Source organism: Winslowiella arboricola (genome assembly GCF_025527015.1).
GTDB classification, from domain to species: Bacteria; Pseudomonadota; Gammaproteobacteria; order Enterobacterales; family Enterobacteriaceae; genus Erwinia; species Erwinia arboricola.
This window is the reverse complement of record NZ_JAODIM010000043.1, coordinates 517435-748120: the sequence shown is the minus strand read 5'-3', so window position 1 is coordinate 748120 and position 230686 is coordinate 517435. Positions and strand designations below refer to the sequence as shown.

Sequence of the window (230686 nt, the reverse complement as noted above, 5' to 3'; positions counted from 1 at the left end):
GCACTGCTCCAGCTAAGCGCCGGCGAGACATTTTTACCGGTGCAGCTGGCATTGCCCGCTGTGGCGCCGGCAAATTGTTGCGCCAGCAGTGCATTATCAGAAAAGTCCGGCGAGCTCAGGCTAAAGACCTGCTCAGCACCCGCGCTGGCGGTGGCCAGTAGCAGGCTGGCGCAGAGTAGCGTTTTCTTCATGGTCAATCCTCGTGAGTGATAAACTGGTTAAAGTCTGGTCGATAATTCAACAACTTGCCACACGCATTTTATCCATGCCTTCACTATTTTCCGCTGGCCGCTAATGGCCGAATTTTCGAAATACGCGACACAGTATGTTAAGCTAAAGTCTACTTTTTTATGTCAAGTCCGTGAGAGCGGTCATAAATTTGTGAGATTGACAGATAACGGTAGGTGTAATGGCATTCCGGCAGCGTAAACAGACGATCTCCGTGGTTTTGATGCTAAGCGGCATCGGGTTGCTTGTGCCCGGCGCTTACGCTCTGCAAACCGACACGCAAGTTCCCGACTATCCGTTTGAAAATCCCGCGCGATTTAGCGAACTGCAAAGCAGTTTGCCCGATCTCGGCAACTCCAGCGCCAGCAATGACTCGTTTGCCAAAAATCTGGCGACGGTGGCAAAAGATATTGGCGAAGCCAGTATGGACAGTGGTAATGACGATCCGCTGGGCAAGCAGGCCGGGCAGTGGGCGTTTAACCATTTTCGCGATGAAGTGGCGGAGCGGGTGGTCGATCGCGGACAAAGTCTGCTGTCGCCCTATGGCACCGCCAATCTGTCGTTGCAGGTGGATATGGACGGCAATCTGGATGGCAGCAGCGCCCAGCTGCTGACACCGTGGCAGGATAAATATCAGTACCTGACCTTTACCCAGCTTGGCGTGTCGCAAACCGATGAAGGCGCGACAGGCAATCTCGGTCTCGGCCAGCGCTGGTTCGCCGGTGACTGGCTGCTGGGCTATAACACTTTTGTCGACCGTCAGTTTGACAGCGGTATGCAGCGCGCCGGGGTGGGTACTGAAGCCTGGGGCGATTTCCTGCGCTTCTCCGCTAACTACTACCATCCGCTCTCCGGCTGGCGCAATCGTAGCAGCAGTTCGCAGATGCGACTGGCGCGCGGCTATGACATCACCACGCAGGGCTATCTGCCATTTTACCGCCAGCTCGGGGTTTCCCTGACGTATGAGCAGTATCTCGGCGACAATATTGACCTGTTTAACAGCGGCAGCAGTTACCGCAATCCGGTGGCGGTTAAAGTGGGCGTCAATTACACCCCGGTGCCGCTGCTGAGCTTTACCGCTTCGCATAAAGAGGGTGAGGGCGGCGAGTCGCAGGAGCAGTTTGGTATGAAGGTCAATTACCGCATCGGCGTGGCGCTCAGCCAGCAGCTGTCGGCAGATAATGTCGCTGAAGCGCGTTCGTTGCGCGGGAGTCGCTATGATGTGGTGGAACGTAATAACACCCCAGTGCTGGAGTTCCGTCAGCGTAAAACGCTGGGGGTATTCCTTGCCACGCCGCCATGGCAGTTACAGAGTGGCGAAACGCTGCCGCTGAAATTACAGATCCGCGCCAGCAACGATATCGCTCGCGTCAGCTGGCAGGGCGATACCCAGGCGCTAAGTCTGACGCCACCGGCCAATAACAGCGACCCGCAGGGCTGGTCGATTATTATGCCGCAGTGGGACAGCTCACCGGACGCCAGCAATGAGTACCGGCTGTCAGTCACGCTGGAAGACAGCAAGCAGCAGCGCGTAACCTCTAACTGGATCACCCTGAAGCTGTCACCGCCAATGACCCTGCAGAGTGCTGGCAATCCGGGCTACGATCTGATGGCGCCATAATCTGCACTACGCAGTTGCCAGCCATATCACAACGAGGTGACCTTTCTGCGCCTATATTAAGCAGGTAAATTTGCTTGTTTAACGCTGGCAACAGAGAGAACAGCCATGACCGACATGACGCTGTCTGAGCGTGCGGAGTTGGTGCGCCAGTTTAACCGTTTTTATACCCGACAGATTGACAGGCTTAATCAGCATCTGCTCAGCAGCGAATTCTCCCTGACTGAGGTGAGGGTGATGCATGAGCTGCTGATGCATCCGCAACTGACCACTTCCGCTATCTGTCGCCAGCTAAGTCTGAATATTGGCTATCTCAGCCGGGTAATTTCCGGGCTGGAAAACCAGTTACTGATCACCAAAACCCGTTCAACAGAGGATGCCCGCGTGATGCGGCTGCAGCTGACAGACAAAGGTCTGACGCGCATTGAGTTGCTTAACGCGCTGGCGCAGCAGCAGCTGATGGCGGTGCTGGAGCCACTTTCCGCCACGCAGCAACAGCAGCTGACCAATGCGATGAACCAGATTGAGGCACTGCTCGGCAACCCGGCGCCCGGATATATTCTGCGCGATCCATTGCCGGGCGATCTGGGGCTGGTGGTACATCAGAATGCCGTGCTGTATACCACGGAGTATGGCTGGAGTAGCGAGTTTGAAGCGATGGCGGCGGAGATTGTGGCGAAATATCTGCGGGAATTTGTGCCAGGCAAAGAGCGCTGCTGGATTGCCGAAAAAGGGGGCAAGCTGGTCGGCTCGGTTTTTGTGGTGCGTAAGGATGATGACACCGCGTGGTTGCGGCTGCTGTATGTTGATGCCAGCGCCCGCGGACTGGGTATCGGCCATCGGCTGGTGGAAGAAGCGCTGACCTTTGCCCGCCACGCGGGCTATAAAAAAATGGAATTGTGGACCAACAGCATACTGGTTGCGGCAGCGAAAATTTATCAGCAGACCGGCTTCAGGCTGACAGCAGAGGAAGCCCATCACAGTTTCGGCAAGGATCTGGTGGGGCAGGTATGGATCCGCGATCTGTAAAGACAATAAATGTCCTATAACCAGTTGCCATAAAAATGTGACTGATATCACAAAATAGTCCTTTCCAGCGACAAGGCTTTTTGCCACAATCGGCGAAAATTACAACCACCTGCACATCATGATCATCCGTCCCCATCGTCACTGGTTTTTACGCCTGTTTGCCTGGCATGGCTCAGTGCTGCCCGGCATTCTGTTTCGTCTTGCTCTTAATCTGGCGATGTCAGTTATCGCCATCTTCTGCCTTGGCTGGTATGAGTCGCTGGGCGTGAAGTTAACGCTGGCGCCTTTTAGTCTGCTCGGCGTGTCGATTGCCATCTTTCTTGGTTTTCGTAACAGCGTTTGTTATGCCCGTTTTACCGAAGCACGCCAGTTATGGGGCGGCTTGCTGATTGCCTGTCGTACCATTCAGCGGCAGGCGCTGGCTATCTGTCCTGCTGAAGTGCCGAAAGTGACGGCTTTACTGATGGCCTTTTGCTACAGCATGAAGCACCAGCTGCGCGGCAGCGATCCGCGCGACGATCTGACCCGCTATCTCGGCAGTGAAGCGGAGATTGTGCTGCAGCGGCGCGCACCGACCAATTTTATCGAGCTACAACTGTCGCAATGGCTGGCCGGGCAGCGCCGTCAGGGCAATGTATCGGATATAGTGTACGTCAATATGGACCAGAGTCTGAATCAGCTGACGCAGGTATTAGGTGGCTGCGAGCGCCTCGCCAGTATGCCGGTGCCTTTTGCCTACGGCCTGCTGTTGCATCGCACGGTGTATCTGTTCTGTACCTTACTGCCGTTTGCGCTGGTACCAGACCTGCACTATATGACGCCGCTGGTCTCGGTGTTTATCGCCTATACCTTCCTCTCGCTGGATACGCTGGCGGAAGAGCTGGAGACGCCGTTCGGCTATGCCAGCAACCATCTGCCGATGGATGCGATGTGCGCCAATATTGAGATCAATCTGCGCGAGATGAATAACGAAACGCTGTTGCCGCAGGCGATTCGCCCGGATGCAAAGTTCCGTGTAACCTGAGTGATAAGTTAACAAGAGAAGGGCAGCGTTTGCACGCTGCCCTTTTTATTTGCGGTTTGTCGACACAACAGAACCGCAACCAATGAGAGGGGACTAAATCAGAACTGGTAAGTCAGGCCAACACCGGTGACGTCATCGCTATTCACGCCGAGAGCGTTGTCGTTATCCAGCAGGTTGATTTTGTATTCTGCGTAGAACACCATGTTTTTATTGAAGTAGTAGTAGGTGCCTACCGCAATATATTTAAACAGGTCGACACTGCCGATCTCTTCAACATCTTTAGCTTTTGATGACACATAGGCCAGAGAGGGACGCAGACCATTCAGGAACTGATACTGAGCCACAGCTTCGAAGTTCTGTGCTTTGTTGGCGAAACCACCGCTAATTGGCGTGGCATTCAGCGTTTCGCCATACATGGTGGCCAGATATACCTGGTTAGCATCGTACTTAACTGAGGTAGCCCATGACTGTGCGCGCTCGCCTTCACCGCGTGACGCTGCGTTCTGGCCTTCAGTGCGATCAAGACTGGCGAAAGCACCGGTAAACGACAGGCCGAGGTCAAGGTTGTAAGCAGCTGACAGCGCATAACCATCACCGTTCGAGCGGCGAATGCCGTTAGAGTCGGTGCCGCGGTCGTTTTTACCCTGATATTGCAGGGCGAAATCCAGACCATCCACCAGGCCAAAGAAGCCGGTGTTACGGTATGTGGCTAAGCCAGTGGAGCGGCCAGCGAGGAAGGCGTCAGTGTAACCGGAGTCACCACCAAATTTTGGCAGCATATCGGTGGAGGCCAGCGCGTCATAAATCAGACCGTAGTTACGACCGTAATCGAATGAACCCAGGTCGCCATATTTCAGACCAGCAAAGCCTAAACGGGTTTTGTTGCCGCTCTGCGCATCCGCATCACTCTCAGAGTTATTACCCTGGAAGTGATACTGCCAGCGGCCATAGCCCGTCAGCTGATCGGTGATTTGCGTCTCGCCTTTAAAACCTAAACGGATATAGGTGGAGTCGCCATCATTGCTGTCATCTTTGGTAAACACATGTCCGGCGTTAATTTTTCCGTCCAGCGCCAGTTTGTTACCGTCCTTGTTATAAATCTCTGCCGCTTGTGCACTACCCAGCCCCAGCAGCAGAGGTACGACCAATGCAATTACGTTGTGCTTCATCATAAAAAGTATCCTGTAAATTATTTTTATTTGTGACGCGCTTTTGCGACCACCAAGAAAATGTCACAAATAATAAATTTACAATAAGAACATAAGTGTTACAAAATGTAAAAGAAGGGCATTTATCAAAATTAACGATGGTGAAACACGTTTTTTTCCTATGTTTATCATTTTTTCTTATTATGAATTTTTTCTGCCAGGTAAACGAGTAACTCGATAACCTACTGTTAATAGTGCTTTATTGCTTAAATGTTGCGCATTTAAGATATTTTGTTTAGCTGGCGTTCAACTTCACGGATTTTGCAAATAGTTCCTGCGGCATGTTCAGTGACAAAAAGCGCGTAACGCGTTTTTAGGCTTTATTTTCATTTGTACAGTTACAAATGTTTCTTGTCTGAAATATAAAATTATGCAGGTGGAATTATGATTTTAGAATTGATATCAGACGGGATAATACAGCGTGGTGTCAGTAGCGTGCTAATTATCATTGCCGGGCAGAAATAAAGCAGCGGTGAAAATATCACCGCTGCTGGCAGGTATGATTAAAATTAGTGAAGCTTTAACCCGGCGGCGCTCATTAATGCGCGAAACAGGCTGGCGATAATAAACAGCGCCAGCACACTGCCGAACCAGATAATCAGCATCCAGTACACTTTTTTCCACCACGGCTGCTTGAGATTTTTACGTGTCATCCGCTGGATAAATTGCATGGTTAACTCCTCAGTGATAACCGTGTTCTGGTTTAACCTTGCCGCGGAACACATAGTAGCTCCACAGGGTATAGACCAGAATAAGTGGGATAATAAACAGCGCCCCGACCAGCATAAAACCCTGGCTTTGCGGCGGTGAGGAGGCGGCGCGGAAAGTGATATCCGGCGGGATCAGGTTCGGCCAGATGCTGATACCCAGCCCGCTGAAACCGAGGAATACTAACCCCAGCGTCAGAATAAATGGCGCGTAATGGGCGTTCCGGTTCCACGCGCTGTGCCACAATCCCCACGAGACCAGCAGCACCAGTACCGGCACCGGCAGGAAAAAGAACAGATTAGGAAAACTAAACCAACGTGCGGCGATGGCAGCGTGGGACAGCGGCGTCCAGACGCTGACAATCGCCAGAATTACCAGCAGCGCCAGCAGCAGCGGACGGGCCAGCTTACGCATCCGTAACAGCAACTCGCCCTCAGTTTTGATAATCAGCCAGCTGCAACCCAGCAGTGCATAGGCGACCACTAATCCCAGCCCGCAGAACAGGCTGAACGGCGTCAGCCAGTCAAGGGCCGAGCCACTCCATGTGCGCCCCTCCACCGGAATACCGTTGAGGAAAGCGCCGAGCACCACACCCTGCGCAAAGGTGGCGACAAAGGAGCCGCCAATAAATGACTTATCCCAGAACGGACGGTGCGCGGGCGTTGCTTTAAAGCGAAATTCAAAGGCGACGCCGCGAAATATCAGCCCGATCAGCATAATCGTCAGCGGAATGGTCAGCGCATCGAGGATCACCGCATAGGCGAGAGGAAAGGCGCCAAACAGCCCGGCGCCACCCATCACCAGCCAGGTTTCATTACCATCCCACACTGGCGCGACGGTATTCATCATCACATCACGATCTTCAGTCTCCGGCACCAGCGGATAGAGCAGGCCGATACCGAGGTCGAAACCATCCATCACCACATACATCAGGATGCTGAAGACGATAATAATGAACCAAATCAGAGCAAGATCGATTCCCATTACTGTTTCCTCTGCGGTTGGTCAAATGCGTCATCGGCTGCGGAAAGCGGACGCGCAGGGGTGCGCGGTGTGCCGGGGCCGCCTTCCGGCGCATGTTCTTCATAAGGTTGTGGACCGCGCGCCACCAGCTTCAGCAGATAGATCAGACCGACGCCAAAGACTGAGCCATACACCAGCACGAACGCCAGCAGGCTGATCGACATTTGTAGCGTGCCATGCGCTGATACCGCGTCGCGGGTGCGCAGCAGGCCATATACTACCCATGGCTGGCGGCCAATTTCGGTGGTAAACCAGCCAGCCAGAATCGCCAGCAGACCGGACGGCCCCATCACCAGCACAAAACGGTGGAACCAGCGCTGATCGTAGAGACGGTGACGGAAGCGCAGCCACAGGCTCCAGACACCGGCGGTGATCATCAGCAGTCCCAGCGCCACCATAATGCGGAACGACCAGAAGACCACGGTTGAATTTGGGCGATCCTGCGGCGGGAAGCTTTTCAGCGCGGGTATCTGTTTATCGAGGCTGTGGGTCAGAATCAGGCTGCCGAGGTACGGTACTTCTAGCGCATATTTGGTCTCTTCCGCCTGCATATCCGGCCAGCCAAACAGAATCAGCGGGGTCGGTTCGCTGTTTTTATTCTCCCAGTGACCTTCAATCGCGGCGATTTTGGCTGGCTGGTATTTGAGGGTGTTTAAGCCATGGGCATCACCAATACCGGCCTGAATCGGCGCCACAATCAGCGCCATCCACATCGCCATTGAAAACATGCGTTTTACCGCCGGGCTTTTATTGCCGCGCAGCAGATGCCATGCCCCTGAAGCACCGACAAAAAAGGTGCTGGCAAGGAAGGCCGCGGTGGCCATATGCAGCAGGCGATAAGGGAAGGAGGGGTTAAACACCACTTTCAGCCAGTCGACCGGGATCAGCTGATTATTAACAATCTCATAGCCCTGCGGGGTATGCATAAAGCTGTTCGACGCCAGAATCCAGAAGGTGGACATCAGGGTGCCGAGCGCCACCATACAGGTGGAGAAGAAGTGCAGCCCCGGTCCCACCCGGTTCCAGCCAAACATCATTACGCCAAGGAAGCCTGCTTCAAGGAAGAAAGCGGTCAGTACCTCATAAGTTAATAGCGGGCCGGTAATACTGCCAGCAAACGCGGAAAAACCACTCCAGTTAGTGCCGAACTGATAGGCCATCACCAGTCCCGAAACCACACCCATACCGAAGTTAACGGCAAAAATTTTGAGCCAGAAATGATACAGATCGCGCCAGGTATCGTCTTTCGTCTTCAGCCATAACGCTTCCAGCACCATCAGGAAGCTGGCCAGCCCGATAGTGATGGCCGGAAAAATAATATGGAAAGAGACGGTAAACGCGAATTGTATCCTTGCCAGTTCGAATGCGTCTAAACCGAACATAGGCACCTCATTAGTGTCATTGCAATGCTTCCAAAAAGCAGAAAGAAGGGGCTGAACCAGCGTTCAGTCACTACAAGTGTAGAAGAGCTTTCAGTTAAACATGGCAAGCATAATGATAACAGACACAGTTATTTGAATTTAATGTATAACAGTTAACGCGTGCTGCGCACCATTCTGGTGCGTGATGTGCCAGTAAAGTGCAGTAACTGCTTCTTAATAAAACCAAATCCCATCATCGATCACAAAAGCCATATTTTATTTGGCCAATGCATAACTTCGCTTTTTTATATGCCGGCAGTGGCCTGCTTTCGGATTGTTATTCACTTTTTATGCATTAACGCTGCATATGAGATCGGTGTAACTTATTGATATTTGGTTACCACGATCATTTTATGCATTTTTAGCGCTGGCTGGCACGATGCGTGCAAATTACAGTAGAGCCGTGGTGAGTATTTTTATTAACATTTTTTAAACTTTTCGTTCACTTAGGGTGAGCAGTGAGGCCGCTATGCAACAGTCAGTATCACGTGAGAATTTTGATCAGTGGATGGTGCCAACTTATGCACCTGCCAGCTTTGTGCCGGTCAAAGCCGAGGGGTCTACGCTGTGGGATCAAAACCATAAAGATTATATCGATTTTGCCGGTGGCATCGCCGTAAACGCGCTTGGCCACGCTCACCCTGAATTGCAGCTGGCGTTGCAGCAGCAGGCGGCGCGTCTGTGGCATACCGGCAACGGCTATACCAACGAACCGATTTTACGCCTGGCGAAACAGCTGATTGACGCCACCTTTGCCGAGCGCGTGTTTTTCTGTAATTCCGGTGCGGAAGCGAATGAGGCGGCGCTTAAGCTGGCGCGTAAATATGCCCATGATAGTTTCGGCAACCAGAAGAGCGGTATCGTGGCGTTTAATAATGCTTTTCATGGCCGCACGCTGTTTACCGTGTCGGCGGGGGGACAGCCTGCTTACTCCAGAGATTTTGCGCCGCTGCCGGAAGCGATCAGCCATGCGGAATTTAACAATCTGGCCTCCGCCGCGGCGCTGATTAACGATGATACCTGTGCGGTGATTGTTGAGCCGATCCAGGGTGAAGGCGGCGTGTTGCCGGCAGAACCGGCCTTTTTGCGCGGGCTGCGTGAGCTCTGTGATCAGCATCATGCGCTGCTGATTTTTGATGAAGTGCAGACCGGCGTTGGCCGTACTGGTTCGCTGTATGCCTATATGCACTATGGCGTCACGCCGGATGTGCTGTCGACCGCCAAAGCGCTGGGCGGCGGTTTTCCGATTGGCGCGATGCTGACTACCGAGAAACTGGCGGCGGTGATGGGCGTCGGTACCCACGGCACCACCTATGGCGGTAATCCGCTGGCTGGCGCGGTCGCGGGCAAAGTCATCGAACTGATTAATCGCCCGGATGTGATGGATGGCGTGGGTCTGCGTCATCGCTGGTTTATCGACGGCCTGAATGCGATTAATCAGCGCCTGCATCTGTTTAAAGAGATCCGTGGCTTAGGATTGCTGATTGGCTGCGTGTTAAACGAGGATTACAGCGGTAAAGCCAAACAGTTTAACCTCGCCGCTGCCGAACAGGGGGTGATGGTGCTGATCGCGGGCGCCAGCGTGGTGCGTTTTGCGCCGTCTCTGGTGATCAGCGAGCAGGAAGTGAAGCAGGGTCTGGCGCGTTTTGAGCGTGCCTGCGAACAGGTGGTCAAAGGAGCAGGGGTATGATGGTAATTCGTCCCGTTGAGCGCGACGATCTGCCGCAACTGCTGGCGCTGGCGGGTAAAACCGGCGGCGGCCTGACTTCGTTGCCTGCCGACAGCGACACGCTGTCGGCGCGGATCGAACGTTCTGTCCAGACCTGGCAGGATGCTTTGCCGCGTGCGGAACAGGGATATGTATTTGTACTGGCTGATAGCGACAGTAATCGCGCGGTGGGCATTTGTGCGATCGAAGTAGCTGTGGGCCTGCAGGATCCCTGGTATAACTTTCGCGTCGGCACCCAGGTACATGCGTCGAAAGAGCTGAATGTCTATAACAACCTGCCAACACTGTCACTGAGCAACGACCACACCGGCAGCAGCGAACTCTGTACGCTGTTTCTCGACCCGGATTATCGCGACGGCAAAAATGGCTATCTGCTGTCGAAGTCACGCTTTCTGTTTATGGCGGAATTTCGCGACCGTTTTATGGATAAAGTGGTGGCCGAGATGCGCGGCGTCAGCGATGAAAACGGGCGTTCTCCATTCTGGGACAGCGTCGGCAGCCGTTTCTTTTCGATGGCCTTTGCCGATGCTGATTTTCTCAGTGGCACCGGGCAGAAATCCTTTATTGCCGAACTGATGCCGAAACATCCGCTGTATATCGACTATCTGTCGCCGGAAGCGCAGGCGGTGATTGGCCAGGTACATCCGCAAACCGCCCCGGCGCGGGCAGTGCTGGAAGCGGAAGGATTTCGCTATCAGCACTATGTCGATATTTTTGACGGCGGCCCGACGCTGGAGTGTGATATCGATCGGGTGCGCGCTATTCGTAAAAGTCGCCTGCTGACGGTCGTTATCAGTGATGCGCCAGCTGATGAGACGCTGCCGCTCTGTCTGGTCGCCAACAACGATTACCGCCGTTTCCGCGTACTGCTGCTGCGCGCCGATCCAAAATGCGACACCATCACCATTAACGCTGAGGTGGCCGCAGTGATGGCGTGTCAGCCCGGCGACAGCCTGCGGGTGGCGAAACTGTTTACCGAGGAGAAAAAAGCATGACGCACTGTATTAATGGTCAATGGATCACCGGTAGCGGTGACAACGTCACTAAAACCGATCCGGTTGACGGTGTCCTGCTGTGGAAGGGTAAAACTGCCAGCGCTGAGCAGGTGGTTGCCGCCTGTGAAGCGTCGCGTGCTGCCTTTCCAGGCTGGGCGCGTCGTCCGTTTGCCGAACGGCAGGCGATTGCGGAGAAATTCGCCACGCTGCTGGAACAGCATAAAGAGGATCTGACCGCCACTATCGCCCGTGAGACCGGCAAACCGCGCTGGGAAGCGCAGACCGAAGTGCAGGCGATGATCAATAAAGTGGCGATCTCGGTTAAAGCTTATCACGCCCGCACCGGCGAGCAGCAGCAGGGTGAAAGTGCCTTACGTCACCGTCCGCACGGTGTGATGGCGGTGTTTGGCCCCTATAATTTCCCCGGCCATTTGCCGAACGGCCATATTGTACCGGCGCTGCTGGCGGGGAATACCGTGGTGTTTAAACCCAGTGAACTGACGCCGCTGACCGCCGAGAAAACCGTGCATCTGTGGCACAGCGCCGGCGTGCCGGGCGGTGTGCTTAATCTGTTACAGGGCGGGCGCGAAACTGGCCAGCGGCTGGCGCAGGATAAACAGGTTGATGGCCTGCTGTTCACCGGTAGCGCGAACACCGGCTATCAGCTGCATCGTCAGTTCGCCGGGCAACCGGAAAAAATGCTGGCGCTGGAGATGGGCGGCAATAATGCGCTGATTGTGGAAGATCCTGATGATAGCGATGCGGCGGTGCATATTGCTATTCAGTCAGCCTTTATTACCGCCGGACAGCGCTGCACCTGTGCGCGGCGCCTGCTGGTAAAACGCGGCGCCAGCGGCGATGCCTTCCTGGCGCGTCTGGTGGCGGTCGCCGGCCGACTGCGTGTCGGACGCTGGGATGATGAGATTCAGCCGTTTATGGGCAGTGTGATCTCGCCGCAGGCGGCAGAACGTATTTACCACGAGTGGCAGGCGCGGGTGGAGGCCGGTGGCAAGGTGCTGCTGGATATGCAGTGGCCGCATCACGACAGCGCGATCCTGACGCCGGGGATTATTGATGTCACTAACCTGAAAAATCTGCCGGATGAAGAGGTTTTTGGTCCGTTGCTGTCGGTGATCCGCTACGACGATTATGACCATGCGATTCATCTGGCTAATAGCACCCGTTACGGCCTCTCATGCGGGTTGATCTCACCGGATCGGGCCAAATTTGACCGGTTGCTGATTGAAGCGCGTGCCGGAATGGTTAACTGGAATAAACCGCTGACCGGCGCGTCCAGCAGCGCGCCATTCGGCGGTATTGGCGCTTCCGGCAACCATCGCGCCAGCGCCTGGTATGCAGCAGATTACTGCGCATGGCCGATGGCTTCGCTGGAAAGCCCGCAGTTAACCTTACCCGCCACGCTGTCACCGGGGCTGGATTTTAGCGCTACAGGAGAGCAGCAATGAAGGCCCGCGAAGTCAATTTTGATGGTCTGGTGGGATTAACCCACCATTACGCCGGGCTGTCATTTGGTAATGAAGCCTCGACGCGTAATCAGCATCAGCAGTCCAATCCTAAACTGGCGGCAAAACAGGGGCTGCTGAAGATGAAAGCGCTGGCGGATCTCGGCTTTGCGCAAGGAGTGATCCCGCCGCATGAGCGGCCAAATATTGCGGCGCTGCGTCAGCTGGGATTTAGCGGCAGCGATGCGCAGGTGCTGGCAAAGGTCGCGAAGCAGGCGCCAAAGTTGCTGTCAGCGGTGAGTTCCGCCTCGGCAATGTGGGTGGCGAATGCTGCTACCGTATCGCCCTCGGCGGACAGCGGCGATCGCCGCGTGCATTTCACCGTCGCCAATCTGAACAATAAATTCCACCGCGCGATGGAGGCGCCGACCACGCAGGGATTACTGAGCGCAATTTTTCGCGATGCGCAGTACTTCTCCATCCATCCGGCGCTACCGCAGGTGGCGTTATTCGGTGATGAAGGGGCGGCCAACCATAACCGTCTCGGCGCTGAGTATGGCGATCCCGGCCTCCAGCTGTTTGTCTATGGCCGTGAAGAGGCCGGCAGCGGCCTGATCCCGGCGCGCTATCCGGCGCGGCAGACCCGTGAAGCCAGCGAGGCGGTGGCGCGTCTGCATCAGTTACCGGCCAGCGGCACGCTGTTCGCGCAACAGAATCCGGCGGTGATCGACCAGGGCGTGTTTCATAACGATGTGATTGCGGTCAGTAATCAGCAGGTGCTGTTCTGCCATCAGCACGCTTTTCTTCATCAGCCACAACTGCTGGCGCAGCTGCAACAGCAGGTCAGCGGTTTTTGCGCCATTGAAGTGCCGGATCATCAGGTATCGGTCAGTGATGCGGTCAGCACCTATCTGTTTAACAGCCAGCTGCTGAGTCGTGAATCAGGCGAGATGCTGCTGGTGCTGCCGGAAGAGGCGCGTCAGCATCCGGGTGTCTGGCGTTATCTTAATGAATTAGTGGCCAGCGGCGGGCCGATCGGCGAGATGAAAGTGTTCGACTTGCGCGAGAGTATGTGTAACGGTGGTGGCCCGGCCTGTTTACGCTTGCGTGTGGTGCTTACCGCGCAGGAGCAGGCTGCGGTAAATCCGGCGGTGATGATGAATGATCATCTGTTCGCCACCCTCAATCAGTGGGTAGATCGCTTCTACCGCGACCGTCTGTCAGCGGATGACCTCGCCGATCCACAATTGCTTACCGAAGGGCGCGAAGCGCTCGATCAGCTGACGAAGCTGCTAGACTTAGGCAATGTGTACGATTTCCAACAGTAATCATGGATGAAACCTCAGGGCGTTGACGTCGCCGCGTAACGCCCTGTTTATCAGGGAGTCAGAATAAGACAAAGGAGAACTAATGCAGGATTTTTTACAGCAAACGCTGTCAGGTGAAACACCGCAACAATTATCAGGCGAGAATGCCCATCTGCGCTGGTCGTGGTGGGATGAAGGTATTATTGAGTTCACGCCGCATCAGGATACGCAGCAGGCAATCGTAGTTTCCGCCGGTCTGCATGGCAACGAAACCGCTCCGGTTGAGATCCTTAATCAGTTACTGTCGCAATTGCTGCGCGGTGAAAAAGCGCTGGTGCCCCGTTTGCTGGTGATCCTCGGCAACCCGGCGGCGCTGCGCCAGAATAAACGTTATCTGCGTTGTGATATCAACCGGATGTTTGGCGGTCGCTGGCAGCAGTATGAAGACTGCCCGGAAGCCCGACGTGCCTGGCGTCTGGAGCAGGCGATGGAGACATTCTGGCAGGCGGGCGATAATCTGGAAGTGTGCTGGCATATCGATCTGCATACGGCGATTCGTGGCTCTTATCACCCGCGTTTTGGCGTACTGCCGTTAAATCTGCGCGAGTGGCCGGAAAACTTTATGCAGTGGCTGGGCGCCGCCGGACTGGAAGCGCTGGTGTTTCATCGCGCGCCGGGCGGCACCTTTACCCACTACAGTTGTGAACATTTTAATGCCGCCAGCTGTACGCTGGAGTTAGGCAAAGCGCAGCCATTTGGCGCCAATGATCTGTCGCAGTTCGCCGCCGCTAAGCAGGCGCTGGCAGCGTTGTTATTTGGGGAGCCGTTGCCGCAAAGTGGCGAAGCACCACGGCGTTACCGGGTATCACAGCAAATCACCCGCCTGTCGCCGGCATTTAAACTGCATATGAGCGCTGAGACGCTAAACTTTACCGCTTTTCCGCAGGGCACGTTGCTGGCGGAAGATGGTGACAAGCGCTATTTCGTGCAACAGGCACGTGAATATGTACTGTTTCCCAATCCCAACGTCGCCAGCGGCTTACGTGCCGGTCTGATGCTGGTGGAAGATAATGCCCATAACGAAGCATTAAGCGGTTAATGATTTTTGCCGGGCGCGCAGAGCGCCCGCAAAAGCGCCAGATCAGCTGACATAATCTTTCCCAAACCCTGTCTGAAGCGTTACACTCCTCCATAATTCCTGCTAAAACCGCTGTAAATTCATATCCATTAGCAATTCCTCACCATATTCTTCTTATTCTCTTCATGATTGTTCCTTTCCTGTCTTTTATGCTTTCAGGGCTTTACCAACGCTCTGAGTACTTGACGTTCAGCGCTCTAAACTTGATTTCGAACTCGCGACACAGGCTGTCGTCATGAAACTGAAAAGTAAGGACAATATTATGCGTAAATTAACATCCCTTTTTATTGCAACAACTCTGGCTTTGGGTGCAGCTAATATCGTTCATGCTGCGGCTGACAACCTGACGCCACCGCCAGCAGGCGCAGAAAAACCGATGCACAAGCCACCGATGCATCGTGGTATGCACGATATGTTTAAAGGTCTGAACCTGACCGACGCGCAGAAAGAGAAAATGCGCAGCATCATGCATGAGTCACATAAAGATTTTAAACGTCCTTCCCTTGAAGAGCGTCGTGCCAGCCATGCGATTATCGCCGCAGACAGCTTCGATAAGAGCAAAGCGGAAGCCCAGGCTGCTACCATGACCGCTAACGCTAAAGAAAGAGCGCTGGCGATGCTGGAAACCCAGAACAAACTGTATAACGTGCTGACACCTGAGCAGAAAAAACAGTACAACGCCAATTTTGAGAAACGTCTGACGGAAAAACCGCAGCAGAAAGGTAAGATGTTGCCACCACCAGATGCACCGGCTGAGTAAGCCATCCGGCATTAAGCGTGGTTAAAATTTGAGACCGCCGGTGTTGCCCACATTGCCTGTCAGGCCGTGGTCAACCCCGGCGGTTTTACGTTTCGGTTAGCGGAATAATCGGATACTCACCGCTGAGCAGCGGGCGACAGAGGATTTTATAGCCATCCTGATCAAAGCCCTGTGGCGTGGCATTCAGCGTGCTGGCTTCACTGATATCGCTGACGGAGCCGAGATAAAACCAGTGATCAATAATATGGATCTGGGTTTCTGCTACCCCTTGTTCCACCAGCCCGACCGCGCCCGGCCACGGCCAGCACATTACCCGCACCTGCTCCAGCGCGCTCAGCAGACGCTGCTGATGCTCCGCGACACTCTCTTTACCGCAGCAGGCGCCGGCACAGCGCCCGAGACTGGCGCGAAAGCAGCCACGCCCTTTACTGAGACTCTCCAGCCCTAACAGGCCATAACAGAGCCGCTGTTCGTCGGCCACCTTCTTTAAGGTTTCCAGCGCCGCATAACGGCTGGCATACAGACCAAACAGGTTGGGTGAGCGGGAAAAATCGAGCTCTTTGGCATACACTACGGTCGGCTTGTCGCCGTTAAGCTGTAGCGAACAGAGCTGACGATTTTTGCGCAGCCGTTTATTGAACAGCGGCTGGCGGGTTTTAATCATCTGGGCTTCCAGCAGCAGGGCGCCAAGCTCGCCGGCGGTAGTGATCCAGCTGATTCGCCGTGCCTGGCGCAGCATTTTCGCCGCATCCGCATTACGGAAATGGGACATAATACGGCTGCGAATATTGATGCTTTTACCGATATACAGCGGCATCAGTTCACTTTCGCCATGGAAAAGATAGACGCCTGGCAGATTGGGTAACTCATCCAGCCAGGCGCGCAGGTGTTCAGGATATTGATAGATGGCCGCCGGTTCAAACTCGAGGCGATGAGTGACAAAACGTCTTACCACAGGATACTCCGCTTACTGGTTACTTATCCAGTATAGCATCAGTTGCAGGTGGCTGACAGCCGCCGGGTTTTATCGGCTACCATCAGCGCGCGCGGGGGCAGGGTTAGCGGAGATGTTGATATATTTTTTCAGCCTGAGTGGACGGGTTACACCACGTGGATCGGTGAAAGGAAGTCTTAGCGCTGGCAAGGTCAGAATCTCGACTGTCCATGTGGTATCGCCAATAAAGCGGAAATTAACTGACGTTTGTTTGATGTGCAGCTGTTCAAAAGTCCCCGTAGCGTATTGACCGCCAAGATCCAGACTTTCGAGATGACCCAATTTAGCGTCAATCAAGGTGATATTCAGGCTCTCTTCATAAATGACATCATCTGTCAGAAACAGCAGGTAGCGTCCCTCAGAGACGCTGATGGCTGCCTCAAGAACCTGGCCTGAAACTTTAATTCCGGTGTTGTTACCGTTGATCAAAACATCACATTGAGTCTGTGAAAACGCTTCAGCTTCACTGACGACGGATAACGATATTGCATCAGATAATACCATTCTTATTTCAAATTTCTCTTTTCCGTTTGAGTCCATGGCATTTAGCAATGTCGTATCCATGTTTAAAATCCCTTTAACGTTACCCATCAAGTGAATATAGCAACAATATTACTTAAGATGGAAACGAGCTATGCGCTTACATCGGGTGGCGACAACGCAGCTGCTATAAAACTAATATAACCTTTAGCTACCGTCTTGAACGTCAAGCGGTAGCGGCATAGTTTTCGTCCCATGTCGCGGATTTGCACCATAGCGAGTGCTGCATTCATTATCACGGGAGCCGAAAACGGCTCCCCTACAACAACCTTCGGTCTTGTGTAGGGGCGGCGTTATCGCCGCCCGTGTTGATGATTTACACAATTTACTCTGCGACCTGCGGCAGATTTCGCGTCGCCAGCCAGCAAATCAGTGAACCGGCGGTGACCATCACCACCCCCTGCCAGAAGCTTACAGAGGGCGACAGTTGCAGCCACACGGCCGCCAGCAGGGTAGAGAATACCGGCGTGAAGTAGGAGGCAGTGGCCAACAGGGTCAGATTGCCTTGCTGAATGCCGCTGTTCCATGCTGAATAGGCAATCGCCGCCGATGCGCCCATAAACAGGACTTCAGCGATGGCCCGCAGCGAAAAGTGCAGACTGTGCGGTGTCTGCGTCAGCGCAAATTTCAGCCACAGCACCAGCGCGGTAATGATAAAAAACAGCGTCACGCCGCTGGTGCCGCTGGCATAGCGTTTGGTGATATTGTTATACAAACCCCATAACAGCGCAGCGCTAAACGCCAGGCCATAAGCCAGCGGGTTCGACAGAATATTGTGCCACAGCAGCGTTGGTGTCCAGGCGCTGTCGCCTTTCATCACCCAGATAATCCCCAGCAGCGACAGCGCCAGACCCGGCCACAGCCAGTGCCGGTACTGCTGCTGGTTAAGCGGAATCGCCAGCAGAATGGTCAGGCAGGGCCACAGATAGTTGATCATCCCCAGTTCCAGCGACTGGCTGCGGCTGCTGGCCAGTCCGATCGACAGCGCCAGACAGATTTCATAGCTGACAAACAGCAGACCGCCCAGCCACAGATACACCGGCGGAAACTGACGGATTTTCGGTATGCCGCGCAGGCAGCAGAGAAACAGTGCGCTGGCGCTGTAGATTAACGCCGCACCGGCGGTGGCGCCCAGCAGTTCACTGATGCTGCGGATCATGCCAACCGACGTGCTCCACAGCACAATCGCCAGCAGTCCCGTCAGCGTTGCGCGTTGCGACAGAGATGACATTGATGTTCCATTGATAAAAACGGGCGACGCATGCGTCGCCCTGAGTCGTCGGGGTGGGATTATTTCTGCCAGAAATCGTCAAACACGGTGATTGGCGGGCGACGTTTATGTTCGGTTTTCAGATACCAGCCTTCAATAATTTTTGCGCTGGTGGCATCGATGGTTTTGCCTTCCAGGTACTGATCGATTAACTGATAGGTGACGCCCAGCGCCACTTCATCCTGCAGGCCAGGACGATCATCTTCCAGATCGGCGGTCGGGTGCTTGAGGTAGAGATGCTCAGGGCAGCCGAGGGTTTTCAGCAGCAGTTTGCCCTGACCTTTATGCAGACGGAAAATCGGGTTGATATCGGTGCCGCCATCACCGTACTTGGTAAAGAAGCCGGTGACCGCTTCGGCCGCGTGATCGGTGCCGACCACCACACCAGCATTCATCCCGGCGATGCTGTACTGCGCTTTCATCCTTTCACGTGCTTTTTCATTGCCGCGGATATAGTCGGAGAGGGAAACACCGGCATCCTGCAACGCTTTCTCGCTGGCCAGCACCGCTTCCTTAATATTGACCTTCAGTACGCGATCGGGCTGGATAAAGTCGATGGCATCCTGACAATCCTGCTCATCCGCCTGCACGCCATAGGGCAGGCGCACGGCGATAAACTGGTAACTGGCATCATTGCTCTCGTCACGCAGTTCATTAATCGCGGTCTGACACAGTTTACCGGTCAGCGTTGAATCCTGGCCGCCGCTGATGCCCAGTACCAGCGATTTAAGAAACGGGTGGGTTTGCAGATAAGACTTCAGAAATTCGACGCTGGTGCGGATCTCCTGCGGTGCGTCAATCACCGGCTTTACGCCTAGTGCAGCAATAATCTCTTGTTGCAGTGCCATGAACCTCTCCTCAAGTCAGTTGCGGAATCTTCTTCTGTTAAGCTAACGCGCATGACGCCAAACGACAAGAAACAATCGGTGTTGTTTCGCGTCAAACGCTGTTAAATCAGGCAGTTTTCGGTTTTTTCGCCAGCAGGGTGAACATTGTGATCGCCAGCATATAGCAGCCAAAGATGGTCATCGTCATGGTCAGTACCGAGGTGCCGCCGATACCGGTAACCGGCACGCTGATGGCGCCAAGAGTAAACATGGTAACGCCAATCACCGCCGACGCGCTGCCCGCGCGGTGTCCCTGGCTCTGCATCGCCAGTGACGACGCGGTAGTGGCAATGACACCATTACTGGCGACGCTAAAGAACAGCGCTACTAATACCAGCGGCAGCGGCGCACCGCTGATTCCTGCCAGCAGCAGGCTGCCGGAGGCGATAAACGCCAGCGTCAGGCCGCCTTTCAGAACCCGGTACTCGCCCCATAAAGGACAGAGACGCGCGCTGGTTTGCGAGGCGATAATCAGGCCAACCCCGTTGGCGGCGAAGCATAAACTGAAGGCCTGCGGCGACATGCCGTACAGCTCCTGCAATACAAAGGGCGAGGCGCCGATATAGGCAAACATGCCGGACATCATAAAGCCCTGCGTCAGACAGAACCCCATAAACGGCCGGTGGACAATCACCTGGCCCAGCGCTGCCCAGGCGGAGAACAGGCTGCCCTGATTGCGCTTTTCCTGCGGCAGCGTCTCGCGTAATTTGCTGCGCGCGAGCACCAGTAACAGGATGGCAATCAGCGCCAGCACCATAAACAGTCCGCGCCAGTCAAGAAACGCCATCAGCGCGCCACCCAGCACCGGTGCGCCGATGGGTGCCAGACCATTAACCAGCATCAGCAGGGCAAAGAAGCGCGTCAGTTCGTGGCCGCTATACATATCGCGCGCAATGGCCCGCGACAGCACCGCGCCGCCAGCCGCAAACAGGCCTTCAAACAGGCGCGCCAGCAGTAGCTGATGAATATCCTGCGCCAGTGCGCAACCCACCGACGCGATAAACAGCAGCACCAGCGACAGCAATAGAGGACGGATACGGCCATATTTATCGCTCATCGGGCCAAAAATCAGCTGACCGGCGCCGAGTCCCAGCAGTCCGGCGGTCAGGCTTAACTGCGCGGTGGCGGTGGGGGTGTTAAGATCGCGTGCCAGCTCTGGCAGCGCGGGTAAATAGAGATCGATACATAGCGGGCCAAGGGCCGCCAGCAGGCCAAGAGTAATGGCATAACCAAGGCGATTGGGGTGTGCAGGTGTCATTTATCCTCTGTTTCTAAGAGTTGTTTAAGTAATTGCTGATAGATTGGGTAGAGCCGGTCTGCGGACGCTTTCTGTGGCGTCAGTCGGCGAAAAGCGGTGCCTTCAACCATCACCGCTAACACTTCCACGCAGGCGCGAATTTTGTCCTCGCTAAACTGCGGGTGTTCCTGTTGCATTGATTGCCGCGCATGATTAAACATGCGGCCATCTGCTTCACTGAGCATGCTGGCGACGCGCGGATTGCGCGTGGCTTCCGCCGCCACCTCCAGCATTAGCGCCTCATCGTCTTCGTCGATCACTTTGCGCCATGCCAGCAGCGCCGGTAATTTGGGCGTATGTGTGCTGTTACTGATCTCTGCCATACGCTGGTCAATAATACGTTTCACCATCTCTTCAATAATCGCGTCTTTATTAATGAAGTAACGGTAGATCTGCCCGACACTCAGCTGCGCTTCACTGGCCAGCTGCGCCATACTGGCGCCGTGGAAGCCGGAACGACGAAAGCAGCGACGTGCGGCAGCAATAATCTCATCCTGGCGCTGGTGATGGCGCAGATCGCGAGCGGTGGGTTGTGGCGTCATGGTTATCTCCCGGCGCAGAGCCATAGCTGTCGATTGTGAGCGATCATTCTCATTTTTCGCATTATACGAAACCGGCGGACGATTCCCACTCTTTTCTCGTTGCCGCTTAAGCGGCAGTCAGGGCAGGTATCAGCGGAGTCCTAAAATTGACAAAACGCGGCCATAAATTTGATTAATCAGCGTTTATATTCCAGGCTTATTGTCACATGGACAATAAATGAGGAATAAAAAGATGACTAAAGTAACGGGATTGATTGGTGCTGCTGTGGCTCTGGCTGTGTTATCCGGTTGTAGCGCCTATGACCGCGCGGAAAGCTATGTCACTAAGCCGGTAGTGCAGGATGTGAAAAAGGGGATGACCCGTGAGCAGGTGCGTCAGGTTGCCGGTGCGCCTTCCACCGAAATCACCATGGTTCATGCCCGCGGTACTTGCCAGACTTATGTGCTGGGCGAGCGTGACGGTAAAGCGCAAACTTACTTTGTTAGCTACAACGATACCGGTCGCGTAATGAATTACGGCTTCCAGAGCTGTAAAGATTACGATACCGATCCGCAAGCAGCACAGTAATCGCGCATCAGGCGCGGCGCTAATGTGAGTAACTGATTCACAGCGCTGACATTACGCGTTTGCGCCACGCTGAAAATCCGGTCCGCAACCTTTCAGGTTTCGGACTTTTTTTATATCTGACTGTCAGAGGTTAAGAATTTATTCTATTCTTCAGCAGAAATTACTCTGCTGATCACCACTTTATTCTTAGCCGCAGCTGATTTACAATCCTTGCCGAAGATAAATAGATTTTGCCATGATAAAATTATGAGTGTTATATGATGGAGCCATTAATTAGTGATGTTGAATTATTATAGTCATATCATTAAGCCGTGGACGGATTTCTACAGGAACATTTTGTGAACGCTAAACGTATCGCTTTATCCTCACAGGTATTCTTTTATCCTGATACTTCTTGTGTAAAATCCGCAGAATGTGAGGATATTTATCTGTCTCCGAGCGAAAAAAAACTGCTGGAGATCGTACTGGAAGGGAAGGGAAGCAAAGAGAATATTCTGCAGCAGATCTGGTTAAATAATGGCACCATCGTTGGCGAGTCCAGTTATCACCAGCTGGTGAAAATGCTGCGGCGTAAGCTGCTTAAAGCCAGTCTGCCGGAGACGGTGATTAAGACCTTACCGCGTTTTGGCATTATTTATCTGCATCCCGACGAACCACAGAATACTCCTGCTGAGGAATTACCGCTGGCGCTGGCGGTTGAAGAGCCTCAGGCTGGCGGGTTAACCCCAGTCGCGGCTGTGCCGGTGAGCCGTAAGGCGTTTCTGACATTACAGCGCAGGGTCCTTATTCCCGTTGCCAGCCTGCTGCTGCTGTTACCGGTTGCGGGGTTAATGCTGTGGCTGCCGAACGAGGATAACTTCCCGGCGCAGCGTATGGTGCAGGGGGTGGTGATTCATGCCAGCCGCAGTCAGTTACTGGCGCCAGAGGCTCTGCAGAAACTGCTCGGTACACCAGAGAAAACGCTGCGTCATATTTATATTGCAGAAAATGGTCCCAGGATCTGGATCGCCAGATGTAAGGATGAAATTGCTAAGGTCGACAACCAATGTCAGTATCAAAATCTGTCGCTGTATTAGTCATCAGCGCGCTTACCGGTGTGCTGCTGGCATTTATTTTCCACCATCTGTATCTCAGAGCCAGCGTGCCGCAAAAGCCCTGTACCAGCACCATTACGGATGGTCAGTATTTCGATGATAATCATCAGCGCTATACCTTTAATGGCAGTATTAGCTGGTGGCCTGATAACCATAAAATCACCCTCAATGGCGTGAAACAGGAACAGGATCACGACGCTATTATTATGCGACGTACCCTGACATTAAATCAGGTAAGACAACATAATAATGTGGTTAGCGGTCGGGTGGCAGCAGTGGATATTTCGTCTGCAGATCAATCAGACAGCCGGCAGGTGATGTTTAGCGCCAAAGGCGAGCCGATGCAAATAATGTTTAAAAAACTTAATGCTAAATCATGGCTGCTAATAATGAACGATAACTGGATATTAATGTGCAGCAACAAGTAATATTAAAATATTAATTAATCAATTAATTCTTGCCAGTTTACTTCGTCGATTAACCCGGCGCGCGCTGTGCGAAGAAAATATCGCTGATTAAATAATAACCCGCAAACATTGCTGCCTGCGGGTTAGCGGCTGGCGGACAATTACAGTCCGGGTGGACGGGGTACTTCAAGATATTCGCCGGAAATATCACGGCGATAATAGTGACCGTCCGCGACGTAAAAGCGCTCGCCATTGTAATCGAGCGCGCGCATTGGTGCCGGAGAGCGATCCTCCGGCGGGCGATCCACAACCATCCAGGTGTCGCCCTGACGCTGGTAGTAACTGCCGTTCAGCAGGTAGTAAGTCAGGCCACCAATTAATACGGCTTCGGCCGCGGAAGGCAGAAAGTTAAACGGTGCGGGTCCGCCGTGGCCCCCGCCGTCATGCCAGCCGGGTCCAGGGCCACCGGGTCCCCATCCGCCAGGATGCGCGCTGGCCATCAGCGGGCTGATTAAGGTTAATGCCAGTAATGACGCGATGATCTTTTTCATAGTGCTGCAACTCCTGCGTGTACTCAGCTCACATTAGCCCGCAGTGTAAAAAACACAAGGCGTTACTGGTGGTTGTTATTCAATGCTTACAGCGCTTAACGTTATTCTGACTGTTCCTCCAGCATCGGCGTGGATTATGCAGCGTTCACCGGCCATCAGGAATAAAAAATGGCCGGGTTAACCGGCCACTGGGGGAGGGGAAATCGTGCTTTACGCCGGAACCGATAAGGCTTTCTGGCTGCGAGACCAGATACGGTGGGCGGCGAGGAAGGCGATAAATTCACTCATAAACAGCCCTTCAGCTTTGCCGTCTTCGACAATACCTTCTTCCTGCTCATCATCCGCCAGACCGAACTGCGCTTTAAAGCGACGTGCGTCGCCGCTCAGGCCGATCACTTTCAGATGCTTATAGGCTTCCAGCAGGTAATAGCGCGCGTCGCCACTCAGCAGCAGGGCGTCGATATTGCCATCCGGCACTATTACCGCATCAAAGGTCAGCGACGGTAAGCCGCTAAAGGTGGCGTCTACCGGCAGTACGGAGCCATCGTCGGCGCGCACCTGGCCCATATGCGAGGCCAGTAGTTTGGCGTGAACGCCGTTAAGTTTCAGTTCCTGCAAAATCGCCAGCACATCGGCGGCTTTTACGCCGTCACTTAACAGTAACGCCACCTGGCGGCCTTTGATATTGCCACTTGGTACGGCATACAGGCTCAGACTGGCATCTTTTTTCAGGCCATTGACATCTTTAGGCGGCGCGGTATGCAGCTTCTCGTCCGACAGCGCAATACCGAGATTCTCCGCCACCGCATGGGCCAGTGAAATATCGATACGCACCAGATGGTCGACTACCCGCTCACGGATATAGGGACGCGACAGTTTGCCAAGTTCAAAGGAGAAGGCATCAATAATATGTTGCTGCTCCACCGGCGTCTGGCTGAGCCAGAACAGGCGCGGTTGTGAATAGTACTCGCCGAATGACGGGCTGCGCTCACGCACTTTATGGCCTTCAATCCGCTCCTGGTAACTTTCAAAACCACCACGATGCGGCGCCGGCGGCGTTTCGCGTGGCCAGTTATCGTTGATTGAGTTCGGTTCGTAGTTAGCCGGGTTATTATCGATATCCTGGCGATGCATGCCGCCGCGCTGGAAGTTATGGTACGGACAGACCGGGCGATTAATCGGAATTTCGTGGAAGTTGGGTCCGCCAAGGCGACTGATCTGGGTATCGGTATACGAGAATAAGCGTCCCTGTAACAGCGGATCATTGGAGAAGTCGAGTCCGGGCACAATATGGCCAGGATGGAAGGCGACCTGTTCGGTTTCGGCAAAGAAGTTGTCCGGATTACGGTTCAGTACCATCTTACCGATCAGATCCACCGGCACCAGCTCCTCCGGAATCAGCTTGGTGGCATCCAGCAGGTCAAAGTCGAACTTAAACTCGTCCTCTTCCGGCACCAGCTGCACGCCAAGCTCATATTCCGGGTAATCGCCCGCTTCAATCGCTTCCCACAGGTCGCGACGGTGGAAGTCCGGATCGCGACCGGTCAATTTTTGTGATTCATCCCACAACAGCGAGGCTTTACCCGCTACCGGTTTCCAGTGGAAGCGCACAAAGGTGCCTTTCCCTTCCGCATTAATCATGCGGAAGGTATGAATGCCAAAACCCTCCATGGTGCGATAGCTGCGCGGGATACCGCGGTCGGACATCGCCCAGAACACATTGTGCAGCGTTTCCGGTTGCAGCGAGACGTAGTCCCAGAAGCTGTCATGGGCGCTTTGCCCCTGCGGCATCTCGTTATGGGGTTCTGGTTTTACCGCATGAACAAAGTCAGGGAATTTATGCGCATCCTGAATAAAGAACACCGGCGTGTTGTTGCCGACGAGGTCAAATACCCCTTCCTGAGTATAAAACTTGGTGGCGAAACCGCGGATATCACGCACGGTATCGGCTGAACCGGCGCCACCCTGAACGGTAGAGAAGCGCACAAATACCGGGGTGACGGTCTCAGGATCGCGCAGGAAGTCCGCTTTGGTGATATCAGTCAGCGCGCGGTAGGGCTGGAAATAGCCATGCGCGGCGGAACCACGCGCATGCACAATGCGCTCAGGGATGCGTTCGTGGTCAAAATGGGTGATTTTTTCCCGCAGGATAAAGTCTTCAAGTAGCGTCGGGCCACGGGTGCCAGCACGCAGCGAATTTTGGTCGTTAGCAATGCGCGTGCCCTGGTTAGTGGTGAGCGGAAAATTTTCTCCGCCTTTACGGTGTGCATCGAGCTGGTCGAGTTTTGCATTGCGGGTATCAGGAGATTTCAGGCTACCGGGCGCGGTTGGCTGTTTGCCAGGGGCACTGGGTTCGGCTTTCGGTTGATGCGAACCATCTTCAGGTGCCAGAGAATCCAGTCCGGGTTTTGCCGACTCAGGACCTGTTGCCGGTGCATTATGGCTCAGCTCCTTGTTATCTGTTTCTTTCGACATTGTATCTTGCTCCCGTAGATGTCGTGATTAGGCATCCTTAACTATAGAACAATGGGAGATATACGCCTGCAAACGCCAGGGATAAATAATCAGAAAAGGAAAGCTAAAGAAAAGGCCGGAATATCCGGCCTTCAGAGAATTACTGATGGGAGAGCTCAGTCTGCTCATCGCTGTCGAGGATCTTTTTGTCGGTCATCTTTAACCAGCGGCTGGTTAATGAACCGGCAGTCATCGAGCCATTGACGTTAAGCGCGGTGCGGCCCATATCAATCAGCGGCTCAATGGAGATCAGTAATGCGACCAGCGTCACCGGCAGCCCCATAGCGGGCAGCACAATCAGCGCTGCGAAGGTGGCGCCGCCGCCGACACCGGCAACGCCGGCAGAGCTTAAGGTTACAATCCCGACCAGGGTGGCAATCCACACCGGATCCAGCGGGTTAATTCCCATGGTCGGCGCGACCATTACCGCCAGCATCGTCGGGTAAAGACCTGCACAGCCATTCTGACCGATAGTGGCGCCAAAAGAGGCGGAGAAGCTGGCGATGGATTCCGGCACACCTAAACGGCGGGTTTGTGTTTCCACGCTAAGCGGGATGCTGGCGGCGCTGGAGCGGCTGGTAAACGCAAAGGTGATCACTGGCCAGGCTTTACGGAAGAAGCGCAGCGGATTGATACCGTTGACTGACAGCAGCAGGGCGTGCACCGCAAACATAATTGCCAGGCCGAGGTAGGAGGCAACCACAAAACCACCCAGCTTAATAATGTCCTGCAGATTCGAACCGGCCACCACTTTGGTCATCAGCGCCAGCACACCGTACGGTGTCAGTTTCATAATCAGACGCACCAGCTTCATCACCCAGGATTGCAGGGTGTCGATGGCCGCCAGTACGCGCTGGCCTTTCACCTGATCATCTTTCAGCAGTTGCAGAGCTGCCACACCGAGGAAGGCGGCAAAAATCACTACGCTGATAATGGAGGTCGGGTTAGCGCCGGTGAGGTCGGCAAACGGGTTCTTCGGTACAAACGACAGCAGCAGCTGCGGCACCGTCAAATCAGCGACTTTACCAACATAGTTGCTCTGGATGGCGGCGAGACGCGCGCTCTCCTGCGTACCCTGTACCAGACCATCGGCGGTCAGGCCAAACAGCTGGGTAACAAATACCCCGACCAGGGCGGCAATCGCCGTGGTAAACAGCAGTACGCCAATGGTCAGTACGCTGATTTTGCCCAGCGATGAGGCGTTGTGCAGGCGTGCAACCGCACTCAGAATCGAGGCAAAGACCAGCGGCATCACAATCATCTGCAGCAGCTGTACATAACCATTGCCGACGATATTAAACCAGCCGATCGACTCTTTCACCACCGCAGAGTTTTCGCCATAGATCAGTTGCAGCGCAAGGCCAAATGCCACACCCAGCAGCAAGCCGGTGAGGACTTTTTTCGACAAACTCCAGTTGGTACGGCCGGTACGCGCCAGCAGTAGCAACAGCGCGACAAATGCCACGATATTCAGAATCAGAGGTAGATTCATCCCATTTCTCCGGTGGAAGGCCTGGCGGCAGGTTATGCTCCGCACAGACTACAAAGCGATATTTTGAATCGCGTAAAAAGTGTTATTCGCGCGCATAGTACCAGCTGATGCTGGTGCAGCATTATATTCAAAAGTAATGGTTTATAACTTTATGAATTGATTTGTATTATTATTGTGCTGATCGTTGATTTAATGCCCGATTAAAGCTGCTTTGCACCGAATTAATCAGCTGAGCAGGCCAGCCGTTCGCACCAAAATGCGGCATGTCCGGTGAAAACCACATCGACCATGCCACCAGCGCCATACAGAGTGTCCGCTCCAGCTGGTTGCCTTTTTGACTGTTCAGGATCGGCAAACGGAAGCGCCAGCGGCAGGGCCATAACAGCGGTACGCCAGCCGGCGTCAGCATATCAGCAGCAATATGGCTGAGGTAACCCAGCACCATCCCCTGCAACACATCGGCGGGCAGTGGCCCGTCGGCAGGCACATTCATCTGAAACAGCGCCAGCCCGCCCAGCACCGCCAGCAGACTATGGGTAAATCCACGATGACCAAAGATTCGCGCCACCGGTTGAGAGATCCATTTCAGGCGCTGCCCCAGTAGCGACTTAGGATGGTCAATGTCCGGCAACAGGCAGGTTAGCAGCGCAGCAGGCACAATATGCCACCAGTCGCCGCTCGCCAGCTCTGGCGTCAGCTCTGCGCGCTTAGCAAAAATCGCACTGGCGATGGCAAAAATAATATGGCCTTCGGCCGTCATGGGGGTAACCTGGCTGCATAACTGTCAATGCATCCAGTATAGGGGATATAACCAGTAGATTAAATATGTGACGCTGTAACTAAAGATGAATATTTTGCCCGGATGTCGCCGGGCAAAAAAGTCTGCTAACGCGCCAGCCAGCCGCCATCTACTGCCACGGTATAGCCATTGATATAATCTGCGGCGGATGAGGCGAGAAACACCACCGGACCTTTCATATCTTCCGGCTTACCCCAGCGCGCGGCAGGAATACGTCCGAGGATCTCCTGACTGCGTCCTTCGTCCTGTCGCAGCTGTTCGGTGTTATTGGTCGCCATATAGCCGGGGGCAATCGCATTCACATTGATGTTATATGGCGCCCACTCATTGGCCATCAGACGGGTTAAACCCATTACGGCGCTTTTCGAGGCGGTATAAGAGGGCACACGGATGCCCCCCTGGTAAGAGAGCATTGAGGCGATATTGATGATTTTGCCGCCCTGACCCTGGCTGATAAACTGGCGCGCCACCGCCTGTGACAGAAAGAACACCGTCTTACTGTTGATGTTCATCACTTCGTCCCAGTCTTTCTCGCTAAACTCCAGCGCATCGGCGCGACGGATAATACCGGCATTGTTCACCAGAATATCGATGCGGCCGAAGGCGGCTACCGCCTGTTCCACCACCTGCGCCACGCTGGCGCTGTCCATCAGATCAGCATTAATTGCGTGAAAACGGCGGCCAAGGGCGGCCACCTGCGCCGGGGTGTCATCCGCGCTATCGCGGTTGACGCCAATAATATCGCAGCCTGCTTCAGCGAGACCGATGGCCATTCCCTGACCTAAACCGGTATTACAGCCGGTTACCAGCGCTACTTTGCCTTCCAGATTAAATGCATTAAGGATCATATTCGCTCTCTTTGTCTTCGACCATCTCACCAGCAACAGACTGGCTGCGGGGGTTAACGCAATTCACTCACTTTTACGTGGTCCATATCATCAAATACCTGATTTTCGCCGACCATACCCCAGATAAAGGTATAGCGTTTGGTGCCGACGCCGGAATGGATTGACCAGCTTGGCGAGATCACTGCCTGCTCGTTATGCACCAGCAGATGACGGGTCTCCTGTGGTTGTCCCATCATATGGAACACGGCAGTTTCCTCATCCATATCAAAGTAGAAGTAGACTTCCATGCGCCGATCGTGGGTATGGCACGGCATGGTATTCCACAGGCTGCCTTCATCCAGTTTGGTCAGTCCCATGGTGAGCTGACAGGTCGGCAGCACATCAGGAATGATAAATTTGTTGATGGTGCGGCGGTTACTGGTGGCCGCATCGCCAAGGGTGGCGGTGGCTGCCTCTTCGAGAGTGATTTTGGTATCAGGATACGTGGTGTGGGCCGGGGCGCTGTTGTAGTAGAACTTCGCCGGATTGGCGGCATCGGCGCTGCTGAATACTACCGATTGTGCGCCCATGCCGACATACAGCGCCTGTTCGTTACCGATCTCCCAGGTTTTGCCGTCCACTTCAATCAGGCCGGGACCACCGATATTGATGACGCCCAGCTCGCGGCGCTCGAGAAAGTAGCTGACACCCAGCTGTTTGCCCACTTCGCTGCCGATAGTGACGCTTTTTGTCACCGGCATTACGCCACCGACGATAATGCGGTCGATATGGCTGTAGGTCATGGTGTAGTTATCCGCGTCGAAGATTTTTTCGATCAGGAATTCGCCACGTAACGCCTGGGTGTCGAGTTGTTTAGCGTGGTCGCTGTGGATGCTTTGACGAACTTGCATGTCGATGCCTCTCTGATTCATTCAGGTTAAACGTGCTGCCCGCAGTTATGCGGGCGGATAACCAGATGATAGGCATGACGGGACGTTAATTCAATAAAAATGAAATGCTGTTTTACTTATTATGTCACTTAGATCATATTTTTGGTTGCGCGATGTTGTCAGACGGGCGGCGAGAACGCCCCCCGATAAAAGACCTCGGTTTCTGCAGGGGCGGCATTCTCGCCGCCCGCGCTGTTTAACCTTGCAGATGTTGCCAGTTTAACTGTTCAAGCGAATCAAGGCGCGCATCAGCCAGTGACCAGCGCGCATCTGCCCGCAATTCAGCAGCGGGCACCACAATCGAGCGCATGCGTGCCGCTTTGGTGGCAATCATGCCATTAAATGAATCTTCCAGCGTGACGCAGTTAAGCGGATCAACCCCCAGTTTTGCTGCGGCATCCAGATAGACCTGCGGATGGGGTTTGCTGTAAGGCAGTGTTTCGGCGGAAGCCAGTGCGTCGAAGTAGTGGCGCAGATCGAACATCTCCAGCACCCGCTCCAGCATATGCAGTGGTGAAGCGGAGGCGAGGCCGATTTTCAGACCCTGGTCGCGACAGAGTTGCAGGGCATGACCAACGCCGGGCAGTAACGGGCGCTGCTCTTCTACCCGCTGCAGCGCGCGGGCGATAATGCGCCGGGTGACCTCGGCCTGGTCCGGGCCGCTCCATGGCATCGCTTCATACCACATGCGTACCACCTGATCGATGCGCAGGCCGAGAGTGTCGGGCAGTTCGTTGCGGCGCGAAAGATCAACCCCGAGGGTGGCAAAAATATCCATTTCAGCACGGTCCCATAGCGGTTCCGAATCAATCAGCAGACCATCCATATCGAAAATCGCGGCCAGCACTGGGCGGGTATAAGGCATATCACGGCTCCGTTTTACAGTTTAATCCACCTTAGCATGAAGCCACTGAGCGCTGAAGGGCGATAAAACCGCCGGGATCGGCAAAATTACGCCGGATTAACGTTTTTTTCAGGCAGTTTTGGCCGCCAGCGGGTAGACTTACAGCGAAATCGAAGGTACCAGGAGAAACCATGACTTATCAACAAGCTGGCAACGTCGCCATCCTGAAGCGCATCGCCGGCTGGATTGTGTTTATTCCGGCATTGCTGTCGACAATCATTTCACTGCTGGGGTTTATGTTTAAGCACAGTGAGAAGCAGCCGGGCATTGACGCCGTGATGCTCGATTTTGTCCATGTAATGATTGATATGATCCGCTTTAATACGCCGTTTCTGAATATTTTCTGGCACAACTCGCCGGTGCCGGACTTTAATGGCGGCAGTAATCTGCTGTTCTGGCTGATCTATATTTTGATTTTTGTCGGGCTGGCATTAACCACTTCCGGCGCACGCATGTGGCGACAGTCGCGTCATCTGAAAGAAGGGATTGAGGATCAGCTGATCCTCGAGAATGCTAAAGGCAGTGAAGGGCGCAGCCGTAAACAGCTGGAAGAGAAAATTGTCGTGCCACGCCACACCATTTTCCTGCAGATTTTCCCGCTCTATATCCTGCCGATTATCGTCGCCGTTGCGGGTTACTTCTTCCTCTCTCTGCTCGGTTTTGTCCGCTAAGCAGTGCGAATGCCGGCCTGATAATACAATCAGGCCGGTCTGACCTGCCTTTGTCCGAGCTCATCCAGATCCAGCAATGCGCCTACCGCGCGTTGCGCTTCGCCCAGCCAGCTGCCGCCAAACACATTGGCGCGATTGAGTAAAAAGTAGAGCTGATAGATCGGCTGACGTTGCAGAAAGTCGTGAGGTAGCGGCCAGACTGACTGATAGCCGTCATAGATCTGCGGTGGCAAATGGTCATACCACGACAGCATGGCTAAATCACATTCGCGATCGCCCCAGTAGCAGGCCGGGTCGAATATCCACGGTCCGCTATTGCTGCCGGCGCAGTTAGCAGGCCAAAGATCGCCATGCAGCAGGGAAGGCTGTGGATGGTGTGCCGCCAGCGCCTGTTGCACGCAGTCAACAATCAGATCCATATCACCGTACTGAATGCCTTTTTCTGCCGCCAGTTGCAGCTGCCAGCCGATGCGCTGTTCCGCAAAGAAGATTGACCAGCGGCGTAGCCAGCTGTTTGGTTGGGGAGAGGTGGTGAGATTATTATCAAAATCGAGGCCAAACTGCGGCTGATCGCTCCACTGATGCAGTTTCGCCAGCTGCTGGCCCAGTTGCCAGGCGCTGTGCGCATCAAGGGGCTTAATCGGCAGATATTCCAGCAGCAGAAAGCTGTACTCGCGGTCACTGCCTACGCCATATACTTGCGGCACCCGCACCGTCTGGCTGCGCGCCAGCAGTTCCAGCTGGTCGGCTTCCCAGGTGAAAAGCGCCAGCATATCGCGGTTATTACATTTTACGAATACGTCATGATCACCGTAGCGAATATGCCACGCAGGATGCACATCACCACCGGGAAGCTCGGTACGCTGATGGATTTCGGCGTTACCTAACTGCTCACTCAACAGACGACTAATGGCTGACCACATAGGGCTTTCCTCTTTTTCGCTGCGTAATGTCAATTCTAACGCTTAAATATTCACCGAATCCAGCATTCTGCACAGATATTGCACGATTTTACATAGCGGCGCAGTTATTTTTGCTGCTGCTGATACGCCTCCCAGTTGAGTACTTCAACTTCAGGACGTTCGCCAAGGGCGATTTCACCAAATCCGGCGGCCAGCTCTTTAATTTCACTCTCTTCCAGCGCACTGATAATGCCGAAACTGTTGGTGCCCAGCTCATGCGGTTTGCCTTCGTCGTCATTTAGCGTGGGCGAAAAACCGGCTTCTGTAATGGTGCTGGTGAGTTTATTAAGGTCAGTGAGACCTTTTTCCTGGTAGTGAAATGTAACCACATAACGGGTTAATGATGTTGAGCTCATGGTTTACCTCATTGTTATCGCGGGTGTTTTTAGCATAGACCATTGGACAGAAAGGGGTTAACCGCGGCAATACAGATTTGATAATGCAACTAATAATCATTACCATCATGCTGCTAACAATCTGATCCTTAAGGAGCTCGACGTGCAACGCGCATTCAAACTGGTTTCGCTGGCCTCGCTGCTGGCCCTCTCTTCATCGGTACTGGCATCAACTTATCCGCTGACCCTGACCGATTCCGATGGCAAACAGGTGACGCTGAAGCAGGAGCCAAAACGTCTGGTGGTGCAGGACGGGCGCGATATTCTGTCGCTGGCGCTGCTTGATCGTGACAATCCCTTCCAGCGTGTGGTGGCATGGAACAATCTGCTGAAGAAGAGTGATGGCGCCACCTGGGAGATGATGGATAAAAAATGGCCGCAGGCGAAAAAAATTATCGATATGGGCTTCAGCGATAAAGGCGAAGTGAATCTGGAGAGCGTGATTGCTGAGCGCCCTGATTTGATGGTGGCGCAGTTGCGTTCCAAACCTTCACTGACGCAAACCGGCGTGCTGGACAAATTGAAGCAGTTAGGCATTCCGGTGCTGTTTATCGATACTTTCCAGAAGCCGGTTGAAGATGCGCCAAAAAGCATCACTTTGCTTGGTAAAGCGCTTAACCGCGAAAGTGAAGCCAAAGAGTACACTGATTTCTACCAGCAGCACTACCAGGCGATTCTGGATAAAGTGCGTGACGTTCAGCCTAAGCCGCGGGTATTTATTGAAGCTAAAGCCGGACTGGGCGGTCTCGACTCCTGCTGCTTTACCCATGCGCATGTTGGCTGGGGCGCATTGGTGGAAGCGACAGGCGCAACTAACCTCGGCTCAGAACTGCTGCCAGGCGCTACCGGCGATATCTCGCTGGAGAAAGTGATCGCCTTGAAACCTGATGCTTATATTGTCTCCGGCTCGCAGTGGGCCAGTAAAAATAACGCCGCGGTGCCGTTTGGTTACGGTGTCACGCAGCAACAGGTAGATGGTGCATTTGAAAAGATGAAGCAGCGCCCGGGCTTTGCTGAGTTACAGCCAATAAAACAAGGACGTTTCTACGGCCTGTACCACAATTTCTATAACCATCCGTATAACATCGTCGGTCTGGAGTATCTGGCGAAGTTTATCTATCCACAGCAGTTCAGCAATCTCGATCCGGCGAACACCTGGCATGAGATTCTGACCCGCTTTACTACCGTGCCGGAAGGTAAGGGTGTACTGGGTTCGCAGGCGCCTGAAAACTGATTTGCAGGCGGGCGCAATTACTGGCGCCCGCCACCAAAAATTCTTCTTTCGCCCCCGCTGTAAGTTGTTCCAATAACCTCTATAATGCGCGCCGTTAATCAGAAGTATCTTATAAATGAAGCGTTTCACTGCGGATGCGTGGTAAAAAGAGCGATTTAACACTTGTTTACAAAAATTACCGTAAATGGCATTGATCGTCCTTCAAAACGCTTCAGACTCATTCCTTTTGAAACTGCCGTACAGGTCACATTTATATGAAAGCGCTTAAAAAGTTGTCTGCTGTTCTTTTGCTCTCAGGAGTGTGTTGTCACCAGGCTCTGGCTGATAACTCAGTTTTCACCACCATGGATGACCCGTCTACTGCCAAAACGCCGTTTGAAGGAAGTGCTTCCGCCGGTTACCTGGCGCAAAGTGGCAACACCAAAAGTTCTAACGCCACTGCGGCAACCAATATGACCTGGTACCAGACCAGAACCGCTTACAGCCTGTGGGGCAACGCATCGAATGCGTCGTCCAACGATGAGCGTTCTTCTGAGACTTATCAGATTGGTGGTCGTTCACGTTACAACATGACCGATTATGACTACCTGTTTGGTCAGGCCAGCTGGTTAAGCGATCGTTTTAATGGTTACGATGGTCGTTCCATTCTCGCTGCCGGTTACGGTCGTCAGATCCTGAATGGCCCGGTGCATTCACTGCGTGTGGAAGCGGGTCCAGGTGTGCGTTACGACGATTACCATGAAGGCGGCCATGATACTCAGCCGCTGGCTTATGGCGCAGTCAGCTATAACTGGCAGTTAACCGACAACACCAAGTTTATCCAGGGTGTGTCAGTACTGGGTAGCGACGATACCACCGTCAACTCAGAAACCGGCCTGCAGGTAGCGATTAACGAGCATTTTTCACTGAAGATGGCGTATAACGTGACCTGGAACCAGAATCCGCCGGAATCTGCGCCGGATCATACTGATACCAAAACCACTATTCTGCTGTCCTACGCGATGTAATCTCAATGGGCCGAAGCTTTTCGGCCCGTTTCTTTACTGTCAGCGACTCATCTGCCGAATTGCCCGCCCAAAGTGATATTAATCGCGTAATCAGTGACCTGTACTTTGATGCTAACATCAGCGCGCGTCTCACAGCCCGTGCATTTACCCGTTTCGGCGTGTAAGATGTTCCCGCTTAAAGTGTTTTTGTGGTTTATCACGCTTTAACAACTCTGTACCCAGGCCGAGTACCAAACTGACAATTGTGAGTCGGTTTCAAGTCTCATGCGCCTGATGTATATAAATAAACGATGATTTGTATGTAGCCTTTCGTGTGGGTTACCACTGCAATTAAGGATATGAAATGCCCGTTATTACTCTTCCTGATGGAAGTCAGCGTATTTTCGACCACGCCGTTAGCGTGATGGAGATTGCCCAGGACATTGGTCCGGGTCTGGCGAAAGCCTGCATTGCCGGTCGCGTAAATGGTGAACTGGTTGATGCCATCGATCCGATTACCGAAGATGCTCAGGTCGCGATTATTACCGCGAAAGACGAAGCCGGTGTGGAAATTATTCGCCACTCCTGCGCGCACCTGTTGGGGCATGCGATTAAGCAACTGTGGCCGGACACCAAAATGGCTATCGGTCCGGTTATCGACAACGGTTTTTACTACGACGTTGATATTGACCGCACCCTGACGCAGGAAGACCTCGAGCTGCTCGAAAAGCGTATGCATGAGCTGGCTGAGAAGAATTATGACGTCATCAAGAAGAAGGTGAGCTGGCAGGAAGCGCGTGATGCGTTTGCCGCGCGCGGCGAAATCTACAAAACCACCATCCTTGATGAGAATATCAGCCACGACGACCGTCCTGGCTTGTATCACCACGAAGAATATATCGATATGTGCCGCGGTCCGCACGTACCGAATATGCGTTTCTGCCATCATTTTAAACTGCAGAAAATGTCCGGCGCTTACTGGCGTGGCGACAGCAATAATAAGATGTTGCAGCGTATCTACGGCACCGCATGGGCCGATAAAAAGCAACTGGCGGCTTATCTGCAGCGTCTGGAAGAAGCGGCGAAACGCGATCACCGTAAAATTGGTAAACAGCTCGACCTGTATCATATGCAGGAAGAGGCGCCTGGCATGGTGTTCTGGCACAACGATGGCTGGACTATCTTCCGTGAACTGGAAGTGTTTGTACGCACCAAGCTGAAAGAGTATGACTACCAGGAAGTGAAGGGTCCGTTTATGATGGACCGCGTGCTGTGGGAAAAAACCGGCCACTGGGAAAACTACAAAGAAGCGATGTTTACCACCTCATCGGAAAACCGCGAATACTGTATTAAACCGATGAATTGCCCTGGCCACGTGCAAATTTTCAATCAGGGTCTAAAATCATACCGCGACCTGCCACTGCGTATGGCGGAATTTGGTAGCTGTCATCGTAATGAGCCGTCAGGCGCGCTGCATGGTTTGATGCGCGTGCGTGGCTTTACTCAGGATGACGCCCATGTCTTCTGTACTGAAGAGCAGGTGCGTGACGAAGTCAATAGCTGTATCAAGATGGTGTACGATATGTACAGCACCTTCGGTTTTGAAAAAATCGTGGTGAAACTGTCTACCCGTCCGGAAAAACGCATTGGCAGCGATGAGATGTGGGATCGCGCCGAGCATGATCTGGCGGAAGCACTGCAGGAAAATGGCATCGAATTCCAGTATCAGCCGGGTGAAGGAGCGTTCTACGGTCCGAAAATTGAATTTACCCTGCATGATTGTCTGGATCGTGCGTGGCAGTGTGGTACCGTACAGCTCGACTTTTCTTTGCCAACACGTCTGAATGCTTCATACGTGGGTGAAAATAATGATCGTCAGGTGCCGGTGATGATTCACCGCGCTATCCTGGGTTCCATGGAGCGCTTTATCGGTATTCTTACCGAAGAGTATGCCGGTTTCTTCCCGACCTGGCTGGCTCCTGTACAAGCAGTGATAATGAATATCACTGATGGTCAGTCCGAATATGTCGCAGAATTAACCCGTAAACTGCAGAATGCGGGAATTCGCGTCAAAGCGGACTTGAGAAATGAGAAGATTGGCTTTAAAATCCGCGAGCACACTTTACGTCGTGTTCCTTACATGCTGGTCTGTGGTGATAAAGAGGTGGAAGCAGGCAAAGTCGCCGTTCGCACCCGCCGTGGTAAAGACCTGGGTAGCATGGACGTAAATGATGTTATCGAAAAGCTGCAGCATGAGATTCGCAGCCGAAATCTTCATCAATTGGAGGAATAAAGTATTAAAGGCGGAAAACGAGTTCTACCGACGCGACCAAATAAAATTAACGGTGAAATCCGTGCAACAGAGGTGCGTCTGACAGGCATCGAAGGCGAGCAGCTGGGTATTGTTAGTCTGCGTGAAGCTATCGAGAAAGCTGAAGAAGCAGGTGTTGATTTAGTTGAAATCAGCCCTAACGCCGAACCGCCTGTATGCCGTATCATGGATTACGGCAAGTTCCTCTACGAAAAAAGCAAATCTTCTAAGGAACAGAAGAAGAAGCAGAAAGTTATCCAGGTTAAGGAAATTAAATTCCGTCCTGGAACCGATGATGGCGACTATCAGGTCAAACTACGCAACCTGATTCGCTTTCTGGAAGATGGCGATAAAGCCAAAATCACGCTGCGTTTCCGTGGTCGTGAGATGGCGCACCAGCAGATCGGTATGGAAGTGCTTAACCGCGTCCGTAAAGATCTGTGTGAAGATCTGGATTTGGCCATTGTCGAATCCTTCCCTTCGAAGATCGAAGGCCGCCAGATGATCATGGTGCTCGCTCCCAAGAAGAAGCAGTAGGCCATTCAAGTAGTTTACCGCGCAGCGTTCGCGCTGCACGGTGACTCGCCTGTCTGATTCATTTTATTAACAATGCGAAGTGGAAATTTTTGAAATGCCAAAGATTAAAACTGTACGTGGCGCGGCTAAGCGCTTCAAGAAGACCGCCTCTGGTGGCTTCAAGCGTAAACACGCTAACCTGCGTCATATTCTGACCAAAAAATCTACTAAGCGTAAACGTCATCTGCGTCCGAAAGGCCTGGTGTCTAAAGGCGATCTGGGTCTGGTTATTGCCTGCCTGCCGTACGCATAAGTAAATTTTTTTTTAAACAGAATATAATTCAGGAGAGCTAAATGGCTCGTGTAAAACGTGGTGTAGTTGCTCGCGCACGTCACAAAAAAATCTTAAAACAAGCCAAAGGCTACTACGGTGCACGTTCACGTGTTTACCGCGTTGCCTTCCAGGCAGTCATCAAAGCTGGTCAGTATGCTTACCGCGACCGTCGTCAACGTAAACGTCAGTTCCGTCAGCTGTGGATCGCGCGTATTAACGCAGCAGCTCGTCAGAACGGCCTGTCTTACAGCCGCTTCATCAATGGCCTGAAAAAGGCTTCTGTTGAAATCGACCGTAAGATTCTGGCTGACATCGCTGTATTCGACAAAGTGACCTTCTCGGCACTGGTTGAAAAAGCGAAAGCAGCTCTGGCGTAAGTCAGAATACCCTAAATAATTCGAGCGGCAGGAAGGCGGCAAGGCCGCGAATCCCCAGGAGCATAGATTACTATCTGACTGGGGTGAACGGGCGCAGCCAACGCGCCTGCCGCTTGAAGTATGACGGGTAGTTAAGAGAGGGAGCTCGTCTCCCTCTTTTATTTCCTGTAACTCAAGCAAAAGATTGACATTTGTGCCTGCTGGCTTTTCAATAGAGCGGTTCAGATGACTGATAAACTTCAGATAAGATTCTCTATAAGGTAACGCAAGCATGAATGCTGCTATTTTCCGTTTCTTTTTTTACTTTAGCGCCTGACAACCGGGGGCTTTTGCGCAAAGAGAAGAAACGAAAAATCGCGCTAAAAGCCTCCCTCGTGGAGGCTTTTTTGTTTTCGGCGTAATGATAATCGGACTTTGAGTCCCAACAAAAAAACAGACCGGCCATGCAGGCTGGAAGAAGAGGAAACAATGTCACATCTCGCAGACCTGGTTGCCAGTGCTAAGGCAGCCATCGAAGATGCCCATGATGTCGCCGCGTTAGATCTGGTACGCGTCGAATATCTGGGAAAGAAAGGGCATCTTACGCTCCAGATGAGCTCCCTGCGCGACGTGCCAGCGGAAGATCGTCCGGCGGCCGGTGCGGTAATTAATGATGCCAAACAGCAGGTGCAGGAAGCGCTGAATGCGCAGAAGTTGGCGCTGGAGTCAGCGGTGATGAATGCCCGTCTGGCACAGGAGACCATCGATGTCTCCCTGCCAGGTCGTCGCATCGAAAACGGTGGTTTGCATCCGGTTACCCGCACCATTGATCGTATTGAAACCTTTTTCGGTGAGCTCGGCTTTGAAGTAGCGACCGGGCCGGAAATCGAAGATGACTATCATAACTTCGATGCGCTGAATATTCCTGGCCATCACCCGGCGCGCGCCGACCATGATACCTTCTGGTTTGATGCGACCCGTCTGCTGCGTACCCAGACCTCGGGCGTGCAGATCCGCACCATGAAAGAAAAGCAGCCGCCGATTCGCATTATCGCGCCAGGCCGCGTCTACCGTAATGATTACGACCAGACTCATACCCCGATGTTCCATCAGATGGAAGGGCTGATCGTTGATAAAAATATCAACTTTTCCAACCTGAAAGGGACACTGCACGAATTCCTGCGCAACTTCTTTGAGGAAGATCTGCAGGTGCGTTTCCGTCCGTCCTATTTCCCGTTTACCGAACCGTCCGCCGAAGTGGATGTGATGGGTAAAAACGGCAAGTGGCTGGAAGTGCTGGGCTGCGGCATGGTGCACCCAAACGTCCTGCGTAATGTCGGTATCGATCCGGAAGTCTACTCAGGTTTCGCGTTTGGCATGGGCATGGAGCGTCTGACCATGTTGCGCTATGGCGTAACCGATCTGCGCGCTTTCTTCGAGAATGATTTACGTTTCCTCAAACAGTTTAAATAAGGGCAGGTTATACCAATGAAATTCAGTGAACTCTGGTTACGCGAATGGGTAAACCCAGCCATTGACAGTGAAGCGTTATCCGATCAAATCACCATGGCGGGGCTGGAAGTGGACGGCGTTGACGCCGTAGCCGGTGACTTTCATGGTGTGGTAGTTGGCGAAGTGGTTGAATGCGGTCAGCATCCCAATGCCGATAAACTGCGCGTGACCAAAATTAATGTTGGCGGCGAACGGTTACTGGATATCGTTTGCGGCGCACCGAATTGCCGTGCTGGCCTGAAAGTGGCGGTCGCCACCGTTGGCGCCGTGTTGCCAGGTGATTTTAAAATTAAAGCGGCGAAACTGCGTGGCGAACCGTCTGAAGGCATGCTGTGCTCTTTCTCTGAGCTGGCGATCTCTGCCGATCATGATGGCATTATCGAACTGCCTGCCGATGCACCAGTGGGTACCGATATCCGCGACTATTTGCAGCTGAACGATAACACCATCGAAATTAGCGTGACGCCAAACCGCGCCGACTGCCTGAGCATTATCGGTGTGGCGCGTGACGTGGCGGTGGTGAATCAGCTGCCGCTGACCGAACCGGAAATTGCGCCGGTCGTCGCAACTATCAGCGATACCTTCCCGATTCGCGTTGATGCCGTCGACGCCTGCCCGCGCTACCTGGGTCGCGTGGTGAAAGGCATCAATGTTAAAGCCGAATCGCCACTGTGGTTGCGTGAAAAACTGCGCCGTTGCGGGATCCGTTCTATCGATCCGGTAGTTGATATCACCAACTTTGTGCTGCTGGAGCTGGGTCAGCCGATGCACGCCTTCGATCTGGATCGCCTTGATTCTGGTATTATCGTGCGCCTGGCGGCAGAGGGCGAAACCCTGACCCTGCTGGACGGCAGTGAAGCGAAGCTGAGCAGCGATACGCTGGTGATCGCCGATCATCAGCAGGCGCTGGCGATGGGCGGCATCTTTGGCGGCGAGCACTCTGGCGTCAACGAAGAGACGCGCAACGTGCTGTTTGAATGTGCGTTCTTCAGCCCGCTGGCGATTACCGGTCGTGCGCGTCGTCAGGGTCTGCATACCGATGCTTCACACCGTTACGAGCGCGGGGTTGATCCGGCGCTGCAATATAAAGCGATGGAGCGGGCTACCCGTCTGCTGCTGGATATCTGTGGCGGCGAAGCCGGCCCGGTTATCGATGTGACCAATGAAGCCAAGCTGCCACAAGCGGCGACCATCCGTCTGCGTCGTGAAAAACTCGATCGTCTGATTGGCCATGTGATTGCAGACGAGCAAGTGACCGATATTCTGCAACGTCTGGGTTGCCAGGTGACTGCGACTCAAGGTGAATGGCAGGCGATTGCGCCGAGCTGGCGTTTCGATATGGAAATCGAAGAGGATCTGGTGGAAGAAGTGGCGCGTGTTTACGGCTACAACAATATTCCTGATGTGCCGGTGCAGGCCAGCCTGGTGATGACTAAACACCGTGAAGCGAATCTGTCGCTGAAGCGCGCGAAAGCGATGCTGGTGGATAAAGGCTATCAGGAAGCGATCACTTACAGCTTTGTTGATCCAAAAATCCAGGCGCTGTTGCATCCTGGTGAAGAAAATCTGCTACTGCCAAGCCCGATTTCGGTCGAGATGTCGGCGATGCGTCTGTCTTTGTGGAGCGGTTTACTGTCGGCGGTGGTGTACAACCAGAACCGTCAGCAGAGCCGAGTGCGCCTGTTTGAGAGCGGCTTACGCTTTGTGCCTGATACACAGGCAAACCTCGGTATCCGTCAGGATCTTATGCTGTCAGGTGTATTAAGTGGTAATCGCTATGAAGAGCATTGGGACCTGGCGCGACAGGCAACAGACTTCTATGATTTAAAAGGTGATTTAGAATCGGTTCTGGATCTGACGGGTAAACTGGAGTCCATTGAGTTCCGGGCCGCAGCCAATCCGGCGCTTCATCCGGGTCAAAGTGCGGCAATTTATTTGCACGGTGAGAAAATCGGATTTATCGGTGTGGTGCATCCTGAGCTGGAACGTAAGCTGGATCTTAACGGACGCACCTTAGTGTTTGAACTGCTTTGGGATAAGGTCGCAGACCGCGTGCTGCCTGAAGCGCGCGAGATTTCACGCTTCCCGGCAAACCGCCGTGATATCGCTGTGGTGGTGGCCGAAAACGTGCCTGCAGCAGATATCATCGCCGAGTGTAAGAAAGTTGGCGTAAATCAGGTAGTTGGCGTAAACTTGTTTGACGTGTACCGCGGTAAGGGTGTAAATGAGGGTTATAAGAGCCTCGCTATCAGCCTGATTTTGCAAGATACCGGCCGGACACTCGAAGAAGAGGAGATTGCCGCTACTGTTGCAAGATGTGTAGAGGCACTGAAAGAGCGATTCCAAGCATCCTTGAGGGATTGAACCTATGGCGCTTACAAAAGCTGAAATGTCTGAATACCTGTTTGAGAAGCTTGGGCTTAGCAAGCGGGATGCCAAAGAGCTGGTTGAGCTGTTTTTCGAAGAAGTGAGACGTGCTTTGGAAAATGGCGAACAGGTCAAATTGTCCGGTTTTGGCAACTTTGATCTCCGCGACAAGAATCAACGTCCGGGACGTAACCCAAAGACTGGCGAAGATATTCCGATTACGGCACGGCGCGTGGTGACGTTCCGCCCGGGTCAGAAGCTTAAAAGTCGGGTTGAGAACGCCTCGCCGAAAGAAGACTAATCTGAGTCATATAAAAGGCCGCGCAAGCGGCCTTTTTCATTTCTGTGCCTTCGGGTTTATTTTTCCACGCTCCCTCCACAATGTCAGGATTTCGTAAGCTCTCAGAAAGTAAGGCGAAAATCATCCGTCAGCTGATAGTTAGCAGCATAAGGTATTGCTATAACAAGCCCATCTTATAAAGAGAGGAAAGCCCGATGAAAAAAACGGCTATGTTACTTTGCGTCCTGTCAGGGATGCCGCTGCTGGCGCAGGCCGGTGTTTCGATAAATATTAATACACCGGGAGTCTCTGTTTCGATTGGCGATCGTAACGATCGTGGTGATTACTGGGATGGTTACGACTGGCGTGAGCCGTCCTGGTGGAAGTCGCATCATGGCCGTCGTGTAGGCGAACGTGGTCCACGCGGTGACTACTGGAATGGTAATGGCTGGCAGAAGCACGCGCCCAAACAGCATGCGGCGAAGCCAGAGCCGCAACCGCAGCGCCAGCCACAGCATCAGCAGGCTGCCCAACATGATAATGGTCATGGTAAGTCGCAGCAGGGCGGCGGACAGAAAGCTCAGGGCAACGGCAAAGGTGATAATCAACAGCCTGTGCCACCGCAGGATCAGCATCGTTAATCATTTCCCCCGGAGCCAGCATTGCTGGCTCTATCTTTTTTGCCCACAGCCACTACAATTAAAACCCTGTTTTCTTTGATAAAGAGCCACCAATGACTCTGCTTTCGCACCTGTCGCTGCGCGCCGATCGCTATGGGCGGCGCTGGCTATGGTTGCTGCTGGCGCTGACGCTGTCAGTGACGGTGATCAGCCTGTGCGCCGGTGACAGCTGGATTGCGCCTGACGCCTGGTTCAGTCAGCAGGGGCAGCTGTTTGTCTGGCAACTGCGTTTACCGCGTACGCTGGCCGTGTTGCTGGTCGGGGCGTCGCTGGCCGTTGCTGGCGCGGTGATGCAGGCGCTGTTTGATAATCCACTGGCAGAGCCTGGATTACTGGGCGTTTCCAATGGCGCCGGGGTCGGGCTGGTATTAAGCGTGATGCTCGGTAACGGGCAACCCTGGAGCCATAGTCTTGCCGCCATCGCAGGCGCACTGCTGGCGACGCTGATTCTGCTGCGTTTTGCCCGTCATCATCTCTCCAGCAGTCGCCTGCTGCTGGCCGGTGTGGCGCTGGGGATTATCTGTAGCGCAGTGATGACCTGGGCGGTCTATTTCAGCAGCAGTCTCGATCTGCGCCAGTTAATGTACTGGATGATGGGAGGATTTAGTGGCATTGACTGGCGTTACCGCTGGCTGATGCTGGCGCTGTTGCCGATCTTGTTGTGGCTGACCGCGCAGTCACGCGCGCTGAATTTACTGGCGCTGGGTGAAGTTTCCGCGCGTCAGCTGGGTCTGCCGCTGGCGTTATGGCGTAATCTGCTGGTAATGGCGATTGGCTGGCTGGTGGGTGTCAGCGTGGCGCTGGCTGGCGCTATCGGCTTTGTTGGTCTGGTGATCCCGCACATATTGCGGCTTAATGGGCTGACCGATCACCGCATACTGTTACCGGCATGCGCGCTGGCGGGCGCCGCAGTGTTGCTGGGCGCCGATATTGTCGCTCGCGTGGTGCTGACTTCGGCGGAACTGCCGATTGGTGTGGTGACCGCCACGCTGGGCGCGCCGATTTTTATCTGGTTATTACTGAACAATCGTCGCCAGCAGTAGCTGGCAAATCCAACCCTGACACAGGAAATCCGCATGAGTATTTATGATACAGAACTGGTGACGCTGGATGGTGAGAAGACCACGTTGCAACAGTGGCAAGGTAAAGTACTGTTAGTGGTTAACGTGGCGTCAAAATGTGGTTTAACCGCGCAATATGAGCAGCTGGAGCAGTTGCAGAAAGAACTGCACCCGCAGGGCTTCGATGTTCTGGGCTTTCCGTGCAATGCGTTTCTTGAGCAGGAGCCGGGCACTAACGAAGAGATTAAAACCTTTTGCAGCACCACCTACGGTGTGACCTTCCCGATGTTCAGTAAAATTGAGGTCAATGGTGATCATCGCCATCCGTTGTATGCGCAGCTGACGGCGGCGCAGCCGCAGGCACTCGCCCCTGAAGACAGTGGCTTCCTTGAGCGCATGACCAGCAAAGGCCGGGCGCCAAAAGCCAGCGGCGATATTCTGTGGAACTTCGAAAAGTTCCTGATCGGGCGTAATGGTGAAGTGCTGCAACGCTTTTCGCCGGATATGACGCCGGATGACCCGATTATCGTCAACAGCATTAAGCAGGCGCTGGCCGGTTAAATGCTGCTGGATATTGATGGCGCTGCGCTGGCCGGGCGCCTGGCACCATTTAGTGCGCAGGTCACCCCCGGACAGCTTATCCATCTTCTCGGCCCCAACGGGGCCGGAAAAAGTTCGTTACTGGCACGACTGTCCGGTTTGTTACCGGGCAGCGGACGCATTCAGTTTCTCGATAAACCGCTGGAGATCTGGAGTGGTCAGCAGCTGGCGCGTCATCGCGGCTGGCTGCACCAGCAACAGCTGCCGCCCGGTCTGATGGCGGTATTTCACTATCTGCAACAGCATCTGCAATATGCCGATCAGTCATGCGATACGGTATTAGCGCATATTCTGGCTGAACTGCAACTGACAGATAAGCTGGCGCGACCGCTTAATCAGCTTTCCGGCGGCGAGTGGCAGCGAGTGCGACTGGCGGCGGTACTGTTACAAATTACGCCGCAGGCCAATTCCCACGGCAAACTGCTGCTGCTGGATGAACCGATGGCCGGGCTGGATGTGGCGCAACAGGCGGCGCTGGATCGCCTGCTGCTGGCTCAGTGTCAGGCGGGTGTGACGGTAATTATGAGTGGCCATGATCTCAATCACAGCCTGCGTCATGCGCAGCAGGTATGGCTGCTGAAAGGGGGGGCGGTGATCGCTCAGGGCGCGACGCAACAAGTCATGCAACCGGAGCAACTTGAACAGCTGTATCAGGTGCCATTCCGCAAACTCACCGTTGAAGGGCATCAGATTCTGACCACGCTGGTGGATTAGCGTGGGAGCCGGAAACGGCTCCAAACCTGCCTGTAGGGGCGGCGTTCTCGCTGCCCGTGCCGATGGTTTCTACTCGTTGTATAGTATAAAGTTATTTTTATCTTTTCTCCGGGAACTGCTGTTATGCGCATCTGGCTTGTTGTTATTGTGCTTATTCTGGCGGGTTGCAGCAGTCATGCTCCGCCGCCAAATGGACGACTGTCGGATTCGATTACGGTTATTGCCCAGCTTAATGAACAGCTGGGTCAGTGGCGCGGCACTCCTTATCGCTACGGTGGTATGAGCCGTGGTGGCGTTGACTGCTCCGGTTTTGTCTATCTCACCTTCCGCGACCGCTTTGATCTGCAATTACCGCGTACCACTGAAGCCCAGACTGATGTGGGCACCCGCATCGACAAAGACGAGTTATTGCCTGGCGATTTAGTATTTTTCAAAACCGGCAGCGGGGAAAATGGTCTGCATGTCGGCATTTATGATACCGATAATCAGTTTATTCATGCCTCAACCAGCAGGGGTGTGATCCGATCTTCGCTGGATAATGTTTATTGGCGAAAAGTATTCTGGCAGGCGCGCAGGATTTAAAATGATTGAAACTATTTAATAGTCTGCGAATAGTTTCAGATAAATGCGCATTTATTCAGCGACGGAAAAAGGAGATAATCATCTCAGGTTTTTCGGCGCTGTGAATGATACTATTTCAATTAGACGATTTTTTTATATTCCCTTAACTCAGATTTTCCCGCTTCGTCACTCGCTACGACAGTAGAAAACCTTTCCGACGCGTACCTGCTATCTAAGGATAAGCACAATTTATGACTTTCAATCGTTAATTTTCTTTACGTTTTGTCAGGCGCTTTTCTCTCTGAGCAAAGCCGAATGCAGCTGAAGGCCCATTAGCGCTATTGATTGTCATAATTTGTTGTTATAGGATGCGCAAACTGCCACTTAATAATGGCTTAACAAAATGAAAATCCATTTAGCTGCTGACTATGATATTAGTGCAGCATTTTATCCTATTTACACCCTGACGGGTCAGTTGACTGCCGTGGAACTTATCTCGTGGTTCTCGCATGAAACGGCTAATGTGGCGATCCCGGTTGAGATGCTGATTGCGCAGCTTACGTTTGAGCAACGCATCGCACTGCTGCAAAGCCAAATTAGTTTAGTAGAAAAACATTATGATTTCTTTAGTCATCATGATCTGCATGTCGCTATTAATATTGACGAAATGATCGCCCAGGCGATTTTAGATAGCGAGTTTCTTTTACACAAAATGGGGTTGTTAGATTGTCTCGAACTGGAAATTAATGAAAGCTTCGCGAATTTATCAGAAGGTAGAGATAATCCGCTGCTGGCGGCGTTAAGCGATCAGTTTTATCTTAGTCTGCAAAATTTTGGCGCGGGGAAAGCCACACCAAAAGCGGTTTATGACAACCTTTTTTACCGGGTGAAATTAGATAAAACATTTATTCAGCACAATATCAGGCGGCTATCTTTTGCACCTTTTATAAATGCTGTGCTGAATAATATTGCTCCACACTGCCAGCAGATCATTGTGCAGGGCGTTGACGATGCGAAAGGTCTGGAAGAAATCAGCAAGTATCCTTTTTCCGGTATTCAGAGTGCTTTGTTTCCGGCAGTGGATGAAGCATCGCTGGGCGCATTAATTCGGCCACCAAAAGAGCTTTCGGATTTCTACGGATAGAAAAGCCGGTTTACCCCCTGTCTATTGAAGCGGGCAGGGGGTAAACTGAAAAAATTGGGCCAGTGAAAGCGTCATTTCCTGTCTGATTTTTATCAGAAATTGCCTCGGTTTTGCTTTTAAGGAGGCAGCATGCAGTTCAATAATAGCTGGTTTAATGAACTACCCGGCTTCTATACCGCACTGAATCCCACCCCATTAAAAAATCCGCGTTTGCTGTATCACAGCGACTCTCTTGCGCAACAACTTGGCCTTGATGACAGCTGGTTTACCGCGGATAAAGCTACCCTGTGGAGCGGTGAAACCCTGCTGCCGGGCATGCAACCGCTGGCGCAGGTTTACAGTGGTCATCAGTTTGGCGTCTGGGCCGGACAGCTGGGCGACGGGCGCGGTATTTTGCTCGGTGAACAGCAGCTTGCCGATGGCCGTAAATTTGACTGGCATCTGAAGGGGGCCGGACTGACCCCTTACTCGCGGATGGGCGATGGTCGTGCGGTACTGCGCTCCACGTTGCGCGAATTTCTTGCCTCAGAGGCGATGCACCATCTCGGCGTGCCGACCTCGCGCGCATTAACCGTGGTTACCAGCGATGAACCGGTGTACCGCGAAACCACCGAGCGTGGCGCTATGCTGCTGCGTGTGGCCGAGAGCCATGTGCGTTTTGGCCATTTCGAACACTTCTTCTATAACGGCCAGCAGGAAAAACTGCAGCAGCTGGCTGACTATGTGATTGCTCATCACTGGCCTGGGCTGGTCGGTGACGCGGATGCGTATCTGCTGTGGTTTACCGACGTAGTAAAACGCACCGCGCGGCTGATTGCCCACTGGCAAAGCATCGGTTTCGCCCACGGCGTAATGAATACCGACAATATGTCGATTCTCGGCATTACGCTTGACTACGGTCCTTACGGTTTCCTTGACGATTATCAGCCGGGTTTTATCTGCAACCATTCCGATCATCAGGGACGCTATGCATTTGATAATCAGCCGGTGGTGGGTCTGTGGAATCTTAACCGGCTGGCGCATGCGCTTTCCGGGCTGATGAGTACCGATCAACTGAAACAGGCGCTGGCGGAGTATGAACCCGAGCTGATGCGTGCCTGGGGCGACAAAATGCGCGCCAGACTGGGGCTGCTGACCAGCGAGAAAGGCGATAACGATATTCTCACCGGTCTGTTAAGCCTGATGACCCATGAGGGCAGTGACTATACGCGCACTTTCCGTCTGTTAAGTATGACGCAACAGGATGAGAGCCGTTCGCCATTGCGCGACGAATTTATTGACCGTGACGCCTTTGACCGCTGGTACAACGACTATCGCCAGCGGTTGCTGCGCGATCAGAGCAGTGACGAGGTGCGTCAGCCGCTGATGAAGTCGGTTAACCCGGCGATTATTCTGCGTAACTACCTGGCTCAGCAGGCGATTGAACGGGCGGAACTGGATGATATCAGCGTACTGACGCGCTTACATCAGGCGCTCGCCCGTCCGTTTGACGATGCGCCTGAGTTTGCTGATCTGGCGCAGCGTCCGCCGGACTGGGGTAAAAAAGTTGAGGTCAGCTGCTCCAGCTAACGGCGCAGTGCAATCTGCGGTACGGCTTCACTGGCGTGGGGCAGTACCAGCAGATCGGCCTGATACCAGCGCGTCAGCGTAGCTTCCGTCATCACTTCTGCCGGCGTGCCGCTGGCGACCAGACTGCCCTGATGCAGTAACAGCATCCGGTCCGACCACAGCGCCGCCAGATTAAGATCGTGCAGCACGCAACATACCGTCAGCTTGCCCTGACGCGTCAGCTGATGCAGCAATCGCAAAGCATGCTGCTGATGATAAAGATCCAGCGCTGAGGTTGGTTCATCGAGAAACAGCCAGCCTTGTGGGCCATCCTGTTGCCATAACTGCGCCAGCGCACGGGCTAACTGCACCCGCTGCTGTTCACCGCCTGACAGCTGACGATAATCACGTTTTGCCAGTGCTTCACAGCCGGTTAACGCCATCACTTCTCTGACCACCGGCATCACCGCGTGTTGCGGCCAGGGCGCCCGACCCATGGCGATTACGTCCTGTACTGCCAGTGGAAACACCAGCGTACTCTGCTGGCGCATCACCGCACGATGACGCGCCAGCTGCTGTTGTGACCATTCAGACAGCGCGATGCCATGCAGCTCGCAATAACCGGCGGAAGGGGGGAGATAACCGGTCAGCAGGCGCAGCAGCGTCGATTTACCGGCGCCGTTTGGACCAATCAGCGATACCATTTCACCGGCATGCATCTGCAGCGAAACCGTATCAATCAGGCGGCGGCCAGCGGCGTGGTAACTCAGGCCATGCGCCTGTAATAGCTTATCCATGATTGCCTGCCTGACGACGTAAAATTAGCCAGAGAAACCACGGACCGCCAAGCAGACTGGTCAGCAGGCCAACCGGCATCTCAGCCGGCGCCACCAGCGTGCGCGCCAGCGTATCGGCGATCAGTAACAGAATTGCCCCCGCCAGCACCGAACCGGGTAGCATCCAGCGGTGATCGGCCCCGAGGCACATGCGCATCAGATGCGGCACCACCAGACCGATAAAGCCAATCACGCCACTGATCGCTACCGCCGCAGCCACCAGCAGGGCGCTGAGGATCATCAGATGGCGCTGGGTGCGCTGCACATCGACCCCCAGATAGTGCGCTTCCTCCTCGCCAAATTGCAGCAGATTAAGACGCGACGCGCGCCACTGGATCAGCAGCGCCGCCGGGATAATCAGTGAGGCGCAGGCCAGCACCGTTGCCCATTGCGCCTGACCGAGACTGCCCATCCCCCACAGCGACAGCTGGCGTAACTGCTGATCATTACTGATCCACGACAGCACACCCACCGCCGCGCCACAGAGGGCGTTAATCGCGATTCCCACCAGCAACAGACGCGACAAACCGGTCTGCCCGAGGCGACTAAGGGTAAAGATCACCAGCGTAATCGTCAGGCTGCCGATAAACGCCGCCAGCATCGGCACATACAGCGCGAGGATGGCCGGCAACGCCAGCGGCAGCACCACCGAAATCGCCACTGCCAGCGCCGCGCCACTGCTGATTCCCAGCAGGCCAGGATCGGCCAGTGGATTGCGGAACAGCCCCTGCATGACTGCGCCTGACAGCGCCAGCGCCGCGCCGACCAGCATCGCCAGCAACACCCGAGGCAGACGGATATTCCACCAGACCTGCCACAGCATACTGTCGTGCGGCGCATTCCAGACCATCGACAATGACAGGCGCATCGCCCCAAGGTTAGCGGCCAGTAGCGCCAGCAGCAGCAGACTAATCAGCATCACCGCCAGCCAGCGCAGCGGAAAACGATCGATCATTTGGCGACCGCTTCCGCTGCTTTCCGCAATTTTACTATTGCGCCCGGCGTATCAAGGCCAAAACCGAGCAGCGCCATATCATCCACCACCAGCAGCTGCTTGTTTTTGCCGGCTGGCGTCATTGCCAGACCTGGCAGTTTCCACAGATTCTCCTCGCTGCCGATCTTATCCATACCAGAAACGCTGACCACCACCAGATCGGGGGCACTGGCGATCACCCCTTCCTGTGATAACGGCTGATAGCGCTGAATATTGCCCATCGCATTCTGTACTCCGGCGGCCGTAAAGGCGGCATCAGCAGCGGTATTGCGACCGGCCGCCATCGCGGTCATGCCGCTATGGGCCAGAATAAACAGCGCTTTGACCGGCAGCGGCTGCGCTGGCAGGGCTGACAGCTGCTTATCAATGCTCTGCTGCAGTTTCTTGCCCGCCTCCTGATGCTGTAACGCCCCGGCAACAGTCGCGATTTTGCTGTCGATAGCTTTCAGATCGGTTGCGCCGGTCACCGTCACCACTTTTACGCCTGCCTGCTCAACTTGCTGTAATACCAGCGAAGGCTTCGCCAGCTCGCTGGCCAGCACCAGCGTCGGTTTCAGCGCCAGAATGCCTTCGGCATTTAGCTGGCGCATATAGCCGACATCGGGCAGCTTAGTGACCTGCGCCGGATGCAGACTGGTGCTGTCTCGTCCTACCAGCTCCTGCTGTGCATCAAGGGCATAAATAATCTGTGTAACGTCACCGCCAATCGATACCACGCGCTCGGCGGCGAGCGTGGAAAGCGGCAGGGCCAACAGCGCAATCAGCCAGCGTTTCATGCGCTTACTCCTTCGGCGCTTAGCGCCGCCAGCTGCTGGCGCCACTGCATCTGCTCCGGCTGGCCTTCAGTACGCTGACCATAAAGTTGCGCAATTTGCGTGCCGTCGGCAGCAAACAGTTCAAGGCTGGTGACCAGTCCGTCAGCGGTGGGTTTACGCGTGATCCAGCTTGCGGCGATAGCATCTTCAATCAGGTGCAGGGTAAATTGCGGATTAAAGATATTCAGCCAGTTATCCATTGGCAGCAGTTTTTCAATCACGCCGGTAAAGATCTGCACACAGCCACGGTTGCCGACAAAAATCATAATCTCATTGCCGTCGGTTTTCGCCATTTCCAGCAGCTGGCGCAGGGAATGATTGCTGACCTGCACCGCCAGATCCTCAGGCACGGCATTAAATGCCTGCTGACGACTGATATTGTGACGTTTTAGCAGGCGGAAGAACTGATGAACATCCGTCATCGCCCGCCATTCCTGCTCTATCACTACGGCATCAGGCGCAGCGCTCAGGCTCTCTGCGACAACGGGTATCACACCCAGTTCACCAGCGTCAGGCTGCACAAATCGCGCAATCAGCGCATCCCATGCGGCAACATCAGTCTGGTCGGTGGTATACACTTTCAGCACCGCATCGCCGTGCGCATCAAAGAATTGCAGGCTCTGGCGCGCGCCGCGCGGGCTCTGCTCTTTTAGCGCGAAGGCGCTGTGCCAGCTATTAACAAACAGACGCAGATCCAGCGCGCGCGGGTTCAGTACCAGTCCGGCATGATCGCCGATATTCAGATTGGTGTAGTGGCCGATATGTTCATGTACGGCGTACTCGTTGCGGGTGATGGATTTGGTTTCACCCACGGCTTCAAGCGCCTGCAAAATCTCGCGCATCTCATTACGCAGTTGCTGTGCGTCATAACCGACGCGGGCGTGAGTCAGTTGCGCTTCGCTAATCGCCAGTTCGCGCGCCAGATCGCGGGCATATTTCTTTGGCTGTGCCGCCTTCAGATCCTGATATTGCTGATAAAGTGTGGTCATAATGTGCTTCCTGTTTAAAATGCCCCTGCTGCTGCTGGCAGGGGGCAATCATTACCATTGATAACTGACGAAGACCTTTCCGTTGATCCCATCTTGTGGAATGCCCTGCGGCGAGTAGTACTCTTTATCGAAGGCGTTGCCCAGCACCAGTGTGGTGGCAAGACCGTTATAGCGATCCTGCCCCTGGTAGCGCAGGTAGAAATCATTAACCGCATAACCCGGCTGATTAGCGTACTGGGTGCTGATATGCGTCGATCGCTCAGCAAAGGTGCCGACCCAGCCGATCGAGAATGGACTCTGTGCCAGCGGGATATCGACCATGCTGGTAACGGTGTCCGGATTGAGGCTGGAAATCCACTCACCGCTGTTGCTGTCTTTGCCGCGCGTGCGGTTATAAGCCAGATTCCAGCTAAACAGCGGGTGGCTATATTTCATATTCATATCCCAGCCCCAGATTTTCGCCTCTGGCAGGTTGCTGTTATAAGTGATGCCCGCCGGGAAATTCACTTCCGGATAGATATAGTCTTTCGCCCGGGTGTCAAAGTAGCTGGCTTTGAACTCAATATCGTCGCGCGCCATCAGCAGATCGTCGAAACGCAAACCGAAGCCGGCCTCACGCGTGGCGTTGGTTTCCGGCCGCAGATTAGGGTTGGGCACCCAGCGATTGACGTAGCCGGGAAACGAGAAGTGCACGCCGTCGTTATACAGTTCACCCATGGTTGGGGCACGGAATGCCTGAGCATATGAGCTAAACAGCATCAGCCAGTCAGCAGGCGTAACCGACAGCGCGGCGCGTGATGACCACTTATCCGCATCGACATCGGCATGACCGGCGCTGCTGCCGCTGTAACTGTCGAAGCGGCTACCCAGCAACAGGGAAACCGGCAGGTCACGCAGGGTGATTTCATCCTGCAACCAGCCGGAAGCGAAGTCGATTTTCGCCTGCGGAAAACTGGTAGCGTTGCCGCCTGGCTGCTGCTCCTGACGATAATATTCACCGCCGTATGTCAGCTGGCTGGCGGCAATGCTGTCGCTAAACAGGCGGCTGTGGTTATCCAGCTTCAGTCCTTTAGTGTTCTGCTGGCGCGAATCGCTGCCTGTTTCCCGCGTACCGGCATTAATACGTGTCTCTGACCAGTAGCTGCTGACTCTGGCATCCAGCCAGTCGTTATCTGCCGGATCAAGATGGTACCCCAGCTGCATATCACGCTGGATGGTGGAACGGTTGGTCATCGGATTACTGACGCCGGGCTGAACCGTCTGCGGATTACGCGGTTCCTGCGCGTTGTTATTGTAATAACGCAGACTGCCGTTCAGGGTTTGTGCCTCATCCAGCTTCCAGTTGCCTTTCGCCAGCAAATTGCTGATGGTCTCATCATTAGGCGCCGCGTCGCCGCTGCTCTGGCGGATATCGCCGCGGTCGCGTGAACTCCATGACAGCACGCCGTCGAAATCGTCGCTACGGCCAAAGGCGCTGGCGCCAAGTCCGAGGCTGTGATCGCCACTGGCGCCGGTGGCAAATACCCGGTAACCGCTGTTGTTGCCCGGTGCCAGCAGGTCGGCGGCATCCACCGTTTGATATGAGATCACGCCGCCCAGCGCGCCGCTGCCATACAGTAAAGCCGCCGGGCCACGCACCACCTCTATCCGTTTAATCAGCGCCGGATCGAGAAACACGCTGTTCAGGTGACCGGTATCGGTGCCCTGACGCACGCCGTCAACCAGCGTCAGCACGCCGCGCCGGTCATAACCGCGCATACTCAGATCCTGACCGTTAGTGCGCCCGCTGCCACTGACGGTGATGCCCGGCACGCGGCGTAACATATCGGCGGCGGAGGAGGCGGTTTTGGCTGATGGCGTGTTGCCCTCAATCACCGTCACCATCATCGGTGCTTCGAAGGTGCTACGCGGGGTGCCGGTGGCCACCACCGTCATTTGTTCGGATTTTTTGCGGGTAGTGTTCTCGTCTGTGGTGTCAGCAACAGCCTGCGCGAAACAGGGCAAGCTACAGGTAATAGCCAGAGTCAGGCGCGACAGGCGCAGACCGGCTGAAGGTAAGTTAAGCATCAGTGCAACTCTCCATATTGTACTTTATGCAGGGATTTGCTGGCTGGCCGGGTGCGACTTCAGCACAGCTGGCGGTTGATAAATTTATCGACGGGTAAGATAACCACTCCACAAACCCACCTGTTTAGTAATGCTAATTGTTTTCACAATGATAATCATTATCAACAAATGTTTCATTCAGGCAAGAACAAAATGTTAAGGGAAACGTATCGATAAGGAGGGAAAGGTAAAATTGTGCAGTAGCGCTGGCCCGGGCAGGCCAGCGCAGAGGATCAGAAACGACTGTTGACGGCATCCGCCAGCATCGCCAGCACCGCTTCGCTGTCATCCCAGCCCAGGCAGGGATCGGTTATGGACTGGCCGTACGTCAGCGGCTGACCGGCGATCACTTTCTGCGTGCCTTCCTGCAGGAAGCTTTCAATCATCACCCCGGCAATGGCGTGAGAGCCATCGCGGATCTGTTGTGCCACCGAAGCGGCGACGTCCAGCTGACGACGGTGCTGCTTCAGGCAGTTGGCATGGCTGAAATCTATCACCAGCTGTTCAGGCAGATTGAATTCGCGCAGGCTGGCCGCCGCCGCCGCGATATCTTCCGGGTGATAGTTGGGCTGTTTGCCGCCGCGCATAATAATATGCCCCGACGGGTTGCCGCTGGTCTGATAGATGGTCATCTGCCCCTGTTTATCGGCAGATAAAAACATATGGCTGGCACGCGCTGCGCGGATGGCATCGACCGCAATCTGCGTATTGCCATCGGTGCCGTTTTTAAAGCCTACCGGACAGGAGAGTGCGGAAGCCATTTCCCGGTGGATCTGACTTTCAGTCGTGCGCGCGCCAATCGCGCCCCAGCTAATCAGGTCAGAAATAAACTGGCCGATCACCATATCGAGAAATTCAGTGGCGGTAGGCATGCCGAGCGCATTGATATCCAGCAGCAGCTTGCGGGCGATTTCCAGGCCCTGATTAACGCGGAAACTGCCATCAAGGTGCGGATCGGAGATCAGACCTTTCCAGCCGACCACGGTACGCGGTTTTTCGAAGTAGGTGCGCATCACGATTTCGAGACGATGCTGATGCTGAACCCGCAGGGCATTAAGCTTTTGCGCATACTCAACCGCCGCGACCGGATCGTGCAACGAGCAGGGACCCATCACCACCAGCAGGCGTTTATCCTCGCCTGACAGGATGCGTGCAATACGCTTACGTGACGCCGTCACGTTTTCTGCTATCGCCGGGGTAATCGGGTGTCTGGACGCCAGCTCTTCAGGCGTAATCAGACTCTCGATGCGCGCGGTTCGCAGTTCATCTGTTTTGTTCATTTAACTCTCTGAAATTTTTTCTTCGCAGCGGCAGAAGTGCCGGGAAGTGATGTTGATCACAATAGAGCAAATAAAGATGAATTCAAACTACAGGGATATTAAAACGCGCTTTCTGACACAAAATCCCGCATAAAAAGCCGCCCTGATCGCTGGCGGCGGAGTAAAAAGCCTGACTTCAGTACATATGGCGGTTCAGCCCCATAATATCGAGGATCTTGGTCGCGATCTCCTCAACCGAATAGTTGGTGCTGTTCAGGTAGCGAATCTGCTGGGTGCGGAACAGGGCTTCCACTTCTCCAACTTCCATCCGGCACTGTCGCATGGAGGCGTAACGGGTGTTCTCTGCGCGCTCCTGTCGAATCGCCGCCAGGCGTTCCGGATCAATGGTCAGTCCGAACAGCTTATGCTGATGGGCTTTCAGCGCCGGAGGCAGTTTGAGGTTATCCATATCATCGGCGATAAACGGGTAATTTGCCGCACGTACGCCAAACTGCATCGCCAGATAGAGGCTGGTGGGCGTTTTACCGCAGCGAGAAACCCCTAACAGAATCACCTGCGCATCTTCCAGCCCGCGCAGTGAGATGCCGTCATCATGCGCCAGCGCGTAGTCAATTGCCGCAATACGCGCATCGTATTTACCCAGATTACTCGCCGTCAGGCCATGGGTGCGGTGGGCGACCGGCGCAGGCGCCATCCCCAGCTCCTGCTGCAGCGGCGCAACCAGTGACTGCACGATATCCTGACAAAAACCGTCGCTTTGCATAATAATTTCACGCACATCCGGCGTCACAATAGAAAAGAACACCAGTGGCCGGATGCCGCTTTTCTGATAGATGGCGTTAATCTGGCCTTTTACCGCCTGCGCACGTTGCACATTTTCCACAAAGGGCAGCGTCACGCTGTTCATGCCCACCGGGAACTGCGACATCACCGCATGGCCGAGCACCTCGGCGGTGATGGCGGTGCCGTCAGAGATGTAAAAAACACTTCGTTCGCCCGCTACGTCCATTTTATCTCCTGACCGTTGTTTATTGTTAAGAGTGAATGCGCCCGATTAGACAGTGTTAATAGCGATGGTTCGCGTTAATTGAAATAAATCATTCGAAACCAGGAAATGAAAGATTCGTTTTTATCAGATTCGGTTGAAAAGGGAAACATAACAAAATGAAATGACGTTTCTGTTCTATTACTACAGTGTAGCGCCTGAATAGCGGTGGAATAGTTATTTTCGGCATAATTCTGTTGCGCAAATAAATCAGGGTCTTTACGCGACATTTGTAACTAACTGGATGATTTTAGTGATGTTATTGCAATATCTTTTTGTTGCGCAACAAAATTAATAAGCGCGGAGTTTTCTTAAAATGGCATTTTTTGCGTGCTTGAACGATTCACCTCTTTCTCTTTGCTAAATGAATGTGCCAGGCTGAGGATGCGTTATCAGCGCGTTTAAATGCTTTTTAGTACCCCCAATTAAATCTGAAAAGGATTGCTTCAATGTCCAATATAGGCGAAGTGCCGTTAGTACTCTGGTACAACCAGCTCGGCATGAATGATGTTGATCGGGTGGGAGGCAAAAATGCCTCTCTGGGTGAAATGATTACTAATCTGTCCTCACTGGGCGTGTCAGTGCCAAATGGCTTTGCCACCACCTCCGATGCTTTCAACCAATTCCTTGACCAAAGCGGCGTTAATCAGCGCATTTATGAGCTGCTGGATAAGACCGATATTGATGATATTGATGAACTGGCTAAAGCCGGTAAACAGATTCGCCAGTGGATTATTGATACCCCGTTCCAGCCCGAGCTGGAGCAGGCGATCCTCGCGGCTTATCAACAACTCTCCAGCGATGATGCCGAGGCTTCATTTGCGGTGCGTTCTTCTGCTACTGCCGAAGATATGCCCGATGCTTCTTTTGCCGGTCAGCAGGAAACCTTCCTGAATGTGCAGGGTATCGATGCGGTAATGGTGGCGGTAAAACACGTTTATGCCTCACTGTTTAACGATCGCGCCATCTCTTACCGTGTGCATCAGGGTTATGACCATCGCGGCGTGGCGCTCTCGGCTGGCGTTCAGCGCATGGTGCGCTCGGATCTCGCCTCTTCTGGCGTAATGTTTACCATTGATACCGAATCCGGCTTCGATCAGGTGGTGTTTATCACGGCTGCGTATGGTCTCGGTGAGATGGTGGTGCAGGGCGCGGTGAATCCTGATGAATTCTATGTGCATAAACCGACGCTGGCGGCTAACCGTCCGTCAATTGTGCGCCGCAATATGGGCTCGAAAAAAATTCGCATGGTGTATGCCGACTCTAAAGAGCATGGCGAACAGGTGCGGATTGAAGATGTGCCGCAGGGCGATCGCGATCGTTTCTGTCTGACTGATGATGAAGTGCAGGCGCTGGCGCAGCAGGCGGTACAGATTGAGAAACACTACCAGCGTCCGATGGATATCGAATGGGCGAAGGATGGTCATACCGGCAAACTGTTTATCGTCCAGGCGCGTCCTGAAACCGTGCGTTCTAACGGCCAGGTGATGGAGCGCTACTCGCTGCAGGGTAAAGGCAAAGTAGTGATTGAAGGTCGTGCTATCGGCCATCGCATCGGCGCCGGTGAGGTGAAGGTGATTCACGATATCAGCGAAATGAACCGCATTGAAAAAGGCGATGTGCTGGTCACCGATATGACCGACCCGGACTGGGAACCGATCATGAAGAAAGCGTCGGCGATTGTCACTAATCGTGGCGGACGCACCTGTCATGCGGCGATTATCGCCCGTGAACTGGGCATCCCGGCGGTGGTGGGCTGCGGTGACGCCACTGAGCGGCTGAAAGAGGGCCATAAAGTCACGGTCTCCTGCGCCGAAGGCGATACCGGCTACGTATATGACGAACTGCTCGACTTCGATATCACCAGTTCGCAGATCGATGAACTGCCCGCGCTGCCGCTGAAGATTATGATGAACGTCGGTAACCCGGATCGCGCTTTTGACTTCGCCTGTCTGCCGAATGAGGGTGTCGGTCTGGCGCGTCTGGAGTTTATTATCAACCGCATGATTGGCGTGCATCCGAAGGCGTTGCTGGAATTTGATCAGCAAACCCCGGAGCTGCAAACGCAGATTAAAGCGCTGATGAAAGGCTTTGACGATCCGGTTGAATTCTATATTGGCCGCCTGACCGAAGGGATTGCAACGCTGGGTGCGGCATTTGCGCCAAAACGGGTGATTGTCCGCCTGTCTGACTTTAAATCGAATGAGTACGCTAACCTGGTCGGTGGCGAGCGCTACGAACCGCAAGAAGAGAACCCGATGCTGGGCTTCCGTGGCGCCGGTCGTTATGTTGCCGACAGCTTCCGCGACTGCTTTGCGCTGGAGTGCGCGGCGGTAAAACGCGTGCGTAATGAGATGGGCCTGACTAACGTCGAGATTATGGTGCCGTTTGTTCGTACCGTGGCGCAGGCTAAAGCGGTGGTGGAAGAGCTGGAGCGCCAGGGACTGAAGCGCGGTGAGAACGGGCTGAAGTTGATTATGATGTGTGAGATCCCTTCTAACGCGCTGCTGGCCGAGCAGTTCCTGGAATATTTCGACGGCTTCTCAATTGGTTCGAATGATATGACCCAGCTGGCGCTGGGACTGGATCGCGACTCCGGCGTGGTGTCTGAACTGTTTGATGAGCGTAACGAGGCGGTGAAAGCGCTGCTGTCGATGGCGATTCGTGCCGCGAAGAAGCAGGGCAAGTATGTCGGTATCTGCGGCCAGGGACCCTCGGACCATGAGGATTTTGCAGCCTGGCTGATGGAAGAGGGTATCGACAGCCTGTCACTGAACCCGGATACCGTGGTGCAAACCTGGTTAAGCCTGGCACAGATTAAATAAGCGTTCCGTCGACAAAACATCACAGGCAAGATTCTCAAAGCGTCACATTGCGATGTGGCGCTTTTTTTTGGCGGAGAGTTATTGCAACCGTTTTTAATAGCGTATAAAATTTTATACTAACCAGCTTTTAGAAGGTTCTTCTTATGGATGAGAAGCCTATAGATTGGCGCGGAAGCTCCCTTGATGATTTGAAGGCGGTTCCTGAGGATGCGCGTATAGCCGCAGGTTTCGCACTGCATAAAGTGCAGCATGGACAGGATCCTGGTGACTTTAAAGTCATCAGCGATTGGGGACCGGGTGTGATGGAATTACAGCTAAATGACGGTACAGGTAGTTGGCGTGTGGTCTATGTCGCTAAGTTTGAAGAGGCGATATATGTCCTGCATAGCTTCCAGAAGAAAACCCAGAAAACCAGTAAATCAGACGTAAGCATTATTACAAGGCGGTGGTAAACGAGCGGAGTGGAATAAGATGAGCAATCCAATTGATACGAAATCACGCCATATCACCCAGTCTGGCGGCAATATTTTTGCTGATCTGGGCTTTGCACCAGAAAAAGCCGCCGGGCTGTTGGTTAAATCTGGTGAAGAAATTGCGCAAACTGTGGCAATGAAAAAACAGTTAATGGCTGAGATTGCAGGGTGGATGAAAGAAAATGGTCACCGCCAGGCGATGGCTGCTCAGTTGCTGCATGTTTCCCGACCACGGGTGTCGGATGTGGTAAATCAGAAGACTGAGAAATTTACCCTGGATTCACTGGTGAACATGATGGGGTTTATCGGCAGAAAAGTTACGTTGGTGGTGAATTAATCCCTTTATGCTGGGTTAATTATTCGGCTGTAGCACGCGATTTATACTTTCCACTGGCCCGGAAATGATAATTTTGCCGAATGAAAAGCGGTAAAAATAACGGCCAGATGCTGAAAGGATGCACAATTGATTAATTGGCTTTAAATCAATGAGATAGGTTTTGCAGGCGGGGCGGGCTTTTTGCACCGGTTTGAGCGGCAAGCGGCAAAAAAAAAGCCCATCACATGGGATGGGCAAAGACTACACACAGCAATTCTTTACTTTACTCAGGGTAAAAAGGTTGTTTAAAAATCAGGGGTTTGTTCCCGAACATGTGATTCATACTATGCACCATCGCCCCAGGCGTCTTTAAGAATCCTCTTATTAGTTTAAAGGCAATAATCCTTTGTGACACGCATGGCGCAAATCAAACGACAAAACTGTCTGAAAAGTAATCAATAAAGCGGATTATCAACTGGAAAGGGCAAAATGGGGCTTTTACAGGTAAAAATTGCTAATCAAACTATTTTAAGACGTGACGTGAATTTTTTTTCGGCGGTCAGTGGCAACTGACCGCCTGAAAGGATTACTGCTTGTGCCCGGTATCTGAGACTGCGGCTTCGTTTTCCATTTCCGCCAGCTCATCGACTACATCGTGCGGGTCTTCATCCGGTGGTGGTGCTTCATGCATCCAGACTGAAACCAGACGGTAAGAGACAGCCAGCACCACCGGGCCGATAAACAGGCCGATCATACCGAACGCGAACAGGCCACCAATAACACCGGAAAGGATCAGAATCATCGGTAAATCCGCGCCCATGCGGATTAACATCGGTCGCAGCACATTATCCAGCGTACCCACCACGCAGCTCCACACCAGCAGCACAGTGCCCCAGGTGGTGTCGCCACTCCAGTAGAGCCAGATAATCGCTGGCACCAGCACCGGTAGCGGGCCGAGTTGCACCAGACAGAACAGAATCATCAGCACGGTTAACAGCGTAGCGTAAGGGATGCCGGAGATCGCCAGTCCGATTCCCCCCAGTACGCCCTGTACCAGCGCAGTGACCACCACGCCGAGCGCTACGGCTCGTACCGCCTGACCTGCAAGCAACACCGCAGCATCGCCGCGACGGCCTGCCAGACGCCAGGCAAAGTGACGAATGCCATTACCGACCTGTTCACCACGCCAGTAGAGCAGAATACTGAACAGCAGCATCAGACCCAGATGCATCATAAAGCGACCGAAATGACCGGCCTGAGCGACAAAAAAGCCGGTGGTGCGGCCAACATAGGGCTGCACTTTAGCCATCAGCGCCGAACCACCGCCATCGACCAGTTTATGATAGCTGGCATACAGTTTGTCACCGACCATCGGAATCTCATGCAACCAGCTAAGCTGCGGGATTTGCAGATGACCGGAAGTAGCCCAGGCGATCACCGGTGCGCTGTTATCAATCAGGCTGTTGACCAGAATAGCGATCGGAATAATAAACAGCAGCAGTAACACCAGCGTCATCGCCAGCACCGCCAGTGAGCGCCGTCCCCACAGCCAGCTCTGGAGCTTAATCATTAATGGCCAGGTGGCGATCACCACCATGCTGGCCCAGGCAAAGCCGAGAATAAACGGCTGAACTACCCAAAAACAGGCGACGATCAAAATAGTAATGAACATCAGCGTAAACATTATCTGCGGTAAATCCGTACCACGTTGCAGGTTTTTCATACGAAAATTAACACCTCAAAAATTCCTTCACGGTTGCATGCCATGACATTAGCCATCAGGGTTACCTGGATAATAATGATGCATAGATCAGGTTTGTGACAGGGGAAAAAAAACAGTTTGTACCTTTCCTGAAAAAACGACAGGTCATATAAAAATGTGATAAAACGGATAACTTACAAAATTATACGCAAACGTTTCACTCAACATGCTGGTCACCCGATAATGATCCCACAGATTTCTCAGGCACCTGGCCTCGTTCAGCTGGTGCTGACGTTTTTGGAAACTTTACAGCAGCAGGGCTTTACCGGTGATACGGCCACCAGTTATGCCGATCGCCTGACAATGTCGACCGATAACAGTATCTATCAATTGCTGCCCGATGCGGTGCTTTTTCCGCGCTCCACTGCCGATGTCGCGCTGATTGCGCGTATTGCCGGTGAAACACGTTTCAGCAGTCTGGTATTTACACCGCGCGGCGGCGGTACCGGCACCAACGGTCAGTCGCTTAACCAGGGGATTGTGGTCGATATGTCGCGCCATATGAACCGCATTCTGGAAATTAACCCCGAGCAGGGCTGGGTGCGAGTGGAAGCCGGGGTGATCAAAGATCAGCTTAATGCTTACCTGAAACCCTATGGCTACTTCTTTTCGCCGGAGCTCTCCACCAGTAACCGCGCCACGCTGGGCGGGATGATCAATACCGATGCCTCCGGACAGGGTTCGCTGGTGTACGGCAAAACCTCCGACCACGTACTGGGTTTGCGCACGGTGCTGCTGGGCGGAGAGATCCTCGATACGCGTGAAATGCCGGTAGCGCTGGCGGAAAAGCTGGCGCAGGACGCTACGCCAGAGGGCGAGATCTATCGCACGGTGCTTGCCAGCTGCCGCGATCAGCGCGCGCTGATTGTCGAAAAATTCCCGAAACTAAACCGCTTTTTAACCGGTTATGATCTGCGTCATGTACTGAGTGACGACCTGCAGCGCTTTGACCTGACGCGCATTCTGTGTGGTGCGGAAGGGACGCTGGCGTTTATCAGCGAAGCGCGGCTGGATATTACGCCGCTGCCGAAAGTGCGGCGGCTGGTCAATATCAAATATGACGCCTTTGATTCGGCGCTGCGCAATGCACCATTTATGGTGGAAGCCAACGCGCTGTCGGTAGAAACCGTCGACTCAAAAGTGCTCAATCTGGCGCGCGAAGATATTGTCTGGCATTCGGTAAGTGAACTGATTACCGATGTGGCGGATCAGACCATGCTCGGACTGAATATTGTTGAATTTGCCGGAGATGATAAAGCGCTGATCGACAGCCAGGTTGAATCGCTGTGCGAGCGACTGGAAGGGCTGATGGCGGCGCGTGAAGGCGGGGTGATTGGCTATCAGCTGTGTAACGATTTGGACGGCATTGAGCGTATCTATGCGATGCGTAAAAAAGCGGTTGGTCTGTTGGGGAATGCCAAAGGGCGCGCCAAGCCGATTCCGTTTGTTGAAGATACGGCGGTGCCGCCGCAGCATCTGGCAGATTATATCGTTGAATTCCGCGCCTTACTCGACAGCCATAACCTGAGTTATGGCATGTTCGGCCATGTCGATGCCGGGGTGCTGCACGTACGTCCGGCGCTGGATATGTGCGATCCGCAGCAGGAGATGCTGATGAAGCAGATCTCCGATGAAGTGGTGGCGCTGACCGCGCGCTACGGCGGCCTGCTGTGGGGCGAACACGGTAAAGGTTTCCGCGCCGGGTACAGCCCGGCGTTCTTTGGCGAGACGCTCTATCATGAGCTGCGACGGATTAAAGCCGCGTTTGATCCCGCCAACCGGCTTAATCCGGGCAAAATCTGCGCGCCGCCTGGCGTCGATGATGCGATGATGAAAGTCGATGCGGTGAAACGCGGCACTTATGACCGGCAGATCCCGGTGAATGTACGCAGCGACTGGCGTGGCGCCATGGAGTGCAATGGCAACGGCCTGTGCTTTAACTTCGATGCGCGCAGCCCGATGTGTCCGTCGATGAAAATTACCCGCAACCGTATTCATTCACCGAAAGGGCGCGCCACCCTGACGCGTGAATGGCTGCGTTTGCTGGCAGAAAAAGGCGTCGACCCGCTGCAGCTGGAGAAACAGCTGCCGACCGCCGGCGTCAGCCTGCGTGGCTTAATCGAGCGTACCCGCAACAGCTGGCATGCGAAGCAGGGCGAGTATGACTTCTCTCATGAGGTGAAAGAGGCGATGTCGGGCTGCCTGGCCTGTAAAGCCTGTTCCACCCAGTGCCCGATTAAAATTGATGTGCCGGGCTTCCGCTCGCGCTTTTTGCAGCTCTATCATACGCGTTATCTGCGTCCGCTGAGTGACCATCTGGTCGCCAGCGTTGAGAGCTATGCGCCGCTGATGGCGCGCGCGCCGAAAACCTTTAACTTCTTTCTGCGGCAGCCATGGATCCGTGAGCTGAGTAAAAAACATATCGGCATGGTCGATCTGCCGCTGCTCTCGGCGCCCAATCTCAGACAGCAGCTGGCCGGACATCCTGCCGCTAACGCCACGCTGGAGAGCCTTGAGCTGCTTAGCGCTGAACAGCGGGCGAAAACGGTGCTGGTGGTACAGGATCCGTTTACCAGTTACTACGAAGCGCAACTGGTGGCTGATTTCGTGCGTCTGATTGAGAAGCTGGGTTATCAGCCGGTGTTACTGCCGTTTTCGCCCAATGGCAAAGCGCAGCATATTAAAGGCTTTTTGCAGCGCTTCGCCCGTACTGCGCAGAAGACCGCCGACTTCCTGAATCGCGTGGCCCGCTTGCAGATGCCGATGGTGGGCGTTGATCCGGCGCTGGTGCTCTGCTATCGCGATGAGTACCAAGAGATCCTCGGTGATAAGCGCGGCGACTTCCATGTGCAGCTGGTGCATGAGTGGCTGCAACATGCGCTTGATCTGCGTGACGCGCCGAACGTCAGCGGTGAAGCCTGGTATCTCTTTGGTCACTGCACCGAGGTTACCGCGCTGCCTGCAACGCCAAACCAGTGGCAGGGGATTTTTGCCCGCTTTGGCGCCAGACTGGAGAATATCAGCGTCGGTTGTTGCGGCATGGCGGGCACTTACGGCCATGAAAGCAAGAATCTGGATAACTCACTGGGGATTTATGAGCTATCCTGGCACCAGGCGTTACAGAAATTGCCGCGTCAGCGCTGTCTGGCTACCGGTTACTCCTGTCGCAGCCAGGTGAAACGTATTGAGGGCAATGGCATGCGTCATCCACTACAGGCTCTGCTGGAGATGGTGTAAATGGCAATCTGGAAACGTGAAACCACGCTGTTGCAGCTCAATCAGCGCAGCGTTGGCTGCATGGTCGAACATCTCGGCATTCGCTTTACGGCGTTTAACGACGACAGCCTCGAAGCGGTGATGCCGGTTGATCATCGCACCACACAGCCGTTTGGCCTGCTGCATGGCGGCGCTTCGGCCGTGCTGGCGGAGACGCTGGGGTCGATGGCGGGTTATCTCTGTACCGAGGGGGATGATTATATTGTCGGACTGGAGATCAATGCCAACCATATCCGTTCGGCGCGTGAGGGCGACGTGCGCGGCGTCTGCCGGCCGCTGCATACTGGCCGGTCGCATCAGGTGTGGCAGATTGAGATTTTTGACCAGCAGGATCGATTGTGCTGCATTTCACGCTTAACCACCTCGGTGATGCAACGGAAATAATCATGCAGGGGCGGCGTTCTCGCCGCCCCTGCTAATTACATATTCCACGACGCGTGCTTAACAAACTCATTCTGCAAGACGGTGGCTTTATCCCACTCCCCGCTGATCGCCAGCTGGTGGCACAGCCGGCTCAGTGAATGGCGCGCCAGCTGCCAGGCTTGCATCCTGAACAGACGCTCACGCTCGGTATTCACCATTTCGGACACCAGACGGTGATGCAATTTCCCCAGTGCATGCAGATAACTCTGATCGTCGCCATTGATCTGGCATAATTCAGCCATATCTAAACAGGTATCGCTGAATTTGCGCAGCTGATCGAGTGAGCAGTCCGGGCGGTTGAGCTTAGCCTGCGCCATATAGAAATCGACGGTAATATCACGCATCGAAAACTTGTATTCATCAATTTTGTACTGCAGCCAGGCACTCATCGAGACATTCATGCAATCACCCAATCACGCTAATGATAATCATTATCATATTATAATCAGCACAATCTTCAAGATATTCCAGAAACTTATTTACCGATAAATGCTGCCTGTTAATTAAATTGATATAATCGATACCTGGCACCCGATAAACGGGTAAAATAAGTATTATTCATCTTCGTTACTTTGTGTTAACGAATGAGTTGTTGTTTTTTAACAGATTATTACTTCAGTTTTGCAGTATGAGGCGCAGAGCGCAATCCTCAGTACAGGGTCTATCCTTAGTAAAACAGGTACGAAAAAGGCCATTTCAGCTATATCCCTGCAAAACAAGAGGTTGAAGCATTAATCATTATCACTAACATAGGGATATTAGCCCTTAAGGGCTATCGCATCGCGAGGTACTTTTTTATGCAATCTGCTAATCCTGCATCATTCTCTCCTGACGACTTCGTCTGGAAGGGGCTCAAGCTCACCGACAGCGCAGCGCAGCAAATTATTGCGCTTTCCGCCAGCGATCCGCACGTTAAGGGTTTAAAGCTCGGCGTGAAGCAGTCTGGCTGCGCGGGTTTTGGTTATGTGATGGAACTGGTGAAAGAGCCCGCTGAAGATGATCTTCAGTTCACCCATCAGGGAGCCAGCTTGTTTGTCCCGCTTCAGGCGATGCCGTTTGTCGACGGCACCGAAGTTGACTTCGTGCGCGAAGGCCTGAATCAGATTTTCAAATTTAATAACCCCAAAGCTCAACACGCCTGCGGCTGTGGTGAGAGCTTTGGCGTAGAGTAACTAACGTTATGTCGCGACACACTGAAGCATCTGACGATGTACAAATCTGGGAAGGCAGCCATCAGAACTACAAAGAAGGCTTCTTTACCAATCTGGAAACCGATGAACTGGCGCACGGCATCAGCGAAGATGTAGTCCGCGCGATTTCCGCTAAACGTAATGAACCTGAATGGATGCTGGAATTCCGTCTGAAAGCCTATGAAGCCTGGCTGAAGATGGACGAGCCACACTGGCTGAAAGCTAACTACAAATCGCTTGATTATCAGGATTACAGCTACTATTCAGCACCATCCTGCGGCAATTGTGACGACAGCTGTGCCTCTGAACCTGGCGCCACCCAGGCGTCCGGCGCTGAGCCAGCCAACTACCTGACGCAGGAAGTGGAAGAGGCGTTTAAACAGCTGGGTGTGCCGGTGCGTGAAGGTCAGGAAGTGGCGGTCGACGCCATTTTTGACTCAGTATCGGTTTCCACCACTTACCGTCATAAGCTGGCGGAGCAGGGGATTATTTTCTGCTCATTCAGTGAAGCCATCCATGACCACCCGGAGCTGGTGCAGAAGTATCTTGGCACCGTGGTGCCGTCCAACGATAACTTCTTTGCCGCGCTTAACTCTGCTGTGGCTTCCGACGGCACCTTCGTCTATATCCCGAAAGGGGTGCGCTGCCCGATGGAACTGTCGACCTATTTCCGCATTAACGCGGCGAAGACCGGTCAGTTCGAACGCACCATCCTGATTGCCGATGAAGACAGCTACGTCAGCTATATCGAAGGTTGCTCGGCGCCGGTGCGTGACACCTATCAGCTGCACGCGGCGGTAGTGGAAGTGATCATCCATAAAAACGCCGAAGTGAAATACTCGACGGTGCAGAACTGGTTCGCAGGTGGTGAAGCCGAAGGCGGTATTCTGAACTTCGTCACCAAACGCGCGCTGTGCGAAGGCGACGGCAGCAAAATGTCCTGGACCCAGTCAGAAACCGGTTCAGCGATTACCTGGAAATACCCGAGTGTGATCCTGCGCGGCGACAACTCTATCGGTGAGTTCTTCTCGGTAGCCCTGACCGCCGGTCATCAGCAGGCCGATACCGGCACCAAGATGATCCATATCGGTAAAAACACCAAATCGACGATTATCTCCAAAGGGATTTCCGCCGGTAAAAGTGAGAACACCTACCGTGGTCTGGTGAAAATCATGCCGACCGCCACCAATGCCCGTAACTTCACCCAGTGTGACTCAATGCTGATTGGTGCTGACTGTGGCGCCCATACGTTCCCGTATGTTGAAGTGCGCAACAACACCGCCCAGCTGGAGCACGAGGCAACTACCTCGCGCATCGGTGAAGATCAACTGTTCTATTGTGTGCAGCGCGGTATCAGTGAAGATGACGCCATCTCGATGATTGTGAATGGCTTCTGTAAAGACGTCTTCTCCGAACTGCCGCTGGAATTTGCTGTTGAAGCGCAAAAACTGCTGGCCATCAGTCTGGAACATAGCGTGGGCTAAACCCGCGTCGCGATAAGAACCGTTGCCGGATGGCAATGTGAAGGAAATTCTATGTTAAGTATCAAAAATTTACAGGTAAGTATTGAAGACAAGCCGATTTTGCGCGGTCTGGATTTAGAGGTTAAACCCGGTGAAGTCCACGCCATTATGGGCCCGAATGGCTCAGGCAAGAGCACACTCTCCGCGACCCTGGCCGGACGCGAAGAGTATGAAGTGGTTGGCGGTGAAGTAAGCTTCAAAGGCAAAGACCTGCTGGAACTGGCGCCGGAAGAGCGTGCGGGTGAAGGCATCTTTATGGCGTTCCAGTATCCGGTTGAGATCCCGGGCGTCAGTAACCAGTTCTTCCTGCAGACGTCGGTCAACTCGGTACGTAAATACCGTGGTCAGGAAGCGCTGGATCGGTTTGATTTCCAGGACTTTATCGAAGATAAAATTCACCTGCTGAAAATGCCGGAAGATTTGCTGACCCGTTCAGTAAACGTCGGCTTCTCCGGTGGTGAGAAAAAACGTAACGATATTCTGCAGATGGCAGCCCTGGAACCTGAACTGTGCATTCTTGATGAGACCGACTCCGGTCTGGATATCGATGCGCTGAAAATTGTCGCTAACGGCGTCAACACCCTGCGTGATGGTAAACGTTCATTTATTATCGTCACCCACTATCAGCGTATTCTCGATTACATCAAGCCGGATTTCGTTCACGTGCTTTATCAGGGCAAAATCGTTAAATCCGGCGACTTTAGCCTGGTTAAACAGTTGGAGGAGCAGGGCTATGGCTGGCTTACCGACGAAGAGTGAAAACGCGCTGCAACAGTGGCATCACCTGTTTGAGTCGCGTGGTGAAAACCGCTCGCTACAGGCGCAGCAACACTGGCAGCAGCTACTGCGTTTAGGTTTACCGACGCGCAAGCAGGAAAACTGGAAATATACGCCGCTGGAAACGCTGTTTGGCGAAAGCTTTGTGCTAGCGCAAAATGGCCATGTCAGCGCTGAGGATCTGGCGCAGCTGACGCTGGATCTGGATGCGGTGCGTCTGGTGTATATTGATGGCAAGTTCAGCGCTGAATTTAGCGACAGCAACTTTGACCTGTTTGATATTCAGATTTCCCATTCTGCTGAACGCCGCGCCTTTGCTGCGCCAGTTCAGCCGGAAGTGTTTTTGCATCTGACCGAAAGTCTGGCGGAAGAGGCCACCACCGTGCAGCTGGCACGTGGCAAAGTGGCGCCGCGACCGCTGTATCTGCTGCATATCAGCAGCGGCAGCGGTGCTGCGCAGATGAACACCTCGCACTATCGTCACCATCTGCAGCTTGAAGATGGCGCTGAAGCCGAGGTGATTGAACATTATGTCAGCCTGAATGATGCGGTGCATTTTACCGGCGCGCGTATGACGATGGCGCTTGGCAACAATGCTCAGCTGAATCACACCAAACTGGCATTTGAGAACGTCGGCAGTTACCACTTTGCCCATAACGACATTACGCTGCTGCGCGATTGCCGGGTTAACAGCCAGAGCTTCCTGCTGGGCGCTGGTCTGACGCGTCATAACACCAGTTCACAGTTGAATGGTGAAAACAGCAACCTGGTGATTAACAGCCTGATTCTGCCGATCGATAAAGACGTATCAGATACCCGTACTTATCTTGAGCACAATAAAGGCCATTGCCAGAGCCGTCAGCTGCATAAAACCATCGTGCGCGATCGTGCGCGCGCGGTGTTTAACGGCATGATTAAAGTGGCGAAGCATGCGCTGAAAACTGACGGACAGATGACCAATAACAACCTGTTGCTGGGACGACTGGCGGAAGTGGACACCAAACCGCAGCTGGAAATTTATGCCGATGACGTTAAATGCAGCCATGGCGCCACCATTGGTCGTATTGACGACGAGCAGATGTTTTATCTGCGTTCGCGCGGGATCGATAAAGAGTCCGCAGAGCGCATGATTATCTACGCTTTTGCCGCAGAGCTGACGGAAGCGATCACTGATGAAACGCTGAAAGAGGTGGTATTGCACCGTATCTCACGGCGTTTCCCGGAGGCACCGAATGAATTTTGATCTTGCGCGCGTCAGAGCGGACTTTCCGATTCTGTCGCGCGAGGTCAACGGCCAGCCGTTGGCCTATCTCGACAGTGCCGCCAGCGCGCAAAAACCGCTAGCGGTGATTAACGCGGAAAGCCATTTCTATCAGCATGGCTATGCCGCAGTGCATCGCGGTATTCACACCCTGAGCGCTGAAGCCACCACGGCGATGGAAAATGTGCGCAACCAGGCGGCGCGTTTTCTGAATGCCGCGTCGCCAGAAGAGATTGTGTTTGTTAAAGGCACAACCGAAGGCATTAATCTGGTGGCCAGCAGCTGGGGCGGTAGTCAGCTGCAGGCGGGTGATAACATTATCATCACCCAGATGGAGCACCACGCCAATATCGTGCCATGGCAGATGGTAGCCAAACGTGTGGGCGCGGAAATTCGCGTCCTGCCGCTGACACCGCAGGGTGAGCTGGATGTGGCGCTGTTGCCGTCATTAATTGACAGCCGCACGCGCATTCTGGCGGTGACTCAGGTTTCCAACGTGCTGGGTTCAATCAACCCGGTTAAAGCGCTGGTTGCCCAGGCGAAAGCCGCCGGTGTGGTTACCCTGATTGACGGCGCGCAGGCGGTGATGCACGAGAAGATCGATGTGCAGGATATCGACTGTGACTTCTACGTGTTCTCCGGCCATAAAATCTACGGTCCGACCGGGATTGGCGTGCTGTATGGCCGCAAAGCGCTGCTGGATCAGATGCCCCCATGGGAGGGCGGCGGATCGATGATCGCTACCGTCAGCCTGACGGAAGGCACCACCTTTGCCGCTGCGCCATGGCGTTTTGAGGCTGGTACGCCTAATACCGGTGGAATTATCGGTCTGGGCGCCGCACTGGCTTATGTGGCCGCGCTGGGTCTGGATAATATCCAGCAGCGCGAGCAGATGCTGATGCGTTATGCGCTGGATAAACTGGCGTCGGTTCCCGACCTGATTATCTACGGACCGCAACAGCGTGCAGGCGTGATTGCCTTTAACCTTGGCCGTCATCACGCCTATGATGTCGGTAGCTTCCTCGATCAGTATGGCATTGCGATCCGCACCGGCCATCACTGTGCTATGCCACTGATGAATTATTACCAGGTACCGGCGATGTGTCGCGCTTCCTTTGCCATGTATAATAGCGAAGAAGAGGCCGATCGGCTGGTTGCTGGTCTGCTACGTATTCATCGTTTGCTGGGTGGCTGATGCCACTCAGCAGGCAAGGGAGGAACTGATGGCAACACTGCCAGACAAAGAGAAGCTGGTGCGCAATTTTAATCGCTGCGCCAACTGGGAAGAGAAGTATCTGTACGTAATTGAATTAGGCGCAGTTTTGCCAGAATTGTCCGATTCATTGCATCAGCCTGAGAACACCATTTCCGGCTGTCAGAGCCAGGTATGGATTGTAATGGATCAAGCCAGCGACGGTAAAATCCAGTTACAGGGCGACAGCGATGCGGCGATTGTTAAGGGACTGATTGCCATCGTCTTTATTCTTTATCAGCAGATGACTGCCCGTGAAATTGTTGAATTTGATGTGCGACCGTGGTTTGAACAACTTGCTCTGACCCAGCACCTCACCCCGTCCCGTTCACAGGGGCTGGAAGCGATGATTCGCGCCATTCGTCTCAAAGCACAGACGCTCGCCTGAGCTACACTTCTCGTTGAACACCTCGTTTCGCTAAGCGGGGTGTCTTTCATTGATAACGAGAGAGTTGCGCATGAAACCTGTGTCACACCTTGCCGGATTTTTCCTTCTTACCCTGCTTGCCGGGACGCGCATCGCCAGCGCGACAGACTATCCCTTACCTGCCGAAAACAGCCGCCTGATTGGCGAGAACAGCACCTATATTGTGCCGGGTGATAACCGCTCGCTGGAACAGATCGCCGCTGAGTACAAAATTGGTCTGCTGGGTATGCTGGAAGCCAATCCGGGCACCGACCCCTGGCTGCCGAAAGCGAACAGCCAGCTGACTATACCCACCCAGATGCTGCTGCCGGATACCAAACGCGAAGGCATTGTGGTCAATCTCGCCGAGCTGCGGCTCTATTATTACCCGAAAGGCGAAAACCGGGTGATTGTCTATCCGATAGGTATCGGCCAGCAGGGCATTATGACGCCGCTGGTGGTAACCAGTGTCGGACAGAAAGTGCCTAATCCCACCTGGACACCGACCGCCAATATCCGCAAGCGCTATGCGCAGGATGGCGTGACGCTGCCTGCGGTGGTGCCTGCCGGACCGGATAACCCGATGGGGCTGTATGCGCTGCGTCTGGCGTACGGTAAAGGCCAGTATCTGATCCATGGCACCAATGCCAACTTCGGTATTGGCATGCGCGTCAGCTCCGGCTGTATCCGTTTGCGCCCGGACGATATCGAGGCATTGTTTAATGCGGTGCCAAAAGGGACGCGGGTGCAGGTGATCAACCAGCCAGTGAAGTACGCCATTGAGCCGGACGGCAAGCGCTATATTGAGGTGCACCAGCCGCTGTCGCGTAACGAAAGTGATGACCCGCAGACCATGAAGCTGCCGCTCACTAAATCAGCGCAGACCTTTATCAGCAACAAATATAGTGACAGCGCGCTGATCAAACAGACCCTTGCGCGTCGTTCCGGTATGCCGGTGCTGGTGAACAGTGGTGAAGCGGTGGATGAGAATACGCCACTATCAGAGATTATACAGCAGCAGACGCATTCTGAGCCGTCTGGCAGTCAACCCGCCACAATCTCACAGGCGACTGGCGAACCACCGGCAGAATAGCGCTGAGCAGCCAGAAAATGGGGTGTTGGTTACGGGCGGCGAGAACGCCGCCCCTACAGACACCAGTATCTTTGTAGGGGCGGCGTTCTCGCCGCCCTTGCTGATAACGGGTACATGAGAGGCATAAAAGAGCTAAAAAAAAGACAAAAAAAATGGCGCACATTGTGCGCCATTTTTATTACCAGAACGCGCTTATTTTTTGTAAGCGTGAGCCTGGTTGTCCAGACGCTGGTTAGCGCGTGCTGCGTCGTCTTTAGCAGCCTGAACGTCAGAACGCACTGCGTTCACGTCGTTGCTCAGCTGGTCAACTTTAGCGTTCAGAGTCTGAACGTCAGTAGACAGTTGGTCGATTTTAGCATTGCTAGAACAACCAGCCAGCATAGTTGAAGCCAGGATTACCGCGCCCAGTACCAGTTTAGTACGATTCATTATTTATACCCTCTAGATTGAGTTAATCTCCATGTAGCGTTACAAGTATTACACAAAGTATTTTGTAATGAGAATAATTTTTTGATGAGAACGTGCCTAAAGTTGATCGTTCGCTCAAAGAAACATCTGTATGACCGAAAAAAACAAAAAATTAAAAGAAAACAGAAAGTTTTAATCGGATCAATCTTGGTTATTTCCGAATTTGAATAGTTATTTTCGATTGGAAATTTCTTAAAAACTGTTTACTGAAGTTGTAAAAAAAGCGCCTTTAAGGCGCTTTTTGTCTGCGAAGGGTAATCTTTAATTACAGAACGTGAACCGACGCGGTGTTGGTGGTGCCACTTGGCACTAATGCGCCGGATACCATCACCACCACTTCGCCTTTCAGCCCATAGCCACTTTCCAGTGCCGCTTCTTTACCAATACGGTAGAAATCATCGGTAGAGGCGATCTCTTTCACAATATGGGTAATGATGCCTTTGCTCAGCAGCAGCTGACGTGCGGTCTGTTCATTGGTGGTCAGCGCCAGGATGGTGGCGTTCGGGAAGTACTTACGGATCGACTTGGCTGACTTACCGCCTTCGGTGGCGACCACAATCAGCGGCGACTCCAGTTTTTCCGCTGTTTCTACCGCACCGCGGCAGACGGCTTCAGTGATGCGCATTTTGCGACTGTCGTGCTGCGAGTCAATACGGCTCTTCATCACGCGGTCGGTACGCTCACAGATGGTCGCCATAATGGTGACCGACTCCAGCGGGTATTTACCTTTCGCGCTTTCGCCTGACAACATTACTGCATCAGTACCGTCGAGGATGGCGTTAGCCACATCGCCAGCTTCCGCACGGGTAGGGCGCGGGTTTTTGATCATGGAATCGAGCATCTGGGTGGCGGTGATCACCACTTTACGTGCGCGGTTACATTTTTTGATCATCATCTTCTGGGCGAAGATCACTTCTTCTACCGGAATTTCGACGCCGAGATCGCCACGCGCCACCATGATACCGTCAGAGGCATCAAGAATTTCGTCGAAGTTATTCAGACCTTCCTGGTTCTCGATCTTGGAGATGATCTGAATATGTTCGCCGCCGTGCTGCTTCAGGTGTTCACGGATTTCCAGCACGTCAGAACGTTTGCGGATAAACGAGGCGGCAACGAAGTCAACGCCTTGCTCGCAACCGAAAATCAGGTCGCGTTTATCTTTTTCCGCCAGCGCGGGCAGCTGGATGGAGACGCCTGGCAGGTTTACACCTTTGTTTTCGCCAAGGTCACCGTTGTTCAGCACTTTACATACCACGCTGTTTTCGGTGACTTCGGTCACTTCCATGCCGATCAGGCCGTCATCAACCAGTACGGTATTGCCGATCTTCAGATCCGCCGCGAAGCCAGCATAAGTCACCGCAACACGCTCGGTGTTACCGATCACTGACTGGTCGGTGGTAAAGGTAAAAGTCTGGCCCGCTTTCAGAGAGGCATCAACGCCGCCTTCCAGCTTCATGGTACGGATTTCCGGGCCTTTGGTGTCAAGCAAGACCGCAGCCTGATGGCCGGTTTTGCTCATTACATTGCGCAGATTAACGATGCGCTGACCGTGTTCGGCATAATCACCATGGGAGAAGTTAAGGCGCATTACGTTCATACCTGCATCAAGCAGGTTGGTCAGCATTTCTTCCGATTCGGTTTTTGGACCGATAGTACATACGATCTTGGTCTTTTTCATGAGCAAGTTATCTATAAGTTGTGATGGATGATTAAAGGATTGATTTCGATGGCGTGACCACCGAAGGAGAAATTTGTGCCTGGTAACAAGCGAACTGCGCTACAGAGTAAGAATAGGTGACAGATATAAAGCGTGCAGAGGAAGTTGTGCGGATGGTTTAGCTGGCCCGCCGGGCTAGGTTGCGCAAACTGTGATCGTTGTAAGTATCGACAGGTCAATTGGCTGAAACCATTCAAGTGAGACAACGGTTCGTATTATAGTCGCTAAGTGTGCGAAAACCAATTAAAAAGCTGTGCAACAACCTCTGTAAGATCAAGAAAAAGTGATGTTGCGCAAGCGTAAGCCAGATTTCGCGCCGTCAAATTTATACCAGGAAAAAGCTGAAAATGCTGTCCTGCGGGCGATTAATGCCGTTCTGAAACAATTGACGGCACGGTGATGAAAAGGCAGTTTTCTTATCCCGGCCGAACCCAGAGAGACGTTTATGCTTACCCGTGATGAAATTTTTCACTCCGCCAGCTGCGGCGATTACCGTATCCAGCTGTGCTGGCCGGATGAGCCCGCCCCGGAAAATGGCTGGCCGGTGATCTTTCTGCTGGATGGCGCCAGCTATTTTCCGATAGCTGAATATCTGATGCGCACACTGGCACATCCGCGCTGTAGCATGCTGCCCGGCGTGGTGGTGGCGATTGATTATCCTGATGGCAGCCGGCGGGAAAAAGATTATCGTCCGGCGGTGGCGCAGCAGGTAGCGGAAGCCAGTCCGCAGGGCGGCTTTTATCCGCCGGGCATGGCAGGGCAGTCGGAAGCCTTTCTCAACGTTATGCTGCATGAGATAACCCCGTGGCTTAGCAGCCAGTTATCAATCAACACCCGTAATGCTGCGCTTTTTGGTCACTCCTATGGCGGGCTCTTTACCCTGAATACGCTGTTTACCGCCAGCGACAGTTTTCGCCACTACTATGCCTCCAGTCCGTCGGTATGGTGGAATGATGGCTATCTCAGCGCTATGGCCGCCAGCTTTGCCCGGCGGGCGGATATCGCAGCACAGAAGGTGCTGTTGCTGTCGGTGGGTGAGTATGAGCAGTCGCTGCAACGTTTCGAACTGACACTGGACGCGACCACGCGCGCAACGCTGGCGCAGCATCGCCGGCAACGACGGATGGTCGATGGCATTCGCGAGCTGGCATGGCGATTACAGGCGGGACAACAGCAGAATCTGCAAACGGAATTTGTGGTTTATGCGGATCAGTCTCATCAGTCAGTGCCGATGCTGGCGCTGCAAAAAGCGATGATGCATCATTTTCAACGTTGAGATGGAGTATATAAAAAGAGGGAAAAAAGAAGTGGTGCGTTCTAGAGGACTCGAACCTCCGACCCCCACCATGTCAAGGTGGTGCTCTAACCAACTGAGCTAAGAACGCTTTACTGCTACATCATTTTGGTGCGTCCGAGTGGACTCGAACCACCGACCCCCACCATGTCAAGGTGGTGCTCTAACCAACTGAGCTACGGACGCATCATTTCGCTATCGTGTTGACAACGGGGACGAATATTAACGGCAGTGTCCCCGGCTGGCAAGTGGAAACATCTATTTTTGTTATCGACTGCTGCGCAACTGTGCAATCAGCGTTTTTTTTAAACGTGAAGGGCGTAAAACGCCCTGAAATTAACGTGCTGCACGCGCCAGAATCACTTCTGCCGGCAATTGTTGCAGACGGCGCATGCGCCAGATCATCATCACCGCCGACGAGGTAAGACCAATAATAAAGCCACACCAGAAACCGGCCGGACCAAGCGCCGGCACCACCCAGTTGGTCATCGCCAGCACATAACCACTCGGCAGACCCAGCACCCAGTAGGCGATAAAAGTGATATAGAAGATCGAGCGGGTGTCTTTATAACCACGCAAAATGCCGCTGCCAATGACCTGAATCGAATCGGAGAACTGGTAAATCGCCGCCAGCAGCATCAGTTGCGCCGCCAGGGTGACCACTTCCGGGTTGTCGTTATACAGCAGCGCAATCTGCTCGCGGAAAATCACCGTAAAGGTCGCGGTCAGCGCCGCCATCGCAACGCCAACGCCCTGTGCGGTCCAGGCAGCGACGCGCGCGCCTTCCGCGGAACCCTGCCCGAGACTGAAACCCACGCGGATGGTGGCCGCTACGCCTAAAGAGAGCGGCAGAACAAACATCAGCGAGCTAAAGTTCAGCGCAATCTGGTGACCGGCCACTTTAACGATACCCAGCGGCGAAACCAGCAGGGCGACGACGGCAAACAGCGTGACTTCAAAGAACAGCGCCAGCGCCACCGGCATACCGAGGCCGGTTAAACGTCGCAGCACCGCCCAGTCAGGGGCGTCAAAGCGGTTGCTTAAACGGATATCACGCAGGGAAGATGCACGGTTGCTCCACGCTTTGATCAGAATAAACATCACCCAGTACACTGAAGCGGTGGCGACACCACAGCCGATGCCGCCCAGTGCGGGCATGCCAAAATGACCATAGATAAAGATATAGTTAACCGGAATATTGACCAGCAGACCAATAAAGCCCAGCACCATGCCGGGTTTGGTTTTTGACAGCCCTTCACACTGACAACGCACCACCTGGAAGAACAGATAGCCGGGCGCGCCCCACAGCAGCGCGTGCAGATAGCCGACGGCGATACGTGCCATTTCCGGGTCAATACCTTTCATCGCTGAAATCATATACCCGGCGTTATACAGCACCAGCATAATCAGGATGGAGACAAAACCCGCCAGCCAGTACGCCTGACGCACCTGATGCCCGATGCGTTCGCGACGGCCGGAGCCGTTAAGCTGCGCCACCACCGGCGTTAATGCGAGGATCAGGCCATGACCAAACAGAATGGTCGGCAGCCAGACAGAGGTACCGACTGCTACGGCGGCCATATCCGTGGCGCTGACGGCACCGGCCATAATGGTATCGACAAAGCCCATGGAGGTTTGCGCCACTTGCGCAAGGATCACCGGAATTGCGAGGGCTAATAATTGACGCGCTTCTGTCAAATACTTCTGCACACAAACACCTTGTCCATTTTATTAAGGGTGAACGAATTTTACGCCCGGGCGGGCGCCTGAATTTAAATCAGAATAGTAAGCCGTGTAGTGTAACGGGCGTCGCGGTTTAAGCCAATCTTCAAACCAGATAATCGCTCTTAATGTTATACAGTTAGCACAGGTTGCTGTTGGCTTTTATCGGCGTGGCATTACAGTTGTGTTAAGATTGTCAAAAAACAGACTGAGGCTTAAGCATGTTTACCGGAATTGTGCAGGGCACCGCTGAGGTGCTGTCGATTGAAGAAAAAACCAATTTTCGCACCCATATCGTTAAATTACCGCCGGAGATGTTGCCGGGGCTGGAATTAGGCGCATCGGTGTCGCACAACGGTTGCTGTCTGACGGTGACCCATATCGAGGGTGACCAGGTCAGTTTTGATCTGGTGAAAGAGACATTGCGCGTGACCAACCTCGGTGAATTACAGACGGGTGATCAAGTCAATGTCGAGCGTGCGGCGAAATTCAGCGATGAGATTGGCGGGCATTTAATGTCCGGCCATATTATGACCACCGCGGAAATCTGTAAGATCATTAATTCAGAAAATAACCGCGAAATCTGGTTTAAACCGCAGGATGCGCAGCTGATGAAGTTTATTTTGCGTAAAGGTTATATCGGAATTGACGGTATTAGCCTGACAGTGGGTGAAGTCAGCAAAACTAAATTCTGCGTGCATCTGATCCCTGAAACGTTGATGCGTACCACGCTTGGCGGCAAAAAACTGGGGCAGCGGGTGAATATTGAAATCGATCCGCAAACCCAGGCGATAGTCGAAACGGTGGAGCGGGTGCTGGCTCAGCGCGAAGCGGCGCTGCTGGCGACGGCGGCAGAGCATTTACAGCCCTGAAAAACGGGCGGCGAGAACGCCGCCCCTGCACACCATTCCTGTAGTGGCGGCGTTCTCGCCGCCCGTGTTAAACGGTTATTAATGCGGCACTCTTAAGCCGCCTTCCACGCCATGGCTAAATACCACCTGCCAAAGCTGAATATCGCGCGCGCGAAACGCGCCAGCACAGGCATTCAGATAGTAACTGAACATCCGTTTAAAACGTTCCCCGTAGTGTTCGGCCAGCTGCGGCCAGCCCTCAATAAAACGCTGATGCCAGGCCATCAGAGTGGTGTCGTAGTCCGCGCCAAAGTTATGCCAGTCTTCCATGACAAAATGCGGTTCACTGGCAACGCTGATATGGCGTGCCGACGGCAGACAGCCATTGGGGAAAATATATTTATTAATCCAGGGATCAAGATTCATATCGGTTTTCAGCGCGCCAATCGTATGCAGCAGGAAAATACCCTCTGGCTTTAAATTGTGGTTGGCGACGGTAAAATAGGTGGCGTAATTTTTTGGCCCGACATGTTCAAACATCCCGACCGAAACTATGCGGTCAAACTGCTGGCTCAGATCGCGATAATCCTGCAATAAAATGGTGACATCAAGACCGGCGCAGCGCTGTTGCGCCAGTTTCTGTTGCTCGGCCGAGATGGTCACGCCAACCACGCTGACGTCATAGTGGCGTGCGGCAAACTCCGCCAGCCCGCCCCAGCCGCAGCCAATATCCAGCAGTGACATGCCCGGTTGCAACTGCAGCTTGTCGCAGATCATCTTCAGCTTGGCATGCTGTGCTTCTTCAAGGGTGGCGGCGTCTTTCCAGTATCCGCAGGAGTACTGCATATGTGAGTCGAGCATAAGCGAAAACAGATCGTTACCCAGATCGTAATGCTCTTTGCCGACAATCCACGCGCGTTTTTTTGATTGCAGATTGGTCAGGCGTGCCGCGGCGATGCGCAGCGTATCTTTGAAGTGGTGGGGCAGTTGCTGGTCAAGTTTATGTTGTATCACCCGATGAAAAAACATATCGAGGCGTTCACACTCCCACCAGCCGTCCATATAGCTTTCACCCAGTCCCAGCGAACCTTCCTGCAATACGCGGCGAAAGAATTCGGGGTTTTTAACCTGAATATCCCATGGATGTGAACCGTTCACTGCGATACCGGCAATTTGCAGCATCTCGTGGACAATCCGGTACCAGTGGTTTTCTTCCAAGCTCACTTCTTCTATACACGATGAACTCATAGCTTCTCCATCACCTGCTGTGATCAGAACCTGAGAAATAGAATAGCCAATTTCTGCAGGATTGTGAGAGAACTCACGGATAATCCGTGTGCCTGATATCCGACGTTAAACAGAGGATTGAAATTGAACGAAAAGATTCTGCAGAGATGCGTCGCGAATGCCACGCCGAAAAACACCACGACAACCCTGTCAGGTCTGACAAAATAGTGTTGATTTATTGTTATAAAATATTGCCTTAGATGAGTATATGCTCACGGCAGGCAATATTCAATATAATATTGTTAGCGTGCTAACTAAATGATTTTACTACCGAACAGGGTTTTGCAGCTTTGCGTTGAAATTGTAGTGCATATCCCGCCAAAGCAATAATTATGGTGAGCAGCATAATGGCGGTGGTGGTAAGCAGCACATTGGCGATCAGTGTTGATACTGCCATACTGGCGCAGAAGCAGAGTCCGAGCTGCAACATATTCTGTAACGCCGCCGCTTTGCCGGTGGCATGCGGGAACGGCAGCAGCGCGTTGGCCACGACAATCGGATAGATGGCGCCATTGGCCATCGCCATACCGCAAAACGGGATCAGTAACGCGGTTAATGACGTCTGGCCAGAAAGGGCAACGGCAAAGATGGCGCTGATGCTAATGGCATAGCCCAGCAGCAGCCACGGCAGCAGGGTTTTACCTGCCATCCGTTGCAGCAATGCACGACAACCAAAACCGCCCACTAAAAACGCCAGCGTCTGCGGTACATAACTTAAACCGATATCGCCGGGCGTCAGGCCCAAATCCGCCAGAATAAACGGCGAACCGGTGAGCCAGGCAAAAAAGCTGGCGGAACAGGCAGCATAGATCAGCACATTGCCGCTGTAGATCCGCGATTTCAATAATGACAGAAAACTGACCCGCGGTTGATCGGTTGCCGTGGCGGTTGGTGCCGCAGGCTTAAGACGCAGGGTCGGGATCAGTAATGCCACTGCAATCAGCAGCAGGGCGACAAAAATCGCACGCCAGCTAAAATGGTTCAGCAACCAGGCGCCCAGCAATGGCGCGAGTGCCGGGGAGAGGGCGACCAGCGGCATAATGGTGGCGAACACCCGGTTGGCCTGTGCCCCGCTGTAACGGTCAACCACCAGCGCCTGCCAGCTTACCGCTGCCGAACAGACACCTGCTGCCTGGATAAAGCGCAGCAGCAGCAGTATCCCGGCATCCTGCACCGCCAGCATTCCGGCGCAGCCGAATGCAAACAGACTCAGGCCAATCACCAGCACCGGTTTGCGACCAATACGGTCGGACAGCGGCCCCCAGAGCAGCTGTGCACTGGCAAAACCGGCGAGAAAAACGCTCAGACTGGCGCTGATTGCGCCGGGATGGGTGTGCAGATCCTGTTGCATGGCGCCAAAGGCAGGCAGGTACATATCGGTAGCAAGAAAACCCAGCATGCTTAACAGCGCCAGGTAAACAATAAATCCTTTTGACTTGATCATCAGATAACTCTTTTTTTATGCAGGTGATTTTAACGCGCTGAGTGTAATCGGGTGCATACTGGCTTGTGAAACGCTAATATTTGCGTATTGCGTTCAAAAAATTTGCAGGCAACTTATGTGGTCAGAACATTCTCTGGAAGTGGTTGATGCTGTTGCACGTACCGGGAGCTTTAGCGCCGCCGCCAGCGAGCTGCATCGCGTGCCTTCGGCGATAAGCTATACCGTGCGACAACTGGAGCAGTGGTTAGCGGTGTCGCTGTTTGAGCGCCGCCATCGCGACGTCGTGCTCACCGATGCTGGCAAAGTTTTTATCCAGGAAGGGCGCGCTGTTATCAAAAAAATGCTTGCCACCCGCCGTCAGTGTCAGCAGGTGGCGAATGGCTGGCGCGGGCAGCTGAGTATCGCCGTCGATTCAATTGTTAAACCACAGCGTACCCGCCAGCTGGTGCTGGATTTCTATCGTCATTTCCCCGATATGGAGCTGCTGGTGTCCCATGAAGTTTTCAATGGCGTCTGGGATGCGCTGGTGGACGGGCGAGTGGATATGGCAATTGGCGCCACGCAGGCAATTCCGGTCGGCGGACGTTTTGGTTTTCGCGATATGGGCGCGCTTAACTGGCGCTGCGTGGTCAGCGCTGCACATCCACTGGCGCAAAAGCAGGGCGTGATTGATGAAGAGAGTATACGTCAGTGGCCATCGCTGGTGCTGGAAGATACCTCACGCAGTCTGACCAGGCGTATTACCTGGACGCTGGATAATCAGCGGCGGCTGGTGGCGCCGGACTGGGAGAGTGCATTTGATTGTCTGCTGGCCGGGCTTTGCGTCGGCATGGTGCCGGGCCATTTTGCCGCACCGCTGATCGCCAGTGGCGAACTGGTGACCCTGAATCTGCCCGCCGCTTTCCCCGACAGCCCATGCTGTGTCAGCTGGGCGCAGCAGAGCGCGTCCCCGGCGCTGAACTGGTTACTGGAGTATCTGGGCGATCCGGAGACGATGAACGAAGAGTGGTTGCGAGAGGAAGGTTAACCGGCCACCGCAGTGACCGGCAGGCAACTTAGCGGCGATAGTCGCGGAACGGACCATCGGCAACCGAGCGGCGTTCGATCAGTGACGGATGGACTTCGATAGTCTGTGGATCTTCACGTTTGCTGGTAATGCGATCCAGCAACATATCGAAGGCGGTTTCGCCCAGACGCTCTTTCGGCTGATGCACGGTAGTCAGTGCTGGCGTGAAATAGCGCGCGTTGCGCACATTGTCATAACCGATCACCGAAATATCCTGTGGCACGCGCAAACCCATCTCATCAGCGGCGCAAATCGCTCCCATCGCCATAATATCGCCACCGCAGAAGACAGCGGTTGGGCGCTGTTTCTGCGACAATATTTGCTGCATTGCGCGATAGCCGGATTCCGGTTCAAAATCTCCTTGCACGATCCACTCATCACGCAGCTGGATATTGGCCTCATTCAGCGCCTTCAGGAAGCCCGCATGGCGTCCGCCGCCGGTGTTGCGCTTCAGTTGCCCGGGAATCGCGCCGATATCACGGTGGCCGCGATCGATCAGATAGCGTCCCACCAGATAACCGCCCTCAAAGGCATTATCCAGCACGGTATCGGTGAAATCGCCGCGCGACTCGCCCCAATCCATCACCACCATCGGGATATTGCGATTATCTTCCAGCATTTTCAGCAGCTCGTCCGGGTACTCCGAACACATCACCAGCAGGCCGTCGACGCGCTTCTGCGCCATCATCGACAGATAAGCCTGCTGTTTCTGCAGATCGTTATGGGCGTTGCCCAGAATCAGCGTATAGCCTTTGGCAAAACAGCGCGTTTCGATGGCTTCAATAATTTCAGCAAAATAGGGTGCTTCACTGGAGGTCGCCAGCAAACCAATCGACTTGGTATGGTTAACCTTCAGACTGCGCGCAACGGCGCTGGGCGAATAGTGTAACTCTTTGATGGCGGCCCAAACCGCTTCACGCGTATCTTCCGCGACAAAACGTGTTTTATTGATGACATGCGAAACGGTGGTGGTCGAAACACCGGCGCGTTTCGCCACATCTTTAATTGTTGCCATTGAACTGGTACTCCTGCGCTTATCTCAACGCATTGATAAATATCATGTTAAACGTTTGCGTCCGCCGCGCGTTATTCAGACAGCGATCGGTTTCATTGTTGCATTCTGAGTGACGCCGGGAAGGGGAATGACGTCAGGAAACACGGCAAGTAACGCGGTGTTGCAGTTGTTGCGCAACGGAAAAGAAGAATTCTATCAAGGCTGTGACAAGAAAACGAGATTTTTACCCGTAACTATGGGAAAATCTATACCGCTATTAATTTTAGGGTCTTTAAGGAGTAGGTGTGGATACTAATCTCAAGTTGTCTCTGATGACCACTGTAGGCTCACTGTTAGTGATTATCGCTTTTAGCTTTGTTGCGGTGATGAACTGATCCTGCCAGCAGAATCGTTCGCCGCCGTAATAAAAAACGCCTGATACAGCATTGCATCAGGCGTTTTTTGTTGCGCAAACCAGCGGCTTAACGGATGGTTTTTGGCGTCATCATCCGACGGGCGCCAACGTAATGGCGCTGCCAGTACTCTTCGCTTAATGCGCTAATCTGAATATCTTTGCCGCTGCGCGGCGACTGGATAAATTTGCCATTGCCCAGATAGACGCCCACATGGTCGGCGGCACCGCGATTATTGATGCGGAAGAACACCAGGTCGCCTTTTTCCAGCGAATCACGCTTAATCTGCGCGGCGTCATTCAGGTGATACATCTCATTGGCGGTGCGCGGGATCTTAAATTTCACCAGATCTTTATAGGCGTACCACACCAGGCCGCTACAGTCGAAACCGGTGCGCGGCGAAGTGCCGCCCCACTGATAAGGTTTGCCCAGCTGTCCCATCAGTTTGTTCATCGCGGTTTCACGTGCTTTCTGATAACGCACCCGATGCTCTTTGCTCATTTTTAACGGACCGCTGTTAATGCCGGCGCTGGCAAGCGTCTCTGCATTTTTACTGCGGCGCTGATGGCCATAGCGTTTGCTTAATTTCTTTGCGCTGAGAGAGCTTTTCTTCGGGGTAGTGAGCAGGGCGGTTTCACTGGTGGGCTTTTTCCTGGTTTTTAATTTCTGTGCGGCGGTCAGACGGGTTTTCTTTGTCGGGGTTTTTAACTGGCGTTTCTTACGGCGTTCATCACTACGGGCACTCTTTTTTTCCACCTTTTGCTGATTTGCACTCACGGGAGCCTGTGGCGATGCGTGCGCCATATTAAAAAACAACTGTGCAAAAGCCAGCATAAAGAGTGTGATGAATAAACGCATTATCCGTTTCTGGTTAGGCTCTCACGAATCAGAGAGGACCGCATAGACATTCCCAACGCCGCCCGACATCGAGTGTCAAAGCTATAGTGGGGGCTTGAAGCGATAAACTGCCGCCCAAAGAATCAGGGCCAGGCAATTCTAATCTAACTTTTTCCGAAAAGGTAAGGCCTTTTTCAATTAATCAGTTTATAAAGGTGATTAATGGCTGAAATGAGCCAGATCAGTCGCTTATCTCGCCAATATTGTTGCTGTTTATTAATCTGTTAACCCTGTGTAATGATAAGAAACGGTTATTTTAGCCGCGGCTTTTGGCATTATGGGCTTTATAGCCATGTCTCTGCATAAAATGTCGTTTTCAGTCGGCGGACAGAATCGTTACAATGAAACGTCGCTACAATAAATAGACACGAAGTAACGCATTAAGGAAGGCAAAAATGAGTACTGTTGAAAAAATTCAGCGCCAGATCGCAGAAAACCCGATCCTGCTGTATATGAAAGGTTCACCGAAGCTGCCAAGCTGCGGCTTCTCTGCTCAGACCGTTCAGGCGCTTTCTGCTTGCGGCGAGCGTTTTGCATATGTTGATATTCTGCAAAACCCTGATATTCGCGCTGAACTGCCGAAATATGCCAACTGGCCAACCTTCCCGCAGTTGTGGGTGGACGGCGAACTGGTCGGCGGTTGTGATATCGTGATCGAAATGTATCAGCGTGGCGAATTGCAGACGCTGATCAAAGAGACCGCTGAGAAATTTAAAGAAGCTGAATAACTCAGACCACAGTTCCCTGCAGGGGCGGCGTTTTCGCCGCCCTTTTTTTTATTCCGCGTTTTCCGCGCTGTTACCTTCGGCGCTATCCTCAGTTACTGGCGCCAGCGGCCAGCCGCCAAGGCGTTTCCAGCGGTTCACCAGCTCGCAGAACAGGTCGGCGGTTTGTTCCGTGTCGTACAGCGCAGAGTGCGCCTGGGTGCTGTCAAACGGCAGGCCAGCAGCTTTACAGGCTTTCGCCAGTACTGTCTGTCCGACTACCAGGCCACTAAGGGCGGCAGTATCGAAAGTGACAAACGGGTGAAACGGATTGCGTTTCAGACCGGCGCGTTCGGCGGCGGCACTCATAAAATTCAGGTCGAAAGTGGCATTGTGCGCCACCATAATCGCCCGGTTACAGCCCTGGTCTTTAATCCCTTTACGCACCAGCTTAAAAATGGCGTGCAGGGCATCATATTCACTGATGGCGCCGCGCAACGGGTTATGCGGATCGATACCATTAAACGCCAGCGCCTCCGGCTGGAGAATTGCCCCTTCAAACGGCTCGACATGGAAATGCAAAGTTTCATCTTTTTGCAGCCAGCCGTTCTCATCCATTTTTAAGGTTATCGCAGCAATTTCCAGTAACGCATCCGTTTTCGCATTGAAACCGGCGGTTTCAACATCAATCACTACCGGGTAAAAACCGCGAAAACGGTCGCTAAGGGCATTCAATTCTTTCGATTCAGGCATCGGGATCTCTTTGACGGAAAAATGCAGCGCGTATTATGGCAAATTTCAGAAAGGGTTGCAGCAGAGGAAGCGAGGAGAAGGGGGCGGTTAAGCCCCCAGCGGCATCAGTTGCCGATGCCGTGACCGGCGTGTTTGTTTTCAATCAGTTCGATTTTATAACCATCGGGATCTTCGACAAAGGCGATAACGGTGCTGCCGCCCTTCACCGGGCCTGCTTCACGCGTCACATTACCGCCATCTTTGCGGATGCGATCGCAGGTGGCTGCCACGTCATCAACGCCCAGCGCAATATGGCCGTAGGCGTTGCCGAGGTCGTAGCTGTCAACGCCCCAGTTGTAAGTCAGCTCAATCACCGCGCCTTCGCTCTCTTCGGTATAACCGACAAAGGCGAGGTTGTATTTGTATTCGGTGTTTTCACTGGTGCGCAGCAGACGCATGCCCAGTACTTTGGTATAGAAGTCGATGGAGCGTTGCAGATCGCCGACGCGCAGCATGGTATGAAGTAAGCGCATAATATCCTCTTAACGCCTGGTAAGTTTTGCCATCAATTGTGCGATGACTGAAAAATCCTGCTAAGTATAGCGACGATTAGCGAGTATGTTAACGATTTGCCGCAACATCACTGTTGCGGCATCAGCATTACAGCGTCGGGTAATCGGTATATCCCTCGGCGTTACCGCCGTAGAAACTTTCTGGTTTTGGCTCATTCAGCGGCGCCTGTTTATGCAGACGTGCCACCAGATCCGGGTTAGCAATGTAGACGCGACCAAAGGCCACCGCATCAATCAGACCTTTTTCAATCAGCTCTTCGCCTTTCTCAGCGGTATAGGCGCCAGCGCCAACAATCACACCCGGATAAACGGCGCGGATTGCCTGACGGAATGACTCGGCATATGGCTTGCCGCCCGCCCAGTCAGGCTCGGAAATATGCAGATAAGCCAGATTACGTTTCGCCAGCTCAGCAATATAGTACAGCGCTGCGGCTTCCTGATCTTCACCGTTATCAAGGCCGTTAAACGGACCGAGCGGTGAAATGCGGATACCAATGCGATCCGCGCTCCAGCCGGCAATTGCCGCGTCCACCACTTCAAGGGCAAAGCGGGTGCGATTCTCCACGCTGCCGCCGTACTCATCGGTACGCTGGTTAGAGGCCGGAGAGAGGAACTGATGAATCAGATAGCCGTGAGCAGAGTGCAGCTCCAGCAGATCGAAATCTGCCGCTTTGGCATTCACCGCCGACTGGCGGAAATCTTCAACGATCTGCGCGATCTCAGCAGTTTCCAGCGCGCGTGGCGTGGAGGTTTCTTCGCGAATCGCACGGCCCTGATCGTCACGCAGCGAGGTGCGGGTCTGGGCGGAGATGGCGGAAGGCGCTACCGGCGCCTGCTGACCAGGTTGCAGACTGGTATGTGAAATGCGGCCGGTGTGCCACAGCTGTACCGCGCTATGGCCATTTTCGGCATGAATACCGGCATTAATCGCTTTCCACGCGGCAATCTGTTCGGCGGTGTGCAGGCCTGGCGCACCGGCGTAACCTTTAGCCTGGAAAGAGATTTGCGTCGCCTCGGTGATAATCAGACCGGCGCTGGCGCGCTGGCGGTAGTACTCGCCCATTAACGGAGTTGGGATATCGCCCGGTTCAATGCTGCGCAGACGCGTTAACGGCGCCATAAAAATACGGTTTGGTACGGTGACAGCACCCACTTTCAGGGGTGTAAACAGTTTGGTGATTTGCATAAATAATCCTGTATTAGACCGGTCGACTAGTAAGGGTGTTTTTTTTAACTGGCTGCGGGCAGCATACGGGTAATCGCAGCGTAACCCCAGCTTAACGGCGTCACGTCACGCCGGATTTTGCACTGCAGGCTGGCGCCGAGCCATAACATATAGCAGGTTTCCGCGCTGATCTGCGCATTGCCTTCCAGCTGCACCTCGCCTTTATCCACCGCCTGTTGCAGGGTGGTGGCCAGTGCAGCGATAATCGCCCGCGACCCCCTTTCGAGCGCAATGCGCATCGGTTCCGAAAGATCGCAGACTTCCGCCGAAAGTTTCACCGACAGACAGGCAGCAAACGCACCGTCATGACAGAAATTTTCATAAGCTGTGTGGTAGTAATCAAGCACGCGCTGACGGGGATGTTGCGGGTCAGCCGCAAGAAAACTGCTCACCTGTTGGTGATACCGGGCAAAATAACGCTCCAGCATCGCCACACCAAAGGCTTCTTTCGAACGGAAGTAGTGATAAAACGACCCTTTCGGCACCGCAGCCACCGACAGCAGCTCACTGAGCCCCATACCGGTAAAGCCGCGTTGCAGGCACAGCTGCTCGCCAGTCGCGAGCAGATGTTCACATGTATCGTGTCGGGTCGTTTTGTTCATCGTCACAGGGTAATAGACCAATCGGTCTAATGCAACCCGTTGCTTACGACTGGCACACTTTTAGTATATCGAGCGCAGGCTGGTATTCGCTGGTCTGGATATTCATCATGCCGAGCAGGGTGTGGAAAATATTGTCCTGTGACACCTCATCGCTGGCGGCATGCTGTTGTAAACACTGCTGATTAATGCCAAATGTATGCGCATAATCCGGCGACATCCACAGCAGGAACGGAATATGGGTCTGCTGGCTGGGGGCAAACACATACGGTGTGCCGTGCAGATACATGCCGTGTTCACCCAGTGACTCGCCGTGGTCCGAGAGGTAAATCAGCGCCACATTATATTTGTCGCTGTAAGACTTCAGCAGATCAATGGTGTCACTCAGCATCGCGTCGGTATACAGCAGGCTGTTATCGTAGGTGTTAATTAATGCCTGGTGATCGCAGTCCTGAATCTGGTTACTGTCGCAGGTTGGCGTAAATTTGCGCATTTCTGACGGGTAACGCAGATAGTAAGCCGGGCCGTGGCTGCCCATCTGGTGCAGAACAATTACCGAGTCATCTTTAAGGCTGTCGATATAATTATTGAGACGATGCAGCAGCGCATTATCCAGGCAGTAACCATCGCGGCACAGATCGGGCAGTGTCCATTTGGTCATATCGGTATGCGGCACGCGGTCGCATGCACCTTTGCAGCCGCCATCGTTTTCACGCCACAGCACGTTGACGCCAGCATGCGCCATCACATCCATCACGCCTTCCTGATGTCGGGCGAGGTTGGCGTCATAATCGACGCGCGGCATATTGGAGAACATGCAGGGAACTGAAATTGCCGTTTCGGTGCCGCAGGAGCTGGCATGTGAATAGTAGATAACCTGCTGCTGTTTCAGTTTCGGATTGGTTTCGCGTGCATAACCGCCCAGTGAGAAGTTCTCGGCGCGCGCGGTTTCACCCAGCACAAATACCACCAGCGTTTTCTTTTTACTGGCGCTGATTAGCGGCCCTTTTTTGGCATCCAGTCCGATCCGCACCAGCGACTGATCGCCCGCGAACCAGCGGTCGTGAGCATAATGGCCGCTGCCGCTAATAATATTGGCCGGGGTGATCATCTTCACCAGCCCTTTATTATTCCGGATCACCGAGGCGTAATCCTTATAAAACAGCGCCGCCACCAGCAGAATCACCAGCAATGCGCCGATAGTGCTGAGCGCGCGCAGCGCCAGACCAAACCACCAGGGACGCTGGCGGGTAATGCGCACCATACACAGCAGCAGCGCCGGCAGCAGCCCCATCAGGGTCATCCAGATCAGATAGCGAGCGTTAAACAGCGCCAGCGCTTCCTGGGAGTCGGTTTCAAACACGTTTTGCACCATATTGGTGTCAATCACGGTGCCAAAACTGAACATAAAATAGTTGGCTGCGGCGCTGGTCAGGATCAGCAGTACCAGCAGGGGTTTGCGGATCCACGGCAGCGCCAGCAGATTAAAAATCAGCGCAAATGCGCAGAACAGGACAACAGGCAGGGTGGCGGCAAACAGATAGTCGCGCAGCGAGACAAAGGGAATAATTTCCCAGACGCGAATGATAAACAGGGCATTGAGAATCAGCGTAAAAAACAGTGCGGCAATCAGGTTAAAGGTAAATTCATTGCAGCGTAACTTTCTCAGTAATTTCATAATTTCCGGCAAAGATAACAATCATTGCCTGAAGAATAGACGCTAAAGCTTAGCGTAACCTTAACCTGGTCTAAACATGTGAAAGCCCGCACAGGGCGGGCACGATCTCTTTAGTAAGCAACCGTAAACTGTTGTTGTAAATGTTGCGGAGACTCGATTTCATCAAGGATAGCGACAGCCAAATCCGCGACGCTAATTGAGGCCGGATGGTCGCCGGACATCAGCAATTCAGTGCTGCCGACACGGAATTGCGCCGTGCGCTCACCGGGCTGCAACAGTGCGGCAGGTGACAGATAGGTCCAGTCAAGGTCGGCGGCGCTGCTTTGCAGTTTATTGCGCAGATCGCGCGCACCGAGGGCGCCGGGTTTAATCTCTGCCGGGAACGCCTCGGTATCCACCAGTTCGACACCCGGCGCCACCTGCAGGCTACCGGCACCGCCCACCACCAGCAGGCGTTTAACCGCAGCGACTCTGACGGCGTCAAGAATTTGCGCGCTGCCCTCGGTGAATTTCTGATACAGATCGCTTTCCGCCCAGCCCGGGTTATAAGCGCTTATCACCGCGTCCTGCCCCTGCAGCACACCGCTGAGCCATTCAGTGTTATAAATATCGCCAGTCGCCAGCGTCAGATTGTCATGCTGTGGCAGATTCTTGCCGGAACGCGAGACGGCGGTGACCTGATGGCCGCGCGCCAGCGCTTCTTTTACCACGTCCTGGCCGACAAAACCTGTTGCGCCAATAACGGTAATTTTCATTCTTTTCACCTTGTTTGCTGTTGTGATACTGAGTGATTGCACTTTACTGCTTAACAATGGCGGCGATAAGTGCCATATTTCTACTTTCAAAATGAAGTAAAACTTACGAATCATGGAAAATCTTAATCGCATGGCGGTGTTTGCCACCGTGGTCAGTGAAGGCTCCCTGGCCGCTGCCGGACGCCGGCTGGGTATCTCGGCATCGGCGGTCAGCCAGCACTTACGCCAGCTGGAAACGGCAGTCGGCGTGCCGTTGCTGCACCGCTCCACCCGCAAATTAACCCTGACCGATGCCGGCGCGGCGTTTTTCCCCGGCTGTGAAGCGATGCTCAGCAGCGCCCGGGATGCCGAACAGCGGCTGGCGGAGATGCGCGATACGCTGAGCGGCGAGCTGCGTATCTCTTCCACTGTCGGCATTGGTGGCAAACCGTTGTGCGAAGCGCTGGCACCGTTACTGCAACAACATCCAGGCCTGCAGTTACGGATTGTCGCCACCGACCAGGTGCTGGACATGATTGAACATCGCATTGATATTGCGCTGCGGGTTAATCGCCAGCTTACTGACACCACGATTATTGCCCATCAGTTAGTGGCGTGGCCGCTGGTGATCTGCGCGTCACCACGCTATCTCTCGCTGCATGGCGTACCGGAAACGCCTGAGGATTTGATCAGCCATCGCTGGATCACCGGTATGCCTGCCAGCGGCGTTAACGCGCGCAATATAGAACTTCATCATAGCCATTATCCGGCGGTACGCTTACGTATCGCTGAAGGGCAGGTGATGAGTGACAGTATGGCGGTGATTCGCGACTTTACCCTTGCCGGACAGGGTATTTCGCTGCAACCGCTGTATGAGATTCAGGATAAATTGCGCAGTGGCGAACTGATGCTGTTGCTGCCGGAGTGGCGTCCGGCGTCGCTGAGGCTGACGGCACTGACGCTTGAGCGCGTGCTGCCGGAGAAAACCCGCCAGGTGCTACAGGCTTTACGTGACTATTTCCGGCGAATTGACGCCACGACACTTGCGGAACGCGGCTAAGCGATCTTCAATAGAGTCAGTGTTGTTACCCAGGAGTCCAGGTGGCCGAGCAACTTGAGTTTTTCCCGGTTCCCAGCCCATGCCGGAGTATATGTCAGTCAGATGAGCGTGGTTACTGTCGTGGCTGCATGCGTAGCCGCGACGAGCGTTTTAACTGGATGAAGTTCAGTGATGCACAAAAACGCGAAGTGCTGCGTCTGTGCCGTCAGCGTTTCCTGCGTCTGCAACGCGCCGGCAAAAACGATCTGCCGGAAGAACCGGAACAGCCATCGTTGTTTTAGCGCCGGTTTTTTCTCGCCTGACGGGTATATACTGATTGGCTAAAACAGTTAACTTCACAGGGAGAACCGCATGCTACAACGTCTGCAGATTGCGCCACAGGGGCCGGAATTTTCACGTCTGGTAATGGGCTACTGGCGCCTGATGGACTGGGGAATGACACCGCAACAGCGCGTGGCGTTTATCGAACAGCATCTCGAACTGGGGATCACCACTACCGATCACGCCGATATTTATGGTGACTACCGGTGTGAAGCCGCCTTCGGTGAAGCACTGCGGCTGGCGCCGTCACTGCGTCAGAAGCTGGAGCTGGTAACTAAATGCGGTATCGCCACTACCGCCAATCCCGATCATAAAATCGGTCATTATATTACCGAAAGCCGCCATATTCTGCATAGCGCAGAAAACTCACTGCGTTATTTCAATACCGATTATCTCGATCTGTTGCTGATCCATCGTCCTGATCCGCTGATGGATGCCGATGACATTGCCGAAGCCTTTATCTCGCTGCATCAGAGCGGCAAAGTACGCCATTTTGGCGTGTCTAACTTTACCCCGACGCAGTTCTCGCTGCTGCAATCCCGCCTGCCGTTTACCCTTGCCACCAATCAACTGGAGATTTCGCCACTGCATCAGCCACTACTGCTTGATGGTTCGCTGGACCAGTGTCAGCAGCTGCGGGTTAAACCAATGGCATGGTCCTGCCTCGGCGGCGGCGAGCTGTTTACTGCTGCGCAATACCAGCCGCTGCGTGATGAACTGACGGCGGTAATGAGTGAAACCGCGGCGGACAATATTGAGCAGGTCGTCTATGCGTGGGTGATGCGTCTGCCGTCGCAACCTTTGCCGATTATCGGCTCGGGTAAAATTGAACGGGTGCGTACAGCGGTGCGGGCGACGGAGATTACGCTCAGCCGTCAGCAATGGTTCCGCATTCGTAAAGCGGCGCTCGGCTACGATGTGCCGTAAAGAAACGCAAATCGTCACCTTTTATTGCCCGTAATGCGAAAAAGCGACCAGGCTTAGTGGGTCTGGAAAACAACGCAAAGGAGTCACAATGAAAGGTTACGGTATAGCAGCACTGGCGCTGCTGGCATGCGGTTTTGCACAGGCCGCCAGCGAACAGGTTGAACTGCACGAAGCGACAAAGCAGGGGACCGGCCAGTCCATCGGTCAGGTAACGATCAGTGAAACGCCGTATGGCCTGGAATTTACGCCGAATCTTCACGGATTGCCGCCAGGAGTACACGGTTTCCATGTGCATGCCAAAGGCAGTTGCGATGTCGCTACCACTGACGGTAAAACGGTGGCAGCGGGTGCAGCGGGCGGCCATCTTGATCCGACCAGTAGCGGTAAACATCTTGGTCCTTATCAGGACGGCCATCTGGGCGATTTACCGGCGCTGTTTGTCACCGCTGATGGCAAGGCGACGTATCCATTGCTGGCGCCACGGATAAAAAAACTGTCTGAAATTTCAGGTAAGGCGTTGATGGTGCATGTCGGTGGCGATAACCATGCCGATAAGCCAAAACCGCTTGGCGGTGGCGGTGACCGCTTTGCCTGCGGGGTGATTAAGTAATCAGCAGGGCGCTGGCCACCCGGCGCCTGTTAACACGTCCATTCTCTCCCTCCATTACGCCTCATATAGCCGCAAACAAAAAGTGCGGCAGCATATCCTTTGTTAACAGCAATAATGCGGGCTTACACGAAATTTATACACTCTTTCGCGTGTGTGTTAGCTCAGAATTTGTATTTTGTCCTGTAAACTCGCAGAATAGTCTAGAATCAAGCTTGATAGCTAGCAAGCTAATTATAAGGAGATGAAATGGATACGCCACTAGGAACGGACCTGGCACGATTGGTGCGCATATGGCGCGCTTTGATTGATCAACGGCTTAAGCCATTGGAGCTGACGCAGACCCATTGGGTCACACTGCATAATATTCATCAATTGCCGCCGGAACAGTCACAAATTCAGCTGGCCAAGGCAATTGGTATTGAGCAACCCTCGCTGGTCCGAACCCTGGATCAGCTCGAGGAGAAAGGGCTGATCACCCGCTGCACTTGTGTCAACGATCGTCGTGCCAAACGCATTAAACTGACGAAAGAAGCGGAACCGATTATCAGTGAGGTGGAGCATGTGATTGATGCCACTCGCGATGATATTCTGGCCGGTATTTCAGGTCAGGAGATCGATCAACTGGTGACGCTGATTGCGCGACTGGAGAAGAATATTCTCGAGCTGCACCACAAAGCAGAATAACCTGTAAACAAAAACCGGCGTATTCGACGCCGGTTTTTTTCGTTCAGATTATCGTGGAGAGACGGTAACCTGACTGCCATTTGAGGCCATGGTCACACGCTGGCCGACTGCATAACGACTGGCGGCCTGCTTCTGCACCACCATGATGGTATTGCCATCATCTTTACGGATTTCCAGCTCCACACCATCGGCCTTATTCATCGCACCCTGTACGCCCTGACCCGCGACGCCACCAAGTACCGCGCCACCAGCAGTAGCCAGACTGCGCCCGCTGCCACCACCAATGGTGTTTCCGAGGAAGCCGCCGAGTACCGCACCGCCAATTGCACCAATTACGTTGCTCTCATCGCCACCCTGAATCTTCACCGGGCGCACGGAAACCAGCGTACCGTATGTGACATTTTGTACCTGTTTGGCTTCAGACGCGCTATATACGTCACCGGAAAGGGTATCCGTATTGGTACATCCTGCCAGCGTCATCCCGGCTAATGCCACGATAAATAAACGCTTGATCATTGTGGAGCTCCTTATTACTCAGTTGCTGCGCAAAAGCGGCAGCGATTGATAACCATAGTATATGGCACAAGTCCGGCCTGATGCGGATTTTAGTCGAAAAAGGCGAAGCGCGCAGCATACCTGAGGGTGAGTAAACAAAAAAGCAATGACCATGGCGCGAGTCAGGATTATTACGAAAAAGCGTTACTCGGCTCAAAAAACGGCAATTAATCATAGAATTACAGCGTCGTTTTTGCCAGGCTGAGATGTATGCCCGGCGATTGTGGCGCGATAATAAGGCAATAAAATGAAATCAGGACGTTATATTGGTGTGATGTCCGGCACCAGCCTCGATGGCGTTGATGTCGTGCTGGCGGCCATCGACCAGCGTATGGTCGCGCAACAGGCGAGTTACACCCATCCGATACCGGCCGATCTGCGACAGCAGGTTCTGGCGATCTGTCAGGGGCAAACGCTTACGCTGTCGCAACTGGGCCAGCTGGATACCCGACTGGGCCGCCTGTTTGCAGAAGCAGTGCTGGTTCTGATGCAGCAACAGGGACTGGAAGCGTCCGATGTCACCGCCATTGGCTGCCACGGCCAGACCGTCTGGCACGAACCGCTGGGCGATGCGCCTAACACCTTACAGATCGGCGATAATAATCAGATTGCGGCTGCCACCGGGATTACCGTGGTCGGTGATTTTCGTCGTCGTGATATGGCGCTGGGTGGGCAGGGCGCGCCGCTGGTGCCGGCATTTCATCAGGCCCTGCTGATGCACGCTACCGAGCGACGCATGGTGCTGAATATCGGCGGTATCGCCAACCTGTCACTGTTGATCCCCGACATGCCAGTGCGTGGCTACGATACCGGCCCGGGTAATATGCTGATGGACGCATGGATCTGGCGTCAGCGCGGCAAGGGCTATGATAAAGATGGTGCCTGGGGCAGCAGCGGAAAAGTGGTGTTGCCGCTGTTACAGTCAATGCTCGCCGATCCCTGGTTTGCGCGCCCGGCGCCAAAAAGCACCGGCCGTGAATATTTCAATCTCAGCTGGGTAGAAAAGCAGTTGCAGGCATTTCCGGCGCTGGCGCCACAGGATGTGCAGGCGACGCTGGTGGAGCTTAGCGCGACCACCATCGCCGAGCAGGTGCTGCTTAGTGGCGGCTGCGATCGGTTGATGGTGTGTGGCGGCGGCAGCCGCAATCCACTGCTGATGGCGCGGATCGCCGCGCTGCTGGCTGGCACCGAGGTGATCACCACCGATCAGCTGGGGATCAGTGGCGACGATATGGAAGGGCTGGCGTTTGCCTGGCTGGCGTATCGGACTTTATCGGGTCTGCCTGGCAATTTGCCCTCGGTTACCGGCGCCAGTGAAGCCTCGGTGTTAGGGGCAATCTATCCCGCTAACCGCAGCACATCACATTAACGAGGAGTAACGGATGAAAAAGTGCCTGATCATCGCCACGGCGCTATTAACCTTATCGGGTTGCGGCCTGTTATCGCATCCGCGAGGCGATCAGATTCAAACGCTGCACTATCGCTGTGGCACACTGCCACTGACCGTTAAGTTAAATAACAGCCAGCAGCAGGTGAACCTGATTATGGACGGCACGCCATTGACTCTGAAGCAGCAACCCGCAGCCTCCGGCACCCGTTACAGTGATGGCAACTATGTCTTCTGGTCGAAAGGCGATGGCGCCTTTATCGAACGTAACGATAAAATTATCGTCAATGACTGTCAGCTGCAATCCGGCAGTTAACTCGTTGAAGTTCATCAGGGTGAAGCGCACAATGGCTTTACCCTTTTTTTGCCAGAAGCCTTTTCTATGACCGATAGCGATAACCTGCAACAGATTGCCCATCTGCGTCGTGAATATACCCGCGGGGGGTTGCGTCGTAAGGATCTGCCAGAGCAGCCGCTGGATCTGTTTGAACACTGGCTGCGCCAGGCTTGCGATGCGCAACTTCCCGACCCGACCGCCATGAGTGTGGCCACCGTCGACCAGCACGGCCAGCCTTATCAGCGCATTGTGCTGCTGAAACACTACGATCAGCAGGGCATGGTGTTTTACACCAACCTCGGCAGCCGCAAAGCGCAGCAGCTGGAGCATAATCCGCGCATCAGCCTGCTGTTTCCGTGGCATATGCTGGAGCGCCAGGTAATGGTGCTGGGCAGCGTGGAGAAACTGTCGCCGCTGGAAGTGCTGAAATATTTCCACAGTCGCCCGCGCGACAGCCAGATTGGTGCCTGGGTATCGCAACAGTCGAGCCGTATTTCCGCGCGCGGCGTGCTGGAGAGCAAATTCCTCGAACTGAAGCAGAAATTTCTGCAGGGTGAGGTGCCGTTACCCAGTTTCTGGGGCGGATTCCGCATCAAAATCGATTCGATGGAGTTCTGGCAGGGGGGCGAACACCGTCTGCACGATCGCTTCTTCTATCAGCGTGACGGTGAAGGCTGGAAAATCGACCGACTGGCGCCGTAAATTGCTGAAATACGCTGGCACTGAGCGCCGCCGCGCTTTATTCTATAGCGCATATTTTTCTTCCGCGTGCAGCGGAAAGCTGTGTACCAGCTTAGGTGCAGTCGTTTTTACATGGAGTCTTTGATGGCCAGCAGTAACCTGATTAAACAATTGCAAGAGCGGGGCCTTGTCGCCCAGGTAACGGATGAGGACGCGCTAGCAGCACGACTGGCGCAAGGGCCAATCGCACTCTATTGCGGTTTCGATCCGACCGCCGATAGCTTGCATTTGGGGCATCTGGTGCCGTTGCTTTGCCTGAAACGCTTTCAGGACGCCGGACACAAGCCTGTGGCGCTGGTCGGTGGCGCAACCGGCCTTATTGGCGACCCAAGCTTCAAAGCAGCTGAACGCAAACTGAATACCACTGATACGGTTAACGAATGGGTTGAAAAGATCCGTCAGCAGGTTGCGCCTTTCCTCGATTTTAACCGCGGCGACAACAGCGCGATTGCCGCCAATAACTACGACTGGTTTGGTGGCATGGGCGTGCTGACCTTCCTGCGTGATATTGGTAAGCACTTCTCGGTTAATCAGATGATTAACAAAGAAGCGGTTAAGCAGCGCCTGAATCGTGACGACCAGGGCATCTCGTTTACCGAGTTCTCTTATAACCTGCTGCAGGGTTATGACTTTGCCTGTCTTAATGAGCGTCACAATGTGGTGCTGCAGATTGGTGGTTCCGATCAGTGGGGCAATATTACCTCAGGTATTGATTTAACCCGTCGTCTGCATCAGAACCAGGTATTTGGCCTGACCGTGCCGTTGATCACCAAAGCTGATGGCACCAAATTCGGTAAAACCGAAGGCGGCGCGGTCTGGCTGGATGAGAAAAAGACCAGTCCGTATAAGTTCTACCAGTTCTGGATCAACACTGCTGATGCCGATGTTTACCGCTTCCTGAAGTTCTTCACCTTTATGAGCATTGAAGAGATCAATGCGCTGGAAGAAGAAGATAAAACCAGCGGTAAAGCGCCGCGTGCGCAGTATGTGCTGGCGGATCTGGTGACACGCCTGGTGCATGGCGAAGAGGGGCTGGCGGCGGCTAAACGTATTACGCAGAGCCTGTTCTCCGGTGCAATGAGTGAGATGACCGAAGCAGACTTCGAACAGCTGGCGCAGGATGGTATGCCAACCATCAGCCTGGCGGCGGAAGACGATCTGCAACAGGCGCTGGTCAATGCTGAGCTGGTGCCTTCCCGCGGCCAGGCACGCACCATGATTGGTTCCAATGCGGTTACCGTTAACGGTGAAAAGCAGTCGGATGCGGAATACCGTTTCAATGACAGTGACAAACTGTTTGGTCGTTTTACCCTGTTACGTCGTGGCAAAAAGCATTACTGCCTGGTGTGCTGGTAAACCTTAAATATTATTCCCGGGGCGGGGATTATCCTCGCCCTGAAGCCGGACGCTCCGGCATTTAACTGGCAAGGCTGTGCAGGTCCCCCGATAATGAAAAATATCCTTTCTATCCAGTCGCATGTGGTTTTTGGACATGCCGGCAATAGCGCGTCTGAATTTCCTATGCGGCGTATGGGCGCAAACGTTTGGCCACTGAATACCGTGCAGTTTTCCAACCATACACAGTATGGTCACTGGACCGGTGCGGTGATGCCCGCGTCCCATCTGACCGATATTGTAAAAGGTATTGCTGATATCGATCGGCTGAAAACCTGTGATGCGGTGCTGAGCGGCTATCTGGGTTCCGGTGAGCAGGGCGAACATATTCTGCAAATCGTCAACCAGGTGAAAGCAGCCAATCCTGATGCCTGGTATTTTTGCGATCCGGTCATGGGTCACCCGGAAAAGGGCTGCATCGTGGCGCCGGGCGTGGCGGAGTTTCACTGCAAATATGCGCTGCCTGCCAGCGATATTATTGCGCCAAACCTGCTGGAGCTGGAAATGCTTAGCGGCAAAAGCGTAGCCTGCGTGGAAGAAGCGGTGTCTGCAGCGCGCGAGCTGATTGCCATCGGACCAAAAGTGGTGCTGGTGAAGCATCTGGCGCGGGCTGGCTACCGTAGCGACCGTTTTGAAATGCTGCTGATCACCGCCGGTGAGGCTTTCCATATCAGCCGTCCGCTGGTGGATTTTGGCGTGCGTCAGCCGGTGGGCGTCGGCGATTTAACCAGCGGCCTGCTGCTGGTCGATCTGCTGCATAATATGCCACTGCAACAGGCGCTGGAGCATGTCACCGCCGCGGTATATGAAGTGATGATTAAAACCCATGAAATGGGTGAATACGAGTTACAACTGGTCGCGGCGCAGGAGGGTATTGCTCACCCTCAACACCACTTTGCGGCAGTGAAGTTGTAAAACGATCACGGGGCGGGTGTTATCCGCCCCGTGATCTCAGGCCGTTTCCCGCTGGCTGGCCGCTGACACCACGCCAACCAGACGATTCGCTTTATCCACCAGACGTTCAAACAGTGCGATCAGCGCTGGCGTATCCAGTTGCACAAAACGCTCACGACTCCAGAGTATCAGCGTGCGGTTGTCGCCCAGCACCGCCAGCGAGATAGCAGGCGTCGGCTGTTCGACACTATTTTCTGCCAGCAACCGCCAGGGCAGCGACTCATCCGCCTGTGCCGGTAAAGCGCCGAGAGTGGCAACCATCAGCAGTTCCTGGCTGTCCAGCGGTGTGAACTGGATTTGCAGATGGGCAAAGTCGACCTTAATTGCCTGGCCTGCGCCAATCGCTGGTGGTGCAACGTTAAGGTGGCGTAACAGTGGCTGCATCAGCCGTGTAAAAGTGCTGCTCATATCCTAATCCCCATCAGTATTACGCAGATGCTGGCGCGCCAGCCGGGTGCCGTACGCCTGGCGCTCGTACTCTTCGCGATTGGCGGTATTTTCATGCACATCCTGCGGATTATCGCGGTTCTGGTAGCGTACGCCGAGGTTAACTATGCCGTGGTTGCGTTCAAACAGGCGCACGCGTGACGGATCGGCCAGCGCCTGTTCATAGCCCGGCGTCTGGTTGCGCTGGTTAATATGGGCGATGCGATCCTTGCTGAGTGGCGTGATATCGCCCATTTGATCGAGTTCCATCTTCGGCGGCATGCCCGGCATATGGATATCCAGCGGCCTGCTGGCATCCGGCTGAAACTGCGCATTATTCACCAGGTGCGCGCGGGCAAAGACCGGCCATGAGTCGACAACCACCGCTTCGCCCGGCATACGCAGATCGCCAATCACAGTAAACTGATGATCCGGGTTATTTGCTGCCGCCCAGGTGGCAATCGGGCGATCCAGTTCCATCGCGGAAAGATACGCCATCGTCAGCGCCGAGTTTTCACCACAGTTGCCGGTTTGCGCGGCGAGGGCGGATTTAACGATTGCCTGATTATCGCCACGAAAGTCAGCGTCACGCACGTGCCTTGCGGCCACTTCGCGCTGATAATTCTGCCCCCGGGTCAGCATAAAAGCGCTTTTGCCGTTGCCCGGCCCGAAGCTGAGATGCTCTTTAACGATATCAATAACGCTTTGCGCGGTCTGTAGCTCTGACATCAGGCTGGCCGACACCTCGACGGTTTCGCCGCGATGATTACCCGGCATTGCCTGCCAGAGCTTAACGGTTTGCTGGTCGTTGCTTTTTAACAGATGAGGTGCGACAGGAATGGCTGGGAACATTAACTTCTCCTTTGCAATCTTTAGCTAGCTATGTGCAGAGAGCGGGAGAAAAGTTCCTTATTGAGGGCAAAACTGGCAAAGGCGGCAAGCTTGCGTGATTAATTGCGTCCTGATAGGCTGTTGCTTGTGGCGCAACAGGGAGCAGGAGGGAGCAGGGAGTGCAATGGAATGATTAAAAATTTCAAACACAAAGGGCTGCGACTTTTTTTTGCAACAGGAATAACCAGCGGCATCAATCCCAGACACGCAGATAAACTCCGCCAGCGTTTGGCAGTGAATAATCAGGCTGAAGCCGTGAGAGAAATAAATCTTCCTGGATATCGTCTTCATCCTCTGACCGGTGACCGACAAGGATTATGGTCGGTAACGGTTTCCGGCAACTGGCGTGTGACATTCGAATTTATCGATGGTGATGCGTATATCGTTAATTATGAGGGCTATCACTGATGAAAATGTTTAATCCCCCACACCCGGGTGAAATTATTGCTGACTCTCTGGAAGAGTTGGGACTGGGAATCCGTGATCTTGCCCGGGCGCTGGCCGTGGCGCCTTCCACTGCTCAACGCCTGGTAGCCGGTAAAGCCGCAGTTACGCCTGAGATGGCGGTTAAACTGGCGACAGTACTGGGCAGCAGCCCTGAAATGTGGATGAGACTGCAGGAAGCCTGGAGTCTGGATAAAGCGGTAAAAACGGTTGATACCACGAAGCTCACGCCGCTCTTTACGGATGTCTCTTTTTCCCAGGCATAACGCCTGGCGTATGGTTCAGGGCGGCGTATCGGCGCCCCAAATAATTCAGATCGCCGGGTAATCACCGGTGCCTTCCGGCCATGGCGTCAGCAGATCGTAACCTGTCGCGGTCACCGCAATGGTGTGTTCCCATTGCGCGGAGAGGGAGCGATCTTTTGTCACCACCGTCCAGCCGTCGGAAAGCACGCTGGTAGCCGCTTTGCCGACATTAATCATCGGTTCGATAGTAAAAATCATCCCCGCTTCCAGCACTCTGCCAGTGCCCGCTTCGCCGTAATGCAGCACCTGAGGGCCGGTATGATAGATTTCGCCAACGCCATGACCACAATATTCGCGCACCACCGAAAAGCCCGCACCTTCCGCCAGTTGCTGAATGGCGTCGCCGATATCACCCAATGTGGCGCCCGGACGCACTACCTTAATACCGGCCACCATCGCCTGATAAGTAATATCTGTCAGGCGACGCGCCCGTACCGAAGGTTCACCAACAAAGTACATTCGGCTGGTATCGCCATACCAGCCATCTTTGATGATCGCCACATCGATATTAACGATATCGCCTTTTTTCAGCTTTTTATCCGAGGGGATGCCATGGCAAACCACATGATTAACTGAAGTACAGACGGTGCGCGTATAGCCTTCATAGCCAATATTCGCCGGAATGACCTTCAGTTCATTGACCAGATAATCGTGACAAATGCGGTCAAGTTCATCGGTAGTGACGCCGGGCTGCACAAAAGGCGTAATCATTTCCAGCACTTTTGCCGCAGCATGACCGGCTGCACGGGCGAGTTCAATCTCTGCCGCAGAGTGAATTTTTACCGCTTTCAACAGGCTACCTCTGCTTCTTCTGGCGCGTTAAGAATAGTGACGATATCCACGCCACCCTGCATTTCGGCTTTCACCAGCGCACGCGCCAGTTGATGGTGGGTAAGCTGCGGATAGAGCTCAGCCAGCATGCCGATTTTCAGCCAGTGTTCAGCCTGCGAATTAATCGAGCGGCTCATGGCATTGCTGGTGATGCGCAGATTTTCATGCATCAGATCGGATATTTTAACGATTCCCATATTGCACCTATACGAAACATATATGAAACGTATATTGGCACAGGCGGGCAGGGGATGCAATTTTCCGCAACAACTCGCCTGCAACCTGTACACAGTAACGGGCTAAGGCGCGCACTCCTGCCCTTCAGCTATTCTGACCAGCATGCGGTGACCAATATCGTTATCCCAGTTAAAACTGTTCTGCAGCACGACGATGGCGGTTTTATGTCTGACGTCCATACCGATATAGCTGGAGTAACCGCCAATAAAGCCGGACTGATAGAAAATAGTCTGTCCGCTAATCCGATTACTGAGCCATGCCAGCGCGGAAGAGTCGTGATCAGGCTGCTGAAAACGCACGCGGGTGGCATCAGCAAAAGCGCGATCCAGCCGGGCATCGCCGCTGCCATACAGATGTGCCTCAAGATAGCTCAGCAGATCGCTGGCGCTGGACCATAACGATGCCGCGCCAACCATATAACCGGAAAAATGCCAGTCCGGCACCTGTTCGCCGCGCCGCATAAACTTCGGCTGATCGCCGGCATGACCATGGGCGCGCTGCAGATAGCCGGGCAGTTTTTCTGGCTGATAGCCGGTGCGAGTCAGCCGCAACGGCGCAATAATCTGCTGACTGGCAATCTGCTGCGGCGTCTGCTGCGTATGCTGGCTGATGACATAGTCGAGGATGGCATAGCCGAGGTTGGAGTAGACCACCGACTGCTGCGGCGGTTTTACGTAGTCGTGTAAATAGTTAACAAACTCGCCGTCATCAAGATCGTCGTAAAACGGTGCGCCATTAAACAGATAACGCGTCAGATTGCCAAACATATGCAGGGTGGTCATCTGGCGTGGCAGGCCGGAGGTGTGGGTCGCCAGCTGTAGCAAGGTAATTTGCTGTGCGTCGTGACTCAGTTGCAGCCGATCGCCGAGTAATTTCCCCAGCGTATCGTCCCAGTTCAGTTTGCCGTCCTGAACCAGCAACGCCGCGCTTTCGGCTGTAAAGCCCTTGGTGACCGAGCCAATAGCAAACAGCGTATCGCCAGTGACTGGCGTGCGGCGATCGCGATCGGTAAAGCCATAATGATAAATATGGCGCTGCTGGTCGGCGGTTAATAGCGCCACCACCAGACCTGGCGTTCGCTGTTGATCGATTAATGGTTGCGCCAGCGCGTCAATCTGCTGCTTTAGCGGAATATTGCAGCTGGCCAGTAAACTGGCCTGACGCGAGGTATCAACACTATTACTGGAAAGTGACGCACAGCCGCTGGCCAGCAGGCAGCAAAACAGAATAATAAAATTGGGTTTACGCATGATATCAGGATTTATACCGGTAATTTCCAGCGCCGCGCGAGTGTTAACGTGATAGCGAAAATTTCAGCCGATTTCCTGCTGCGGATTTTCTTTAATACCAACAATTTAACTGATTTTATTTAAAAAAGAGCAATAAAAATAATAGGTTAATGGCGGGCGCATTTTATACTGCGTCGTCGGCAGGAGCAAGAGAAGGATGGCTTTTGCAGCAAACTACGGTGAATATCTGGCGGCGCTATCATGATGATATCAGGGGCGGCGAGAACGCCGCCCCTGCATAAGACTATGAATATTCTGTAGGGGCGGCGTTCTCGCCGCCCGCGCTGATGATGTGCATCATAGCGAGGCGCCAGGCGTTAGCTCTGCTGGTGAACGGCGATATAACGCTGATAGCGTGTCGCTTTCAACTGGGTTAAATCCACCAGCACCAGCCCGTCAATGCAGTGATTAAAATCGGGGTCGCTACCGAAATCGATAAACTGTACACCGCCCGGCTCACAGAGTTCCGAATACTGTTTATACAGTGGTGGGATCGCGGTGCCGAGGTTATTCAGCATGCGTTTTAAGCGTTTTAGATCTTCCTGATAGTTGTCGCCGGTAAACTGTGCCAGCACCGCAGGCAGTGAGGCCGGGTAGGGACGGCGTGAGGTTGCCAGCGGCAGATTTGGCGCAAAATAGAGACGATAGAAGGCCACCAGCAGATCGCGCGCCGCCAGCGGCAGGCCGCCCGAGATCGACACCGGGCCAAACAGATAGCGGTATTGCGGGTATTTCGCCAGATAAGCGCCAATGCCCATCCACAGATAATCCAGCCCGCGCTTGCCCCAGTATGCTGGCTGGATAAAGCTGCGTCCCAGCTCAATACCCTGCATCAGTACCACATTCATCTTATTATCGTAATGGAACAGACTCTGACTGTAGATGCCATCGACGCCTTTGCGCTCCAGCTGTTCGGCGGTGGGCAGAAAACGGTAAGCGCCGACCACCTCCAGCGCCTCCTGGTCCCACAGGATCAGATGATAATAGTCGTCATCGTAATCATCGAGATCGCGACGTTTGCCGCTGCCTTCGCCCACTGCACGGAAAGCGATCTCACGCAGTCGTCCCAGCTCACGCAGAATCGGCACATAGTCCTCGCCGTTGCGCCGGTAAAGATAGATGATTTTGCCGTCGGGCAATTTTCCCAGCACTTCACACTCTGCCAGCGCGCGTTTCAGCACCGCGCGATCTTCGGCGCGAGCAATTGCCGGTTCGGTCTGAAACAGCCCGGACTTCTCCTGACCAAGACGATAAAGATGGCGCCGGAAACGCGCCGCCAGCTCTTTGGCTGGGGTGCGTCCGTCATGCCAGCTGGCATAAGGAATACGCGCGCCAATTTTAAGCTTCAGGCGTTCGCCGCGATGCTTAAACATTTCGCGCACCAGCAGCAGCATGGAGAGTGGCTGATAAATCATTGAGGTAAGATAGAACAGACCGCTGTTACGCCCGCTGACATGGACTGGCACCACCGGCGCACGGAAGCGGGCGGCCAGGCGCAGAAAACCGTGACTCCATTTACCATCTTTGACGCCCTTGCTGCCGAAGCGCGATACTTCACCAGCCGGGAAGAAGATCAGTACGCCCTGATTTTCCAGCTGATCCTGCATCTGCGTCACCTGCTGACGGCTGGTGCGGTTGCCCATATTGTCGACCGGAACCATCAGGCTGCGCAGTGAGTTCAGGCAGTTTAACAGGCGGTTGGTGACGATTTTGACATCGCGTCGCACCTGAGACACCGCATGCAGCAGCGCCAGGCCATCGAGGGTGCCCAGCGGATGGTTAGCGACAATCACCACCGGTCCCTGGCTGGGGATCTGCTCCAGATCGCGTTCGCTGAGTTCGCAACTGATATCGAGATATTCCAGTACCTGTTCCACCATATCCAACCCCTTCAGATGGCGGTGCTGCTGGTTAAACTGCTGAAACTCCTTCTCGCGCAGCAGCAGTCGCAGAAGCTTTTTCTGCCAGCCCGGCGTATTTCGCTGAGGATAAAGATCGTCGAGTACAGTTTCGATAGTAAACACAGGCATCTCTCCGGCAGTTTTAACGCGACACTAAAGAGAGAGGGTGACGGTTTGATTACTGAGAGATGACAAAATGGGGATCGCTGTGGATAACGGAGACATATGCTGGTGATATAATAATATAAATAATTATATTTATTGTTTATTTGTTTTTTTGTTTTTTTTCAGGGGGGCAGGGTTACTATTGTTTTCTTTATTCAGGGTTGATGAAATTTGGCCTGTGATTTTATCAATATCTTAAGTTATCACTATCTCGCAAGGAGCCAGCCAGGTATATGAAAGGATTTATAAAGTCATTAACAGACAGGCGTAGCTGGATTCAGGGTTTATGGATGGCGATTACTTTTTATTTGATTAGTCACTCATCTCTTCAAATTAAACATCCTGACATAAAATATTTTGATGTTTTCTTATCGGTTTTTATTACTCTTGGCGTAAGGTATTTTCTGCTGTGCATATTTAAGTTTTATGACTGGTATAACGGCAATGATGCCCCGAAGTTATAGCTGTGAATGCAGTTTAACCGATCTCCCGCTGCAGCCGCTCCTGTAAGTCGCTGGCAAAGCGTCTTACCCGTGGCGAAAGATTATTTTCCTCTTTAAACAGCATCCAGGCGCGATAGGTATCCATCCGCCAGCCGGGTAGCAGGCGGATGAGTTTCCCGCTATTTAATGCTTCCTGAGTCATATAATCCGGCAGATAGGCGATGCCGGTGCCTGCCAGTGCAGAACTCATCAGCGCCACGCTGTTATTGGCGCGAAAGCGGCTGCGTACTTCAATATCAAGCTTCTGCTTCTCTTTGCGGAACGGCAATGAAATAGTATGGGCGGGGCCACGAAACAGAATATAGTCATAGCGCGGCAGATCTTCCGGCTTTTCAATTTCCGGGTATTGACGCATATATTCCGGCGTGGCATACAGGCCCCAGGTAATATCGACAAGCGGTTTTACCAGCGGGTGATTCGGGGTGTCGCGGCCAATCACAATTGCCAGATCGTAGTGATCGTCCTGCATATTTACCGGCCGGTCGGTTAAATCAAGATCGACGCTGACATGAATATTACCGGCAATAAAGTTATTCAGCACCGGCACAATACACTGGCAGCCAAACGTCACTGGCGCCGCCAGTTGCAGATTACCCATTGGCTCTTCATGAAAGTTGCGGATAAAGCGCTCGGCACTTTTCACTTCATTGAGGATGCGCTGGCAGTATTGATAATAACTCTGTCCCAGCTCCGTCACCTCAATGGTACGGGTCGTGCGTTTCAGCAGCTGGGCGCCAAGACGGACTTCAAGCTGCGAAATTTCACGGCTGACTGAGGATTTCGACAGCTGCAACGCACGTGCGGCTTCGGTAAAGCTCAGGGTTTCCACCACGCGGGCAAATGCCACCATTGAGGCCAGATTTTCAATGTTGTTCATGTTATGCCCTGCGGTTTTTTTGCGGGAGAAGGGGGCATAATCTAGCACAGAAATGTAAAAAGGTCTGAGTCCTGTTAGTACAGAACTCAGACCTCGATTTATTTCACAAGGACGGCGTTTTCGCCGCCCGCGCAGAAATTAATAGTAATCGCCGTGGCGGTAATCCCAGGTGGTGAAGATATCGGACATCATCGACATAATCTTATCAACATCCAGACCCTTACGGATCAGTACCGGACAAGGGGTCACTTTACGCTCGCCTTTCTGCTCTGGCACCAGTTTGCCGTTGGCATCAACCATCGAAACCATCACACCCTGCTCGTAACGGGTTTTATTAGACTCGTTCGGCTGGATAGATTTCACATAGTCGTTGGCACCGATAATCAGGTCGGCACGCTCTTCGATACGATCGCCGATCCCTTCCACCAGGCCGCGGTTGCCTTTGCCTGACGGGTTCGCCGAGCTGGCGAAGGAGAACTTACCGTGGTTTTCCCACAGCTCTTTCGCCAGAATCTCACCCGGTTTACCGAATTTGATCACGAAGCAGCTGGTCTGACGGCCATCCATCATCAGCTCTTTGGAGCCGTCATCAGGAATACGCGCCAGGGCCTCTTCTTTCCATGGCAGGATGCAACCCAGCAGCACGTCAGCGTCCCAGTGCTGCTGATACAGCTGCTCGATTTCCGGGTTCAGCTGGGCCAGTTCTTTCAGCTGTTCCAGTGAGCCACACAGCACTACGCCTGGTTTGTTACGGTTACGCTGTTTGGCTTCAAATTTGCGTTCCAGACCGGCTTTGTCAGAGGTCATAATGATGTAGCCCACTTTGGTCGGGCAGACAATCATCCCGCCATCTTTCGCCAGAATTTCAATTGCTTCCGGCTGTAAGCTACCATTCCACTCTACTTTTGCGTTGCTCATAGGGACACCTTTTACTCAGATTCAGATTACATCAGCTTTTCGGCTGTATCGGGTATAAGTCAATCCTACCTCGCTTTTGCTGAACGGCAAGGGCTGCGCGGCAAAAGCGGGGATTGTTTCATATTGGCAACAATAGCAGGGGAAATTAGCGGGAGTCAGCGGGCGCCACCGTCTCAACTGACGACAGTAGTAGTCGCGTATAATCATGGCGCGGCTGCGTAAAGATCTGCTCAACGCTGCCGGTTTCGACAATCTCACCGGCTTTCATTACCGCGATGCGCTGGCTCATATGCTGGACCACGCCCAAATCATGCGAGATAAACAGCATCGAAAGATGCAGCCGACGTTGCAGCGCGACCAGCAGATCCAGCACCTGCGCCTGAGTGGTGACATCAAGGGCTGACACCGGTTCGTCACACACCAGCAGATCGGGTTCACATGCCAGCGCCTGGGCGATGGAGACACGCTGACGCTGACCGCCGGATAGCGCCGTCGGACGACGCGACAGCAGATCGGCATTTAACCCCACCAGCGCCAGCAGTTCGCGGATACGCTGCTGGCGTTGCCGCGCGTTAAACGTGGTATGCAGACGCAGCGGCTGCTGCAAAAGCTGTTCAACGGTAAATTGCGGATCAAAAGAGCCGAGCGGATCCTGCACGATAGTCTGGATCCGTGCGCGCCGTGGGCGGCGTTCGCGCTCCTTCAGCCCGCTCCATGGGTGGCCTGACAGCTGAATATCGCCCTGGTCTGGCTGCTGTAAAGCCAGCACCAGCTTGCCGAGGGTGGTTTTGCCGGAACCCGATTCGCCGACAATCCCCAGCGTTTCACCACTTGCAACCTGCAATGACAGCTGGTTTACCGCCTGCAACGATTTACCCCCCGGCAGAGTGTAGCTGAGCGACAGACCACTGACTGACAGCACCGGAGTGGTGATATCACGCGGGATAGCGCTGACGGGCACGTCCGGCAGGGGATCTTTGCCGGTCAGCCACTGACCCCGCGACTGAGCGGTGGGAATCGCGGACAGCAGGCGGCGGGTATACGGATGTTGCGGCGCGGACAGCACCTGCTGTGTAGCGCCACTCTCCACCTGCTGACCATTGTGCATAACCACTACTCGATCGGCGATATCCGCCACCACGCCGAGGTCGTGGGTAATCAGCAGCACGCCATGACCGGCTGCGGCCAGTGCTTTAAACACCGCCAGCACCTGCTTCTGCACCGTAGCATCCAGCGCGGTAGTGGGTTCGTCGGCGATAAGCAGACGTGGACCGGCGGCCAGCGCCGAGGCAATCAATGCACGCTGGCGCAAACCGCCGGAGAGTTCATGCGGATACTGCGCCGCGCGGCTTTGTGGATCGGGGATACCGACGCGCGTCAGCAGCGCCTGCACCTGTTCAGTCAGCGGTGTGGTACTGGTCAGGCGATGGGTGACGATCGGCTCCGCCACTTCCTGGCCGATGCGCCGCAGCGGATCGAGAGAGGAAAGGGCATCCTGCAGGATAAAGCCAATCTCGCGGCCACGTATGCGCCGCCAGCTTTTGCTGTCGCAGCGTTGCAGATCGCCAATGCTGCCATCATGCAGATGCAGTTCGATAGCCGCCGCATCAATCACCGCCCCCGCGCCGGTCAGTCCAACCAGCGTGCGTGCGGTGACTGATTTACCGGAGCCGGATTCGCCTACCAGCGCCACAATTTCTCCGGCATTCACATTAAACGATAGGGATTTTACTGCTTCTACCACGCCACGCGGCGAAGGAAAGCTGACATGCAGCTGTTCCACCCGCAGCAGCGGCTGTGCGGCAGATTTCGTTGCTGAAGCATCCATTTATATGCCGCCTTTCGCCAGAATAGTTTGTAAACGCCGTCCCAGCAGGGTGATGGCAATAACCGAAAGTGCGATTACGCTGGCAGGCAGCAAGCTGACCCAGGGGGCGGTATCGAGGAAGTTACGTCCGTCCGCCAGCAACGCGCCCCATTCCGCCGTCGGCGGCGCCACGCCAAGGCCGAGGAAACTGAGCGCGGAAGCGGACAGCACCGCATTGCCAATGCCGATGGTGGCCAGAATCAATAACGGACGCGTGGTATTCGGAATAATATGACGCAGAATAATGCGCAGCGGACTTTCGCCCAGCGCCACCGCATGTTCAACATAACCCGACAGCTTTACCTGTAACACTTGTGAACGCACCAGTCGGGCATAACCGGCAATCCCGGCAATCCCGATCGCCAGCAGTGTATTTTGCGCGCCGCGACCCAGTACGGCGATCGCCAGCAGCGCCAGCAGCAGATCAGGGAACGCGAGCAGGATATCCAGTATGCGCACCAGTATCTGCCGCAGCGCGCGCGGCGCCAGCGCCGCCAGTGTACCCAGCAGGATGCCGCCAATGCAGGAGATCAGGGTTGCGCCGACACCAATGGTTAGCGACAGCGAGGTGCCATACACCACCCGGCTAAACACATCGCGACCAAGCTGATCGGTGCCGAACCAGTGCGCGGTATTCGGCGGCTGTAAAACCGCGGCGAAATCCATTTCATCCGGCGCCCAGGGGCTATACAGCGCCGGGAAAAACAGCGCCAGCAGTAGCAGGATAATGATAAATGCCGGGATCAGCGTGCCTGGCGCCAGCCATGGCGAACGGTAACTATGGCGGCCAGCACGCAACTTACCCGATAACTCATGCGGCATGATGGTGCTCCCTGGTGCGCAAACGCGGATCGATCAGCAAATAGAGTGCGTCAATCAGCAGGTTAATCACTACAAACAGCAGGGCGGAGAACATCACCAGTCCCAGCACCAGCGGCATATCACGGCTGCCGATGGCATTCAGGGTGATCTGTCCGATCCCGGCGCGGCCAAATACGGTTTCGGTCAGAATTGAACCGCCCAGCACACCCGCCAGCAGCGTGCCAGCCAGTGTGGAGATTGCCAGCGCCCCATGACGTAAGGCATGACGCAGGCGCAATCCGGTTTCGCTGACGCCACGACTGCGGACGGTCAGGCTAAACGGCTGTGCTAATGCCTGTTCCACGCCGTCGCGCAATACCTGACTGAGCAGCGCGGTGAGTGGCAGACTGAGGGTAATCACCGGCAACACCAGCGAAGCGATGCCATCGTTACCGGTGACCGGGAACCACTGCAGATGAAAACTGAACAGGGTGAGCAACAGAATGCCGATCCAGTAAACCGGCGTACTGAGCAGCGCCAGCTCGATTGCGCTCAGCAGTGCACGCAGACGCGGGTAACGTCCGGCGGTGATCAGCGCGTTGATCACCGCCAGCACCAGCGCCAGCAGCAGGGCGCTTAACGCCAGTGGCGCAGTCTCCTGCAACGCGACGCCAATCACCTCGGTGACCGGCTGACGAAACTGATAGCTTTGCCCCAAATCACCGCTCAACGCACGGCCGCAGTATTGCAGGTATTGCATCCACAGCGGCTGGTCGAGACCGAACTGCTGAATCAGCTCGTTGCGCCAGGCCTCATCGACCACGCCGTCGCCACCACCGCTAAGGATAGTCACCGGATCGCCTGGGATCAGCTTGACGGCGATAAATGACAACGTTGCCGCACCCCACAGCACGGCAAAAATAGTCAGCAGGCGCTGGCCCAGCGCCCGCAGCTTAACGTTTAATCCAGGCATCATAGAAGTTTGGCTTAGCGTTAGTGGCCCAGTTGATTCCCTGAACCTGCTTCGACTGACCCAGCAGGAAGGCCGGAATATAGATCGGCACCACATACGCCTGCTCGATCACTTCACGCTGAATCTGCTGATACAGAGTGTTGCGCTGTGCATCGTCTGCGCCAACCGCCTGCTCCAGTTTACTGTCGAGGCTGCTGACACGGACATAGTTATTGCCATTCGGTGGGATATAGCTGGAGTGGAACACGGTACGTAAAATATCCGGTTCCGGGCGCACAAAGTAGTTAGAAATAATGTCGTAATTATTATCGCTGCTGCGGCTGGCAAACAGACCTGAATCCACCGGATCCAGTTTCAGCTCGAATCCGGCCTGCTTAACCTGATATTGCACCGCCTGGAACAACGCCACATCCGCCGCTTCGACGCTGGTGGAGGAATAAGTGAAATTCACCGTCAGCCGCTTGCCGTCTTTGGTGCGGAAACCGGCGTCATCTTTTGCTGACCAGCCCGCTTCATCCAGCAAACGATTCGCTTTATGCAGGTCAAAGCCCCAGCGTTTCGCCACTGAGGCATCGTAATCCAGCGTTTTCGGCCCCAGCACGTTATCCGCCGGTTTTAGCGTGCCAAAGAACGCGGCGCGTACCGCGGTGGCTTGATCAATTGCACTCTGGAACGCCTGACGCACTTTGAGATCGGCGAACGGCGCGCGGCTGGTATTCAGGTAGAGTACGCGCGGAATACCGGGGTTTTCGCGGGTCACGACGGTGAGTTTCGGATTCTTTTTCACCTGCGCATAATTGACCGGAGGAATGGCGTCGATCACCTGCACCTGTCCGCTGTTCAGCGCACCGAGACGCACCGCTGATTCGGGCAGATATTTAAATTGCAGGCCATCCAGCCACGCCGGACCCTGGTGGGCGGCATAACCCGGTCCCCAGTGATAATCGGCGCGCTTACTCAGTTTGCTGCCGCTGCCTTTAACAAATGAATCGAGCACAAACGGCCCTGAGCCAACCACGGTATTACTGGTGTTGGCGGTTTTTTGCAGATATGTCGGCGACTGAATGCCGAGATAAGGCAGGCTTAACCCCTGCAACAGCGGGGCGAAAGGCGACTTATAGCGTAAAACGACGGTGTAGTTATCCGGGGTGGTAATCGATTCAATCGGACCCAGCAGTGATTTGGAGTAGCTGGAGGTAGTTTTCGGATCGAGAATACGTTCGAAATTGTATTTTACCGCTGCGGCATCCAGTTTGCTGCCATCGCTAAAGGTGACATCCTGACGCAAATGGAACACGTATTCGCGATTGTTATCATTTATTTCCCAACGCTGCGCCAGCCACGGCGTAAAGCTGTTGTCTTCTGCCTGACCGACCAGCGAGTCAACCACATTGCGGGTAATCAATGCGGTAACCGAATAAGCGGTGATTGAGGGATCGATAATCGGCGTATCACTGCCGAGCGCGATATTCAGCACGCCACCGCTGACCGGCTGGCTTTCCGCCCAGGCGCTGGCCGACAGCGTGGTGGAGAGCATCAGCGCAGACAGCAGACTGCGGCGCAATAAACTGCCAGAGGAGTACCGGTTGCTTTTCATATGTTCCTTTTATTTTAATAAGAAATAATAAAATCAAGGAATTGTAGGAAAAGACCGGCGGATTCCAAACGATGGAAATCTGCTATCGAATTGCTAAAAGTGGTGTTTCACGCTCAGTGGTTAAATCAGCCCTTCTGCTTTTAACGCCGCGCTCACCGCCGGACGTTCCGCCACGCGTGCTGCCCAGCTGTTAAGCGCATCCAGACCGCTGAGATTGAGTTTTAATGCTGTGGCCCAGCGCACCATATTGTAGAGATAAGCGTCGGCGACGCTAAACCGCAGTCCCATCAGCCACTGTTTCTCCTCAAGCTCGCCGTTAACCCAGGAAAGTTTCTGTTCCAGCGTCGTGCGCAACGTCGCTTTGTAAGCCTCCGGTGCGGCTGAGTCAAAGAGCGGGTAAAAGGCTTTATGCAGCTCGGTGGCGATAAAATTAAGCCATTCGATGGTGTGGTAGCGTGTCAGGCTGCCAGCGGGGGCCAGCAACTGTCGATCGGTTTTCAGATCGGCGAGGTACTGGATAATCGCCACCGCCTCGGTAAGCACGCTGCCGTCATCCAGCTCCAGCGCCGGAACCTTGCCTTTGGCATTGATCTGGCGGTAATCCTCGCCACGCTCGGTGGTTTTACTGGCGAGATCGACCTTTACCGCGGTGAAATCGAGGCCGCATTCGTGCAGCACAATATGCGGTGTAAGCGAACAGGCGCCGGGGTTATAGAACAGTTTCATCAGATGCTCCTTGGGCGGTGCGCAGAGGGATCTGATTAGCTTAGTGCCGGAAACAAAAATTGTCAGTGAAGCTGGCCGGTAAGTTTGGCGCAAAAAAAAAGCCGCCTGATAAACAGGCGGCTGTGCAGGCTTCGGCGGACGGTTAACTTGTCGCGTTTGCCTGCTGTAACTCAGCGCTATCCGTGCCCTGGGTCATACGATTCAGCAGCGGAGCGGTTAACAGCATCAGAACAGCAATCACCCCGGTGGCGAGTCCGATTTTCAGGAACACATCGCCGTAAACGTGCAGCGATTGCAGCGGATCGGTAACGTTGTCCGGCACCGCCATCAGATTGGCGATTTTACCGGCAATAATTGCCGCGCCCGCCGTGGTCAGGAACCATGCGCCCATAATAAAGCCCATCAGACGCTGTGGAACCAGCTGCGCCACCATCGCCAGGCCAAGGCCGGAGATCATCAGTTCACCAATACTCTGCAATGCATAGCTGAGGATCAGCCAGTTAAGTGACACGATACCGAGATCGCTGGCGAATTTGGTTCCCAGTGGCAGCACGAGGAAAGCGCCAGAGCAGAGCACCATGCCGATGGCAAACTTATGCGGCATTGGCAGGCGGTCGCCCATTTTATTGTACAGCGCGGCCAGAATCGGGCTGCCGATCATAATCCAGAACGGATTCAGCGCCTGGAACTGCTCAGGCTGGAAGGTGATACCCAGCATGCTGTGTTCAACGTTACGGATGGCAAAGAAGTTTAGCGAGGTGGGCATCTGGCTGTACAGCACAAAGAACACCACCGCTTCCAGCATCAGCATAAAGGCGACAATCATTTTACGGCGCGCAGCACCCTGCATGGCAAAGGCTTCTTTACCAAACAGCAGCACAATGCCGACAACGATACAGCCAAGCGCGATACGGGCGATCTGCTGGTTATGCAGCAACCAGGTGGCGGCAGTAATCACCAGCAGGATACCAACGATAGTCATCAGCAGTTTGCCGATATTGACCGGCGCGAAGTCAGGTTTAGAACCGTAGTTTTTCACCCAGCGACGGCAGATCAGGAAGTTAACCAGCGTAATCAGCATACCGACAAACGACAGCGAAAACGCCACGCTCCAGCCATATTTTGCCGCCAGCCACGGTGTGGCCATAATTGAGAACAGCGAGCCAATATTGATCGCCATGTAATACATGGTGAAAGCGCCATCAAGACGCGGATCGTCTTTTTCGTAGCAGGTGGATAGCAGTGAAGAGGGGTTGGCTTTAAACAAGCCATTACCGACGGCGATGGTCGCCATACCGATATACACCATACTCTGATCGTGACCCGACCACGCCACCAGACCATAACCGGTTGCCAGCACCAGAATACCCAGCACGATTACGCGCTTGGTGCCCAGCACTTTATCGCCCAGCCAGCCGCCAACGGCGACCAGACCATAGACCAGCGCACTAAAGGAGGAGAACAGGGTGATGGAGTCAGATTCAGTCATCCCCAGCATTTTAACCAGGTACACTGCCATAATGGCTTGCAGACCGTAGTAACCAAAACGTTCCCACAGTTCGATGGTAAAGATCAGATAGAACGATCGGGGTTGTTTGAACGCATTGAGGCTAACCTCATTAGTGTGTTTGTTTGCAGTAGACACTAGTACCTCTGGATAGATGCCAATTTCGCATCGGGAATTAAGCACGCGTAATAGCGCGAATCTATTCGGTGCGTTGTTATAAGATGGGAAAAACGGCGGTTAATTTCGCTGATCCTGCGGCATCAGGCAAGCCTTTTTTCATTTGCTGCAATATCAGGCAGTAGCGAGGTTAAATAAGCGCAACATCGATGTTAACTGGTGGTAAATGTTGGTTTGTATTTATATGACGAAATAATACTCCGACGCGCTGCGCGGTTTTTAGCCAAAAGAGGGTTAAATCCCCATGGAGGGTAAAAACCGCGCAAAATGGGTTTATGTAATATTTTTACCGATTAAAATTCTGTTAATTATCTCAATGCTGATTTTATATGCGGTTCGTGCTTTTTTTGCGTTAAAAAGGACCATATTCACGATGATGTGTGAGCAGGATCACGAAAACAGATATTATTTCAGCACGAAAAAAAAGTCGCGGCAGTTTATCTCGCCTGCAGTTGCGCTGACATCAAACGCTGGCAACTGGGTTCATCGTTGGTTGCGATATGTTGTGCTGCCGGAGTGAGTTGCTGCCAGCTGGCGGTGACCGCTTTGCCCAGCGCAGGGATAAATGCAATTTTGTGCAGCGCATAGTCTGAATTACCACCTTCAATCACATTTTGCATATCAGCAATAAAACGCGAACTGTCGTCATGGCGGATGGTGCAAAATACCGCAACGTAGTAAGCCTCATCCTCGGTGTCGTAGCCGGGTTTAAGCCACCAGGCAAGCAGAGCGGCCACCGCGAGTGCAGGGAGTATCAATAGTCGTTTGGGATACGTCATTAAAAAACCAGTTATCAAATACAGTAGTGGGGTGTGTAAAACACGTCAGTAATGCGCACGGTAGCAGTATTTGTCTGAGGGTTCGAGTCGTGCGCGGTTCTTCGTTTAATCGTTAGCCACCGGCAGCCACGGCGTACTCAGCGCGGAGACCTGGTTACGGCCGTTACGTTTGGCGGCATACAGCGCGCGGTCCGCGCCTTCTTTAATCTGACGTGCATCGCCCGGATTGCCGCTGGCGGTGAGGGTAAAGCATCCGGCGCTCAGGGTAACCACATGCTCCGCACGGTCGCTGCTTTGATGGGGCATTGCGGTTTCCCGTACTACGTCTACCGCGCGCTGCGCGATCACCCGTGCTTCCTGCAAGGTAGTATCGTGCAACACAACGGCAAACTCTTCGCCACCATAACGGGCAATCAGATCCGTCTGGCGATGTGGCATGGTTCGCAGAATTTCGCCCACCCGCTTCAGACAGTTGTCACCCGCCACATGACCGTAAGTATCGTTGTAGCGTTTGAAATAATCGATATCCATCATAATCAGCGACAGCGGCTGACCATTGCTGGCCGATCGCTGCAAACCCTGCTCAAGTACCATGTCAAACTGCCGGCGGTTTGCCACGCCGGTCAGGCCGTCAACCAGCGCCAGCGCCTGCAAAGCATGATTAACGGAGGTCAGCTCATCACGCAGATGCGCCAGTTCGCTCTGATTTTTGATATTGGTGCGCACCTGACGTAATACCGAGCCGCCCATAAACAGGATGCTTAACAGTAAGGCGGCATTCAGCGCCACATCCTGTAGCCGCTCCTTCAGCCACTGATCGATCAGCGTTGCGCGGTCATAACCGGCGGCCACCACCAGCGGATAGCGCAGTGAACGCGCGAAGCCAAAGATTTTTGGCAGACCATCCAGCGCCGCGTTCCATTCGCCGCTGCCGCGATCCGCTTTCATCAGCATCTGGTGAAACAGCGGGCTGGCAGACAAGTCTTTACCGATATAGCTGTCGGGCATCGGGCGGGCATACAGCACGCTGCTGTCTGCCAGCATCAGGACCAGCACATCCTTATTGCCCATTTCGTAGTAACTGTAAAACTGGCGGAAGTAATCCACGCGAATGGTTGCCAGCAGCACCCCGGCAAATCCGCCCGTCGCGTCATTGACCCGCAGTGATACCGGGATCACCAGGTCACCGGTGCTGCGGCTACGAATCACTGGCCCGATATGGATACCGGTGTGGCGATTGGTGCGATGATAATGGATATATTCACGATCAACATTGTTAGCGCCCGCCGGTTCACGATCCACCGACCGGGCAATCCATTTACCCGCCGCGTTAAAATAGAACAGACCATGCAGCTGTGGCAGACGGCTGCGCAGTTCACGCATGGTGCTGCTTAGCTCACTGGTATTCAGGTGCGCAAGGTTATCGGCCTGGATATCGCGCTGAATATCCCTGAGAGTGATTTCGGTTTGCAGCACGGTATCTTCCGCCTGGCGCGCCTGCGACAGCGAAAGATTGACCGCCGTCTCTTCCGCACTGCTGACGGTACGTTGCCAGGACTCCTTCAGTGACCAGAGATTAATAATCACCACTGCTAAAAATAGCAGGCAGACAAACACCGTAATGCTGCGACCCAATGAAGAGTTCAGTAGCAATGAAGCGGAGATCCGGTTGCTGAACTTCATTAAAGCATTCCTGATAAAAGCCATAACTAAGTAAAGCACAAAAGAAAAAAGGAGCCTGAAAAGGCTCCCTGACAGATTGTTCACGGGCGGCGAGAACGCCGCCCCTACACGAATATTGCGGTTACCGTAGGGGCGGCGTTTTCGCCGCCCACAGCAGGCTAGCGAATCAGATGCAGGAACTGCAGATGGCGTTCATAGTGGTCAAGGATATCATTGATAATCTGCTCCTCGGTGTAGCCCACCAGATCGTACTCCTGGCTGCCTTCCCACAGATGCACTTCCGCGCGGTAGTAACGGCTGGCGGTATGGCTGAGATTGCCGCCGCTGCGCATAAAGGATGGCGTACTGTAGCCACTCATCTGCACACCGTAATGGAAGGGCGCTTCTTCACCGTGGGATACGCGGATACCAAGGGTGAAATCCTGTGGTGACAGATCGCTTTCCACCAGCAGACCTTTCTCCTCCAGCACTTCCGAAACCTTGCCCAGCGCCGGACTTACGGTCTCATCCATAAAGCGATACACCATATCGCGCGAAGGATAGGAGATAGCGCGATTCAGACGACGGCGCCAGCTGCTGGTATGGCCGGGACGATGGCGATCCAGCAGTAACGGCGACGCAATCGCCACTGAGCGGCTGCGATCTTTCTGCTTCTCATGATGCAGCGCGCGGTACATGGCAATCACAAACAGCACCAGCACCAGCGAGAACGGCAACGCACTGAGCACGACGGCGGTTTGCAGCGAGGTGTAATCACCGGCAAACAGCAGTGACAGCGTCAGTACGCAGACCGCCACCGCCCAGAAAATACGCAGCCAGTTAGGCGCATCCTCACCGGCGGTATCACCGACGCAGGAGAGATTAGCCACCACCAGTGCACCGGAGTCAGCGGAAGTGACAAAGAAGATAAAGCAGATCACTACCGCCAGCACAATCACCGGCGTCGCCATCGGGTAGGTGGCCAGCATATGGTAGACCGCCATCGCCGGATCGCTTAACGCCACGTCGCCGAGTTTATCCATGCCTTTCTGATATAACTCCAGCGCACTGTTACCAAATACCGACAACCAGGCGAGGGTAAAGCCCATCGGGATCAGCAGTACGCCGATGACGAATTCACGCAGGGTACGCCCACGCGAGATACGGGCGATAAACATGCCGACAAACGGTGACCAGGCAATCCACCACGCCCAGTAAAATACTGTCCAGTTGCCGAGCCAGGTGTCTTTATTGCTATCGCTGTAAGCATAGAGATCAAAGGTTTTACGCGGCAGGCTGACAAAGTAGTCGCCAAAGTTCTGCACCAGCGAATTCAGCAGATGGCTGGTAGGACCGGCGAACAGCACAAAGGCAAACATCAGCACCGCCAGCAGCATATTGACTTCTGACATGCGGCGAATACCTTTATCAACGCCACTGACCGCCGACAGGGTGGCCGCGCCCATCACTATCACAATCAGAATCACCTGCATGGTATGACTCTGTGCAATACCGGTCAGGAAGCTGATACCGGAGTTAATCTGCATCACGCCGATGCCGAGGCTGGTGGCCAGACCAAATAGGGTGCCGACAATACCGAACACATCCACCGCATGACCAATCGGACCGTTAATCCGGTCGCCAATCAGCGGATAAAAGGCCGAACGCAATGCCAGCGGCAGGTTGTGGCGATAGGCGAAGTAGGCGAGTGACATCGCCACCAGCGTATAGATCCCCCAGCCATGTAAGCCCCAGTGCAGCATGGTTAATACCATACCGTCACGGGCGGCCTGCGCCGAACCGGCAACGCCATCAGGTGGCTGCAACAGATGATCGAGTGGCTCAGAAGCGCCAAAGAACAGCAACTCGGAACCGATGCCGGCGGAAAATAGCATCGCTGCCCAGGTGCCATAACTGAAGTCCGGTGTCGAGTGATCCGGTCCCAGTTTGATATCGCCGTAGCGTGAAAAAGCGACAAACAGGACAAAGCCGAGGTAGAAAGCCACCACCAGCATGTAGTACCAGCCAAAAGTTGCCGACGCCCAGGATTGCGCGCGCGACAGTATCGAACTGGCCTGTTCGGGGAAAAGCAGGACACCACCTGAAAACAGTATCACTACCAGTGCGGCACTAAAGAACACCGCTTTATTGAGTCTGACCGGCTGAAGTAACAACCGATCCTGAGTTCCCAGCATTGAAAATCCTCATTAAAAAATAGCGAAATTTGGTTGCGTTTATCCTTACAAAGAGTATGGAATTGTTATCCAGTTGTTACCAAGTCTAGTTTTTATTGATTGAACGTTCAATATAAAAAAGTTATTATCTCTCTCATTCAATAGTCGGAACCGATGAAACGATGCCAAAAGTTGGAATGAAAGCCATCCGTCAGGCGCAGCTGATTAACGCAACATTGACGGTGATCGATCGTGTAGGGCTGGCGGACGCCAGCATTGCGCTGATTGCAAAACAAGCCGGGGTGTCGACCGGGATTGTCAGTCATTACTTTGGCGATAAAAACGGGCTGCTGGATGCCTGTATGCGTCAGATCCTGACCGACCTTTATCTGGCGGTTGAGCGTCATCGGGTACGCGCTGAAGATAATCCGCAGGCGCAAATCCGCGCGATTATTGACGGTAACTTCGACTTAACCCAGGTGGCGGCGCCAGTGCTGAAAACCTGGCTGGTGTTCTGGACCAACAGTCTGCACCAGGAAAATTTGCATCGTTTGCAGCGGGTTAACGATCGCCGCCTGCACTCCAATATTACTGCGCAGTTTGCCCGCGTATTACCCCGTGAGCAGGCGCGTCAGGCCGGTAGCAGTATCGCCGCCTTAATTGACGGTTTGTGGTTGCGGATGACGCTGGCGCCACAGCCGATGGCTCACGGCTTAGAAGATGCCCGCGAGCTGTGTTATCAGAATCTCGCGCTCTGGCTGAATACGCCGGTGCGCTAAATCCCTTAGCAGAGGAGGAGTCATGGCAGAACTCAATCGCCGTGGTTTATATATCAATGGCCGTGAACAACAGGGCCAGGGTGAGGTTTTCACCAGCATCAATCCGGCCAATGGTGAGGTGATTGCGGAAATCACCGCCGCCAGCCAGCAGGATATCGACAGCGCCGTGGCTTCCGCCATTGCCGGTCAGCGTATCTGGCGCAGCTATACGCCGGTTGAGCGTAGCCGCGTGCTGTTAAAAGCGGTGGCGCTGCTGCGTGAACGTAATCAGCAGCTGGCCGAACTGGAAACGGCCGATACCGGTAAGCCAATCAGCGAAACCGAAGCGGTGGATATTGTCACCGGCGCCGATGTGCTGGAGTACTACGCCGGTCTGGCGGTGGCAGTGCAGGGCGAATCGATTCCGCTGCGCGATACCGCGCTGGTCTATACCCGCCGTGAGCCGCTGGGCGTCTGCGCCGGAATTGGCGCATGGAACTATCCGATTCAGATCGCACTGTGGAAAAGCGCTCCGGCGCTGGCTACCGGCAATGCGATGATCTTTAAGCCAAGCGAAGTGACGCCGTTAAGCGCGCTGGAGCTGGCGAACATTTACAGCGAAGCCGGTCTGCCGGATGGCGTATTTAACGTGGTGCAGGGGGCAGGTGCGGTGGGTAAAGCGCTGAGCCAGCACCCGGATATCGCCAAAGTCTCCTTCACCGGTCAGGTAGAAACCGGTAAACGCGTAGTGGCTGATGCCGCGCTGTCGACACTGAAAGAAGTGACGATGGAACTGGGTGGTAAGTCGCCGTTGATCGTATTTGAAGATGCCGATCTGGAGCGCGCGGTGGATGCTGCAATGATGGCTAACTTCTACAGCAGCGGCCAGGTATGTACTAACGGCACGCGGGTGTTTGTCCATCGTTCGCTGAAGGCGAGCTTTGAACAGCGTCTGCAACAGAAGCTGGCCAATATTAAAACCGGTGACCCACGCGATCCGACGGTGAACTTCGGACCGCTGGTCAGCGAGCAGCACTGCCAGAAAGTGGTCTCCTACCTTGAACTGGGTCAGCAGGAGGGTGCACGTCTGCTGGCGGGTGGCCACCGCATCACCGAAGGCCCGCTGGCGAAAGGCTGCTACGTTGAGCCGACGGTCTTCACCGACTGTCAGGATGAGATGCGCATTGTGCGTGAAGAGATCTTCGGACCGGTGATGAGCATCCTGGTGTTTGATGATGAGCAGGAAGTGATTACCCGCGCCAATAACACTGAGCTGGGTCTGGCCGCTGGCCTGTTTACCCGCTCACTGGACCGCGCGCACCGGGTGATCCATCAGCTGGAAGCCGGTATCTGCTGGATCAACAGCTGGGGCGAATCGCCAGCACCGATGCCGGTCGGCGGCTACAAGCAGTCAGGCTTAGGACGTGAAAACGGTGTTGAGACGCTGAAGCACTACACGCGTACCAAATCGATTCTGATTGAGATGGGCGAGTATCCCACTGCGTTTTAAGTGGTGAAGTAAGATTTTCTGGCCGGTAGCGTCATGCGCTGCCGGCGCTGGTTTTTAGCTGGAGGTTTAATGCAGAAATTTGACTATATCATTATTGGCGCCGGTTCCGCAGGCAATGTACTGGCGACCCGCTTAACTGAGGATGCTGACGTATCGGTACTTTTACTGGAAGCAGGCGGCCGCGATCATCGCCTTGATTTCCGTACCCAGATGCCAGCCGCTTTAGCTTATCCGTTACAGGGTAAACGTTATAACTGGGCATTTGAAACCGATCCCGAGCCGCATATGGACAATCGCCGCATGGAGTGTGGTCGTGGTAAGGGGCTGGGCGGCTCTTCGCTGATTAACGGCATGTGCTATATCCGCGGCAACGCGATGGATTATGATAACTGGGCAGCAAAAACCGGTTTTGCTAACTGGTCCTATCTCAATTGTCTGCCTTACTTCCGTCGTGCGGAAAAGCGTGATATCGGCGAGAACGACTATCATGGCGCAGAAGGCTATCTGAGCGTCACCACGCCGACCAGCGATAACAATCCGCTGTACCGCGCGTTTATCGACGCTGCGACCGAGGCCGGTCACCATGAAACCGATGATCTGAACGGTTATCGCCAGGACGGTTTTGGTCCAATGGATCGTACCGTCACCGCTAACGGTCGCCGTTCCAGCACTGCGCGCGGCTATCTGGATGTGGCGCGTCAGCGCAGTAATCTGACGATTATTACCCATGCGCAGACCGACCGTATTCTGTTTGAGGGCAAAACTGCCACCGGTGTGAAGTGGCTGGTAAAAGGCCAGCCGCAGCAGGCGCAAGCCACACGTGAAGTGCTGCTGTGTGCTGGCGCTATCGCCTCGCCGCAAATCCTGCAGCGCTCCGGCGTCGGGCCGGAAGAGTGGCTGCGCGAGCTGGATATCGATGTGGTGCATGCGCTGCCGGGTGTGGGTCGCAATCTGCAGGATCACCTTGAGGTCTATATGCAGTTCCGCTGCAAACAGCCGATCAGCCTTTATCCTTCGCTGAAATGGTGGAATCAGCCGGCGATCGGCGCTGAGTGGCTGTTTAAAGGCACCGGTGTCGGCGCCAGCAACCAGTTTGAAGCGGGTGGCTTTATTCGCAGCGATGATCAGCCAGAGTGGCCGGATCTGCAATACCACTTCCTGCCGGTGGCGATTAACTATAACGGCAGCAGCCCGGTAAAAGAGCATGGTTTCCAGGCGCACGTCGGGCCGATGCGCTCAATGAGCCGTGGTCGTATTAAGCTGAAATCGACCGATCCTTATGCTGCGCCGTCGATCTTCTTTAACTACATGTCCGAAGAGCGCGACTGGCAGGAGTTCCGCAATGCGGTACGTCTGACGCGTGAAATTATGCGTCAGCCTGCGCTGGCACCATACTGCGGCGCGGAGATTCAGCCCGGTGTAGCGGTGCAGAGCGATGAGCAGATTGATGCCTTTATCCGTGAGCATGCTGAGACCGCCTATCACCCGTGCGGCAGCTGCGCGATGGGCAGCGATGAGATGGCGGTAGTGGATGAAGCAGGGCGCGTGCACGGTATGCAGCAGCTGCGGGTGGTCGATGCCTCGATTATGCCGCAGATTGTTACCGGCAACCTGAATGCGCCGACGGTGATGATTGCCGAGAAGATTGCTGATGCGATTCGTGGCAAAGCGCCGTTATCCCGTTCGACCGCTGAGTATTATCAGATCGCCGGATAATCCGCTGGCGAACGATAATCCTGGCCTGTATGCCGGGCCAGGGTTATGCGTGGTATAATTTATTGATATGACAAGCCAGGGTGACAATAAGAAAGTCATCTGGATGATTCAGGTTCATACCAATCATATTTTCAATTTTCCTGACGCGCTGGTATAACGTATTAACATGGATGTTAAGTGCCGCTGCGCTATTTATTGTCGAACAACGATGATAAATATAACTGTTTAACGTCAGCAGCAGGATTGCATTTTTTTCGCCACCTTCGATGAGTGGAGTAAGAACATCCGCAACAAAGCGTTTCAGATCTTCCGCCTGATGATTAATAAATAGTCGTTCAATGCCGGTATTATGGAAAAGTAACACCCCCTCTTTTTTGCGCGTTTTCAGTACTTCCAGCGCGGTGCTGGCCTGCTGCCAGGCAAGTTTACATTCACTACGTTTAACAACGTCACTGATCCCCGCTTTACTGATGATTATCAGCGGCAACTCCCGGCTTATCCGGTCAGTAAACTCTTTTAGTTTAACGGTGTGTAAATCAGAAATATAGACAGTGATGTTGGTGCTGTCGGCAAAACTAAAACTATTACGCCGTGAAAGTAGCGTATTTAATTTATTAAGTGTCACTAATGACGTGACATCCTGATTAACGGAATCTTCTGTTTCCAGTCTGAGACAGATAATCCAGTTTTGTAGCTGAAATCCATATCTGGCGAAATTTTGCTCGGTTTCACTGGTGATGCCGCGGGAAAAAAGCTGTTCGATTAACGCGGATTTTCTTTTGTGTTCCAGCGTCAGGCTGCTGGCCTTACGCATAATCTGCATCACGATAAAGTCTCCCAGGCGCGACAGGATCAGACGGGTAGCATCGTTAACCGCGTCGGCTGGCAGGATAAAAAAGCCAACCGCCAGTTCATCATGTTTCAGCGGCTGGATAAAATAATCGCCGTTGGCAAAACCGCTCTCCACTGCAAAACTACGGGTCAGATCATCCCAGTGATAAGGAAAACTCACGGTGGCATCAAGCCGGTTGCCGAGAATATCAATATAGCCCGCATTCAGATTTACCCGCTCACAGATAGCGGCGATAAATGAATTTAAGTTATTGATGCGAGTCGATAAGTTGATCATCTCATTATGGAATTCGACGCTGCCTTTCAGGATCGCATTCTGCTGTTCCAGCTGTTTGCGCAGCGCATCCACCTCATTCAGGCTGGAAACTTTTTCGTCATGTATTTTGGCATTGCGCCACGCCAGCGCCACCTGTGAAGCGAAGGTCTCCAGCAGGGAAACCGCCAGCGAGTTAAAAATAGAGTGCCGGCTAAATGACAATAGCGTCAGAGTGCCATAGCAGATCTGTTTATCCTGCACTGGCACACAAACCAGTGAACTGGCAATCGGGTTATTTTCCATTACCGAGGCGCGCAGCGCGGACTGACGGATAACCGAACCGATAATCGCTTCGCGGGAATTCAGCGTCACAGATTGCCGGCTGGCAAATACCTGACCGGATAATGATTCCTGGGGTGAAACCGCATAATCATAATAATTATCTTTGAAGCCGGAAAGGGCGATGGGGATCAGCAGATTTTTATCCTCATCATAAATGCGAAAGATTACCGCATCGCTAAAAGGAATGGTTTTTAACGCACCATCAACCACATGTTGCGTAATCAATTTATGGGATAAACCCGAAGCCAGATGCCAGGTATTATCACTGATACTGCGAAACATCTTTTTTTGCTGCTGCAATATTTCGGCAAACAGATAAATTTTAATCTCATTTAATAAACCATTTATCTGATTTTCAGAGCAGCAGTGGTTATAACGCTTGATGGTAATAATAAGTGAATCGATATACAGACAGATGGCTTCAATAACCAGTTCTTCAGCATTAAACGAGTGGGTAAGAATAAAGTTTTCATTTGATTCATCCATCTCTCTCTCATTGTCCTGAATCAGATCGTCAAACCGGCTATCTGAGGTTGCGACAGAGAATGTCGCTGTCGGAAAATAGGTGTTAATTACTTTTTCCAGTGCAATAACATAATCCTGCATGCTATACCTCTGTGTAAGGCTACATATAATTTATATTGTCAGTGTATGAATCCACATAGATATTTATCACTTTTTTTGCAAGTGTAGCAAGGCAGTTGTTGATTTTTTATGGCGACCCTCCCTGAGGAAGTATCTATGAGTGATGTGAAGACGAGTAACAAAAACAAACTGATTATCTTCATCTTGTTTTTATGTTGGGTGGTGGGATTTATCGATAAAACCGCAATTAATATTGCGATTATCCCAATCAGTAATGATTTTGGCCTCGCCAGTGACCAGACCGGTATGATTATCAGTGGTTTTTTCCTTGCCTATTCCTTAACCCAGCTGATTGGCGGCTATCTGGTTGACCGCCTCGGCAGTAAAACTATTCTTACCGGTGCGGTAGGGTTGTGGTCAGTGGCTACCGCCTGCACCGGCATGGCGGGCGGCGCCATCAGTCTGGTGGTTTCCCGCTTTTTTGTTGGTATGGGCGAAGCGGTATTTCCTTCCGGCAGTTCGGTGGTGATTGCCCAAAAATTCGAACGATCAAAGATGGCGCGGGCAAAAGCCTTTCTGCAGTCCGGCGCTTCGGTGGGGTTTGCGGTGGGCTCGATTGTGGTGTCGGCGCTGATCGCTTTCTATAACTGGCGCATTATGTTTTTTGTGTTGGGCCTCGCCGGGGTGCTGCTGGCGGTGCTGTTATGGCTGGTGTTACGTGAGCAGCCGGTCAGTCAGACACAGCAAGCGGATATCAGCGCGGCTAAACTGGCGCATACGCATAAAGGCTCAGAAAAGCGACGCCTGCTGGAGATTATCGCCAGACCGCTGACCTGGCAGGTGGCCGCCTGCTACTTCTTTACCAATATTGTGTTCTGGGGACTGCAATCGTGGCTGCCTTCTTACTGGGTGAAGGTAAAAGGGATGAGCATGGTGTCGATGGGCGCCTGGTCGGTGTTGCCGCCGACGCTGGGCTTTCTCTCCTTCCTGACCTGCGGCTGGTTGCTGGATCGGTTTTTTAATGGCCGTGAAAAATACCTGATCGCTATCGGCGCAGCGGTGTCAGCACTGTTTATCTGGCTTATGTTTAATGCCTCATCCATTCCGCTGGCCTTCGCGTGGTTGTCGCTGTCGAATATTTTCCTCAATGCCATCAGCATCAGCGTATTTGTCACTATTATCAAACAGTTCCCGAAAGAGTCGGTGGGTACTGCGACCGGCCTGATTAACTCGGTGGCGCAAATCGGCTCATTCTTGTCGCCGCTGGTGATTGGCTACATGCTCAAAATAACCGATCAGAACTATTCGGCAGCCTTTCTGATGATCATCGCCTGCGCCATCGTCACCTGCCTGATTTCCCTGTCAATTAAACATCAGAACGCCCCCGTTGACGCTGAACTGACTACCGGCCCTGCACGTTAAAGAGAGAAACAGATGAACTATACCGACATTATTAAACACACCCTGGAACAAGAACGCGCACGTATCGTGGCGGTAAGCGATCAAATCTGGGAGTTTGCCGAGGTTCGCTATGAAGAGGTGCAATCCGCAGCGCTGATGGCGCAGACTCTGGAAGAGGCCGGTTTTGCCGTCACGCGTAACGCTGGCGGTATCAGTACCGCTTTTGTCGCCAGCTTTGGTGAAGGGCAGCCGGTGATCGCCATTCTCGGTGAGTATGATGCGCTGCCATCACTGAGTCAGGAAGCGAATCGCGACTGCTATGCACCGGTGGTGAAAGCAGGTCATGGACATGGTTGCGGTCATAATCTGCTCGGCTCCGGCGCGCTGGCGGCGGCGCTGGCGGCAAAAGCCTGCATCGAAACCCTCGGACTGAGCGGCACGATTAAATATTATGGCTGCCCGGCCGAAGAGGGCGGCGGCGGTAAAGCCTATATGGCGCGCGCCGGTCTGTTTAACGATGTCGATGTTGCTTTTACCTGGCACCCATGGGATGAAAATCTGGCGTATAACGCCCGGATGCTGGCCACTAACCAGGTGAAGTATTCGTTTACCGGAAAAAGCACCCATGCCGCCTTTAGCCCGCATCTGGGACGCAGTGCGCTGGATGGGGTTGAGCTGATGAACGTCGGCGCAAACTTCCTGCGTGAACATATTATTCCCGAAGCGCGTTTGCACTATGCCATCACTAATGCTGGTGGCCGGGCGCCAAATGTGGTGCAGTCCGAAGCGGAGGTGTTATACAAAATCCGCTCGCCAAAAATGCAGCAGGTGCGCGAAATCACTGAGCGCGTGCACGATATCGCCCATGGCGCGGCGCTGATGAGTGGCACCGCAGTCAGTATCGAGTTTGATGCCGCCTCGGCTGATCTGATCCCGAACGTGGCCCTTGCCAGCATGCTGGACGAAGAGCTGGCGAAAGTCGGCGCACTGACCTTTACTGCAGAAGAGAAAGCTTTTGCCCGCGCCATTCAGGATACGTTCTCGGATGAAGAGAAAAGACTGCTGGCGAAACGCGGCGATGTGCTGGCGGAACAACTGACGCCGCTGCGCAAAGAGCCTGACTTCCTGAATGGTTCCACTGATGTGGGTGATGTCAGCTGGCTGGTGCCAGTTGGCCAGGTGTATATCGCCACCTGCGCCAGAGGCACGCCGCCGCACTCCTGGCAGATGGTGACGCAGGGTAAAACCAGTTACGCCCATAAGGGGATGCTGCTGGCGGGCAGCGTGATGGCGGCTGCAGTGGTACGGGCGCTGACTACGCCAGAATTAATTGCTGCGGCAAAGCAGGAGCATACGGAGCAGCTGGATGGCGAAAGCTATCGCTCACTGCTGCCAGCGGAGGCAAAGCCACGTCCGCTTAGCGATTAACTAATTCTGTCTCGCCTGAGTGGGCGTCAGCCCGCTCAATAATAATATTAATAATAAACTTCAGATGATGAGGCTAATATGAGTGCAGGTAAAATCTCCATTATTATGGGGGCATTGTTTTTTTCTGGTGTTTGCGGCGCGGCGGAAATTTATAACAAAGACGGTAATAAACTTGATCTGTATGGCAGTATGCGTGCGCGCCATTATTTTAGCGATGATACCAGCGTCGACGGTGATAATAGTTATGTGCGTTTTGGTTTTCGCGGTCAGACACAAATTAATGATAAATTAACCGGCTTTGGTCAGTGGGAATACAGTATCCAGGCGAATAAATCGGAAGCCGAAGGAACCGAAGGAACGAAAACCCGATTTGGTTATGCTGGCCTGCGTTATGGTGATTTGGGTTCGCTGGATTATGGCCGTAATGCCGGTGTGCTGTATGACGTGGCCGGTATTACCGACTATGCGCCGATCTTCGATATTATGACCGACAGCTATACCGATGGCTTTCTTACCGGACGAGCCAACGGCCTGTTAACCTGGCGCAACAACACGCTGTTTGGCCTGACGGATAAGGTTAAATTCGCCATCCAGTACCAGGGGGCGAATGGTGATGACAGCAACAGCAACGGCCGTTCAGTGTATACCACTAATGGTGAAGGCGCCGGGATGTCGGTGAGCTACGATTTCGACTGGGACGGCACCCTGCTGGCGGCTTACGGCAACTCGAAACGCACTGCTGCTCAGCAAGCGCTGGCGTATGGCGAGGGTGAACACGCTGAAATGTGGGCCGCCGGATTTAAATATAATCCTGGAAAACTCTACGCGGCAATCAAATACTCACAGGGCTATAATATCACTCCGATTAAAAATTATGGCTATGTTAATAAAACGCAAAATATTGAAGCTTATCTGCGCTATGTCGCCGACAGTGGCGTAATTCCGGGTATTGGCTGGTTCCAGTCAAAAGGCAAACAGATTGAGGGCTATGGCGATGTTGATTTAATGAAGTATCTTGATTTGAATCTTTCATACTTCTTTAATAAAAACTTTTTCACCTATGCCGATTATAAAATCAATCAGCTGAAAGCCGATGCGCCGTTTGGACTTTCTACCGATAATAGCTTTGGTGTAGGTATGACGTACCAGTTTTAATTTTAATAATGTGATACTGCCGAGAATGCGTCATCACCATGACGCATTTATTTTGGCTAAATCTCGACCTTATCGTTATATTCGCAAAGATCTTCAATCAGACAGGAGCCGCAGCGCGGTTTACGCGCCACACAGGTGTAGCGGCCATGCAGAATCAGCCAGTGGTGACAATCTACCTTAAACTCGGCGGGCACCACTTTTAACAGCTTCTCTTCCACCTGCTCGACATTCTTGCCCGGCGCGAAGCGGGTACGGTTACTGACGCGGAAAATATGCGTATCCACCGCAATTGTTGGCCAGCCAAAAGCGGTATTCAGCACCACATTAGCGGTTTTGCGGCCGACGCCGGGCAGCGCTTCCAGCGCCGCACGATCTTCCGGCACTTCGCCATGATGCTGTTCCAGCAAAATACGGCAGGTTTTAATGATATTTTCTGCTTTGCCATTAAACAGGCCGATGGTCTTAATATACTCTTTCACGCCATCCACCCCCAGCGCCAGCATTGCCGCCGGAGTACTGGCAACGGGGTAGAGCTTTGCCGTCGCTTTATTGACGCTGACGTCGGTGGCCTGCGCGGACAGCAGCACGGCGATCAGCAGCTCAAAAGGCGAGCTGAACGCCAGTTCGGTAGTGGGGTGCGGATTGTTATCGCGCAGACGGCTAAGGATCTGCTGGCGTTTCTCTTTATTCACAGCGCTTTCCCGATATGGCCCTCGGGCGTTGCCTGAGTTTCGGCAACACGCAGCGCGCGCTCTTTCATCTTTTTATCGATCATATATTTTCCGGCCAGCATCATACCCAGACCAATAAACGCGCCTGGTGGCAACATCGCGAGCAGCATCGGCGAATCAAAATGCACTACCTGCACGCGCAGCACTTTCGCCCATGGACCAAGCAGCTGATCCGCGCCATTAAAGATGGTGCCATTGCCGATAATCTCACGCACGGTGCCGAGCACCGTCATCGCGCAGGTGGCGCCCATCCCGGTGGCAAAGCCATCCAGCGCCGACAGCGGCACGCTGCTTTTCGACGCCACCGCTTCCGCGCGACCCACCACGATGCAGTTGGTGACGATCAGCGGGATAAAGATTCCCAGCGACTGATACAGGCCGTAGGCATAGGCGTTAATCAGCATCTGCACGCAGCTCACCACCGCGGCGATAATCATTACGTAGATCGGAATACGGATTTCCGGTTTGGTCCAGCGGCGCGACATTGAAATCGAACTGTTGGTCAGTGTCAGCACCAGCGTGGTGGCAAGACCCAGCCCCAGCGCATTGGTGGTGGTGGAGGTCACCGCCAGCAGCGGACAGAGACCCAGCAGCTGCACCAGCGACGAGTTATTCTTCCACAAACCGTTCACTAAAAGTGTTTTAGCTTCACTACTCATTGCTCTCTCCACAGTCAGGCAGCGACGCGAGTCTGGTCGGCAGCGTTTCTACATACAGGGCAGTGCGTTTGGCCGCATTGACCACTGCGCGTGGGGTAATGGTGGCGCCGGTAAACTGGTCAAAGTCGCCGCCATCTTTCTTCACCGCAAACTGCTTATCATCAGGGCCGGAAATCTGCTTACCATTAAAACTGTTAATCCAGTCGGAAATGCGCAGTTCGATCTTATCGCCCAGCCCCGGCGTTTCATGGTGTTCCACCACGCGCACGCCGTACACTTTGCCACTGAAACTGGCGCCGACCAGCATCTGAATCTCTCCAGAATAGCCGTCTGGCGCGGTAGTCTCAATAGCCATTGCCACCGGTTTATCCTGCATACGCGCCAGGTAAAGATGGTGAGGTTTACCATTCCCTAACGCTTTATCAGTGACAACGTAACATTCCTGCTGAATGTGATTGTCATAAATCTCCGGCGGCACCACCTGATCCAGCAAGATTTTCTGCTGCACCGCGGTCTGATGTTCAATCGTCGGTTTGGTTACGGCGTTAATCACCGCGGTGACGCCGGTGGTGACCGCCGCAAACAGCGCCAGCGTTACGCCATTTTTCCTGATGGAATCCAGCATGCTCATGGTTGCTTATTCCTTGCGATGGCCGTAAACGCGCGGCTTAGTATAGTAGTCAATCAGCGGCACGGTGATATTCGCCAGCAGAACCGCAAACGCCACGCCATCCGGGTAGCCACCAAAACTGCGGATCAGCCACACCAGCAAACCAATCAGCGCGCCAAAAACCAGGCGCCCTTTATTGGTGGTGGAGGCGGTAACCGGGTCGGTGGCGATAAAAAAGGCGCCAAGCATAGTCGCGCCGGAAAACAGATGAATCATCGGCGACGCCAGGCTTTCCGGCGATATCAGCCAGCCAAGCGTGGCGCAGAAGGCCAGCGACAGCAGAAAACTGACCGGGATATGCCAGCGAATGCTGTTGGTCCATAGCAGGAACAGGCCGCCAAGCAGAAAGCCGATATTGATCCACTGCCAGCCTAAACCGGCAATCACACCGCTGTAAATCGGCTGCGCTAACAGCTGTTCAGCCGTATGGCCCGCACGCAGGCCGGTTTTAAAGGTATCCAGCGGCGTGGCCTGGCTGACGCCATCAATTCCCACCTGCAGATGCTGCATGGTTTCACCCGCCAGCGTATGGTGGGTAAAGATCATGCTCACGGAATCCATAAAGCCGGGTGTGATTGATTGCAGCGAATCCGGCGGCAGCCAGCTGGTCATCTGGACCGGGAAGGAGATTAGCAGCACCACGTAGCCAATCATTGCCGGGTTAAACGGGTTCTGACCAAGGCCGCCGTACAGCTGTTTGGCAATCACTACGGCAAACACCGTACCCAGCACAATCAGCCACCAGGGGGCGAGAGGCGGAATACTGATGCCAAGTAGCAGCGCGGTCAGCAGCGCGGAGTTATCGCCGAGATTAGCTGCCAGCGGCTGTTTACGCAGTTTAAGGATCAGACCCTCGGTCGACAGGGCGACAATTGCCGCCAGCGCCACCTGAATCAGGTTGCCACAGCCAAAGTAGTACCACTGGGCGGCCATGCCCGGAATCGCTGCCAGCAGAACCAGCAGCATAATGGTGCCGGTACTGCGACGATTGTGGGTGTAAGGAGAACTTGCAATACGAAAAGCCATTTATTCCTCTTGCACAGAATGCTGCGCGGCTTTGCGCGCTTTTACACGTGCGATGGCCGCTGCCACTGCCGCTTTACGGGGATCGTCGGTTTCACTGTCGCTGGCAGCGGGTGCCGCAGTGGGTTCCGTTTGCTGCTGCGCTGCTTTTTTGGCTTTAGCACGGGCCACTGCCGCTTCAATCGCCGCTTTACGCGGATCAGCCGTTGCTGATTGCTCAGTGGTTTCGCTTGCAGCAGGCGTTTGCGCCGCTGCTTTTTTGGCTTTAGCACGGGCAATTGCCGCTTCCACCGCCGCTTTACGCGGATCAACCGTTGCTGATTGCTCAGTGGTTTCGCTTGCAGCAGGCGTTTGCGCCGCTGCTTTTTTGGCTTTAGCGCGGGCAATTGCCGCTTCCACTGCCGCTTTACGCGGATCGGCACTCTGACGGGTCACCGGTTCGGTTTCAGCCTGTTTTTCCGCCTGACGGGCATGTGCCTGCGCCCGGCGTGCTTCACGTTGCGCCATCACCACGGCATTGTCCGGTTGTTCAGCGTTTTCCGGCTGCGCGCTGGCGGCATTTTTCGCTTTAACCCGCTCCAGTGCGGCAGTGATTTCACTCTGATCGCTGCTGCTGACTTTGCGTTTGGCCTGCTCATGGCGCGTTTCTCGCGCCAGTTTCTCGCGCTCAAGACGCTGCTGACGCGCTTCAAAACGCGCTTTCGCCTGCGCAGTGCGTTGAGCTTCCAGATCGATCGCCCGCAGCTCGGCCTTTTCCTGGCGATAGTACTGGACCAGCGGAATATTACTCGGGCAGACATACGCACAGGCGCCGCACTCAATGCAGTCATCGATATAGTGCGCACGGGCTTTTTCATGATCGGCGCCCTGGCTGAACCAGTAGAGCTGTTGTGGCAGCAGATTGGCCGGACAGGCATCGGCGCAGGCGCTACAACGAATACAGGATTGCTCCGGCTCGTTGTTGCCCATTTCGCTGGCGGAGGGCGCCAGAATGCAGTTGGTGATTTTCACCATCGGCACATCCAGTGCGGGCAGGGTAAAGCCCATCAGCGGACCGCCCATTACCACCATCTGACCGGCAGCTGGAGTAAAACCGACGTGATGCAGCAGATGGCTGACTGGGGTGCCAAGGCGGCCCCAGAGATTACAGGGCTGTGCCACCGATTCGCCGGTCAGGGTGACCACACGTTCGGTAAGCGGTTCGCCATCGATAATCGCGCGTTTAACTGCAAAAGCGGTGCCGACGTTCTGCATCAGCACGCCGATATCTGATGAACGACCGCCGTGTGGTACTTCCTTGCCGGTCAGGATTTTAGTCAGCTGCTTGGCGCCGCCGGACGGGTATTTGGTCGGGATCACCCGCAGTTGCAGATCGGTGGTGCTGCCAATCGCCTGTTTCAGCGCGGCAATCGCCGCGGGTTTATTATCTTCAACCCCAATCAGCACCTGCTCAGCGTGTAATACCCAGGCGAGGATACGCGAGCCTTCGAGCACTTCGTCAGCGTAATCCTGCATCAGGCGGTCATCGGCGGTGATATAGGGTTCGCACTCTGCGGCGTTAATAATCAGGGTTTTGACGCCACTAAGCCCGCCTTTCAGTTTGGTGCCGGTCGGGAAACCGGCGCCGCCAAGACCGGCTACGCCCGCCTGGTGAATACGATTAATCAGTTCACTGCGATCCAGCTGGCGGTAGTCGCTGAGGGTTTCACGTTCAATCCAGCGGTCTTCGCCATCCGGTGTAATAAATACGCACATCTCTGACAGTGCCGACGGGTGTGCGGTGATATGTGGGGCAATGGCTTCGACGGTGCCGGAAGTCGGAGCATGCACCGGCAGCATCCGTCCGCGACCAAAAGTCAGCGGCTGGCCGCGCAGCACTTTGTCGCCCGGACTGACGCACAGTTCACCTTCATGACCAATATGCTGTTTCAGCGGAATGATAAAGCGCTCCGCCAGCGGGATCTGACGCAGTGGCGTACCATTAGACTGGGTCTTCATCTCTGGCGGATGAATGCCGCCTTCAAAGTCCCAGATCTTCTCTTTTTTCAGGAAATTAAACAGATTACGCATGACTTTCCACAGGAATAACCCGCACAGGAATGGTGTTCAGATCCCACTTCCAGTTGGCGGTAGTGGTTGCCACCGGACGCATTTCAATACAGTCGGTTGGGCAGGGGGCAACGCAGAGATCGCAGCCGGTGCAGACGTCGCTCAGCACGGTATGCATCGCGCGGGTGGCGCCAACAATCGCATCGACCGGACAGGCCTGAATACATTTGGTGCAGCCAATGCAGTTCTCTTCATCGATCCATGCCACGGTGCGTACCGGTTCCAGTGCTGCCGCATCGCCATCAATCGGCTGCGGATCTACGTTCAGCAGTCCGGCCAGTTTCAGCATCGTCTGCTCGCCGCCCGGGGCGCATTTATTAATCGCTTCGCCGTTGTTGCCTACCGCTTCTGCATAAGGGCGACAGCCAGGATAACCGCACTGTCCGCACTGGCTCTGCGGCAGGATCTCATCGATTTGTTCGACAATCGGGTCCGCCTCAACTTTAAAGCGTCGCGCGGCGTAACCCAGCAGTGCGCCAAACACCAGACTGAGTGCACTTAAAGCAATAATCGCGATCCAGATTGCTGACATCAGAACTTCACCAGCCCGGAGAAGCCCATAAAGGCCAGAGACATCAGACCGGCGGTGATCAGCGCAATTGAAGAGCCTTTAAAGGGCGCCGGCACATTAGCCAGCACCAGACGTTCACGCATCGCGGCAAACAGCACCATCACCAGCGAGAAGCCAATTGAGGCGCTAAATCCATACATCGCTGCCTGCATAAAGCTGTGATTCAGGTTGACGCTAAGCAGCGGCACTGCCAGTACCGCGCAGTTGGTAGTGATCAGCGGCAGAAAGATCCCCAGCAGGCGATAGAGCGCCGGGCTGGTTTTACGCACGACCATCTCGGTAAACTGCACGGTAACGGCAATAACCAGGATATAGGCCAGGGTGCGCAGATAAACCAGATCCAGCGGCAGCAGAATAAGGTGATTCACCAGCCACGCGCAGATCGAGGCCAGTGTAATAACGAAAGTGGTGGCGAGTCCCATGCCAATTGCCGTCTCCAGTTTTTTGGAAACGCCCATAAAGGGACAGAGGCCGAGAAACTTCACTAATACGAAGTTATTCACCAGCACTGTGCCAACAAAAAGAAGCAGGTATTCGGTCATTGTTACGCCTGGAGGAAAAATAAAAGCCGCTTATTATCGGGCATTAGCGGCTGTATCACAATATCTGTGCCCCGGGGTGGAGACAGATAGCACTCAGGATTAAATTATTGACGATTTTAACGTCACTTATGGCTCAATAAATGTCGTCTTAACCCGCTGAGAACGTTTGAAATAGGGCACCAGAAGTGACGCCGCCAGCAGCGCGATCAGCAAAGTCCGAATTGCCGTGCTGTCGCTCACTGGCGAAAAGGCAAAGGTTTTAATTGCCAGCACCACGGTCAACAGCAGCCAGATAATGTAGTGACGCGGTAAGCGCTGCGAACGTTTACAGAACATCCAGGTAACCCAGATGCTGTAAACCCACATCACCAGCGAGGTACCCAGCGACAGCATCCACTGCAGGGTAAAGGCGTGAGTATTATTCAGCAGCGCCTGACGCAGTTCAGGATTTAATAACGCACTGAGATACATCGCCAGCACCAGCGCGCTGGTCAGCAGCGTCATTATCAGCCAGGCCAGCGGCACAATAAGCCAGCCGCCAATGCGTGGCGCAGAAGGTTGCTCAGACATGATAATTTTCCTGACTGAAAATAAACGGCGAAAAGTAAGGCGTGGATTATACAGAAAAAAGGGGGGGATGACATCAAGGGGCGGCGATTGATGCCGCCCGCGCAGTGCTACGGCTACAACACGTAGCGCCAGACCGATTTCGGCACACAACCTAAATCGAATAAGCGTCCACCGGAAACGAGTTCAGCCCGGCGATGGTCGGCAGCCCGATACATATTCAAAATCTCACCGTCGTCGCTAAGCGAATAGTTGAGGTGATCAAATAATTTTTCCAGGGTTTCTAAGCTACTCACTTTGCGAAATTTCAACAGGTAATCTTGTGTTGTCATAGTTGTCGTCAGGTCAGGTAGGGGACAATAAGCCTCCAAGTATAGGGAGACGGAAAAAGCTGTCTATACCACAAAGCGTAAATAAGCGTCAGAATCAGAAAAGTGCGCCCTGGAGCCTGACAAAATGCTGCTTTTAAGAGTTTTCTGCAATCAATGGCCGTTCTGTTTGCCTTTATAAAGCTTAATCAGGTGATTGATAGCGATTAAATTGCCACGCTGAATCGAATCAAGTCAGCCTGATCATCACAAAAATGCAGCAGTAAGCCTGCCAGGCCGCTATTGCTGGCAAAAAGATTGTTTCCTGCATCAGACGAAATAACCGCTTTCTGCCCCTGCCGCACTTTTTCTCACCGTTACCGGTAAAAGCAGCACTAAAGCTTCCAGTGTGCGACCAGTCACAGTTCAGATAATTTTTTCAGGCTTAACCGGCGAGTGGAAATGGCAGAACTTTACGTGGTGTTGTAATCGCTTCCAAATGACGACGTCTTAACCGCTTCAGTTTATTACGATTATTCAGCCGCGGTTAAATCATTTGCAGGAAAAAACTCCATATACCGGACGGCAAAATCTTTGCCGTTTTTACGTAACTCATTTAATTCGTGGCATTTTGTGAAGTAAGTCGAAATTGTTTTTACCCGGATAGTCCAGGCTTGAGTGGCTTTGTCCCTATACAGCAATCTCCCATCAGAGGAAAAAAGATTATGTGGAAGCGTTTACTCTTAACCACCCTGGTGAGTGCCGCACTCTCCGGTTCCGTGCTGGCAGCCGATATGACGGTCGGTTTTTCGCAGGTTGGCTCTGAATCGGGCTGGCGCGCTGCCGAAACCAGCGTGGCGAAAAGCGAAGCGGCTAAACGCGGCATCACGCTGAAAATTGCCGATGGTCAGCAAAAGCAGGAGAACCAGATTAAAGCCGTGCGCTCGTTTATTGCGCAGGGCGTCGATGCCATTTTTATCGCACCTGTGGTGCAAACCGGCTGGGAACCGGTGCTTGAAGAAGCGAAAGACGCCAAAATTCCGGTCTTCCTGCTGGACCGTGCCATCGTGGTGAAAGACAAGTCGCTGTATGAGGCGGTGGTCACCGCGGATAACGTGCTGGAAGGCAAACTGATTGGTGACTGGCTGGTCAGGCAGGTGGCAGGCAAACCCTGTAATGTCGTCGAGCTGCAGGGCACCGTCGGTGCCAGCGTAGCCATCGACCGCAAGAAAGGTTTCGCAGAAGCGATTGCCGGCGCCAGCAACATCAAAGTGGTGCGTTCCCAGTCTGGTGACTTCACGCGCAGTAAAGGGAAAGAGGTGATGGAGAGCTTTATCAAGGCGGAAAACAACGGCAAAAATATCTGCATGGTTTACGCCCACAATGACGATATGGCGATCGGCGCGATTCAGGCAATCAAAGAGGCGGGCCTGAAACCGGGCAAAGATATTCTTACCGGGTCGATTGATGGTGTGCCGGATATCTATAAAGCGATGCTGGCGGGCGAAGCCAACGCTAACGTCGAGTTGACGCCAAATATGGCCGGTCCGGCATTTGATGCGCTGGAAAAACTGAAAAAAGACGGCACTCAACCGCCGAAAATTATCAAAACCGAGTCAAAACTTTTTCTGCCAGCTGATGCGCAGACAGAGTTAGACAAGAAAAAAGGTATGGGCTACTAAGCATAGCGCCGCCTGATTCACAGCCACCCCCCCTTTAGCTGCATAAGGAATTGCGGGACAGGCTATGCAATCAGGCGGCTTTTTTCATGTTGAGAGGCGACGTTTATGACCACGCAAACAGAGGAAGCGCTGTTAGATATTCGCGGCGTCAGTAAGTTTTTCCCCGGAGTAAAGGCGTTGGATAATGTCTCTTTTAGTATCAGGCGCGGTGAAATTATGGCGCTGCTGGGGGAGAACGGCGCCGGTAAATCGACGATGATCAAGGTGCTTACCGGCGTCTATCAGCGTGATGCCGGCACCGTGACGCTAAACGGCCAGGCGATTAATCCACACAATACCGCCCAGGCGCAACAGATCGGCATTGGTACGGTGTATCAGGAAGTTAACCTGCTGCCGAATATGTCGGTGGCGGATAACCTGTTTATTGGCCGCGAACCGCGACGCTTTGGCATGATCGACCGCAAAGCGATGGTGCGTGATGCAACGAAATTACTGCAGGATTATGGCTTTGAACTGGATGTCACCCGTTCGCTCGGGCAGTACTCAGTGGCGATGCAGCAGATTATCGCCATTTGCCGCGCGGTGGATCTCTCGGCACAGGTGCTGATCCTCGATGAACCTACCGCCAGCCTCGATGCCAGCGAGGTGGAAATGCTGTTTACCCTGATGAATCAGCTCAGGGCCAAAGGCATGAGCCTGATTTTTGTCACCCATTTTCTCGATCAGGTGTATCGCATCAGCGACCGGATTACCGTGCTGCGTAACGGACAGTTTATTGCCACCCGCGAGACTAAAAGCCTGCCACGCATTGAACTGATCAAGCTGATGCTGGGGCGCGAGCTGCTGGAGACGGCATTGCAGCGTGCGGGCAGTACCTTACGCAGCAATCAACCAGTGGTGGAGTTTACCGATTACGGCAAAAAGGGGGTGATTGAGCCTTTCAGCCTGCAGGTCAGGCCGGGTGAAGCGGTGGGGCTGGCCGGACTGCTTGGTTCCGGTCGTACCGAAACCGCCGAGCTGTTGTTTGGCATTCGTCGTGCCGATAGCGGGAGTGTCAAAGTCAAAGGCAAAAAACGTACCATTCGCACTCCTGCGCAGGCCTCACATCTGGGGATGGGCTTCTGTCCGGAAGATCGTAAAACCGACGGTATTATTGGCGCTGCCTCAGTACGCGAAAATATTATTCTGGCATTGCAGGCGCAGCGCGGCTGGCTGCGGCCGATTAAACGGCGTGAACAGCAGCAAATTGCCGAGCGCTTTATCAAAAGTCTGGGTATCCGTACCCCGGATGCCGATCAGCCGGTAGAGCTGCTCTCCGGCGGTAATCAGCAGAAAGTGTTGCTGTCACGCTGGCTGGTGACCCGACCGCAGTTTCTGATTCTCGATGAACCGACGCGCGGCATTGACGTCGGCGCGCATGCGGAGATTATTCGTCTGATTGAATCACTCTGCGCCGACGGCCTGGCGCTGCTGGTGATCTCCTCTGAACTGGAAGAGCTGGTGGGCTATGCCGATCGGGTGTTGATCCTGCGCGATCGCCGGCAGGTGGCGGAAATCCCGCTCGAACAGCTCTCGGTGGCGTCAATCGTCAACGCGATTGCTGACGGAGGGGCGCAACATGCTTGAGACAGATCTGGCCCCGGATAAGGAGAAGCCACGCATGCTGAAACGTAAACTGCCGCCGGGGATGCCGCAAATTGCCGCTCTGATCCTGGTGCTGCTGGTCGACAGCCTGGTCGCCAGTAATTTTTTTGCCATCCATTTGCAGGATGGCCGTTTGTTTGGCAGCCCGATCGATATCCTCAATCGTGCGGCGCCGGTGGCGTTGCTGGCGATTGGCATGACGCTGGTGATTGCCACCGGCGGCATTGATCTGTCGGTGGGGGCGGTGATGGCGATTGCCGGCGCCACGGCAGCCACCATGACGGTGGCCGGTTACAGCCTGACGCTGGTGATCCTCGCCACGCTGGGTACCGGCATCGCCTGCGGCCTGTGGAATGGCGTGCTGGTAGCGTTACTGCGGATCCAGCCGTTTGTCGCCACCCTGATTCTGATGGTGGCGGGGCGCGGCATTGCCCAGCTGATTACTCAGGGGCAGATTGTCACCTTTAACAGTGATGCGCTGGCGCGGATTGGTAGCGGTACGCTGTGGACTCTGCCAGTGCCGGTGTGGATCACCCTGCTGGTGGCGCTGCTGGTGTGGCTGGTAACGCGTAAAACCGCGCTTGGCCTGTTTATTGAGGCGGTGGGCATTAATCTGCGCGCCGCGCGCAATGCCGGAGTCACCGGCTGGCTGGTGGTGATGTCGACCTATGTGATTAGCGGCCTCTGCGCCGCCGTCGCCGGGTTAATCGTCGCGGCGGATATTCGCGGCGCCGATGCCAATAATGCCGGGTTGTGGCTGGAGCTGGATGCGATTCTGGCGGTGGTGATTGGTGGTGCTTCGCTGATGGGCGGGCGCTTTAATCTGGTGCTGTCGCTGATCGCCGCACTGATTATACAGGCGATGAACACCGGTATTCTGCTTTCCGGTTTTCCACCGGAACTGAATCAGGTGGTCAAAGCGGTGGTGGTGATGTGCGTGCTGCTGTTGCAGTCGCCGCGCTTTATCCAGTTGTTTAAACGAGGGCGTCGCCGTGATTAAACGTCATTTGCCATTAATGATTACACTGCTGGTATTTGTCGCCGGTTATCTGTTCTGCCTTAGCCAGTTTCCCGGTTTTGCTTCCACCCGGGTAATCTGTAATATTCTGACCGATAACGCTTTTCTCGGTATTATCGCGGTGGGAATGACCTTTGTGATCCTTTCCGGCGGGATTGATCTGTCGGTGGGGGCAGTGATCGCCTTTACTGGCGTATTCCTCGCACGGGTGATTGGCGATCTGCATCTCTCTCCGTGGCTGGCGTTTACCCTTATTCTGCTGGCCGGTTCGGCGTTTGGCGCCATGATGGGCTGGCTGATCGATGCGCTAAAGATCCCGGCGTTTATTATTACGCTGGCGGGGATGTTCTTTTTGCGCGGTTGCAGCTATCTGGTGGCGGAGAGTTCGATTCCGATCGATCACCCGCTCTATTCCACGCTGTCATCAATGGCATGGAAAATCCCCGGTGGTGGGCGGCTGAGTCTGCTGGCGCTGATAATGCTGCTGGTGGTGGTGGCTGGAATTTTGCTGGCGCACCGCACGCGCTTTGGTAATCAGGTGTATGCAATTGGCGGCAATGCCACTTCGGCGCAGCTGATGGGGATTTCGACCCGCGCCACTACGGTGAAGATCTATATGCTGTCATCCGGGCTGGCGACGCTGGCCGGCATTGTTTTCTCACTGTATACCTCGGCGGGTTATGCGCTGGCGGGCATGGGCGTTGAGCTGGATGCGATTGCTTCGGTGGTGATTGGCGGAACTTTGTTATCCGGCGGTGTAGGTACGGTGCTGGGTACGCTATTTGGCGTATTGATTCAGGGACTGATCCAGACCTGGATTAACTTTGATGGCACACTCAGCTCCTGGTGGACCAAAATCGCCATCGGCATTCTGCTGTTTGGCTTTATTGCGCTGCAACGGCTGTTAACGGTGATCTGGGATCGGCAGCAGAATGCGCCGGTGAAAAGGCTGCACTTATAAGCAAAAAAAGGCTCCTGACGGAGCCTTTTCAGTACTAATGGCTAGCTGAAATTATCAGACCGACTTGACGCAAACATAACCTTCAAAATTCGTGTTTACATCATAAATTTCGCCATGGGCTGAACCCAGGGAATTGAGGTCAGCCGCTTTACCGGTGCCGGTAGTCCACTGATCGGACATCTTATAACCCCAGTCCTGGAACTCCTGGTCTACTATCTGGGTGTTGAAATCGGCTTTGCCGGGGCCAAAATCATTGACATCAGAGCTGTGTAACAAGCGTCCACCACCGTAGTTCTGGCAGTTAGCCAGGGCAACAGGAGCTGCCGCGGTGGGGCTAATCCGGTGATCCTTGATCAGGGTCCAGTAATATTTACCGTTGGTCTGCAGTACCGCACGAATGTCAATATCCTTCGTTGCTGGCGTACCGATTGTCGCCTTAGCCGAGACCGTCGCCTTACCGTTAGTCGTTGCCGCTCTTACTGCACTCAGGGTAATCTGCGTTTTACCGTCACTATCGGTGGTTGAGCTTGAGTTATAGCTACCGGTGGTGGACTGCCAGTTTACTGTTGCATCCGGCACCAGATTGCCTTTAGCGTCTTTCACCGTGGCAACCAGCTGCGCTTCTTCCCCTCCGCTACCAGTTATTACGGTTTTATCGCTGGTTAATTCGACCACTTGTGCGGTGGCAATATCAGCAATAAAGCGGGTGTCGACCTTCGCATTGATACCACCATTACTGGTCAGCGTGGCATTAACGGTCACTGCCTCCGCGACAGTATTGGTATAGCTGATACTGGCCTTGCCCTCGTCATCAGTCACTACCGACAGTGTATTATTTACCGGTGTTGCACTACCGCTGAGCGTAAAGTCCACCGTAATACCGGCGATTGGGTTGTCGTTGGCATCAGTGACAACGGCATCAACCTGGTTTGTCACCACGCCATCGGCGACGCTGCCATCAGTGATAGCAACGATCGTGTCGCCTTTAAAGTGTGCAGTGCTGAGATCAGCGGTCTGCTGCACGGTAACTGCTTTTAAGCTGGTGCCGTTAAATGAAGGTGTGACCACCAGACTGGCAAGGCGGGTACCTGAGGTCAAGGTGGCTTCATACACTCCCGGACCGTTCTCTTTGACCTCACTGAGCGCCGCATGCTGCAGTTTCATTGCCCGCTGCGCTTTCGGCTGATTTTTATGCTGGGTTTCCACCAGCGCCAGTTTCATTGCCGCCGCCATATCGGTAATCGGCTGACCATTGCCGTCAACCATGGTCACCTGCACTACTGAAGTGCTGGTGCCGTCAGCAACAATGCTGGGTGGTGTCGCGGTTGTGGTGCTGCCATCAATGCTGACCTCAGCGATATCCACCACAATCTGGCTGGTGGCGGTATGGGTATTGCCTTTCACATCGGTAATCGTGCCGCTCAGGGTATAGTTGTTAGCTCCCGCGATCTGCCAGGCGGGCAGGGTGATATTCAGTCGGCCTTCACCGGCTGGCGTAATCACACCGCCGGCTGCAATCAGTGCGGGTGAATCCCACTTGATGGCCTGTATCGCATAACTATTTTTTACCACATAGCTTAACGGCAACATGCTGCGACTTTTGCCGGTAGCGCTTTCCGGCAGCCCCAGTGTCAGGTACTCCTGTTTGCGATAGTCGAGCACGATGGTGTTATTACGTTCCACCAGATCCAGACGGCTGCCGCTTAACAGACGCGCGGCATCAACACGCGACGGGTCAATCTGCGACTGCCACGATTCACCCAAGCGGTAGTTCAGGGCGAGATTAAGCTGTGAATCCTGCTTGCCACTCTTGCCGGAGCGATGTTCCGCGCCAACTGTGATCAACGGAACGGGCGTATAGCTGACGCCGCCGGTGAATGCCCATGGATTTTTCTGGCGATTGTCTTTGCCAAAAAGGGCAACTTCATTACCCTGGTACTGTTCATACATCACTTTGGCGCCAAGTTGCGGATAAGCTGGCAGCCAGCCTTCGACGCGCACATCATAACCATTCGCCGGGCGCTCATCATAGTCAGCAAAATCACGTGACTGATGCCAGTTATTCAGACGCCAGTAGCTGTTGCCGGATAATTTCAGATAGTCGCGCCAGGCTTCGACGCCAACGCCAAGGCGGCGGTTATGGCCGGTAAAATCATTGTCATAGAAAGTGTTAACGCCGAGCATCCAGTCACCGGTCATGGTACGTACACCGGCGCCGATATTGCCGGTCGTGCGTTGATCGGCATTCCGCAGACCTAGCTGGGTAAATAACAGCGTGTCGTTATTGTCATACAGCGGCAGCAGCACATCGGCCTGACTTCCCTGCAGGGAAAATTTCTCGTCGACATTCAGCTGAACCCGCGCGGTACCAAACTGATTGAGCCAGCCTGATAGCGCACTGTTCATTTCGCCGGTGGCGACAGAACGCGCCATTCCGGCGGCGGCAGCGGAGGAGTTATCCTGCGTCAGCAATGTGCCTGCCGTAACCAGCCGGTCGCTCTGTTTCTTGTATAGCGCCTGTTCTTCTGGCGTCAGATTGCCACTCTGGTACCACTTAAACGGCTCTTCTTTGGCGGCTGCGCTGTGAATATAGAAGGGGGAGATAGCCAGAGCAATCTGCGCGGCGATTTGTGAAATAACAAGGAGCTTTCCAGCTCCGGTTCCTGGGTTTTTAGCAATATTGGAAAAACTTTTCTGTCTCATTAAAACGCTCTGCTTTCATCGTGCATTTATACGCGAAGAAATAACTGACCACTGCCTGGGGAGAGTTTCTCTTCAGTAAAAAAATGATTAACCACCCGAATGTCTGTTGGCGGGCAGGCTTAATAAACGACTTAACAGGCAGGGTTAAAATGAGATTTACTTATATTTAAATGACTTAGATGCTTGTCAGGTTTTTATCAGGGAATTTTCAGGGATGATTTATAAGCGGAGTATTGCTTAGTGAGAGTTAATCCAGGTGATGTCAGGGAAAGTGAGTAATAGTAATTTCCTTTTTTCATCTGAGTTGAGAGAAAATTCTTATCGACATCAGATTGAAAATTAAAATGCGTCATTTCTCTCGAGCCTTTAAGGCCGTTTTTTATAGTAAGTGCTGTCAGGTATAAAAAAAGGCAGCTCGTCGCTTCCTGAGGTGATTGATGCAATTTAACACGGTAATAAACCTTATCATGGCGAAAAATAACAGGCTGGCTAACCGGAGCGCATAAAATTCCGGTATTTATTATGATTTTCGCCGCATTTTTTCTGCGCGTTTACAGTGAACTGGCGGTGGGAAATCATATACCGCTATGGCATTCGTTCTGTTCCACGCAGTCATTGATGGTGTGGAAAATCTCTGCGACGGGGGAACTGGGCATGCTGGTGCTGGACGGGAGCGCGTTCTCGCTATATGCCGCGGCGGGTTATATGTTAGCGGGAAGGGGCGTAAGGACGGATGCGGTTGCTGGCGTAACGATCACGAAAAGAGAAAAGGCTCCTTGCGGAGCCTTCGGCGTTTAACTAGATATTTTTAACACAAACATACTTCCATGAACCGCTGTCAAGTTCACCCTCGACCATGGTGCCAATCAGGCCTGCCCCGTCCTGCGAACTGAGCCAGGCGCCGGTAGAGCCCCAACTGCCGACCAGCGGATAATAGCCGGATTTAAACTCTCCCTGCACCCGCATACTGCTAAAGTCTATCTGACCGGCAGCGGTGCCAAAGTTGCTCAAATCACCGGGTTCTAGCAACCTGTCAGCACTGCCGCGACTCTGGCAGGCATAGAGAGCAGTACTTTCAATATCAGTGGAGTACCGGGTACTGAGCGTCCAGTAATATTTACCTGAAGCCTGCATTACCGCGGTCATCTCCACCAGCTGATTGTCGACAGGCTGATGATCTGATCCGTCAACGGTGGTGGTTATGGTGGACATCGCATTCTCTGCCGCAACCAGAACCGGCGCTATCAGGTAAATCGTTGTCTGGCCGTTGCTATCCGTTTGTGAGGTTGCATTGACGCTGCCCAGATTGCTGCTCCAGTTTACTGTCGCATTGGGTATCAGATGACCCTGATTGTCTTCAACTCTTGCAGTTAATTCAGCCCGTTCCACACCGGTACCGGTAAGTTTTGACTTGTTGGACTGCATGCTGACGACGCGCGCCGTTTTTATATCAACGGTAAAACTCACCGGTTGTGCATTGGCACTGTTGCCATTTACCACTGCCGTCACCTGTGCATTGCCCAGCACTGTGCTGCTCAGGGTGACGGTAGCGACACCATCATTATTGGTGTGGCTGATAGTATCGCTCAGGTCGCCATGGCTGGTTTGCCAGCTGACACTGATATCCGGCACCAGGTTTCCTCCGGCATCCTTAACGGTTGCGGAGAAGGTCGCTTTATCACTGCCGTTGGCCGCAATCTGGCTCTTATCCACCGCAACCGCACCGTCGAACTGTCCGCTGCCGCTATCGGCGGTAAAGTTCGCCAGCGGCGCATTGATCGCCGCCTGAGTACCGACTCTGGCCGTCACCTGCGCTTCCCCTGCTGAGGTTGAGCTGAGGATAATCGTCGCTTTACCGTCCGAATCGGTAGTGCTGTTGCTGCCAGTCAGAACGCCGCGGTTGGTGGCCCATTCGACGGCAATATTGGGTACGAGGTTTCCACTGCCATCCTTGACGATGGCGCTATAGGTGATCTGCTCGCGGCCATTGGCGATCGCGGTCGGTTTATCTCTGGTCAGATCGCGACTGTCGATGCCGGCCTGGGCGCTATCGGCGATAAAGGTCACTGCCTTACTGATACCTGCGCCATTTAGCGTGGCGGTGACCTCAGCTTCTCCAGCCACCGTGTGGCTAAGCGTGATGGTAGCTTTGCCGTCGGCGCCGCTGATGCTGCTGGCGCTGCTAAGTGACCCGGCGCTGCTGCTCCAGCTGACGGCGATCCCCGGTAGCGGATTATGGCTGTCATTGGTTACCAGAGCGGTAAAGGTGGCTTTATCAGTGCCATTGGCCGGGAGATGATCCCTGTCGACCGTCAGATCACCATTTTTCAGTGAAGCATTGTCGCTGATCAGCTCAATGGTCATCGCTTTTAAGTTTACGCCGTTAATTGATGGCGTGACCACGACGCTGCCGTAGCGGGTGCCCGAGGTGAATATCGCTTCATAAACACCGGCGGACGTTTCCTTCACCTCCGTAAGAGTTGCATCCTGCTGTTCCTTCAGCGCACGCTGTTGCTGCGCCTGGGTCTGTTTTAACGCCATTTTCAGCGCGGACGCCATATCCGTTACCGGTTTTGCATCCTTATCCAGCAGTGTAACGGTGATTAGCGAGGTGCTGGCGCCGTTGGCCGGGATTGCTGGCGGTGTGGCGATAACGCTGCTGGTGTCCGCGCTGATGTCGGCGATTTCCACCAGAATCGACATGGTGGCGCTGTGGCTGTTGCCTGCCACATCATAGACAGTGCCGGTCAGGGTATAGTTATTACTGCCAGCTACCTGCCAGGCGGGCAGAGTGATCGTCAGACGACCTTCGCTGGCAGGTGTAATAATGCCGCCCGCGGCAGTCAGCGCCGGAGAGTGCCAGTCGATACGCTGTATCGGGTGGGTATTTTTCACCACAAAGCTGACCGGCAGCAGGCTGCGGCTTTTTCCGCTGGCTTTTTCCGGCAGGCTAAGTGTCAGCTGCTGGTGTTTACGGTAATCCAGCACGATATGGTTATTACGCTCAACCAGATCGTGGCGGCTGCCGCTTAGCAGACGCGTGGCGCCAACGGCGGAAGGATCAAGCTGTTTATGCCAGGCCTCACCCATGCGATAGCTGAGCGCCAGGTTGAGCTGAGAATCCTGCAGACCATGCTTACCGGCACGATGTTCAGCGTTAACGGTGAGCAGCGGGAAGGGCGTATAGCTGACGCCGCTGCTGAAGGCCCATGGATTTTTCTGGCGATTATTTTTGCCGAGCAGGGCAACTTCATCACCGCGGTAGTGTTCATACATTAATCTGGCGCCGAGTTGCGGATACGCAGGCAGCCAGCCTTCCATGCGCAGGTCGTAACCATTCGCCGGGCGCTCATCGTAGTCGGCAAAATCACGTGACTGATGCCAGTCGCTCAGGCGCCAGTAGTTGTTGCCGGAAAATCTGAGGTAGTCGCGCCAGGCTTCAATCCCAACGCCGAGACGGCGGTTATGGCCGGTAAAATCATTGTCCCAGAAGCTGTTAGCGCCGAGCATCCAGTCGGAGGTGAAGGTACGGAAGCCAGCACCGAGGTTGCCGGTGGTGCGTTTATCCGTCCGCCGCACCCCGAGCTGGCTAAACAGCAGGCTGGCGTCATTTTCGTACAGCGGCACCAGCACATCGGCCTGACTGCCGTTAAGGCCAAATTTTTCATCAAAATTCAGTTGTACGCGCGCGTTGCCAAACTGGTTCAGCCAGCCGGAAGCGGCATTGCCCAGCTCTCCGGCGGCAACGGAACGCGCCATCCCGGCAGCGGCCTGTCCTGGTTTGTCCTGTGCTATCAGGTTCGCCGCGGTTGCCATTCGTTCGCTCTGCAGGCGATATTGCGCTTGCTCTTCCGGGGTCAGATTACTGCTCTGGTACCATTTAATATCAGGTGGGGGGGTGGCGGCCTGCGCGGCGGGCAGATAAAAAGGGCTGATAGCAACGGAAATCTGTAATGCTATCTGGGATATCGCCACCAGCCTACCCCAGCCCCGTTCAGGGTTTTTTGTAATATCTGCAAGAGTGTGCTTAGTCATCATATTCTGCTCAAGTCAAAAAAATAATTAACATCGATTATTTAGCCCGCAAGGGTTAGATAGTTTTCCGCAGCTAATAAACGATTAATGCCTGAGCAGATAAATATGCTTTACATATATTTTAATAGTTCACGAAATACTGAGGGGTTCATCAGCGTTTAATCAGATTATTTATAAATAAATTCGTATTAATCTGGTGAGGGCTTGTGCTGGGGTGTTGAAAACAGAGAGTATTGGAAATAAGTATCCTGCTTATAACTGTTGCGCGAAGAATATTCTTATCGACTCTCAGGGAATAATATGACTGCTATTTTTTTGTGTAAAGCGTGAAGTGATTTAAACGCAGTGCCAGGGGTATATTACGTGACGGATGGCAGCGAATTTCCCGGCAGTAATGAAAAAAAAGGCGGGGTTTAATCCGCCTTGATATAACACGACTTAAGAGAGCCATTAATGACTCCCGCTTATCAGTTAACGCATATTCAACCGGTAATACGCTTCATTCCAGCGCAGCGCATCCTTAAAGGCGGGCAGGGTAGTGTCGTTATCAATCACCAGCACTTCAATGCCGTGCATTTCTGCGTACAGACGCATATCCTCCACATCCAGCGCCTGGCTGAATACCGTGTGATGCGCGCCGCCGCCAAGGATCCAGGCTTCCGCCGCCGTTGCCAGTGTCGGCTGAGCGCGCCAGATGGCACGCGCCACCGGCAGTTTCGGCAGGGGTTTTGGCTGCTCAATCGCATCGACCACATTTACCAGCAGGCGGAAACGGTCGCCCATATCCACGACGCTGGCATTAACCGCCTGTCCGGCAGGTGCCGAGAAGATCAGACGCGCCGGATCGGCTTTGCCGCCAATCCCCAGATACTGCACATCGATCAGCGGTTTTTCCTCACGCGCAATTGACGGGCAGACTTCCAGCATATGGGAGCCCAGCACCAGATCGTTATCTGGCGCGAAGTGATAGGTATAATCCTCCATAAAGGAGGTGCCTCCCGGCAAACCCTGCGCCATTACTTTGAAAATATGCAGCAGCGCGGCGGTTTTCCAGTCGCCTTCACCGGCAAAGCCATAACCCTGCGCCATCAGGCGCTGCACCGCGAGGCCTGGCAACTGCGTCATCCCATGCAGGGTCTGGAAGTTAGTGGTAAAGGCCTGGCAGCCTTCAGCTTCAAGGAAGCGTTTGATGCCCAGTTCAATGCGCGCCGCATCCAGTACGTTCTGACGCTTCTCGCCGTTAACCGCAGCCACGGCGGTAAATTCATACTGGCTTTCATACTCATCGATCAGCGAGCTGACATCGCCATCGGAAACCTGGTTAATCACTTCCACCAGGTCGCCAACGCCCCAGCCATTAACGGCATAACCAAACTGGATCTGGGCGCCCACTTTATCGCCCTCGGTTACCGCCACTTCACGCATATTGTCGCCAAAACGCGCCACTTTCAGCTGCTGACTGGCCCGTTTGGCCGCCGCAGCGCGCATCCATTTGCCAATACGCTGGTGGCTGACCGGATCCTGCCAGTGGCCGGTGATCACGCTGTGTTGCAGATGCATGCGCGCGCCGATAAAACCGAACTCGCGACCGCCGTGCGCGGTCTGGTTGAGGTTCATAAAGTCCATATCCATGCTGTCCCACGGGATCGCCGCGTTAAACTGGGTATGGAACTGCATCAGCGGTTTATTCAGGATCGACAGGCCGCCAATCCACATTTTTGCCGGCGAGAAAGTGTGCAGCCAGGTGATAATCCCAAGGCAGCTGTTATCAAAATTGGCGTCACGACAGAGTGCCAGCGCTTCATCCGGGCTTTTTACCAGCGGTTTCAGCTGCAGTTTAAACGGCAGACTGGCCTCGCGATTCATTCCGTCAACCACCTGCTGCGCGTGCTGCTCAACCTGACGCAACGTTTCGGCGCCATAGAGATGCTGCGTGCCAATCACAAACCACACGCTAAGCGCGTTAACCTGTTCCATAAAACCACTCCTTACATAACGGATGAAGTGCGCGAGGCAAACTGCGGTTCTGCTGCCTCACACCAGTGTTGGTAGCGTTGATAAAGTTGCTCAAAGCGCGCGACGCGGGCGGCGTCCGGTTGCAGGGTCGTGGCGATCGGACTGGCCATCAGCTGCTGTGCGCTGGGGATATCAGGGTAAATACCGGCGGCAACGGCGGCAAAGATGGCGGCGCCAAGCGCGCAGCACTCATCGGAAGCGACAATATCCAGCGGACGGTTCATCACATCGCTGCAGACCTGCATAATCGCCGGAGACTTACGCGCAATACCGCCAAGCGCCAGCACGTTTTCTACCGGGATCTGCTGCTGTTCAAAGCACTCCATAATCGCGCGTGCGCCGAAAGCGGTGGCAGCGATAAAGCCGCCAAACAGCGTCGGCGCGTCGGTGCCTAAATTCAGATCGGTGATCACCCCTTTCAGGCGCTGATTGGCGAACGGCGTGCGGCGGCCGTTAAACCAGTCCAGCACCACCGGCAGATGATCCATATTGGGCTTCGCCACCCAGGCGTCAGTTAACTGACGTAACAGATCCTGCTGAATCGCTTCCAGCTGTGGCGCGAGTTGCGGCTGATCTTTTGCCGCCTGTTGCAGCGGCCAGCTGAGCAAACGGCTAAACCAGGCATACATATCACCAAACGCCGACTGGCCCGCTTCGAGACCGATGGTGCCGGGTGTTACGCTGCCATCCACCTGTCCACAGATGCCTTTAATTGCCCGCTCGCCAACGCGTTCGGCATCGGCAATCAGAATGTCGCAGGTTGACGTGCCAATCACTTTGACCAGCGTATAGGGTTGTGCCCCGGCGCCCACCGCGCCCATATGGCAGTCAAAAGCGCCGCCGGAGAGGGTCACGTTCTGCGCCAGACCCAGACGGCTGGCCCATTCGGCGGTCAGGGTGCCGACCGGGATATCGGCGGTCCAGGTATTCGTGAATAGCGGGAAGTCGAGATCGCGGGTCAGCAACGGATCAAGCGCATTAAGGAATTCAGCATCCGGCAGCCCCTGCCACTCAGGATGCCATAATGATTTATGCCCGGCGGCGCAGCGGCCGCGGCGGATGTCTGCTGGTGCGGTGGTACCGCTTAACAGTGCCGGCACCCAGTCGCACAGTTCAATCCAGGATACCGCCGCCTCACGTACCGCTGCGTCTGCACGCGAGACATGTAAAATTTTCGCCCAGAACCATTCTGAGGAGTAAACGCCGCCGATATAGCGTGAATAGTCATTAAACTGGCCGCTATGACAGAGCTTATTGATCGCTTCGGCTTCTTCGATAGCGGTGTGATCTTTCCACAGCACAAACATCGCATTTGGATTGTCAGCGAACTCCGGGCGCAGCGCCAGCACCCGGCCTTCACGATCAATCGGGGCGGGGGTGGAGCCGGTGGAATCGACGCCGATGCCGACCACGCTGGCGCGCTGTTCCGCGCTTAATCGCGCCACCACGCCGACAATTGCCTGTTCCAGCGCATCAATATAATCCTGTGGATGATGACGAAAGCGGTTGGCGCTCGGGTCACAATATTTCCCCTCTTTCCATCGCGCATAGGCAACTACCTGTTTTTGCAATTCGGCGCCGCTCTGGCAGTCCACCGCCAGAGCGCGCACCGAATCACTTCCAAAATCAAGGCCAATCGTAATGGCACCAGCACGCATCGGGACTCTCCTGTTAATCCTCAATCACTGCTGATAACCCTAAGAAGATGGCCGCAAACCGGTTAGTCACCTGCGGCTGCAAATATGCACAATTCTGCCATCCTGTTGCGATCTGTGAGCGATATCAAAAGTTAACGGACGGTTAAATTTGCTGAATGTATGGAGGATCTTGCTGTAATTCCACAATGTGATAGCGCTCTACATTTTTTCTTATGTTTCTGCGTACAACTAGCCCAGCGATTGTTCAGCGAGTGTGCACTTTTCACGCTAATTAGCTGATTTATAGTCGCTGTAAAATTCAGCAGATTGACTGGTATCGGTTACACCGTTTCGCTTACCTCATGCAAAAAACATCATTGAGCCGGAGAGCATCATGCATAAATTCACTAAAACGTTAGCCGTCGTCGGGCTGGCTGCCGTTATGTCACATTCGGCTATCGCCGAAACTTTGAAACTGGGTTTTCTGGTCAAGCAGCCGGAGGAACCCTGGTTTCAGACCGAGTGGAAATTCGCTGATAAAGCGGGCAAGGATTTGGGCTTTGAAGTGATCAAAATTGCCGTCCCTGATGGCGAGAAAACGCTAAATGCCATCGACAGTCTGGCGGCCAGCGGTGCGAAAGGCTTTGTGATCTGTACGCCCGATCCAAAACTGGGGTCGGCGATTGTGGCGAAGGCACGCAGCTACGATTTGAAAGTGATTGCCGTCGATGACCAGTTTGTTACCGCCAAAGGTAAACCGATGGATACCGTGCCACTGGTGATGATGGCCGCCACCAAGATTGGCGAGCGTCAGGGGCAGGAGCTGTATAAAGAGATGCAGAAACGTGGCTGGGATGCGAAGCAGACCGGCGTCATGGCGATTACAGCTAACGAGCTGGATACTGCACGTCGTCGTACCGGTGGCTCGATGGACGCGCTGAAAGCGGCCGGCTTCCCGGAAAAACAGATCTACCAGGTGCCGACCAAATCCAATGATATCCCGGGCGCATTTGACGCCGGTAACTCGCTGCTGGTGCAGCATCCTGAAATCAAACACTGGTTAATCGTTGGCATGAACGATAACACCGTGCTGGGCGGCGTGCGCGCCACCGAGGGCCAGGGTTTTAAAGCGGCTGATGTGATCGGCATTGGCATTAACGGCGTCGATGCGGTGAGTGAACTGTCAAAAGGTAACGCCACCGGTTTCTATGGTTCGCTGTTGCCAAGCCCGGACGTGCATGGCTATAAAAGCAGCCAGATGCTGTATGAGTGGGTCACCAAAGGCGCTGAACCGGCCAAATTCACTGAAGTCACCGACGTGGTGCTGATCACCCGCGATAACTTTAAAACCGAACTGGCGAAAAAAGGGCTGATGTAATCAGCTCCGTATTACGGGGTCTGCCGGTCAGGCCCCAGTCTGGTTTACAGAGTGATTAACAGGAGACCACCATGAGCACTGAACCCGCATTTCTGTCGTTTCATGGCATCAGCAAAACCTTTCCCGGCGTCAAAGCGCTGCAGGATATCAGCTTCGAGTGTCATGCCGGACAGGTTCATGCGCTGATGGGCGAAAACGGCGCCGGAAAATCGACGCTGTTAAAAATTCTCAGCGGCAGCTATCAGGCGACCAGCGGCGAGATCCGTATTAAAGGTCAGCAGATGCAGTTTAATCAGGCCACCGATGCGCTTGATGCCGGGGTGGCGATTATCTACCAGGAGCTGCATCTGGTGCCGGAAATGAGCATCGCCGAAAATATCTATCTTGGCCAGTTGCCGCAGCGTGGTGGCTGGGTGAATCGTTCACTGCTGCGCTATGAGGCCGGTCAACAACTGCAAAATCTCGGCATGGCTATCGACCCGGATACGCCGCTGAAGTATCTGTCGCTCGGACAGTGGCAGATGGTGGAAATCGCCAAAGCACTGGCGCGCAATGCCAAAATTATCGCCTTTGACGAACCGACCAGTTCACTGTCGGCGCGTGAAATTGAACAGCTGTTCCGCGTCATCCGTAATCTGCGCGAGCAGGGACGGGTGGTGCTGTATGTCTCGCACCGTATGGAGGAGATCTTTGCCCTTAGCGATGCGATAACCGTATTTAAAGACGGGCGCTATGTGAATACCTTTACCGATGTCGCCAATACCGATAACGATCAGCTGGTGCAGGCGATGGTCGGCCGCGAAATCGGTGATATCTACGGCTACAGTCCACGTCCCTGCGGCGAGGTGCGTCTGCAACTGAATCAGGTGCATGCCCGCGGCGTACGTACGCCGATTTCGTTACAGGTGCGTGCCGGAGAGATTGTTGGTTTGTTTGGTCTGGTGGGAGCCGGACGCAGCGAACTGATGAAAGGACTGTTTGGCGGCACGCGGATTAAGTCCGGCGAGGTGTGGCTGGATGGCGAGCAGCTGAAAATCAGCGAACCCTCCGACGCCATTCGTGCCGGCATGATGCTCTGCCCGGAAGATCGTAAAGCCGACGGCATTATTCCGGTTCATTCGGTGCGCGACAATATCAATATCAGCGCGCGGCGCAACAATGTTACCGCCGGTTGTCTGATCGATCGCGGCTGGGAGGCGAAGAACGCCGACAAACATATCCGCGCGCTGAATATCAAAACGCCGTCAGCGGATCAGCTGATTATGAATCTTTCCGGCGGCAACCAGCAGAAAGCGATCCTCGGACGCTGGCTGTCGGAAGAGATGAAGGTGATTTTACTCGATGAGCCAACACGCGGGATTGATGTTGGCGCCAGACATGAAATTTATAGCCTGATTTATGCGCTGGCTGCGCAGGGGATTGCGGTGCTGTTTGCCTCAAGTGACCTGCCGGAAGTGATGGGTCTTGCCGACCGCATTGTGGTGATGCGCGAAGGTGAAATTGCCGGTGAACTCAGCCATGACGAGGCGACAGAGCAGAAAACACTGCGTCTCGCTATGCCGAAAACCTCTCAAGCGGCCGCTGCGGTGGCCTGATTAAGCATTCAGGAGTGCTGTTATGTCTTCATCAACGACCTCAAATACCACGCCACCGACTCAGCGTTCCGGCGTCAATCTGGGCCGCATCTGGGATAACTTCGGCATGCTGGTGGTGTTTGCCGTGCTGTTTATCGGCTGCATGATATTCGTGCCCAATTTCGGCAGCTTTATCAATATGAAAGGGCTGGGCCTGGCGATGTCGATGTCCGGCATGGTCGCCTGCGGCATGCTGTTCTGCCTTGCCTCTGGCGATTTTGACCTCTCGGTGGCGTCAGTGATTGCCTGCGCCGGGGTGACCACTGCGGTAGTGATCAATATGACCGAGAGTTTATGGATCGGTATCGCTGCCGGTTTGTTACTCGGTGTCGCCTGTGGGCTGGTTAACGGCTTTGTCATAGCGAAGCTGAAGATCAATGCGCTGATCACTACGCTGGCTACCATGCAGATTGTGCGCGGACTGGCGTATATTTTCTCCGACGGTAAAGCGGTGGGTATTGAAGATGAGCGTTTCTTTGCGCTGGGTTACACCAACTGGCTGGGGCTGCCAGCGCCGATCTGGCTGACTATTGGCACCATGATTATCTTTGGTTTCCTGCTGAATAAAACCACCTTTGGCCGCAATACGCTGGCGATTGGCGGCAATGAAGAGGCCGCGCGGCTGGCCGGGGTGCCGGTAGTGCGCACGCGGATTATCATCTTTATCCTCTCCGGGCTGGTATCGGCGGCGGCCGGGATTATTCTGGCGTCGCGTATGACCAGTGGTCAGCCGATGACTTCGCTGGGGTATGAGCTGATTGTGATTTCGGCCTGCGTACTGGGCGGCGTGTCACTGAAAGGCGGCATTGGCAAAATTTCCTATGTGGTGGCCGGGGTACTGATTCTGGGGACGGTTGAGAATGCGATGAATTTATTGAATATATCGCCGTTCTCACAGTATGTGGTGCGGGGTTTGATATTGTTGGCAGCAGTCATTTTCGACCGATATAAACAGAAAGCGAAAACGCATTAAGTTCATGGGCGGCGTTCTCGCCGCCCGTAATGATGATTTGCACCAATCTGCATAATTCACCTTCGGAGGAAACATGTATCATCGTCTGCCTTCAACAATCCAGTCCAACCCTTTGCTGCCGGGCTATCCGTTTAATGCCTGGCTGGTGGCCGGGTTAACGCCGATCAGCGCCAACGGTCCGCTGGACTTTTTTATCGACCGTCCGCTGGGGATGAAGGGTTACATTCTGAATCTGACCATCAAAGGGCGCGGCCGGGTATTTGATGGCGAAGCGGCCTTCGATTGTGAGCCGGGCGATCTGCTGCTGTTTCAGCCGAAAACCCCGCACTACTATGGTCGTTCCGCCGAGAGCGACTGCTGGTTCCATCGCTGGATCTACTTCCGGCCGCGCGCTTACTGGAGCGACTGGCTACAGTGGCAGGATGAAACCCAGGGCGTGGGACGTCTGCGCCTGCCGGAATCACTGCGCGGCGAGTTTGACCGTCTGTTCGCCAATATTGAGCAGACCCATAACTCTGGCCGCCGTTTTGCTGAGGAGCTGGCGATGAACCTGCTGGAACGTCTGCTGTTACGCGCGGTGGAAGAGGATCCGCGTTCACATCAGCAGGTGCGCGATCCACGGGTGATCGAAGCCTGCCAGTATGTCACCGGCAATCTGGCGGCTGAAGTGAAGATTGAAGAGGTGGCGAAGTATGTCTGCCTGTCGCCATCGCGGCTGGCGCATCTGTTCCGCGAGCAGATGGGGGTGAATCTGCTGCGCTGGCGCGAAGATCAGCGGGTGATCCGCGCTAAACTGCTGCTGCAAACCACTCAGGAACCGATTGCCAGTGTGGGGCGCGATGTCGGCTATGACGACCAGCTCTATTTCTCGCGCGTATTTCGCAAACGGGTTGGCGTCAGTCCCAGTGATTTCCGCCGCCGCAGTCAGGATGCGCATGATGCGCTGGTGGCCCAGGAGAGCTGGGATCTGCCGCGTACCGCCGGATAGCGACATTTCAGGCGAATCCACCTTGTTCTCGCAGACCGATTGGTTTTAAATCATTGAGGTAAAGTTTTGCCGCCAGCGGTATCCCGTTCTGGCGGTAAAACGCAGAGTGAACAAGAGGAAGACTAATGAGTGATAAAATCCGTGTCGGTCTGGTAGGCTATGGCTTCGCCAGCAAGACGTTTCATGCTCCGTTAATTGCTGGCACCTCAGAGATGGAGCTGGCTGCTGTCTCCAGCAGTGATGCGACCAAAGTTCACGCCGACTGGCCTTCAATGCAGGTGGTTGCCGATCCGCAGGCGCTGTTTGACGACCCTACGCTGCAACTGATTGTTATCCCTACGCCTAATGACACCCATTTCCCGCTGGCGAAAGCTGCGCTGAATGCCGGTAAGCATGTGGTGGTCGACAAACCGTTTACCGTGACGCTGTCACAAGCGCGTGAGCTGGAAGCGCTGGCGAAAGCCAAAGGTTTGCTGCTGTCGGTGTTCCATAACCGCCGCTGGGACAGTGATTTCCTGACGCTGAAAGCGCTGCTGGCTGACGGCACGCTGGGTGAAGTCCGCTATCTGGAATCCCATTTTGATCGTTTCCGTCCTGAAGTGCGTCAGCGCTGGCGTGAAATGAAGGGGGCGGGCAGCGGTATCTGGTTTGATCTGGGGCCGCATGTTATCGACCAGGCGTTACAGCTGTTCGGCGCGCCGGTGGCGATTAATGTCGATATGGCTGAGTTACGTTCCGGCGCACAGACCACTGACTATTTCCACGCGGTACTGACTTATCCGCAACGCCGGGTGGTGCTGCATGCCAGTATGCTGGTGGCGGCAGAGTCGCCCCGTTTCCAGGTGCACGGCACCCGCGGCAGCTATGTCAAATATGGTCTGGATCCGCAGGAAGACAGTCTGAAAGCCGGCGCGCGTCCGCCGCAGGAAGAGTGGGGCTATGATATGCGCGATGGTGTGCTGACGCTGGCCGAAGGTGATGTTATGGCCGAGCAGACGCTACTGACCATTCCGGGCAACTATCCGGCCTATTATGCAGCGATCCGTGATGCGATTAATGGCACCGGCAGTAATCCGGTTACCGCCGCTGAGGCGATTCAGGTGATGGAACTGATTGAACTGGGATTGCAGTCTGCAGAGAAACGCCAGACGTTGTCACTGAAGTAAGCCGATTGTCAGACGGGCGGCGAGAACGCCGCCCCTACGCAGATCTGATGTAGGGGCGGCGTTCTCGCCGCCCGTGTTGATGATTTTCACCAGTCGTAATAACGGCGTTCTCGCCGCCCATCAGTAATCAGGCCGCTACCTTCGCCCGAATCTTCGCCTTCTCTGCTTCCGTCAAAAACGCAATCTTCAGGCCATTTTCCTGCGCGGTGCGGATCTGTTGCGGGCTAAGGCCTGCCTGCGGCGCTGCCACCTGATACTCATGCGCCAGCTCAATCCCCTGAACCGCCGGATCGTCAGTATTAATGGTAGCCAGAATACCGTGGTTAAGGAACGTTGCCAGCGGATGGTTGCTAAGCTGCGCCACGGTACTGGTCTGGATATTAGAAGTGAGGCAGGATTCAATCCCGATCTGATGCTCAGCCAGGAAATCCATCAGTGCGGCATCTTCAATCGCCTTGACGCCGTGACCGATACGTTCGGCGCCCAGTTCACGGATAGCCTGCCAGATGCTTTCCGGCCCGGCCGCTTCACCGGCATGCACTGTGATACGGAAACCGGCATCGCGCGCACGCGTAAAGTGGCTGAGGAACTGACTGCCCGGGAAACCCAGTTCGTCACCGGCCAGATCCAGCGCCGTAATACCGTCACGATGGGCCAATAGTGCTTCCAGTTCGTGCAGACAGGCCTCTTCACCAAAGGTGCGGCTCATAATGCCAATCAGCCGTACTTCGATATCATGCTGCTGGCAACCTGCTTTAATACCGTCAATCACTGCTTCCACCACACCTGCCACCGGCAGATTGTGTGTCATCGCCATATAACCCGGTGAGAAACGCAGCTCGGTATAGTGAATGCCGGCGCGCGCTGCATCTTCGACATTCTCCCGGGCGATACGCCGGCAGGCATCCAGTGAACCCAGCACTTTGACGCCCCAGTCCAGTTTCTGCAGGAAGCTGACCAGATCCGGTTCGTTTTGGGTCACCTGTACATGGGGACGCAGGGTTTCCAGCGTAGTAGCGGGCAGGGAGAGATTAAATTCGCGACCTAAATCGAGGATGGTTTGCGCGCGAATATTGCCGTCAAGATGGCGATGAATATCAGTCAGGGGAAGGCGGGTATCGATCATTTCGCACTCTCTTGGTTATTTTAAGTAAAGTGCAGAGAATTATAAAAACAACTTGCGCAAATAATCCAGAGAATTGCGCAACAGGGTCGCTTAACCGCTGGTTAATTGGCCGTGTTGCGCGAAAGTCACTGGCTGAAGTCAGCAGGCACTAAAATTTTTGCCGACGCAGGCCGCTGGCGCATTCGTTGCAGATACGCCGCCAGCGGCGTACGCTCAGCAATCCATGCACCACTTTCCGGTAACGCCTGCAAATAGTCGAGCATTGGCGTCAGGATGGCGTCCGCCATGCTGTAGTCCATCCCGCAGAAAAACGGCTGGTCGCCTAACTGATGGCTGATAATATCAAGCCCGTTGCAGGCTTGATGTCCTGCCGCTGCCCGCGCCTGGCTATCGATCGGGCGGGCGGGGCGAGTCGGTGAGACCAGTAACAGCAGGTAGTTACGTACCAGCCAGTTATCAAGATAGCAGGTCAGGGCCGCAGACCACTGGTCCACCCGGGTTTGCGTGAGCATATCGCCGGAGGTCAGAGAGGAGTCGCTAAAAGCATGATCCAGATAGCGACAAATGGCGGTGGTTTCCATCACCTGTATATCGTTATGAATCAGCACCGGCAGTTTAGCAAACGGGTGCAACGCCAGATGCTCCGCTGAACGCAGCGCCACCGGCTCACCAAAAGGGTGGCGGCCCCAGCTGTAGTTCAGCTGTTTCTCTTCGCAATACAACCTGACGCTGCGTGTCAGGGTACTGAATTGTGGACCAAATATATGCAGCATTGCGGATCTCCTTTACACCAATAATGGCGTACAGAGTGCCTGCCATCACAATATGTTCAAGAACATATACTCAAATACCGGCATACTGATGCGCAGAGTCTTTCAGCGGAGATAACCATGGCCTGGCCTGAGGCACAATGTGCCACCACCCGACAGATGATCCTTGATAGCGCCGCCCGCCTGTTTGCCACTGGCGGCTACGGCGCGGTGAGTATTGATGAGATTATGCAGAGCGCCGGACTCACGCGCGGGGCTTTTTATCACCACTTTTCGTCGAAAAGGGAGTTGTATACCGAAGCGCTACGTAATGGTGCCAGAGCCGGTGGTGCGTTGCTGGATCGCGCCGGACGTGAGGGGCTGAAAGAGGTTGTGCAGGCTTATCTGTGTATGGAACATCGTGAAGGTGAAGATATGCACTGTCCTTTGGCGTTTATGGTCAGTGATGCCGCGCGTCAGGGCGGAAGTGTGCAGCGCAATTACACTCAGTTGTTACAGGCATTTATTGCCCGCATCAGCGCCAGTTTAGCCAGTGAAACAGAGCGAGAAGACCATCAGCAGGCGGTGCAGATTGCCGTGAGTATGATTGGTGGTCTGGCGCTGGCGCGCGCGGTGGATGATAAAGCATTAGCCGCAGAGATCCTGACTGCCAGCCAGCAGCTATGTTTTCAATTTCTTGACTAGCGACAGGCCTTAATACCGTTAATCAGACGTTCAACCCCTTGTTCAACTTTATTGCGCGGGCAGCCGACATTAAGACGTAAAAATCCGCTACCTTCCACACCATAGGTGTCGCCCGGCATAATCGCCACCTTCTGCTGCTTGATCAGGTTTTGCTGCAACCGCTGGTCATCCAGCCCTAACGGACGTAAATCCAGCCATGCCAGATAGCTGGCTTCGGGGGGGTGCCAGTTAAGCTCGGGGAAGTACTGGTTGAGTTGCCCGGCGACATAGCGCAGATTTGCCAGCAGATAAGCACGCAATGCATCCAGCCACTCTGCGCCATAACGGTAAGCGGCAATATGCGCGGCAATCGCCATCACTGCCGGGGAAGAGAGACCGTCGGCCTGTTTCAGTGTGTGCATCCACTGTGCGCGATCTTCCGGCTGGCTGATAAAACCGTATGCACCGGTTAGCGCCGGAATATTGAAACTCTTCGATGCCGAGGTAAACAGGGCATAAGGACCACGTGCAACGCTGATCCATGGCGTATGCGGCGTATTGCCCATCACCATATCCATATGAATCTCGTCGCTGATCACTTTTACCTGATGGCGCTGGCAGAGTTTCGCCATCTGCGCCAGCTCTGCTGCCTGCCACACTTTACCGGTGGGATTATGCGGACTGCACAGCAGCATAATTTTACAGTTGTCGCGCGCCAGCAGGTTTTCAAGCTGTGTCATATCGCAGTGCCAGTGCTGACCACGTTTCTCCAGCGGCGCCGCCAGCAGCTGGCGTTGACTGGCGTCGATAGTTTTACCGAAAGCGTCATAAGCCGGGGTATGAACCACCACGCCATCCCCTGGTGCAGACCACTGACGAATCAGCTGCGCCACCATATAGATTACCGACGGGCCATAGACAATCTGTTGGCTATCGACCGTCAGCTGAAAGCGCTGCTGATACCAGTAAACGATGGCATCGAGAAATTCAGCATGCTGCCAGCGGCTGTAGCCAAATACGCCGTGGCTGATACGCTGTTGCAACGCTTCCAGCACCACCGGCGCGGTGGCAAAATCCATATCAGAAATGGTAAAAGGCAGCAGATCGGCATCGCCAAAACGGTCAGCGACAAAATCCCACTGGGTGCACCAGCTGCCGTGACGATCGACAGGGTGATCAAAATTAAACATAGCGACCTCATTACACGGGGGCGCTTGCCCCCGTTCAGGCTGTTACGCCGATGCGGTTTGCATCAGGCTGGCGATTTCATCTTTTACCGACTGCACCTGCGGGCCAATCACCACCTGCAAACTGTGCTGATTAAGATGCACCACACCAATCACCCGATGGGCTTTCAGCGTAGCATCGTCCACTTTACTCATATCATTGACCGTCAGACGCAGGCGCGTCAGACAGTTATCAAGGGAAGTAATATTATCGACACCGCCCAGCGCCGCCAGAATCGCCGGGGCATTGTAACCGGACTTGCCGACGCCAGCGCTGGAGAAGGTTTTCTCAATCGTCTCGCGGTGGGTCTCTGCTTCACGTCCCGGCGTTTTGATATTAAAGCGCGTGATGGCGAAACGGAAAATCAGGTAGTAACCGGCAAACCACAGCGACGCAATCACCGGCACCCAATACCATTTGGTCGACAGGCCATGCAGAATACCGAACACCACAAAATCGATCACGTTGCCGTCGGTATTACCGATGGTCACGCCCAGCACCGCCATAATGGTAAAGCCAAGGCCGGTGAGCAGCGCATGGATCAGATACAGCACCGGGGCGACAAACAGGAACAGGAACTCAATCGGCTCGGTGGTGCCTCCGACCACGCAGGCCACCACACCAGAAATCAGCAGGCCCTTAATTTTATGGCGATTCTCGGGACGTGCGCAGTGATACATCGCCAGCGCGGCGCCCGGCAGGCCACCAAGGAAGGCGGGCATTTTGCCCTGAGAGAGAAAACGCGTCGCGCTTTCGGCAAAACCGCCGGAAGTCGGACAGGATAGCTGGGCCTGGAAAATAGTCAGCGCTCCACTCACCGTATGACCACAGACTTCCATGGTGCCGCCGGCATCGGTAAAGCGAATAATCGCCACCAGAATATGTTGCAGACCAAAGGGCAGCAACAAACGTTCGCCGGTACCAAAGATCATCGGACCGAAATCGCCGGCGCCGTTAATCATCCAGCCTAACCCGCTGATTGCCGCGGCAAACCAGGGCCAGATCAGCGGCACCGTCAGGCCCATCAGACCCATTACCAGCGTGGTTATAATCGGGACAAAGCGCGTGCCGCCAAAAAAAGCCAACGCATCCGGCAGGCGGATGGTATGAAAACGCTCATGCAGATAAAAGACAATAATGCCGACGATCACCGCACCGAGAATACCGGTATCGATAGACTGAATGCCGATAATATTCTGGATGTTATTCGCTTTCAGCACGGCTGCATCGGTGACCGGCAGAATGCCGTTAGCGGTCAGCCAGAAGTTGATCGCCAGATTCATTACCGCAAAGCCGACAAAGCCGGAGAAGGCGGCAACACCTTTGTTTTCCCGGGCCATTCCCAGTGGGATAGCGATGGCGAACATCACTGGCAGGAAGCTGAAAGCGAACGAGCCGACTTTACTCATCCAGGTAAAAATCAGCTGCAATACGTGATTGCCCAGGAATGGAATCAGCGTAATCACATCATGACTGCTTAGCGAGCTGCCAATGCCGAGCATAATGCCGCAAAAGGAGAGCAGCGCGACAGGCAGCATAAACGTTTTCCCCAGACTCTGGAAAAACTCCCACACTGATATTTTTTGTTTAATGGCGGACATACTTTCTCCCTGGCAAAAAAATGCTCAGCAGCTGCTGAGGTAAAAATAAGATAAAACGTTTTACCAGCGGTTAATGCGAAACGGCTCACAATATGATGGGCAGATGTGGTTTTCTTTACTGGCGCGAAGGTGTAACGTTTTATCTGCCTTCGATACCGTATGACGAACTGGCGCTTAAGCCTTGCAACCTGGCGAACTATGTCTCAGAAAAAAATAACCATTACTGAAGTAGCTGAAGAAGCAGGAATTTCCGTTACTACGGTTTCACTGGTGCTGTCCGGTAAAGGGCGTATCTCTGCCGCTACTGCTGACCGCGTTTACCAGGCAATAGAGAAACTTGGCTATGTGCGTAACCGTTCAGCCGCCATGCTGCGCGGTGGCGACAGCGGGGTAGTAGGACTGATTGTGCGCGATATTTGTAATCCGTTTTATGCGGAAATGACCGCCGGACTGAGTGAAACACTGGAAAAGCATGGCAAGGTGCTGTTTTTGACGCAAAGCGGCCAGCAGGGGCAAAATCTTAACCGCTGCTTTGATTCGCTGGTGGCACAAGGAGTTGAAGGCATTGTTCTGGGTGGCGGTGCCGCGAATGCTGCAGACCTGAGTACCCGCGCCCGTGATGCCGGAATTGCGCTGCTTTGCGCATCGCGCGCCAGTTCGCTGGAAGATACCGACTCTATTCGCCCGGACAATTTGCATGCGGCGCAAATGGCGACGGAATATCTGATTAAACGTGGTCATCACTGTATCGCCTGGCTTGGCGGCTCAGGATCCTCCTTAACTCGCGCCGAACGGATTGGGGGCTACTGCTCATCACTGCTGCAATACGGTTTACCTTTTCGCAGTGAATGGATTATTGAGTGTGGCAGTCAGCAGCGTGACGCCGCTGAACTGACTGAACAGCTGATTCATCAGCACCCGACGGTCACCGCCATTCTTTGCCATAACGCCTCGGTGGCGCTGGGCTGCTATTTTGGGCTACAGCGTAGTGGACGTACTATCGGTAAAGGGGGGCTGGACAGCTACTTTGGTCAGCAGATGGCGCTGGTGGGGTTTGGTGATGTGCCGGAAGCCCAACTTACCGATCCACCGCTAACATTTATTACCAGTTCCGCCCGTGAAATAGGCCGCAGTGCTGGCATGCGTTTACTGCAGAGGATGGCCGACCCGCAAGGCGATATTCAGAATGTGATTATGCCCCCGGTGCTGATCGAGCGCGGATCGGCGTAAGGATTGCCAGTAACAACGAGTGGCCTGAGTTCTGGCCACTCGTTGTTCAGATATTTACAGCAGCGGCTCCTCTGGATCAAAATCACCACTAAAACCAATACGCTTGTTCGACACCAGTCGCTGCGGCAGATAGCGATGAAGATTTCGTGTTTCACAGAATTCGCGGAAATCATCAAGGTGATTAACGCCAGCTTTGTGATACATATTTGCCAGCCGGTTTTCGATGGTTCTCGGTGAGAGATAGAGAAGATTGCCGATGTCTTTACTGCTCATCCCCTGCAACCTGAAGAAGATAATCTCACACTCTTTCTCCGTGAAAAAATCATCCGGTTTATTCAGCAGCAGTGAGCCGGGTAGCCTGCCGCGCACAAAATCATTGGGGGTAAATACTTCAAGGTATTTGACGCTGAGAAAAGCGCCAACGCACTCGTTATTATTATTATAAAAGGGCACTTTGCGGCAGATATAAGGACAGTCTACGGCATTTGGATGAATTTCAAGCATCGCCAGATGTTTTCTGGTTTCTATGATATTGCTGTCCTGATCACGCCATGCCTTAAGCGTATTTTCATTTTCAAACAGTACTGAAGGTACCTCATAGTCAAGACGACCGACTATCTCTCTGTTTGATTTAAGACCGGCCAGTTTAAGCATCGCCAGATTGGCATAGACAACTCGGGTGTCCGGCGCGCGGATGCAATAGGGCTCTGGCAACAAATCCAGAGATCGGCTGAGCATTTCAGGTACGATAATCTCAATATTCGTACTTGATGCATTATCTGAGTCCATGGTTTTCCCTCTCCATTTTATTACAATCAGTTTGTCGTGTTATTCCCTTTACTGGTTAAGTAAGCAAAATGACGCAAAGACTAATTACTCATGTTGTTAATGGTTTCTCGGGTATGGATATTTACTGCCTGTTGCCTTTGTAAGCCCTGAGGAATATAGATCATTTAATCCGTTTGCTCAATTCTCTTTCTTTAAAAAAATAGAGAAGTGAGAGATGTGTCGAAAACAGGGTATTAAAAACAGAAAGAGGGCGAGGAGATCCTCGCCTGTGACCTTAAATAAGAATGTAGTCTAATATTATTGCTTTTAAACTTATTATCTTCCCTGGTGTTGCATCTGCAACAATGGCGATAATAGCAACAGGGAATGCGGGAATTGAGAGGGTTTAATACTCCAGGGTTTGAGTATGTGACACTTGTTTTAAGCAAGGTTATCAGTCTTTAATCCCGGTTACTATCAAGTCAAACGAAGCAGAATTTACCTGCTGTCAATTTTCTCGTTATAGTCGCTTTTCCGCTGAAGAAGCACTCTTTTGGGTAAATAACGGTGTAAGTTACGCAATTCACAAAATTTACGGAAATCATCAAGGTGATTCACCCGGGCTTTGTTATACATCTGGGCCATACGATTTTCAACAGTACGCGGCGATAATCCCAGAATCTGACTGATTTCTTTATTACTAACCCCCTGCAACCTGTAGAAAATAATTTCACATTGTTTTTCAGTGAAAAAATCATCCGGTTTGTTCAGTAATAAAGACTCCGGTAGCTTACCTTTAATAAAGTCGTTGGGCGTAAAGACTTCAAGGTATTTAATCGTACAAAAGGTGCCAATACACTCATCGGTATTACTGTAGAAAGGCACTTTCCTGCACAGATAAGGTGAGTCAACTGCACCTGCATGAATTTCCAGCATGGTTAACGGTTTTCTGGTTTCTAAAATAATATTGTCCTGCTGGCGCCACGCTTCAAGATTTTCTTCATCGTCAAACAGCAGTGAAGGGATTTCATAATCTGGTCGTTCCATCATGATATAAGGCGATCTCAATCCGGAAAACTTCGCCATGGCCATATTGGCATACAAAAAACGGCCATCTGCTGTCCGGATACAATAAGGCTCTGTTAACAAATCCAGCGAACGCGTTATCGTTGTATAACTAATAATATCATCATGGTTTAATCGGTCATTAAAATGCATAGTTTCCCTACTCCATATCGGGGATGTGTTTAAAGTGCTGATTCCGTTTCCACACTCAAATGCCGTCCAGAGATGGCATTATTATATTAAATTGATTTTCCAGTTAATAACATGACTTCATCAAGAAAGGGCGAGGGGATCCTCGCCCTGAAGAGCAATTACTCGGCTGGCAAAGCTTGCGGCTGGGCCGACATGCCACCCAGCATATAACGTGACAGGAACTGGTCGAGCGGCATTTTCTCGCCGTTCATGGTGACCTGTCCGGTAGCGTACTGCAGGCTGGTAACGATATTGTTATCCTGCTGTGTGGTCAGCTTAAACATCTGACCCATCGCCGCCAGACCTTTCACCTGCTGTTCCGCCAGTTTAACGGCCTGATCCTGCGGATGACCTTCAGCCATCGCCACATGGGTCATCAGCTCGGTAGCCATATCCATGGAGATCACCAGCTTGCCGTCGAGGCTTTTCAGCACACGATCGGCGGCCTGATTGATATTCTGCGCTTCACCCGTAGCGGTAGCGGGATCTTTAAAGTTAACCGCCAGATTAAAGCTGCTCTCGCCCTTATCATTCTTCCAGCTCAGCGGCGCAATGGTGACGATCGGGTCGCCTTTCAGCAGGGTCGGCAGATTAGCAACCAGGATCTGATTCATCCCTTGCTGATAACGCAGCGGATCTTCGGCGATACCCGGTTGATTCAGCAGCGCCTGCATCTGAGTTTTGTAGTTCTCAGAGAAGGTCTTCAGTGCTGCGCCGTCGAACTGCGACAGTTTCAACGCCAGTTTGCCCTGACCAAACGACTGATTCTGCATTTTCAGGTTATCAAGGGTGTAATCAACCTGGCCTGAGACGGTTTTATCATCAGAATCAAAGCTCGCATTGACTTCAAGGCCTTCCAGCGTCACGGCTTCCTGACCATTAACCGAAGCGGTCAGTTTTTTCAGATCAATACCCTGATCGCCAACACGCACACCCTGCGGGCTAAGGTGCGTGTTCGCCTTCGCTTTCAGGCCATTGAGGGTAAACATCACCGGCATATCCATCTGATTCTTGCTGGTGACAGCGATACTGTCGATATTGCCATCAAAGCTGACTTTATCGCCCTGAGCATCAGCATCGACATTCAGTGTGCCGCCGTTCCAGGCAAAGCGCTGGCCGCTGGTGGCATTCTGATAATCGAGCGGCAGCAGGGTGATAGCCGAAGAGGTAGCGCCGCTGTAACCAATACGCGTATCCGCCTGGACAACCGAAACACCTTTGGTGACTTCAAACAGACCTTTCACCGCCTCGGTGTTTTCCAGCTCGGTATGCACCGATGCCATGCCAGGGATCAGGTTAAATTTTTTCAGCTGGGCGAACGGGAAGGGACCATGATCGATGGTCTCATTCAGCACAATGCTCTGACCCGGCTTCAGCAGCGCGTTATCTTCGGTCTGCGAGCTGGCCTGCACCACCAGTTTTGCGTGGCTGCTAAACAGGCCGCGTTGATAATCCTGATAGCTCACTTTCAGGCGGCTGTCGGGCGCAATATTGTTCAGCTGAGCATTCGCGTTCTGCACCAGGGTATCCATATGGCTTTCGAGCTGCTTGCCGGTAAACCAGGCGCCGCCGGTCCAGATAATTCCCAGTGCAACGACTACACTTACTGCAATCTTGGTCTTTTTCATCTTAATTTGTCATCCTTTCACTGATGTCAGCGCTGCCCACTCTGTCCCGTTTCCGGCAGCGAAGAAAAACGCCACACGGGCGTTTTCTGATTAATAGCTTGAATAATAATAGCAATTGTCCCGGCTGGCGTCAGTCGGATTAATTACAAAGTATTAAAGGCCTGCGCGATGCGTCCGCTGCCGCTGATGGTGACGGATGTCTCATCGGCAGCGATAAAGCAGGATTCGCCAGCCTGCAGCACCAGTTGCTGATCGCCTTGGGTGATAATCGCTTCACCTTCAATACAGAACAGAATGGACGCGCTCTGCTGGCTTAATGCCGCAGGCGTGTTGTCCAGCGTATGAATGGCGAAGGCAAAATCATCGACCGGGATCGGGAAGTTCAGGGTGTTGCCATTAACTTCAGGTTGCGTTAGCAGCCGGTCAAACGGGCTGGCGCTGAAGCGCACATTCGCCAGCAGTTCAGGGATATCGATATACTTCGGCGTCAGGCCTGCGCGTAATACGTTATCAGAGTTGGCCATCACTTCCAGCGCCACACCCTGCAGATAAGCATGCGGGGTTTCGGCAAACAGGAACATCGCTTCGCCAGGCTGCAGCTCGATCACATTTAACAGCAACGGAGAGAACAGACCGCTGTCATCAGGATAGACTTCAGCAATTGCTTTGATGGTATCCCATGGCTGACCCTGCTGGCTGTTAAGCGCCGATGTCAGCACACCAAGCGCCAGCGACTTCTCTTCACCTTCCAGCGAAAGCAGGCTGGCGAACAGCTGCGCAAGGCTTTCGGCATCGGGTTGCTGCAGAAAATGCGCAATCGCCGGATGCGCGCCAGCCACCGGCTGCAGCAGTGAAACAATTTCACGGTTTTCACGGAAGCCGTTAATCGCCAGGAATGGCGTCAGGGCATATACCAGCTCAGGCTTATGGTTTGCATCTTTATAGTTACGATTCGCCGCGCTCAGATCGATACCGGCCGCGTTCTCTTTCGCAAAGCCCACTTCGGCGGCCGCTTTACTTGGATGCACCTGAATCGACAGAGGTTGATCGGCACACAGGACTTTAAACAGAAAAGGCAGTTCACCAAAACGTTCAGCAACGTTGGCCCCCAGCAGACGCGTTTTATCACTATCGATTACGCTGCGCAGACTACGCACTTTCCCGTCAATCTCTACCGAAGAACTGCTTTTCGGATGCGCGCCCATCCACACTTCCGCCATCGGCAGATTGTCGGGGTTGGCAATGCCGTACAGCTCGGTGAGGGCAGTTTTGCTACCCCATGCGTAGTTTTGCAACGAATTGAGCAACTTTTGCATCATTTATCCCTGTTTAAGATGAATTTAACTGGGTTTATTAAAACAGAAACTACCCTGAAAAATACAGTCGAAATGCAATAAGGACGATTGAGTCGCATAATGTTAAATTATTGTATGGCAGAATATTGCGCGCCTTTGTTGCCCGTAGCGAGTTCCGCCACGGTTAACCGGGCCTTTTAAATCAAATGTATGTGCTAAAGGAGACAGGAATGGCCGCTAATCGCATTGAAAAAGACTCAATGGGACCCATTGATGTACCGGCTGATAAACTTTGGGGCGCACAGACACAGCGCTCACTTGAACACTTTCGCATCTCTACGGAAAAAATGCCCACCGCGCTGGTTCATGCGCTGGCACTGACTAAACGTGCCGCAGCACAAGTGAACAGTGATTTAGGCCTGCTGGCGGCTGAACGCGCTGAAGCGATTATCAAAGCGGCGGATGAAGTGCTTGCCGATCAGCACGGAAACGAATTCCCTCTTGCTATCTGGCAGACCGGTTCCGGTACCCAGACCAATATGAATATGAATGAAGTGCTGGCCAACCGGGCAAGTGAAATTCTCGGTGGCGAGCGCGGCATGTCACGTCTGGTGCATCCAAATGATGACGTGAATAAGAGCCAGAGCTCCAATGATGTATTCCCGACTGCGATGCATGTTGCGGCGGTTATCGCCGTGCGTGAACATCTGATTCCGCAACTGCATACGCTGAAAAAGACGCTGCATGCCAAAGCGGAAGCTTATAAAGATATCGTAAAAATCGGCCGTACCCATCTGCAGGATGCGACACCATTGACGCTGGGCCAGGAGATCTCTGGCTGGGTGGCGATGCTGGAGCACAACCTGAAGCATATCGAACAGAGCATTCCGCATGTGGCCGAGCTGGCGCTGGGCGGTACCGCAGTAGGCACCGGACTGAATACTCACCCGGAATATGCGGTGCGTGTTGCAAAAGAGCTGGCGGAACTGACGCAACAGCCCTTTGTCACTGCGCCGAATAAATTTGAGGCGCTGGCAGCCTGTGATGCGCTGGTGCATGCCCATGGCGCACTGAAAGGTCTGGCGGCTTCTCTGATGAAGATTGCCAACGATGTGCGCTGGCTCTCTTCTGGTCCGCGCTGTGGAATCGGCGAAATCGCCATTCCGGAAAACGAACCGGGCAGTTCAATCATGCCAGGTAAAGTGAACCCTACCCAGTGCGAAGCGATGACCATGTTGTGCTGCCAGGTGATGGGTAACGATGTGGCGGTCAATATGGGTGGCGCATCCGGTAATTTTGAACTGAACGTGTTCCGTCCAATGATTATTCATAACTTCCTGCAGTCAATCCGTCTGCTGGCGGACGGTATGGATAGCTTCAATCATCACTGCGCGGTGGGTATCGAGCCAAACCGTGACCGTATCGAGCAGCTGCTGAATGAATCACTGATGCTGGTCACCGCGCTGAATACCCATATCGGCTACGACAAAGCCGCGGAAATTGCTAAAAAGGCGCATAAAGAGGGACTGACCCTGAAAGGCTCCGCGCTGAAACTCGGTTATCTGACGGAAGAAGAGTTTGATGCCTGGGTGCGACCTGAAGATATGGTCGGCAGTATGAAGTCGTAATATCCGGCCTGAACGCCGTAAGGGAGCCAGCTGGCTCCCTTTTTTATGCTGCGTTACACCAGCCGATCGCTATACAGATGCAGGCGCGGAATGATGGCAAACAGCTTTTCCGCCTGCGGTTTATAGCGATGTTTTACCTGTTCGGCATCGTAATTAAGCAGTTCTCCCAGTGCCGGCACCTGATTTTTATCAGCACAAAGCACCAGCAGCGGTGAAGGGCAGGCCAGCTGCGTCTGTTTCTGCTGCTGGATATTCCAGGTTCGGGCAATCGGCTGCACTTTTACCGGACGCTTGATCTTCAGACGGGCATTAGCCGGCAGGGAGCGAATCGCTTCAATCTCCTCCAGCACTTTCTCTGCCCACTGTTCACGGCTCCAGGGTGCCACCGCACGACCGGCTTTCAGGCCGCGTTCCAGTTTTTCCAGCACTTCTTTGCGGCTCAGATTCTTCACAATATGCTTATTCGCCCAGCCAAAGCGCACGGTATTGGGTGCATCAAGCAGGGTGATGGCGCGATAGGCATTAAGGGTAATCAGCCCGCGCAGATGAGTATGAACAAAATCAAAGCGCTCCTCGCTTTCAACGCCGGACTCGACGGTAATAATCTGCTCCAGCCGGACTTTAAGCTGGTTAACGCAGGCTACCTGCTGGTGAAGCCGGGCAGACTGCACCATATCCGCCGCAAAGCAGAGCGCCCCCGGCAGGCGCACTGCGGCTTTGGTGCTGATTTGTTCAGACTGGTGTTGCATAAACAGCCGGCAGTAATGTTCCATCCCCAGTTGCAGCGCTTCGCTGCCGAGATGTTGTCTGACGTCGATAGTCCTGATTGGATCATGCTCTTTGCCTTTAACCACCGGGGGCAGGCTAAATACCCGCCCAGCCAGCAGGTGCAGCGATTGTAACTGTTGTTGTAGTTGGTTCAGTTCAGCTTCAAGTTGATTAACACACTGATGTAGCGCGGCAACAGCATCATATTGGCTCATAGATCCCTCTTTAGTTACAACATACAAACGACTATAGTCTGTATTAGTGCATATTTCAGCATCAGCGTCGTTTATTTTTCAACAGGGAATGGCCGGGGCAGGTAAAAAAGAGAAGGAAGGGAGTATATCAATGAGTCGCGGCCACAATGAGATAAATCATTATGGCCACTCTGTCATTACAACTGCCGTTGTTTCAGGCGGTAACCGACCAGCAGCGCCAGCACCAGTAATGTACCAATAAAAGCCGTAATGCCCGGCCAGCCATAATTATGCCAGAACACCCCACCCAGCGTACCGGCGACGCTGGAACCGACATAGTAACAAAACAGATACAGCGAAGAAGCCTGGCCGCGGGCACGGCGGGCGCGTTTGCCGATCCAGCCGCTGGCAACGGAGTGGGCGGCAAAGAAACCGGCGGAAAACAGCATCATGCCGATAAAAATCAGCCACAACATATTGAATGCGGTAAGAAGTAAGCCGCTAAGCATAATGGCGGTGGAGAACAGCAGCACTTTACCGCGGCCAAAACGGGCGGTCATCGCGCCTGCTTTAGGTGAACTCCATGAACCGGTGAGATAAACTACTGACAGCAGACCGACAACGGCCTGACTGAGATACCATGGCGCACTTAACAGGCGATAGCCGATATAGTTGAACAGGGTGACAAACGCGCCCATCAGCAGAAAACCTTCGGCAAATAGCAGCGGCAGACCCGCATCACGCCAGTGCAGACGGAAATTAATCAGTAAATTGCGCGGACGCAGCGATGCCGGACGAAAATGGCGCGATGCAGGCAGAATTTTCCAGAACATCAGGGCGGCGGCGAGAGAGAAACAACCTACGGTCGTCACCGCTACGCGCCATGAGGAAAAATCAGTAATTACCCCGGTCAGCAGGCGACCGCTCATGCCGCCAATCGAGTTGCCGCTGATATATAACCCCATTGAAAAAGCCACCACGCTGGGATGAATCTCTTCGCTGAGGTAGGTCATACCCACTGCCGCCACACCGCTCAGTGACAGACCGATCAATGCACGCATCAGCAGAATGCCATGCCAGCTGGTCATAGTTGCCGAAATCAGGGTACAGATCGCCGCCAGCAGCAGCGCGGTAACCATCACCGATTTGCGGCCAATGGCGTCGGAAAGCGGGCCGGTAAACAGCAGCCCCAGCGCCATCATGCCGGTCGCAATCGACAGTGAAATACTGCTCTGAGCAGGCGAAACACCAAACTGCTGCGACAATACCGGCAAAATCGGTTGCACGCAGTAGAGCAGCACAAAAGTGGCCAGTCCGGCAGAAAATAGCGCTAAGGTAACGCGCATAAATTGCGGCGTACCGCGAGTAATAAACAGGTTTTTTGCTGATGCGGAAGTGGAGACGCGTTCAAGGCTGGAGTCGTCCAACGTAACGGTCTGGGATGAGCGGTTCACAACGGTTCCTCAGGAATAAAATCAGAGTGTTAACCTTAGGCAAGCTGCATTATGATGTCTAATATATTAATAATCTCAAATAAGACGTTTAAAGTATGAATATCGAATTACGTCATCTTCGCTACTTTATCGCCGTCGCCGAAGAGCTGCATTTTGGCCGTGCCGCTCAGCGCCTGAATATCTCGCAGCCGCCGCTCAGCCAGCAAATATTGCTGCTGGAACAACAAATTGGCGCACGTCTGCTGGCGCGTACTAATCGCAGCGTCAATCTCACCGCGGCAGGCCAACAGTTTCTTAGCGATGCCCGGCAGATATTGCTGAATGTGGAGCAGGCAGCGGATAAAGCCGCACGCTTACATATGGGGGTTGAAGGTGAGCTGCGCATTGGTTTTACCTCTTCCGCGCCTTTTATCGCCCCGGTTTCCGATGCGCTGTTTATTTTTCGCCAGCGTTATCCGCAGGTGCATATTCAGATGCAAGAAATTAACACCCGCCAGCAGCTGGATCCGTTGAGTGACGGACGCCTCGATCTGGGAGTGATGCGCAATACGCCACTGCCGGATAATCTCGACCATAAACTGATTTTGCGCGAACCCTTATATGCGCTGGTGCATCGCGCCCATCCGCTGGCGCAGAAGCAGAGTATCCCGTTGCAGGCGCTGGCCAGTGAACCGTTTGTTTTTTTTGACCCTCAGGTCGGCACCGCGTTATACAGCGAAATTCTCGGGATGCTGCAGCGCCACAATATTGAACCCTATATCACCCAGGAAGTGGGGGAGGCAATGACGATTCTCGGTCTGGTTTCCACCGGTCTTGGCGTGTCGATTTTGCCGGCGTCATTTAAACGGATACACCTTACGGATGTGGTCTGGCTGCCGTTACAACAGCACGATGCATTATCTGAAGTCTGGCTGGTCTGGGCGAAACAGCGCGAACAGAGCGCGGTGCTCCAGCATATGATGGGCCTGTTGCTAAAGTAGCTGGCAACAGATTGATTGACCGTTTTACGCGCGTTATAAGCGCTTTTGTGTGCAGTAAATCACATATCGAATCAAATATTTGACGCAACCCGCCAAGTGTTTCACCATAGCGAAAAGGGTTTATTTTGAAGCGCGAAAATAAGCGGGAGCAGGGTTGTGATAGCGGATAGTCAGCCTGGGCATATAGACCAGATAAAGCAGACCAATGCTGGCGTTGTTTATCGCCTGATAGATCAATTTGGTCCGATTTCGCGCATTGAGCTGTCCAGACTTGCGCAACTGGCTCCGGCCAGTATTACTAAAATTGTGCGCGAAATGCTCGAAGCCCATCTGGTGCAGGAAACTGAGTTTCAGGAGATGGGCAGCCGCGGTCGGCCAGCGGTTGGCCTGATCCTCGATACTGCCGCCTGGCACTATCTTTCTGTGCGGATCAGCGAAGGGGAAATTACCCTGGCGCTGCGCGATCTGAGCAGTGCGCTGGTGATTGAGCAGCAACTCCCGTTGCCGCAGGAAGGCCGTGAGCCGCTGTTAACGCGCATTACCGCTGAAATTGACCAGTTTTTTATTCGCCATCAGCGCAAGCTCGAACGTCTGACTGCCATTGCGATTACGCTGCCGGGCATTATTAATACCCGCAGCGGCATTGTGCATCGCATGCCGTTTTACGAAGTGGTCGATATGCCACTGGGGCCGGAGCTGGAACAACGCACCGGTTTGCCGATCTACATTCAGCATGATATTTGTGCCTGGACCATGGCGGAGTCACTGTTTGGCGCCTCACGCGGCGCACGCGATGTGATCCATGTGGTGATTGATCATAATGTCGGCGCCGGAGTGATTACCGGCGGACGCCTGCTGCATAATGGCAACAGTACTCTGGTGGAGATTGGTCATACGCAGGTCGATCCCTACGGTAAGCAGTGTTACTGCGGCAACCATGGTTGCCTGGAAACCGTGGCCAGTATCAGCAGCATTCTGGCCCTCGCCAGGCAGCGTATGGCCTTAGCGCCAGCTTCCACGCTGCATAATCAGCCGCTGACGGTATCCGCACTTTGTGATGCGGCGCTGGCCGGCGATCAGCTCGCCAGAGATATTATTGCTGGCGTCGGCAGCAGCGTGGGTCGCATTGTGGCAGTGATGGTCAATCTGTTTAATCCGCAAAAAATTCTGATTGGTTCGCCGCTCAATCGCGCCGCGGAGATCCTTTATCCGGCGATAACCGCCTGTATTCGCCAGCAATCGCTGCCTGCTTACAGCCGGCAAATCGATGTGGAACCGACTCAGTTTGTTAATCTGGGTACCATGCCTGGCGCGGCGCTGGTTAAAGATGCGCTATATAACGGCTCTCTGCTGGTCAAACTGTTGCAGGGCTAATCAGTTGCTGCTTATCCACAAAAGCTTGCGCTAACGCAAACTGGCGTCCGGCGCGCTACTCTACAATTTTCCGACACAAACCTTTGAGCAAAATCATTAATTTCAGGTTGCTGGCCTGTCGGAGACACACCCATGTTTAGTCGTATATTCGTAACCGGTACGGATACTGCTGTCGGAAAAACGGTGGTTTCCCGCGCACTGTTGCAAAAACTGTCCGCTGAGTACCCCCGCGTGGTGGGTTATAAGCCGGTAGCAAAAAGCAGCCAGCAAACGGAGGAGGGCTTACGCAACAAGGATGCCCTTGTGCTGCAAGCCTCTTCCAGTCTGCAACTGCCGTATCAGGCTATAAATCCCTTTACCTTGCAGGAAGATGAGATCAGCACCAGCCGCGATCATAAAATCAGTTACAGTCTGTTGAGTTCAGGTTTGCAGCACTTAAGCGAGCAGGCGGATGCGGTGGTGGTTGAGGGTACCGGCGGCTGGCGCAGTCTGATGAATGACCTGCGTCCGCTCTCTGAGTGGGCGGTGCTGGAGAAACTGCCGGTCGTAATGGTGGTGGGTATCCAGTCCGGTTGTATCAGCCATGCACTGTTAACCGCAGAATCGGTGATTAACGATGGTCTGCCGCTGCTGGGGTGGGTAGCAAATCGCATCAATCCGGGACTGGCGCACTACGCAGAGATTATCGATGTCTTACGCGATAAGATCCCGGCGCCGCTGTTAGGCGAGCTGCCTTACTTACCGCGTGCCGAACAGCGTGAACTGGCAAAATATCTCGATCTGTCGGTGGTTAAATAAAAGAAATAAGGGCGGCGAGAACGCCGCCCTACGGAAAAAATACCGACCACTACAGGCCCAGCGCCCGCCGCGTACGACCAGAACTGAGATAATCAGCAATATAATCCTGCGAAATCTCACCGCTGTAGCGGCCCTCTTCATCAACAATCGGCATCCATACCAGATTGTGTTCATACAATTTTGACAGTACTACACGCAGGTTCTCTTCCGCACGACCAGTAACGGTAAACTGATGCAGCATTTCTGCGCAGACACCGCTGGCGCCACGCGCTTCGCGACGTTTGACAAAGCCAAGTGGCTTACCGTCATCATCCACCACGGTAACCGAGCGCATATCATTATCGTCCATGGTGCCAAAGGCATCTGACAGCGACGTCGATTTCTGCACCGTTATGGTTGGCTGCTGATCGGTCACGTCACCTGCCTGCACCAGCAGCAGGCGTTTCAGCGTACGGTCCTGGCCGACAAAAGAGCCAACAAACTCATTGGCCGGTTTCGCCAGCAGCTCATCCGGACTGGCGCACTGGACGATTTTACCCTGACCAAACACCGCAATACGGTCGCCCAGTTTTAGCGCTTCATCAATATCATGGCTGACCAGCATCACGGTTTTCTTCAGCTGGCGCTGCATATCAAGAAACTCATTCTGAATCACTTCACGGTTAATCGGGTCCACCGCACCAAAAGGCTCATCCATCAGCAGTACCGGTGGATCCGCCGCCAGCGCGCGAATCACGCCGATACGCTGCTGCTGACCACCGGACATCTCTTTGGGATAGCGGTGCAGAAATTTGGTCGGATCCAGCGCCACCATGCTCATCAGCTCGCTGGCGCGATCTTTACAGCGCTTTTTATCCCAGCCCAGCATCCGCGGTACGACGGTAATATTCTCTTCAATGGTCATATTGGGAAACAGACCAATTTGCTGGATCACATAGCCAATATTACGCCGCAGCGTAGTGGTATCGAGATTACTGGTATCTTCGCCATTAATCAGAATTGTGCCGCTGGTAGAGGGGATCAGACGGTTAATCATCTTTAATGTGGTGGTTTTACCGCAACCGGACGGACCAAGCAGCACACACATCTCGCCCTCAGGCACATTCAGGCTGACATTATCGACGGCATTAAAAGTGGTGCCGTTTTTCTGGGTAAATTGTTTAGTGAGATTTTCCAGTTTTATCATTATCGAATCCCCTTAGGAGTCAGCGCTAACTGCAGACGATGCAACAGCCAGTCAAGAATAATAGCCAGCAAACAGATCATTAAGGCGCCGGAAATCAGCATACGGATATCACTGCCGCTGATGCCATCAAGCAACAGCAGTCCCAGTCCGCCCGCACCAATCACTGCGGCGATGGCCATTACGCCAACGTTCATCACTACCGCGGTACGAATACCACCGAAAATCACCGGCAGTGCCATCGGGATCTCCACCCAACGCAGACGCTGCCAGAAAGTCATACCAATGCCGCGACCGGCTTCACGCAGACCGCCGGGAATATTTTCCAGCGCGGTGTGGGTGTTACGTACAATCGGCAACAGCGAGTAAAGAAACACTGCGGTTACCGCAGGCACCACGCCAATCCCCTGACCGATCATCGAAAACAACGGAATCATCAGGCCAAACAGCGCAATGGAAGGGATGGTCAGTACAATGGTCGCCAGTCCCAGCACCGGCGTCGCCAGCCATTTAAAGCGGACAATCAGAATGCCGACTGGCACGCCGATAATAATCGCGAAGCCGACGGCCAGCATCACCAGCCACAAATGCTGCCCGGTCAGGCTAAGCAGGTAACTCCAGTTGTCGACGATATAATTAATCGTATCCATAGCTTCTCCTTAAAGCATGCCGTGAGATTTCAGGAAATCGCGCGCAACCTGCTGCGGAGATTGATGATCGATATCGACCTTTTTATTCAGCTCGGTAATAACGTCATCGGTAATCAGCGGCGATAGCTGATTCAGCGCTTCCGCCAGACCCGGATTAGCGTCAAGCGTATCCTGACGTACCACCGGCGTTACGGCATAGCTTGGGAAGAAGCCTTTGTCATCCTTCAGCACCTTCAGGTCGAAGCCCTTAACCCGGCCATCGGTGGTGTAAATCAGGCCGGCATCGACAAAACCGTCGCGAATAGCGTTATAAACCAGCCCTGGATCCATCTGACGGATCTGCGGACGATCCAGCTCCATGCCATAGGCTTTCTGCAACGGTTTCATGCCGTCGGAACGGCCAGAAAACTCCAGATCCAGCCCCAGCATCCAGTTATTGTCCGGGTCGGTTTTACGTACCTGTTCGACTTTGGCCACCAGCTGTGACATGGTATCGATATGCTCTTTATCAGCGCGATCGCGCTTCATGGCAAAGGCATAGGTATTATTCATTGGCGCCGGATCCAGCCAGATTAACCCTTTCTTACCATCAAGCGTTTTCACCGTCTGATACGCTTCTTCCGGCGTCATACGCTTTTCAATATGGTTGAAAATAATCAGTGATGTGCCGGTGTACTCCCAGGTCATATCGATCTGTTTACTCAGCATCGCATTGCGCGCAATGGTTACTGCGATATTGGTTTTGGGTTCAACCTCAAAGCCTTTCTTATTCAGCCACAGAGTCGTCATCGCAGACAAAATATGCTGCTCGGTAAAACTTTTGGTCGCCATAATTATTGGCGCCGCCGCTGCGGCGCTGCTCAGCGCCAGCGTGGCGCTCAGGGCGAGAGTAGTGTGGCGAACCCAGCGGGTTAATTTATTGGCAGATGCCATAGCAAAGCTCCTGTTATTGTTTTAAACCGCCGTATGTGGGCTTAACAAACGTCCAAGACCGGCCAGCAACATATCGAGGATTAGCGCAAACAGCGCCGTTGCCGCAGCACCCAAAATCAGTGTCGGGAAGTCGTTCAGATAGATGCCCGGGAAGATCAGCTCGCCATAACTGCTGGCGCCAATCAGAAACGCCAGTGGGGCAGTACCGACATTAATCGCGGTGGCGATGCGGATCCCGGAAAGAATCACCGGTGAGGCGTCAGGTAACTCTACCTGCAGCAGACGCTGCTTTTTGGTCATGCCAATGCCGTTGGCCGCTTCCAGCAGCGAAGGCTGCACCGAGCAGAGTCCCGCATAGGTATTGCGCACAATCGGTAATAACGAAGCGAGAAACAGCGCGAAAATAGCCGGGCCATCGCCGATACCGATGATCACCATTGCCAGCGCCAGCACCGCTAACGGCGGCAGGGTATTGCCGACATTAAAGATTTGCATCACATATTCGGCCCAGCGACGGGCGAAAGGACGGCTGAGAAGAACACCGCTGGGAATGCCGACCAGCAGGGCAAAGAGCATCGACCAGAACACCAGCATCATATGCTGCTGTCCGAGATAGACTAAATCGACCTGACGTGAACGGATAGTATCGAAGCCAAGGCCATAAACCAGCAGTCCGAGTACCACAACAATAAACAGAACCGCGAGGGCTGCACGCTTAGCCAGCACAGAGTTTTGCATAAACAGGATTCTCCCTGAGACTACATTATCAGCCAGCACTTCCATTGGGAGCCGGAAGCCTGCCCTTGTTATTCATTCAGTTGGTGAATCGACAGAAATCGCAAACAACACAACGCCATATCCAATACCGAGTTCACCGCTTTAAACAGACAAAAAAACTATTTTCGACCTTATTTACCTGATAAAGGTTAAAAATGGCCTCTGAATCTATAGCAGCCTGTTACTGACGATGGCAACTTTTACCGGCAAAATCAGCAGGATAGTTTTTCGGCAGATCTGGCTGAAAGCCGCGTTTTAACTGGCATAAAGCGCATAAATATTAATTTCGGCGGTAAACGTGACGCTGTCACTGACTGCGGCGCACAATACGGAAACTGTCGCATACCAGAATCAGCTAGCCTTAAGCAAGACACAGGAAAGGGACACTATGACGGAAACACTTTATCAACAGGTCAGGCATCGCCACTGGATCCTTATCGCCGCAATGCTGGCGATGTTTATGGCGGCAATTGAAGTCACCATTGTCGCCACGGCAATGCCCACTATCGTGGCGGAACTGGGCGGTTTTTCTCAATTTGGCTGGGTATTCTCCATTTACCTGCTGACTCAGGCCGTCAGCGTACCCATCTATGGCCGGCTGGCCGATCTGTGGGGCAGAAAGAAAGTGTTTTTTATCGGCACTTCACTGTTTCTGCTGGGGTCGGTACTGTGCGGCTTTGCCAGCAGTATGGGCTGGCTGATTCTGTTTCGTGCTTTTCAGGGACTGGGTGCCGGGGCGATTATGCCGCTGACCTCCACCATCGTCGCTGATATCTATTCGCCAAAAGAGCGCGCCGGTATTCAGGGCTGGCTCTCGAGTGTCTGGGGTTTTGCAGCAATTATCGGACCGCTGTCCGGCGCCTGGATTGTGCAGCACTTTAACTGGGCGCTGATCTTCTGGGTCAATGTGCCGATTGGCCTGATTTCGATGCTGATGCTGGCGCGCTTTCTGCCGGATATGCAGGTGAAGCAGCAACACCGGCTTAACCTGGCGGGCAGCGGCTGGCTGATGTTATGTGTCTCATCTTTGCTGATAGCGCTGTTACAGGCGGAAACCCTTGGCTACTGGTCGCTGGCGTTTCTGGCGCTGTCCATGTTGTGCGGTTATGCGCTGGTAAGAAATGAGCAGCAGGCTAAAGAGCCGCTGTTTCCGCTGGCAATCTGGCGCAGCCGGGTCATTGTGGCGGGCAATGCCGGTAATCTGATTATTGGCGCGGCGATGATGGGGATCAGCGCATTTCTGCCGACCTGGATTCAGGGGGTGAATGGCGGTACGCCGTTGCAGGCGGGCAGCGCGCTGGCAATGATGTCAATTGGCTGGCCAATCGCCAGTGCGATTAGCGGCCATCTCATGCAGCGCACGTCCTATCGTTTTACTGCGCAGCTGGGCGCGTTTTTACTGATCGTGGGTTGCGCACTGTTGCTGACGCTGCAACGTGACAGCAGCATGCTGCATGCCGCACTCTACGCCTTTATTATCGGCACTGGCATGGGTATGACCAGCACCACCTTCCTGGTCTCCGTACAAAACAGCGCGGAGTTTCATATTCGCGGCATCTGCACCGCCTCGATTATGTTCAGCCGCATGCTCGGTTCGGCGCTGGGTACGGCGTTAATGGGCGCGGTACTCAATTACAATCTGCTGCTGCGCTTGCCCGATCAGCCGGATCCGGTACAACAAATTATGTCGGAAGGTGAGCGTCAGGCATTACAGCACGACACCCTGCAACAAATGGTGGCGCAGGTGGCGGCATCGCTGCACTGGGTGTTTGTCGCCGCATTGCTGATTGCGCTGATGAGTCTGGTCATTGCCCGCGCGATGCCGCAGCGGCGGCCGGAATAAACCGCGCCCAGATTATCCGGGTTTAACCTCAGAATTCCGTCGTGACGTTAAACCCGATATTATCTTTATCAATGACTGGCGAAATAAGGGTTTTAGTGAAGTTTATATTTAATCCGGTAACCACATATTGCACTGAGGTTGCCAGTAATGCACCGGCGGCGACATCGCGCCAGTGGTGATTATCAGAACGGACCCGTGAATAAGCTACCGCCGATGCGATACCATAAGCCGGTACGCCATATTGCCATCCGTAACGAAACTGCAAATATGCGGCGGCCTGCGAGGCTGCCGACGTATGCCCTGAAGGGAACGAATGAGGTTTGCCATTCGGCCTTTTGGCATCAATGCTGTATTTTAATCCCTGGGTAATGGCGGCCGTGTAGATAGCGCCTTCAACCAGCTGGCCAACACCTTCATAATCCTGCTGATAAAGTGAGATCACCCCGGCGGTAATGGGTAATGCAATTTGTGCCGTATCACCAAATTTCACCAGATCCTGATGTGCTGCCAAAGCGGAAAAACTGATAAACGGCACAGCAAGCAGTGCAATTAAATTTTTATTCATATAATTTCAGGTTACTTAATTAAATGTGGGAATTTAACGCAGAAAGTAACCTGAAATTGTTAAATGAAATATAAACCGATTCCGCCTGTTATTATTTATTGAGTTTTATTTAATTAAGGTTAGTGAAATATTTAAATTAAATAGAAAGGTAATAAGAAGTTTCTTTATCTTTTACAGAACTAAACGGATCGCAATACGCAGCAGGTAAAAATAAAAAGGGAGCCAATAATGACTCCGCTATCTTATTAACACTATCAGAAGAGGGATTATGGTGCCGGCGCATCCTGCGTGCTGCCTGCATCGGCAGGCACACTGGCGTCGCCATCACTGGTAATGCGTTTATAAACGATTTTTTGCGTATCATTTTCGCAATGGCCAACCACCTGGCCACCAGCCTGGTCAGCCTGATCGTTGGGAACAATATCCAGGGTGAAACCAGATTCAGTTACACCGTTACTGACAATTTTTTTACTGATATCGGCTTTAACCGTTTCACAGGATGCCTGAGCAGCAAGCGGTGCGATTAAGCATAGTGCGGTGAGCATCAACACAGACGTTTTCATCACATCATCCTTTTGTTAAAAACTGCCCTAAGCATAGCATCAGTCAGCCGGTTACGGCGTTACCGGACGTCCGGTACGGCGATCAAGGCAGCGCAGGGTGTTAGCTTCCCAGTACGCATTCACGTTATAGCTTTTATCGCAGGCATCGCGGGTATCAAATGCGTTATCAGCTTTATCAAACTCTTTTTCGACGCGGCTGTTAACCTTTTTACGCAGCATACGCGTATCGTCCCACTGCTCTTTCTCCTGACGCGCTTGTTCGTTGCTCAGCGCTGCGTTGCCATTCTCAATAATCAGGCGATCGGTTTTTGCGCCAGCGGTAGCTGGCACGACCAGCGTCGCACCCAGCAATGTCAGGGGCAGAAGGGCGGCGAGCAGGCGTTTATGCAGAGTTTTCATCATTACATCCTTAAGTAAGTACCGCAGCCAGCTACTGCTGCTGGGGTCAGTATCTCTTTTATTATATCATCGACGTTCAATTGCTCACCAGTCGCAGTGCCGGCTTGTTTATATTTCTGAGAGATGTTTTACATAATGATCAAAACTTCGCTGCTGTTTTTTCTTACCGCACTGGCTGAAATTATTGGCTGTTTTCTGCCGTGGTTATGGCTGAAGCGAGGCGCATCGGTGCTGTTGCTGATCCCGGCAGCGTGCAGTCTGGCGCTGTTTGTCTGGCTGCTGACGCTGCATCCCGCCGCCAGTGGACGCGTCTATGCCGCCTATGGCGGTGTCTATGTGATGACCGCGCTGTTATGGCTGCGTTTTGTTGATGGCGTGCGTCTGACCCATTATGACTGGCTGGGCGCGGCGGTGGCGTTTAGCGGCATGCTGATTATTGTGGCGGGCTGGAGTAAATAAGCGGCTAAGCAAACCCCGTATATCACCAACCGGTAAGATACGGGGCAATTATCAATCCTTATGCACCTTCAGACCTGCCAGCGTCTGGCTGACCGGCATCATCTCAAGGGTATTGATATTGACATGTTTTGGCAGGTTGGCGACCCAGTGCACCGCTTCGGTGACATCTTCCGCTGTTAGCGCGGTCGTGCCGTCATAAACTTTACCCGCTTTATCATCGTCGCCTTTAAAGCGCACATTGGAAAACTCGGTGCCGCCGACCAGGCCCGGTTCGATATCGGTCACGCGCAGGGCAGTGCCGTGCAAATCGGTACGCAGATTAAGGCTGAACTGGCGTACAAAGGCTTTGGTGGCGCCATACACATTCCCTCCCGCATACGGCCAGCTACCGGCGATCGAGCCGATATTAATGATATGACCAATATTGCGTTCAACCATTGCCGGTAATAGCGCGCGGGTCATATACACCAGACCTTTATTGTTGGTGTCGATCATATCTTCCCAGTCATCGAGATTCGCTTTGTGCGCCGGTTCGATACCCAGCGCCAGGCCCGCGTTATTGACCAGAATATCGATATTACGCCACTCCGCAGGCAGTCCTGCCAGTGCGGTTTCAATCCCTGCACGATCACGTACATCAAGTTGTAAAGTGAACAGGTTGTCGCCCAGCTCATCTTTCAGCGCCTGCAAACGTTCGACGCGGCGGCCCGTGGCAATCACTTTGTGACCATCAGCGATAAAGCGGCGGGTGATACTTTGACCAAAACCGGCGGTGGCACCGGTAACAAAAATAATCATCTCACTGTTCCTTAACGTGTTTCGGGTATCAAACACCTTATCACTTCACTGCGTGGCCGTTAAGAAATGAATCCTGCTAACGGTTCGCAAGCTGTGCACATCCATGGTGCGGGTAGCGCGGAATATGCGTTTTAACAGTGCAGCAAAATAGCCTGATTAAATTTACTGACGGGCAGATATTTCCATTAACCCGCAAAGCAAACGTTTGCAAATTATAGCAACCGTTTGCGCAGGGCATATTCTGTTAAAGGGCGATATTTTATTATGAAATATCTATCTAACTGATATTTAACAATAAAACTCATTGAGTCACTCTGGCATCACTTTTGCATTTCCAGTTACAAGCCATTTGCCTGCTATTACACAGTGAGAAAGCGAAGCCCTTTCTCAAAAGGAATTGCAATGTCAGTGAAATATACTCAAGCCATTCGTGGCCGCTTTTTTGATATTACCGCTACGGTTAAGCAACCAGAACTACTGGCTGATTATGCGCGCTATGTTGAGGATGGCCTGTTGCTGATCGACGAAGGGCGCATAGTCAGCCTGCAAAGCTGGGAGCAGGGACACCGGCTGCTGAGCGATCCGCATCAGGTGATTGATTACCGCAATAAGCTGATCGTGCCGGGCTTTGTCGACAGCCATATTCACTATCCGCAAACTGAAATGATCGGCGCTTTCGGCGAACAGCTGCTGGAGTGGCTCCAGCAATACACTTTCCCGGTGGAGAGCCAGTATCACTGCCCGCAACACGCGGCCAGAATGTCGGCGTTCTTTTTACATCAGTTGCTGAGCAATGGCACCACCACTGCACTGGTGTTTGGCACTGTGCATCCGCAATCGGTCGATGCGTTATTTACTGCGGCCGAACAGCTGGGTATGCGACTGATTGCCGGTAAAGTGATGATGGATCGCAATGCGCCGGATTATCTGATCGAAACTGCCGCTGACAGTTATCAGCAGACGCGCGCATTGATTGAACGCTGGCATAACCGTGGTCGACTGAGCTACGCCTTAACGCCGCGTTTTGCGCCAACCTCCTCACCGCAATTGCTGGCGAATGTGCGTCGCCTGCGACAGGAGTTTCCCGATACCTGGCTGCATACCCATTTAAGTGAAAACCCGCAGGAAGTGGCGTGGGTTAAAGCGCTGTTTCCTGAAAACAGCAGTTATCTCGATGTCTATCACCAGTATCAGCTGACCGGTCGTCGCAGCGTATTTGCCCACTGTCTGCATCTTGAAGAACAGGAGTGGGACTGCCTGCATCAGACCGAATCGTCCATCGCTTTCTGCCCGACCTCCAATCTGTTCCTTGGCAGCGGTCTGTTTGATCTGCAAAAGCGCTGGCAAAAACAGGTGCATTGCGGCATCGGCACCGACGTTGGTGCCGGAACCACCTTTAATCTGCTGCAAACACTGGGCGAAGCCTACAAAGTGGCGCAGCTGCAACATTATAAGCTGTCAGCCTGCGAAGCTTTCTACCATGCCACGCTGGGCGGCGCGCAGGCTCTGGATCTGGACGATAAGATTGGCAACTTCAATGCTGGCAAAGAGGCGGATTTTGTGGTGCTTGATCCGGCGGTTTCCGCGCTGCAACAGCTGCGCCATGGCAACAGCCGTGATATCTGGGAGCAGCTGTTTGTACTGATGACGCTGGGTGACGACCGCAATATTGCTGCCACCTGGGTTAATGGCGCCTGCGTCTGGCAGCGCGACAGCGTGGAGAAAGCGGCATGATTCAATTTTTGCTTAATCAGACGCTGATCAGCGAGCAGGAGATCGATCCGAATCTGACGGTACTGAACTATCTGCGCAACCATAAACAGCGTTGCGGCACCAAAGAGGGTTGCGCCTCCGGCGACTGTGGCGCCTGCACCGTAACGCTGGGCAAAGTGGTCGATGGCAGGATACGCTATGAAACCATTAACAGCTGTCTGACGCTGGTCAGCACGCTACAGGGCAAGCAGCTGATTACGGTGGAGGATCTGAAGCAGGGCCAGCAGCTGCATCCGGTTCAGCAGGCGATGGTCGACTGCCATGCGTCACAGTGCGGCTTCTGCACGCCGGGTTTTGTGATGTCGTTGTTTACTTTGCAGAAAAACAGTCAGTGCTGGGACCGCCATCAGATGGAAGAGGCGCTATCTGGCAACTTGTGCCGCTGCACCGGTTATCGCCCGATTGTCGATGCCGCGCGTCAGGCTTGCGATACTCCGCAGGAGGACAGTTTTTCCCGCCAGCAGCAGCAGGTGGCGCAGCGTTTACAGGCGCTGCAATCGGATCAATTGCAGGAAATTGCACGCGGTGAAAACCGCTGTCTGCTGCCAAAAACCGTGGCGCAACTGGCCGAAATCTATCAGCAATACCCGCAGGCAAAACTGCTGGCAGGCGGCACCGATCTGTCATTGCAAATCACCCAGCAGTATCAGGCTCTGCCATTACTGATCGCACTGGAACAGATTGATGAGCTGAAGCAGTGCCAGACCGGTGAGCAGGAGATGGTGCTGGGCGCTGGCGCCTCGCTGACGTACTGTTATCAGTTGCTGCAAGAACGCATCCCCGGTTTTGCCGCAATTCTGCAACGCTTTGCGTCGTTGCAGGTGCGTAATCAGGGCACGCTGGGCGGCAATATTGCGAATGCGTCGCCAATTGGTGATGCGTCGCCGATGCTGCTGGCGCTCAATGCTTCACTGATTTTGCAGCAGGGAGAACAGCAACGCCGATTGCCGCTGGCGCAATTTTTCAGCGGTTATCGTCAGACGGTACTGCAACCGGCAGAGTTTATCCGCGCAATTGTGATACCAAACGTGACAGGGTCACATCATTTTCATGCATGGAAAGTGTCAAAACGGCTTGATGATGATATTTCGGCGGTCTTCGCTGCTTTTAACCTGCAAATTGAACAGGAGGTGATTGTTGATGCGCGCGTCGCGTTTGGCGGCATGGCGGCTACCGCTAAGCGCGCCAGCGCCTGTGAACAGCAGCTTAACGGTCAGCGTTTTACCCCTGCCACGCTGGAAAAAGCCTGCCGCGCGCTGGAGCAGGACTTCCAGCCGCTTAGCGATTTCCGCGCCAGCGCTGATTATCGTTTGCAGGTAGCAAAAAACCTGCTGCGTCGTTACTACCATCTGTTGAGCGGCGATCTGAATGTCACGGAGGTAACACGCTATGTCTCGTAATCGTCCGGCAGTGGCCGAAGAGGTAATTGAACAGCAGTATCTGGCTGGCATTCAGAGCGGCGTGGGCCGCAGCAATAAACATGAGAGTGCGGAAAAGCATGTTGCCGGTGAAGCCATCTATATCGATGACCGGCTGGAGTTTCCTGGCCAGCTGCATCTCTGTCCGCGTCTGAGTGAGCACGCCCATGCACTGATCACCCGTATCGATACCAGCCCCTGTTACGCGATTCCCGGCGTGGTGCAGATATTAACCTGGCAGGATGTGCCGGGCGATGGCGATATCGGTCCTCTCGAACCCGGCGATCCGCTGATGGCGCAGGATCGGGTGGAGTATGTTGGTCAGGTGATTCTGGCGGTGGCAGCGGAAACGCCACAGGCAGCGCGCAAGGCGGCGCAGGCGGCGATTATTGAATACCAACTGCTGACGCCGGTGCTGGATGTGAAACAGGCGCTGGAGCAGCGCAGTTTTGTGCAGGAGCCGCATATCCATCAGTTGGGTGATGCGGAGGCGGCGCTGGCCCGCGCGCCTCATCGTATCAGCGGTGAGTTTCATATTGGCGGGCAGGAACATTTCTACCTGGAAACCCAGATTGCGCTGGTGATCCCGGGTGAAGATGCCTGTTTGCAGGTGCACTCCTCCACCCAGAACCCGACTGAAGTGCAGAAACTGGTGGCTTCGGTGATGGGCATCAGTATGAATAAAGTCACCATCGATATGCGCCGGATGGGCGGTGGTTTCGGCGGTAAAGAGACTCAGGCGGCGGGGGTTGCCTGCCTGTGCGCGATTGCCGCGCGCAGCAGCGGACGGCCGGTAAAAATGCGGCTGGCGCGCCGCGATGATATGCAGATCACCGGCAAACGCCACCCGTTCTATGTGCGTTATGAGGTTGGATATGACGATGACGGGCGTTTTTGCGGGGTGATAATCGATCTGGCCGGTAACTGTGGCTACTCACTCGATCTGTCCGGTTCGATTGTCGATCGCGCAATGTTTCATGCAGATAACGCCTATTACCTTGGCGATGTGCGTATTACCGGTTATCGCTGCCGCACCAATACCGCATCCAACACTGCCTATCGCGGCTTTGGTGGCCCGCAGGGCATGGTGGCGATTGAGCAAATTATGGATCATCTTGCACGGGCAGCGCGGCTTGATCCGCTGGAAGTGCGTAAACGTAACTATTACGGCAAAACCGAGCGCAATATCACCCATTATCACCAGCGGGTAGACGATAACCTGCTGGATGAAATCACCGCTCAGCTGGAACAGAGTGCGGATTATCAGGCGCGTCGCCGCGAAATCAGCGCTTTTAACGCCAGCAGCCGGTTTATTAAACGTGGGCTGGCATTAACGCCGGTAAAATTCGGCATCTCTTTTACTTCCAGTTTTCTTAACCAGGCCGGCGCGCTGATTCTGATCTACACCGACGGCACGGTGCAGCTGAATCATGGCGGTACCGAAATGGGACAGGGACTGAATACTAAAGTGGCGCAGATTGTCGCAGAAGTATTGCAGATCGACGTCGAACATATCCAGATCACCGCCACCGATACCGGCAAAGTACCTAATACCTCGCCAACCGCCGCCTCCAGCGGCACTGACCTGAATGGCAAAGCGGCGCAAAATGCAGCGCAGATCCTGCGTGATCGTATGGTGGAGATGCTGTGTAAGCTGCATAACTGTCTGCCGCAGGCGGTCAGTTTTAGCAATGGCATCGTCAGAGTTGCCGATAAGCATTTCACCTTTGCCGATGTGGCGCAGCTGGCCTGGCTGAATCAGGTGCCACTGTCGGCCACCGGTTTCTATAAAGTCCCCGGCATTCATTACGATCGTCAGGCCGGGCGCGGTACGCCGTTTTACTACTTTGCTTATGGCGCCGCCTGCGCTGAAGTGGTGATCGATACGCTGACCGGCGAATACCGGCTGCTGCGCGCCGATATTGTTCATGATGCAGGCGCCTCGCTAAATCCGGCGATCGATATCGGCCAGGTGGAGGGCGGATTTGTGCAGGGCATGGGCTGGCTGACTAGCGAAGAGCTGGTATGGAATGATCAGGGCCGCCTGCTGACTGATGGCCCGGCCAGCTATAAAATTCCGGCAATTGCCGACGTACCGGCCGACCTGCGGGTGACGCTGGTTGAAAACCGTAAAAACCCGCAAGACACCGTGTTTCATTCGAAAGCGGTGGGGGAACCGCCGTTTATGCTGGGGATTTCCGTCTGGTGCGCATTGCAGGATGCGGTGGCCAGCGTTGGTGGTTATCAGACCCATCCGCTGCTGGATGCGCCCGCGACACCGGAACGGGTATTCTGGGGCGCGAGCCGCCTGGCTGGAGGCGCTGATGATATATCATGACTGGATCAGCATCCTCGGCGAACTACGGGCCAGACGCGAACCCTGTGTGCTGCTTACGGTGCTGGAAGAGAAAGGCTCGGTGCCGCGTGACAGCGGCAGTAAAATGGTGGTCACCGCCGATCACAGTTTTCTCACTATCGGCGGTGGTCATCTGGAATATCAGTGCATTGCGCAGGCGCGTGCGATGCTGCAAAGCGGCCAGCAGGCGCCGCATAGCGAGCATTTTTCCCTTGGCGCGCGTCTCGGGCAGTGCTGCGGCGGCATGAGCACCATTCTGTTTGAACCACTGATGCAGCAACAGCCGCAAATCGCGGTATTCGGCGCCGGACATGTCGGTCAGGCGCTGGTTAATCTGCTGTCAACGTTACCCTGTCACGTAAACTGGATTGATGAGCGTGAAGGTCAGTTCGCTCAGGTGCCCGCCGGGGTCAGCGCCTGTTTTGCCGAAGATCCGCTGGAACAGGTCGCCGCGATGCCCGCTGGAAGCTATTTTATTGTAATGACCCATCACCATCCACGCGATCTTGAGCTGTGCGAGGCGATTCTGCGTCGTGGCGACTATCGCTACTTTGGCGTAATTGGCTCCGCCACCAAGCGCCAGCGCTTCGATTATCGTCTTGAAGGTAAGGGCTTTAGTCAGCAACAGCTGGCGACCATGCGCTGCCCGATTGGCTTAGCGGACGTTAAAGGCAAGTTACCGGCAGAGATTGCGGTGGCGATTGCCGGCGAAATTATTGCGGTTTATCAGCGCGCGCAGTGATTTTACTTTAAATTATTACTTTGCAGAGTAATAAGGAGAACACCGTAATGCCAGCCGAACGCCAGAACCCGTTTAGTCAGCCCAGCAATTTACCGTTCCAGACTCCCGCATTTGACCAGATCCATGACAGTGATTATCTGCCCGCCATCGAAGCCGGAATTCAGCAGAAGCGCGAAGAGGTTGAACGTATCGCCAATAACCCGGACGTCGCGACTTTCGATAACACTTTTGTGGCGCTGGAACGCAGTGGTCAGCTGTTAACGCGCGCCCTCAGCGTATTTGGCGCAATGACTTCAGCGCATACCAATGACCAGCTGCAAAAAATTGATGAAGAAACTGCGCCGCAACTGGCCGCCCTCGACGATGAGATCAAACTTAACAGCCAGCTGTTCGCCCGACTCGACAGCGTCTATCAGCAGCGCGCCAGCAGCCAGCTGACGCCGGAGTCACTGCGTTTAACCGAGGTCACCTGGCAGGCATTTAAGCTGGCCGGTGCGACGCTGTCGCAAAGCGAAAAACAGCAGCTGAAAGCGCTGAATCAGGAAGCGGCGACCCTTAGCACCCGCTTTACTAACCGGCTGTTGGCCGCCAGCAAAGCCGGGGCGCTGATTGTTAGCGATAAACAGCAGCTGGCGGGACTGAGTAGCGAAGAGATCGAAGCCGCCGCCGATGCCGCCAGCCAGCGCGGTTTACAGGAACGCTGGCTGCTGGCGCTGCAAAACACCACGCAGCAACCGGCGCTGCAAGTCCTCAGCCAGCGCGAAACCCGTGAAGCGCTGTTTAACGCTTCCTGGCAGCGTGCAGAGCAGGGCGATGATAACGATACACGCCAGATTATTGCGCGCCTGGCGCAGGTGCGTGCCGGTCAGGCGCAGTTACTCGGTTTTAACAGCTATGCAGCGTGGAAATTACAGGATCAGATGGCGAAAACACCACAGGCGGCGCTGGAATTTATGCGAAGGATTGTACCGGCGGCCAGCGCGCGTGCCGGGCGCGAAGCCGCCGATATTCAGGCGGTAATCGACCAGCAGCAGAGTGTTTTTAAACTGGCACCCTGGGACTGGGCTTTCTATGCCGAACAGGTGCGTCGCGCCCGATACGATCTCGATGAGGCGCAAATTAAACCGTATTTCGCGCTGAATAATGTGCTGGAAAAGGGGGCGTTTTATGCCGCTACTCAGCTGTACGGCATCACCTTTCAACTGCGCGGCGATCTGCCGGTCTGGCATCCCGATGTGAATGTCTATGAAGTTTTCGATGCTGACGGCAGTTCGCTGGCACTGCTGTATACCGATTTCTTTAAGCGCGACAGCAAGGGCGGTGGTGCGTGGATGGGCAACTTTGTCGATCAGTCAACACTGCTGGGCATGAAGCCGGTGATCTATAACGTCTGCAACTACAATAAGCCGCTGGCCGGACAACCGGCGCTGCTTAGCTGGGATGAAGTGATCACTCTGTTCCATGAGTTCGGCCATGCGCTGCACGGTATTTTTGCCGATCAGCAATACCCGAGTCTTTCCGGTACCGCCACACCGCGCGATTTTGTTGAATTCCCGTCACAGATTAACGAACACTGGGCCAGCGACAGCCAGGTGTTTAAAAACTTCGCCTGTCATTATCGCACTGGCGAACCGATGCCGCAGGCGCTGCACGATAAGATCATCAGGGCCGATAAATTTAATAAAGGCTACGATATGACGGAACTGCTGGCGGCCGCGCTGCTGGATCAGCACTGGCACAACCTGCAGGCGGATCAGCCACTGCAGGATGTCGATCAGTATGAGCAAAAAGCACTACAGCATGAGCAGATGAATTTAGCGGAAGTGCCGCCGCGCTACCGTTCCAGTTACTTTCAGCATATCTGGGGCAACGGTTATGCCGCCGGTTACTACGCCTATCTGTGGACACAAATGCTGGCCGATGATGGTTTCGCCTGGTTCCGTGAACATGGCGGCCTGACACGTGAAAACGGTCAGCGCTTTCGGGACGCTATTTTATCCAGGGGTAATAGTACCGATCTGAAATTATCGTATAATCACTGGCGCGGTCAGGAGCCGGATATCGAGCCAATGCTGCTGAATCGCGGTCTGAAATAACCCTAATCGTGGACGGGGCGTAAGGATTCGCCCCATAGCAAGGAGCAGGTAATTATGTCATTTATATCGCTATCCCGCCGTCGTGGAGTGCTGGCCGCCGCCGCTTGCGTCGTGACCTTACTGCTAGCGCCACCCCCGCTGCTGGCGCAGCCCGAAACGCTGGCGCAACAGCTGCGTGCGCTGGAACAGTCGGCCAATGGCCGTCTCGGCGTAACGTTGATTGACAGTGGTTCGCTGCGGGAGTTGCATTATCGTAGTGATGAGCGCTTTGCCATGGCCAGCACATTTAAGACGCTGGTTGGCGCCGCTGTGTTGCAACGTAGTGTGAAACAACCGGATCTGCTGAAAAAGCGCATTAACTATAAGCAGAGCGATCTGGTGACTTACTCCCCGGTTACCGAGAAAAAACTGGCGCAAGGAATGACGATCGCAGAGCTTTGCGCTGCCACGATTGAGCTAAGCGATAATACCGCGGCGAATTTACTGGTGCGTGAACTTGGCGGCCCGCAGAGCATTACCAGCCTGGCGCGGGAATTAGGTGATAAGAAAACCCGCCTTGATCAACTGGAGCCAATGCTGAACAGCGCCATTCCGGGTGATGCACGCAATACCACCACGCCGCGCGCGATGGCGTCAAATGTGCAGCAGCTGGCGCTGGGTAAGGCGCTGCCTGCCGCCCGGCAGCAGCAGCTGATTACCTGGTTAAAACAGAGCAAGACCGGGGCGGAAAGTATCCGCGCCGGTGTACCAGCAGGCTGGCCGGTCGGTGATAAAACCGGGGCAGGCGGGTATGGCACGACCAATGATGTGGCGATTATCTGGCCACCAAAAGGGAAACCGCTCATCCTCGCTATCTATTTTACCCAGAAACACCAGCATGCCGAAGCGCGACGCGATGTGCTGGCCAGCGCTACCCGTCTGGTGCTGGCGGAATGGGCCAGGGGTTAACATTATTGATGATGGGGCAATCATAATTGCCCCTGTATTGTCGTCAGGAATAGCGAATTTTTGAAGACGGAGTATAAATTGCCCATTAAGATGCGCAGAATCATCATAATGATAAAAGGAGCGCAGTTATGTCGGCAATTACACGTGCGAAAGGTTTGACACAATTGTTTTCATTAAAAGAAATTTTTTTAGGGAATATTACATCGTTAATAAAAGGTATCTACAATTGCAGTAAAACCCTCAATTTTTCAATCAACTATAAGGCGGGGGGGACTGATCTGTCTGATGGTCAACAAAAAACCTATAACTATAGGTTTAAACATATAATAAAAATTGATACAGATGCAAAAATAACAGAATTCAGCATAAACGCTGAGTCACCAGGTTATAAACATACTGTTAATTTAAATCTGGAAACTAACAGTTTCCCGTCCCATTCTGCAGAATGTAAAATTAATGAAAAAGAGATTGAGAAAAGGGGGTATTTAAGTAATCGCAATAAACTAGAGGTAAAAATTGAAAGCGCGATGGGGGAGATGGAGAGAATTGGCAGGGTGAAAACAAAGCACGTCAGGTTGGAAAACGGATCTTACCAACCCTGCAACAGAGATTTTACAGATTTATTGCAGGGTTTTATTCCGGGGAAATATAAGAAGTCCCTTACTGATGTTAAGATAATATATAGCACCACTCAAAAGGAAGAGATCCTGTCTATCCTCAGAAATCAAATTAAAAATTATTATGATGAGATTAGTGTGCTGAATTTTAAATTAAAAAAAGTAAACAGGGATATATACACTTACCGCCAGAATCTGCAATCCATTAAATAAAAAAACGTTTTTGTCATATACCATAAACAGAACGGATAGCAAAGCGGGCCACTAATATGGCCTGCAGAAAATCTGTTACTCCAGCTATAGCGATAAGGAAAATCAGCAGTGGGAATAGGGAAAGTTTTAGGCTCAATTAGCGCACAACAACTATATCCATTAAAACATAATGAAAAAAAATCAACTTCAGTCGAACATATTAAAATTATTACTAACCTTCCGGTTGAGTGTAATGTAAAACCTGCAGGCGGATCAAATCAACTGCCGGTTATTAGTAATGGGATTAACCTTTCCACCAGTAGTGAAATAAAACCAAATGTGATGCAGCAATACCAGTCGCGAGTCAATTTAATTGCCACTTTATACAGGGAGATGGCTGTCAAATTAAACGGTAGCAAGGCATCATCAATGTTTCCACCTTGTAATGTTAGCGGTGCATTAGCAGTGGAAGTAATCTCCGGTCTCACCAGTTTTATTGAGTCAAATAAAAATGCAAGGGAAGTTGAGGAAACGCAGTATAAGAATGAACAAAGTGACACTAAGGAAACTATAAAACTCGTCCAGGCCAAAAAAGAGACAATAAGAAAGATTGTAACCGCCCGCATCAGACTTGATGACGGTACTTACAAATCCTGTAGCGAAAGTTTTTTTAACCTGTCGGGTATGATGGCATGGTTGTTCCCCGGAAAATATCAGCAAACGATTAAATATAAACAAACGATCAAAAACATCAAAGTTGAATACGGCACCTCACAAAAAGATAAAATTTTAGTAAATCTTGAACGGCAACTGAACGAACTGAGAATAAAAAGTGATGACTTAGCTGGGAAATTGAGCCAGGCAAATAAAGATATACGCAGTTATGATCAGCATCTGAATATTTTAACCGATGCAAAAAATTTTTTTTCAACCTGACCATAGTAAGTCTGACAATATTGCGGGCCAGCGAATGCTGGCCCGCAGCACACCCGTTACTCTAACGGGCCACCTAAAATGGTTTCACACATACCGGCAAGAATGCGTTCACCGGTCTCCAGTTTCAGTTCCTGATACCACTGCTCGGTCACCGCCATCTCTTTGCCATGCGTTACATCACAGCGTTTGCGCGCTTTCAGCACCAGATCTGTTACCCGCCCGACGCGTTTCTGCTGATAGCGCAGCAGGGCATCTTCAATGCCCAGCGAATGGGTTTGCAGCGCCGTCGCCAGCACCACAGCATCTTCCATCGCTGCGCAACCTCCCTGACCTATATCCGGTGTGGTACTGTGAGCGGCATCACCCAGCAGCGCCACCCGACCTTTAACCAGCGACATAAAAGGTTCGATATCGTGAATTTCAATCCGGTTAGTGGTGCCCGGATTGATACTGGCTATCAGCTGCTGTACCTGTGGCGCCCAGCCGCTAAAGTAGCGTTGCAGATCGGCACGCACCGTGCTGCGATCTTCCGCCAGTCCCTGCGGCAGTGGCACATCAAAAAAGAAATAGAAGCGATTACCACTGACCGGCATCAGCGATACGCGTTTTCCTTCGCCAACAAAGGTAGTCCACTGATCGGCGGGTGCAATGCTTTCATCAATTTCCACCAGGCCGTTCCAGTTGACATACCCGGCGTAGCGTCGTTCAGCCTGGTAACCTAATACGTGCTGACGGACCACTGAATGCGTGCCATCGGCGGCAATTAACAGATCGCCATGCGCTTCGCTGCCATCCTCAAAGAACGCAGTAACACCACTGGTGGACTGTTCTACCGCAGTCACGCGTTTACCGAACTGCACGGCATCGCGGCCATAACTATCCAGCAGCATCGCCTGTAGCTCGGCGCGCGCTACCGGGTAAGGGCGTTCACCCACGCTTTTAATCAGCGGATCCATACTGAAGCGGGTCAGCGTCTGACCCTGCTGGTATTCGTTATAGGCCATATAGTGCATCGGGCCGCCAAGCGCGCGCAGCGACTCTTTCATGCCAAGATAATTCAGACATTTCACGCCGTTAGGCCAGATGGAAATCGCCGCGCCAACCGGTTTAATCTCTTTTACTGCTTCGTATACCGCAGTTTCGATACCAAAACGCCTCAGCGCAATGGCTGCACACATCCCACCAATACCGCCACCCATCACGATCGCTTTCATTGCATTCTCCCGTAAGTCTCTACAGTAAAGAGCAATTTTTGTACCAGTTTGCAAAATACCGGGTTATCTCATTGCGACCATTTCAGGCGAAATACGCAACCGTTTGCTGAGCAACAAGCGGGCGTTGTGCTGGCGCAGTGCGCGATGGTGGTGCAACCAAAAATCACTGGTAATCAGAGGGGCAGGCAGGGATAGTTAAGCATTGAATTTACGAGGGTTAATAATGAAAATTGCCTGTTTACATGCGGCCGAAAGCAATATTGCGCTGTTTGAAAAAAGTTTGCAGCAGCTGGCGACGCCAGACGTCACCTTGCTGCATCAGGTTGAAGCACCGTTACTGGCAGATGCAGAGCGGGCCGCAGCCATGACCCCAGCCATTATCCGCGCAACGCAACAGGTGATTGCTGAGCTGTGCCAGCAGGCTGATGCGGTGATTATCAGCTGTACCACGCTGGGGGTGGCAGCAGCGGAAAGCCAGCGGTTCAGTAAACCGGTGCTGCGGCTGGATGCGGCACTGGTGGAACAGGCCTTTACCGGCAGCCGCAATATTGTGGTGCTGTGTACCGCGCCCACTACGCTGGCACCAACACGCGCACTGTTTTTGCAACGGCAGAGTGCAACCCGGCAGGTCACGGTTGAATGTGTTCCCGATGCCTGGACGCAGTTTAAAGCCGGGGATCTTGCTGCTTATAATCGCTGTATCGCCGATTACGCCGATGATTATCTGTCCCGCCATCGCGAGTGTGATTGTCTGGTGCTGGCGCAATCCTCAATGAGCGAAGCCGCGGGTGAAATTAATACCGCGGTGAAGATACTTACCGGCCCGACGGCCAGCCTGCAGGCTGCGGTGAATAGCGGCCTGCAGGACTAAGCCTGCGCTTTACTCTCCATCACCTGCAATAACGTATCCAGCAAGCCGGGAAAACGGGCGTCCAGGTCTTCCCGGCGCAGCGAAATTAAATTCTCCCGTCCCTGCGGCCGCTGCCAGATCACGCCACTGTCGCGCAATACCCGCCAGTGATGGGTCATGGTCGATTTGGCGACATCCCGACGCAACAGTCCGCAGGCCTGTTCACCCTGATTCGCCAGCGTCTGGACTATCTCCAGCCGCATCGGGTTACCGAGCGCAAAAAGCACATTTTCCAGCCGGAGTTGTTCACGTTCGGGGTGATTGGCGATCATAATATTCCTGTGACGATGGCGGTTTGCGGCGGAGCGCTAATATAACAAAGTGTGGCAGCAATGCCAGCGCAGCGGCGGATCCGTTCATCGGCAATAACAATGGCTCAAATAGTTCGTATATACTCGTACTATTGTACTATGATACTCGTCAGCAGCAACTCAATCAGGTCGGAAAAAAAATCTGGCCGTAACTTGTCATACTGACTAAGGACGCATCATGCCCCGAACCATCCCCATCGAACGTTATCGCAACATTGGTATTTCCGCCCATATTGATGCCGGTAAGACCACCACCACTGAACGTATCCTGTTTTACACTGGCATGAGCCATAAACTGGGAGAAGTTCATGATGGCGCAGCGACGACCGACTGGATGGCGCAGGAGCAGGAGCGCGGGATTACCATTACTTCGGCCGCAGTAAGCTGCTTCTGGCCGGGTATGGATAACGGTTTTACGCCACACCGTATCAATATTATCGATACGCCAGGGCACGTCGACTTCACCATTGAAGTGGAACGGTCTATGCGCGTGCTCGACGGCGCGGTGATGGTCTATGACTCGGTAGGAGGCGTGCAGCCGCAGTCGGAAACCGTCTGGCGTCAGGCGAATAAATATCATGTGCCGCGGCTGGCATTTGTAAACAAAATGGACCGTGCCGGCGCAGATTTTTTCCACGTGGTGCAAATGATGATCGATCGTCTGAAAGCCAGTCCGGTGCCGGTGGTTATCCCGATTGGCAGCGAAGAGCGCTTTGCTGGCGTAGTCGACCTGAACAAAATGCGCGCGATCTACTGGGATGACGCCACTCAGGGCATGACCTTTAATTATGCGCCGATCCCGGAAGCGCTGGTGCCGACCGCACAGCTGTGGCGCGAGAAAATGGTGTCCGCGGCGGCGGAAGCCAGCGAAGCGCTGATGGATAAGTATCTGGAGCAGGGCGACCTCAGTGAAGAAGAAGTGACGCTGGGCCTGCGTCTGCGCACGGTGGCCGGTGAAATTCAGCCCGTACTGTGCGGCAGTGCGTTTAAAAATAAAGGCGTGCAGCGCATGCTGGATGCGGTAGTGGAGCTGATGCCGTCGCCACTGGATATTCCGGCGGTGAAAGGAATTGATGAGCAGGGTGAACAGGTGGAACGTCACGCCGATGACAATGAAAAGTTCTCGGCGCTGGCGTTTAAACTGATGACCGACCCTTATGTTGGTCAGCTGACCTTTGTGCGTGTCTATTCCGGCGTGCTGCATAAAGGCGATAGCGTCTATAACCCGGTTAAAGGTAAGAAAGAGCGCATCGGGCGTATTGTGCAGATGCATGCCAATACCCGTCACGAAGTGGACGAGATCCGCGCGGGGGATATTGCCGCCTGTGTCGGCCTGAAAGAGGTCACCACCGGTGAGACTCTGTGTGATCCGAATGCCGTTCTGACGCTGGAGCGTATGGAGTTTCCGGATCCGGTGATTTCACTGGCGATTGAACCGAAGACCAAGGCCGATCAGGAGAAAATGGGCATCGCGCTGCAACGACTGGCAGCGGAAGATCCGTCGTTTCATCTGCATACCGACGAAGAGTCGGGTCAGACGATTATTTCCGGCATGGGAGAGCTGCATCTGGAAATTATCGTGGACCGCATGAAACGTGAATTTGGCGTCGAAGCCAATATTGGTCGTCCGCAGGTCACCTATCGCGAAACCGTACGCAAAACGGTTAAAGATGTGGAAGGAAAATTTGTCCGCCAGTCGGGCGGTAAAGGGCAGTATGGTCATGTGGTGCTGACGCTGGAACCGCTGGAAGCAGGCAAAGGCTTTATCTTTGACGATGCGACCAAAGGTGGCGTGGTGCCGCGCGAGTATATTCCTTCGGTGGAAAAGGGGATCCGCGAAGCGCTGAACAGCGGCGTGGTGGCGGGATATCCGGTGGTGGATGTTAAAGCGACCTTAACCTTCGGCTCATACCATGAAGTCGACTCCTCGGAGCTGGCGTTCAGAATGGCGGCGATCTTTGGTTTTAAAGAGGCGGCGCGGCAGGCCAGCCCGGTGATTCTGGAACCGGTAATGCATGTCGAGGTGGAAACACCGGAAGAGTACGCCGGTAACGTTATGGGCGATCTCTCTTCACGACGCGGTATGGTACAGGGGATGGATGAACTGCATGGTGGCCGGGTGATCCGCGCCGAGGTGCCGCTATCCGAGATGTTCGGGTATGCGACCACCTTGCGTTCGATGTCACAGGGACGCGCCACCTACAGTATGGAGTTCCATCATTACGCCGAAGCGCCGCGCAATGTGGCTGATACCATTATTGCTGCACGTAAATCGCTGTAACTGGTCTGTAGGGGAGCCGTTCTCGGCTCCCGTTTCGCCGCTCCTACGCATTTTTCCGGCTAACCACCAGCCATACCGCCACACAGACGATAACTGCGCCACCAATAAAGCCCTGATTAATGGTTTCACCCAGCACCAGATATCCCCATAAAATCGCGAAAGGTGGGATCAGGAACGTCACCGTCAGCGTGCGCATCGGCCCGATATCCGCGACGAGGCGGAAGTAGATAATATAGGCAAGGGCAGTACAAATCAGCCCGAGCGCCAGAACACAGAGCCAGACCAGCGGCTGTCCCCAGTTAACCGGCGGTTGCGTGGTGATGGAGAACAGAAAAAACGGCAGCAGGAACAGCGTGGCGCCGATCTGGCTGCCACATGCGACGATCACCGGATCAAGGCCGCCGCGTTCGGAGATCCAGCGACGCGTCAGATAGCCGGCAATACCATAACAGCCGGTAGCCACCAGACAGGCCACCACACCAGCAATAACTAAGGACGTGGAGTGCACTTCACCGGTAGTGGTGATCAGCATAATGCCGCACAAGCCGATAAAAACCCCCAGCCACTTTTTAATCGTGAGTTTCTCAGCAAAGAAACTGAAGCCAATCAGCGCGCCCATTAACGGCGTGGTGGCATTAAGAATCGCTGAATAACCTGCTGGCAGCCATTTTGCCGCCAGGCAGTACATCAGAAAGGGCAGACCGGAGTTGATCACCCCCAGCAGCAGCGCAGACCTGAGTTTGCCATGAAACTGCAGGCTGGAGCGTAACAGCAGAATAATGGCGCCAAGGCCGATACAGCCAAACAGGACGCGCAAAAACGCAGTATTGATCGCGCCAAAGGCGGGCGCTGCAATACGCATAAACAAAAAACTGGCGCCCCAGATGGCGGCTAATAACAACAGTCGTACATAATCTGATTGGCGCATTGACATTCCCTGAACGAATTTATTGATGCAAATCATAAGGCCAATATGCTGACAAGGCTACTGCACATGATATCTTTAGTTAGCAGACGAATAATTAAAGGAAGCGATACCGATGCCGGTTACAGGAAGCCTGACTGATCAACTGACGCACCAGATTTATCTCTCCGTTCCGCTTTTTATTCTGATTTTCACCGGTTATGGCTTAAGTAAATTTGCACAATGGCCGGCCACCGTCACTGAGGCGCTTAACCGGTTCTGTTTTAATGTTGCGCTGCCTTGCATGCTGTTTACGGTAATGAGCCAGTTTTATACCAATCCCCCCGTGGATGCCCGCCTGCTATTCGCCTTCTTTGGCAGCTGTTTGCTGGTTTACCTGCTTGGGCGGATTATCGCCGCCAGAGTGTTTGCGCTGGACGGGGTATCTGGATCGGTGTTTGCGCTTGGCGGCGTGTTTTCCAATAACGTGATGCTGGGGATCCCGGTGGCGACCATTTTACTGGGGCAGGAATCGCTGCCTTCGGTCGCGCTGGTGCTGGTATTTAATGGTTTGATCCTGTGGACACTGGTCACCGTCTCGGTTGAGTGGGCGCGTACCGGCAATTTTTCGCTGCCGGGCATTGGCCGCACGCTGCTCGGTGTGCTGCGTAATCCGCTGATCATCGGCATTATGCTGGGATTTGCCTGGAGCGCGCTGCATCGGCCACTTCCTTATGTGATTAGTGCGCCAGTCAATATGCTGGCGCAGATCGCCGCGCCGTTATCGCTGGTGACACTGGGGATGAGCCTGGCCGGGTATAAAATCAGTGAAGGCCTGCGCGAAAGTTACGCCATCTGTATACTGAAACTGCTGGTTCAGCCGCTGGTTATCTGGCTGCTGGCGTGGTCAATCGATCTGCCGCTGCATGAAAGCCGGGTGGTCGTGCTGTTAGGGTCGATGGCGGTAGGGGTGAATGTCTATCTGATGTCGCAGAAGTTCCAGGTTTTACAAGGCGCATCGGCCACCAGCTTACTGTTTTCTACCGTGTTATCGGCGTTGACCACGCCACTGTTTATGATGCTGATGACGCTGTATTACGTTTAAAATGCAGTTTATCTGGTATCTGGTATCTGGTATCTGGTATCAGGTAACAGAAAAGGCGCAAAGCGTTCCCGGTTAAGTTTTTCACAGGGATGTCAGGTTGCTGTCAGCTTCCTGTCGTGGAGCCTGACGGTTATCCCGCCGATACTGTGGGCATGTTATTAACATGCAGCGAAAGGGAGAACGAAAATGAGCAGCAGTAATAAAGTACGCAATTTGCGGCTGGCCAGAGCCTGGTCGCAGGAGCAGCTGGCGGAGATGGCATCCCTGAGTGTGCGCACCGTGCAGCGCATTGAAAACGGCGAGCAACCGAGTCTGGAAACACTCAGTGCGCTGGCGGCGGTGTTTGATACCAGTGTGGCCGAACTGACGGATAACGGTATTCCGGCTGAACAGTCGCTGGATCAGATAATTGCCGACGCCAGGCAGCGAATCGAAGCAGAGAAGCGCTTTTATCGGGCGGCAGTGACCGCCGTCGTGGTCTGCACGCTACTCTGGTTCCTGAACCAGGCGACCTCAGCAGATAACTACTGGTCGGCCTGGGTGGCGCTGATCTGGGGCGCACTGTTACTGGTAAAGGGTTTTCGTCTGTTCGTGCTGCGCGGGGTAATTGAACGCTGGCAGAATCACCGTCTGCAGCGGCTGGTGCGTAAGTAAACCGGCTGACATCAGAATATTTGCACAAGGGGCGGGCAGTCAGTATGGTGTGGGCAATTGTTGTTTGCTACCGGATTGATTATGACTGCCCACACCTCGAATGACCCGCTGCATGGCGTAACCCTCGAAGCCATTGTTAACGCCCTGGTGGCTCGCTATGGTTGGGCGGAACTGGCCAAACGCATCAATATTAACTGCTTTAAAAGCGATCCCAGCGTTAAATCCAGCCTGAAGTTTCTGCGTCGTACACCCTGGGCTCGCCAGGAAGTGGAAGCCTTATATATTGATTCACTGAGCGAGCCGCAGACAACCCGTGACCAGCTGCCCGCAGACAGCCCATGGGCTAACTGGCAGGGTAAAAAATAGTACGCCGCCCCAAAGATCGGGGCAGCGACTTACTGCTTGCCTTGCTCAACCCAGAAGGCAAGGTCTTCTACCGCTTGCAGACTCAGTTCCGCGGAGGGATAGCCCGGCAGATGCTGCGTGTAGCGCCGGATCACGCGCACCGCTGCCGGTGTCTGATGGATCTTTGCAATAATCTCCTCAGCAGTTGCCTGTAAGGCATCATCCGGCACCACACGGGTGACCAGGCCAATGCGTTGTGCTTCATCGGCTGGCACATGCCGTCCGGTGATCACCAGATCTTCCGCAACACGCGGTGAGATAAAGTGGGGCAGATAGGCGACGACAATCAACGGCGCCAGATTATGATCGATCTCATCAAAGCCAAAATGGGCGCTTTCTGCGGCCAGCGAAATCGTGCTGTGCAGCGAAATACCCGAGCCAAATCCCAGCGCATGCCCCTGCACCAGCGCAATACTGACCCCGCTAAAAGCACGTAACTTCGCATTGGCTTCGAGGATTAGCGCAAGATTTTGTCGCAACGGCACATCCGGTAAGCGCTCTTTTTGATCGCGGCCAAAGGTAAAGTCAGCGCCCTGCGCGGCGATAACTAATACGGCGGCTTCAGCTGTCTGCGCCTGATCGATGGCGGCGATAAAATCCAGCATCGCCTGACGGGTAAAGCGATTGCCGGTTGCCGGGCTGTTTAGCGTGATACGTGCCACGCCGTGGTTAAACTGATACTCAATCATGGTGGACTCCAAATCCCAGGTTTTCTCGTAACGTTGTTCCGTGGTAATCCTGATGAAAAACGCCGCGCTGTTGCAGCAATGGCACCACCGAATCGACAAAGCGATGCAGGCCGTCCGGCAGCGAGTCAATCATCAGATTAAAACCATCGGCGGCCTGATGCTGATACCAGTGCTCAATCAGGTCGGCGATTTGTGCCGGTGTCCCAATGGCCTGTAAATGACCACCGCCATTGCGGTATAGCAACTCGCGTACCGTCAGGTTTTCCTCGCTGGCCAGCCGCAGCGCAGCATCGCGAAAACCTTCCGCGCCGCAAAAATTCGGGTTGCTGAGGATTTTGTCGACCGGCAGCGGCTTATCCAGTGCTAAATCGCTGACCTCCACCCCTAAACGTAATGCCAGCTTTTTCAGTTCACTTTCACCGGCCAGCGCATCCAGCTGTGCCTTGCGCGCATGGGCTTCGGCTTCGCTGGTGCCAATAATCGGCATCAGTCCCGGCAGCACCTTTATCTGCTGGTGATCGCGGCCAAAGCCTCGCGCCCGCTGTTTGATATCCTGATAAAAGTGTTGTGCGCTGCGCAGGGTATTCTGGGCGGTGAAGACAATATCGGCATTGCGCGCCGCCAGCTGGCGACCGGCTTCCGACGCACCGGCCTGAAACAGTACCGCGTGCTGCTGTCTGGATGGCGGCAGGGTTAGCGGACCCTGCACATCAAAATGGTCGCCATGATGGTTAACTGGCTGAATGCGTGCCGTATCGGCGAAGATTCCGCCGCTTTTATCGTCGACAATCGCGCCAGGCTGCCAGCTTTGCCATAGCGCACGCACCACATCGACAAACTCTTCCGCGCGCTGATAACGCGCTGCGACGGGCGGCAACCCTTGCTGACCAAAATTAGCCGCCACGTCAGGGACAAAAGTGGTCACTATATTCCAGCCCGCGCGACCGTTGCTCAGATGGTCGAGCGTCATAAAGCGCCGGGCCAGATTGAACGGGTCGTTAAAGGTAGTGGAGGCGGTGGCCACCAGACCGATATGTTGAGTGATATTCGCCAGCGAGGAGAGTACGGTAACCGGATCCATCGCGCCGAGATTCGGACGCTGGTAAGCTTCTTCACCGGCAGCCAGCGTATCCGCCAGAAACAGGGCATGCAATTTACCCCGTTCGGCGGTCAGCGCGATATCGCGATAAAAAGCGGCATCAAGATATGCCGCGCCAGAACGCGTGGTCAGACGCCATGCAGCCGGATGCATACCCAAACCCAGCAGCGTGACATTCAGGATCAACCCCCCGCTCATGGCAGATCCCGTCGTAAATTGCGCTGTTTCAGTAACGGCAATACCTGCTCAGCAAAGAATGCCAGTTCGGGCGCATAGTCGTAAAAACCGAGCTGTACGCCATCGATACCCGCCTGATGCAGTTGTTCAAGCTCATCGGCAACATCCTGCGGACTGCCAATAATCTGGATATGGCCGCCCAGCACCCGGTCCGCGGGAATATGCTGTTTCCAGCCGTGTGCATCGCCGCCGGAGTGGCGGGCGGTATACGCCTGGATCGAGGCTTTATCGGCCTGAGCCACAATCGCATCGCGATACGCAAAGGCTTCTTCGCGCGTCGGTCGACAGATAATCAGCGGGAAAATAATGATTTTAGGCGTTTTTCCCTGCTGCTGGTAAGCGGTTCTGATCGATGCAGTATGGGCAGGCAATGCCGTTATCGCCTGTGCAAAAACCGCGCCCGCCGGGCTGGAGGTAAACACAATATCTGAGTGTTGCGCAGCATAGGCAAAACCGGCTGGCGAAGCACTGGCGGAGACCATAATTGGTCGGCCATAGCGGGGGGCAGGCGATACCCATGCCTGTTGCAGCTGGTAAAAGTCCCCGGCAAAATCGAGATTATCCTCACCCTGCCACAGGGTCTCCATTATCGTGGAGAATTCGCTGGCTTGCTGGTAACGCGCATCATGATCCAGCCGGTCCATACCAAACATCAGCGGCTCTTTGGCGTCATAGCCGGTGACGATATTCAGGCCAAAACGCCCTTTGGCGATATGGTCGGCGGTGGCGGCAAAGCGCGCCAGATATAACGGGTGCAGATTGCCATACAGCACATTGACGGTGGAGATGGTGATAATGCGTGACGTCAGTGAGCTTAACGCCACGGTGGTGATAAACGGATCGAGAAAGTTTTCCCGATAGTGCATCTCACCGCCAAAGCCACCTTTTGGCACCCATTGTTGCAGGCTGAAGACAAAATCAAAACCATACTTCTCCGCCGCCAGCGTCAGTTGCGCATTGTAATCAAATGACCAGTCGGTGGCGCGCGGATGGGTGGATTGTGAAAATCCACCGGTCTGGGTCGGCAGAAACAGCCCCAGCATCAGCGGTTGTCTGGCTGCCAGCGCCAGCGGGCTGTCAGGATAATCGAGCGGCCCCACAGTTTGCTCAGACATCTTCTCTCTCCTCAGTTATCAGTTGGCTTTAAAGCTGTCCCACAGCGGAGTGAATGAGGTATCTACCACCTCCTTCCACGCCGGAAGCGGGGCTTTAATTGACTGACTCTCCAGCAACAGATGACCGGTTTTATTCAGCGCGCTCTCGGTCAGCACCGGCGAAAAGGTGTGCAGCTGACGTTGAATGGATTTTTTCACCACAGCGACACCAGGATTGCCATACTCCTTGTTTGCCACTTCAGCGACCGCATCGAGATTTTCCGGCGCAACGATGTAGCGCAGCGAAGCCACGATTGCATTTACTACTTTTTCGCTGGTTTCACGGTTTTCAGTGATATATTCGCGGGTAGTTTGCAGCGTGGTATAGCCCAGCCCCTGGAAGACATCCGGCCCCTGGCCATTGGTCAGATCGAGCACGTACTGCCATTTATCGCCGCCTTCCACTGCAATTACGTTCCAGGGCTCCATCACAAACGCCGCGTCAATTTCACCGGCTTCACCTGCGGTCAGCTGGCGGTCTGCGCCACGCACCGGAATCAGCGTAAGATCTTTTTCCGGGTCCAGTCCGGCATCTGCCGCAATATAGCGCATCGAGACATCAGCAAAGCCGCCGCGCGCCAGCGTGCCGACACGCAGCCCTTGCAGATCCTTCACGGTTGGCGCGCGTCCCAGTGACTTCACGCTCTCCTTGCGCACAATCACTGCCCCGGCAAAGTCGGTCTGTAAATTGGCGACGCTGACAATCTGCTGGCCTTTTTTTACCGCCTTAAGATTGTTTTCAAAGGCGGCGTCGATAAACTGCACCGAACCGCCAATCAACGCGGCGGTGGCCGGTACGCCACCGGCAAAGTAATCAATGGAGACATCCAGTCCCTGCTGAGCAAAAAAACCTTTCTCTTTGGCTACCAGAATCGGCAGCCCCAGAAGCGAGCGGTTGGAGACGCCAATATGCAGCTCTTCCGCCACCGCACCCTGACTCACGATCAGACTGCTGATTAACAGCGCGGCACTGGCCAGTAACTTATGTTGCTTTGTGGGTAAAAAACGTTTCATCATTACTCCGTATAAAAGCCAGTAAAGGTTTAGCGGGCAGGTTGCCGCCAGTGTAAGTAGTGTCGGGATAGCGCCAGGATTAGCCGGTCAAGGGCAAAGGAAACTAACATCAGGACAAACAGCGGCATCAGCATGCCGGTGGTGTCAAAACCGCCAGCTGCTTCATCCATCATGTAGCCGATACCGGCGCGGGCGGAGATAAACTCCCCGACAATCGCGCCGATAATGGCGAAGGAGAGTGAAATGCGCAGCCCGGAAAACAGCCAGGGCACGCAGTTGGGCAGTAACACTTTGCTGAACAGCTGCCAGCGGTTAGCGCGCATCACTTTCATCAGGTTCAGCTGAATCGGATCGACGGCTTTAATCCCTTCCCAGGTGTTAATCATCATCGGCACGATGACCAGCGAGAAGGCCAGCAGGAACTTGGAACTAAAACCGATACCGACAAACATCACAATCAGCGGCGCCAGCGCCACACGTGGCAGACTGTTTAGCGCGATAATAAACGGCTCGAGCGCCGCGCCGGTCAGACGACTCATACCCAGCAGCAATCCCAGCAGCACACCGCAGACACTACCGGCCAGCAGCCCGCTCAGCGCTTCAAGCAGGGTGACGCCGAGATGATAGCTGATGCTGTTTTGCATCAGCGATTCACCTAACGCCTGCGCCAGCAGACGCGGACTGCTGGTCCAGAAAGGGTTAAACAGGCCGAGCGTGGCGCCGGATTCCCACAGCGTCAGACCGCCGATCAGAATCAGCAGCTGGATCAGGTGTATTTTGCGTTTGTCACTCATCTGCTGCGCCCCCGTTAAGCGTCTGGGTTTTGATATCACGCCAGATTTGATTGAGCAGCGTATTAAACGGCGCTGAGGCGCGCAGGCTGTCAAAGTCGCGTGGCCGGGGCAGGTTGATCTGATACTCCGCCACCACCCGACCGGGACGAGTACCCATCACCACAATACGGTCAGAGAGGAAAATGGCTTCAGCCAGGTCGTGGGTAACAAACAGCACCGTTTTCTGATGGGCTTCACGCCAGGCGTTAAACATCTCCTGGATAAAAATGCGCGTCTGCGCATCCAGCGCGCCAAAAGGCTCATCCATCAGGATAATGTCGGGATTGGTAATCAGCGTACGCGCCAGCGACACGCGCTGGCACATGCCACCGGAAAGCTGGGAAGGAAAATGGTCTTCATAACCCGCCAGTCCCATCTCGGCAATGATTTGCGTGACGCGGTCACGGATTTGCATTTTATCGGTAGCGGCAATCTCCAGCCCCAGCGCCACGTTATCGCGCACGCTGCGCCAGGGCAGCAAACCATGCTGCTGGAACATATAACCAAGGTGTGGTAACGCGCCGGAAGGGGTATTCGCCAGCGTAATCTGCCCGGACTGAATTTCCGTCAGGCCAGCGATAAAATTGAGCAGGGTGCTTTTACCACATCCGCTGGGGCCAACAATGCTGACAAACTCCTGATCATTCACCTCAAGTTGTAGCTGTTTCAGGATGTACTGTGGCGTGTCGTGGCGTGGCGAACTAACGCGGTAATCCAGCGCCTCAACTTTCAGCACGCAATGCTTTACCAGCGGAACGACCTCAGCAAGCTGAGCATGGGCACTGCTCATGGCGCATACCGTAAGGTTTGATAGAAGTGGGCCAGCGCGGCTTCCGCCACCACCCGATCCTCTTCCGCGGTGCCGGAACTGATACCGATGCCTGCGACAATCTCACCGTCAACGGTTACCGGCAGGCCACCGCCAATAATCGAGAAATGGCCGTTATTGGTGATATGTATCCCAAAAGTGGGCTGGCCGGAGACACATAACTGGTTATAAACATGGGTAGGTTTACGCGCTGTCGCCGCGGTAAAGGCTTTATCCACCGCAATAGAAATACTGGTGATTTTGCCGCCATCCATCCGGCGAAAACTGATCAGATGCCCTGACTCATCGGTTACCGCGATACACATCGGGATCTTCAGTTCCCGTGATGAAATCAGCGCGCCTTCAACCAGGGTATCGGCCTCGTCAACGGACAGGCGTTTAATATTTAACATGGGGTCTCTCCTGATGGGTTAAGTCGGTGGTGCGTAAATAGTTTTCCAGCACTTCACGATCCTGCGCGGATAGCGAAGCGTAAGGCGGGTACGGCTCTCCGGCGGTTACCCCCAGCCACTGCATCGCGGCTTTCATCACTGGCGTCAGGCCATATTTCATCCACTGGGCGGGAAACAGCGCAAACTGCGACTGAAGATGACGCGCCAGCGCCATATCGCCTTGCTGCCAGGCATTGATCAGCTTCCGCCCCAGCGCTGCCGCCGGTGGCGGCATGGTGGCGCCGGAACCGCCCAGCTCAAGGGTGATCAGCAGCATCTGCATGGTGGTGTAATAGTGCGCCAGTCCCGCTTTATCAATTTGCTGGATCAGGCGTGAAACGCGGGACAGGTCACGGGAACTCTCTTTGATGTAGTGAATGCCGTCGAGCCGGGCCAGTTCGATGGTGGCTTCCAGTGAAACATCAGCCCCGGGGCCGGCATTGAGATACAGCATCACGGGCAGACTGGTTTCCCGCGTAATATGCGTAAAATAGTTAACCAGGTCGCCGGTAGCAGGCGCGCCGCCAAACGGGCGCAATGGTGCCAGAATCTGCACTGCCTGCGCCCCTTGTGCGCCGGCGTAATCGGCCAGCTCCAGCGCGACTTTAAAAGAGGGGTGTGAAATCCCCGCCACCACCGGGCGCCGACCGTCAACAAATTCAATGGTTTTGGCGATCAGCCATTTGCGCTGTTCCAGCGTCAGACAGCTGTACTCCTGCGCCTCGACACCGGCCGCGATAACTAAAGTGGCGTCACACTGTTCCACCACATAATTAACCTGGTGTTGCAGCAAGGTTTCATCAATACGCAATTGCGCATCAAAAGGGGTAAGCGGCGGAACAATCAGGTCGGGGACGTTGTTATGCATGATAAACCTTGTCAGTTAACCGTTACGCTATATCAGGATAAAAAACTTATGCTTTAACGCATGTTATCGCACTGTTAAGCCAATATTACTGGCTAATACGCAGATTCAAACCATCAAAAACTGATTTTCTATGCAGGATAACGCATATCAAATGCGTTATTTACGGTGGAATTTGTATGTCATATATGAAATATTGAATATATAAATTGTTATGCCAACAGGGAATATATGTCGCAGAGAGAGTCTGAAAGCGCAGCGCCAGCCTGCAACGCACCGCCGTTTCTGTATGAAGAAGCGCCCAACTTTGTCGCACGTTCCACCCATGGTGATATCAGCCTGAATGCCTATCGGGGGCGGTGGGTTATGCTGTTTTCCCATCCGGCGGATTTCACGCCGGTGTGCACCAGTGAGCTGATCGCTTTTGCCCGCGCAGCTCCACGCTTTGAGGCGCTTAACTGCCAGCTGCTTGGGCTTTCCATCGACGGGCTTTACTCACATCTGGCATGGCTGAACAGCATCAAAGTGAATTTTGCAGTCGATATTCCATTTCCGCTGATTGAAGATCCGTCAATGGAAGTGGCCAGAGCCTTCGGCATGTTGCCGCGCAACTCCCACTCATCGGGTACGGTAAGAGGGGTATTTCTGATTGACCCGGAAGGGATTATTCGCGCCATTAGCTGGTATCCGATCTCCACCGGACGATCCGTGCAGGAGTTGCTGCGCCAGCTTGAAGCGATAAAACTGAGCTACGAAGTACCGTTCTATACGCCTGCTGAGTGGCAACCCGGCGAGGATACGATTGTACCGCCGCCGCGCACGATAGAGGGCGCGCGGGCGCGTCTTGAAGACAGCAGCGCGCCGGACTGGTATTACAAAACCTGTAGCAACCCGCTGAATAGCAAGGAGCCGTAAATGATTGAGGATATGGCGGCATTGCTGCGTTTGCTGGGCCATCCGATCAGACTAAATGTGGCGCTGATCCTGTTTCAGCAGCCACAAACCGTATCGGAGCTGGAAGAGAAGCTGCAGATCAAACAGCCGAATCTTTCACAGCACCTTGCGGTGCTGCGTGAGGCGGGTCTGGTATGGTCAAACCGCGAAGCGAAATCGGTGACCTATGCCATCAGCAAAGGCATGCCACAGCAGTTAGTGATGGCGTTAAGCGGACTGCTCAGGGGCGATCACGCGGCGGCTAACGCACCAGCGGCATCATATACAGAAGAGAAAATCGAGCGCCCAGGGCAGGGCGATGAACTGGTTTTCGCTACCGTCACCTTTCCGGCAGAAAAACATTAGCCACCGCCGGGAAAAGAGCGCATCGACTTGCTGTTTTATACCCTGATCGTCACAGCGGCGCGTCAGTATCTGGCGTGGGAAAAGGCGCTGTTGCAGCAACGGGATCAGCAGGAGTTATGGTTGATTAGCAACGGACGGCAGGCATAAAAAAAGCCGATAACAGTTATTGTTATCGGCTTTCTACGTGGTCTGAGCAGGGAGTTACGCGGTCAGCAGCTGTTGCGCGGTGGTCTCAACCAGCGCCAGCAGGACTTTAATATCCTCCAGCGTCACTGTCGGGTTCAGTAACGTCAGTTTCAGGCAGGTGATGCCATTAAACTCGGTTACCCCAACATTGGCGCGACCGGATTCCAGCAGCGCATCGCCAATCTGCTGGTTGTGCAATGCGACTGCCGCATCACCGCTGTTCGCCAGCTGGTGCGGGCGATAGCGGAACAGCACGCTGGCGAGCTGTGGCTGCATAACCAGCTCCAGCGACGCCTGCTCAGTAACATAGTGCGCAACCTGTTGGGCCAGAGTAACGCCATGATCGATGATCGCGGCGTACTGCTGCTGGCCTAACGCTTCCAGTCCCATCCACAGTTTTAACGCATCAAAACGGCGGGTGGTCTGCAGTGATTTCGATACAAGGTTTGGCACGCCCTGCGCTTCGTCAAACTCGGAGTTCAGGTAAGCGGCCTGATAACGCATCAGCTCATAGTGACGCTCTTCTTTTAACAGGAAAGCGCCACAACTGATGGTCTGGAAGAACTGTTTGTGGAAGTCCAGAGTAATTGAATCCACTAATTCAATACCATCCAGATAGTCGCGATACTTCTCTGACAGCAGCAATGCGCCACCCCAGGCAGCATCCACATGCACCCAGATCTGATGTTGCGCCGCCAGCGTGGCGATGGCGCGCAGCGGATCGATGGCGCCGGCATCAGTGGTGCCTGCGGTCGCCACAATCGCCAGAATCTGCTCGCCATTGGCCTGCGCCAGCGCCACTTTTTCGGCTAAATCGTTCAGATCCATGCGTGCAAAGCGATCGGTTTTCACCAGCGTAACCGACTGATAACCAAGGCCAAGTAAAGCCATGTTCTTCTGCACTGAGAAATGGGCATTTTCAGAACATAACACTTTAATCTTGCGCAGATTACCGACCAGGCCATCTTGCTGGATTGAGTGTCCCTGACGCGCAAAGAAGGCATCACGCGCCAGCATCAGACCCATCAGATTGCTCTGGGTGCCGCCACTGGTGAACACGCCAGCATCGCCAGGCTGATAACCCACCTGGGTACGCAGCCATTCAATCAGCTTCATCTCAATGATGGTGGCTGACGGGCTTTGATCCCAGGAGTCCATACTCTGGTTAGTGGCGTTAATCAGCACTTCAGCGGCCTGGCTAACCACCAGGCTCGGGCAGTGCAGATGCGCAACGCACTGCGGGTGATGCACCGACAGGCTGTCTTTTAAAAAGTATTCAATCGCACGTTCAATCGCCGCCTGGTTGCCCAGACCCTGAGGATTAAAGTCCAGCGTAATGCGCTCACGCAGTTCAGCAACCGTTTTGCCCTGATACATCTCGGGCTGTTGCAGCCACTGCACGACGGCTTCGCTACTCTGGGCAATCGCCTGCTGGTAGGCCTCAGTACTTTGCGCTGAAGCCGCCAGAATCGGGTTTAACCTGGACATCGAATTCACTCCACTCAAACTGGTTTGACGCCAGCGGAAAGCAGGGCGTTTTCAAATTTATCGAGGAAAATGGCTAATTCTTCATGAGTAATCAGCAGGGACGGCAGCAGGCGTAATACGCTGCCATGGCGTCCGCCACGTTCAAGAATCAGACCGGATTCAAAGCATTTTTTCTGCAGCAATGCGGATAACTGACCATCAGCCGGGTGACAACCCATATGATCCTGCGCTTCGTCAGGTTTAACCATCTCAATACCGATCATTAAGCCCAGACCGCGCACGTTGCCAATTACCGGGTAACGTTGCTGCAGTTCTGCCAGTCTGGCCTTCAGCCATTCACCCTGGGCAGCGACTTTCTCAGCAATCTGGTTGTCTTTCAGGTACTGCAGCGTGGTCAGGCCGGTGGCCATCGCCAGCTGGTTGCCACGGAAAGTGCCGGTATGATGGCCAGGTTCCCAGGCGTCGAACTGTTTTTTGATGCCCAGAACCGCCAGTGGCAGACCACCACCAACCGCTTTCGACATAACGATAATATCTGGCTGAATACCGGCGTGCTCAAAAGCAAAGAATTTGCCAGTACGGGCAAAGCCTGCCTGAACTTCGTCGATAATCAGCAGAATGCCGTGTTCCTGCGTCACTTTACGGATTTTCTGCAACCATTCCGCCGGCGCCGGGTTGACACCGCCTTCACCCTGAACCGCTTCCAGAATCACCGCCGCAGGTTTGCGCACGCCGCTTTCAACGTCATTGATCAGGTTTTCGAAATAGTAAGTTAATGCTTTAACGCCAGCTTCACCGCCGATACCCAGCGGGCAGCGGTACAGATGCGGATAAGGCATAAACTGCACTTCCGGCATAATGCCATTGATGGCTTCTTTTGGAGACAGGTTGCCGGTAACCGCCAGCGCGCCGTGGGTCATGCCATGATAACCACCGGAGAAGCTGATCACGCCGGTACGGCCGGTGTGCTTTTTCGCCAGTTTGATCGCGGCTTCCACCGCATCAGCACCGGATGGACCGGTAAACTGCAGGCAGTACTCTTTACCTTCGCCTGGCAGTAAAGAGAGCAGGTACTCGGAGAACTTGTCTTTTAACGGCGTAGTCAGATCAAGTGTATGTAACGGCAAGCCGCTGGTAATGACATTTTGAATGCTTTGCAGAACATCAGGATGATTATGACCAAGCGCCAGCGTACCGGCGCCAGCCAGGCAATCAAGATATTGATTATTCTCAACATCAGTAATCCAAACGCCCTGAGCTTTGGCAATTGCTAACGGCAATTTGCGCGGATAACTCCTGACATTCGATTCAAATTCAGCCTGACGCGCTAAATAGGTTTCATTGTTTCCATGTAATGAATTCGCATCTAAAGTATCAATACGGACTTTATCCGTCATCATATCTCTCCTACAACCATGGGCTTTAACGCCACAGTTGAATAATTAAATGAATAAGTTAACTACAGTATGAAAAAGCGCGGCCAATATATGGCTTTTTGCCCTGCGACTCAATAACTAATTTTGTTTAAATTTGTTTATGATTTTGTCATATAAATCATAGTGTTGGTGATTTTGTAATCGATGATATTGCCATAACTCTGTTACATGGCGATTAATAAGTGCGGCGCGGAGGAAGCGAGGGGGTAAAACAGGGTAGTTTTTACTGCCAGATGGCGCGAGAATTCATCTTTTTTAATATCTTTATATGGAACCAAACCTGTATTAACCATGTTTTTTACATGGTTGTAAGTCTTACCTTGTACGAGTAAAATTCAGGCATCTAACAAGGAAGATTCACGTAATGGAATACTATGAGTTTATAGAAACCTCAATCTTTACCCGACAGATAGAGGCGTTACTTGAGGATGAAGAGTATCTTAAATTTCAGGAAATGCTTTTAGTGAACCCCAAAGCTGGAGATGTGATTAAAGGCACTGGTGGCTGTCGTAAGGTTCGGTTCGCTGTTGCTGAAAAAATAAAGGGCAGAGCGGAGGCATTCGCAATATCTATTATTTTCAGGAAACTGACGGCAGGATATGGCTATTCATGGCTTATCCAAAGAACCGAAAAGACAGCTTAACGGGGGCAGAAAAGAATGCACTCAAAGAAGCCATACACAAATTGAAAGGCGGTAAATTATGAGTGATTTCTTTAATGAGCTTATGGCGTCAGTCGATGAAGCTGTTGAGATCAGTCAGGGTAGAAAAGAGCCAGCCAGAGTAACGCGTTACGCGGTGCCGGATGTTAAAGCTATCAGGGCCAGGACTCACATGAAGCAGGATGACTTCGCAATACTGATTGGCGTAAGCTCCGCTCTGGTCCAGGCATGGGAACAAGGGCGGAGAAGTCCATCCGGAGCAGCGTTGAAGCTACTCAAAGTACTTGAACGAAAGCCTGATTTTGTTCAGGTATTACGTGAGGCTTAACGCCCCTTTTTCTTACGCCCGGGCTGGTTAAAGCGCTTGCGCGAAGCCGAATTACCATCTGATTTTTCGCTGTTTTTTGGCCCGCTGACCGCCGGTTTTTTCGCGGCGGCAGCTTTAACCGGGGCTTTTTTCACCGGTTTTTCCTCGGAGGAGGAGTTTTCAATCAGTTTAAATAACTCAATCAGTTCATCGTCGGTCAGATCGCGCCATTCACCCTGCGGCAACCCCTTCAGATTGACGTTCATGATTCGCGTGCGTTCAAGCTTAGTCACTTCATAGCCAAAGTGCTTACACATGCGACGAATCTGACGGTTAAGCCCCTGTACCAGCGTGATGCGAAACACAAAGGTCGCTTCTTTCTTTACTTTGCATTTTTTGGTCACCGTGCCGAGCATCGGCACACCAGCCCCCAGGCCGACAATAAACTCGTCGGTCACTGGCTTGTTGACGGTCACCACATACTCTTTTTCATGATCGTTGCCGGCGCGCAGGATTTTGTTGACCAGATCGCCGTGATTGGTCAGGAAAATCAGTCCCTGCGACTCTTTATCCAGACGGCCGATAGGGAAGACGCGCTTGCTGTGGTTAACAAAATTAACAATGTTATCCTGTTCACCCTCTTCCGTAGTGCTGATAATGCCAACCGGCTTATTCAGCGCGATCAGCACCAGATCTTCTTCGTCACGCGGCTCGATAAGCTGACCATTAACCTTCACCACATCGCCAGGAGAGACCTGAATACCCACCGTGGCACGTTTGCCGTTGATAAAAACATTTCCCTGTTCGATGTAACGATCGGCATCACGGCGCGAGCAGATACCGCTCTCGCTAATATATTTGTTAAGGCGAATGGATGTGTTGGTCAGCATGGTTCCTCCGTAAAATGCGGACTATACCTTAGCGCGCAGCGATTGCGAAGTCTGGCCGCGAACGTCGTTGCACGTCTCAGTAAAAAAAATGCATTCCGCCGCAAATATTTTTAACGCTGATTCGTCTACCTCTGTAGCCAAACAACATAGAGTGGACAAAATGAAAAATCGTAAATTTAAAATAGTGCTTATGATTGCCGTGGCGGTTATCGCGGTGACAACCCTGGTGATGTTGCTGTGGAATGCGCTGTTGCCGGCTATCTTTGGCGTAAAAAGCATCGGTTTTTTCCAGGCGCTGGGATTACTGATCCTCAGTAAAATCCTGTTCGGCGGTTTCCGCGGCCATGGCCTGTTTGGTCGTCACCGCCGGGAACTACGTGAACACTGGATGGCGATGAGCCCCGAGGAGCGTGAGGCATTTATCAAGCAGCGTGGCAGAGGGCGCTGGCATGGATGCTGTAGTCGCAAGGATCGGGACGCTGAATCACGCAGCGACGAGGGTGGCCAGGCATAATGGCTAAAATAGCGACGGAGCGGAACCTTGATCTGATCGCTGCTCTGCGTGGCTGCCAGAAACGGCTGCGGGCGTTTATTGCCAGGCGCACCGCGAGTCTTGCTGATGCAGAGGATGTTTATCAGGAGATCAGCTATCAGTTGATTAAAGCCGATAGTTATCTGCATCCTGTTGAACAGGTCGCCGCGTGGCTCTATCGCGCTGCCCGTAATGAGCTGATTGACCGGTCGCGTAAAAAGCGTGAACTGCTGCTATCCGACATGCTGGATAAACAGTGGCCAGCGGGGGATGAGCTGGGTGAGATATTGCTGAATCCGCAAAACAGCGCTGAGGATCACTATTTAAGTCAGCTGGTCTGGCAGGAGCTGGAGCAGGCACTGGCGGATATGCCGCTGGCACAGCGTGAAGCGTTTGAAAAGACAGAACTTCAGGGCTATTCCTTTAAGCAACTCGCCGATGAAACAGGGACTGCGGTTGAAACCCTGTTATCACGTAAGCACCAGGCGGTGCTGTTTTTGCGACTGCGGCTTCAGGTGCTTTATGATGCGTTGATCGACACCTGAATGCCCGGCGTATAACTTAATTTCCGGGAAACAGAATAATGTTCCATCTGATTTTTAGCCTGCCCAGCTGGTATGCCATCGTGCGCTTTATTGGCCCGTTGCCGTGGCCGCCAGCGGTAAAAGTTGTGATCTCGTTACTGATGCTGCTCTCCTCGCAATATCTGTTGTTCAGCAAGTTTTCATCTGGCAGCGCGATGTCGCCGGAGATGCCGAGAATCGTCATTATCCTGTTTAACTGGGCGTTCAGTGCGGTGTTATTTATCGCCATTTCCCAGCTACTGCTCGACGTGGTGATGCTTATCGCCATGCTGTTGCAGCATCCGCTGGAGATTGTGCCTTTTGTTCGCTATGTGGCGGGTATTGCGGCGCTGCTGCTGGCGGCATTTGGGGTTTATCAGGCAATACGCGTACCGCCGGTTAAAGACATTATTATCGAAGTCAAAAACCTGTCGCATCAGTTTGAGGGCTATCAGCTGTTGCAGCTGACTGATTTACATATCAGCAAGCTGTTTAACCGATTATGGACAACGCGTCTGGTCAAACAGGCAAATGCCCTGAGTGTTGACCTTATCGTGATCACCGGCGATGTGATTGATGGCACGCTGGCAAACAGGAAAGGGGACGTCGATCCGCTGCGCGGGCTGCGTGCGCCAGATGGTGTGTTTGCGATCACCGGCAATCACGAATATTTCTTTGAACAACAGGCATGGACCGAGCACCTTGACTCACTGGGAATGAAACCGCTGATCAATAGCCATACGGTAATTGAGCGGCGTGGAGAGAGCCTGGTGCTGGCAGGGGTGACGGATATGTCGGCGCCGCGCTCAGGTTTTCCCGGCCCGGATTTAGGTAAAGCGCTGGCAGGCGCGCCACAGGATGCGGCGGTGATGCTACTCGATCATTACCTTAAAACTAAAAAACTTGTAGATTCACTGTTAAGCGTCAAGCGATTGCTGATGTTTTTCACTGAACAGCTCCCCAGCAACACTCTTCGCTCTTATGCAGGGGCGGCGTTCTCGCCGCCCGTGACGATGATGTGCACCAGGGCAAGACGCCAGTCAGCCTGGCCCGCTGCTGGATGGCACTGATTTAGTAAGAAGAAAAAATAGAGTTCTAAATCAGCAAGTGGGTGCATTAGACAGGCGCACTGCAGGCCGATATCGGCTAGCCGGGTTGCTGAAGAGATAAGGGCAGTGAGATCATTTTAATTGCCCTTATACATTCATTTTAGAGCACATTACCTGTTCACTTAAGGAAATGCACAGATGCCAGACACCAGAGATCGCACAATAACAGGAAGAGCAAAGCAATGGGCGCGTAATATCAAGCGTGATGTGCACGCCGTATGGCTTGCTGGCCGCGACCCGGGTACACCATGGTACGCCAAGTTGCTCGCTTTGATTGTTGCTGCCTATGCAGTGTCACCGATTGACCTTATCCCTGACTTTATTCCGGTGATCGGCTATCTTGATGACCTGATCCTTGTGCCGCTCGGAATCATGCTGGTTGTTCGACTGATTCCGCCAGAGATAATGGACCAGCATCGGAAAACTGCCTCACAGATCGCCGAAAGGCCCGTAAGTCGTGTGACCGCAGCCGTGTTTATTGCCATCTGGATCGCGGGCAGCATTCTCCTGACCAGAGCCTTTTTTTGCAAGTAAGCCGCAGTTGGTTAAGCTACACAGAGGAGGAGGACTGAAAGAGCAATTCGCCGGCTAACAACATTGCGTCAAATGATGGCTGAAGATCCCGGCTGTCAGAGGCATGGCTGGGCTGGCGCAGAGTAATGGGTGATTTAAGCAGAACCTCAGGCTGCGGATAAACATCAGATTTCACGTATCGTGACCTTGGTGCGCATAATGTATATTATGTTAAATTGAATATCAGTATACGAACCGTGCTACCGGAATCCTGCTAACCTTCTCTCCTGTCTTCTGATGGTCTGTTTTATCACGGATGATTTGCCTGCTTAGTTCCCTGATGAAAACGCATCTGCCAGCTTTCTTCTTCTGACATCATCCAGATTGATAAGCGTAGCGTTCGCTTGTTGATCACTTCTGCGCTGTTCTGCTGAAAACTTTTATACGTGAGTAAATGCCATGCCATCAGCAATCATCGCTAATGCGAAATCGCTGGCCTCTGTTTCTGACTGAGGACATTCCAACGCCGTCAAGATTTGCTCCCGTGTGTAACTCTGACCCAAGCGGCCAATCTCGACAAAATCCCTATGCATCAATTTATCCACCATTCCGGCATCACTGCGTGTCGCAGTCTGATGCAGACGGATTTCCAGCTCCTGGATTGACGGCAACAGCTCTGTTGAATCAGGCAAAATGCCTCGATATATCTATCTAATTGAACAATAAGGATTAATACCCACTGATCGCGCTGTGTGAATTCTGAGTTTTTAGCAGCATCCCAGTGCATCAGAATTTACGCAGAAGCGTCAAATAAAGGGCGGTTCCCTGCCCTTTAATCTGTGATTTTTTCTGTAACATCTCAGGATAAGGAGCGTGGTTGATTATGCAGGTTCTTCATATCTGGATATTTCTTCGCTTGTTAATTTAAGATCAAGAGAACCAACCTCCTTCCTTATAATTAGCCTGAGATAACGACGCTTATCGTAAAAATCCTTGAGTTTTTTTTCATTGAAATCGACTAGTCCATTATTTTCAACGTTTTTATTAATAATTGTTGTCAGGTAAGACCTGAAATCAAATAAATTTCTCCGGCATCTTTCTGATAAATATAACCCACTTTTGCTGTTAAAAGTTTTTTCAAGAAGATCAATGAATTGCCTGGTGTTAGATATTGACAGGAAAATTTTATCCCCATCTTTCTGGATTATTCTTCCATTACCTCCTGAACGGGAAGTCGCATCAAATATGCTCCAAATAGTTTCAAGTGCGTTTAGTTGGCGCCTGATGATCTCAGCCCTGTGCGAAGCTGATAATGTTTTCATTGCTTGTTTTGTTTGTTTTTTTACTGACAAAAAAGCAACATAAGAAGCAATTCCTGTGCCCAGAAAAGCAGCAAGCGCAGTAATCAGCGCAGAAGTTATTTCTTTTTCCATCATTTATGACCTTCTCAAAACAGTAAAATAAATCATTCAACAACGGTTTCACCCGTTTATCGCTTTCCGTCAGCGGATGCTTCCACGGGTAAATCTTTCGCCAGCGTTGAGAAATAGCGCTGTTTTTGCCATTGAGCGCGATCGCCAATGACATACAAACGTTGTTTGGCCCTGCTCACCGCGACATTTAACAGATTAGGTCGGCTGGCCGCCCACGCCCTGGCGCCCGGTTTCTGCAGATTGCCCCCCAAAACTAATACCACCACGCTGGCTTCTTTACCCTGAGTGGTATGTACGGTGCCGGTTTTCTGGGTATCAAACTCAAGTCGGGAAGCGAGCGTTCTTAGCTTTCTGGCACAATCTCTGAAAGGAGAAATCAGGAAAATATTTTCTGGCAGAACATGATGAATATCTCGCAGGTCGAGCAGTAGTTTTTCTACCGCCTCTCCTTCTTCAATAACCCAGTTTCCCTCACACTCCTTACCCACAACATCTATCCAGCTGCTTTTGGGTAATGGCGTGGCAGTTTGCTGTTTACCGTGAACCATCAAACCATCGTAAGCAACTTTATTACTGACAGTGAACATTGGGTCATCACAGCGCCGATGAACGCGTAATGGACAACCAACCCAGACCGGCCCTTTATCAGGATCAGGGAGACAGGTTCCCAGATTCATCGTCTGGTCAGCAAGAACCTGCGCCGAAATTTCTCCCGGCCACCAGGAGGGGGGAACACCATAGTGCTGTGCAAGTGCGCCCTCTACTATCGCAGGAATGCCGCTTACCGGCTCAAGCTGTTTAGGATCGCCGACCACAACCGTTCTGGCCGCACGCCATATGGCTCCCGCAGCCTGCTGCGGCAGCGCCTGACCAGCCTCATCAATCAGTAACCAGCCAATCGCTTCCCGGCCAATCTTTTTAAACATGCGTGGAATAGAGGCAAAAGTCGTTGAAATTACGGGAACGATAAGCGTCAGGGAATCAAGCGCTAATGCAGCCTGCTCGTCTGGCATGTTCTTACCCTGCAGCCAGTCACTTACCAGATTAATATTGCTAAGAATCTCGTTTGGATGAGTCTCAATAAAGGATCTGTGAACATCCAGTGCGGCCAGAAACAGGGCTTCCCTGGCCTTGCGCCAGTCTTCATGCGCCCATGGGGCTGACTTTTCTCTCACATCATCAGAGGCAAATGGGTCTGGCCAAAAATCACCCATCGCTGATTTTGCTTGATCCAGCAGGATCTCTGCGGCATTGAGACTTTCGCGCGTTTTAACAACGGAACTATCAGCCTGTTGCAATTCCAGTTCCAGCGCTGAGACTGTTTTAAACGTATCAGCCTGCTTTATTTTTATCGACGTCAACGCTTTCTGTTGTGGGGCAACGTCATCCCGGATTGAATCACACTCAAGCGTCAGGCGGTGATATCGATCCCACCATTCCCGATGCGAGCGACCCAGGGTTGCCAGCCCGGCCAGCAGTCCTGGTTTGTTAGATTCATGCTGATGCAGACGTTGTTCAACCGCGTTGAGCTGACCCAGCCAATCCTGGCAAATATCCGCTAATTGCAGGACCCCGGCATCCAGTGCTGATAAATCCTTGCGAGCCTGGCTGACTCGGGTATTAATAAGATCGCGTGCCTCTGTCGTTTCGTTAATACCGCGACGCAGTGCCGTTAGCTGCTCATCCAACCCTGAGTATGCGATCAATTGCTGGCGGCTGGCATCTTCACGCTGCTGTGCTTTTTGAAAACGCGCGACCGCTTCACACCACGGCATCGCTGGCGCTCTTGCTCCGTCTCTTATCATTCTGAGGTGGTAAGCAAGTCCCTCTCCGCGCCCTGGCGTAAAAGTGTCGGGTGGTAATGAGGTGTCATTTTTGTTTTCCTCGGGCTTACGCCACCAGAAAATCTTCATAAACTCATCCCTGTTACCTTTATTGCCCAGTCTTGCCGCCAACAGGCCCCAACCGGGTTTACCGATCAGCTCAGAAACCAGATCGGTAAAATAATCACTTTGGCCAGACACACTGGCGGGAACGGCCTCTTCTCCCGGCAGCTCAAGTGATATGTTCTCCACCGCGCCGTTATTAGCCGAGGCGACGACAATGGCTGACCCCTTTATCGCCGCATGAAGCTGATAATATGGAATCCAGCTATCGCCGAGCTTGATTGCTTTTTTGGCTGAGAAAGCCTCATTGATATGGCTAATCAACCCTGTTGCCCGTTGCGTCACCACCGCGGCAACCACATCACGCAGGAGTGTGGTTTTGCCGGTGCCCGGTGGTCCATTAACGGCAAAAATCCCTGCCTGGTCAGCGTTGCGACGCCAGATCTCATTCACAGCCAACTGCTGGCTGAATGCCAGTGGATATTGGGATGGCCACGCCCCCGCTGGTGCCTGTGCTGGCAGCAGTCTTTGGAATGCAAAACTCAAACCGTCTGAGGAGCGGATATCGACACGCGGCCTCTCAGGTTCTGAGATCGCACTCATATACTCAGAGAATCCCGGGCCAACATCTTTTCGCGCCCAGGCCGCGCCAAGCTGGCGTAACTCCTGAATAAAAAAGCTGTTTAATAAATCATCAGGCGCGGCGGCCACGGAAGATTTTTTTTCACCCTCTTCCGGTTTATCTCCTGATCGAGGTGTGCTGATCTTATTGCCAGGCCCGCTATCCCCGACCGGTTTTGGTGCTTTAACCTGAGTACATTTAACAAGACAGACAAGCCTGGAATCCATCACTGAGTGCGGGAACCGCGTTTTTTCAAGCACCCTCTCCGCCAGAGTTATCATCCAGGGCAAATCAGCTTTTTGTTGCTGTTTCTGTAAATGAAAGGCTTCATCAGCGACCCATTGCATAAAGTGGCGGGTTAACTGATCGAAATCAGAAAAACCACTGTCGACCAGAGGGATGGTGTCGCCAGGTGCAGGTAAACCAGATAAATCAGCGGGGATACTTTGTTCCAGAGAAATAACGCCGTGATCGTGTTGCAGAATTTGCCCGGCAGACCATACGGGCAGTGATAACATAAAGGACTCGAATTGCGGTATCCCAAGTTCGTTGAAGCTGATATCAAACAGGCGGCTTTTGCCATTTGCCCTGTCTTCAAAAACCTCGCCATGCGCCCCAATCTTATTTTCAAGCTGCTCAGAGAGTGAGGAGAGATCATAAACACCGCATTGAACCGTGTAGCGCCAGACCTTTTTAAAGGCAAGCGGTTTACGTATATGCCTCACATTATCCCAGGGTAAAACACCGCCAAATTCAATTTTATATGCCGGGTGCAACATATCATCAGGATTGTCTTTGTCGAGTTGCTGTGTAGTTAACGCTTCGACAGCTCCCCAGAAAGGAAAAATTTTTTGCACCTGCAGGTGTTGTTGAGTCACATAAACCTCCGTTGTCGATCTGCTGCATGATTTATTGCAAACAGCAGTGCTTAACCACACCCAGGGGTATCGAGTCTGAACCACTATCCAGGGAGGATATCAGCATGATTCCTGAACCATATCTGATCTGGAGACGGGAATAAAGTTCGGCTATAATTCCTGCTCTTCCCCTAAATCCCCCTTTGAGGTTCACAGCGAAATGAACAACTAATGTGTCGTTACTGCTTACTTATCTGCTAAGAGTAAACGCGCATTGTCGTTCATCATTGATGCTGGGCTGCTACCGGAATCTGTCCGGTAGTTTAGCTATGACATGCTTTCCGCGCGTTGCTATCTGGCAGTTTCCCAATGACTGAGGATAGACAATGACGAAATTCCCTTTATCAACAACGGATATCTACCTGCACAATCAAACTGTGTGGGATCGCCTGGCGCGTGAAAAATGTGACTGGTCGAGCCCGGTATCGGCAAAAACCATCCAGGCTGCCCGCAACGGACACTGGCGTGTACAACTCACGCCAGGTGAACTTCCAGCGGGCTGGTTGCCGGATGTTCGTGGCTTGCGCATTCTTTGCCTGGCGGCTTCCGGCGGACAACAGGCGCCGGTGCTCGCTGCTGCTGGCGCTAATGTTGTGGTGCTGGACGCGTCACGCGAGCAGCTGGCTTTAGATGAGTTTGTCGCTAAACGCGATGGCCTGACGCTGCAAACCGTATCAGGTGATATGCAGGATCTCTCGGCTTTCCCGGATGAAGCATTTGATCTGATTTTTCATCCGATATCAAACCTTTACGTTCCGGATATCCGCCGCGTATGGCATGAGTGTTTCCGCGTGCTTCGCCCGGGCGGGAAACTGCTCAGCAGCTTTTATAATCCGGTGGTGTTCATCTTTGATCGCGATCCCGAACTGGCGGCAAAAGGTCTGTTGAAACCACGTTTTGCTTTGCCCTATGCCGATATTTCAGACCTGGATGCGGAGGAACTTGCGCGTAAACAGCAGAAAAACGAAGCGCTGGTATTTAGCCATACGCTTGCCGCACAAATAGGCGGACAACTGGCTGCGGGCTTAATACTGGTTGGCTTTGATGAGGTTCATCAGCCGAACCCGCGCTTTATTATTGATGGGTATATGCCGACGTTTATGGCGACATGTTCGGTCAGGCCGTCGTAGCCGCTGTATGATCCCGCAGTTAATGCGGGATCAATTTACCTTTCAGCTTTATTAAGCAGTATAACGTGTTGACTTTACGCCGGATAATAAGAAAATATTTCAATCCGAATAACTACCAGAAAAACTGGAGTTTATCATCGTCTGTTCTCCGAGCTTTTCCCGCTTAAGCACTCTCAGGCCAGCCGTTTTTGCAGCCATGGCGCTTTTACTTGCCAGTTGTTCCTCTGAACCGCCGAAGTCACTGGTCACGCCATTGCCTGCTGTGGTTAAACCAGCCATTCCGGCAAAACCTGAGCCGGCTAAAGAACCGGTACGTGGCGTCTGGCTGGCGACCGTTTCCCGCCTTGACTGGCCACCGGTTGCATCGGTGAATATCCGCAATGCGGCGCTGCGCAACAGCCAGCAGCAGAAAGCGCTGACCGATAAGCTGGATAAGCTGAAAAACCTCGGCATCAATACCGTTTTCTTCCAGGTCAAACCCGATGGCACCGCCCTCTGGCCGTCAAAAATCCTGCCATGGTCCGATATGCTTACCGGCACGATTGGCGAGGATCCCGGCTACGATCCGTTGCAGTTTATGCTGGATGAGGCGCATAAGCGCGGAATGAAAGTCCATGCCTGGTTTAATCCCTATCGCGTATCGGTTAATACCCAATCTTCAACCGTCGCTGAGCTGAACCGCACACTGTCGTTGCATCCGGCCAGCGTGTTTGTCCTGCATCACGACTGGATCCGTACCGCGGGCGATCGTTTTGTTCTTGACCCGGGAATTCCGGATGCGCGCGACTGGATCACCAGCATCGTCGCCGAGGTGGTTGCGCGTTACCCTGTCGACGGAGTGCAGTTCGATGATTACTTCTATGCCGAATCCCCCGGCTCCACGCTAAACGACAGTCAGACCTTCCGCCAGTACGGTCAGGGTTTTGCCACAAAGGCGGACTGGCGGCGACACAATACTCAGCAGCTGATTGAACAGGTTTCTCGCACGATTAAGCAACTGAAACCCGATGTTGAATTTGGCGTCAGTCCGGCTGGCGTATGGCGCAACCTTTCGCACGACCCGGCAGGTTCCGATACGCGCGGTGCGGCAGCCTATGATGAAGCCTATGCCGATACCCGTCGCTGGGTGCAGCAAGGGTTGCTGGACTATATTGCTCCGCAGATCTACTGGCC

216 protein-coding genes, 2 tRNA genes, 1 other RNA gene and 1 other annotated feature (2 of these 220 running past the window's edge) are annotated in these 230686 nt (G+C 53.5%); of the genes, 106 read left to right on the top strand and 113 right to left on the bottom strand.

What is annotated here, in order from left to right; all coding sequences use genetic code 11:
• Positions 1–191 carry the start of a YbhB/YbcL family Raf kinase inhibitor-like protein gene (locus N5923_RS20935; protein ID WP_267144149.1) on the bottom strand. Its footprint begins 355 nt before the window's first position, so only the first 191 of its 546 coding nucleotides appear in the window; the start codon lies at positions 189–191; its stop codon lies off the left edge, out of view.
• Between the two features lie 218 nt (positions 192–409).
• On the opposite strand from N5923_RS20935, the gene N5923_RS20930 reads away from it, so the two are divergent.
• The 3 genes from N5923_RS20930 (at position 410) to N5923_RS20920 (ending at position 3899) form a co-directional block, all read left to right on the top strand.
• Positions 410–1849, top strand: coding sequence for a YchO/YchP family invasin (locus tag N5923_RS20930; RefSeq protein ID WP_407704508.1), 1440 nt, complete (start codon positions 410–412; stop codon positions 1847–1849).
• Positions 1850–1954: 105 nt separating this feature from the next.
• Positions 1955–2875 (top strand): bifunctional helix-turn-helix transcriptional regulator/GNAT family N-acetyltransferase, encoded by a 921-nt coding sequence (locus N5923_RS20925; protein WP_267144150.1) that lies wholly within the window; start codon positions 1955–1957, stop codon positions 2873–2875.
• Between the two features lie 118 nt (positions 2876–2993).
• Complete coding sequence (locus N5923_RS20920) at positions 2994–3899, top strand: bestrophin family protein (protein WP_267144151.1); 906 nt, start codon at positions 2994–2996, stop codon at positions 3897–3899.
• Positions 3900–3997: 98 nt separating this feature from the next.
• Here the strand turns inward: N5923_RS20920 and N5923_RS20915 are convergent, their stop codons facing one another.
• From N5923_RS20915 to N5923_RS20900, 4 genes are all read right to left on the bottom strand, one after another.
• Complete coding sequence (locus N5923_RS20915; protein ID WP_323372745.1) at positions 3998–5071, bottom strand: porin; 1074 nt, start codon at positions 5069–5071, stop codon at positions 3998–4000.
• Between the two features lie 545 nt (positions 5072–5616).
• Positions 5617–5778 (bottom strand): DUF2474 domain-containing protein, encoded by a 162-nt coding sequence (locus tag N5923_RS20910; RefSeq protein ID WP_267144152.1) that lies wholly within the window; start codon positions 5776–5778, stop codon positions 5617–5619.
• 10 nt (positions 5779–5788) lie between these two features.
• A complete protein-coding gene (gene cydB, locus N5923_RS20905) occupies positions 5789–6799 on the bottom strand; it encodes a cytochrome d ubiquinol oxidase subunit II (RefSeq protein ID WP_267144153.1) in 1011 nt (336 codons plus the stop codon).
• The gene (locus tag N5923_RS20900; protein ID WP_267144154.1) at positions 6799–8220 is read right to left on the bottom strand and encodes a cytochrome ubiquinol oxidase subunit I; all 1422 of its coding nucleotides are present in this window, start codon (positions 8218–8220) and stop codon (positions 6799–6801) included. The genes cydB and N5923_RS20900 overlap by 1 nt, the downstream gene beginning before the upstream one ends.
• Before the next feature lie 508 nt (positions 8221–8728).
• On the opposite strand from N5923_RS20900, the gene N5923_RS20895 reads away from it, so the two are divergent.
• The 6 genes from N5923_RS20895 to spy all read left to right on the top strand — a co-directional run bounded on the left by N5923_RS20895 (position 8729) and on the right by spy (position 15651).
• Entirely contained in the window at positions 8729–9949 is a 1221-nt protein-coding gene (locus tag N5923_RS20895) for an aspartate aminotransferase family protein (RefSeq protein ID WP_267144155.1), read from the top strand.
• Entirely contained in the window at positions 9946–10983 is a 1038-nt protein-coding gene (gene astA, locus N5923_RS20890; protein WP_267144156.1) for an arginine N-succinyltransferase, read from the top strand. Before N5923_RS20895 ends, astA begins: the two co-directional genes overlap by 4 nt.
• Entirely contained in the window at positions 10980–12449 is a 1470-nt protein-coding gene (gene astD / locus N5923_RS20885; protein ID WP_267144157.1) for a succinylglutamate-semialdehyde dehydrogenase, read from the top strand. The genes astA and astD overlap by 4 nt, the downstream gene beginning before the upstream one ends.
• Complete coding sequence (gene astB / locus N5923_RS20880) at positions 12446–13774, top strand: N-succinylarginine dihydrolase (protein ID WP_267144158.1); 1329 nt, start codon at positions 12446–12448, stop codon at positions 13772–13774. The genes astD and astB overlap by 4 nt, the downstream gene beginning before the upstream one ends.
• 82 nt (positions 13775–13856) lie before the next feature.
• The gene (gene astE, locus N5923_RS20875; protein WP_267144159.1) at positions 13857–14852 is read left to right on the top strand and encodes a succinylglutamate desuccinylase; all 996 of its coding nucleotides are present in this window, start codon (positions 13857–13859) and stop codon (positions 14850–14852) included.
• 301 nt (positions 14853–15153) lie between these two features.
• Positions 15154–15651: an ATP-independent periplasmic protein-refolding chaperone Spy gene (gene spy / locus N5923_RS20870; RefSeq protein WP_267144160.1), complete on the top strand. Its 498-nt coding sequence runs from the start codon at positions 15154–15156 to the stop codon at positions 15649–15651.
• An 85-nt stretch (positions 15652–15736) separates the two neighbouring features.
• On the opposite strand, the gene cho is transcribed toward spy, so the two are convergent.
• The 6 genes from cho to N5923_RS20840 all read right to left on the bottom strand — a co-directional run bounded on the left by cho (position 15737) and on the right by N5923_RS20840 (position 21181).
• On the bottom strand, positions 15737–16606 hold the full coding sequence (gene cho, locus N5923_RS20865) for an excinuclease Cho (RefSeq protein WP_267144161.1): 870 nt from the start codon (positions 16604–16606) through the stop codon (positions 15737–15739).
• A 69-nt stretch (positions 16607–16675) separates the two neighbouring features.
• The gene (locus tag N5923_RS20860) at positions 16676–17209 is read right to left on the bottom strand and encodes a hypothetical protein (RefSeq protein WP_267144162.1); all 534 of its coding nucleotides are present in this window, start codon (positions 17207–17209) and stop codon (positions 16676–16678) included.
• A gap of 301 nt (positions 17210–17510) precedes the next feature.
• Complete coding sequence (gene yddG / locus N5923_RS20855) at positions 17511–18416, bottom strand: aromatic amino acid DMT transporter YddG (protein ID WP_267144163.1); 906 nt, start codon at positions 18414–18416, stop codon at positions 17511–17513.
• A 59-nt stretch (positions 18417–18475) separates the two neighbouring features.
• Positions 18476–19303 (bottom strand): ammonia-dependent NAD(+) synthetase, encoded by an 828-nt coding sequence (nadE, locus tag N5923_RS20850; RefSeq protein ID WP_267144164.1) that lies wholly within the window; start codon positions 19301–19303, stop codon positions 18476–18478.
• 106 nt (positions 19304–19409) lie between these two features.
• Entirely contained in the window at positions 19410–20600 is a 1191-nt protein-coding gene (locus N5923_RS20845; protein ID WP_267144165.1) for a multidrug effflux MFS transporter, read from the bottom strand.
• Positions 20597–21181, bottom strand: a complete 585-nt coding sequence (locus N5923_RS20840) for a TetR/AcrR family transcriptional regulator (RefSeq protein WP_267144166.1) — start codon at positions 21179–21181, stop codon at positions 20597–20599. Before N5923_RS20840 ends, N5923_RS20845 begins: the two co-directional genes overlap by 4 nt.
• Before the next feature lie 232 nt (positions 21182–21413).
• On the opposite strand from N5923_RS20840, the gene osmE reads away from it, so the two are divergent.
• The 3 genes from osmE to N5923_RS20825 all read left to right on the top strand — a co-directional run bounded on the left by osmE (position 21414) and on the right by N5923_RS20825 (position 23271).
• Positions 21414–21749, top strand: a complete 336-nt coding sequence (gene osmE / locus N5923_RS20835) for an osmotically-inducible lipoprotein OsmE (protein ID WP_017802122.1) — start codon at positions 21414–21416, stop codon at positions 21747–21749.
• A gap of 338 nt (positions 21750–22087) precedes the next feature.
• Positions 22088–22825, top strand: coding sequence for a winged helix-turn-helix domain-containing protein (locus N5923_RS20830; protein ID WP_267144167.1), 738 nt, complete (start codon positions 22088–22090; stop codon positions 22823–22825).
• Positions 22795–23271, top strand: a complete 477-nt coding sequence (locus N5923_RS20825) for a hypothetical protein (RefSeq protein WP_267144168.1) — start codon at positions 22795–22797, stop codon at positions 23269–23271. Before N5923_RS20830 ends, N5923_RS20825 begins: the two co-directional genes overlap by 31 nt.
• A 140-nt stretch (positions 23272–23411) precedes the next feature.
• Here N5923_RS20825 and N5923_RS20820 read toward each other — a convergent pair whose 3' ends face one another.
• The 7 genes from N5923_RS20820 to hxpB form a co-directional block, all read right to left on the bottom strand.
• Positions 23412–23801, bottom strand: a complete 390-nt coding sequence (locus N5923_RS20820; protein WP_267144169.1) for a DUF6515 family protein — start codon at positions 23799–23801, stop codon at positions 23412–23414.
• A 210-nt stretch (positions 23802–24011) separates the two neighbouring features.
• Positions 24012–26276 (bottom strand): catalase HPII, encoded by a 2265-nt coding sequence (gene katE, locus N5923_RS20815; RefSeq protein ID WP_267144170.1) that lies wholly within the window; start codon positions 26274–26276, stop codon positions 24012–24014.
• 139 nt (positions 26277–26415) lie between these two features.
• Positions 26416–27807 (bottom strand): L-cystine transporter, encoded by a 1392-nt coding sequence (locus tag N5923_RS20810; protein WP_267144171.1) that lies wholly within the window; start codon positions 27805–27807, stop codon positions 26416–26418.
• 169 nt (positions 27808–27976) lie between these two features.
• Positions 27977–28567 (bottom strand): metal-dependent hydrolase, encoded by a 591-nt coding sequence (locus tag N5923_RS20805; RefSeq protein ID WP_267144172.1) that lies wholly within the window; start codon positions 28565–28567, stop codon positions 27977–27979.
• Between the two features lie 125 nt (positions 28568–28692).
• A complete protein-coding gene (gene kduD, locus N5923_RS20800) occupies positions 28693–29454 on the bottom strand; it encodes a 2-dehydro-3-deoxy-D-gluconate 5-dehydrogenase KduD (RefSeq protein WP_267144173.1) in 762 nt (253 codons plus the stop codon).
• Between the two features lie 53 nt (positions 29455–29507).
• The gene (gene kduI, locus N5923_RS20795; RefSeq protein ID WP_267144174.1) at positions 29508–30344 is read right to left on the bottom strand and encodes a 5-dehydro-4-deoxy-D-glucuronate isomerase; all 837 of its coding nucleotides are present in this window, start codon (positions 30342–30344) and stop codon (positions 29508–29510) included.
• A 235-nt stretch (positions 30345–30579) separates the two neighbouring features.
• On the bottom strand, positions 30580–31248 hold the full coding sequence (gene hxpB, locus N5923_RS20790; RefSeq protein ID WP_267144175.1) for a hexitol phosphatase HxpB: 669 nt from the start codon (positions 31246–31248) through the stop codon (positions 30580–30582).
• Positions 31249–31418: 170 nt separating this feature from the next.
• Here hxpB and N5923_RS20785 point away from each other — a divergent pair, with 170 nt between their 5' ends.
• Positions 31419–31958, top strand: a complete 540-nt coding sequence (locus tag N5923_RS20785; RefSeq protein WP_267144176.1) for a YniB family protein — start codon at positions 31419–31421, stop codon at positions 31956–31958.
• A 29-nt stretch (positions 31959–31987) separates the two neighbouring features.
• On the opposite strand, the gene N5923_RS20780 is transcribed toward N5923_RS20785, so the two are convergent.
• Together N5923_RS20780 and ghoS are read right to left on the bottom strand one after the other, a co-directional pair.
• Positions 31988–32881, bottom strand: a complete 894-nt coding sequence (locus N5923_RS20780) for a fructosamine kinase family protein (RefSeq protein ID WP_267144177.1) — start codon at positions 32879–32881, stop codon at positions 31988–31990.
• A 104-nt stretch (positions 32882–32985) separates the two neighbouring features.
• Positions 32986–33276, bottom strand: a complete 291-nt coding sequence (gene ghoS / locus N5923_RS20775; protein WP_267144178.1) for a type V toxin-antitoxin system endoribonuclease antitoxin GhoS — start codon at positions 33274–33276, stop codon at positions 32986–32988.
• Positions 33277–33436: 160 nt separating this feature from the next.
• On the opposite strand from ghoS, the gene N5923_RS20770 reads away from it, so the two are divergent.
• The 17 genes from N5923_RS20770 to N5923_RS20690 all read left to right on the top strand — a co-directional run bounded on the left by N5923_RS20770 (position 33437) and on the right by N5923_RS20690 (position 49540).
• Positions 33437–34549, top strand: coding sequence for an ABC transporter substrate-binding protein (locus N5923_RS20770; protein ID WP_407704537.1), 1113 nt, complete (start codon positions 33437–33439; stop codon positions 34547–34549).
• Positions 34550–34803: 254 nt separating this feature from the next.
• Positions 34804–35556, top strand: a complete 753-nt coding sequence (locus N5923_RS20765) for a DUF481 domain-containing protein (protein WP_267144180.1) — start codon at positions 34804–34806, stop codon at positions 35554–35556.
• A 343-nt stretch (positions 35557–35899) separates the two neighbouring features.
• The gene (gene thrS / locus N5923_RS20760) at positions 35900–37828 is read left to right on the top strand and encodes a threonine--tRNA ligase (RefSeq protein WP_267144181.1); all 1929 of its coding nucleotides are present in this window, start codon (positions 35900–35902) and stop codon (positions 37826–37828) included.
• Positions 37829–37831: 3 nt separating this feature from the next.
• Positions 37832–38383 (top strand): translation initiation factor IF-3, encoded by a 552-nt coding sequence (gene infC, locus N5923_RS20755; protein ID WP_040462415.1) that lies wholly within the window; start codon positions 37832–37834, stop codon positions 38381–38383.
• A 94-nt stretch (positions 38384–38477) separates the two neighbouring features.
• A complete protein-coding gene (gene rpmI, locus N5923_RS20750; RefSeq protein WP_010275699.1) occupies positions 38478–38675 on the top strand; it encodes a 50S ribosomal protein L35 in 198 nt (65 codons plus the stop codon).
• Positions 38676–38716: 41 nt separating this feature from the next.
• Positions 38717–39073 (top strand): 50S ribosomal protein L20, encoded by a 357-nt coding sequence (rplT, locus tag N5923_RS20745; RefSeq protein WP_017802139.1) that lies wholly within the window; start codon positions 38717–38719, stop codon positions 39071–39073.
• A 266-nt stretch (positions 39074–39339) separates the two neighbouring features.
• Positions 39340–39464 (top strand) — a sequence feature (Phe leader region).
• The gene (gene pheM / locus N5923_RS20740; RefSeq protein WP_106120997.1) at positions 39345–39389 is read left to right on the top strand and encodes a pheST operon leader peptide PheM; all 45 of its coding nucleotides are present in this window, start codon (positions 39345–39347) and stop codon (positions 39387–39389) included. It overlaps the preceding feature by 45 nt.
• Positions 39465–39541: 77 nt before the next feature.
• Positions 39542–40525 carry a phenylalanine--tRNA ligase subunit alpha gene (gene pheS / locus N5923_RS20735; RefSeq protein ID WP_267144182.1) on the top strand — a complete coding sequence of 328 codons (984 nt, stop codon included), beginning with the start codon at positions 39542–39544 and terminating at the stop codon, positions 40523–40525.
• 15 nt (positions 40526–40540) lie between these two features.
• Entirely contained in the window at positions 40541–42928 is a 2388-nt protein-coding gene (pheT, locus tag N5923_RS20730; RefSeq protein ID WP_267144183.1) for a phenylalanine--tRNA ligase subunit beta, read from the top strand.
• A 4-nt stretch (positions 42929–42932) separates the two neighbouring features.
• A complete protein-coding gene (gene ihfA, locus N5923_RS20725) occupies positions 42933–43232 on the top strand; it encodes an integration host factor subunit alpha (RefSeq protein WP_017802142.1) in 300 nt (99 codons plus the stop codon).
• Between the two features lie 194 nt (positions 43233–43426).
• Complete coding sequence (locus N5923_RS20720) at positions 43427–43852, top strand: DUF2502 domain-containing protein (protein ID WP_267144184.1); 426 nt, start codon at positions 43427–43429, stop codon at positions 43850–43852.
• A gap of 92 nt (positions 43853–43944) precedes the next feature.
• Complete coding sequence (gene btuC / locus N5923_RS20715) at positions 43945–44934, top strand: vitamin B12 ABC transporter permease BtuC (protein ID WP_267144185.1); 990 nt, start codon at positions 43945–43947, stop codon at positions 44932–44934.
• 33 nt (positions 44935–44967) lie between these two features.
• The gene (locus N5923_RS20710; protein WP_267144186.1) at positions 44968–45513 is read left to right on the top strand and encodes a glutathione peroxidase; all 546 of its coding nucleotides are present in this window, start codon (positions 44968–44970) and stop codon (positions 45511–45513) included.
• On the top strand, positions 45514–46266 hold the full coding sequence (gene btuD / locus N5923_RS20705; RefSeq protein WP_267144187.1) for a vitamin B12 ABC transporter ATP-binding protein BtuD: 753 nt from the start codon (positions 45514–45516) through the stop codon (positions 46264–46266).
• Between the two features lie 123 nt (positions 46267–46389).
• On the top strand, positions 46390–46848 hold the full coding sequence (locus N5923_RS20700) for a C40 family peptidase (protein ID WP_267144188.1): 459 nt from the start codon (positions 46390–46392) through the stop codon (positions 46846–46848).
• A 382-nt stretch (positions 46849–47230) separates the two neighbouring features.
• On the top strand, positions 47231–47971 hold the full coding sequence (locus tag N5923_RS20695) for an EAL domain-containing protein (RefSeq protein WP_267144189.1): 741 nt from the start codon (positions 47231–47233) through the stop codon (positions 47969–47971).
• A gap of 129 nt (positions 47972–48100) precedes the next feature.
• Positions 48101–49540, top strand: a complete 1440-nt coding sequence (locus N5923_RS20690) for a protein adenylyltransferase SelO (RefSeq protein WP_267144190.1) — start codon at positions 48101–48103, stop codon at positions 49538–49540.
• Here the strand turns inward: N5923_RS20690 and N5923_RS20685 are convergent.
• The 7 genes from N5923_RS20685 to ppsR all read right to left on the bottom strand — a co-directional run bounded on the left by N5923_RS20685 (position 49537) and on the right by ppsR (position 57548).
• On the bottom strand, positions 49537–50316 hold the full coding sequence (locus tag N5923_RS20685) for a heme ABC transporter ATP-binding protein (protein WP_267144191.1): 780 nt from the start codon (positions 50314–50316) through the stop codon (positions 49537–49539). The genes N5923_RS20690 and N5923_RS20685 overlap by 4 nt on opposite strands.
• Complete coding sequence (locus N5923_RS20680; protein WP_267144192.1) at positions 50309–51310, bottom strand: FecCD family ABC transporter permease; 1002 nt, start codon at positions 51308–51310, stop codon at positions 50309–50311. Before N5923_RS20680 ends, N5923_RS20685 begins: the two co-directional genes overlap by 8 nt.
• Positions 51307–52125, bottom strand: a complete 819-nt coding sequence (locus N5923_RS20675) for a heme/hemin ABC transporter substrate-binding protein (RefSeq protein ID WP_267144193.1) — start codon at positions 52123–52125, stop codon at positions 51307–51309. The genes N5923_RS20680 and N5923_RS20675 overlap by 4 nt, the downstream gene beginning before the upstream one ends.
• Entirely contained in the window at positions 52122–53153 is a 1032-nt protein-coding gene (locus tag N5923_RS20670) for a hemin-degrading factor (protein WP_267144194.1), read from the bottom strand. The genes N5923_RS20675 and N5923_RS20670 overlap by 4 nt, the downstream gene beginning before the upstream one ends.
• Positions 53154–53204: 51 nt before the next feature.
• Entirely contained in the window at positions 53205–55220 is a 2016-nt protein-coding gene (locus N5923_RS20665) for a TonB-dependent hemoglobin/transferrin/lactoferrin family receptor (RefSeq protein ID WP_267144195.1), read from the bottom strand.
• A gap of 272 nt (positions 55221–55492) precedes the next feature.
• Complete coding sequence (locus N5923_RS20660) at positions 55493–56539, bottom strand: 3-deoxy-7-phosphoheptulonate synthase (protein ID WP_267144196.1); 1047 nt, start codon at positions 56537–56539, stop codon at positions 55493–55495.
• A gap of 175 nt (positions 56540–56714) precedes the next feature.
• A complete protein-coding gene (gene ppsR / locus N5923_RS20655) occupies positions 56715–57548 on the bottom strand; it encodes a posphoenolpyruvate synthetase regulatory kinase/phosphorylase PpsR (protein ID WP_267144197.1) in 834 nt (277 codons plus the stop codon).
• Between the two features lie 485 nt (positions 57549–58033).
• Between ppsR and ppsA the strand changes: the two genes are divergently transcribed.
• The 3 genes from ppsA (at position 58034) to N5923_RS20640 (ending at position 61219) form a co-directional block, all read left to right on the top strand.
• Positions 58034–60409 carry a phosphoenolpyruvate synthase gene (gene ppsA / locus N5923_RS20650; protein ID WP_267144198.1) on the top strand — a complete coding sequence of 792 codons (2376 nt, stop codon included), beginning with the start codon at positions 58034–58036 and terminating at the stop codon, positions 60407–60409.
• 143 nt (positions 60410–60552) lie between these two features.
• Positions 60553–60861, top strand: coding sequence for a type II toxin-antitoxin system RelE/ParE family toxin (locus tag N5923_RS20645; RefSeq protein ID WP_267144199.1), 309 nt, complete (start codon positions 60553–60555; stop codon positions 60859–60861).
• Between the two features lie 19 nt (positions 60862–60880).
• Entirely contained in the window at positions 60881–61219 is a 339-nt protein-coding gene (locus tag N5923_RS20640) for a helix-turn-helix domain-containing protein (RefSeq protein ID WP_267144200.1), read from the top strand.
• A gap of 205 nt (positions 61220–61424) precedes the next feature.
• Here N5923_RS20640 and rprA read toward each other — a convergent pair.
• Together rprA and ydiK are read right to left on the bottom strand one after the other, a co-directional pair.
• An RNA gene (gene rprA / locus N5923_RS20635) (antisense sRNA RprA) lies at positions 61425–61528 on the bottom strand.
• Between the two features lie 256 nt (positions 61529–61784).
• On the bottom strand, positions 61785–62921 hold the full coding sequence (gene ydiK, locus N5923_RS20630) for an AI-2E family transporter YdiK (protein WP_267144201.1): 1137 nt from the start codon (positions 62919–62921) through the stop codon (positions 61785–61787).
• A gap of 222 nt (positions 62922–63143) precedes the next feature.
• Here ydiK and ydiJ point away from each other — a divergent pair, with 222 nt between their 5' ends.
• The gene (gene ydiJ, locus N5923_RS20625; protein ID WP_267144202.1) at positions 63144–66197 is read left to right on the top strand and encodes a D-2-hydroxyglutarate dehydrogenase YdiJ; all 3054 of its coding nucleotides are present in this window, start codon (positions 63144–63146) and stop codon (positions 66195–66197) included.
• The gene (locus tag N5923_RS20620) at positions 66198–66620 is read left to right on the top strand and encodes a hotdog fold thioesterase (protein WP_267144203.1); all 423 of its coding nucleotides are present in this window, start codon (positions 66198–66200) and stop codon (positions 66618–66620) included.
• A gap of 35 nt (positions 66621–66655) precedes the next feature.
• Here the strand turns inward: N5923_RS20620 and N5923_RS20615 are convergent, their stop codons facing one another.
• Positions 66656–67060, bottom strand: coding sequence for a hypothetical protein (locus N5923_RS20615; RefSeq protein ID WP_267144204.1), 405 nt, complete (start codon positions 67058–67060; stop codon positions 66656–66658).
• 396 nt (positions 67061–67456) lie between these two features.
• Here N5923_RS20615 and sufA point away from each other — a divergent pair, with 396 nt between their 5' ends.
• From sufA to N5923_RS20580, 7 genes are all read left to right on the top strand, one after another.
• Positions 67457–67831: a Fe-S cluster assembly scaffold SufA gene (sufA, locus tag N5923_RS20610; protein WP_017802162.1), complete on the top strand. Its 375-nt coding sequence runs from the start codon at positions 67457–67459 to the stop codon at positions 67829–67831.
• Positions 67832–67839: 8 nt separating this feature from the next.
• Positions 67840–69333, top strand: a complete 1494-nt coding sequence (gene sufB / locus N5923_RS20605; protein WP_267144205.1) for a Fe-S cluster assembly protein SufB — start codon at positions 67840–67842, stop codon at positions 69331–69333.
• A 51-nt stretch (positions 69334–69384) separates the two neighbouring features.
• Positions 69385–70131 carry a Fe-S cluster assembly ATPase SufC gene (gene sufC / locus N5923_RS20600; RefSeq protein ID WP_267144206.1) on the top strand — a complete coding sequence of 249 codons (747 nt, stop codon included), beginning with the start codon at positions 69385–69387 and terminating at the stop codon, positions 70129–70131.
• Positions 70106–71392, top strand: a complete 1287-nt coding sequence (gene sufD / locus N5923_RS20595; protein WP_267144207.1) for a Fe-S cluster assembly protein SufD — start codon at positions 70106–70108, stop codon at positions 71390–71392. The genes sufC and sufD overlap by 26 nt, the downstream gene beginning before the upstream one ends.
• A complete protein-coding gene (sufS, locus tag N5923_RS20590; RefSeq protein WP_267144208.1) occupies positions 71382–72605 on the top strand; it encodes a cysteine desulfurase SufS in 1224 nt (407 codons plus the stop codon). Before sufD ends, sufS begins: the two co-directional genes overlap by 11 nt.
• A gap of 28 nt (positions 72606–72633) precedes the next feature.
• Positions 72634–73050 carry a cysteine desulfuration protein SufE gene (gene sufE, locus N5923_RS20585; protein ID WP_267144209.1) on the top strand — a complete coding sequence of 139 codons (417 nt, stop codon included), beginning with the start codon at positions 72634–72636 and terminating at the stop codon, positions 73048–73050.
• Positions 73051–73120: 70 nt separating this feature from the next.
• On the top strand, positions 73121–74161 hold the full coding sequence (locus N5923_RS20580) for a L,D-transpeptidase family protein (RefSeq protein WP_267144210.1): 1041 nt from the start codon (positions 73121–73123) through the stop codon (positions 74159–74161).
• Between the two features lie 192 nt (positions 74162–74353).
• On the opposite strand, the gene N5923_RS20575 is transcribed toward N5923_RS20580, so the two are convergent.
• Together N5923_RS20575 and pykF are read right to left on the bottom strand one after the other, a co-directional pair.
• On the bottom strand, positions 74354–74590 hold the full coding sequence (locus N5923_RS20575) for a major outer membrane lipoprotein (protein ID WP_017802169.1): 237 nt from the start codon (positions 74588–74590) through the stop codon (positions 74354–74356).
• A 304-nt stretch (positions 74591–74894) separates the two neighbouring features.
• On the bottom strand, positions 74895–76307 hold the full coding sequence (gene pykF, locus N5923_RS20570; protein ID WP_267141636.1) for a pyruvate kinase PykF: 1413 nt from the start codon (positions 76305–76307) through the stop codon (positions 74895–74897).
• Between the two features lie 484 nt (positions 76308–76791).
• Between pykF and N5923_RS20565 the strand changes: the two genes are divergently transcribed.
• Positions 76792–77622: an alpha/beta hydrolase gene (locus N5923_RS20565; protein ID WP_267141637.1), complete on the top strand. Its 831-nt coding sequence runs from the start codon at positions 76792–76794 to the stop codon at positions 77620–77622.
• Positions 77623–77654: 32 nt separating this feature from the next.
• Here N5923_RS20565 and N5923_RS20560 read toward each other — a convergent pair.
• The 3 genes from N5923_RS20560 to N5923_RS20550 form a co-directional block, all read right to left on the bottom strand.
• Positions 77655–77731, bottom strand: a tRNA-Val gene (locus N5923_RS20560).
• Positions 77732–77749: 18 nt separating this feature from the next.
• A tRNA-Val gene (locus N5923_RS20555) sits at positions 77750–77826 on the bottom strand.
• A 150-nt stretch (positions 77827–77976) separates the two neighbouring features.
• The gene (locus N5923_RS20550; RefSeq protein WP_267141638.1) at positions 77977–79350 is read right to left on the bottom strand and encodes an MATE family efflux transporter; all 1374 of its coding nucleotides are present in this window, start codon (positions 79348–79350) and stop codon (positions 77977–77979) included.
• Between the two features lie 233 nt (positions 79351–79583).
• Here N5923_RS20550 and N5923_RS20545 point away from each other — a divergent pair, with 233 nt between their 5' ends.
• A complete protein-coding gene (locus N5923_RS20545; RefSeq protein WP_267141639.1) occupies positions 79584–80234 on the top strand; it encodes a riboflavin synthase subunit alpha in 651 nt (216 codons plus the stop codon).
• A 78-nt stretch (positions 80235–80312) separates the two neighbouring features.
• Here the strand turns inward: N5923_RS20545 and cfa are convergent, their stop codons facing one another.
• Both cfa and punC read right to left on the bottom strand, forming a co-directional pair.
• Positions 80313–81461, bottom strand: a complete 1149-nt coding sequence (gene cfa, locus N5923_RS20540; RefSeq protein ID WP_267141640.1) for a cyclopropane fatty acyl phospholipid synthase — start codon at positions 81459–81461, stop codon at positions 80313–80315.
• A 289-nt stretch (positions 81462–81750) separates the two neighbouring features.
• Positions 81751–82944, bottom strand: a complete 1194-nt coding sequence (gene punC, locus N5923_RS20535; protein WP_267141641.1) for a purine nucleoside transporter PunC — start codon at positions 82942–82944, stop codon at positions 81751–81753.
• A 115-nt stretch (positions 82945–83059) separates the two neighbouring features.
• Between punC and punR the strand changes: the two genes are divergently transcribed.
• On the top strand, positions 83060–83971 hold the full coding sequence (gene punR / locus N5923_RS20530) for a DNA-binding transcriptional activator PunR (protein ID WP_267141642.1): 912 nt from the start codon (positions 83060–83062) through the stop codon (positions 83969–83971).
• Positions 83972–83999: 28 nt separating this feature from the next.
• On the opposite strand, the gene purR is transcribed toward punR, so the two are convergent.
• A complete protein-coding gene (gene purR / locus N5923_RS20525) occupies positions 84000–85025 on the bottom strand; it encodes an HTH-type transcriptional repressor PurR (protein ID WP_267141643.1) in 1026 nt (341 codons plus the stop codon).
• 284 nt (positions 85026–85309) lie between these two features.
• Between purR and cydH the strand changes: the two genes are divergently transcribed.
• The gene (cydH, locus tag N5923_RS20520) at positions 85310–85399 is read left to right on the top strand and encodes a cytochrome bd-I oxidase subunit CydH (protein WP_267141644.1); all 90 of its coding nucleotides are present in this window, start codon (positions 85310–85312) and stop codon (positions 85397–85399) included.
• 87 nt (positions 85400–85486) lie between these two features.
• On the opposite strand, the gene N5923_RS20515 is transcribed toward cydH, so the two are convergent.
• Complete coding sequence (locus tag N5923_RS20515; RefSeq protein WP_267141645.1) at positions 85487–86275, bottom strand: C40 family peptidase; 789 nt, start codon at positions 86273–86275, stop codon at positions 85487–85489.
• Between the two features lie 434 nt (positions 86276–86709).
• Here N5923_RS20515 and N5923_RS20510 point away from each other — a divergent pair, with 434 nt between their 5' ends.
• On the top strand, positions 86710–87042 hold the full coding sequence (locus N5923_RS20510; RefSeq protein WP_017802182.1) for a Grx4 family monothiol glutaredoxin: 333 nt from the start codon (positions 86710–86712) through the stop codon (positions 87040–87042).
• 48 nt (positions 87043–87090) lie between these two features.
• On the opposite strand, the gene rnt is transcribed toward N5923_RS20510, so the two are convergent.
• The 6 genes from rnt to N5923_RS20480 form a co-directional block, all read right to left on the bottom strand.
• Complete coding sequence (gene rnt / locus N5923_RS20505) at positions 87091–87771, bottom strand: ribonuclease T (protein ID WP_267141646.1); 681 nt, start codon at positions 87769–87771, stop codon at positions 87091–87093.
• Positions 87772–87875: 104 nt separating this feature from the next.
• Positions 87876–88283, bottom strand: coding sequence for a lactoylglutathione lyase (gene gloA, locus N5923_RS20500; protein ID WP_267141647.1), 408 nt, complete (start codon positions 88281–88283; stop codon positions 87876–87878).
• Positions 88284–88410: 127 nt separating this feature from the next.
• Positions 88411–89508 carry an alkene reductase gene (gene nemA / locus N5923_RS20495; RefSeq protein ID WP_267141648.1) on the bottom strand — a complete coding sequence of 366 codons (1098 nt, stop codon included), beginning with the start codon at positions 89506–89508 and terminating at the stop codon, positions 88411–88413.
• Positions 89509–89552: 44 nt separating this feature from the next.
• Entirely contained in the window at positions 89553–90149 is a 597-nt protein-coding gene (locus N5923_RS20490) for a TetR/AcrR family transcriptional regulator (RefSeq protein ID WP_267141649.1), read from the bottom strand.
• A 43-nt stretch (positions 90150–90192) separates the two neighbouring features.
• Complete coding sequence (eptA, locus tag N5923_RS20485; RefSeq protein ID WP_267141650.1) at positions 90193–91824, bottom strand: phosphoethanolamine transferase EptA; 1632 nt, start codon at positions 91822–91824, stop codon at positions 90193–90195.
• Between the two features lie 110 nt (positions 91825–91934).
• Positions 91935–92579: an NAD(P)-dependent oxidoreductase gene (locus N5923_RS20480; RefSeq protein ID WP_267141651.1), complete on the bottom strand. Its 645-nt coding sequence runs from the start codon at positions 92577–92579 to the stop codon at positions 91935–91937.
• A 112-nt stretch (positions 92580–92691) separates the two neighbouring features.
• Between N5923_RS20480 and N5923_RS20475 the strand changes: the two genes are divergently transcribed.
• The 5 genes from N5923_RS20475 (at position 92692) to slyA (ending at position 96160) form a co-directional block, all read left to right on the top strand.
• Positions 92692–93618 carry a LysR substrate-binding domain-containing protein gene (locus tag N5923_RS20475; protein WP_267141652.1) on the top strand — a complete coding sequence of 309 codons (927 nt, stop codon included), beginning with the start codon at positions 92692–92694 and terminating at the stop codon, positions 93616–93618.
• Positions 93619–93659: 41 nt separating this feature from the next.
• Positions 93660–93899: a DUF1289 domain-containing protein gene (locus N5923_RS20470; RefSeq protein WP_267141653.1), complete on the top strand. Its 240-nt coding sequence runs from the start codon at positions 93660–93662 to the stop codon at positions 93897–93899.
• A 70-nt stretch (positions 93900–93969) separates the two neighbouring features.
• The gene (locus N5923_RS20465; RefSeq protein ID WP_267141654.1) at positions 93970–94866 is read left to right on the top strand and encodes an aldo/keto reductase; all 897 of its coding nucleotides are present in this window, start codon (positions 93970–93972) and stop codon (positions 94864–94866) included.
• Between the two features lie 88 nt (positions 94867–94954).
• Positions 94955–95476: a superoxide dismutase [Cu-Zn] SodC gene (sodC, locus tag N5923_RS20460; protein WP_267141655.1), complete on the top strand. Its 522-nt coding sequence runs from the start codon at positions 94955–94957 to the stop codon at positions 95474–95476.
• 246 nt (positions 95477–95722) lie between these two features.
• Entirely contained in the window at positions 95723–96160 is a 438-nt protein-coding gene (slyA, locus tag N5923_RS20455; protein ID WP_017802193.1) for a transcriptional regulator SlyA, read from the top strand.
• A gap of 48 nt (positions 96161–96208) precedes the next feature.
• Here slyA and slyB read toward each other — a convergent pair whose 3' ends face one another.
• Complete coding sequence (slyB, locus tag N5923_RS20450) at positions 96209–96676, bottom strand: outer membrane lipoprotein SlyB (RefSeq protein WP_267141656.1); 468 nt, start codon at positions 96674–96676, stop codon at positions 96209–96211.
• Positions 96677–96962: 286 nt separating this feature from the next.
• Between slyB and anmK the strand changes: the two genes are divergently transcribed.
• The 5 genes from anmK to pdxY all read left to right on the top strand — a co-directional run bounded on the left by anmK (position 96963) and on the right by pdxY (position 101490).
• Positions 96963–98084: an anhydro-N-acetylmuramic acid kinase gene (anmK, locus tag N5923_RS20445; protein ID WP_267141657.1), complete on the top strand. Its 1122-nt coding sequence runs from the start codon at positions 96963–96965 to the stop codon at positions 98082–98084.
• A 13-nt stretch (positions 98085–98097) separates the two neighbouring features.
• Positions 98098–98418, top strand: a complete 321-nt coding sequence (locus N5923_RS20440; protein ID WP_267141658.1) for an MliC family protein — start codon at positions 98098–98100, stop codon at positions 98416–98418.
• 66 nt (positions 98419–98484) lie between these two features.
• Positions 98485–99141, top strand: a complete 657-nt coding sequence (gene pdxH, locus N5923_RS20435) for a pyridoxamine 5'-phosphate oxidase (RefSeq protein ID WP_267141659.1) — start codon at positions 98485–98487, stop codon at positions 99139–99141.
• Positions 99142–99264: 123 nt separating this feature from the next.
• Positions 99265–100536 carry a tyrosine--tRNA ligase gene (tyrS, locus tag N5923_RS20430; RefSeq protein ID WP_267141660.1) on the top strand — a complete coding sequence of 424 codons (1272 nt, stop codon included), beginning with the start codon at positions 99265–99267 and terminating at the stop codon, positions 100534–100536.
• 93 nt (positions 100537–100629) lie between these two features.
• Positions 100630–101490 carry a pyridoxal kinase PdxY gene (pdxY, locus tag N5923_RS20425; protein ID WP_267141661.1) on the top strand — a complete coding sequence of 287 codons (861 nt, stop codon included), beginning with the start codon at positions 100630–100632 and terminating at the stop codon, positions 101488–101490.
• Positions 101491–101526: 36 nt separating this feature from the next.
• On the opposite strand, the gene N5923_RS20420 is transcribed toward pdxY, so the two are convergent.
• The gene (locus tag N5923_RS20420; protein WP_267141662.1) at positions 101527–101937 is read right to left on the bottom strand and encodes a CesT family type III secretion system chaperone; all 411 of its coding nucleotides are present in this window, start codon (positions 101935–101937) and stop codon (positions 101527–101529) included.
• A 3-nt stretch (positions 101938–101940) separates the two neighbouring features.
• Positions 101941–102807, bottom strand: a complete 867-nt coding sequence (locus N5923_RS20415) for a hypothetical protein (protein ID WP_267141663.1) — start codon at positions 102805–102807, stop codon at positions 101941–101943.
• Between the two features lie 168 nt (positions 102808–102975).
• On the opposite strand from N5923_RS20415, the gene N5923_RS20410 reads away from it, so the two are divergent.
• Entirely contained in the window at positions 102976–103254 is a 279-nt protein-coding gene (locus tag N5923_RS20410; RefSeq protein ID WP_267141664.1) for a type II toxin-antitoxin system RelE/ParE family toxin, read from the top strand.
• Positions 103254–103556, top strand: a complete 303-nt coding sequence (locus N5923_RS20405) for a HigA family addiction module antitoxin (protein ID WP_267141665.1) — start codon at positions 103254–103256, stop codon at positions 103554–103556. Before N5923_RS20410 ends, N5923_RS20405 begins: the two co-directional genes overlap by 1 nt.
• 45 nt (positions 103557–103601) lie before the next feature.
• Here the strand turns inward: N5923_RS20405 and map are convergent, their stop codons facing one another.
• From map to betT, 15 genes are all read right to left on the bottom strand, one after another.
• Complete coding sequence (gene map / locus N5923_RS20400) at positions 103602–104387, bottom strand: type I methionyl aminopeptidase (protein WP_267141666.1); 786 nt, start codon at positions 104385–104387, stop codon at positions 103602–103604.
• Positions 104384–104623, bottom strand: a complete 240-nt coding sequence (locus tag N5923_RS20395) for a ParD-like family protein (protein ID WP_267141667.1) — start codon at positions 104621–104623, stop codon at positions 104384–104386. Before N5923_RS20395 ends, map begins: the two co-directional genes overlap by 4 nt.
• 102 nt (positions 104624–104725) lie before the next feature.
• A complete protein-coding gene (locus N5923_RS20390) occupies positions 104726–105913 on the bottom strand; it encodes a serine hydrolase domain-containing protein (protein ID WP_267141668.1) in 1188 nt (395 codons plus the stop codon).
• Positions 105914–106269: 356 nt separating this feature from the next.
• The gene (locus N5923_RS20385; protein WP_407704504.1) at positions 106270–107982 is read right to left on the bottom strand and encodes a lysophospholipid acyltransferase family protein; all 1713 of its coding nucleotides are present in this window, start codon (positions 107980–107982) and stop codon (positions 106270–106272) included.
• Positions 107983–108495: 513 nt separating this feature from the next.
• Positions 108496–109398, bottom strand: a complete 903-nt coding sequence (locus N5923_RS20380; protein WP_267141670.1) for a LysR family transcriptional regulator — start codon at positions 109396–109398, stop codon at positions 108496–108498.
• Between the two features lie 138 nt (positions 109399–109536).
• Positions 109537–110316 (bottom strand): L-threonylcarbamoyladenylate synthase, encoded by a 780-nt coding sequence (locus N5923_RS20375; RefSeq protein WP_267141671.1) that lies wholly within the window; start codon positions 110314–110316, stop codon positions 109537–109539.
• Between the two features lie 145 nt (positions 110317–110461).
• Positions 110462–112144, bottom strand: a complete 1683-nt coding sequence (locus N5923_RS20370) for a dipeptide ABC transporter ATP-binding protein (RefSeq protein WP_267141672.1) — start codon at positions 112142–112144, stop codon at positions 110462–110464.
• The gene (locus N5923_RS20365; protein ID WP_267141673.1) at positions 112145–113005 is read right to left on the bottom strand and encodes an ABC transporter permease; all 861 of its coding nucleotides are present in this window, start codon (positions 113003–113005) and stop codon (positions 112145–112147) included. It abuts the gene before it with no gap.
• Entirely contained in the window at positions 112995–113960 is a 966-nt protein-coding gene (locus N5923_RS20360; protein ID WP_267141674.1) for an ABC transporter permease, read from the bottom strand. The genes N5923_RS20365 and N5923_RS20360 overlap by 11 nt, the downstream gene beginning before the upstream one ends.
• Positions 113938–115554 (bottom strand): ABC transporter substrate-binding protein, encoded by a 1617-nt coding sequence (locus N5923_RS20355; RefSeq protein ID WP_407704503.1) that lies wholly within the window; start codon positions 115552–115554, stop codon positions 113938–113940. The genes N5923_RS20360 and N5923_RS20355 overlap by 23 nt, the downstream gene beginning before the upstream one ends.
• A gap of 120 nt (positions 115555–115674) precedes the next feature.
• Complete coding sequence (gstA, locus tag N5923_RS20350) at positions 115675–116280, bottom strand: glutathione transferase GstA (RefSeq protein ID WP_267141675.1); 606 nt, start codon at positions 116278–116280, stop codon at positions 115675–115677.
• 142 nt (positions 116281–116422) lie between these two features.
• Positions 116423–117925 (bottom strand): dipeptide/tripeptide permease DtpA, encoded by a 1503-nt coding sequence (gene dtpA, locus N5923_RS20345; RefSeq protein WP_267141676.1) that lies wholly within the window; start codon positions 117923–117925, stop codon positions 116423–116425.
• A gap of 476 nt (positions 117926–118401) precedes the next feature.
• Positions 118402–118743 carry a hypothetical protein gene (locus N5923_RS20340; RefSeq protein ID WP_267141677.1) on the bottom strand — a complete coding sequence of 114 codons (342 nt, stop codon included), beginning with the start codon at positions 118741–118743 and terminating at the stop codon, positions 118402–118404.
• A 105-nt stretch (positions 118744–118848) separates the two neighbouring features.
• Complete coding sequence (locus N5923_RS20335; RefSeq protein WP_267141678.1) at positions 118849–120426, bottom strand: sensor domain-containing diguanylate cyclase; 1578 nt, start codon at positions 120424–120426, stop codon at positions 118849–118851.
• A 158-nt stretch (positions 120427–120584) separates the two neighbouring features.
• Positions 120585–122600 carry a choline BCCT transporter BetT gene (gene betT / locus N5923_RS20330; RefSeq protein ID WP_267141679.1) on the bottom strand — a complete coding sequence of 672 codons (2016 nt, stop codon included), beginning with the start codon at positions 122598–122600 and terminating at the stop codon, positions 120585–120587.
• Between the two features lie 161 nt (positions 122601–122761).
• Between betT and betI the strand changes: the two genes are divergently transcribed.
• From betI to betA, 3 genes are all read left to right on the top strand, one after another.
• Complete coding sequence (gene betI / locus N5923_RS20325) at positions 122762–123358, top strand: transcriptional regulator BetI (protein WP_267141680.1); 597 nt, start codon at positions 122762–122764, stop codon at positions 123356–123358.
• A 22-nt stretch (positions 123359–123380) separates the two neighbouring features.
• Positions 123381–124847, top strand: a complete 1467-nt coding sequence (betB, locus tag N5923_RS20320) for a betaine-aldehyde dehydrogenase (RefSeq protein ID WP_267141681.1) — start codon at positions 123381–123383, stop codon at positions 124845–124847.
• 69 nt (positions 124848–124916) lie between these two features.
• On the top strand, positions 124917–126563 hold the full coding sequence (gene betA, locus N5923_RS20315; protein ID WP_267141682.1) for a choline dehydrogenase: 1647 nt from the start codon (positions 124917–124919) through the stop codon (positions 126561–126563).
• A 43-nt stretch (positions 126564–126606) separates the two neighbouring features.
• Here the strand turns inward: betA and N5923_RS20310 are convergent, their stop codons facing one another.
• Entirely contained in the window at positions 126607–128619 is a 2013-nt protein-coding gene (locus N5923_RS20310) for a helix-turn-helix domain-containing protein (RefSeq protein ID WP_267141683.1), read from the bottom strand.
• 135 nt (positions 128620–128754) lie between these two features.
• Here N5923_RS20310 and N5923_RS20305 point away from each other — a divergent pair, with 135 nt between their 5' ends.
• The 3 genes from N5923_RS20305 (at position 128755) to N5923_RS20295 (ending at position 132582) form a co-directional block, all read left to right on the top strand.
• A complete protein-coding gene (locus N5923_RS20305) occupies positions 128755–130020 on the top strand; it encodes an MFS transporter (protein WP_267141684.1) in 1266 nt (421 codons plus the stop codon).
• 12 nt (positions 130021–130032) lie between these two features.
• A complete protein-coding gene (locus N5923_RS20300) occupies positions 130033–131427 on the top strand; it encodes an amidohydrolase (RefSeq protein ID WP_267141685.1) in 1395 nt (464 codons plus the stop codon).
• Positions 131428–131505: 78 nt separating this feature from the next.
• Positions 131506–132582 (top strand): porin, encoded by a 1077-nt coding sequence (locus N5923_RS20295; protein WP_267141686.1) that lies wholly within the window; start codon positions 131506–131508, stop codon positions 132580–132582.
• A 56-nt stretch (positions 132583–132638) separates the two neighbouring features.
• On the opposite strand, the gene nth is transcribed toward N5923_RS20295, so the two are convergent.
• From nth to ydgT, 9 genes are all read right to left on the bottom strand, one after another.
• A complete protein-coding gene (gene nth, locus N5923_RS20290; protein ID WP_267141687.1) occupies positions 132639–133274 on the bottom strand; it encodes an endonuclease III in 636 nt (211 codons plus the stop codon).
• Positions 133271–133972 (bottom strand): electron transport complex subunit E, encoded by a 702-nt coding sequence (locus N5923_RS20285; RefSeq protein WP_267141688.1) that lies wholly within the window; start codon positions 133970–133972, stop codon positions 133271–133273. The genes nth and N5923_RS20285 overlap by 4 nt, the downstream gene beginning before the upstream one ends.
• Positions 133965–134597: an electron transport complex subunit RsxG gene (gene rsxG, locus N5923_RS20280; RefSeq protein WP_267141706.1), complete on the bottom strand. Its 633-nt coding sequence runs from the start codon at positions 134595–134597 to the stop codon at positions 133965–133967. Before rsxG ends, N5923_RS20285 begins: the two co-directional genes overlap by 8 nt.
• A gap of 12 nt (positions 134598–134609) precedes the next feature.
• Positions 134610–135668, bottom strand: coding sequence for an electron transport complex subunit RsxD (gene rsxD / locus N5923_RS20275; protein WP_267141689.1), 1059 nt, complete (start codon positions 135666–135668; stop codon positions 134610–134612).
• The gene (rsxC, locus tag N5923_RS20270) at positions 135669–137735 is read right to left on the bottom strand and encodes an electron transport complex subunit RsxC (RefSeq protein WP_267141690.1); all 2067 of its coding nucleotides are present in this window, start codon (positions 137733–137735) and stop codon (positions 135669–135671) included. It abuts the gene before it with no gap.
• A complete protein-coding gene (gene rsxB, locus N5923_RS20265) occupies positions 137728–138306 on the bottom strand; it encodes an electron transport complex subunit RsxB (RefSeq protein WP_267141691.1) in 579 nt (192 codons plus the stop codon). Before rsxB ends, rsxC begins: the two co-directional genes overlap by 8 nt.
• Entirely contained in the window at positions 138306–138887 is a 582-nt protein-coding gene (gene rsxA, locus N5923_RS20260) for an electron transport complex subunit RsxA (RefSeq protein WP_017802232.1), read from the bottom strand. The genes rsxB and rsxA overlap by 1 nt, the downstream gene beginning before the upstream one ends.
• A gap of 126 nt (positions 138888–139013) precedes the next feature.
• Positions 139014–139457 (bottom strand): DUF2569 domain-containing protein, encoded by a 444-nt coding sequence (locus tag N5923_RS20255; RefSeq protein WP_267141692.1) that lies wholly within the window; start codon positions 139455–139457, stop codon positions 139014–139016.
• Between the two features lie 113 nt (positions 139458–139570).
• The gene (ydgT, locus tag N5923_RS20250) at positions 139571–139786 is read right to left on the bottom strand and encodes a transcription modulator YdgT (RefSeq protein WP_267141693.1); all 216 of its coding nucleotides are present in this window, start codon (positions 139784–139786) and stop codon (positions 139571–139573) included.
• Positions 139787–140487: 701 nt separating this feature from the next.
• Between ydgT and ytfQ the strand changes: the two genes are divergently transcribed.
• From ytfQ to yjfF, 4 genes are all read left to right on the top strand, one after another.
• Positions 140488–141444: a galactofuranose ABC transporter, galactofuranose-binding protein YtfQ gene (ytfQ, locus tag N5923_RS20245; RefSeq protein WP_267141694.1), complete on the top strand. Its 957-nt coding sequence runs from the start codon at positions 140488–140490 to the stop codon at positions 141442–141444.
• Between the two features lie 105 nt (positions 141445–141549).
• Positions 141550–143070, top strand: coding sequence for a galactofuranose ABC transporter, ATP-binding protein YtfR (gene ytfR / locus N5923_RS20240; protein WP_267141695.1), 1521 nt, complete (start codon positions 141550–141552; stop codon positions 143068–143070).
• 34 nt (positions 143071–143104) lie between these two features.
• Positions 143105–144088 carry a galactofuranose ABC transporter, ATP-binding protein YtfT gene (gene ytfT, locus N5923_RS20235; protein WP_267141707.1) on the top strand — a complete coding sequence of 328 codons (984 nt, stop codon included), beginning with the start codon at positions 143105–143107 and terminating at the stop codon, positions 144086–144088.
• Complete coding sequence (gene yjfF / locus N5923_RS20230; RefSeq protein WP_267141696.1) at positions 144081–145067, top strand: galactofuranose ABC transporter, permease protein YjfF; 987 nt, start codon at positions 144081–144083, stop codon at positions 145065–145067. Before ytfT ends, yjfF begins: the two co-directional genes overlap by 8 nt.
• Before the next feature lie 54 nt (positions 145068–145121).
• Here the strand turns inward: yjfF and N5923_RS20225 are convergent, their stop codons facing one another.
• Positions 145122–147770 (bottom strand): inverse autotransporter beta domain-containing protein, encoded by a 2649-nt coding sequence (locus N5923_RS20225; RefSeq protein WP_267141697.1) that lies wholly within the window; start codon positions 147768–147770, stop codon positions 145122–145124.
• A 522-nt stretch (positions 147771–148292) separates the two neighbouring features.
• Between N5923_RS20225 and N5923_RS20220 the strand changes: the two genes are divergently transcribed.
• Positions 148293–148568, top strand: a complete 276-nt coding sequence (locus N5923_RS20220; RefSeq protein WP_267141698.1) for a hypothetical protein — start codon at positions 148293–148295, stop codon at positions 148566–148568.
• Here N5923_RS20220 and N5923_RS20215 read toward each other — a convergent pair whose 3' ends face one another.
• From N5923_RS20215 to N5923_RS20205, 3 genes are all read right to left on the bottom strand, one after another.
• On the bottom strand, positions 148569–151745 hold the full coding sequence (locus N5923_RS20215) for an inverse autotransporter beta domain-containing protein (RefSeq protein ID WP_267141699.1): 3177 nt from the start codon (positions 151743–151745) through the stop codon (positions 148569–148571).
• Between the two features lie 531 nt (positions 151746–152276).
• On the bottom strand, positions 152277–153782 hold the full coding sequence (araA, locus tag N5923_RS20210) for an L-arabinose isomerase (RefSeq protein WP_267141700.1): 1506 nt from the start codon (positions 153780–153782) through the stop codon (positions 152277–152279).
• An 11-nt stretch (positions 153783–153793) separates the two neighbouring features.
• On the bottom strand, positions 153794–155479 hold the full coding sequence (locus tag N5923_RS20205) for a ribulokinase (RefSeq protein ID WP_267141701.1): 1686 nt from the start codon (positions 155477–155479) through the stop codon (positions 153794–153796).
• A 373-nt stretch (positions 155480–155852) separates the two neighbouring features.
• Here N5923_RS20205 and N5923_RS20200 point away from each other — a divergent pair, with 373 nt between their 5' ends.
• From N5923_RS20200 to N5923_RS20180, 5 genes are all read left to right on the top strand, one after another.
• Positions 155853–156836, top strand: coding sequence for an arabinose ABC transporter substrate-binding protein (locus N5923_RS20200; protein ID WP_017802244.1), 984 nt, complete (start codon positions 155853–155855; stop codon positions 156834–156836).
• Between the two features lie 71 nt (positions 156837–156907).
• Positions 156908–158431 carry an L-arabinose ABC transporter ATP-binding protein AraG gene (gene araG, locus N5923_RS20195; RefSeq protein ID WP_267141702.1) on the top strand — a complete coding sequence of 508 codons (1524 nt, stop codon included), beginning with the start codon at positions 156908–156910 and terminating at the stop codon, positions 158429–158431.
• Between the two features lie 22 nt (positions 158432–158453).
• Positions 158454–159443 carry an L-arabinose ABC transporter permease AraH gene (gene araH / locus N5923_RS20190; RefSeq protein ID WP_017802246.1) on the top strand — a complete coding sequence of 330 codons (990 nt, stop codon included), beginning with the start codon at positions 158454–158456 and terminating at the stop codon, positions 159441–159443.
• A 73-nt stretch (positions 159444–159516) separates the two neighbouring features.
• Positions 159517–160431 (top strand): arabinose operon transcriptional regulator AraC, encoded by a 915-nt coding sequence (gene araC, locus N5923_RS20185; RefSeq protein ID WP_267141703.1) that lies wholly within the window; start codon positions 159517–159519, stop codon positions 160429–160431.
• A 125-nt stretch (positions 160432–160556) separates the two neighbouring features.
• Positions 160557–161597 carry an oxidoreductase gene (locus N5923_RS20180; RefSeq protein WP_267141704.1) on the top strand — a complete coding sequence of 347 codons (1041 nt, stop codon included), beginning with the start codon at positions 160557–160559 and terminating at the stop codon, positions 161595–161597.
• Positions 161598–161724: 127 nt separating this feature from the next.
• On the opposite strand, the gene add is transcribed toward N5923_RS20180, so the two are convergent.
• Both add and N5923_RS20170 read right to left on the bottom strand, forming a co-directional pair.
• On the bottom strand, positions 161725–162723 hold the full coding sequence (gene add / locus N5923_RS20175; protein ID WP_267141787.1) for an adenosine deaminase: 999 nt from the start codon (positions 162721–162723) through the stop codon (positions 161725–161727).
• A gap of 125 nt (positions 162724–162848) precedes the next feature.
• Positions 162849–163496: a glutathione S-transferase family protein gene (locus tag N5923_RS20170; protein WP_267141788.1), complete on the bottom strand. Its 648-nt coding sequence runs from the start codon at positions 163494–163496 to the stop codon at positions 162849–162851.
• A 117-nt stretch (positions 163497–163613) separates the two neighbouring features.
• On the opposite strand from N5923_RS20170, the gene N5923_RS20165 reads away from it, so the two are divergent.
• Positions 163614–164177, top strand: coding sequence for a TetR/AcrR family transcriptional regulator (locus N5923_RS20165; RefSeq protein WP_267141789.1), 564 nt, complete (start codon positions 163614–163616; stop codon positions 164175–164177).
• Here N5923_RS20165 and N5923_RS20160 read toward each other — a convergent pair.
• Both N5923_RS20160 and malX read right to left on the bottom strand, forming a co-directional pair.
• Positions 164174–165346 carry a MalY/PatB family protein gene (locus N5923_RS20160; RefSeq protein WP_267141790.1) on the bottom strand — a complete coding sequence of 391 codons (1173 nt, stop codon included), beginning with the start codon at positions 165344–165346 and terminating at the stop codon, positions 164174–164176. The genes N5923_RS20165 and N5923_RS20160 overlap by 4 nt on opposite strands.
• A 42-nt stretch (positions 165347–165388) precedes the next feature.
• The gene (malX, locus tag N5923_RS20155; RefSeq protein WP_267141791.1) at positions 165389–166984 is read right to left on the bottom strand and encodes a maltose/glucose-specific PTS transporter subunit IIBC; all 1596 of its coding nucleotides are present in this window, start codon (positions 166982–166984) and stop codon (positions 165389–165391) included.
• 198 nt (positions 166985–167182) lie between these two features.
• On the opposite strand from malX, the gene N5923_RS20150 reads away from it, so the two are divergent.
• Positions 167183–168214: a Mal regulon transcriptional regulator MalI gene (locus N5923_RS20150; protein ID WP_267141792.1), complete on the top strand. Its 1032-nt coding sequence runs from the start codon at positions 167183–167185 to the stop codon at positions 168212–168214.
• Between the two features lie 54 nt (positions 168215–168268).
• Here N5923_RS20150 and N5923_RS20145 read toward each other — a convergent pair whose 3' ends face one another.
• From N5923_RS20145 to manA, 4 genes are all read right to left on the bottom strand, one after another.
• Complete coding sequence (locus N5923_RS20145; RefSeq protein ID WP_267141793.1) at positions 168269–169003, bottom strand: PAS and helix-turn-helix domain-containing protein; 735 nt, start codon at positions 169001–169003, stop codon at positions 168269–168271.
• A gap of 477 nt (positions 169004–169480) precedes the next feature.
• Positions 169481–170200 carry a helix-turn-helix transcriptional regulator gene (locus N5923_RS20140; RefSeq protein ID WP_267141794.1) on the bottom strand — a complete coding sequence of 240 codons (720 nt, stop codon included), beginning with the start codon at positions 170198–170200 and terminating at the stop codon, positions 169481–169483.
• A 158-nt stretch (positions 170201–170358) separates the two neighbouring features.
• Entirely contained in the window at positions 170359–171867 is a 1509-nt protein-coding gene (locus tag N5923_RS20135) for a YdgA family protein (RefSeq protein WP_267141795.1), read from the bottom strand.
• Positions 171868–172010: 143 nt separating this feature from the next.
• On the bottom strand, positions 172011–173183 hold the full coding sequence (gene manA, locus N5923_RS20130; RefSeq protein ID WP_267141796.1) for a mannose-6-phosphate isomerase: 1173 nt from the start codon (positions 173181–173183) through the stop codon (positions 172011–172013).
• Positions 173184–173392: 209 nt separating this feature from the next.
• On the opposite strand from manA, the gene fumC reads away from it, so the two are divergent.
• On the top strand, positions 173393–174790 hold the full coding sequence (gene fumC, locus N5923_RS20125; protein WP_267141797.1) for a class II fumarate hydratase: 1398 nt from the start codon (positions 173393–173395) through the stop codon (positions 174788–174790).
• A gap of 53 nt (positions 174791–174843) precedes the next feature.
• On the opposite strand, the gene tus is transcribed toward fumC, so the two are convergent.
• Both tus and N5923_RS20115 read right to left on the bottom strand, forming a co-directional pair.
• The gene (gene tus / locus N5923_RS20120) at positions 174844–175773 is read right to left on the bottom strand and encodes a DNA replication terminus site-binding protein (RefSeq protein ID WP_267141798.1); all 930 of its coding nucleotides are present in this window, start codon (positions 175771–175773) and stop codon (positions 174844–174846) included.
• Positions 175774–175949: 176 nt separating this feature from the next.
• Entirely contained in the window at positions 175950–177206 is a 1257-nt protein-coding gene (locus N5923_RS20115) for an MFS transporter (protein WP_267141799.1), read from the bottom strand.
• A 95-nt stretch (positions 177207–177301) separates the two neighbouring features.
• Between N5923_RS20115 and N5923_RS20110 the strand changes: the two genes are divergently transcribed.
• The 3 genes from N5923_RS20110 (at position 177302) to bioD (ending at position 180358) form a co-directional block, all read left to right on the top strand.
• Positions 177302–178186 (top strand): LysR family transcriptional regulator, encoded by an 885-nt coding sequence (locus N5923_RS20110; RefSeq protein ID WP_267141800.1) that lies wholly within the window; start codon positions 177302–177304, stop codon positions 178184–178186.
• Positions 178187–178342: 156 nt separating this feature from the next.
• Positions 178343–179560, top strand: a complete 1218-nt coding sequence (mlc, locus tag N5923_RS20105) for a sugar metabolism global transcriptional regulator Mlc (RefSeq protein WP_267141801.1) — start codon at positions 178343–178345, stop codon at positions 179558–179560.
• A 132-nt stretch (positions 179561–179692) separates the two neighbouring features.
• A complete protein-coding gene (gene bioD, locus N5923_RS20100; RefSeq protein ID WP_267141802.1) occupies positions 179693–180358 on the top strand; it encodes a dethiobiotin synthase in 666 nt (221 codons plus the stop codon).
• A gap of 49 nt (positions 180359–180407) precedes the next feature.
• On the opposite strand, the gene osmV is transcribed toward bioD, so the two are convergent.
• From osmV to N5923_RS20080, 4 genes are read right to left on the bottom strand one after another with little or no spacing between them, the layout of a single operon-like run.
• Positions 180408–181544: an osmoprotectant ABC transporter ATP-binding protein OsmV gene (osmV, locus tag N5923_RS20095; protein WP_267141803.1), complete on the bottom strand. Its 1137-nt coding sequence runs from the start codon at positions 181542–181544 to the stop codon at positions 180408–180410.
• Positions 181544–182191, bottom strand: a complete 648-nt coding sequence (gene osmW, locus N5923_RS20090; RefSeq protein ID WP_267141804.1) for an osmoprotectant ABC transporter permease OsmW — start codon at positions 182189–182191, stop codon at positions 181544–181546. Before osmW ends, osmV begins: the two co-directional genes overlap by 1 nt.
• A 9-nt stretch (positions 182192–182200) precedes the next feature.
• The gene (locus N5923_RS20085) at positions 182201–183124 is read right to left on the bottom strand and encodes a glycine betaine ABC transporter substrate-binding protein (RefSeq protein WP_267141805.1); all 924 of its coding nucleotides are present in this window, start codon (positions 183122–183124) and stop codon (positions 182201–182203) included.
• 21 nt (positions 183125–183145) lie between these two features.
• Positions 183146–183862, bottom strand: coding sequence for an ABC transporter permease (locus N5923_RS20080; RefSeq protein WP_267141806.1), 717 nt, complete (start codon positions 183860–183862; stop codon positions 183146–183148).
• 427 nt (positions 183863–184289) lie between these two features.
• Between N5923_RS20080 and N5923_RS20075 the strand changes: the two genes are divergently transcribed.
• Complete coding sequence (locus N5923_RS20075) at positions 184290–185744, top strand: MDR family MFS transporter (RefSeq protein WP_267141807.1); 1455 nt, start codon at positions 184290–184292, stop codon at positions 185742–185744.
• Between the two features lie 28 nt (positions 185745–185772).
• On the opposite strand, the gene N5923_RS20070 is transcribed toward N5923_RS20075, so the two are convergent.
• The 3 genes from N5923_RS20070 to N5923_RS20060 form a co-directional block, all read right to left on the bottom strand.
• Positions 185773–186309, bottom strand: coding sequence for a phosphatase PAP2 family protein (locus N5923_RS20070; RefSeq protein ID WP_267141808.1), 537 nt, complete (start codon positions 186307–186309; stop codon positions 185773–185775).
• Positions 186310–186575: 266 nt separating this feature from the next.
• The gene (locus N5923_RS20065; RefSeq protein WP_267141809.1) at positions 186576–186872 is read right to left on the bottom strand and encodes a DUF1161 domain-containing protein; all 297 of its coding nucleotides are present in this window, start codon (positions 186870–186872) and stop codon (positions 186576–186578) included.
• A 51-nt stretch (positions 186873–186923) separates the two neighbouring features.
• Positions 186924–187271 carry a DUF1283 family protein gene (locus tag N5923_RS20060; RefSeq protein WP_267141874.1) on the bottom strand — a complete coding sequence of 116 codons (348 nt, stop codon included), beginning with the start codon at positions 187269–187271 and terminating at the stop codon, positions 186924–186926.
• A gap of 135 nt (positions 187272–187406) precedes the next feature.
• Here N5923_RS20060 and N5923_RS20055 point away from each other — a divergent pair, with 135 nt between their 5' ends.
• On the top strand, positions 187407–187730 hold the full coding sequence (locus tag N5923_RS20055; protein ID WP_267141810.1) for a YnfA family protein: 324 nt from the start codon (positions 187407–187409) through the stop codon (positions 187728–187730).
• A 51-nt stretch (positions 187731–187781) separates the two neighbouring features.
• On the opposite strand, the gene ydfG is transcribed toward N5923_RS20055, so the two are convergent.
• A complete protein-coding gene (gene ydfG / locus N5923_RS20050) occupies positions 187782–188528 on the bottom strand; it encodes a bifunctional NADP-dependent 3-hydroxy acid dehydrogenase/3-hydroxypropionate dehydrogenase YdfG (protein ID WP_267141811.1) in 747 nt (248 codons plus the stop codon).
• 402 nt (positions 188529–188930) lie between these two features.
• On the opposite strand from ydfG, the gene guaD reads away from it, so the two are divergent.
• The 8 genes from guaD to N5923_RS20010 all read left to right on the top strand — a co-directional run bounded on the left by guaD (position 188931) and on the right by N5923_RS20010 (position 199606).
• Positions 188931–190262 carry a guanine deaminase gene (gene guaD / locus N5923_RS20045; protein WP_267145265.1) on the top strand — a complete coding sequence of 444 codons (1332 nt, stop codon included), beginning with the start codon at positions 188931–188933 and terminating at the stop codon, positions 190260–190262.
• Positions 190259–191701 (top strand): xanthine dehydrogenase small subunit, encoded by a 1443-nt coding sequence (gene xdhA, locus N5923_RS20040; protein WP_267141813.1) that lies wholly within the window; start codon positions 190259–190261, stop codon positions 191699–191701. The genes guaD and xdhA overlap by 4 nt, the downstream gene beginning before the upstream one ends.
• Positions 191691–194057: a xanthine dehydrogenase molybdopterin binding subunit gene (xdhB, locus tag N5923_RS20035; RefSeq protein WP_267141814.1), complete on the top strand. Its 2367-nt coding sequence runs from the start codon at positions 191691–191693 to the stop codon at positions 194055–194057. Before xdhA ends, xdhB begins: the two co-directional genes overlap by 11 nt.
• Positions 194044–194817 carry a xanthine dehydrogenase accessory protein XdhC gene (gene xdhC / locus N5923_RS20030; protein ID WP_267141815.1) on the top strand — a complete coding sequence of 258 codons (774 nt, stop codon included), beginning with the start codon at positions 194044–194046 and terminating at the stop codon, positions 194815–194817. Before xdhB ends, xdhC begins: the two co-directional genes overlap by 14 nt.
• 47 nt (positions 194818–194864) lie before the next feature.
• Positions 194865–196913 (top strand): peptidyl-dipeptidase Dcp, encoded by a 2049-nt coding sequence (gene dcp, locus N5923_RS20025; RefSeq protein ID WP_267141816.1) that lies wholly within the window; start codon positions 194865–194867, stop codon positions 196911–196913.
• A 54-nt stretch (positions 196914–196967) separates the two neighbouring features.
• Positions 196968–197861 carry a class A beta-lactamase gene (gene bla / locus N5923_RS20020; RefSeq protein WP_267141817.1) on the top strand — a complete coding sequence of 298 codons (894 nt, stop codon included), beginning with the start codon at positions 196968–196970 and terminating at the stop codon, positions 197859–197861.
• A 128-nt stretch (positions 197862–197989) separates the two neighbouring features.
• Complete coding sequence (locus tag N5923_RS20015; protein ID WP_267145264.1) at positions 197990–198691, top strand: hypothetical protein; 702 nt, start codon at positions 197990–197992, stop codon at positions 198689–198691.
• Between the two features lie 108 nt (positions 198692–198799).
• Positions 198800–199606, top strand: coding sequence for a hypothetical protein (locus N5923_RS20010; RefSeq protein ID WP_267141819.1), 807 nt, complete (start codon positions 198800–198802; stop codon positions 199604–199606).
• A 56-nt stretch (positions 199607–199662) separates the two neighbouring features.
• Here the strand turns inward: N5923_RS20010 and hpxO are convergent, their stop codons facing one another.
• Positions 199663–200820 (bottom strand): FAD-dependent urate hydroxylase HpxO, encoded by a 1158-nt coding sequence (gene hpxO, locus N5923_RS20005; RefSeq protein ID WP_267141820.1) that lies wholly within the window; start codon positions 200818–200820, stop codon positions 199663–199665.
• A gap of 223 nt (positions 200821–201043) precedes the next feature.
• On the opposite strand from hpxO, the gene N5923_RS20000 reads away from it, so the two are divergent.
• The gene (locus N5923_RS20000) at positions 201044–201691 is read left to right on the top strand and encodes an aspartate/glutamate racemase family protein (protein WP_267141821.1); all 648 of its coding nucleotides are present in this window, start codon (positions 201044–201046) and stop codon (positions 201689–201691) included.
• Here N5923_RS20000 and N5923_RS19995 read toward each other — a convergent pair.
• On the bottom strand, positions 201688–202002 hold the full coding sequence (locus N5923_RS19995; protein WP_267141822.1) for an ArsR/SmtB family transcription factor: 315 nt from the start codon (positions 202000–202002) through the stop codon (positions 201688–201690). The genes N5923_RS20000 and N5923_RS19995 overlap by 4 nt on opposite strands.
• A 217-nt stretch (positions 202003–202219) precedes the next feature.
• Here N5923_RS19995 and fusA point away from each other — a divergent pair, with 217 nt between their 5' ends.
• Positions 202220–204322: an elongation factor G gene (gene fusA, locus N5923_RS19990; protein ID WP_267145263.1), complete on the top strand. Its 2103-nt coding sequence runs from the start codon at positions 202220–202222 to the stop codon at positions 204320–204322.
• Between the two features lie 43 nt (positions 204323–204365).
• On the opposite strand, the gene N5923_RS19985 is transcribed toward fusA, so the two are convergent.
• On the bottom strand, positions 204366–205250 hold the full coding sequence (locus N5923_RS19985) for a DMT family transporter (RefSeq protein WP_267141823.1): 885 nt from the start codon (positions 205248–205250) through the stop codon (positions 204366–204368).
• A gap of 112 nt (positions 205251–205362) precedes the next feature.
• Here N5923_RS19985 and N5923_RS19980 point away from each other — a divergent pair, with 112 nt between their 5' ends.
• From N5923_RS19980 to N5923_RS19970, 3 genes are all read left to right on the top strand, one after another.
• Entirely contained in the window at positions 205363–206331 is a 969-nt protein-coding gene (locus N5923_RS19980; protein ID WP_267141824.1) for an AEC family transporter, read from the top strand.
• 186 nt (positions 206332–206517) lie between these two features.
• Complete coding sequence (locus N5923_RS19975; protein WP_267141825.1) at positions 206518–206985, top strand: helix-turn-helix domain-containing protein; 468 nt, start codon at positions 206518–206520, stop codon at positions 206983–206985.
• 81 nt (positions 206986–207066) lie between these two features.
• The gene (locus tag N5923_RS19970; RefSeq protein ID WP_267141826.1) at positions 207067–207351 is read left to right on the top strand and encodes a VF530 family protein; all 285 of its coding nucleotides are present in this window, start codon (positions 207067–207069) and stop codon (positions 207349–207351) included.
• Between the two features lie 29 nt (positions 207352–207380).
• On the opposite strand, the gene N5923_RS19965 is transcribed toward N5923_RS19970, so the two are convergent.
• From N5923_RS19965 to N5923_RS19930, 8 genes are read right to left on the bottom strand one after another with little or no spacing between them, the layout of a single operon-like run.
• On the bottom strand, positions 207381–208079 hold the full coding sequence (locus N5923_RS19965; RefSeq protein ID WP_267141827.1) for an enoyl-CoA hydratase/isomerase family protein: 699 nt from the start codon (positions 208077–208079) through the stop codon (positions 207381–207383).
• The gene (locus N5923_RS19960; protein ID WP_267141828.1) at positions 208072–209376 is read right to left on the bottom strand and encodes an LLM class flavin-dependent oxidoreductase; all 1305 of its coding nucleotides are present in this window, start codon (positions 209374–209376) and stop codon (positions 208072–208074) included. The genes N5923_RS19965 and N5923_RS19960 overlap by 8 nt, the downstream gene beginning before the upstream one ends.
• Complete coding sequence (locus N5923_RS19955) at positions 209373–210530, bottom strand: LLM class flavin-dependent oxidoreductase (RefSeq protein ID WP_267141829.1); 1158 nt, start codon at positions 210528–210530, stop codon at positions 209373–209375. The genes N5923_RS19960 and N5923_RS19955 overlap by 4 nt, the downstream gene beginning before the upstream one ends.
• Before the next feature lie 18 nt (positions 210531–210548).
• Positions 210549–211583: an ABC transporter substrate-binding protein gene (locus N5923_RS19950; protein ID WP_267141830.1), complete on the bottom strand. Its 1035-nt coding sequence runs from the start codon at positions 211581–211583 to the stop codon at positions 210549–210551.
• Positions 211584–211612: 29 nt separating this feature from the next.
• Positions 211613–212377 carry an ABC transporter permease gene (locus N5923_RS19945; RefSeq protein ID WP_267141831.1) on the bottom strand — a complete coding sequence of 255 codons (765 nt, stop codon included), beginning with the start codon at positions 212375–212377 and terminating at the stop codon, positions 211613–211615.
• On the bottom strand, positions 212370–213206 hold the full coding sequence (locus N5923_RS19940; protein WP_267141832.1) for an ABC transporter ATP-binding protein: 837 nt from the start codon (positions 213204–213206) through the stop codon (positions 212370–212372). Before N5923_RS19940 ends, N5923_RS19945 begins: the two co-directional genes overlap by 8 nt.
• The gene (locus N5923_RS19935) at positions 213203–213637 is read right to left on the bottom strand and encodes a GlcG/HbpS family heme-binding protein (protein WP_267141833.1); all 435 of its coding nucleotides are present in this window, start codon (positions 213635–213637) and stop codon (positions 213203–213205) included. Before N5923_RS19935 ends, N5923_RS19940 begins: the two co-directional genes overlap by 4 nt.
• Positions 213624–214544 (bottom strand): dihydrodipicolinate synthase family protein, encoded by a 921-nt coding sequence (locus N5923_RS19930; RefSeq protein ID WP_267141834.1) that lies wholly within the window; start codon positions 214542–214544, stop codon positions 213624–213626. The genes N5923_RS19935 and N5923_RS19930 overlap by 14 nt, the downstream gene beginning before the upstream one ends.
• 228 nt (positions 214545–214772) lie before the next feature.
• On the opposite strand from N5923_RS19930, the gene N5923_RS19925 reads away from it, so the two are divergent.
• Together N5923_RS19925 and N5923_RS19920 are read left to right on the top strand one after the other, a co-directional pair.
• On the top strand, positions 214773–215456 hold the full coding sequence (locus N5923_RS19925) for a peroxiredoxin (RefSeq protein WP_267141835.1): 684 nt from the start codon (positions 214773–214775) through the stop codon (positions 215454–215456).
• Positions 215457–215840 carry an ArsR/SmtB family transcription factor gene (locus N5923_RS19920; RefSeq protein WP_267141836.1) on the top strand — a complete coding sequence of 128 codons (384 nt, stop codon included), beginning with the start codon at positions 215457–215459 and terminating at the stop codon, positions 215838–215840.
• Between the two features lie 201 nt (positions 215841–216041).
• Here N5923_RS19920 and N5923_RS19915 read toward each other — a convergent pair whose 3' ends face one another.
• On the bottom strand, positions 216042–217514 hold the full coding sequence (locus N5923_RS19915; RefSeq protein WP_267141837.1) for a pyridoxal phosphate-dependent decarboxylase family protein: 1473 nt from the start codon (positions 217512–217514) through the stop codon (positions 216042–216044).
• A gap of 14 nt (positions 217515–217528) precedes the next feature.
• Positions 217529–218914: a diaminobutyrate--2-oxoglutarate transaminase gene (locus tag N5923_RS19910; protein WP_267141838.1), complete on the bottom strand. Its 1386-nt coding sequence runs from the start codon at positions 218912–218914 to the stop codon at positions 217529–217531.
• Between the two features lie 400 nt (positions 218915–219314).
• Between N5923_RS19910 and N5923_RS19905 the strand changes: the two genes are divergently transcribed.
• A complete protein-coding gene (locus N5923_RS19905) occupies positions 219315–219593 on the top strand; it encodes a hypothetical protein (protein ID WP_456119821.1) in 279 nt (92 codons plus the stop codon).
• Positions 219594–219651: 58 nt separating this feature from the next.
• Complete coding sequence (nadS, locus tag N5923_RS19900; protein ID WP_267141839.1) at positions 219652–219939, top strand: NadS family protein; 288 nt, start codon at positions 219652–219654, stop codon at positions 219937–219939.
• Here the strand turns inward: nadS and rluF are convergent.
• A complete protein-coding gene (rluF, locus tag N5923_RS19895) occupies positions 219936–220808 on the bottom strand; it encodes a 23S rRNA pseudouridine(2604) synthase RluF (RefSeq protein WP_267141840.1) in 873 nt (290 codons plus the stop codon). The two genes, nadS and rluF, sit on opposite strands and share 4 nt — an antisense overlap.
• Positions 220809–220968: 160 nt before the next feature.
• Here rluF and N5923_RS19890 point away from each other — a divergent pair, with 160 nt between their 5' ends.
• The 4 genes from N5923_RS19890 (at position 220969) to N5923_RS19875 (ending at position 223546) form a co-directional block, all read left to right on the top strand.
• Positions 220969–221322, top strand: a complete 354-nt coding sequence (locus N5923_RS19890; RefSeq protein ID WP_267141841.1) for a hypothetical protein — start codon at positions 220969–220971, stop codon at positions 221320–221322.
• Positions 221322–221885, top strand: coding sequence for an RNA polymerase sigma factor (locus N5923_RS19885; RefSeq protein ID WP_267141842.1), 564 nt, complete (start codon positions 221322–221324; stop codon positions 221883–221885). Before N5923_RS19890 ends, N5923_RS19885 begins: the two co-directional genes overlap by 1 nt.
• 38 nt (positions 221886–221923) lie before the next feature.
• Positions 221924–222973 carry a metallophosphoesterase gene (locus tag N5923_RS19880; RefSeq protein WP_267141843.1) on the top strand — a complete coding sequence of 350 codons (1050 nt, stop codon included), beginning with the start codon at positions 221924–221926 and terminating at the stop codon, positions 222971–222973.
• Between the two features lie 177 nt (positions 222974–223150).
• The gene (locus tag N5923_RS19875; protein ID WP_267141844.1) at positions 223151–223546 is read left to right on the top strand and encodes a YkvA family protein; all 396 of its coding nucleotides are present in this window, start codon (positions 223151–223153) and stop codon (positions 223544–223546) included.
• Positions 223547–223835: 289 nt separating this feature from the next.
• On the opposite strand, the gene N5923_RS19870 is transcribed toward N5923_RS19875, so the two are convergent.
• The 4 genes from N5923_RS19870 to N5923_RS19855 all read right to left on the bottom strand — a co-directional run bounded on the left by N5923_RS19870 (position 223836) and on the right by N5923_RS19855 (position 228344).
• Positions 223836–223991, bottom strand: a complete 156-nt coding sequence (locus tag N5923_RS19870; RefSeq protein ID WP_267141877.1) for a hypothetical protein — start codon at positions 223989–223991, stop codon at positions 223836–223838.
• Positions 223966–224133, bottom strand: a complete 168-nt coding sequence (locus N5923_RS19865; protein ID WP_267141875.1) for a hypothetical protein — start codon at positions 224131–224133, stop codon at positions 223966–223968. Before N5923_RS19865 ends, N5923_RS19870 begins: the two co-directional genes overlap by 26 nt.
• Before the next feature lie 273 nt (positions 224134–224406).
• Positions 224407–224961 (bottom strand): hypothetical protein, encoded by a 555-nt coding sequence (locus N5923_RS19860; RefSeq protein WP_267141845.1) that lies wholly within the window; start codon positions 224959–224961, stop codon positions 224407–224409.
• A 53-nt stretch (positions 224962–225014) separates the two neighbouring features.
• On the bottom strand, positions 225015–228344 hold the full coding sequence (locus N5923_RS19855; RefSeq protein WP_267145262.1) for a DEAD/DEAH box helicase: 3330 nt from the start codon (positions 228342–228344) through the stop codon (positions 225015–225017).
• Between the two features lie 365 nt (positions 228345–228709).
• Here N5923_RS19855 and N5923_RS19850 point away from each other — a divergent pair, with 365 nt between their 5' ends.
• Together N5923_RS19850 and N5923_RS19845 are read left to right on the top strand one after the other, a co-directional pair.
• Positions 228710–229513 (top strand): class I SAM-dependent methyltransferase, encoded by an 804-nt coding sequence (locus tag N5923_RS19850; RefSeq protein WP_267141847.1) that lies wholly within the window; start codon positions 228710–228712, stop codon positions 229511–229513.
• 196 nt (positions 229514–229709) lie between these two features.
• On the top strand, positions 229710–230686 hold the 5' portion of the coding sequence (locus tag N5923_RS19845; protein WP_267141848.1) for a glycoside hydrolase family 10 protein. Its footprint extends 292 nt past the window's final position; only the first 977 of its 1269 coding nucleotides appear in the window; the start codon lies at positions 229710–229712; its stop codon lies beyond the right edge, outside the window.

Excerpts from the sequence above, each read along its gene's own strand:
- rsxD (WP_267141689.1), bottom strand. The coding sequence starts at position 135,668 with ATGGCTTTTCGTATTGCAAGTTCTCCTTACACCCACAATCGTCGCAGT.
- N5923_RS19915 (WP_267141837.1), bottom strand. The coding sequence starts at position 217,514 with ATGTCCAGGTTAAACCCGATTCTGGCGGCTTCAGCGCAAAGTACTGAG.
- N5923_RS20510 (WP_017802182.1), top strand. The coding sequence starts at position 86,710 with ATGAGTACTGTTGAAAAAATTCAGCGCCAGATCGCAGAAAACCCGATC.
- nadS (WP_267141839.1), top strand. The coding sequence starts at position 219,652 with ATGAGTGATTTCTTTAATGAGCTTATGGCGTCAGTCGATGAAGCTGTT.
- osmE (WP_017802122.1), top strand. The coding sequence starts at position 21,414 with ATGACTAAAGTAACGGGATTGATTGGTGCTGCTGTGGCTCTGGCTGTG.
- N5923_RS19875 (WP_267141844.1), top strand. The coding sequence starts at position 223,151 with ATGCCAGACACCAGAGATCGCACAATAACAGGAAGAGCAAAGCAATGG.
- N5923_RS20620 (WP_267144203.1), top strand. The coding sequence starts at position 66,198 with ATGGCAATCTGGAAACGTGAAACCACGCTGTTGCAGCTCAATCAGCGC.
- astA (WP_267144156.1), top strand. The coding sequence starts at position 9,946 with ATGATGGTAATTCGTCCCGTTGAGCGCGACGATCTGCCGCAACTGCTG.
- N5923_RS20310 (WP_267141683.1), bottom strand. The coding sequence starts at position 128,619 with ATGCAGGATTATGTTATTGCACTGGAAAAAGTAATTAACACCTATTTT.
- ydgT (WP_267141693.1), bottom strand. The coding sequence starts at position 139,786 with ATGACAACACAAGATTACCTGTTGAAATTTCGCAAAGTGAGTAGCTTA.
- N5923_RS20000 (WP_267141821.1), top strand. The coding sequence starts at position 201,044 with ATGAAAATTGCCTGTTTACATGCGGCCGAAAGCAATATTGCGCTGTTT.
- N5923_RS20920 (WP_267144151.1), top strand. The coding sequence starts at position 2,994 with ATGATCATCCGTCCCCATCGTCACTGGTTTTTACGCCTGTTTGCCTGG.
- N5923_RS20140 (WP_267141794.1), bottom strand. The coding sequence starts at position 170,200 with ATGCATTTTAATGACCGATTAAACCATGATGATATTATTAGTTATACA.
- betB (WP_267141681.1), top strand. The coding sequence starts at position 123,381 with ATGGCAGAACTCAATCGCCGTGGTTTATATATCAATGGCCGTGAACAA.
- yddG (WP_267144163.1), bottom strand. The coding sequence starts at position 18,416 with ATGTCATCTCTGTCGCAACGCGCAACGCTGACGGGACTGCTGGCGATT.
- N5923_RS20285 (WP_267141688.1), bottom strand. The coding sequence starts at position 133,972 with ATGAGTAGTGAAGCTAAAACACTTTTAGTGAACGGTTTGTGGAAGAAT.
- betI (WP_267141680.1), top strand. The coding sequence starts at position 122,762 with ATGCCAAAAGTTGGAATGAAAGCCATCCGTCAGGCGCAGCTGATTAAC.
- N5923_RS20405 (WP_267141665.1), top strand. The coding sequence starts at position 103,254 with ATGAAAATGTTTAATCCCCCACACCCGGGTGAAATTATTGCTGACTCT.
- N5923_RS19945 (WP_267141831.1), bottom strand. The coding sequence starts at position 212,377 with ATGAGTGACAAACGCAAAATACACCTGATCCAGCTGCTGATTCTGATC.
- N5923_RS20860 (WP_267144162.1), bottom strand. The coding sequence starts at position 17,209 with ATGGATACGACATTGCTAAATGCCATGGACTCAAACGGAAAAGAGAAA.
- N5923_RS19940 (WP_267141832.1), bottom strand. The coding sequence starts at position 213,206 with ATGAGCAGTGCCCATGCTCAGCTTGCTGAGGTCGTTCCGCTGGTAAAG.
- kduI (WP_267144174.1), bottom strand. The coding sequence starts at position 30,344 with ATGCAAGTTCGTCAAAGCATCCACAGCGACCACGCTAAACAACTCGAC.
- N5923_RS20615 (WP_267144204.1), bottom strand. The coding sequence starts at position 67,060 with ATGAATGTCTCGATGAGTGCCTGGCTGCAGTACAAAATTGATGAATAC.
- N5923_RS19905 (WP_456119821.1), top strand. The coding sequence starts at position 219,315 with ATGGAATACTATGAGTTTATAGAAACCTCAATCTTTACCCGACAGATA.
- N5923_RS19870 (WP_267141877.1), bottom strand. The coding sequence starts at position 223,991 with ATGGCATGGCATTTACTCACGTATAAAAGTTTTCAGCAGAACAGCGCA.
- rsxB (WP_267141691.1), bottom strand. The coding sequence starts at position 138,306 with ATGTCAGCAATCTGGATCGCGATTATTGCTTTAAGTGCACTCAGTCTG.
- kduD (WP_267144173.1), bottom strand. The coding sequence starts at position 29,454 with ATGATCCTTAATGCATTTAATCTGGAAGGCAAAGTAGCGCTGGTAACC.
- gloA (WP_267141647.1), bottom strand. The coding sequence starts at position 88,283 with ATGCGCTTACTTCATACCATGCTGCGCGTCGGCGATCTGCAACGCTCC.
- N5923_RS20225 (WP_267141697.1), bottom strand. The coding sequence starts at position 147,770 with ATGAGACAGAAAAGTTTTTCCAATATTGCTAAAAACCCAGGAACCGGA.
- araH (WP_017802246.1), top strand. The coding sequence starts at position 158,454 with ATGTCTTCATCAACGACCTCAAATACCACGCCACCGACTCAGCGTTCC.
- N5923_RS20925 (WP_267144150.1), top strand. The coding sequence starts at position 1,955 with ATGACCGACATGACGCTGTCTGAGCGTGCGGAGTTGGTGCGCCAGTTT.
- eptA (WP_267141650.1), bottom strand. The coding sequence starts at position 91,824 with ATGAAATTACTGAGAAAGTTACGCTGCAATGAATTTACCTTTAACCTG.
- osmW (WP_267141804.1), bottom strand. The coding sequence starts at position 182,191 with ATGGATACGATTAATTATATCGTCGACAACTGGAGTTACCTGCTTAGC.
- N5923_RS20675 (WP_267144193.1), bottom strand. The coding sequence starts at position 52,125 with ATGAAACGCTGGCTGATTGCGCTGTTGGCCCTGCCGCTTTCCACGCTC.
- hpxO (WP_267141820.1), bottom strand. The coding sequence starts at position 200,820 with ATGAAAGCGATCGTGATGGGTGGCGGTATTGGTGGGATGTGTGCAGCC.
- N5923_RS20645 (WP_267144199.1), top strand. The coding sequence starts at position 60,553 with ATGGATGAGAAGCCTATAGATTGGCGCGGAAGCTCCCTTGATGATTTG.
- N5923_RS20765 (WP_267144180.1), top strand. The coding sequence starts at position 34,804 with ATGAAAGCGCTTAAAAAGTTGTCTGCTGTTCTTTTGCTCTCAGGAGTG.
- N5923_RS19955 (WP_267141829.1), bottom strand. The coding sequence starts at position 210,530 with ATGTCTGAGCAAACTGTGGGGCCGCTCGATTATCCTGACAGCCCGCTG.
- fusA (WP_267145263.1), top strand. The coding sequence starts at position 202,220 with ATGCCCCGAACCATCCCCATCGAACGTTATCGCAACATTGGTATTTCC.
- N5923_RS20700 (WP_267144188.1), top strand. The coding sequence starts at position 46,390 with ATGCGCATCTGGCTTGTTGTTATTGTGCTTATTCTGGCGGGTTGCAGC.
- N5923_RS19980 (WP_267141824.1), top strand. The coding sequence starts at position 205,363 with ATGCCGGTTACAGGAAGCCTGACTGATCAACTGACGCACCAGATTTAT.
- pdxY (WP_267141661.1), top strand. The coding sequence starts at position 100,630 with ATGAAAAATATCCTTTCTATCCAGTCGCATGTGGTTTTTGGACATGCC.
- N5923_RS20930 (WP_407704508.1), top strand. The coding sequence starts at position 410 with ATGGCATTCCGGCAGCGTAAACAGACGATCTCCGTGGTTTTGATGCTA.
- N5923_RS20670 (WP_267144194.1), bottom strand. The coding sequence starts at position 53,153 with ATGACCACACTTTATCAGCAATATCAGGATCTGAAGGCGGCACAGCCA.
- araG (WP_267141702.1), top strand. The coding sequence starts at position 156,908 with ATGAGCACTGAACCCGCATTTCTGTCGTTTCATGGCATCAGCAAAACC.
- N5923_RS20820 (WP_267144169.1), bottom strand. The coding sequence starts at position 23,801 with ATGAAAAAGATCATCGCGTCATTACTGGCATTAACCTTAATCAGCCCG.
- N5923_RS20545 (WP_267141639.1), top strand. The coding sequence starts at position 79,584 with ATGTTTACCGGAATTGTGCAGGGCACCGCTGAGGTGCTGTCGATTGAA.
- N5923_RS20220 (WP_267141698.1), top strand. The coding sequence starts at position 148,293 with ATGATTTTCGCCGCATTTTTTCTGCGCGTTTACAGTGAACTGGCGGTG.
- punC (WP_267141641.1), bottom strand. The coding sequence starts at position 82,944 with ATGATCAAGTCAAAAGGATTTATTGTTTACCTGGCGCTGTTAAGCATG.
- ghoS (WP_267144178.1), bottom strand. The coding sequence starts at position 33,276 with ATGAGCTCAACATCATTAACCCGTTATGTGGTTACATTTCACTACCAG.
- N5923_RS19860 (WP_267141845.1), bottom strand. The coding sequence starts at position 224,961 with ATGATGGAAAAAGAAATAACTTCTGCGCTGATTACTGCGCTTGCTGCT.
- fumC (WP_267141797.1), top strand. The coding sequence starts at position 173,393 with ATGGCCGCTAATCGCATTGAAAAAGACTCAATGGGACCCATTGATGTA.
- N5923_RS19925 (WP_267141835.1), top strand. The coding sequence starts at position 214,773 with ATGTCGCAGAGAGAGTCTGAAAGCGCAGCGCCAGCCTGCAACGCACCG.
- pykF (WP_267141636.1), bottom strand. The coding sequence starts at position 76,307 with ATGAAAAAGACCAAGATCGTATGTACTATCGGTCCAAAAACCGAATCG.
- N5923_RS20340 (WP_267141677.1), bottom strand. The coding sequence starts at position 118,743 with ATGACGTATCCCAAACGACTATTGATACTCCCTGCACTCGCGGTGGCC.
- xdhC (WP_267141815.1), top strand. The coding sequence starts at position 194,044 with ATGATATATCATGACTGGATCAGCATCCTCGGCGAACTACGGGCCAGA.
- pheT (WP_267144183.1), top strand. The coding sequence starts at position 40,541 with ATGAAATTCAGTGAACTCTGGTTACGCGAATGGGTAAACCCAGCCATT.
- N5923_RS20415 (WP_267141663.1), bottom strand. The coding sequence starts at position 102,807 with ATGTTCCCAGCCATTCCTGTCGCACCTCATCTGTTAAAAAGCAACGAC.
- N5923_RS20390 (WP_267141668.1), bottom strand. The coding sequence starts at position 105,913 with ATGCGTAAACCCAATTTTATTATTCTGTTTTGCTGCCTGCTGGCCAGC.
- rpmI (WP_010275699.1), top strand. The coding sequence starts at position 38,478 with ATGCCAAAGATTAAAACTGTACGTGGCGCGGCTAAGCGCTTCAAGAAG.
- N5923_RS20075 (WP_267141807.1), top strand. The coding sequence starts at position 184,290 with ATGACGGAAACACTTTATCAACAGGTCAGGCATCGCCACTGGATCCTT.
- N5923_RS20475 (WP_267141652.1), top strand. The coding sequence starts at position 92,692 with ATGGAAAATCTTAATCGCATGGCGGTGTTTGCCACCGTGGTCAGTGAA.
- N5923_RS20305 (WP_267141684.1), top strand. The coding sequence starts at position 128,755 with ATGAGTGATGTGAAGACGAGTAACAAAAACAAACTGATTATCTTCATC.
- slyB (WP_267141656.1), bottom strand. The coding sequence starts at position 96,676 with ATGATCAAGCGTTTATTTATCGTGGCATTAGCCGGGATGACGCTGGCA.
- betT (WP_267141679.1), bottom strand. The coding sequence starts at position 122,600 with ATGCTGGGAACTCAGGATCGGTTGTTACTTCAGCCGGTCAGACTCAAT.
- slyA (WP_017802193.1), top strand. The coding sequence starts at position 95,723 with ATGGATACGCCACTAGGAACGGACCTGGCACGATTGGTGCGCATATGG.
- N5923_RS20895 (WP_267144155.1), top strand. The coding sequence starts at position 8,729 with ATGCAACAGTCAGTATCACGTGAGAATTTTGATCAGTGGATGGTGCCA.
- N5923_RS20055 (WP_267141810.1), top strand. The coding sequence starts at position 187,407 with ATGATCAAAACTTCGCTGCTGTTTTTTCTTACCGCACTGGCTGAAATT.
- osmV (WP_267141803.1), bottom strand. The coding sequence starts at position 181,544 with ATGATAAAACTGGAAAATCTCACTAAACAATTTACCCAGAAAAACGGC.
- N5923_RS20660 (WP_267144196.1), bottom strand. The coding sequence starts at position 56,539 with ATGAACAAAACAGATGAACTGCGAACCGCGCGCATCGAGAGTCTGATT.
- N5923_RS20710 (WP_267144186.1), top strand. The coding sequence starts at position 44,968 with ATGAGTATTTATGATACAGAACTGGTGACGCTGGATGGTGAGAAGACC.
- N5923_RS20385 (WP_407704504.1), bottom strand. The coding sequence starts at position 107,982 with ATGCCTGTGTTTACTATCGAAACTGTACTCGACGATCTTTATCCTCAG.
- N5923_RS20375 (WP_267141671.1), bottom strand. The coding sequence starts at position 110,316 with ATGAGCAACGCAAAAGTAGAGTGGAATGGTAGCTTACAGCCGGAAGCA.
- ytfR (WP_267141695.1), top strand. The coding sequence starts at position 141,550 with ATGACCACGCAAACAGAGGAAGCGCTGTTAGATATTCGCGGCGTCAGT.
- pheS (WP_267144182.1), top strand. The coding sequence starts at position 39,542 with ATGTCACATCTCGCAGACCTGGTTGCCAGTGCTAAGGCAGCCATCGAA.
- N5923_RS20805 (WP_267144172.1), bottom strand. The coding sequence starts at position 28,567 with ATGACGGCCGAAGGCCATATTATTTTTGCCATCGCCAGTGCGATTTTT.
- thrS (WP_267144181.1), top strand. The coding sequence starts at position 35,900 with ATGCCCGTTATTACTCTTCCTGATGGAAGTCAGCGTATTTTCGACCAC.
- rsxC (WP_267141690.1), bottom strand. The coding sequence starts at position 137,735 with ATGCGTAATCTGTTTAATTTCCTGAAAAAAGAGAAGATCTGGGACTTT.
- rnt (WP_267141646.1), bottom strand. The coding sequence starts at position 87,771 with ATGCCTGAATCGAAAGAATTGAATGCCCTTAGCGACCGTTTTCGCGGT.
- N5923_RS20565 (WP_267141637.1), top strand. The coding sequence starts at position 76,792 with ATGCTTACCCGTGATGAAATTTTTCACTCCGCCAGCTGCGGCGATTAC.
- sufE (WP_267144209.1), top strand. The coding sequence starts at position 72,634 with ATGGCAACACTGCCAGACAAAGAGAAGCTGGTGCGCAATTTTAATCGC.
- N5923_RS19960 (WP_267141828.1), bottom strand. The coding sequence starts at position 209,376 with ATGAGCGGGGGGTTGATCCTGAATGTCACGCTGCTGGGTTTGGGTATG.
- ytfQ (WP_267141694.1), top strand. The coding sequence starts at position 140,488 with ATGTGGAAGCGTTTACTCTTAACCACCCTGGTGAGTGCCGCACTCTCC.
- punR (WP_267141642.1), top strand. The coding sequence starts at position 83,060 with ATGTGGTCAGAACATTCTCTGGAAGTGGTTGATGCTGTTGCACGTACC.
- N5923_RS20080 (WP_267141806.1), bottom strand. The coding sequence starts at position 183,862 with ATGCAAAACTCTGTGCTGGCTAAGCGTGCAGCCCTCGCGGTTCTGTTT.
- ppsA (WP_267144198.1), top strand. The coding sequence starts at position 58,034 with ATGTCCAATATAGGCGAAGTGCCGTTAGTACTCTGGTACAACCAGCTC.
- N5923_RS19880 (WP_267141843.1), top strand. The coding sequence starts at position 221,924 with ATGTTCCATCTGATTTTTAGCCTGCCCAGCTGGTATGCCATCGTGCGC.
- ytfT (WP_267141707.1), top strand. The coding sequence starts at position 143,105 with ATGCTGAAACGTAAACTGCCGCCGGGGATGCCGCAAATTGCCGCTCTG.
- sufC (WP_267144206.1), top strand. The coding sequence starts at position 69,385 with ATGTTAAGTATCAAAAATTTACAGGTAAGTATTGAAGACAAGCCGATT.
- N5923_RS20145 (WP_267141793.1), bottom strand. The coding sequence starts at position 169,003 with ATGGACTCAGATAATGCATCAAGTACGAATATTGAGATTATCGTACCT.
- rsxG (WP_267141706.1), bottom strand. The coding sequence starts at position 134,597 with ATGCTGGATTCCATCAGGAAAAATGGCGTAACGCTGGCGCTGTTTGCG.
- pdxH (WP_267141659.1), top strand. The coding sequence starts at position 98,485 with ATGACCGATAGCGATAACCTGCAACAGATTGCCCATCTGCGTCGTGAA.
- sufB (WP_267144205.1), top strand. The coding sequence starts at position 67,840 with ATGTCGCGACACACTGAAGCATCTGACGATGTACAAATCTGGGAAGGC.
- N5923_RS20575 (WP_017802169.1), bottom strand. The coding sequence starts at position 74,590 with ATGAATCGTACTAAACTGGTACTGGGCGCGGTAATCCTGGCTTCAACT.
- N5923_RS20060 (WP_267141874.1), bottom strand. The coding sequence starts at position 187,271 with ATGAAAACTCTGCATAAACGCCTGCTCGCCGCCCTTCTGCCCCTGACA.
- N5923_RS20910 (WP_267144152.1), bottom strand. The coding sequence starts at position 5,778 with ATGCAATTTATCCAGCGGATGACACGTAAAAATCTCAAGCAGCCGTGG.
- N5923_RS19885 (WP_267141842.1), top strand. The coding sequence starts at position 221,322 with ATGGCTAAAATAGCGACGGAGCGGAACCTTGATCTGATCGCTGCTCTG.
- N5923_RS20165 (WP_267141789.1), top strand. The coding sequence starts at position 163,614 with ATGGCCTGGCCTGAGGCACAATGTGCCACCACCCGACAGATGATCCTT.
- tus (WP_267141798.1), bottom strand. The coding sequence starts at position 175,773 with ATGAGCCAATATGATGCTGTTGCCGCGCTACATCAGTGTGTTAATCAA.
- add (WP_267141787.1), bottom strand. The coding sequence starts at position 162,723 with ATGATCGATACCCGCCTTCCCCTGACTGATATTCATCGCCATCTTGAC.
- N5923_RS20915 (WP_323372745.1), bottom strand. The coding sequence starts at position 5,071 with ATGATGAAGCACAACGTAATTGCATTGGTCGTACCTCTGCTGCTGGGG.
- N5923_RS20295 (WP_267141686.1), top strand. The coding sequence starts at position 131,506 with ATGAGTGCAGGTAAAATCTCCATTATTATGGGGGCATTGTTTTTTTCT.
- guaD (WP_267145265.1), top strand. The coding sequence starts at position 188,931 with ATGTCAGTGAAATATACTCAAGCCATTCGTGGCCGCTTTTTTGATATT.
- N5923_RS20070 (WP_267141808.1), bottom strand. The coding sequence starts at position 186,309 with ATGAATAAAAATTTAATTGCACTGCTTGCTGTGCCGTTTATCAGTTTT.
- N5923_RS20840 (WP_267144166.1), bottom strand. The coding sequence starts at position 21,181 with ATGACGCCACAACCCACCGCTCGCGATCTGCGCCATCACCAGCGCCAG.
- N5923_RS20690 (WP_267144190.1), top strand. The coding sequence starts at position 48,101 with ATGCAGTTCAATAATAGCTGGTTTAATGAACTACCCGGCTTCTATACC.
- N5923_RS19995 (WP_267141822.1), bottom strand. The coding sequence starts at position 202,002 with ATGATCGCCAATCACCCCGAACGTGAACAACTCCGGCTGGAAAATGTG.
- gstA (WP_267141675.1), bottom strand. The coding sequence starts at position 116,280 with ATGAAACTGTTCTATAACCCCGGCGCCTGTTCGCTTACACCGCATATT.
- ihfA (WP_017802142.1), top strand. The coding sequence starts at position 42,933 with ATGGCGCTTACAAAAGCTGAAATGTCTGAATACCTGTTTGAGAAGCTT.
- N5923_RS20015 (WP_267145264.1), top strand. The coding sequence starts at position 197,990 with ATGTCGGCAATTACACGTGCGAAAGGTTTGACACAATTGTTTTCATTA.
- cfa (WP_267141640.1), bottom strand. The coding sequence starts at position 81,461 with ATGAGTTCATCGTGTATAGAAGAAGTGAGCTTGGAAGAAAACCACTGG.
- N5923_RS19975 (WP_267141825.1), top strand. The coding sequence starts at position 206,518 with ATGAGCAGCAGTAATAAAGTACGCAATTTGCGGCTGGCCAGAGCCTGG.
- N5923_RS20515 (WP_267141645.1), bottom strand. The coding sequence starts at position 86,275 with ATGCGTTTATTCATCACACTCTTTATGCTGGCTTTTGCACAGTTGTTT.
- N5923_RS20150 (WP_267141792.1), top strand. The coding sequence starts at position 167,183 with ATGTCTCAGAAAAAAATAACCATTACTGAAGTAGCTGAAGAAGCAGGA.
- N5923_RS20255 (WP_267141692.1), bottom strand. The coding sequence starts at position 139,457 with ATGTCTGAGCAACCTTCTGCGCCACGCATTGGCGGCTGGCTTATTGTG.
- anmK (WP_267141657.1), top strand. The coding sequence starts at position 96,963 with ATGAAATCAGGACGTTATATTGGTGTGATGTCCGGCACCAGCCTCGAT.
- btuD (WP_267144187.1), top strand. The coding sequence starts at position 45,514 with ATGCTGCTGGATATTGATGGCGCTGCGCTGGCCGGGCGCCTGGCACCA.
- N5923_RS20180 (WP_267141704.1), top strand. The coding sequence starts at position 160,557 with ATGAGTGATAAAATCCGTGTCGGTCTGGTAGGCTATGGCTTCGCCAGC.
- N5923_RS19850 (WP_267141847.1), top strand. The coding sequence starts at position 228,710 with ATGACGAAATTCCCTTTATCAACAACGGATATCTACCTGCACAATCAA.
- N5923_RS20300 (WP_267141685.1), top strand. The coding sequence starts at position 130,033 with ATGAACTATACCGACATTATTAAACACACCCTGGAACAAGAACGCGCA.
- xdhA (WP_267141813.1), top strand. The coding sequence starts at position 190,259 with ATGATTCAATTTTTGCTTAATCAGACGCTGATCAGCGAGCAGGAGATC.
- astD (WP_267144157.1), top strand. The coding sequence starts at position 10,980 with ATGACGCACTGTATTAATGGTCAATGGATCACCGGTAGCGGTGACAAC.
- N5923_RS19970 (WP_267141826.1), top strand. The coding sequence starts at position 207,067 with ATGACTGCCCACACCTCGAATGACCCGCTGCATGGCGTAACCCTCGAA.
- rplT (WP_017802139.1), top strand. The coding sequence starts at position 38,717 with ATGGCTCGTGTAAAACGTGGTGTAGTTGCTCGCGCACGTCACAAAAAA.
- N5923_RS20440 (WP_267141658.1), top strand. The coding sequence starts at position 98,098 with ATGAAAAAGTGCCTGATCATCGCCACGGCGCTATTAACCTTATCGGGT.
- N5923_RS20825 (WP_267144168.1), top strand. The coding sequence starts at position 22,795 with ATGTCAGTATCAAAATCTGTCGCTGTATTAGTCATCAGCGCGCTTACC.
- sufD (WP_267144207.1), top strand. The coding sequence starts at position 70,106 with ATGGCTGGCTTACCGACGAAGAGTGAAAACGCGCTGCAACAGTGGCAT.
- bla (WP_267141817.1), top strand. The coding sequence starts at position 196,968 with ATGTCATTTATATCGCTATCCCGCCGTCGTGGAGTGCTGGCCGCCGCC.
- N5923_RS19890 (WP_267141841.1), top strand. The coding sequence starts at position 220,969 with ATGAAAAATCGTAAATTTAAAATAGTGCTTATGATTGCCGTGGCGGTT.
- dcp (WP_267141816.1), top strand. The coding sequence starts at position 194,865 with ATGCCAGCCGAACGCCAGAACCCGTTTAGTCAGCCCAGCAATTTACCG.
- hxpB (WP_267144175.1), bottom strand. The coding sequence starts at position 31,248 with ATGCCTTATACCCGCCCAGTGCTGGCCGCGATTTTCGATATGGATGGT.
- N5923_RS20065 (WP_267141809.1), bottom strand. The coding sequence starts at position 186,872 with ATGAAAACGTCTGTGTTGATGCTCACCGCACTATGCTTAATCGCACCG.
- N5923_RS20365 (WP_267141673.1), bottom strand. The coding sequence starts at position 113,005 with ATGCCGCATGAGTTATCGGGTAAGTTGCGTGCTGGCCGCCATAGTTAC.
- N5923_RS19985 (WP_267141823.1), bottom strand. The coding sequence starts at position 205,250 with ATGCGCCAATCAGATTATGTACGACTGTTGTTATTAGCCGCCATCTGG.
- N5923_RS20135 (WP_267141795.1), bottom strand. The coding sequence starts at position 171,867 with ATGAAAAAGACCAAGATTGCAGTAAGTGTAGTCGTTGCACTGGGAATT.
- N5923_RS20490 (WP_267141649.1), bottom strand. The coding sequence starts at position 90,149 with ATGAACAAAACGACCCGACACGATACATGTGAACATCTGCTCGCGACT.
- rsxA (WP_017802232.1), bottom strand. The coding sequence starts at position 138,887 with ATGACCGAATACCTGCTTCTTTTTGTTGGCACAGTGCTGGTGAATAAC.
- ppsR (WP_267144197.1), bottom strand. The coding sequence starts at position 57,548 with ATGGACGTAGCGGGCGAACGAAGTGTTTTTTACATCTCTGACGGCACC.
- N5923_RS20465 (WP_267141654.1), top strand. The coding sequence starts at position 93,970 with ATGCTACAACGTCTGCAGATTGCGCCACAGGGGCCGGAATTTTCACGT.
- nadE (WP_267144164.1), bottom strand. The coding sequence starts at position 19,303 with ATGGCACTGCAACAAGAGATTATTGCTGCACTAGGCGTAAAGCCGGTG.
- sufS (WP_267144208.1), top strand. The coding sequence starts at position 71,382 with ATGAATTTTGATCTTGCGCGCGTCAGAGCGGACTTTCCGATTCTGTCG.
- purR (WP_267141643.1), bottom strand. The coding sequence starts at position 85,025 with ATGGCAACAATTAAAGATGTGGCGAAACGCGCCGGTGTTTCGACCACC.
- N5923_RS20335 (WP_267141678.1), bottom strand. The coding sequence starts at position 120,426 with ATGAAGTTCAGCAACCGGATCTCCGCTTCATTGCTACTGAACTCTTCA.
- sufA (WP_017802162.1), top strand. The coding sequence starts at position 67,457 with ATGCAATCTGCTAATCCTGCATCATTCTCTCCTGACGACTTCGTCTGG.
- araC (WP_267141703.1), top strand. The coding sequence starts at position 159,517 with ATGTATCATCGTCTGCCTTCAACAATCCAGTCCAACCCTTTGCTGCCG.
- N5923_RS20900 (WP_267144154.1), bottom strand. The coding sequence starts at position 8,220 with ATGTTCGGTTTAGACGCATTCGAACTGGCAAGGATACAATTCGCGTTT.
- N5923_RS20395 (WP_267141667.1), bottom strand. The coding sequence starts at position 104,623 with ATGGGAATCGTTAAAATATCCGATCTGATGCATGAAAATCTGCGCATC.
- N5923_RS19965 (WP_267141827.1), bottom strand. The coding sequence starts at position 208,079 with ATGATTGAGTATCAGTTTAACCACGGCGTGGCACGTATCACGCTAAAC.
- N5923_RS20085 (WP_267141805.1), bottom strand. The coding sequence starts at position 183,124 with ATGGCATCTGCCAATAAATTAACCCGCTGGGTTCGCCACACTACTCTC.
- N5923_RS20410 (WP_267141664.1), top strand. The coding sequence starts at position 102,976 with ATGATTAAAAATTTCAAACACAAAGGGCTGCGACTTTTTTTTGCAACA.
- N5923_RS20205 (WP_267141701.1), bottom strand. The coding sequence starts at position 155,479 with ATGCGTGCTGGTGCCATTACGATTGGCCTTGATTTTGGAAGTGATTCG.
- bioD (WP_267141802.1), top strand. The coding sequence starts at position 179,693 with ATGTTTAGTCGTATATTCGTAACCGGTACGGATACTGCTGTCGGAAAA.
- N5923_RS19935 (WP_267141833.1), bottom strand. The coding sequence starts at position 213,637 with ATGTTAAATATTAAACGCCTGTCCGTTGACGAGGCCGATACCCTGGTT.
- N5923_RS20200 (WP_017802244.1), top strand. The coding sequence starts at position 155,853 with ATGCATAAATTCACTAAAACGTTAGCCGTCGTCGGGCTGGCTGCCGTT.
- N5923_RS20695 (WP_267144189.1), top strand. The coding sequence starts at position 47,231 with ATGAAAATCCATTTAGCTGCTGACTATGATATTAGTGCAGCATTTTAT.
- astB (WP_267144158.1), top strand. The coding sequence starts at position 12,446 with ATGAAGGCCCGCGAAGTCAATTTTGATGGTCTGGTGGGATTAACCCAC.
- malX (WP_267141791.1), bottom strand. The coding sequence starts at position 166,984 with ATGTCCGCCATTAAACAAAAAATATCAGTGTGGGAGTTTTTCCAGAGT.
- tyrS (WP_267141660.1), top strand. The coding sequence starts at position 99,265 with ATGGCCAGCAGTAACCTGATTAAACAATTGCAAGAGCGGGGCCTTGTC.
- N5923_RS20480 (WP_267141651.1), bottom strand. The coding sequence starts at position 92,579 with ATGAAAATTACCGTTATTGGCGCAACAGGTTTTGTCGGCCAGGACGTG.
- N5923_RS20370 (WP_267141672.1), bottom strand. The coding sequence starts at position 112,144 with ATGGATGCTTCAGCAACGAAATCTGCCGCACAGCCGCTGCTGCGGGTG.
- N5923_RS20785 (WP_267144176.1), top strand. The coding sequence starts at position 31,419 with ATGACTTATCAACAAGCTGGCAACGTCGCCATCCTGAAGCGCATCGCC.
- N5923_RS20685 (WP_267144191.1), bottom strand. The coding sequence starts at position 50,316 with ATGGATAAGCTATTACAGGCGCATGGCCTGAGTTACCACGCCGCTGGC.
- N5923_RS19930 (WP_267141834.1), bottom strand. The coding sequence starts at position 214,544 with ATGCATAACAACGTCCCCGACCTGATTGTTCCGCCGCTTACCCCTTTT.
- betA (WP_267141682.1), top strand. The coding sequence starts at position 124,917 with ATGCAGAAATTTGACTATATCATTATTGGCGCCGGTTCCGCAGGCAAT.
- N5923_RS20380 (WP_267141670.1), bottom strand. The coding sequence starts at position 109,398 with ATGAACAACATTGAAAATCTGGCCTCAATGGTGGCATTTGCCCGCGTG.
- ydiK (WP_267144201.1), bottom strand. The coding sequence starts at position 62,921 with ATGAAAAACCTGCAACGTGGTACGGATTTACCGCAGATAATGTTTACG.
- N5923_RS20640 (WP_267144200.1), top strand. The coding sequence starts at position 60,881 with ATGAGCAATCCAATTGATACGAAATCACGCCATATCACCCAGTCTGGC.
- N5923_RS20160 (WP_267141790.1), bottom strand. The coding sequence starts at position 165,346 with ATGTTTAATTTTGATCACCCTGTCGATCGTCACGGCAGCTGGTGCACC.
- N5923_RS19920 (WP_267141836.1), top strand. The coding sequence starts at position 215,457 with ATGATTGAGGATATGGCGGCATTGCTGCGTTTGCTGGGCCATCCGATC.
- N5923_RS20810 (WP_267144171.1), bottom strand. The coding sequence starts at position 27,807 with ATGAATCTACCTCTGATTCTGAATATCGTGGCATTTGTCGCGCTGTTG.
- N5923_RS20355 (WP_407704503.1), bottom strand. The coding sequence starts at position 115,554 with ATGAAAAGCAACCGGTACTCCTCTGGCAGTTTATTGCGCCGCAGTCTG.
- rluF (WP_267141840.1), bottom strand. The coding sequence starts at position 220,808 with ATGCTGACCAACACATCCATTCGCCTTAACAAATATATTAGCGAGAGC.
- sodC (WP_267141655.1), top strand. The coding sequence starts at position 94,955 with ATGAAAGGTTACGGTATAGCAGCACTGGCGCTGCTGGCATGCGGTTTT.
- ydfG (WP_267141811.1), bottom strand. The coding sequence starts at position 188,528 with ATGATTATTTTTGTTACCGGTGCCACCGCCGGTTTTGGTCAAAGTATC.
- N5923_RS20665 (WP_267144195.1), bottom strand. The coding sequence starts at position 55,220 with ATGCTTAACTTACCTTCAGCCGGTCTGCGCCTGTCGCGCCTGACTCTG.
- ydiJ (WP_267144202.1), top strand. The coding sequence starts at position 63,144 with ATGATCCCACAGATTTCTCAGGCACCTGGCCTCGTTCAGCTGGTGCTG.
- N5923_RS20110 (WP_267141800.1), top strand. The coding sequence starts at position 177,302 with ATGAATATCGAATTACGTCATCTTCGCTACTTTATCGCCGTCGCCGAA.
- N5923_RS20580 (WP_267144210.1), top strand. The coding sequence starts at position 73,121 with ATGAAACCTGTGTCACACCTTGCCGGATTTTTCCTTCTTACCCTGCTT.
- N5923_RS20845 (WP_267144165.1), bottom strand. The coding sequence starts at position 20,600 with ATGACACCTGCACACCCCAATCGCCTTGGTTATGCCATTACTCTTGGC.
- cydB (WP_267144153.1), bottom strand. The coding sequence starts at position 6,799 with ATGGGAATCGATCTTGCTCTGATTTGGTTCATTATTATCGTCTTCAGC.
- btuC (WP_267144185.1), top strand. The coding sequence starts at position 43,945 with ATGACTCTGCTTTCGCACCTGTCGCTGCGCGCCGATCGCTATGGGCGG.
- manA (WP_267141796.1), bottom strand. The coding sequence starts at position 173,183 with ATGCAAAAGTTGCTCAATTCGTTGCAAAACTACGCATGGGGTAGCAAA.
- N5923_RS20360 (WP_267141674.1), bottom strand. The coding sequence starts at position 113,960 with ATGATGCCTGGATTAAACGTTAAGCTGCGGGCGCTGGGCCAGCGCCTG.
- spy (WP_267144160.1), top strand. The coding sequence starts at position 15,154 with ATGCGTAAATTAACATCCCTTTTTATTGCAACAACTCTGGCTTTGGGT.
- katE (WP_267144170.1), bottom strand. The coding sequence starts at position 26,276 with ATGTCGAAAGAAACAGATAACAAGGAGCTGAGCCATAATGCACCGGCA.
- N5923_RS20720 (WP_267144184.1), top strand. The coding sequence starts at position 43,427 with ATGAAAAAAACGGCTATGTTACTTTGCGTCCTGTCAGGGATGCCGCTG.
- nemA (WP_267141648.1), bottom strand. The coding sequence starts at position 89,508 with ATGCAAATCACCAAACTGTTTACACCCCTGAAAGTGGGTGCTGTCACC.
- N5923_RS20420 (WP_267141662.1), bottom strand. The coding sequence starts at position 101,937 with ATGAGCAGCACTTTTACACGGCTGATGCAGCCACTGTTACGCCACCTT.
- N5923_RS20680 (WP_267144192.1), bottom strand. The coding sequence starts at position 51,310 with ATGATCGATCGTTTTCCGCTGCGCTGGCTGGCGGTGATGCTGATTAGT.
- N5923_RS19950 (WP_267141830.1), bottom strand. The coding sequence starts at position 211,583 with ATGAAACGTTTTTTACCCACAAAGCAACATAAGTTACTGGCCAGTGCC.
- N5923_RS20170 (WP_267141788.1), bottom strand. The coding sequence starts at position 163,496 with ATGCTGCATATATTTGGTCCACAATTCAGTACCCTGACACGCAGCGTC.
- astE (WP_267144159.1), top strand. The coding sequence starts at position 13,857 with ATGCAGGATTTTTTACAGCAAACGCTGTCAGGTGAAACACCGCAACAA.
- N5923_RS20780 (WP_267144177.1), bottom strand. The coding sequence starts at position 32,881 with ATGTGGTCAGCCATTAGTCGTCTGTTGAGTGAGCAGTTAGGTAACGCC.
- araA (WP_267141700.1), bottom strand. The coding sequence starts at position 153,782 with ATGGAACAGGTTAACGCGCTTAGCGTGTGGTTTGTGATTGGCACGCAG.
- N5923_RS19865 (WP_267141875.1), bottom strand. The coding sequence starts at position 224,133 with ATGGTGGATAAATTGATGCATAGGGATTTTGTCGAGATTGGCCGCTTG.
- N5923_RS19910 (WP_267141838.1), bottom strand. The coding sequence starts at position 218,914 with ATGATGACGGATAAAGTCCGTATTGATACTTTAGATGCGAATTCATTA.
- xdhB (WP_267141814.1), top strand. The coding sequence starts at position 191,691 with ATGTCTCGTAATCGTCCGGCAGTGGCCGAAGAGGTAATTGAACAGCAG.